The sequence below is a fragment of the Rubripirellula lacrimiformis genome (genome assembly GCF_007741535.1).
In the GTDB taxonomy this organism is placed as follows: domain Bacteria; phylum Planctomycetota; class Planctomycetia; order Pirellulales; family Pirellulaceae; genus Rubripirellula; species Rubripirellula lacrimiformis.
The window spans coordinates 7,900,974-8,131,659 of sequence record NZ_CP036525.1; the positions used below are offsets into that span (position 1 = coordinate 7,900,974).

Consider the following 230,686-nt stretch of genomic DNA (forward strand, 5'->3'; position numbering starts at 1 on the left):
GCGACGCCAGCAACGATTGCACCTCGCGAGCAATGCTTTGCTGCATCGCTTCGGGTGCCATCACCACCAACTGCTTGTTTTTGACATCCGGTGCAATCTGCACCATCGGCGTTTCGCGGAACTGCAAGCTCAGCTTGGTCGCGATGGACTTCGCATGCTGTGGCGGAACCGCAAGCTTCCTCAGTTGAGGACGGCTTGCCGCATCCGTTGCCGGCAGTTGTGGCGTGTTTCCATACGATTGGGAGGCGCCCGCGGGTGCTAACGCAAGGGATTCTTGCGAGAACGCAGAGGGTGCGGAGCCAGCAAAGCCGGCTGACACCAAAAAGCTAATAGCAATGAAGCGGCGCATCCGCGTCCACCTTTACGACCAAGAGTAAATTGAACTCACATCATGCAGGCCTCCGAGAACGCTCGCCCGCATGTTCGGATTCATCGTCGCAGGCGCCACAATCGCTACAGTCAAAATGATCCGTTCCACCGGATCCCCCCTGTTCTTTGGTGCCGTAGGGCCAGTCGCGACGGATTCCGCCTTGACGCGGGTACCTCCAATTGGCGACCGTCCGGTTCAAATGCCGGATTTCTTGAGCGAAACCGGTCAGAAATAGAAAGTTCAGAGGAGAATCCGCTTGAGCCCTCGACGGTCCATCTACGCCGCCATACTGCTGGTATTGGTTGTCACCCCCACGCTGACGACATCGCATGCCCGCGCTCAAACGGCCTATCCCGGATATGGCCCTGTGGTGGTCAACAACAATATTTCCGGCGCCGACCCGTACGCGATGGGCACCACCCAAGCAGGCGGATGGCTGCCACCGAACCCATTCCCCAGCGGGAACATGATCGGTGGTTACGTCCCCGGGCCGATGGCGATCGCCGACCGGCTTTGGATTCGTGCCGACTACCTTCATTGGTGGACCGAAGGCATGGACGTGCCTGCGCTGGTAACGACCAGCCCCGACGGGACCGCCCGAACCAGCGCTGGGATTCTGGGACAACCCGGAACCCGCACCCTGTTCGGTGGCGGTGAAATCAACAATGACTCGACCAGCGGAGTCCGGTTCCGAACCGGTTTCTGGTTGAACGCACAGGGTGCGTTCGCCATCGAAAGCGAATTCTTTCAGTTGCTAGGCAGCCAGGATGATGGATTCCAAGCCAGCGGAGATGGTTCGCCGATCATCGCGCGGCCATTCTTTGACGCCAGCCGTGGAATCGATACCGCCCAACTGATTTCGTACCCCAACTTGGTGTCCGGGAACGTTCGCGTGGGGTCCGAAAGCGATCTGAAATCGTTCCTGATCAATGCTCGCGCTGGACTTTGCCCGATCGGAATCTGCAACCCCGACGGGGAATCGGACCGCGTTGACTGGATCATCGGATACCGATACCTGAAGCTAGAAGATCAAATCGGTATCTCCGAAAACATCACATCCGAAATCACGTCGTCCCCCGGCACGATCGCCATCAACGAATCGTTTCGAACCAGCAACGAATTCAACGGTCTGCAGCTCGGTGTGATCCACCAAGCCAATTTCCGTCGGGCTTGGTTGGAATCGATGCTTCGAGTCGCCGTTGGCAGCAACAACCAACGCGTCGACATCAACGGCACGACCACGCGGACCGAAAATGGCACCACCGACCAATTCACCGGCGGCCTGCTTGCCCAACGAAGCAACATCGGACGCTATGAACGCGACGAGTTCACAATGGTCCCCGAGGTCGGCTTTACCCTGGGTGTCCGATTGACCGATTGGTTAGATGCAACCGTCGGGTATTCGATGCTGTATTTCCCAAGCGTTGTGCGTGCCGGAAGCCAGATCGATACCGACATTGATAGCAACCTATTGCCGCCCGAGGCCGATCCATTGGTATCCGATGGACGACGCCCCGAATTCAAATTTATCGAATCCGACTACTGGGCCCATGGGTTGAACCTGGGTGCCGAACTTAGGTTCTGATCGCCCGATCCACCAACGACCGTGGAAACAACGGCTTCCGCAAGCGGTCCGCCCCAGCACCACGCCCGCAAACTCATTTCAATCAACCCAGGGTGCCTAAACCTCCCTGCCATCCGTTAGACTATCGCCGCGATTTGAGTGGCATCCTGGTCTTCTGGAATGATGGCAATGAAACGGCGTACGCAGCGGCTCCGCGATTCTCTTTTGCGACTTCTTGGCGATGCAAACCGATCGCCCCAACATCGATTCCGCCCACGGCTGGAATCGCTAGAAGATCGCCGGCTGTTGGTCGCCGCCATCGACTTGGCGGATGTGGTTGGCCAGGTGTTCGATGATTTTTCGGGCAATGGTTACGACGTTGGCGAAGAAGTCTCTGGCGCTGCCTTGGACATCTATCGCGACGACGGTGACGGCGTGTTCGAACCGGGCACCGGTGACGTCGAAGTCGCGATGGCGATGACGGACAGCAACGGGAACTACCGATTCGAACGTCTAACGGCGGGCGACTATTTCGTGTTGCAACCGGCCCAAACCGTTTCGGGACACGCGTTATTGCGATCGGTATCGCCGCTGATCACGATTTCGACCGAGGACGTCAAAGGCCGGATCGCGACTTCGATCGACACCTTCAACACCGCCGCCCAGAAGGTTACCGACACCACCAACGACAACATTCCTGTGACCAGCTTCGTCGCGGCCGACAGCGCCCAGGTCATTGGTGGCGAACGTGATTTGATCGTCAACAAGACCAGTGCTGACGGGTCGGTCGAACTTAGCGTGAACGATCCGCTGCTTCCGAACCAATTGATATTCAATTCGCCCGCCACGGGACTGGGAACACGACGGGTCACGTGGGACGGAGTCGACGGCGCCATCGCGATCGACGACACAGGGCTAGGGGGCGTCAACCTGACCACGGACGCGCTGGGACTGCAGCTGCAGATCCGGGCAAACCTAGCCGGCGGGAATGCGATCGTACGCATCTACAGCAACGATGGCATCGCGGGAACGGCCGATCGATTCAGCACTGCGACCATTCCGATTCCTGTCACGCAGGGCACCTTCCAGTCGGCTGAATTCATTCCTTTTTCTGCCTTCACATCCACATCGGGTGGCGGCGCTGACTTCACCGACGTTGGCGCGATCGAACTAGAAATCGCAACGACGGTCGTCGACGTCAACGGCGCGTCCGAATTGGTCGGCGCCGTTGGGACGATCGTCAAAACGGCAAACTTCGCCAACTTCGATCAGGCCGATCTAAGTCTTTCGAAGACGGTCGATGATCCGTCGCCCAACTTGAATCAAGAAGTCACCTTCACGTTGACGATCAACAACAGCGGTCCCGACACGGCCACCGGCGTGGTGGTGACAGACCTGTTGCCAAGCGGTATCCAGTTTGAACGATTCGCAACGGACAACGGCAGCTACGACAGTGCCAACGGGCGATGGACCGTGGGCAGTGTCGCCGTCGGCAGCCCAGCGGTCTTGACCATCACCGGCACCGTGACTTCGGTTGGCGAAAAAACCAACTCCGCCGAAATCACCGCATCGGACCAATTCGACACCGACAGCACGCCAAACAACCAATTGGCGGGTGAGGATGATCAAGCATCTGTCGCGATCGCCCCGCAAACCATCGATCTGTCGCTGACCCAGACGATCGCCGACGCCAGCCCCAATGTCGGCGACACTGTCACCTTTGTTGTCACCTTGCGCAATGATGGCCCCAGCACAGCGACCAACGTTTCGGTCCGCGATTTGTTGCCTGCCGGGGTGACGTTGACCACGGCGACCCCATCCCAGGGCAACTACAACACGTCGTCGGGAATTTGGACGGTTCCATCACTGATCAGCGGCGGTTCGGTTGCACTTTCGCTTTCCGGGGTGGTCAACCAAAGCGGATCGTTCATCAACACTGCCGAAGTGACCGCGGCGGACCAAACCGATTCGGATAGCGTCCCCAACAACAACGACGCGGACGAAGACGACCAGGCGTCGCTGACCATCGTCACGCCGGTTGCCGATTTGCAGTTGACCCAAACGGTCGACAATCCAGCGCCGAACGTTGGTGACGAAGTGATCTTTACGGTCACGATTAGCAACCAGGGACCAGCCCCGGCCTCGGGCGTCGTCGTTTCGGATCTGCTGCCCGCTGGACTGGAATCGATCAGTTCGACCGTCAACGCGGGAGTCTACAACGACACGACAGGTCGCTGGGTCATCGGGGACGTTTCCACGACGGATGCGCCGACGTTGACCATCCGAGCGCGAGTTCAATCATCGACCGCGATCACCAACACGGCGGAAGTCATCGAAGCGGATCAGTTCGATCCCGACAGCACCCCGGGCAATGATATCCCCAGCGAAGACGACCAGGACTCCGCCACGGTCGCTCCATCGGCAATCGACCTGTCGCTGACCCAAAGCGTCGACACGCCGCGGCCCAATGTCGGCGACGAAATCCAGTACACGATCACGCTGGACAACGCCGGTCCCGATACCGCCACCAGCATCATCGTGCGTGACGTGCTTCCCACCGGTTTGACATTCCTGTCGGCGACCGAAAGCGTCGGCACCTACACGTCGGCCGACGGCAACTGGTCGGTTCCGTCGCTTGCCCCAGCCGATTCGCCCGCGACGCTGCAACTTCGCGTTCGAGTCGATTCGCAGCCTGCGACCGCCAATTCGGCCGAAGTCATCCAGGCGACCCAGTTCGATCCCGATAGCACACCGAACAATGATGATCCGGGCGAAGATGATCAGGCGGCGGTGTCCATCACATTGGCCAGCGCCGACCTGTCACTGACGAAAACGGTCGACGTCGGGTCACCCAACATCGGTGACAACGTAGTGTTTACCATCCGAGTGACCAACGATGGTCCCGATGTTGCCACCAACGTATCGATCCGAGACGAATTGCCCACCGGCACCCGTTTCGTTTCATCCAACCCATCGGTGGGCAGCTACGATTCGATCACCGGGATCTGGACGGTCCCATCGGTCGGTTTGTCGAGCACCGAAACGTTGACGATCACCGCGGTCACCGATACCGCGTCGATGACGACGAACACCGCCGAAATCATCAGCGTCGACCAATCCGACCCGGACTCGGTCGCCGGCAACGGCAACGCCAACGAAGACGACATCGCGACCGCGACGATCCAAGCCCAACAGATCGATCTGTCGCTTTCCTTGGCCGTCAATGACACCGCCCCCAACGTCGGGGACGAAATCACGTTTGTGATCACCGTCGACAATGCGGGCCCAAGCGATGCGACCGGCGTCCGAGTGACCGACGTGCTTCCGGCCGGCCTGACGCTCGTCGACAGCACTCCTAGTCAAGGCAGCTTCAATACTTCGTCCGGCGTCTGGTCCGTCGGAAACGTCAGCATCACGACCCAGCCGACACTTCAACTGGTCGTTCGCGTTGACCAAGTCCTGACCGATACCATCAATGTCGCCGAGATCACGGCCGCCGATCAACCCGACACCGATTCGACGCCGGGCAACAACGATATCGACGAAGACGACCAGGACTCGGTCACGATCAGCACACCGGTGGCCGACCTGTCGCTGGTCCAAACGGTCACCAACGATACACCGAACGTCGGCGATCAAGTGACGTTCGAAATCCTGCTGACAAACGATGGCCCCAGCCCCGCCACGAGCGTTCAGGTCAGCGACCTGTTGCCCGACGCAGTGCGGTTCGATTCCACGACGTTAAGCGCAGGCACCTACGATGCCGACACCGGCATCTGGGACATCGGCAGCGTTGGTAGCGGCGAAACCGTTTCGCTTGGCATCAACGTCACGATCACGGGGCAGGGCACCCAGACCAACACCGCCCGCGTCAGCCAATCGGATCAGTTCGACCCCGATTCGACGCCGGGCAACAACGTCGAAGCGGAAGACGATCAAGCATCCGCTAGCGTGACTCCGCCGGTGATCGATCTGTCGCTACAGAAGACGGCTTCGCTGGATCGGCCCGCGATCGGCCAGAATGTGACGTTTACCATCACCGCCCAAAACGATGGGGTTTCCGACGCAACGGGTGTTGTGATTCGCGACGCGTTGCCTGCCGGGCTGAATTTCGTCGACAGCAATGCGTCGGTGGGCAGCTACAACGCGACCACCGGAATCTGGTCACTGGGCGCGATCGCTGCCGGATCGTCCGAGACACTCGAAATCACGGCGACCGTGACCCAAGTGGATGCGGTGACAAACGTCGCCGAAGTCATCGCCGCGAACCAATTTGATTCCGACAGCACGCCGGACAATCAAGATGAAAACGAAGACGACCTGGCTTCGGTGTCGATCACCCCGGCCAGTGCCGACCTTTCGTTAACCAAAACGGTTGACGACTCGCTCCCCAACGTGGGCCAGGAAGTCACCTTCACGCTGACGCTGTCCAATGCCGGCCCGGATACAGCCGAGCAGATCACGGTGCGAGACTCTTTGCCCGCGGGACTGGACTTCGTCGGTTCGTCACCCAGTGTGGGCGACTACGACTCGGCCACCGGAATTTGGACCATCGACTCCCTGGCCTCCGGCGCCACGGCCACCCTGGACATCCGCGCCGCTGTGGCTGCGTTGACCGATCGCACCAATACGGCCGAAGTGCTGACCAGCAGCCAGTTCGATCCCGATAGCACCCCGGGCAACGGGGATGATTCGGAGGACGATCAAGCCAGTGTCACCCTGTCGCCTCAATTGGTGGACCTAGCGCTCAGCAAAGTCCTAGACGATCCGGCACCCAATGTCGGTGATACCATCGCCTTCACGCTGACGCTTTCGAACGATGGCCCATCGGACGCCACCGGCGTAGCGGTCACGGATCGGTTGCCCGACGGCCTGGTCTTCGAAAACTTCATCGCCAGCCAGGGCAGTTACAACTCGGCCAGTGGTCTGTGGAACGTCGGCAACGTAGCCAAAGACGCCGCCCCGACGTTGACCATCAACGCCACCGTCGGCCAAATCAGCGGCGCCACGAACACGGCCGAGATCACTGCGGCCGACCAAGTGGATCGCGATAGCACGCCGGGCAACAATGACGCCGGTGAAGACGATCAAGCCAGTGTCGAATTCGTCACCCAGGTGGCCGACCTTAGCCTGACGAAAACCGCCAGCACATCGGCCCCCACCCAAAACGAAGTCATCCGTTTCACTCTGACACTTACCAATTCAGGCCCCAGCACGGCCACCGACATCAGCGTTCGCGACGTCTTGCCCAGCGGCTTGACGTTCGTCTCCGCCGATCCGAGTGTGGGCAGCTACGATCCGGCCAACGGAATCTGGACGCTTGCCAGCGTTTCATCGTCGTCCAACGCAACCCTGCGGATCGATGCCCGAGCGACTTCGCCGCAGCCATCGACCAACACCGCCGAAATCATGTTGGCTAGGCAGTTCGATCCGGACAGCACGCCCGGCAACGGTGTCGCCGCGGAAGATGACATCGCGTCGGTTCTGATCACGCCGGTGGTGATTGACCTGGACGTGTCCGCAAGCGTCGACAACGACGCCCCGGTCGAAGGGGACGAAATCCTGATGACCTTCCTGACCCAAAACTCTGGCAACGTGGCCGCGACCGGTGTGGTCACATCGGTGATGATCCCGGCTGGACTGCGGATTGTGTCGTCCACGCCTGATATCGGTAGCTACAACCCGGTCAGCGGACGTTGGGAAATCGGCACGCTAGGTGTGGGCGCGACAGCGACGCTGACCGTTCGGGCCGTGGTCGAAAATCGCGAACTGAAAACGATTCCCGTTCAGGTCATCGCAGCCGACCAGTTCGACATCGACAGTACGCCGGGCAACGACGAAGTGGGCGAGGACGATCAAACCGATTTGATCATCCGCGCCCCGCGGACGCTGACCAAGCGACTGTTCCTGTCGCGATAGGCCAGACCGTAACCAAATCAAAGTTTCGACGGACCGAATCGGTTCGTCGAAACTTCGGATACCGGAACAACGATAGGGTTACGCGTTCAGCTTCACGTCCGCCGAATCGGCAATGTTGACCCAGACGTGAACGTGGGGTGCACCACGATAGTGCCATACGAACGACGGGCCTTCCAATCGCCAGTTGTCCCAGACGCCGTCTTTGCCAATGTCGTGATCTTGGTAGAACGACAACTTGCAGGCATCCAGTCCGCCTTGGGTCTTCAGACACTGCATCGCTTCTTGCTGATCCGGCGTGCGATACATTTCGACCATCGTGGCCAGCACGCCTTGCAGGTGTTCACGTTGGTCAGATGCCATGTCCGAAACCGGCAACCCGGTGATGTCGGACGAATGACCACGGAACGCGACGGCCTGTTCTCGCGGCGTGGTGGGGACCAACGCCTGTTTCTGCTGACGCCCGTCCAACATCTTGTACAGATCGTTGGCAGCGACCGCTTGGTTCCAGAACACGTTGTCGGTGTGATTGGGGCCCTCTTCGCCCTCCGGTGCATGTCCGTAAAACACAGGTCCGCCAAAGGCAACATGGTCTGCCGAGTTGCCATCGCAACGAACGGTCATGTGTCGACCGGTGATGACCAATTCGAACTTCTCGCCATCTTCGGTGGGATTGCCAAAGATCGCGATCGACTGCTCGTTTCCGAAACCGCCAGCGTCGTCTTCGAGCTGTTGATAGTACCTTTCATGCCAATCCGGGTGAATGATCGCCTTGAACGCCTGTTCGATCAGATCGCGTTGTTGGTCACTATAAAAATCGCCGTTGATCTCTTGGTCGGTAATGTTCCAGTTGTTCGCGACAAAGGTCCGCAGCAGACCCCGCTTTTTGTCCACGTGATCCCAGTCAAAGCAAACCGCCTTCTTCTGTTTCGCGTCCATGGTTTGGAACAACTGTCCCACCAGCGACTCGGCACTGGCCGACGCCACTGGTTCCGCGCGGAGCGGCATGTTGGTCAGACCACCGCCGATCAAAGATCCCGCAGCAATGGTGGCCGCGGAATTCTCAAGAAACGTCCTGCGATTGATTGACCCAGGTTTGATCAAAGACTTTTTGATCGGTTCAAACTGACTCATGGTCATGACATCCGTCGATGGGGGGTGGGATACTGCGTAGCAAGACGCCTGATTCTACCCCACCGACGCCCCACAAATCAAAAACATTCGGCTTTGAAAGCACCCATCCTTCGCGAGCGATCCTGCCCCCAGTCCCCGTTGTGGGATTCGCCAGAATTGCTCGCGGGCGCGTCGATTGAGTGAGCCGTGAACGCGTGAGCGGCCGGGAAGCCACCCAAACGCATCGCATGCACCCCCCCTCGCTTGGGGAGGGCGTATCATGCACGGGTCAGCCGGGCATAAAACCGTTTATTCCCGCCCGACCCATGCCATAATAAATTTAACCCCCGCCTGAGCCGGGGAGAATGAATCGTCCCCCGACTGTTGAACGTTGATAGTTATCGCCGCTCTTTCGTATCCGGGACTCGATCATGCGGCTTATCGCCTTGCCCCAGCGACCGTTTGGCTCGTGATCCTATGGTTGGTCGAGACTTACTTCGCGACGCCGCGTCTAGGCAGACTTCAGCATGCTGCAACCAACCTTGCGTTGGCTGCGTTAAACGGTGGACTACTTTTCTTTTCCGTAGGCTTACTCAGTGTGTATGTCTGCAGCGTTTCGTCCGCCGAGCCTTTTGGCCTAGTTCGTGTTGTCCTCTCATTCTTGGCGCTAGACCTGTTTAGTTACCTTTGGCACCGAGCCAATCATCGCTTTGCTCTACTTTGGCGTTTCCACGCAGTCCACCACTCCGATTCCGCGATGGATGTAACGACTGCCGGGCGTTTTCATGTTGTAGAACTCGGGATTGCGGGAATTGTTCGTCTTCCACTCCTTTACTTGCTCGGTGTGTCAACGACTGCGCTGCTCATTTACGAAACTGCACTTGTGATGGTTTCGATGATGCATCACTCCACAATTGCACTTGGGCGCTTCGACCGCATTGCCCGAACCTTTTTCGTAACTCCATCGATTCACTCTGTGCATCATTCTCGTGATTCTGATCTCTACGCGTGCAACTACTCATCTGTACTTTCTGTTTGGGATCGACTGTTCCGGACTTTTCACCTGACACGTGGCCCCGTCCAACACGGATTGGATACCCACAACGACCGCAAGTCAGTCAGATCCTTGCTTGCCTCACCGTTTCACAATGACCATAATCGCGGGGAACAATGACATGCACGGGAGCACGGTTTGCGGCCTTTTTCGCAATGGAATAGTCAGCCTTCCGTGCCCCGTGACGTCCGCCATTCTTGCTGTCTGTGGTTGCCCGGTTGATCGCCAAGCTTCTTGAACCTTGCGCGGTCGCTAGCCAATTTTGTGTCGGTCACTTGATCGCTTGCCGCTGCCAACCCGTGCTGGCGAACTCTTACGGCAAAGTCATTCGTGTGCGCTTAGCGAAGATTAGTGTTCCTTCCGACTGGAACACTAATAAACACGAATCGTTGCGCGGTCTTGCCAATGCCGGAATGCCAGGTAGAAAGTGCAGAGGGAATCGAGCGGGAGCCAGTCGCGATGGTTCAGTTGCCGATGCAAGGATTGACGGGCGATCTCGGCTATCCCCAGTCGTATCTGGTAGACTCATTCGGACGGGCCGGCCGTCTCGGCCTGCGTCCGCTGTACTGCCACTAGTGCGGCGACAAAGTTCAACGCACGATCTACCCGGCCTAGACCGCGACCTTTCAAGATTTCGATGCATGATCACTGATCTGTTTTCGCTGAAGCTGGCGATCTACTTCATAGTGCCGCCCTTGATGATCTGCGTTGTGGCCTACGGCGGTGGTCATTTCCTGGCTGCTATCGCCGAAGTCTTGTTTCAGCATGAAGTTCGCCATGACAAAGCCGTTTTAGCGTCTGCTGTACCCGCTATCGCTTCACTGACAGTTGGGGTTGCGTCCTATACTTGGTTTTCAGGATTCCTAATTGCGGCAATCTTCGGAACTGCGGCCTATTTCGTCGTCGGAACCATCGCTTACACCTGCTTGTTGGCCGACTACACATTCCCAAACGATCCCGATCAGCTGTCCGAGACCGAAGTACGCCAGGGAAGTCAGATTTCGGGGATCATGTCGATATTATTGTTTGCTGTCTTGCTGTTGGTAGGATACGCCACTTCCCAGCTGTCGCCATAGTGGATGTGAATTCAAATCCGAAATGCAAATTGCGGGAACTCACGTGACTTGAGAAAGGTGAACTGAGCAAGAAGGATGCTTGGAGTTTAGCCGCCAAGCAACCTTAACCTGCTCAGTCAACATGTCTCATCTTAGCACCGAAGAACGTAGTGCCATCTCTGGATGACATCGCATCGCCACAGTAGGTGTAGCGATCCACCTCGCCTGCCCGCAACTCGAGCGCCATCGTTGGATGGCTACAACGCGGCTTTCCACTCGGCGGAGTGGAGGGCGATGAAAGCCGAACTCCGATCACGAAATCCCGGCCAGCCCGACGGCGAAATCTTCCGTTATTCCAACGGCTTGCAAGGCAAAACCCGCCCTCGGCTTGGCGATTGAAGTCGCCTATGGAGTGTCGCCTGACTTCGGTTGGATTTCGACGATTAGAACGCGAAAGCCGTCGCCCGCGGGCTTGGTAAAGGCGGGCCACTGCACGATTTCCTGGACATCGGGCTTCGAAAAGCTGCCGTCAAATGGGTTGAACCAGGTCCCCGTCATCGTTTGGCCTGTCAGCGACTTTGGAAGTCGCATGCCGATGTACTCGCATTCTTTGGGGACGTAGTACACGTACAGATCGTTGCCGTTGTGCAGACTGAAACCAGCGTTGCTGTTCTTGTCGCCGGCGGTCAACTGACCGAGATCATATCGGTCCACCAGCGTCCGCATGTGGCGGTAGTAGTCCAAGCGTGGACGCTGCTTCGCAGGCATCGCGTCGATGTCGGGAATGATCACGTTCCACGCCGCACCCTGCCAGTAGTGTGTGGGGAAGGTGCCTGCAAAAACGCACTGGTACGCTCGTTCCAGACAAGTTTCCGGAGATGTGTAGTTGCCCGTGAACACGACGTAGGGCCCTTTTTCGTAGCCACCGTGTTCGATGTTCAAAATGGGTTTGTTCGGCATCGCCTCACAAACGTTCCGCATCACGCTATGCAGCTCGGAACTCCACAATTGAACCGACACGAAATCCACGTTCTCGGTGAACCGACGACAGTAGCTGTAGTCGTGAACCGTGATCAAGCGTTCGAACTGGTCTCGATCTCGCAATCGCTTGATCCGCTGGGTGATGTAGTCCACATCCGAATGCCCGTAACCGAGCGCTTCCTTGGAAACGTCCCAGACGATGTTCGGAAATGCCTGATAACGTTGGACGACGTAGTCAAAGTAACGGTTGTCGGCGTCCGAGTTTGCTTCGGGCCAATGAACCTGTTTGTTCCAGACATAGATCATCAAATGGGCTGCGATGCCTTTCTGGTCCAAATAGTCGACCACTCGATCAAGTCGGCGGAAGTATTCGATGTTTAGCTTCGAGTGATCGGGTTCGTCGTTGTTGCCGCCGAACGGATAGACGCTTGGGCTGCCATATTCATACTCCGGCACCAACCGATCATCTTTCTTCCAGTTCACGTCGTAGGCGAACACGTTCATCACGACTTGATTGAACCCATTAGCGGCTAGCGAATCCACTAACTTTCGTGTGTCGGGAATGTCATCGGCGTTCTGTGCATCCAACGCGAACAGCCAGTCGGATTCGAACGCGATCGGGTAGTACGAATCCCCGTTTTGGTACCGAAATCGGGTGGCTTGTTCTGGATCGATGATGATGCCACCCTTGCGATTGGGACGGGCCGTCTGCACCGACATCTTCCCGTTCTTGCCATCCAACGCGGAAAGAGAGGACTGTGTGGCGAAGGTCCATTCTCCGGCGGACGGCGGCGTGAACCGAATCACGAATTGATCCTGGCCGTTGTAGAACCCGGCAGCTTGATGTGGATTCCCGTCCGCGTCTGTGAATGTGGCCCCTAGAGCAACGTCTGTGGCGACGCTGGGGTCACACTCCGCACGAAACCGAATGTCGATGACATCCCATTGCCCCGCCAGGATCGCCTGTCCCGCGGAAAACTCTGCGTGATCCAGTGCGTGGACGGGAATGGTGACCAACGGCAAGAACGTAAAGGCGGCCGCAATCGCAAGCGAATACTTCATGTTGATTCGAAAGGAGTTCTCGTAGACACGGGGCTGATATCGAAGACGAGTTCGAACCTGCCATTCTATAGAACGATCGACGTGAAGTTGAAATCAGGCGGTGAAAGAAGCATTGATTTCAATGGAATGCGGTGAAGTTGATATTTCCGTGGTGGCGGGGCAGGTGGGTGGCCGAAAGTCTTGGCGACTTCCGCTACGTAGCGTGTGTGGCCGAAAGTCTTGGCGACTTGCGCTACGAAGAGTGTGGTGTGGTTTCGGCCAGGTGTGGGTGGCCGAAAGTATTGGCGACTTGCGCCTTGCATCAAGCCACGGGTCCGCGTCGTCCCAGGACTAGGCCGATCACAAACAGCACCAAGAATACCACGAATAGGATCTTCGCGATCGAGGCCGCGGTTCCCGCGACGACGCCGAAGCCTAGAACACCAGCGATCAAAGCGATAATCAGAAACGTCAAAGCCCAGCCTAACATGGCTATTCTCCTAAACAGTGTTGAACGATGTGACAGCGGTGGGGAACATCACCTCCGCTGCGTCTGTTCGGTAGACAAATGCGATTGCCGTGCCAAACCGATGGATTCTGGGCGGATCAGGCAGACACGAGCGATTCGCGATACAAAACGCCGCATCATCCAAGCCGCAAGGGAAAAGCCGCGTCGCTGCTGATCGTCTAGCGACCAACGTGACCGCGGAACCTCCGCCTAGGCTGCGTTCGCGACGCGGGGACAGCCGATCGATCCATGCGCCGCCAGCGCGGTGAGACGCGGACTCGCTGGACGAAGATTTACGAGTCCTGCGAAGGCGATTCGCCCCGCGTCACGGTTTGGTACGAATACGCCAAAATATCGACAGCGATATCCGCGATGACCGTACGCCCCTTGGCCAACCAAGCGGCGGCAAAGGACCAGACAGCCACCCATTCCATCCAAAATAGAAAGTTGTACTGGTTCAAGGTTTGTTTCCAAGAACCATCCAACAGCAGCAGGTAGCAGCCCATCGTTGCGGTGCTGACCAGAATCACCCATCCACTGGTTCGATACACAAAATCCCGTTCACGCAGATGGGGTTCGTGTTCACGACGCGAGTCACGTGGAAAGTGGTATAGCGAGTAGAACGCCAGCGTCAGAAAGAAAACGCCGCCGCTGAACGAATGCAGGTAACCGACGATCGATTTCTGCATCAGCGGATCGCTGTTGAAGTCCAGCGGAAACAACGCCACGCCCAGGGCGGACGCGCAGCCCAGATTCGACGTCCAGTTTTCAACCCAGTCGTAGCCGCGATAGCAGAACAAGAAAATCCCAATCGCGCACAACGTCCCGACAAAGATGTCACGAAGCGGCGTGTGGTAATAGCTGCTCATGTTGTCCTGGATTTCAATCCCGAACACCAAGCCAACCGGGCCTAGCATTACCGGCAACAACAAGCCGCCAACACCGATCGCTCGCCGAATCCCCAGGTAGGAAAGCACCAATGTATTGGGTCGATCCGAAATCTCCTCGATGGCACGGCCATTGCCGTTCATAGCGTGATCCGTCGATAGGATTCCCGTACCATGACTTCACCGTGTGACCGTTCCAACCGGCGAATTGCGAAGTGGGCGCGTGCCAGATCCTGGTAGTGATCGATGAAATAGCTGTTGATCAACGCACCACCGATGGCACCGATCACGGGGATCGCTTGAGCCGCGATCTTCTCGCTGACCACCAACCCGAAACGCTCCCCAATCTTGGCGACCAACTTGACCAAGGCCGGTGCGGACGTGTCCGATACGCCATTTTTCAAGACATACTGCGACGCATCGCGAATCTGTTTCGCCATTGCGGCGCGGACGGCAAAGTATCCGATTTCGGTGTCATCATCGATCTTCGTCTGCTTTCCCGGATCCAACGCAAACACTTCCAGACAAGCAAGCCGGCCCTCCACGCTGGTCAGATCTTCGCCCTCGCTGCGGGCGATATCGGCGACGCTTCGCAGGATCAACACAGTCGACACCGGCAACTCGGCCGCGATCGTTGCACCGCCCAAAGCGCCACCGGCGGCGCCCGTGATCCCCGCCAACAACTTGTGCGTTAGCAGGCGAGGCTTGGCGGATTTCATCGAGTCCTGGCCGAGTGTTCGCAGCGCAACGTCCAACGCGATCGTCAACGATTTTTCGATCGTGTCATAGACTGCCTTCTCGGCAACAGACGGCAAAATTTTCAGCGATGCGGTGACCGGCGCCCCCATCATTTCGGTCAACCGATCGGCAATCCCATGGTGTTCTAAGATTTCTTTGGCCTCGCGCAGTTCGGCCAACGCCTGCAAGGAAAGGTCACCATCCGTCTGCTGAACCGTCATGATTGATCCGTCTGTGGCTTGAAAGCGATTCTGTGGAACGCAGGGCCCGTTTTTTCGAGATTACCCTGGCGCTGCGAAATGACCCTGGCGCTGCGAAATGAATCCGGTGTGCATCACGCAATGCCGAGTGGGACAGTTCGTAGCAATCGCCGTGCCATGCATCTTCGTGGCAACCGATCGAGACGGTCGCATGCGATCCGCCGGGACCTAATTCCCGCGGACCGGGATCCACCGCACAGCGTCGACGATGACATGGCCGTCGGTGTCCTTGTTGACGATCGTGACCTTTCCAGAGGCATCGAATTGATAAGTACCGACGGAGGCGAACACGACGTCGATATCTGGCTTGATGCGTTGGTTCACGGTTGTCTCGGTGACGGATCCCTGATGACTGACGATCACCGGCACGTTGGTAGCACGGTTGGAGTTTGCGACATAGGCGACCTGGACGTCGTACTGGCCTGGGTGTGGCAATGGGGTTTCGAACACGGCTTTGGCCAACCCATCGGCGGTTGCCGAATCATGCCGGTACCCTAGGTGGACGCAACCGCCCAGCGTTCCATGCGCCCACGGGCCAGACAGGGTTGCATCGGTGTCATCGACAACGATCCCCTTGAATGAATCGACGCTTCGCCCACGGACCTGCGATACCGGACGCTGGTAGTCCAAGATTTGTCCATCGGCCAAAAGTCGTTTCTTCAGATCGCTGTATTCGACATTTTGCACGGACACTTCACGATCGATTGCCAAGCACGCGGCGGTAGCCGACGATTGCCCCAGCACCATGAAGACCGGTTCCATTCGGATCGATCCAAAGGCCATGTGACTGGACGACAAACAGACGGGCACCAACAAGTTGTCCGCTTGATCGGCCGGTGGGACGATGGATCGATAGCTGATCGGGTAGGGCGGGAACCCGCCGACTTCGACATCCCCCTCGTTCTTCACTTGTCCATCGGCATCGACGTAACGCTGGGTATTGTGTGAATCCATCGTGTAGGCCCCCATCCCGATCGAATCGTCGACTTGTTCGACTTGTTGGCAATGCAGTTGGGTCATGACAAAGTCGCTGACCATTCGACGCGCCTCGCGGACATACAGTTGTTTCTGCCAACCGTTGCCTTCGACGAACTCGTCCTTGCACATTCCCCACCGCGCGACTTGGTTGCGAATTTTCTCGGGAACTCGCGGATGATTCGCCAGCGTCCACATCAACCCTTGCTGATACAGCAAATGGGCTGCGGCAATACGATCGCGTTCATCGTAACTGGCATCGGGGTAGTCATAGTTTTGACCGATGAAGTCGGTTGAAAATCCGGTACGATTGTTGGTGTCGGTTTTGTGATTGGGCATGCCAGAGTTGATCCAAGGCATTCCCGATTCACCGGCCTCGAAGTTGCGCAGCAGCAGTTCAAACCAGCTGGGGTCATATCCGCTTGGCTTATGAAACGGGATGCGGTTTGGCGGGTGATCGGTCAGACACATCCGATAACAATAGGCTTGGACGCGGCGGTCGGCTTCGCCCTCGTTGCCCGGACCGTGTGGATCAATGAAGGGCAACAACCCGCTGGTCGGATCTCCGGCAACGCGATAGGGATCAACGCCATCGACAAAGTTGTGATAAACCGATCGCTGCGTCTGGACTCCGTTCAACGTTTCGCCATACATCGAATTGGCTTCCCGTCCCACGGTATAGCTGACGCCGGCGGCGGCCATCAAATCACCTTCGTAGGTTGCATCGATGAACATCTTGCCATGGAAATGTCGTCCCGATTCCATTTGAATCGAAACAATGTGCTGGCCATCCTTGACGACGCCGGCGCGACGATCCAGTCGCTGGCCCGTCTCGATTTCCAGCTCCTGATCGGCCATCCAATCTTGATAGATCGTTAGCGCGACCGATGGCTCGAATGTCCACATCGCAGCTTCGCCCTGCTCGGTTGGCGACTGTCCGCCACCGCGATAGGAGGAACGTTGCTGCCAGGTCCACGCGGATGGTTGGGAATAGTGCTGGGCCACTTTTTCATAGAAAGATCGCGAAAGGCCGCCGATCACCTGCTTGTTCCCGATATCGGTCTGGCCCAACCCGCCGGTGGTCAGTCCGCCGGGTCGCTGGCTCGGCTCGATCACGACCACGGACTTGCCCATCGCTTTGGCTTGAAGACCAGTGACGATTCCAGCGCTGGTCCCGCCGTAAACGACGACATCATGAACCTGCGGTGGTTCCGCCGACCATCCGTAGGTTCCCCAGATACAAACAGCGGCCCATGCAAAGCTAGCGAATCTCATCATTCAATTCCGAAAAACATGTGGGTATTTTGGGCGGGACTTCGAGTGGCGTTGTCGATGTTAACTCATCGCAACGGCCGCGGCTTGATCCACCGGATGCAGAAAATCAGCAGTGACAGGATGCTTGGACACCGATCCATCAGTTCAGTGCGCCTTTGAATTCCGTTCTGTTACGCTAGTGCAGCAGGCGTCCGCTCGGTTTCAGCGGCCCTCGACCGACCCCAATTCCTTTCGCGTCATCATCATCTTGAAGTGAACTCCATGTCCCATAACCGTCGACATTTCCTGGCTCAATCCAGCCTGGCCGCAGTCAGCGCCACCAGCCTATGGGGGGCGGCGGGGACCGCTCCACGCCGCATCTTGGTCCGATCGTCCTGGCAGACGGTCAACATCGGCGACATCGCTCACACGCCCGGCATTCTGCAGATCCTGGAAACGCACCTTCCGGACACAGAAATCGTGCTGTACCCGAGCAATCTGGATAACGGCGTCGACGAGCTCTTGCGAGCCAGGTTTCCCAAGCTGACCGTTGCCAAGAAAGGGTCCAAGGCGCTCGAAGAGGCCTACCAGACTTGCGATTTCCTGCTGCATGGATCGGGAGCCTCGCTGGTCGCACAGCGAGACGTTGCCCATTGGCGAGAACAGACCGGCAAGCCCTACGGCATCTACGGGATCACGCTTCCGCCCAAAAAGTCGAGCTCCACCACCCCGACGACCGCTGCCGCGATGGCCGACGTGGTTGATCTGTTAAGCACGGCCAGGTTTGTCTTCTTCCGCGATTCGAAGTCGCTGCAGTTTGCAAAACAGCTTGGCGTGACCTGCCCCATCATGGAATTTGGCCCCGATGCCGCTTTCGCCTGCGACCTGCGCGACGAACCGAAAGCCACTGCGTTCCTAAGCCAACACGGATTGGAACCGGGTAAATTCATGTGCTGCATCCCACGCTTGCGATACACACCGTATTGGACGATCAAAGATCATGTGAAATTTGATGCCGTCAAACATCGTCGCAATGAAGAGATGAAAGAACACGATCATGCAGCGCTGCGGCAAGCGATCATCGAAGTGGTCAAGCAGACCGACCTGAAAGTCCTGGTCTGCCCCGAAGATCGCACTCAGATGGCCGTCGGAAAGGAAATGATCTACGACAAGCTGCCCGCGGATGTGTTGGACCGCGTGGTGTGGCGTCCCAACTACTGGCTGACGGGGGAAGCGGTCAGCACCTATGTGCGTAGCGCCGGTTTGTTTGGCAATGAAATGCATTCGCCGATCATGTGTATCGGCCACGGTGTTCCGGCGCTGGTTTGTCGCTTTGCCGAACAGACCAGCAAAGGATACATGTGGGACGATATCGGGCTGGGCCAGTGGCTGTTCGACCTGGACGACGAATCCAGTATCCAGAAGATCGTGCCAGCAGTACTCGACGTGGCCATGAATCCCGAAGCCGCCAAAGCCAAAGCCGCCGAGGCCCAGAAATTCGTCCTGCGGCGGCAGGCCGAAACGATGGCGGTTTTGAAGCAAGAATTGTCCGCCTAGGGAACACGCGTCAACAAGTTCAGCAGATCCGCTGGCCCCAGTGCGCTCGATCGCCAGAACCGATGACGATGCTCATCGGGGGGTGGGGGCGTGCGGCAAATGTTCACAGATCGCGGGCAAGCTATTGTTGATTCGTCGCACCTGAATCATATTGGGCTGCGTGAGGAACGAGTTGCGCTGGCGCACTCAAATTTTGAATCGTTTTGCCACCCTACCTTCGGAATTTTCTTCGAACTTCTTTCACGCAGCAGTTCATTGCATGGACGCTGTTGGTGGTGGTCGGCACTGCGCTGACGGGGGTGCTATTGGTTCCCGCCCCGCGGGCAGCCAACGTGTCTTCGCCGAGCGATGCTTTTCCATGTCAGGATTGTCCCTGCGGCTGTGCTTCGGCTGAATTCTGTTGGGATCGATGCTGCTGCCACAGCGATACGGAAAAGATCCAATGGGCAGCAGACCACCATGTCGTGCCACCGGAATTCCTGCTTCGCCGAGTTGCGTCACATGCCATGGCCACGACCAAGTGCACCGCCAGCTCGCGATCGTCCTGCTGCAGCTCCGGTGCCGGGAATACCACCTGTGCCGTTCCAGCGAACGATTCGTCCCCACAAGCCACGGCAAATTCAATAGCCACAGGCGTCTTGATCTGGAAAGCAGCCGAGTGCCGCGGCATCCAGATGCTGTGGACGATGATTGCGCAAGTCTATGTGGAAACCGCTCCTCGCCTGCCATCGGGCGATCCCCTGCTGATCGCATGGTTGAACATCGCGAATGATGCGGCTGTTGTCGTGATGATGGATCCTGAACCGCCCGTCCCCTAGGGCGAGTCTCTTGCGGGCTAAATGCGGGCCCCTTCGTGCCGCGTTATGCCCTTCTTTTTGATTGGTTCCTTTGCAGTCGCCTGCGATGCGGATCGCCGATGCGCGATTGGCGTCCACAGGTTTGCGCTTGATACCGCTTCCACGTCGGAACATGCGAAAGCTCGTTCCTCACAACAACGTGTTTCTTCGTCCCTTTGGCGTGGAAGCGACCTTGCCTGCAACGCATCCATCATCCCCGCCCCCATCGACGTTTCAATCGATCTGAATTCGATCGGTTGGGATCGGTCACCGATCTGACTTGCTGATCGAAACAGCAGGTTCCGCTACCGGTGCGCCATGACCGAGACCCTTGATCCACAACCCCATCCCATTGTTGAACTATGAACCATCCACGATCTTTCCGCCCACCATCACGTGGCTTCACACTGGTCGAACTACTTGTCGTGATTGCAATCATCGGCGTGCTGGTTGGCTTGCTGCTGCCCGCGGTCCAAGCGGCTCGCGAAGCCGCGCGACGAATGCAGTGCAGCAACAATCTGAAACAGGTTTGTTTGGCGATGCACAACTACGAAAGCACTCACCAGAAATTGCCCGCCAACTACGTCAATGGCACCAGTATCGGAGGCAACTTTTCGATCTTCGCACAGATGGCTCCGTTCTACGAAGAAGCCAATCTGTTGGACATGATCCATTTTGATCGCCCGCTGACGGTCGGCTGCTGCCCTGGCCAATTGGTGGATCCCCATGATCGTGCTGCGGCGACAGCCATTGCGACGCTGACATGCCCCAGCGAAGACTACGGCCGTGTTTATCCGGTCGTGTCGTTGGGTGGTGCCGGACCGACCCAAAACTATTCCGCCACCAACTACGCGATGTGCAACGGCACCGGCGTGGGCACGCTGTACGACACGCGACTGCCCACCGATGGCGTTTCGTGGATCGGGGCGAAGGTCGGGTTTGAATCGGTTACCGACGGGTTGAGCAACACCGCGGCGTTTGCGGAACACTTGCTGGGTGTGCTGGATACGTCCCCTAGCGAACCTGCGACCACAGCGATGAGCATGCGGACCATGATGAATGTCACCTGTGCGTTCATCGACCGATCCCAGCGGCCAGTGACGCCTGGCATGGCGGGCTACACGATCCCGGAAAATCCCAACGAATTCGAAGCCTATAGCAAAGGACATTCCCTGTTTCGCGGATGGACCGGACAGCGCGGCGCCGGTTGGATCAGCGGACGGGAATACTGGACCGGATACACCCATTACCATCCGCCACAAAGCGGAATCCCCGACATGCAGTCATGTGGTTGGGGTGTCTTTGGTGCGCGCAGCAATCACCCCGGCGGTGTCCACGTTGCCCGTTGCGATGGCAGCGTCGGATTCGTCAACGAAAGCATCGACTTGGAAACATGGCGTGCACTGGGAACTCGAAACGGACACGAAGTCCTTGTGGATTTCTAGGCCGTCAAACCACGGCGATCCGCCCCCCCAATCAAACACTTTCATTTTTTTTCGAACACCGGAAGAATCCTCCATGAACCACGCCTTGTTAACCGTCTATATCGCGTTGTCGCTTGCGGGCGTCAATGATTGGCCCGCGTTTCTGGGGGCGGGGGCAGCCCCGCGTTCCGATGCGTCGCTGCCATTGCAGTGGTCCCCGACACAGCATGTCGCATGGATGCAAGAATTGCCTGGCCATGGCCAATCGAGTCCAGTGATCTGGGCAGACCGCGTGTTTGTCACCAGCGTCGACGGGCCGCTGAAAGACACCTACTACACCACCTGCATGGACCTTCGCAGTGGGCAGACTCTGTGGCAAAAGACACTGCCCAACTCGCACCCCGTTGCGAACAGTTACTACGTCAGCCGGGCAGCCCCGACACCGGTGGTCGACCAGGACCGAGTGATCGTGTTCTTTGAAAGCGGCGACGGTGTCGCTTACGACCATGACGGCAACCGACTTTGGACACGTGCACTGGGCAAAGACGAGGGTCCGTTGGTCGCCGAGTTCGGATTGGGGGCGTCCCCGTGCCAAACCGAAACCGACGTCTTTGTGTTGCTGGAACACGAAGGTCCGAGTCGATTGTTGGCGCTGGACAAACGGACTGGCCAGACGCGTTGGAAAGTCGACCGCGGAGCAAGAAAGAGCTGGAGTTCGCCGGCGGTGATCAACGTCGACGGATCGCTTCAAATCGTCGTCAGCTCTGCCGGTCCGATCGACAGCTACGATCCCCAAACGGGAAAACGGTTATGGTCCTTCGACGATGTCGGCGGCAACACGTCGACCAGCCCGATCGATTTTGGCGGTGGACGGTTTCTGGTTGGCGCCGCGCCCGGACGGAATGGCGAGAACGCCGGTTCGGCGGCAGGAGCCAATGGGTTGATGCAGATTTCCAAGGTCGGCGCCAACTGGTCCGCCAGCCGAACCTGGGTCGCCGAAAAGGCCGCCCCCAGCTGGGCTTCGCCAATCATTCACCAAGGTTTTGCCTACTGGGTGAACCGTACCGGTGTGGTGACGTGCTTCGATGCCGAGACCGGCGAAGAAGTCTACCGTGAACGCATGAAAGAACCCTGCTGGGCAACGCCGGTGGGAGTCGGAAACCGCGTCTATTTCTTCGGCAAAGACGGGACCGTCACCGTCTTGGCCGCCGGTCGTGAATTCAAGGTTTTGGCCGAGAACCAATCATGGACCGATCAGTCACTGCCCGCCGAGGAACCGCTTGCCGAAGAATCGAGCGAAGAACGGCGCCGTGCTGCGGCAATGTTCAGCCGTCCTATCCTGTACGGCGTCGCCATCAGCAGCGATGCCCTGCTGCTAAGAATCGGCAACGCGATCATCTGCATTCGCTGATCCCACCGAAGGCCCCTGCCCAGGCCTGTTACATCGCCCCTCGGCCTGCTTGCAACAGGCCCAGGGGTTCGGCGCGGCCGGTCTTGATCGCAGGCCAAAGCCCAGCGATCAAGCACAGCCCAATCGTGATCAGGAAACCGATCGCCAACTGCCCCCAAGGCACCAGGAACGAAGGCGGGCCCGCGAACCAACCGCCGTACCTGGCCATGCCAACGCCACACCAACCGGCAATCAAACCGAAGGTCAGGCTTAACATGCACGCCGCCAATGCAATCAGGATGGTTTCGGCGATCACCAAACGCACCAACTGGCTGCGTGAGACACCGATGGCTCGCATCACCCCGAATTCCCATGTTCGTGATCGGACCGATGCGATGATCGTGTTGGCGACCGCCAATGACATGATCGCCAGTGTCACCAGCGGCAGATAGCTCATTCCCCAAATCATCCCGTCGGCTCGAAGCCGGATGGCGGTGCGAACTCTTTCGGTCGCCGTCACCCGCGCGAAGGGGCGATAAGCTTTGACCTGTTCCAGCGAATCCGCAGTGAAAGTGGATCCCGCATCGCGATCGGCAATTCGCTGCAGACGGGATTCGACCGAGGCAAGATTGGCATCGTCGTCCAGATTCATCCAATAGAACTCGGTTCGATTCAAGTGGAAATCGCGATGCACGTCGTCGCGTTTGGCAAACACCATCGTCGCGGTACGGACGAAGTGTCGCCTGACTCCCGAAAACTTTGTGAACCAATGCCATCCCGGAAGCGAGACCACGCCGGCAATCCGATACGACACGTGTTCCTGCTGTGCCGATGGCGGCGTGAACCGCAGGTCGTCGCCGACCCCCAACCCTGTACGGATCTGGAAGTCCTCGGATATCAAACAAGCCCCGCCCGCGGATAGCTGATCGGTTGCCGCTTGCCGATCGCCAGCCACGAAATCTAACGTCAAAAACGGATCATCGCTGCCGAACGCCTGCTCGGGATCCAACCCAAACAGAACCGCGTTGTCCGACGTCAATCGCTTTGGCGGATCCACGTCCCCCCAATCAAACTTTGCCTGTTCGACGGACAACGGCATCACTTGGCCGGAACGGACGCCGTCCACCTGATGCACCAACCGATCACCGTCTTGGTCCAGACCGATGGGGTGGAACGCAACCAGCATATCGGGCAACCACTTGCCCGGCGTGAACGGCTGCAGCATTGAATAACCCCAAGTCTGGGTCGATGCGTACAGGCCCAATCCGACCGACAACGCCAATGTTGCACCGATGGTTCGCCACATACTGGCGGACAATTGTGTCTGCATCATCCGCGGATCCAGCCGCAACATGCGAGTGACCACAGGCCCCATCGTGCGCTCGCAGAGGACCACCACGGTGGGTGCCACCATGACCATGCCCAGCAACAGCATCGGATAAGTCACAAACGTGTAACACCAAATGCGCCATTGGTCGGGGATCGCCAAAGCAAACACCGAAATGGGCGCCGCCAACATCACAACCACACCGATGCACCCGAGCAACCACCATGCCTTCGATCGCGAGGGAGGATTCGGGACGGACATTGCATCCAGGGGCTGGATCCGCATCGCTCGCCACGCAGGCAAAACGGCCGCTCCCAACGCGCCCACCAACACTGCCAATCCTGAACAGGCCGCGCTGCCCCATCCCAATACCGCTGCATCGCCGAACAACCCTGGCGATAGGCGACCGCCGACAAACAAGAGCATCCACCCGGTAGCCAACCCACCGATCCATCCGGCCAAAGCCAGCAGGGTACTTTCAAAAGCGATGATGCCCGCGACCTGACCACGCGTCAACGCGACGGCGCGAAGCATGGCAAATTCACGCGTTCGCTCGCTGACGCCCATGCTGAGCGTCGAGAAAATTATGAAGACCGCAGCCAGCGATGCCATGCCTGTCGCGGCCCAAGCTTGCGATTGCTGGCTGGACACACTGCGACTGGATTCCAATCCGTCGCGTACGGCCGCAAAGTCGATCAACTGCATGGGTGGGCTGCTGGCAGCGAACTGGTCCTCCCAACGTTCGCGAAACTGGTCCACCGTGATGGAATCCCGCATCGAAACCTGCACAATCTGCGGCGCCGATGGGTACCCGTTGATCGTTTCCGCAAGCGGCGGGCGAACGTAAACGGCAGTGGTGGCCACCCCCTGGAGCGACGAACCCGGCAGCCCCAGTCGAGCACTGGCGTGCTGGGTTGGCGGCGCGGATGCGTCCGCACGACCAGCCCCCGCACCCGACGAAGACGTGTTCCGCCCACCGGGCTTGCCGCGTTGGCCACCTATTCCGCCACCGGTTCCGGTACTGGTACCACGACCACCGCCGAGTTGGCCAAGCGAAGGAGCTTCGCGGGCCTGTTGGATCACGCCAACCACTGGGATGCTGATCTGATTGGCAAGCGACGTCACCAGGACACGGTCACCCACCTGCAAATCCATCTTCCGTGCCGCATCCACGCTGATCACTGCCGACGGGCGGTCACCTTCACTCGCCAACCATTGCCCGTCGACCATTTCATAGGGCGGATCGATGGCGGGAGTGCTGATCAAAGTCGGGTCCAGCGGCGGTGCTCCGTTGACCGGCGGGCGATCACCGACCAGCAAACCAATCGACGTCTCGTCCTGGTCCGGATCCGAAGCTGACTTGACTCGCGACAAAGTGATGCGAGATTGGCTGATCGGGTTGGCCTCCATCACCCCAGCATCTTGCTGGATCAATTCAACCATCCGGGGATCCAGCGTTGCCGCGTTTCCCGAGCCGGACTTGGTGACGATCAATGCATCGTAGCGGCCAAGATATTTGTGGGCGTTTTGATCGAACTGGGAAACCAACGCATCGTATCCGCTGACCACCCAAACGACAGCGCAGGTGGATGCGACCACACCAAGGATCGTGACCATGACGCGACCGGGATGCAGTCGCATTTGCGAAGTGACGATCTTGAAGATCAGTGAAAATTGATTCACGGCGATGTTGGTCAAGGCGATGACGAATGAAATCGGGTTCGCGCAGAAACGAATGCATCGAACGGAACCCGGTAACAGTGGGATGACAACACTCGACGACGACAGCCGCGTTCGATGGACGACCGATCCGATCTCGTCGAGTTCCGTCGGTCGCATGCAATAAGTGGGCCAACCTAAGGTCATCACACCCAACGGTCGCCGATGACGCTGCGAATCACATCGACTGCGTGATTCGCAGGTCATTCGGCCGGGACCATTCCGACGGAAATTTCATCTGTGGCGACGCAAACTCCGCCGCCGTGACGATGTGCTTGAATCGCCTAAACGCAACGCTTCGGACGGCGGCGAATTGTTCAGCGACGACGGAATTTGCGACAGCCCACGGACACCGCAACGACATCAATCGATGCACGCCAATTCGCACCGGATCAGACATCGGACCAAAAATCACGGCAAGTTTGCACCAAGATGCACTCGGTCGGACGGTGCCGGTCGGATTGGTACAGGCAATGCTAAACAGTGACCTCGATACCTCCATCGCAATCGAGTGATGCGAGTGTCCCGACGTCCCCTCCGATCTTCGACACCCGACCAACCGCACGATCGCCTATGCACGCTGCACACATCATGACCGTCCAGAACGTCACCAAGACTTTTTCGCAAGGGAGCCGTCATGTCCATGCGTTACGGGATGTCAGCCTGAACATCGACGAAGGATCATTCGTCGCAATCATGGGTGCCAGCGGGTCTGGCAAAAGCACACTGCTGCATCTGATGAGCGGGCTGACGCGGCCGACCGCGGGAGCGATCATCGTTGATGGCTACGATCTGTCGGAACTTTCCGACCGTGAACTGACTCACTTTCGCCGCCAACAGATCGGGCTGGTATTCCAAGCGTTCAATTTGGTCCCCTCGCTGAACGCCACCGACAATATTCTGTTCCCACTGTTTGCGGCCGGAACCCCGATCGACGACTCAACAGACTTGACTGACATCGCGTCTCGCTTGGGCATCGAAGATCGCCTCTCGCATCGCCCCGATTCGCTCAGCGGCGGCGAACAACAACGCGTCGCTATCGCACGTTCGTTGATCACCAACCCCGCAATCATCTTTGCCGACGAACCGACCGGCAGCTTGGATTCGGTGACGGGACAATCCATCTGCAAGCTACTGCGAGAACTCTGTGACCAGCAAAATCGCACGATCGTGGTCGTGACCCATGAACCGAGTGTCGCGATCTGGGCCGACGAAGTCGTGGTACTCAAAGATGGTCAGATCGTCGAACAGTTCCCAACCAATCGACATCAAGACAGCCAATCACTCGCTTCGCATTACCAGGCTGTGATCAGCGGGAATGAGACTGCGATCGTGCAGCCTGCGTGACCGACGGGGAAAGGAGCTATCGGTTTTGGGATGCGGGTGGCGTTTTGCTCGTTGGGGTGGGGGAGGAAGGAGAAGGAGGAGGAGGAGGAGAAGTTCGAGTTCGAGTTTAAGTTCGAGTTTAAGTTTCAGACTGGACTACAGCGGGAAACACTTGAACTTGAACTCGAACTCGAACTTGAACTTGAACTTGAACTCGAACTTGAACTTGAACTCGAACTTGAACTCGAACTCGAACTTGAACTCGAACTCGAACTCGAACTCGAACTCGAACTCGAACTCGTGCTCGTGCTCGTGCTCGTGCTCGTGCTCGTGCTCGTGCTCGTGCTCGCCCCCTTGAACCTCTCTCTCTGGATCAATAGCCTAGCGTGGTCGATACTCGACACCCCATTTGACAACGCAGCAAGCAACACGCCGATTGGCGCACTAGCCAGCCACGTTCGATCCCCCCTCGGAAGACCACGATTCCGGGATTGATCTGAATTCCTAGTGCCCATTTGCCGGAGCTTTGACTGTGCCCGAATTGTCTATCTGCATGCCTGCCATTGGTCGCCGGTCACCGCGACGCTTCTCAGGCGGTTCCCCCCCTAGTCGAATTGCACTCGCTTGGCATGCATCGGGGCGTATCCAGCCAACTCGCTGGCTTCTGCGATGCGATGAATCATGGTTCCGGATCGGATGGACGTCGAACACTCAACGACTCAATCCCCGACGTGACGCGGGGCTGGGCAAGAACGGCCGCAGGACGCAGCGATCACACCAGCCTTGGAAAGAATCACGCTGGCCGACGGAAGTGTGCGAAACGTCACCGATTCGATCGATCGTGGCGTCTGGCACGCTAGCTGGACAAGCAAGGGTCGTGAAGTGGAAACTGTGTCGGCGGCGAACTAGTCCGAATCGTTGACGGTGATCTGGCGACGGATCACCGGTCTTGCAACATGGACGTCGCGCGGGCATGGAGGCCTGCGACGTCTCTCGAAAAATCAATCCTGCTACCAATCCCCCCCCCTCTATCTCTATGACGCAAAGCGCCCCCACAGCAACGCCCGGCAAGCCGGCCAGACGTCGCAGCCGACGATCGACCTGGTTGCGATGGCTGATCCATTCGCATTGGATGAGTTCTGCGATCAGCCTGGTCGGCATGATCCTGTTCGCCTTCACCGGCATCACGCTGAACCACGCCTCGCAAATCGAAACCGAACCGGAGATCACCTTTGCCGAAGCGGTGCTGCCCGATTCGATCCAACAATCCCTCCGTCGCCTCACCCTGTCGGGCAACGCCGATCTGCCCACAGAACTGACCAATTGGCTGAGTGACGAATTCGAAGAACCAATCGACGGACGTGACGCCGATTGGACCGAAGACGAGATCTACGTTTCCATGCCGGGGCCGGGATCGGATGCCTGGCTAGCGATTGATCGCACCAGCGGGCAGGTGGAATTCGAATCGACCAGCCGAGGCTGGATCTCCTACCTGAACGACCTCCACAAAGGACGACACACCGGTGCGGCTTGGAGCTGGTTCATCGATATCTTTTCCATCGCGACACTGGTGTTCTGCATCACGGGACTGCTGTTGCTATACGAACGTGCCAAGAACCGTCGATTGACTTGGCCGCTGGTGGCATTGGGGCTGATCGCACCCTGGATCCTGATCGTATTGCTGGTCCACTAGCCGATGGGCAGCCGCCCCGCCGGCGGGACGACCACGTTGGCGGGATAGGAAGCCGGCGGGATAGGGAAGCTGGCGGTGGCCGAACAGGATTACCGCAACCCAATTCGCCAACGCAAACGTCAAAATCCGCTCAAGACAATTCGGCATAGCGGTCGAAAACAGAACAAGCGAGATACCGGGACCGACACGGGCGACGACCAGCGGCCGATCCCGAGCGATCCGGCGATGGACGCCATTTGACCGGACAACATGCGCCGCTTCGCTACCGAACCGATGGATCGCTCCTGCGCGGGTGTGTTTCATCGATCTGAAAAAGCAACCTAGCACGGGGTTTCCATTCGACATGAAAGTCACCGAATCGGCCACGGCCCCGCTTTCTCTGTCGCAACAACGCCACTCGCTAGACCATCACGTGCAAAGCGTGTTCAGCGAAGTGCTGGCAACGGTAGGTGTCGAAGGCTACCAAACGGCTAGCCCGATTGCGGTTCCCAGCGGCGATGATCCGGCGGGGGATCTTCCAACGCTAGACCAACAAGCCGCCGGTGCATGGGAAGACTGGTTCGACCTACAACTGACAGGACGGTATCGCACGGTCGCTACTTCACCCGACGTCGACCACAAACAACTGCAGCAAGACTTCGGCGATGTCATCACGCGAGCCTACAACGATGGCGGGTACGCGGATCCGAAATCGTTCCTGCAAAGTCTACCTTCCGACAAGATGGAAACCATTCGCCAGATCCACAGCTTGGCGGATTCGATCAACGTATCGTCGCTGTCTGACGAAGGTGCTTTGAACCTATTGATCCCTCCGGTGGCCCAGGTCGACTTGAATTTTGACGGGCTGACCCAATCGGGTGCCGCTTACGGAATCCGGTTTCCGGATAGCCGAACGCCAGCCGATGTCGCTGAAGCCTGGAACGAATCGACCGCCGACCTCAGCGAAATGGACAAAGCATTTTACGGGCTTGTGGCGAAGCTGCCGACTCTGCTAGCGAACATCAAACTGCATCCCGACGGTACCTTTTCGCACACCGTCGAACCCGGCGATCCGGAGTATTCCAATCCGATGGCCGCCGAGGACTATTCCTATGGTCAAGCGGCCCAAGACTACGTCAACTATTTGGATGCGTTTCGCGCACAGATCGACCCGGTGCGTTACCAGCGTGACCGTGCTTTCTGGACCGATTTCGCGTCTCGCTTAGATGGCGACCGCTGACCTGCTGGATCGATCTGGCGAAGGCTTGGCGATACCGTCCACACGTGTCGCGGTGCGGTCAACGTTGTATCGCACCAGGAACCATCCGTGGCCAAGCGGCGCCGATGAGTGCAGTGAGTGGCGATCGGAAAGCCCGCCGGTAAAGGAACGTGGCCGACTTCCGCGAGGATGCCATTCGGCCCAGTCCTCCAATGGCGATCCGCCCAGCTGCAGCTTGATGGCGCCCGCGCCACTTCGCTCGACCGCGCTGACACACAACGAATCGCTGGCGAACAGCGGGCTGGAAACCGGCGGCGACTGCAATAGGATCAACGTCGATGGTTTACCAAAGGGATACGCCATGAACGGACCGATGCCGGGCAATTCACTGTCACGCTGGGGCCACTGATCACGAAGCGGAGCAGCGATGTCCTCCAATTGATCGACCCGCATCGAGATTCGCATCCGCTTGCCCTGCCATGCCAGCGCCGAATGGTTTAGTGCCAAACTGCACCACAACGCCACCGCCGCCGTGATGCCAAGCAGGTGGATGATCGCCCCCGAAGCAGCGCCCTGTTTGCGCAAAAACATGCGGACGCAAAGCATCCCAAGCGACCCGACCGCCAGTGCAGCCAGCCCGAACCACACCCCCGCCCGCCACCACCCGGCGTCCTTCACGATCCGCTGCACCGACAAGCCCGAATTCAGGATGGATTCAAACCGCAGGTCTAGCATCACCACCATCGCGACGCCGATGATGGCAGCGAAGTGCACGGCCCATAATGATCGCATTCGCACGGCCGCGTTCACCGGTTTTCGGCTTGGGCTCTGACGGAACGAGTTGACGAGCAAGTGCATGGTCATTTGCAGTACGAAAGCGACATCAGCGCGAACGACGTTGCAAGGTTCTTGTCGCTTTCGAACCAACGCGAATTATTGTTGCTCCAGGAACCGTCATCGTTTTGGCGTCTGGCAAGCTCGGCAACCAAGTCAGCCTTCCAATCATGTTCGGCCCCATCGGCGGTCTGCAGTATCTTGACACCAGCGGCGTTTAAGCCGGATGCGAAGGTGTGGTAGTAATAGTACAAGCCGGCTGCCCCCATGCCGGGGTTGTTCTTGACGTCGTAGTGGTCGGTGATCCACTGGACCGCCGCCTTGACCCGCGGATCGTCGCTGGTCAGCCCGGCAAAGATCATGCTCTTCAAACCCGTGTAGGTCATCGAACCATAACTTCGCAAACCACCGTCGGCGGTGTAGCGTTCGTCAGACGTGCTGGGGTCGATCTTGGTCGTTGGAATTTCGTAATAGAATCCGCCGTCGTCGACTTTGCCTGCAAAGGCCGTGTCGTTGTACTCGGCGTCCAGGTTCTGACAACGGGAAACGAACGCCAAGGCACGCTGGATCGCAGGATCGCTAGCCTCGGATTCCGACGCTCGCAACGCCTCGATCATGTAGCCGGTGTTCGACAGATCCGGCCGTCCCGGACCACCGTAACCCACGCCGCCGTACCACGGATCCGACGGATCACGATCGCCTTCGCCGTACTGCACGCCGGTGACGAATGCTTTGGCGTTCTTCAAAATCGCCGAGTACTTTCCGCTGTTGTTGGCCTCGGCAAAGCAGACCATCGCCACGCAGGTTTCGTAGTTCTTCAATCGTCCGTTGCCATAGATGCCACCGTCGGGTTTGACGAAACCTTCCAGTGCCTTCAGCCCCTTCGCCACCATCGGGTCATCGATGCCTCGGCCATTGCGGATGGCGGCCGTCAACGCCAGTGCCGTCACGCCAGGACCGACCTTGTCAGAGAACGTGCCCGCGCCGGATTGACCTTCCCGAGCCAGGAACGCGAGCCCCTTGTCGACGACCTGTTGCCGAAGCTGATCGGCGGGAACGGTCGAACCCGGCGCCTGCTGTGCGAAAACGGAACCGACACTCGATGCGAAAAGGTTACCGAGCACCAATGTTGGTATGACGAGGACAAAAATGCGTCGTCGTTGACGAATATTCCACCGCTGGACCATGAAATGAACCTGACGAAAGTGGGAGTGAAGAACCTGGACGGGGACGAAAAATCTCGTGTGGATCGCTGCAACGCGTGCCCATCGATCGCGACGAACAGTGGGCCAGCGTGTCACACGCGAAACTTTGTTGCACGTTGCGTGCCATTGCCCCGAACGGGCTGGCGGATCAAACGATCAGGGCAGTCCCGCACGTTCGGTCCGAAGACGTCGCCGTGGCGCGCGGGTCAAGCGAGATCAAACAGCAACGCATCGCTGTCCTGGGTTGCAACGATGTGCAACGCCGTTGCCCGGCTGGTCGCCACCGCGTCGCCGCTGACCAACTTAGTACCGTTGACCATCACTTCGCCCCGCGCCACCTGCAACCAAGCATGACGTCCCCGCTGGACAACGTAGTCGGCAGACTGGCCTGCCAGCAGGTTGGTGGCGAAAATACTGGCGTCCTGATGGATCGACACCGACGCGTTGCTGCCGTCCGGACCGGCAATCTTCTTCCACTGGTTCTGCTTCTGGTCCAGAGTGACCTTGTTGTCGCTGTAGCGAGGACGAACTCCCTTCAAACCAGGTTCAATCCAGATCTGCAGAAAGTGATTGGCGTCGGTCGGCGAAGGGTTGTATTCGCTGTGCGTGATCCCCGTTCCGGCCGACATCATCTGGATATCGTCCGGCGTGATGATCGCGCCATGTCCCGTGCTGTCCTTATGTTGCAACGATCCCTCCAACACGTATGAAATGATTTCCATGTCGCGATGCGGGTGAGTGGGGAAGCCACGTCCAGCCGCGATTCGGTCATCGTTGATCACGCGGAGGCTGCGAAAACCCATGTGGCGTTGATCGTAGTATTCACCAAAAGAGAACGAGTGAAAACTGTTTAGCCAGCCGATGTCGGTATGCCCTCGCTGGGCAGCTTGGCGAATCAACAGATCCATGCTGGGCGCTTCATCGCCGACAACCGTGTCGGGATCGGCAGCGACGTGGATCAGTCCGGCGGCGGTCAAGGAAAGCATGTTTCGGCGAGATTCGTTCATGATCATTACCCAATCGATTGTTTCAGTCCTAGGATGCCAGCACGGCGCGGCACCACCCAATTGCATTACATGTAAACTATCAAAACAAAAAAACACTATGGCACGGCGCCCATTCGAACCAGATCCAATGCCTTGACCAACATTTTCAACTCCTTCTTGGGAACACCAGACAACAGGTTGGCGTGCAAGTCCAGCAGCGGTTGGTCGATCTTTTTCAATCGCCGTTTCCCATCGCCATTGATCTCGATCAAGAACACACGCCGATCCTGCTTCGACTGTGTCTTGTCGATCAGTTTCAGCCCCTGCAACTGGTCGACCACCCGAGTGATCGCCGGAGCGACTTGAATCATCCGGGAGGCGACTTCCAAACACGGCAGTGGCTTTGCTTCCCCCCGAAGGATCCGCAACACGTTGTACTGAGACATCGTCAACCCATGTTCACGCAGCAAGCGGGCTAGCCGGTTTTCCAGCAAATCGCTGGTCCGCAGAATCGCCAACGTCGCCTCCTGTTCGACCGAGTCGAAGGGGCCGCGTTTCTTCAGTTCGTCTTTGATCATCGAAGCCATGCCAACCCAGCCAATGTGATCCACCGAGACACCTCACTTCTTTTACATGTAAACCTTCTGGAAGTCAAGTTCAGCCACCCCAGAACGCCCCCCCCATCGAGACTGCCTTGCCGGCTGAACACAAGCGGTCTGCGGCGGGGTTCATCCAAGGGTCGCTACATAATCATTCCCGAAGCTTTTTTGTTGACACAACCGCCTCGGATGACATTAGCCTAGAGGTTCCATCGGTAGGGACCGCTGATGGCATCGCCCGCCTGGGCCCCACGCTGGGCCCGCCCCGCCTTCCCATGCGAATCCCCCCGGAGAAAACCTTGAATCCGCTGCCCCCGAAGATCAATCGACGACGATGTCTTTCGGCAGCCGGCGTAACGCTGGCGTTGCCGCTGCTGGAATCGCTGGCACACGGCCACGCGGCGGCCCAGGAGTCGCCACCAGGGTCGGTTTCGTCACCGAACTCCGATCCATCACCGGGCCGCACCGCATCCGCTGCCAAACGGCTGGTCTGCATGGGCGTGTCGCTTAGCATGTATCCGGGTGAGTGGAATCCGGTGGATGAAGGCAGCGATTATGTGGCGCCGAAGTTGATCGAACCGTTGGCGGATCTGCGCCGGGACTTTACGCTGATCTCCAACGCCGACCATCCCGGCGTGACCGGTGGTCACAAGGGGACCGCCGCGTTTCTGTCGGGCGTCTACCAACCGGAACGGATTGGTCAGTCGATTGTGATTCGAAATCAGATCACGCTGGACCAGGTGGTTGCCCGCGCGATCGGCGATCAAACGCGGTTTCAGTCGTTGCAGTTTGCGGCCGCCGGTGTCAGCGCAGGCGATTCGCTTTCGTGGAACGACAAGGGCGTACCGCTGCCATGCATTTCGGATCCAATGGCGATCTATGAACAACTGTTCGTCGACGATCCCAACCCGCAGCAGACCGCGCGGATGATGAAGTCCGGTCGCAGCGTGCTGGACCTGATTCATGCCGATGCAAAGCTATTGGCAAAGGACCTGTCGAAGTCCGATCGCCAACGCATGGACCAATACATGACGTCGGTGCGAGATGTGGAATCGGGGATCAGCCGTCGATTGCAGTGGCTGTCGACACCCAAGCCAGGCGTCCCCGCGATTTCGGACCGTGTGACCAACTTTCACGAAAACCTGGATCTGATTCTGGAGCTGACTGCGATCGCCCTCCAGACCGATTCGTCACGAGTGATTTCGATTGCGATCCCAGGCAAGGGGCTGCCGATCGAAGTCGGGAACCGGCGAATCAACGACTACCACGGCCAATCCCATCATGGCAAAGACCCAGCGGTGATCGAACAATTGGTCCAGATCGAACGGATGCACACGGTATCACTGGCAAAGTTCCTGACGCGATTGAAACAAACCCCGACCGCCGAAGGCAACCTACTGGACTGCACGCAAGTGTTGTTCGGCAGCGGCCTTGGCAACGGCAGTTCGCACTCCAACCGTGACCTGCCCGTGCTGCTTGCCGGCGGTGGCTTGCAGCACGGAAAACATGTCCGGCTACGCGAAGGCACACCGTTGTGCAATGTGTTTGTCACCATGCTGCAACGGCTAGGAATCGAAACGGACTCCTTTGCCGGCAGCAACGGCAACGTCAATGAGTTCGTGACCGGTTAACGCCCGTCGCAACCTTCGCCCGTCGCCAGCCTTCGATCGTCCCGATCCAACCGCAACCACATCCTGCTCCGACCATGCTATTTCCTGCTCGCATTCCTTCACGGCTGCGTCCCACCGTTGCCGCCATCTTCATTGTGGGATTGGCGCTAGAAAATCCCATCGGTCACGCCGATGACTTTTCTGAGACCGTGGATGCATTCACCACCAAACACTGCATCGAGTGTCACGATGATCGGCAAGAGAAAGGTGACTTTCGAATCGATTCGCTCTCACGTGACCTGACCGACCCAGCGATCGCGATTGCCTGGCAGGACGCAATCGACTTGGTCGAAGTTGGCGAGATGCCCCCCGAGGACCATCCGTCTGCGTCGCCGAACGAATTGAAAACGTTTCTGTTGGCAGTCAAAACGGAACTAGCCCGGACCGCCGAATCGTCCGCCCCCCAAAGCGAAACTCGGATTCGTCGGCTAAGTCATTCCGCGATGGACAACACCGTCGGCGATCTGATGGGAACTCGTCTGCGACTATCGGCCGGATTGCCCGAGGATCCAGAACTAGCGGGTTTCGACAACATGGCGTCGACGTTGGGCCAATCCAGCGAAATGATGCACCTGTTGCAACAAAACGCTCGTCGCATTGCGTCCGACGCGACTGCCGGCGGCGATGATCCGCGTGCGGATATCGATCTGGATGCCGACCAGATGACACTCGGTTCGCGGGTGGCGCGGGTCGACGACACGCTGATCCTGTGGAGCAGCAAGAACCGATCGAACACCACTTGGCCGGCGGACTTCGTGGCCCCACGCACCGGCGTCTATCGCATTGGGTTAACCGGATTCCAGTGGGACAATCGCTACCACCTGGACCGGCAGAACCAGATCGCCAAACCGGATCGGGCGCAGCAGAAATCGTTCCACAAGCGACTGCCGGAGGGACGTTCGCGGCAGGTGGCCATCATGGCCCTGCAGGCCCCGATCCAGAACGCGTTGGGCGAATCGACCGGCGGCCGGCGGGTGGGCACCCTGACCATCGACGACCAACCGAAACAGCGTTGGGTTGAATGCGAGTTGGAAGCGGGGGAAAGCTTCTTTGTCTATGCCACCGACTGCCCGCGATCCCAGAACACGCCCTGGGCGACCATCGAAGGATCCGACAAAGTCATCTTGGGCGAACAACTGCACCTCAGCAGGCTGCAGATCCAGGGTCCCTTGTTGCCGACTTGGCCGCCCCGTTTCCCCGAACAACTGCTAGATCCATCCGGCCAGATTTCGAACACCGGGTTGAAACAATTTCTGACGAAGGCCTTTCGACAACCGGTGGAACCGGAGGTCTTCGAACTCTACCGCCAACGGTTTGTCGAAAGTCGCCACCAGGGACAGTCCGCCCAACAATCGCTATCGCGACTGATCGAAGCCGTGCTGTGTTCCCCTAGGTTCCTGTACACGGTGTCCCCTGAATCGCCTCAAGACGCCTGGGGCATCGCCAATCGTCTGTCCTATTTCTTGTGGAACTCGATGCCAGACGAACACCTGATGCGACTGGCCGAATCGGGGGCACTGATCCAACCCGACGTGATTGCCGATCAAACGCGACGCATGTTGGCCGACCCCAAGGCGGACGGTTTCGTGATTGACTTTGCCGGCCAGTGGCTGGGGCTTCGCAAAGTCGGCGACATGTTGCCCGATCCAGGCTTGTATCCCGAATACGACCTGGTTTTGGAACAGTCGATGCGTGCCGAAAGCGAATCGCTGTTTCGCGAAGTGCTGACCAAGAACCTGCCGGTCACCGATTTTTTGGCGCCGCGTTTTGCGATGCTGAACCAACGACTGGCAAAACACTATGGCATCGATGGCGTGTTGGGCAACGAAATCCGCTCGGTCCCGGTACCCGCCGACAGCCCCCGAGGCGGACTGCTGGGGCACGCCAGCATGCTGACCACGACGTCCAACGGGACACGCACATCGCCCGTGGTCCGTGGTGTTTGGGTTTTGGAAAACTTGCTGGATTCGCCGCCTTCGCCTCCGCCACCCGATGTTGAACCGATCGAACCGGACGTCCGTGGAGCGACAACCATCCGCGAAATGTTGGCCAAGCACCGCGACGTGGCCACCTGCAAAGAATGCCATCGCCGAATCGACCCCTGGGGGTTTGGTCTAGAAAACTTCGACGCGGTCGGCGCTTGGCGTGATCGCTATGGAATCGACCAACGCGGCAAACCTGTTGATGCAACCGGCAAAACGCCCAGCGGTCAGACCTTCGACAGCGTGGTCCAAATGCGTGACCAACTGCTGGCACAGTCAGACCGATTCGCCGAGGCGTTGGCGTCCAAATTGCTGAGCCATGCGATCGGACATCCAGCATCCATCCAAGAACGAATCGAGATCGAACAGATCGTCCAACGCAATCGCAACGAGGGAGGTCGGTTCGCCGATCTGATCGTGCTGATCTGCCAAAGCGAATCGTTTCGCACTCACTAACGTCGTGACGATGAACCGCCCGACGGCGGCGATGCATTACAATCGACCCTGACCCGTCAATGCCTCCGATGATTGCCAACAGCACCATGATCCCATCACTTCGACTGCTACGTCTGTTCCTGGGTTTTTGCGGCGGCGTCTGCGTCGGGATGTGCTTTGGATCGACATCGACGGTCCTGGCACAGACCAGCGACACGCTACTCGCGGAAACCGGTCGAAACGAGCAATCGGGTCCCAATGTATTGTTCATTGCGGTCGATGACCTAGCCAGTTCGCTGGGGTGCTACGGGGACCTAGTTGCAAAGACCCCCAACATCGATCGTTTGGCAGCTAGCGGGACGTGCTTCCTGAATGCCTACAACCAATTGCCACTGTGCAATCCAACGCGTGCGTCGATCATGACCGGGTTACGTCCAGACACGATCAAAGTCTACGACCTGGACCGGCATTTTCGCGACGAAGTGCCGAACGTCGTGACGCTATCCCAGTCGTTCCAAAACGCTGGGTACTTTGCCGCACGCGTCGGCAAGATCTATCACTACAACGTGCCTGCGTCGATTGGAACCGACGGTTTTGATGATCCGCCATCGTGGAACCGAACGGTGAATCCGAAGGGCCGCGACAAGACCGACGAACATCTTGTTTTCAATGCCGAACCTCATCGCAAGATCAGCGGTTCGCTCAGTTGGCTTGCCGCCGACGGCACCGACGAAGAGCAAACCGACGGGATGATCGCGACCGAAGCGATCAAGATCATGCAGGAAAAACGGAACGAACCGTTCTTTCTGGGCGTCGGCTTCTTTCGCCCCCATTCACCCTACATCGCACCCAAGAAGTACTTCGACATGTATCCGCTCGATACACTTCGAACTCCATACGCACCGCCCAACGACCGCGACGACATCCCAACCGCCGCGTTCGCCCACAACTGTCCGATTCCGAATTACGGTCTGGATGAATCCACGCTGCTAGAAGCGACACAGGCCTACTATGCCTGCGTGTCGATGGTCGATGCCCAGGTCGGACGACTCCTCGATTCGCTGGAACAACTGGGGCTAGCCGACCAAACAATCGTTGTCTTTTGGAGCGATCATGGATATCACCTCGGGGAACACGGCGGCACCTGGCAGAAACGCACCTTGTTTGAACAGTGCGCCCAAGCACCGCTGATCATGCGATCGCCCGGCCAGAAGTCCAGCGGATCATGTCGACGGATCGTTGAGTTTGTTGACATCTACCCAACGTTGACGGAACTGGCAAACATTCCGGCGCCTGATGATCTAGCGGGACGAAGCTTGGCACCGCTGTTGAATGATCCGCTGACACCATGGGATGGCGACGCTGTCACCCAAGTTCTACGCCCTGCCGACGACCGGCTTGCGCAGCAGGTGATGGGATGCAGCATCCGCACCCAGCGGTATCGCTATACCGAATGGGCCGACGGGGAATACGGAGTCGAACTGTATGACCATCACACGGACCCCAACGAATTTCATAACCTGGCGGTCAACCCCGACGCAAAGGCGACGGCGGTGATCCAGCGTCTGCGGCCACGGTTGAACGCCAAATCATCGGGGCGAACGCCGACGGTTCCTGTCAATCCGGCACGCCTGTAGATCGTGCTTGCTGTGGCAATGCGGTTGTTGCCGCAACACCTGTTGCTGTCACGAACGATGGCAGCAATGGTGGGGTTCGTTCACCGTTCATGGATCCCGTCCTCTTGCCAGGCAATGTCGAAAGCCGCGTTCACCTCAGCCTCGTCAGGAAACAGACTCGGTTCCGGATGGATGTGTTCCCACATTTCGTTTTGGTGCAACCAGATGGGGTCGGCGTTTCGGATGATGAACTCGTCGACGGGAAGCCCATCGATGGTTTCAGGACGCTTGATGCGGACCTGTTTGCCATGGATGAATATCCACTGGTATTTCTTTTTGCGATTCTTCCTGGCTCGCTTTTCTGCAGCCGTCAGTTTACGTTTCGGTTTTGCCATGTTGGATCCGATCTGCCGTTTGCGGAGGGTGGCCAATAGGTAGACGCGAACTCAGAATGTTGAAGCCCCCCCCGAACGAAGAAAGACACGAGGAGTCGACATGAAGAAACGTCCCCAAAAAGCGATGAACGCGATCTTGAAACGCCAGAGTTTTGAGCCCGGTACGCCGGGGCCGCTATTGTTGAATATTGAATCACTGATGGATGCGTTGGCAACGGGCGTTCCAACGAACAGCAAGTATTTTGCTTTCCCGATCCGTTGCCTTGCTGATATGAACGAGCGATTGGTGACACCGGTCGCGCACAAGATGAAGCGACCGCAACTGAAGTCGTTTCCTACTCTGGCGGGCCTGTTCCTGCTGTTGCGTGCGTCGGGGCTGGCCGTCGGTGCAACCAAACCGAAACGGTTGTTGCACATCGATCCAGAGATGCGAGAGAAATGGGACGAGTTGAATTCGACCGAGCAATACATGTCGCTACTGGAGACGTGGTGGACCAAAGTCGCTTGGACCATGCTGGGTGAATCGGATCCATTTGAAACCAAGCTACAATCGGATACTCGCAATTTGTACTACCAACTGTCGGAACCGTTGATGAATGCGGTCGATTGGAACGACCATCTGTACAGTTGGGATCATCGGACCGCGGCCGCACTGCTGGAACAATTCGGATGGACAAAAACCGCCTACGCGACCGCAGCCGCCGAGGGAAAGGTTGCCGAAATTCGATCGATTGAAAAAACGGATTTCGGGGATGCGATGTTCGCGACCTTGAACGACGTTCTCGGTGGCAGAAAGCGTGACGGATCCATCATCCAACGGGAGCTACAGTCATTGTTTCCAAATTGGAAGAATAGCTTGCGCCCTGCCGAGCAGGCTTTTCGCGAAGGACGCTACAAATTGCGATTGGCGTGGATGAAGGTTTGGCGACGACTGGAAGCCCCCGCAACCACTTCACTGGAGGATGTCACGCGTCTCCTGCTGGAATCGTTTGATTTTGAACAAGATCACCTTTATCAACTCTCCTACCGCACTGCGTCTGGAAAGGAAGTTACCGTCGAAGATCCCCGATACCACGACGGAAAACTGTTCGCCGACAAAGTTCGTTTGGGTGAGCTTCCGCTCAAAATAGGCGACTCGATTGGACTGTTATTCGACTTTGGCGACTGCTGGCGGTTCACGATCACAATTGAGAGCGTTGACGAATCGGCGACCGACGATTTTGCCCCCGTCATCACGGCGAGCGAAGGCGAGGCACCTAAGCAGTACGATCTTGATGACGACGACGACTACTACGACGATGACGATGAAGATGAAGACGAAGACGGTACATGAACGGAGCGATGAAGGCCGATGACAGCCCCAAGCAAGGCATCACGCACCCCTCTTCCCCCCCGAAGAAACAACGCCGCTTGCGAAATATCACATCAAAGTTGCGCATTTTAGCATGGAAAGCAAATTTGCCGACCTTATATTAGCTCCAGCGCCGTCCTGTTGAACTCTCTCGGGCGGCCGCCAATCGATCCAAAACATGCCAATTGAATCCACGAAGGAAGTGAACTGATGAGCGACGGTAAAGTACGAATGGCCATGGTCGGCCTGGGTTTTGGTTCAGAGTTCATCGCGATTTACCAGGCACATCCGCAAGCCGAAGTCGTTGCGATCTGTCGCCGGAACGAGGACGAACTGAACAAAGCGGGTGACCAGTTCGGGATCGAAAAACGATACACCGATTTCGACCAAGTCTTGGCGGACCCGGACGTGGACTGCGTGCACATCAACAGCCCGATCGCCGATCATGCCTGGATGTCACTGAAAGCACTGGATGCTGGAAAGCACGTGATGTGCACGGTCCCGATGGCGACAACGATCCAAGAGTGCCAACAGATCGTGGCCAAAGTCAAACAGACTGGACTGCGATACATGATGGCCGAAACGGTCGTCTACAGTCGCGAGTTCCTGTTCATCAAAGAGATGTACGAAAAGGGCGAACTGGGCGAAATCCAACACTTGGCCGCCTCGCACCCGCAGGACATGGACGGTTGGCCGAGCTACTGGGAATCGATGATCCCGATGCACTATGCGACGCACGTCGTTAGCCCTTGCCTGGGGCTGACCAATGCACTCGCAGAATCCGTCAGCTGTTTTGGATCGGGCAAGGTTCGCGACGAGATTGCCAAGAAGTCCGGCAGCCCGTTTGCCGTGGAAAGCTGTCACATCAAGTTGAAAGACAGCGACATCACCGCACACATCTGGCGATTCCTGTTCGACGTCGCCCGCCAATACCGCGAAAGCTTCGACGTGTACGGCACGAAGAAGAGTTTCGAGTGGACGCTGATCGAAAACGAACCGCACGTGTTGCACACGGCCAAGAAACCCGAGCACGAGATCCCAGAGAAGATCGAGATCCCCGATTTTGCCGACCGTTTGCCTGAACCGATCCAACGATTCACGTTGCCAGCCGAAATCCATGACGACCAACACCTGTCGTTCGTGCAAGGCGGCGGCCACGGTGGATCGCACCCACACATGGTCCATGAATTTGTGACGGCTGTTGCCGAAGGCCGCGATCCATGGCCCAACGCAGCGACCGCAGCCAACTGGACCTGCACCGGCATCTGTGCCCATCAGTCGGCGATGAAGGGTGGCGAGATCGTTCGCCTGCCCGATTTCTCGTAGTCAGCGGCAAACTGGCAGCCCCCACTGGGATCGTTCGCTAGCCGGAATCACGACCACGGAAGTTCGGGTCCGCATCCAGGCTTCGCAGCGATTCCAGCAGAGCCAACGAAGCTTCGGTTTCCTCGGTCACGATTTGGGCAGCCCCCGCCTTTCGCAACCTGCCCACGTTGGCCTGATAACGGCAGCGGACCAGCATCTGGGCAGACGAATTGAGTTTTCGGATGGCGCGGACGACCTGCAACGCGATCTGGTCGTCGGGCACGCACACAACCACCAGGTACGCCTCGCCGACACCACTGCGTGCCAGCACCATCGAATCTGTCGCGTCCCCGGCAACCGTCCGGAACCCCAACTGGGCAAACGGGTGCAGATTGATTGGGCTAAGGTCCAGCAGACAGACTTCTTTCCCCATCGTTTCTAACTGGGACGCCAATCGGGTGCCGATCGGTCCCGCACCAATCACAACCGCGACTCGGTGCGTCAGGCTGTCGTGCCCCGACATCACCTGCGTATCGTCGGAAAAGTTTTCGGCACGCACCATCCGCAACCCGAACTTCATCAACGGGGGCGCCAAGACCAGCGACCCGACTGCGATCGCGACCACCCGCCGGTAATCCGCTTCCGCGATCACCGACGACTCGAATCCCAACAGAACCAGCACAAACGCGAACTCGCCGATGTGCGCCAATCCCAATCCCATCCCGAACGCTCGCTGAATGGTCATGCCGGTAAGCCACAGCGAGATCGTGGCGGCCACCGCCTTCAACGCGATCACGCTGACCAGCGCGGCGCCCATCCAAACCGGATCCTGCCAGACCAAGCGGGGATCAAAGATCAGCCCCAACCCCACAAAGAAAACCGCGGCAAAGGTCTCGCGAAATGGCAACACCAACGCATCGATCTGTCGGGTCCAGCGGTTGCCATTGAAAATCAATCCCGCGGCAAAGGCGCCCACGGCAGGCGGCAGCCCCACACGGTAGGCCGCCAATGTGACGGCGCCCAGCAAGACGATCGTGAACAGGATGATCAATTCGGGACTGCGATAAGCCGCGAACAACGGGATCACCCACCGCGCCAACAGCATGCGCAATCCCAACACCGCGACGACAAACACAAACGAGATCAGCCCCAACCGCACAAAGGCGATCGCGTCGATCGATTCGCTGCCGCCGGTCAACAACGGGACCAACAACAGCAACGGTACCAAGGCTGCGTCCTGGAACAGCAAAATGCCGATCGCCCGGCGCCCATGCGGTTGTTCCGATTGCCCCCATTCCGACAGCGTCTTGAACACCAGAACGGTTGAACTGAACGCCACCGCCGATGCGATCAACACGGCCGAAGCCCACTCCATCCCAAGCCACATCAGCAAAGCGATCAGCGGCAGCGCCACCAACAACATCTGCGCCGCACCACCGATGACCAAATTGCGACCGAGCCGCTTCAGATCGTCGAGTGAAAATTCCAACCCGATCGAAAACAGCAACAAAAACACACCGGCTTCGGCGAACTGTTCCAACTGATGGTCGCCATCGGAAACCCAGCCCAGCACACCCTGACCCAACACCGCGCCGACAACCAAGTATCCGATCAACACTGATACGTTCAACCGTCGGCAAACCACGGCTGCCAACAGTCCGGCGGACAGGATGATCAGCAGATTGTGGATCAACGTTTCGGTCATCAGGTCTCTGACTTCAAGGCGGCAGCAAATTCACAGTGTCGATCGAATGCACTCGACCAAAGTAGCAGTTCAACGACCCAAGCTGGAATGGCCCGAACCGCGAGACAACCGACGTAGGCCGGATTAAGGAGCGGAGCGACGCGGATCCGGCAATCACATACACCAAGCATCGGCCCCCTCACCCCAACCCTCTCCCCCAATTCCATCCAAGTCGAACTTGGATGAAACCGGGGGAGAGGGGGCTAAAAGGGCAGTCGCCCGCGGAGCCAAGGTAGGCCGGATCAAGGAGCGGAGCGACGCGGATCCGGCAATCACACACACCAAGCATCGCCCCCTCACCTCAACCCTCTCCCCCAATTCCATCCAAGTCGAACTTGGATGAAACCGGGGGAGAGGGGGCCAAAAGGGCACATGCACGCGATTGGGACTTGCCAGGAACCGGCCCGATGATTCCTGGCACCTGGCTGATGGGGATGCTGTCCGCCAGAATGCCATGCCCGATACGTGCACTCAATCGCCTCGCCGATTCCACATCCGTTAGTCACGTTCCAGATTGCCAACAGAGGATCAGTTCGATGAAAATCATTGTTATCGGCGGTGTCGCCGGCGGCGCATCAGCGGCGGCGCGTGCCCGTCGCATGTCCGAGGATGCCGAGATCGTTGTCTTCGAACGTGGCCTGTATCCTTCGTTCGCCAACTGCGGGCTTCCTTATTATGTCGGGGGTGAAATCGCATCGCGTGACAAGCTGTTGGTCGCGCCGATCGAAATGCTTCGACAACGGCACCGCTTGGACGTTCGTGTTCAATCGGAAGTGACCCGAATCGACCGCGACAAGGCTGTGGTTCATGTTCACGACGCAGCACAGAATCGGGATTACACCGAAACCTATGACAAACTGATCATCGCGACCGGAGCATCCCCATTTCGGCCGCCAATTCCAGGAATCGATAGCGATCGTGTGCTGGAACTTCGGGACCTTCCCGATGCGGACCGGATGCACACCGCGGCGACCTCGGGTGCCAAGCACGCAGTGATCGTCGGTGCTGGGTTCATTGGCATCGAAGTCGCAGAGAACTTGGTTCGCCGTGATATCGAAGTCACGATCGTCGAACTGGCCGAACAGGTGCTGCCGCCTTGGGACGCCGAAATGGTCCAGCCGATCGAAGACCATCTTCGACAACAGGGCGTCCGCCTGCGTCTCAGCGAATCAGCCACCGCCTTTGCCGAAACCCCGTCGGGCATCGACGTGACACTGAAGTCGGGCGAAACGGTGCAAGCGGACTTCGCCGTGGTGTGCATCGGCGTGCGCCCCGAGAGCCGATTGTCGCTAGAAGCCGGTTTGGAAATCGGACCGCGTGGCGGCGTCATCGTGAACGATTCGATGCAGACGTCCGATCCCAACATCTATGCTGTTGGCGACGTCGTCGAAGTCCAAGACTTTGTGGCCAAGCAACCCACTCAAATCCCCTTGGCCGGGCCTGCCAACCGGCAGGGACGAATCGCAGCCGACCATATCTTTGGCAAACCAGCCACCTATCGTGGAACCCAAGGGACCGCGATCGTCGGCGTGTTTGGCAAAACGGCTGCGATGACCGGTCAAAGCGAAAAGCAACTGATTCGCAACCAAGTGCCTTACGAAAAGATCTATATCCATCCCTCGGATCATGCCGGCTACTATCCGGGCGCAACCGCCATGACGTTGAAGTTGATCTTCGCGCCGCATGACGGAGCCATTCTGGGTGCCCAGTGTGTCGGCACCAACGGCGTCGATAAACGGATCGATGTTCTCGCGATTGCGATCCAAGCGGGACTGACGGTGTTTGACCTCGAAGAGACTGAACTCTGCTACGCGCCGCAGTATGGGCATGCCAAGGACCCGATCAACATGGCGGGCTTCGTTGCATCCAACGTGATCCGAAAGGACCACCCCATCGTTCACGTGGATGCGATCGAACAAGCCGATGATTCAGAAACCTTTGTGCTGGACGTTCGCACGACCGCCGAGTTTGCGGGCGGACACATCCAAGGTGCCACCAACATCCCCATCGAAGAACTGCGTGATCGCCTTGACGAAGTACCCACGGACAAGCAGATCGTGGCATACTGTAAAGTTGGCCAACGTGGCTACTTGGCGACGCGAGCCCTGCTGCAAAACGGTTACCGCGTCGTCAACCTCAGCGGCGGATACACCACCTGGCAACGTCGTCACCAGCCCGACACATCGGCGGGCAGCTGATTGACGCCTGGTGAACCACGACGTCTGAATAAGATCGACGTCTGGTCAACATCACGGCGACCGCTAGTGCAGATCGCGGCAACACCGCTTCGTCTTGTTGCTATCAGCGGTTGATGGGGAGGCAACGGGTGATCACTGCCCCCACCACCGCTGCAGCCTGAAATCGCACTGGGCAACCTGTACCGGTTATCGTGAATTCTCACCCCGCGGTGCCCGTCTTGGCCGGCGCTGGCACGACTGGCGTCATGCCTTCAATCCCAATCGCCGATACGATCGTTAGCGGCTGGTCATTGAATTCCGTTGGGTAGGCAAGGATGCCTGCGCTGCAAACCAACGGGCCGTTACTCACGATTATCGAACAGGGAAGTTCATGATTCAACGCCACATTGCCGCCCGAGGGTTATCGGCGATCCTGCTGACAGGGATCACTGCTGTCGCAACACCAGTCCCGGGAAACGCGGCCGACTGGTTCCAGGCGGACCTTGCGTCAGAATCCGCAGTGACCCCGGACATCGACCGCACCGGTGCAGGGATCCCGGAACAGTCGCTGCGGATTGATCCCGTGGTCATCGATCCAATCGATTCGCCATCGTTTGATCCGGCCGACACCGCTTCAGCATCGGACCAATTCTCGGGATACAGCTTGGCTGATATCGAGAGCATTGCGTTGCAGAACAACCCGACCATCCGCGCCGCAAACGCCATTGCCGCCAAGTCCGAAGCACTGCGGTATCAAGTCGGCATCCGGCCGAATCCAATCCTGGGTTACTTTGGCCAACAACTGGGCGATGAGAGCACCGATCAGCACGGATTGTTCATCGAACAAGAATTTGTTCGCGGCGACAAACTGGCGATCAACCGTCAAGTCTTGGGACACACCGCAGCAGCCCAACACAGCGAGACGATGACCCAGAAACAGCGAGTGTTGACAGACATTCGCATCCGTTTCTACGAGGCCATGGCAGCCCAACAGCAACGAGACGCGACACTCGATTTTGCCAAGGTCGCCAACCGAGGTGTCGAGGTTGCCGTCGATCGACGCGGCGCCCAAGAGGGCACGCTGATTGAAGTCCTGCAAGCCAAGACGTTGCTAAGCGAAGTCAAACTGGCCGCACAACAAGCCGACGCGGTTCATCGTGGCGCGTGGCGTGATCTAGCGTCGATCGCTGGGCTTCCCGAACAGACACCCATGCATCTGAACGATACCCTTGCGAAGCCCGACGGCGTCCCCGATTGGGAACTGGTTTACCAAGAGATCGTAGCCAGCAGCCCCGAGATTGCCGTCGCCAACTCGATCGTCTGTGAAAAACAGTCCCTGTTGAAACGGCAAAAAGTACAGATGAAACCGAATGTCACCGCACAGCTTGGCGCTGGCTACGACAACGGCACCAATTCAGGAATGATCAACCTGCAACTGTCCGCGCCCATCCCAGTTTGGAACCAGAACTCGGGAAACATTTCGGCAGCCTATGCCGACTACTCTCGCGCCAGCGAGAACGTCAAACGAATCGAACAACAGATTCGATCGCGGTTAGCCAGAACGTCGCAAGACTTCGATTCCGCTTGGGCTGCGGTCAATCAGTACGAAACCGAAATCATCCCGCAAGCGCGTGAAAGCCTGGAACTATCCGAAGAGGCCTACGAAGCGGGCGAGTTGGAATTCCTGCAGGTATTGATCGTCCGGCGCAGTTTCTATGAGTCGACGATCCGCATGATCCAGGCTCGTGGGAACTTGGCACAAGCGTCCGCGAAAATCGACGGCCTCTTGCTAACCGGTGGACTCGACACGCCACAGGACTATACCGATGGCGATGGCATCCGCGGTCAATCCTTTGGCGGCCAATGATCGGCCTCTGAAATTGCGGCGCAGCGATCGAGCTTCATGTCTACGCAGTTTGCACCACACAGGCGTGCTTACTGCGTGACTGCTTCGTAGATTTCAGGGATGGCATATCGATCGCTGTAGATATGCACGCGGCGTGTCGGCTTCCCATCCAAAGTCACCACAGGCATCTCTGCCTTGACCCATTCCAGAATGCTGCCCTTAAAGTTTTTCACCTTCGCGCCCTCTTGAAGCAACTGGTTGGCGTAGCGCCCGCTGCGGCCACCAATCGTGCAGTACGGGATCACGGTGCGGCCTGTGTAACGATCGCGATGCTTTTCGAAATCGGACTTCGTGATGGCGCCGGGAATGATCGACACGTTCACTTCGGCGTCGCTCCGCACGTCGACCAGAACAAAGTCGGCTTGCGGTGCTGGGTCACCCTGCGTCTTCGCTTTCTCGATGGCGGATTGATGGGCATCCAAAATGCCCCGCAGTTCGCTGACCGAGATGGCCGGAACCTTGCTGCCGATTTCCAAAAGTGACTCCAACTGCGCCAAGGCAAAGCCCGGCGACAGCGCGACAAGCAACAGAGCCACAAACCCGACGTCACTACGAAATCTCATGATGCATTCCTGTTTCATACGGTTTCAAAAGGTCGCAAAACTTTCCTGATAACAACCGGCCGTGTTGTCCGCGGCGGGTTCCGATTTCCCTATCGCTTCTAACGGGCACCGCCCATCCGAGGCATTGTTATCGTATCCGCGGTCATAAATAGAGAGTAAAGGAGAAAAATTTCGACGTCTGGATGGACGCTATTGAGAACGCATCGCAGCACGTTCCGCCCACACCGAACGAATCACTAGCAACCGCCAAATTCGCGGGAAACGCCTAGCATCACCGTGAACAACGTCACCGGCCGGTCGCAGAATTCGCGACGAACCATCTTTCCCAAACTGCGATGAACTTGCCCAAACCATGACGGCTGCTGCGCAAAAACGCAATGCGACCGGCATGATCCCGCAGCGCTGTCTTCATCAAAAGTTCGCGGTAGGATTGGCCATCCGATAGGATCGAGGGGCTTGCTACATGGCCTGCCATGTCAGCGGGTATGAAACATCGTTTCTACTCTTCTTCTTATCTTGAGGTATCAGAGATGGCTAAACCATCCAGACAACAAGGGTTCACATTGGTTGAACTGTTGGTTGTCATCGCGATCATCGGAGTCCTAGTGGGTCTGCTATTGCCCGCTGTTCAATCCGCTCGCGAAGCGGCGCGTCGCATGAGTTGCAGCAACAATTTCAAGCAGCTTGGTCTAGCGATGCACAACTACCACAGCGCCTTTGCACGGCTTCCGATGCAAGGCGTTGGCACGAACTCACCGGGCGGATCGGCGCCATCGTTTGGCAATGCCGGCGCGACCGCAAATTGGTGGGGCAATCATTCACATTCCAACGCCTGGCGACTAAGCGCTCTGGTCGGCATGACACCATTCTTGGAACAGCAGGCAATCTGGGAACAGATATCGAACCCTAATAGCCGCAACGCGACCGATTCGACCGCTGTTCTGGATCCGCCATGGCCACCGATGGGTCCGGTCCCGACGCAGGCGCGATACCTGCCTTGGAGCACCGAGATTCCAACGCTTCGATGCCCCAGCGATCCGGGGTCCGGCTTGCCTTCTCTGGCACGGACCAACTATGCACTTTGCTTAGGGGATTCTTACTTTTGGTCCATCCAGGGACCACGAAAGTTTGCTGGCGATGGAACCTATCCGTTGCACAACGGCTGGTCACAAAACTCACGGGGCGCCGATCGTGGAATGTTTGTTCAACACGCCGATGCAAAGTTCCGTGACGTATTGGACGGACTATCGAACACGATTGCGATGGGCGAAATTGCGACAGACCTCGGCGACCGAGACGTTCGGACCATCGCGGATTTCGACACCACTCAATTGGTCAACGACATTCGCGACAATCCCAAGACATGCGAAGACAACGGATACATCGATCCGTTGCGTCCTAAGTTTTGGGAGCCCAACATTCCGACCATGGGGGGGACCAATGGGCGCGGATTCCGATGGGCAGATCACCGGAATCTGATGACGTGCATGCACACGATCCTGCCGCCGAACGCCGAACTTTGTGCGCAGCGAAATCCAGGTGGCCGGACCCTGGCACCACCATCCAGCCGGCACCAGGGCGGCGTGCACATCCTGATGGGCGACGGCGCGGTCAAGTTCGTTACCGATTCAATCGAAGCCGGAAACAGTCGTGCCGGAATGGTTTGGCGTAATGGGAATGGTGGCCAGTCCGCCGGATCGCAAAGCCCCTACGGGTTATGGGGAGCCTTGGGCACCCGATCCAACAAGGAAGTCGTTGACGGAATTTGACGCCCACGCTTGTCCCGTTCATTGGAAGGCACACGATTGGTCTGCCATTTCGAGACTCCGCTTCCAAGTCCGCCGCCGACGTCGTGCTGGTGCATCCCCAGCCGTTGCAGGTGGCGGACCATTTCCCCCTTTCGAACTTTCAAGAAGGAATGTTCCAGATGAAAAAGCAAGTATTGATGCCAATGCTGATTGGCTTATTCGCGGTTAGCTTGGTTGCCTGTGGCAAGCCTGAACCGGTCAACATGATGGAAAACATTGACGAGCAGGCGTTGGCCGACTACGACCAGATGATTGCGGACGACGCCAAGGCGATGGCCGCCGCACAAGAAAAAAGCGAATAATCACTGTCAGTGATCATTGGCTGCCGATTCGGCGCCGCTGACTTGTCCCCTGTCTTTCCCGGGGCGACTTCAGCGGCGTTTTTTTGTTCATGCAAATCACCCTGATGCCCCCCGATCCGGTACCGCCGACTAAGATTTGGCATAGTGCCATTTCCACCTTCCCATATCCCTGGCTGAAAAGAATGCGCTCGATCTTTCTTGCTGCGTCCGGTTTCTTTATCGCAACCTTGTCCGCGTGTGTGTTTCCAAGCCCGTTGTCGGCGGCCGAATCAACATCGCAACGTCCCAACATTTTGTTCATCCTGGTGGATGATCAGTCCCCGTATGATTTGAAGACGTACAATCCCAAATCCGAACTTCAGACACCCAACCTGGACCGCCTAGCAGCGCAAGGGATGGTGGTCGATTCGGCGCGGCACATGGGCGCGTGGGTCGGCGCCGTCTGCACTTCGTCGCGACACATGATCATGTCGGGGCGGACCCTGTGGCATATCCCCGATCGTGGCGGAAAGACGACCAACAACCCCAATGCAGCCGACCCGGCATTGGTCCCACCCGACTTGGCTGAACACACGATGGCCGCCGTGTTCAATCGCGCCGGTTACGACACGATGCGAACCTGCAAAAAGGGCAATTCGTACGACGCCGCCAACGCTCAGTTCACGGTCGTCAAGGATTCAACCAAACGCGGCGGAACCGACCCCACCGGCAGCCACTGGCATGCCCAGCAAGTCCTGGAATACCTAAGCGACCGTGACAAGACCGAGGACGTTGATCCGTTTTTGATCTACTTTGGGTTTTCCCATCCGCACGATACTCGCGATGGTAAACCTGAACTGCTGCAAAAGTATGGCGCGGTCAATCACACTGACCCCGAAACCCTTCCACCGGCAAATGATCGCCAACCGAAATTGCCAACCGGATACCTGCCGGCGCACCCGTTCCATCACGGTCAACCAGGACTGCGAGATGAAGAAAAGGTCAGCGGCGTCTGGACCAACCGAGACGAACAAACGATTCGAAATGAAACGGGACGCGAGTTTGCGTGCAGCGAGAATATCGATGTTCAGATTGGACGCGTTCTGGACAAACTTGAATCGATGGGCGAACTGGACAACACCTACGTCGTCTACACCTCGGATCACGGGATGGCGATCGGCCGTCACGGGTTGCAAGGAAAACAGAACCTGTACGAACACACTTGGCGGGTCCCGATGATCGTCCAAGGACCGGGAATCGCGCCGGGCACACGTGCGGAGGGCAACGTCTACTTGCTGGACATCCTAGCAACGCTTTGCGATCTGGCTGGCGTGCCAGCCCCGCCGACCAACGAAGGGATCAGTTTCAAACCTGTCCTGGAAGGCAAATCGTCCACCGTCCGTGACACGATGTACGGTTGCTACTGCGGCGGCACGAAGCCGGGGATGCGAACCGTTCGTAAAGGCGACTGGAAACTGATTCAGTACGACGTGTTGGACGGCACCGTCCGGGAACAGCAACTGTTCAACCTGGCACAGAACCCGCACGAATACTTGCCCCAACATCATCAGGACGCAGTCGTAGCGCTGACCGGGGACCGTCCCGGCCCTGACCAAACGAACCTGGCCGATCACCCGGACTACCAGTCGCAACTGAAAGAAATGGAATCTCTTTTGCTGGCTGAAATGCGGCGTCTGGATGACCCACACCGGCTGTGGAATCAGCCAGATGATGGCCTAACTGCACCGGCGTCGGCTTCCAACGGACGCAAGGCGAAGGGCAAAAACAAGTAACGCTTTCGCCGAACGGTCATTCGAATGGCTGCATCGAAATCGAAATCGAAATCGATGCGGCCATCGACGACCAATCTTTATGACCAGAACTTTACGCCAGTCGTGCCAGGATGTCCTGCAGCACGGCGACGTCGGAATCGGGACGTTCTGGACTGCCGGGATACGTCAACGAACTCTTGATCCAACCACGCTGTTTCAGAAACTGAGCGGCGTTGTGCTTGTAGGCGGGCACGGGATTTCGGAACGCGAAGAACCCCAAGTACTGAAGCAGATCATTCAGTTCATAAAACCCCGCGTCGCCGGATTCCCACATTGCATCGCGTCGGGCGAAGGCTTCTGGCGCAAAAGTGCTTAGCCCTAGCAGATAGTCGCTGCCGTACATCACCATGTCGATGGCCAGATCGTTGCCGGTCAGCACCATGAAATCGCTGCGTGTCTGATCCCGCAACGCCAGACGCTGCCATTCCAGTTCGCGGCTCAGCGACGAATGCTTGGCCCCACGGCACTCGCCGATGCCCATCATCCCGGCGTACACATCCAGGCTATAGATCTTGCCGAACGGGGCGAACATCGTGCCCAGTTCAAACCCCAGGAAGTCACCTGCGTGGGAACCGATCTGTTGATAGGACGCGACGATATCATCGTCCGACTGACTGGTCAGACCGAAGGATTGGAAGATGATCGGCGTCCCGCCTTTCGAGGTAATCTGGTCCAAAGCGACGCGGTACTTGTCGAAATCGAAGGTTGATTCCGGGGTATCGCCCACGAAGGCACCCGACACGAACGGACGCCCATCCATCAACGCCTGTGTTTCGTTCAATGCTTGTTGGCGGACCGCATCGTCGATCAGGTTGGCATAGCCGGTATCCATATTGATCGCAGGCACCAAGCCGGCGTCGGCGGTCCGAACGACGTGATCGCGGAACCCATCCCAGTCGACTTCGGTGCCAGAGATCAACGGCAACAAGATCGCTGACATCCCACTGATTTTGCGTCGCGGACGGATGGCAGGAATCGTATCGATCGTTCGTGCGGTGGACTCTGACATAGCGATATCACAAAGCGGGTTAGCGAAGGGACAAACATCCGGTCATTATGTTCGTTAGCAGCCAGACGGACCTAGGCGTTTCGCGCATCAACGACTGGCATTTCGGGCATTCTATTGCCGTGGGTCGGTGCCGCCAATCGCCACAGTGACTATCATCCGAAGCATTCGATCTCTGCCAGGACCTGTCATTTTGCCATCCCCGGAAACCAAACGTCGCCGCGCCCCGGTTCCTGAATCCATGCTGGATTCGGGGATTTGGGTATTCGAAAGCCAGCACGACCAGACGTTTTTGATGGAACCAACCAGTCACGCGTTCCCCAAACTGTTGCTGATTCGCGAGGGACGCGGGGACGTGATCGCCGATTGGCCCCATCGCACAGCCGATTCACTGCATTGCGTTTCGGGCGATTGCGTGCTGTTGCCGGCCGACCTGCAACACCGGATCATCGACGACCCCGCTCACCCGATCTCGCTGTACGGTCTGGGGCTGGATCCCAAACGGATTTCGTCGCTGCGAGAAATCGAGGGGTTGATCCATCCGGGCAGGATTCCGCGGCAACGGGTGCAGCGATTGGCGATCGAACGCCGCATCCGTCGACTGCTATTCCAAGTGGCACAGCGTGATCCGGCCTTTCGATTGTCGGCCGTCGCAGGGGCTATCGAGATCTTTGCCCAACTGGCGATGCCTACGCCCGCGGAACATCAACGGGGCACCCGAATCGATCAAGCGATTCCCGCTGACGATGCGTTGGACGAATACCTGCAGTGGTTGGCGTCGAACTTTTTCGAATCTCTTTCGGTCGATGACGCCGCCAAAGCCTGTCACATGTCACGGCGAAAGTTCACGGCCGAGTTTCGCAAGCGCACCGGCACCACTTGGCTAGCCTATATCAACGACAAACGTGTATCGCATGCTGTCACCCTGCTGCAAACGACCAACAGCAAGGTCACATCGATCGCCTTCCAGTCAGGTTTCGAGGACCTGTCGACGTTCTATCGATCCATCAAACGCGTCACCGGGAAACGCCCACTGGATTTCCGGCCAGCAGCGGACTGACGCGTCCCCGCCAATTGACATTCCCGCCGGCACACATACACAACAAGTTGGGCTCTGCTTACCAACGTCGCATCAGGGCGCCGCTGACGAAGGCTGGGGCAGTCGTGCGTCCATCTGGGTCAGCTGTTTTTGAAGCTGGGCAAGCATCGCTGCGGTTCGCTGCGGATCCACTTGGCAAAGGTCACGTTGTTCTGACAGGTCCGAGGGCAGATGAAACAGTTCGCATCGATCGTCCTCCCAATAGTGCAGCAACTTGTAGTCACCACGTCTGATTGCCGAGACGGGCCGAGTCTGACTGGTCACAAAGTCGTCCACTCCGATGCTTTGGGGCGCACGTTTAAAACCCTTCTCCGGATGATAGTACGGGAAGTGCCACACGATTTCACGTGCTTCGATTTCCGTCTGGCCGTCAAACGTGGGTGAAATATCGACACCGTCGGTTGGAACGGGGTCGCCACCTGCCAACTTCACAAAGGTCGGCATCAGGTCGTATCCAACCACAGGTGTCTGGCAGATTTGCCGAGGCGGGATTCGACCCTGCCAGCGGGCGATCATCGGCACACGGACTCCGCCCTCGTAAAGGTTCCATTTCGATCCACGCAGCGGGCCATTGGCGGCATACTCGGGATGCCCACCGTTGTCCGACATGAATACGACCAACGTGTCCTCCGACGCACCGGACTGCTGCAAGGCGTCTAGGATTCGCCCGACGTGATGATCCAGCGTTTGCACAAACGCGCCGTACTGAATGCGTTCATCACGCCGCACCGCATCCGGTGGAATCTGTTTCTGCAACCGATCCACGATCCACTGGCATGGCGTGTGGACAGGCGTATGGACGTAAAACTCGGAAACCATCAGAAAGAATGGCTTCGATTTCGGCTTCGACAAATAGTCACAGACCCGATCGACCATCGAATCCGATGGAAACTGCCCCGGTGCAGTGATGGCGTCGGGCACACGTTTCGACCGTCCACTGCCATAGGAATACGGATGGGCCCCAAAGTCTTCTTCGGCGAATTCGAATCCTTGTTGACGAGGCCCGTGGGTCGGGCTCCACCCCAGATAACGTTGATGGTGTCTGCTGACGTGCCATTTACCAAAGAACGCCGTCGCGTAACCCGACTGACTGATCTGTTCGGCGATCGTCGTCTCTTCCAGTGGCAGGTCCAACGTGAATGGAGGTGCGATCAGCGGGGTATCGGCATCCAAGACTTGGTAGCCGGGCTTGTCCTTGGTAACAAATTCGAAGTTCAATCGAGCGGTCGTCTTTCCCGTCAGAATGCTGGCTCGCGAAGCCGAACAAATCGGTGCCGGTGCGTACGCTTGGGTGTACTGCATCCCTTCGCCAGCAAGTTGATCGATATGCGGCGTTTGATGCCACGGATGACCGTAACATCCCAGATCCGACCAGCCTAAATCATCGACCAGAATCAAAACGATATTCGGCTCTCTGGCCGCCGTGCCGGTCCCGCACATCACACCGACCGCCAAGACCGCGGCGATCCCAAGACAATTCAGCCGCATCCAACCATCGTTCATCGTATCGTTCCTTCCTCTGTCATCGCTGACATGTCCAAGTTTGCCTCTAAGGTTTCCGTCAATTGATCGACAACGGATTGGTTCGCCGGATCATCCACCACGTTCTGTCGTTCCTGAGAATTCGTGCGAAAATCGTACAGCTCGGTTGCGACGACTTTGCGTGGATCGTCCACATCACGCCACTGGGTCAATCGCCAACCCGGGGTACGCATCGAAAACCCCCATGCTTTCCAATTGCTGGGCGAACCATAAAACGGCTGCTGGTGCCGAGTCAGCGCGAACGGTTTCACCGATTGGTCGGGGTCTCGCAACATCGGAACCAAGCTGATGCCATCCAGCGTGGATGGAAGACCAGCGTGCAAACCGGCAAGATCCGCTAGTGTCGGGTACAGATCGACCAGTTCACAAATGCCGCGAGCGTGACGTCCGTGATTGGATTCCAACCCAGGCGCCGACACAATCAGCGGCACGCGCGCGTCCAGTTCGAAATTGGTCGTCTTCCCCCACAACGAATGTTCGCCGATGTGGAATCCGTGATCGGATACGAACGCCACGATCGTGTTGTCCGCATGCGGGCTGCTGTGCAGTGCCGTTAGAACCTTTCCGATCTGCGCGTCCATGAAGCTGATCGATGCATAGTAGCCATGGCGCAGATGTCGCACATCGGAATCGGTCAAAGTTCTCTGGTGCTTCAACCGCCCATATCCGAAAAGTTCTTTCGATTCGTGCAGAGCAATTGGTGGCGCGTCGATGGGCGCCGCAATCGGATCAGGCCCCGGAATTTCGTCAGCCTGGTACAGGTCCCAATATCGCTTGGGGGCAACAAAGGGAAGGTGCGGTCGCCAAAAACCAACGGCCAAAAAGAACGGCTCGGAATCAATCGATCGGTCGCTGATCACTGCGGCCGCGATGTCGCCAATCCGTCCGTCGCGATAAGCGGTGTCCGGCACCGACAACGATTCAGTCACGGGCGATTTCATGGCCAACTTGGAAAGGTCGGCCGCCTGACTGCGATAGACCGTATCGTCGGCATGAGTTCCGCGGTGCAATTGTTCGTCCGTGGACCATGAGCGACGGTCCTGCGTGTCCCCCATGTTGTGAAACACTTTCCCCACGTCTTGGCAAAAGTATCCAGCATTTTTGAAGTACTGAGGCAAGGTGATCAGCTGATCGCCATCGGGCGCCGTGTCGCGAAAATACTTGCGCAGATCGTCGACACCAACTTTTCCTGGACGCAGACCGGTCAGGAAGGACGAACGTGATGGGTTGCACACGGCTTGTTGGCAATAGGCACGATCAAAGGTGACGCCGCGGGCGGCCAAACCGTCCAGGTGAGGCGTCTTCGCGACGGGGTCCCCGTAGGGTCCGATCGCGGTGTTCAGATCATCCGCAATGATAAAGATGACGTTGGGGCGGCCAGCATCGCGACGCGGCGCATCTTCGGACCGCGCCGAAGACCATCCCAGAACCAACACCCACGTTAATATCCATCCAACACGATTCATGGATTCGATCCTTTCGTTTGGTCCTGCAGTCGCTGCAAACGATTTTCTAGCTGTGTGCTTAGCTTCGCGATGGCAGTTTGAATGTGCGGTCTAGGATCGGAGATCAAGTTGACGGATTCATCGGGGTCGGATCGCAGATCAAAAAATTCATCACGTCCTTCGTTCGCCCGATCGCGAATCAATTTGTAGTCCGGCGTCCGAAAGCAAACCATATCCGCCTGGGCATAGTGGACCATGTGGTACTCGGCAAACAGGTCATTGTCCCAATCCGCCGGCGGTCCGTCGGTCATCAGCGAAGTCAAATCGCGGCCCGGCAATTCCAACCCAGCGGGCATCGGCGATTTTGCCATCGCCACCAGAGTCGGAAACCAATCCAGACAGGTCGCTGTGGATTCGATCGTCGTGCCAGGCTGGACCACGCCCGGCCAACGGACGATGGCCGGCACGCGCAGCGATAGGTCGTACATATTCGGTCGATACTTGTCGGAAATCACACGGGTCCCATGATGAATCGGTCCCGGCGGACGTTTCTTGGTTGCCCAAATGCCGTTGCCTTTGTGTTCGATGCCGTTGTGTCCCATGTTGTATCCATGGTCCGACGTAAAGATCACGACGGTGCGATCGGCGATCCCTAACGTGTCCAGCAGTCCTAGGATGCGGCCTAGATTACGGTCAACGCCGCTAGTGCTGGCCAGATATTCACGCATCCGTCTTTTCGTTCTTTGGACATCCAGTCCGGGGTAGTCGGGCAGTTCCGGGTCCATCGACTCGTACGGCGCCCAGTCCTCCGGTGCAACGGGAAGCCACGCCCCGTGCGGCGCTCGCGTGTGCCAGCACAACAGGAACGGGTCCTCTTGTCCGCTGGCCTTTTCGATAAAGTCAATCGCATGATCGGCCAAGATATCGGTCGTCAGTCCACGGTGTCGGGAAACAACCCCGTCGACCTCTAGCACCGGATCCTTGGGCGACGTGCCGCCCGATGGTAGCCCCATGAAGTAATCGAAACCAAGCTGAGTGGGGTGGAATCGCTGGTTACCAGGCAACGTCCAATCCCCGACATGCATCTTCCCAACCAGACCCGTGTGATAGCCGCTGTCCTGCAACACTTCTGCAAACGACGTGCATCGATCGGGATCCAATCCAACTTGGTGATCGGGGTCAAACAGTTTGTGATCCGTCGAGGGAATGAAGTCGGTGACGCCGAACTGGCTGGCGTAGTGACCGGTCAACATCGCGACCCGCGCAGGGCTGCAGACGGGGGTCACGGTAAAGAAGTTCCGAAATCGGACTCCTTCCTTCGCCAACCGATCCATGTGCGGAGTCATCGCCGCTGGTACGTAGTCGAACCACCCATCAGCGACCGAGTTCCCCATCGCCCAGGGGGCCTGATCGTCGGTACATATAAACAGAATATTCGGGCGTTGGTCAGGGCCGGACGATCCCGGGTCGCTCGGACTTTGGCCTACGACAGGCAACGCTGCCGATAAAAACAGCCAAGCATATATCCAACGCACGGCACTACTCCGGAACGGGGGTCAAAACGGGGAACACAAGGGAGGCGTCCGTCTGCGACGACTCGGGGCGTCGTCTGGATGACTTCACGGTCGGGTGATCGGTCAACGAACAACCTGGTCGCTGGAAACACAGGTGGCGAATCGCCAACTGGCGATCTGATTCCAACGCGATCATTGGGGTGGGACCTACCATCATAGACGCAGAAACGGCGACGTGGGCAGCCGGGCGCATTCGTTGGCATATCGATTGCACTCGTACTAGGGCTAACCGGAAGACACGAAATCAACCCTTCGAAAAAGCCAACCTCAAGACGGAGCCAACGAACGATGGACAAGAATGAAAAACTGATTGACCTGATGAGCGATTTCAGCACTGCGATGCTGGTCACGCGTAGCAGCGACGGTGCATTGGACGCACGACCGATGGCAGTCGCCGAGGTAGAGGACAATGGATGCATTTGGTTCGTCACCGATCGCAACTCGGGCAAGGTCGCCGACCTGATGTTGGACGACGAGGTCGCAATCACGATGCAATCGTCCACCCAATTTGCAACGGTCTCGGGACGTGCCGAAGCAGTCGATGACCAGGAAAAGGTCAAAGAGCTGTGGTCCGAGGCTTGGAAAGTTTGGTTTCCCGAGGGCAAGAACGATCCCTCGATCCTGCTGTTGAAGATTCAAGTCGAACGCGGTGAATACTGGGACCAATCAGGTTTCCGCGGCGTCAAGTATCTGTTGCAGGCCGGTAAGGCGTACCTGCAAGGCGATCGCCCCGAGAAGGATGAATCGATCAACGCCACCGTCAATATGAACAACTGATTCGCAGAATGACGTCAACGTGGGGATAGGTTGGCGGCTATTTTCCCGGCAACGTCCAGACGGGATCGAAGTCGTCCCCCAAACGTGCCTGGATCACCCGCATCAGCAATAATTTGGCGGGACCGTCATCGGGGCGATCCAACAATAGGCGAGCCAATAGACGCTGGGCTCGCGATAGATCCTTGGATTCGAATGCGACCAGGGCTTGTTCGTAGGCGACGCTGCTGGCGTCCATCGGCAGCGCGTCACAGACGGCCAGTTCATACAGGTCGACGGGGTCGTGAATGTTGTGAACCTTCACGCTGCAGATGCGGCGTCCCCGCATCCGAGCGTCGATGCGTCTTGCCGTGCTCTGTGCAATCAGGACGGGGCTGCGCAGGTACTTCGTCGCGCCCTGGACTCGACTCGCCATATTGACCGTGTGCCCATGGGGGCCGTACTTGACCCGGTGGGTCGATCCCGTATTGCCAACGACTGCTAGCCCCGAATTGATGCCGATACCGATTCGCGTGTCGGTGCCAATGCGGGGATGCCATCTGGCACTCAATTGTTTCAGAGCCGAATTGATCGACATCGCGCAGTAGCATGCTTCGCTAGCGTGTTGCGGCGACGCGATCGGTGCGCCCCACATCGCCATGATTTCGTCACCCACGTAATCGACGATCGTGCCCCCGTGATCCAGGATGATCCCGCTTAGCTCGTTCATGACATCGCGTATCCAGGCAATGGTTTGCACCGGGCCAATCCGGTCGCTGGTGCTGCTGAACCCTCGCACATCGCAAACCATCACCGACACATCGGCGGGGCTGGGTGTTTCCAACAGGTTCTTATCTTTCAGGACTTCGGCCAAGACATCTCGCGGCAGGTATTTGCCCAACTGCGACAGGTGGCTGTTAGCGCGTCGCAGACTTGCTCGGATCCTGGAATACAATAGTTTTTCATCGACCGGTCGAAAGATGCAATCGTCTGCACCGTTGTCGATGCATTCGGCTCCCGCGTTCGTCTCGTCCGCCCCGGCGACCACGATCACGGACGGCTCACCGCTGGTGGGCGATTGACGAATCTGGTGAATCAGATCGGACGCCGTGATCCCTTCGATACGGATATCGATCAGACAGACATCGAACGGTTGTTGTTGAAGCAAACCGATCGCGGTCTGGGGACTTGAACAGCTAACGATACGCTCGCTGAATCGCCCTAGCTTCTTCTCCAGTTCCAATCGAAATCGATCGTCGGCAGCCACCACCAACACCAGCGGGCAATCCGAATCGATCGGTTCTTCACGCAGGTCTTCGATGACGGACATGATCTTCGTGTCATCATCGCGATTGCAGAACGCTTCCATCCGTTGACCTATGACATGTGCGATCGATTCGTGGGGCACATCGGTGCGAATGATGTCGAAGCAGGTTTCCAGATGGCGGCACATATTCGAGTGCAGCGAGATCGCAGCAGCGTCGTGCGACTTGACGGTGGCTTCAAGCAACTGGCACGATTGTTCGCGCGGCGCCACCAGCAATGATTCCAACCATTGTTTGGACGATTGCCGTGCGTGCGGACCATCGTTCGCGTCTCGAACCCGTTCGCATGCCGCTTCGGTCTGCGAACGGATTTCGACAACCCGGTCCAACACGTCGTTATCAGCAGTACTGCGTCCCGATCGCAAACGCAGAACCAGTTGGTCCAGAGTCGACAACACGACTGCTAGTTGTCGACCAAGTTGGTCACGAACTGCCGGGCGTTTGATCGCAGAACTACCCGATTGGGCCGGACTTACATTGTTGGCACGCATCGACACTTTCCGCCTTTTTACAAGCACACCCAATCACAAGAAGCTGGATCGAGACTAGCTTTAGTCAGAATTGACCAGATTGGCAGAGCCCGCTGATTGCGTTGACGGCAAGGATCGCATGTCTGCCTATCTAAGAAGGGACATTGCGTCGCCTGGATGTCACGGATCCTGGACGCGAAACGTCAAGACCGGGCCAAATTCGCAGTCTGGTCAGGGGATTGGCCGCACGTCAATTTCGGCGGCAAGCACGATTGGCGTTCGCCCTTATCGCGTGGTCGATTCCAGCTTCGAACGTTTTCGTTGCCGACCGGCGGCAGCCATCGCGCCGGCCACGATCGCGGCTCCCGAATAGGCTACCCCGGAAAGCCGTACCTGATTGGGCTGGGCGATCGGGTCGACCAACGATCCTTGTTCCGCAGCGATGGCGGCAAGGATGGCATCACGAACCTGATTCGGTTGCGGATCGACATTCGTGTCCTGAACTAAATTGACGCGGCGATGCAGACCGACCGTGGCCTCTAGAACCACGTCCACCATGGACGGGCTGACCTCTTGCAAACTGGATGGCAAATCCTGATTGCAGTGAACGTCGTCGATCAGGCCAGTCGAATTCCCGAACCAGCTTGCGATCGCAGAGTCGATGGAGTCCTGCTTGTTTTCGTCGGTGGGATCGCCGGATTGCCGCGTCGCTTCGCGAATCCGCTGCAGCGATGCACGATCGATCTGCCACGGCAGTTCATCGGACGGGGTCTCTTGAAGATTGTGCTGATAGGGCGAAAGCGGAACGATTTCGATCGTCCCCCCGTCGGATTCGATCGACTGGTCCAGCGTCCTATCGGACATCGCCGCGTAGGGAATTGTTTCCGAGTTTGCGATGGCGTTGGGTACGGCCTGCTGGGTTGCCACGTCCAACGCCGAAACCGCCCCTCTCCCGACGCCATCGACTTGGACAGCCGCCGCACTCTGGACATTCAAGTCCGTGCCGTTTTCCGCACGGCGGTTTTGCGTGACGAGTTCGTCCGAACCTGCATCCGACAAGGATTGATCCGAACCGACAACATGATCAGCAGCGTCTAGGTTGGATCGCGGATTGGCCGCGGCCTGGCTGCCCACCGATGAATTCGTTGACGTCGAGTTTGCGGGCGGCGAATTCGTCGACGACTGACTGGTTGGCGACAGGGCAGGGGGCAACGGAGTGAAGATCAGACCGACCAATGTCTGCTGTTGCGGGTTTGCATCTTGACGCATCTGGCCACGTGCCGGATGCCGCATGCCGTTTTGTGCCCCGCCCAGCGATTGACGGTAATTGAGTTGACCATGGTCTTGGGGTCCGCTGTCCGGTGCACTGCCGGTCGGCGAACCGCCCATCCGCAACTGGTCCATCGGGGACCGATCAAATCGCAGTTGATCGGCCAGCGTCTGTACCTGCAATTGCGATGTGCCGCTGGTGGCGACAGCAACAGCTTGGGAAATGCTTTGATCCATGCACAGCACGTCTGGATGATCCGCCACCGTGGACTGCGAAAGGACATCGCCCGCCAACATGCAGCGGGATTCAAGCTGTTCCAACAACAGGACTCTTGATTCGCCAAGATCGATCATGATGCTACCCTGGTGCGGTTCGTGCTTGCTTTGCCAACGGAGTCGTAGTTTTCCTGATGCTTTTTCAGATACTCGCGATAACGTTTCACTTCGGGCGCCTGTCGAACCGCAACCGATTGATAGTCAATCGCGTCCTGGTAGGCTTTCACGGCGGCCGGGTAATTCCCCAGTTGTTGGTTCAGGAATCCGAGGTTGTTCGACAGACTTCCAAACAGACTTTGAGTTTCGGCGTCGTTTTCGAATTGAGTAGCGAGCGGCCGACCCAACTCCATCGCGTTGTCGAAGGCATGACGAGCTTCCGATAGTTTTCCCACCTTGGAAAGCGACAAACCAAGATGGTTGTAGCTGAGCACCAGATCGCGGCGGTACGTCGGTTGGTCAGGCCATCGGGCCAGCAGTTGCTTTCCGATTTCGATCGACCGCTGGAAGGTCTCGATCGCAGCGGCGCCTTGGTTCGCGGCCGACTGTGCAGCCCCCAAAGTGTTTAGCGTCACGATCGTTTGGGTGGCCAGTTTGGCGTTCCCGCGATCGGATTGCAGTGCATCCAACTGCCCACCCAGAGCTTGCTGGGCGTACTGGACGGCGCGGTGGGGAGACTTCGTCGTCAACAATCCGCCCAAGTTGGCTTGGACGGCAGCCAGTTGTTGCTGGGTTGGTAGATTCGCGGCGAACGGGTTGGCGGTCAGCAGCCCGATCGATTCCAAGTAAGCCTGTTCCGCTTCGTCGTCAGCCCCCGACTGCGACAGCAACAACCCAAGGTTATTCAAGGTGGTCGCTATCGCAACATGGGCGTTCCGTTTGCCCGCTTGGTCGGTGGAACGCTCGGCGACATCGCGTTGGGTTGCGATAGCGCGAGCAAAGCTGCGGGCGGCGTCTTCCAGTTTGCCGGTTCGCACCAATGCTTGGGCCAGATTATTCTGGCTGGTTGACCAATCCAAACGCTGGGCATCGGTTGCCGATGGCAGGCCGGCCAGTTCAGCATAGATCGACTCGCTGCGAGTCAGCGAATCGATTGCCTTGTCCGATTCACCAAGTTCCGACTGCAGTGCCCCGATCTTGGCCAACGTGATCGCCAGGTCGGATCGCATTTTAGGATGGCCGTCCACTTCGGCGGCAAATTGTTCGTAGTAGTCAAGCGTTTCGATCAACAGTTGCCGGCGTACCGATTCGGCAGCGGGAATGTCAGAAAGCAGTTCCGCCATTTGCGACCCCAGTCGGTCAACGGCATCGCGTGCACGCGTTTCGCCACGAATCGCACGCGCGGCGTATTCATCCGAAAAACGTTTTGCCACTGCCAGTTTGGTGTTCACGATCACTAGCCCAACGACGCTGATGGTGACGATGGCCGCCATGCTTAACACAGCGTGACGGTGCTTGGATGCAAAGCGGCTGATCCGATCGACGACTGTGGGAGGACGTGCGATCGTCGGCTCGCCAGCCAATACTCGCGTCAAATCAGCGGCAAAGTCTTCGGCGGTTTCGTAGCGGCTTTCACGATTTTTGGCCATTGCTTTGGCGACCACCGTTTCTAGATCGCGCGGCAGGTCCGGTCGAATCGCGCACAGGGAAACGACCTCTTGCTGGTCGATGTTTTTCAGGATGGTCGGTGCGTCGTCACCGTCGTAGGCATGCCGCAGCGTCAGCATCTCGTACAGAGTCGCGGCAAGGGAATAGACGTCCGACCGGCCATCGATCAACGCGGATTGGCCGCGAGCCTGTTCAGGACTCATGTAACGCATGGTGCCGATGACGTCGCCCGATCGCGTCAACGAAACATCCGATTGGCACCGGGCCAACCCAAAATCGGTGACCCAAATTTTGCCGTCACGGTCCAACATCAAATTCGATGGCTTGATATCACGATGGACAACACCGCTTTCGTGTGCGACCTGCAGGGCACCGGCGACATCGATCGACCAACGAATGACCTGGTGCCAATCACCTTGCTTGGAGGATCCAGATTGCGATGAACCTTTGGTAGCAGGCGGCGGATCATCGGCGCGATGTTGAATCCAAGCATCCATCGACTCACCATCGACAAACTGCATCGCGTAGTAGTGAACACCTCGCTGGCTGCCGACGCTGTAGACCGGCACGATATTGGGATGTTGCAGCAGTCCGGCGGCGTGCGCTTCGTTCTTGAAACGTGCGATCTGGCGGGCATCCAACAGGGAAGCCAGCGGCAACAGTTTGATAGCCACTCGTCGATCCAGCGACTTCTGACTGGCTTCGTAAACAACGCCCATTCCGCCGCGACCGATTTCACGATGCAGCGTGAAATCACCAAGCGTCGTCTGGCCGCCCACATCCGGCACATCGTTTGACGCCGGATCTTGAAAACCGACGGCAACCCCATACAACGCGTCTAACTTTTCCAGGTAAGCGTTGAACGCGTCGGCCAGATCCGGGTTCGCCTGAGTCAACTGCGCAGCGTCCAAGCGGTCGCCATTTTCAAGACCAATCAGGTACTGATCCAACAACTCGGTCAAACGAGTCTGTTGATCCTCGGTCAACCCTCGCAACAACGAGGGCTGGGATTGGCTAATGTCAATGATCGATTGATTCAGTGCTACCATCAGTTGGACTCTGCCGACGTCTTGAAACTTTCCAGCGCTCGCAACCAAAGCATCCTGACCGCACCGCAATTGCGATCCATTCGTTCGGCAATTTCGTCGAACGACAACCCTTGCAGCACACGCAGCACGATCACTTCTCGGTACTGAGGTTTCAGCTTGCCCAGCTGGTCGGCGAGAACCACCGCACCTTCACGCGCTCGCATGGGGGCGCTTGGTGATGGCCCATCGGCGGGCAACAAGCCGCCCAGATTCCACGCAGACTCCTCCAACCGGTTGCTGACCGATTCCAAGGAAACCTCGCGACGGATGTCACGTTTCTTGACACTGACGTGCTTCTTAAAACTGCGATGTAACGTGTGGATCAAAATCGTTCGCAACCAGCACAACAGTTCGCCTTGGCTGGTCCCGCGAAAATCATCAAAGTCTTGATGGGCAGCCAACATCGCCTCTTGGACGATATCCGACGGGTTCATTCGCCGGCGCAATCGACGGTCCAACTGAGTGCTGGCCAGGATGTTCAAATAGTTTCCATACCACTGCAGCAAACGCCCCAACGATTCACGGTTCCCGGCACGCGCCTCGGTCAGCAGACGCAGGAAATCATCATTGTCCCCTGACGAAGACGACGCCGACGATTCGACGGATGGATGACGGCCAGAGGAGTCGGTGGCGACCATGATGGTTCCCTTTCGAAAAGCGGTTTTAGCAACCGGTGTGCAGCCGATCCCCGGACGTCCAGCCGGCGTGTTGCTTGACCAGCGAATGGTGCTAACCAGCAAATTCGCGGGTCAATCCCGCGGGACCAAGCAGGTTTCCAGGTGAAATACCGGACTGCAAATATTGGCGGATTCAACACGCCAATATGTCTGTTGTTGCCAACGACGAACCAATCCGCCGCTGCTTTGCCATTTTTTTGAAAAGTATTGCCAGCCCCGGCAAAGACGGGCGACAACGTAACGACATCTTATCACTGATCGGTGAATGCGAGCGAATTTTGGTTCGTCATCGGGTGGTGGCCAATGCAAAGATCACTGTTTCTCGCACTCGATCGCGCCCCTGTCCCGCAGGGACGCCACCGGTCCCCCCGGATGAACAACGCGCACGCGAATGCGATGAGGCGCACAGAAAGGTGGAAAACAAGGTTCTCCACAGGAATCCGCTGTCGCCCTTTTTAAACAGGGAACATTGCGCCCTCTTTTGTCACACCGGCATGGAGAAAAAAGTTCGAGTTCGAGTTCAAGTTCAAGTTTGCAGATGGGAATACGCTTCGAAAACTTAAACTCGAACTCGAACTTAAACTCGAACGACTTCAACGGCGCGTGCCCCCCAAACGCGACCGCAACATCCGCTAGACCTCGTCATCTGGGTTATACAGAGGCATGTGGCGATAGTAGACTTCCAGGCAATACAGCGAAAAGCAGGTCGTATAGAGGCGACCGGCGTGCCGGCCCCAGGCGTCATTCTGGGGCGACCAACTGCCTCGTTCGGGCCCGCGTGTGATTTGCTGAGCCGGCACTTCGACTTTCAGACGATCGTTCCACTGTTTCCAAAGCGGCCCACCGAAGTGGTGCAACGACTGCGTCGCGTAGTACCAGTAATAAACGTCAGGTTCCCGATAGCTGATGGGATGGTTCGCAACGATCGCGCCGAGACCTTCCCGCATCCCCGGCAGGTTGCGATCGCTGCCCATGTACTGACGGCACAGCAATCCTTCGGCTGTCATCGAAGGTGACGCGGCATCGCCAACCATGTAAGAAAATCCGGAGGCGTAATAGTCGTTGACGCGGCTTGCGCTGACCGAATCCAAGTACCCCGCCACCCTGTGCCAGACGTAGGGATCTACTTCCAGCCCGGCGACTTGGCCGCTTTGCAGCCCCATCACGAACCAGCCAGTCACCGACGTATCGCTATCGAACCGCGGCCGATATCGCCAACCGCCTTGCGGGGATTGGGCAGCGACCGCAAAGTCGCATGACGCTTGTGCGAAGGGCCGAATCCAGGAATCGCCCGTCATCGCATACAGTTCGCACAGCGCGATCGTGGCCTGTGCTTGTGCGTACATTTTCTCGTGATCGATCGCCTGTCCCGCCATGAAACCATCGCGTCCCTGTTGCTTCACCAACCATCGAACCGCCTGCCAAAGTTCCTTCTTGTACTGACCGCCACGATGGGTACTGCCGGCCCCCATGAAGGCCAGCATCGCCATCGAAGTGGCGCTGACCTTGTTTTCATTTCGACCACCATCGGCATAAGGTCCCCGCAGGCTCCAACTGCCATCGCCAAGCTGTTGACGCTGGATCCATTTCAGGCCCAACGATACCGCGTCCTCCGTCGTTTTCGTGCCGCCTGCCTGCTTCAGCAGCCTTTGTTTCATCGCCCCCGTTCGACCAGCAAACATATTGCTAGGCAGCACCGACAACTTGGTCACCGCACCGCTCAGCAGCGGGCCATCGAACAACGGTGCCAAGGGATCGATCGGTGGATCCAACGAAGCAATCCGGATGCTCGACTCGATCCGATCGGGTTCCAAGGACAGATCCAAATCCACCGGTAGTTCTTGGGACACCCCATCCAGTTCGATCGTATCGATCGAAAACTCGGTCAATTCGTTGGCAACGTTTCCGCCGTCCTGGCTGATCGTCAACACGATGCTGCCGATGCTGCCCGACTTGGTCGTGATCAACGCCAACATCAAAAGCATCAACAGATGGATGATCAAACTGACCAACCAGACCGGCATCTCCTGAATCCGCTTTTGGATGGCTCGAAAGCCAAAGCGTTGATCGATTTCAGCAAGCTCGCTTGCCGCCGGGCCGATATCCCCGGATCGGTCCACCGACCGCGACGATGGCTGGTTCGGCTGTTGATCCCGCCAACGCTGCTGCAATGTCGGTCGCCCTGCTGCTGAACCGAGCAACGGAGAGGGAGGGGCGGGCGGCATCAACATGCCGGAGTGAGAGGATGCGAGCACTGAACCGACCTGGTTGAAATGAAAAGAAAGCTCTACGCGCCGCCAACCACATGCCCTGATCAACGCTGGCCGTGATCGAAAGGCGAGATCCTGATGCCGCGGGGCCGGGCATCGCGGCATCGCGCCGGGGTTTGTCGATTGAGTGAGCCGTGATCGCGTGAGCGGCCGGGAATCCCCCCAATGCCCGTGGCTTCACGGCCAGTGGCTATCCATTGCCGCTGCAACGGATTGCTACGGCGAGACGACCGAAGTCAGCGAGTACCGGTTCTGGGACGCTGGCTCGGACACACCATCACGCTCGGCAAGCCGTGCGGCAATGCGATCGGCACGTGCTGCACGCTTTGCTTCGGCGCGTGCAAGTCGCATGGGACGCACACGTTCTTCGTACGCGATCCTGGACAACCGCTGGCGCTCAGCATTCTGGTACCCGATGGCGAGCCCCTGATTTTGGATCTGAGCGGCGCGCTGCTGGTACTGCTGGGCCATCAGGCTGATCGACGACGGATAGCTCGACGACTGGGAATTCGACACCAATGGGTTGGACGAATACGGCAGACTGGAATTCAACGCCATCGTACTGCCGGTCGACGGTCCGCCACCGCCGCCCCCCCGACTACACTGGGCCGCCGCCTGGTCCACGGATCCCAACAACATCGACGCCATGCCGGCGGCCAAAAACAAGCCAGTTCGATTTCCAATCACAACATTATCTCCACACGTACAGAACAGTGAACCGCAACGGATGGCCGACAAACCGCCGGCCACTGTCCTAACAGGGAACAGCCTGGGATCGGCGCCACGAAAAAAACGAACAAACCGCCGATGCGGTCCCCCGGGTGGGACAGCAAACCGGGTATCGCATGGGTGAGTCACCCTCGGCCGGTTCGGGTACCATGGTCAGCCATGGTCAGCCATGGACATCCATGACGATTGAGCGGATGCGTTTGCCGGTGCCCCCCAACGTGACGTCAGAGGTGAGCTTTGAATTTCCAACCACGACGATTCCTACGTTCCAAAGCCGCCTGGGTAATTTGGCTGGCTGCGCTAGCCAGTCCCGTGGTCTGGGACGCAGTGACGTGCGGACAGACAGCTTGGGGACAGCCCCCCGTCGACCGCAACTTGCCCGCGTTCTCCGGCAACAACGGTTTCGGTGCCGAGGGTTTTGGCGCCCAAACACCGGGCGGCCGTGGTGGTCAGGTCATCGCCGTCACCAACCTTGCCGACAGCGGACCAGGTAGTTTCCGGGCCGCGTGCGAAGCGCAGGGTCCGCGAACGATTGTGTTCCGAACCGGCGGAACGATCACGGTCCAATCCACCATCTTCATCCGACATCCGCTGATCACGATTGCAGGGCAAACCGCGCCGGGCGATGGCATCCTGTTGAAGGCGGATCCCAACTTTGATGGGCCTGTTCTGCAGATCGGAACACACGATGTGATCGTTCGCGGCATACGCATTCGACGCGGCCCCACCGCAACGAAAGGCTGCTGTGGCGACGGGCTAAGCATTACCGGCGCACGCAACCCACCGCACCATGTTGTCATCGATCACTGTTCGATCAGTTGGTCGACCGACGAAAACGTCGAGTCATGGTATGCGTCCCACGACATCACGATTCAGTGGTGCATCATTTCCGAGGCGCTTCATCACAGCAGCCACGAAAAAGGGCCTCACAGCAAAGGAGTCATCCTAGGTGCGGATGTTCGCCGCGTGTCGTTCCACCACAACCTGTTGGCCCACAACGTTGCCCGTAACCCATTGGTTTCCAACGACGATGGCCCCAATCATGTTGTCAACAATCTGGTCTACAACTGGATGTACTTTGGTGCCGAGTTTCAGAAAGCCATGCCCAACCCACCGAGGGTGAATCTGATCGGAAACGTGTTCCGCCCAGGCCCCGATACGCGCACGGTAAGGTACGAGGTGACCCTGTCAAACTATCCCAAGGAACCCCTGTTTTATCTGCAGGACAATCTTGGACATCACCGGACTGCGAGCGAGGAAAACGAATGGGCATTGATCGGTGATGGTTCCAATGGACTCGGCGACGACTGGATGCGGGTCCCTGCGTCGGACCAGATCCAAAGACTGGAACCCTGGCCGGATTCACCGATTCCGATCTCCGTCGATTCATCCGATCAAGTGGCCGAGCGAGTGCTGTCCAACGCGGGCGCGACCATGCCGCATCGTGACAGCGTGGACACGCGAGTGATCAACGAGGTCCGAAACGGAACCGGCAAGTGCATCGATGACCCATCCGATGTCGGTGGCTGGCCAACGATTCGCCCAGGCGTACCTGCGATGGACACCGACCACGACGGCATGCCCGACGACTGGGAAACCAAGCACGGCCTGAACCCCGCCGACCCGTCCGACCGAAACGACACGAACCTCAGCAAAGCCGGATACACCAACCTAGAAACCTATCTAAACGGCCTGTTCAACGATCAACCGTAATGGGATTCGACAGAATTCCTGCCCCGTAATGGCAGCGGAAGAAGGGGACTTCTGGCGAAGTCCACGACGGGTGGTTCAGCGGGGTGGCCATTTCCAACCGTATTGGTTCAGCAGGTTGGAATCCTGGATGACAGTCTCGCCCATGCGTTTTTCCAATCGAATGGGGGCACAGATTTCGTCCGCTTCCAACTCTCGGACCAACGCTTGGCTGTGGCTGACAACAATCACCTGACTATTCTCGGCGGCTAGCTTGATCAGACGCCCCAGCGCAGGGATCAGATCGGGGTGCAAACTATTCTCGGGTTCGTTCAGCACCATCAACTCAGGCGGTCGCGGAGTCAGCAGCGCCGCTAGTAGCAACAGGAACCGCAACGTGCCATCCGACAATTCAGACGCGGTCAGGTCACGCAACATACCGGGCTGTCGCAGCCCCAACTGCAACCCGGCATCGTTGCGGTGGATGCGAATCTGGGAACCTGGGAAAGCATCGGCGACCGCGCGATCGAGTCCTTGGTGGTCACCGATTTCGCGGATCGTTTGCAGCGCCGCCGCAAGATCGACACCATCGCCCGACATGACTGGCGTGAACGTGGATGCCGAAGCGCGACGGGCTGGTGATTCCATGTCCGTCCGAAAGGAATCATAGAATCGCCATGACCGAAGCGATTCTCGCATCACGATCAACTCAGGTGCTTTGAACGGATCGGAATACTCCGCCAGCATGCTGGACTGCCGCGCCATTGGCAAATCGATGTCCTGCCACTTGCCCTTCGCACCGCGACAACGCAGCGTCGCAGATCGCCGATCCGCACACAGCGTCGGGGCATCCATGGCGGCCCCCCGCCACAAACACTCTCGTTTCATCTCGGGGTCACCATCGAACATCGACCCGGACGGTGTGGGCAGACCAAGATCGAAGCAATAGCTATGGGGATCGGCCGCGAACCCGAGGCGGAGACTAACGGGATGTCGGCGCAGCGTCCCTTGGACCGGCATTTCGCCACTGACCATTTCGCTGGTCAAAACCTCGGGCCCAGCCCAAAGGACAGAATCGAATCCGCCTTCGCATGCCAGCGAATGGACCAGTCGTCCGTCCGCCGCGTCGGCGATCAAACGCAGCGCCCGATAGAAGTTCGACTTTCCCGATCCGTTGGCCCCCGTCACCACGTTTAACTGTTCCAACCGCAAGAACATCGACCGGATCGATCGGTAACCGGCAATGGCGATGCGTTGGATCACGTGGAATCCGTTGGGTTCTAGAATTACGGCGGGATTGGAAACGGCCCACAAGCCATCCGTTGACCATCCATCAACCGACGCCCCTCAGATGCCCAAGCACTGCCGAATGAACCTAGGCGGATTCCAATCGAGTGGATTGACTGTGCTGACCCACCAACCGGTAGCGACCACCACCGGGGCCCGAGAGCGATTGCAGGTGGGTCCGGCGGATCATTTGCAGGCTGAATCGATGGGGGTCATCAACACGGTATTCGAACTGATGATCGGCGTTGGTTCCAGCGGCACGCAGTCGTCGCGTTAATTCGGGCGACAAGGGGCGCGAACAACTTTCCGCCCGCGCGGCCACGATGGTCGGATCCTCGCTGATCTGCAGCAACCGCTGCAGATCTTCGAGTCGCAGTTCAGCATCGGATTCCTGGATAAACACCAAGTCCCCGACCGCACGTTCCAAACCTGTTTGACCGGCTGCTTCCATCCCGCGTGGGCGGTTGTGACGCATCACCCGGACTCTTGGATAGCGGATGCAGAGGTCCGCCAAGATCATGGGGGTGGCGTCGCTGCTGCCGTCATCGACGACGACAATTTCGGCGCCTTCGATTCGAAATTCAACCAGCGCCATCAACACCCGCTCGATTCTTTCGGCGATGCGATCCTGGCCGTTCCGTACCGGCAGCACGATCGATAACTTGGTGTTTGGATTCATCAAGAACGCTTTCGCGAGAAAATCGCTGCGACAGAGGGGACCGGCATCTATCAGTGCCCATCGGCGAACAAGTTCGGCGGGCATGAGCGGGACGCAGTGAAATCGGGTGCCATTGGCCATGGGCTGGGTACGGCCGTTCCGCTGGTAACGATTGCACCTACAATGCGTCGATCCACCGCTTCCTAACCTAGAAACATGCAGACCGATGAATCCCGTTCCGAACTTCAGCAAAGGCCAACCATTTGACGGCACCACCGGGGTCCTGCCGGCGATCGCCCAGGACGCCCAGACCGGCCGTGTGCTGATGATGGCATGGATGGACGAAACAGCGTGGCAGGAAACTCTGGCAACGGGCCAGGCGGTCTATTTCAGCCGCAGCCGAGGCAAATTGTGGCGCAAGGGCGAAACCAGCGGGCACCGACAAAGCGTGGTCGAAGTCCGCGTTGACTGCGACGCAGACACGATCCTGTTGCAAGTCCAACAAACCGGCGCCGCATGCCACGAAGGATTTGCCAGCTGCTTCTTTCGAGTCGTCGATCCCAACGGCACCGCCACCATCGCTGACGAACGACTGGTCGACCCGGCCACCGTGTACGGAAAAAAGTGATCGCCGCGGGCGTGGCAACAACGCCGCCGAATCCCCACTCCAACCGCCGCCGATCCCGTTACGTGTTGGCTTGACCTTTGATGGTCTTTTGGGCCACGTCCCAGGCCTTGATCAGGTGTTGGGCGTAGCCATCGGGATCTAGCAGGGGACTGTCGTCGGAAGCTTCCATTTCGACCATCCAGCCATCGCCATACGGGTCTGAATTGATCAGCGATGGGTCCGCCAACACGGCATCGTTGATCAGGGTCAGTTGACCAGGCACGGGCGCATACAAATCGCTCTCGGCTTTCTTGCTTTCGATCGATCCAATCTGCGATCGCGCCGCGATGGTCGTGGGTGCTTCGACGATCCAATCCAAAAAGTAGACATCCTGCAGCAAGCGAACCGCATAGGCGGTCAAGCCAAAACGAAATCGCTTTGGCGACACTTCGGCTGCCCACATATGGTTGGTCGCGTAACGTCGATCGCGAGGAAACGTGGCGGTGAATTCGCCCATCGCGAATTCAAAGGCATCAGCTTCGCTCACGTGTACCGCACCCCTTGATGCTCGGGCTCGAAGAACGCCGGCAACATCGAATCGACTCGCAGCAGCCCTTCGATGCTTAACCGAATTTCATCACCATCGATCGTCACCAAGCCGTCTTTGACGTAACCGTCCCAAACGTCACGCCACTGATGAACGATGTCGACACCAAACTTGTTGGTGAAGTAATCGGTCTTCAAGAACCCTCGCTTGAGCAGCAGGATCATTTCGCGGACTAGTTTCTGGTGCTCGGTCGGCACAAACCCACGGCCCAATGGCAGTTCGCCGGATTCAACCGTCCCCAGATACTTTTCCAGTTCAGCCACGTTTTGGTAATGGACACCGCTGGCGTGACCAAAGCTGGCGATCCCGGTGGCCAGCAAATCGGCTCCCTGCCACAGGTTGTCGCGATAACTAAAGTTCACCTTCGACGGGTCTTTGACGACCGTGTAGGCGCTGCTGACGGTGTATCCGTGCTTGGCGAATTCTTCGAACGCGTACTGCACCCAATCTCGCTTGGTCTGCCAGTCGGCGACGGGGCTTTCCACCTTATTGCCCAGCATGTCTTTGCTGTAGACGGTGTTGAAGGGCAATTCCATCTGATAGATCGTGACGCTTTCGGGCGACAGTTCCAACGTCTTCACGACGTTCACTTTCCAGTTTTCCCAAGTCTCGCCGACCATCCCAGAGATCAGGTCAATATTGACGTTGGGAAACTTCGCCGCGGTGATCCATTCCCAGGCATTGAAGACCTGTTTGGAAAGGTGAGCCCGGCCGTTCTCTTCCAGCAACTTGTCCGAGAAGTTCTCGATCCCCAGGCTCAATCGCGTCACGCCCAATTCGTCGCGTAGCGTCTTGACCTTGGTTTCGCTTAGCGTTCCCGGTTCGCATTCGAAGGTGACTTCTTCGGCACCATCCCAAGTGATGTGTTGGTGCAGGCGGTCGGCCAGTTTGGTCAGTTGCTTGGGCGACAGAAAGCTAGGGGTACCGCCACCGAAGTAGACAAACCGAAACGGCCGGTCCTTCATCACTTCCAACTGGCTGACCATCGAAATTTCGTTGCACAACGCATCGACGTAACGCTGCACCTCGGGGGCCTTCACGTCGGTAAAGACTTTGAAGTAGCAAAACTTGCATCGTTTGCGGCAAAACGGGATGTGCAGATACAGCCCTAGCGGGGTGTCTTCCTTGGCCTCGCTGTGAAGTGCTTCGCGGACCTCCGGCAGCCGGTCCTTGCTCCACTGACTGTAGGGTGGATAGTTCGAAATGAAGTAACTACCGACTTCTGTTTTCCCGGCTTCATTCTTTTGGGGACTGGCAGCGGAAGTCATGAATTTGCTTTGCAGGGGGAAGATGAAGGGAAGGGTGCCATGGTGGCGATTGGCAGTGCGATCGCCGCGGCTAGGTTGGCACTTGTTGCAGGTCGGGGGTGGCATTATCGGCCGTGGTCAATAGCGTGATCCAATCGTTGGCGACCGGGGAACCACCGGGGCGCGGGAAAATCAGTGTGAACCGGCGGGTCGGTCGTGTTAAGTGCGATCGACCGCTTTTGCACCGATGGGCGAACTATTTTGCCGTCGCGGCCTCTGTTTTCCCAGCAAAACATCGTACCACACCGTCTTCGTCCGCGATAAACAGCATATGGTCAGCGATCGCCGGGGCGGCCAAAAACGACCCACGGATCTCGTAACTCCATTTTTCATCGGTCCCGTCGGCCAGCGACAGCCGCACCAATCGGCCGTCGGTGGCGGCGATGAAGACGTCGTCACCGGCGATGACCGGCGAAGCGTCGGCGCGGCGGCGGAGCGTATGACGCCAAACTCGCTTTCCCGTTTCGATCGACACCGCGTCGATCTGTTTGCGTTGGCTGCTAAGGATCACCAGTTGGTCGCCGACCGCCGCGCTACTGCGATACTCTTGCGGAAAATCGTCGTCCTCATATCGCCAAAGCTGCTTGGCCGATTTCCAGTCAAAGGCGAACACGGCACCGTCCATGATCGGCAAAAAAGCTTTGCTTCCGCGAACTGCGGGGGTGCTGCCGGTCGGTCCGTCCAGCGGCAAGGGTTCACGAGCGGCTTTGCCCGTTTTTAAATCCACCATGTGCAATCGACCGTCACACCCACCCAGAAATGTCAGATCGCCGGCGATGGTGGGACTGCACCGGATCTGGTCATCGGTCGTATAGGTCCACACCGGTTTGCCGTCGGCCAGTTCAAAGCAATACAGTTTTCCGTCCTGGCTAGTGACCAGCACATGCCCGTCATGAAAGGCGGCCGAACCATTGATTTCGCCTTCGGTCGTTTGCGTCCAACGCTCTTTCCCGGTGGCCGCATCGATCGCGTACAGATTGCCGTCGATATCGCCGACCACGACGACGTCGCCCTTGCCATTGGGATCGGCGGATCCCGTTTGGTGCACCGCCGGTGACGCGATGAACCCGGTGTCATAGTTGTGACTCCAAATTTCTTTGCCGGTGGCTTGATCGATCGCGTACATTTTGCCCATCACATCGCCAAAGAAGACGCGTCCGCCCGCAACGACCGGAGTCACCTCGATGGCTTCGTCGGCTTTGAATTCCCAGCGAACCTGCAGGTCATCGGGGACGTCCATCTTGGTAGCGCCGGTTGATTCGGAATCGCCGCGTGGCATCGGCCACCCCGAGGCCGCGGGGGTCGAAACATCGCTTGCCGATCCGATCGTGGAAAAAAACATCAAGCTGCCGATGGCTAGCCCAAGCATCCACGGACTGCGGATGCGGGACCATCGCGGATCCGCCGGCGTCGTGGCCGCCCCCAATCGAGTCGAATCGACGATGACATCGGTAACAGAAAGCATGATGGGCTACTTGATTGGCGATTTGGCGGCGACTGGGACGACTTGGGGGGACAGGGCAGGTTGGCAGGACGGACGAACACACAAAAAAGACCCCCGCTCGCTAGACCCACGCGTTCTATTATAGGCTCTTTGAAACAGCGTTCTCGAGGGGTGTTGGCAATCCCCGAGTAAGTCGCGTTTGGCAACGCACGACATCCATTGAATGTCGGTTGCTGGTCGCACCCCGCAGTCAGTTCTCCAGACGATGGTTTCAGGACTGAAACGCTTCCTCAGCACCGTTCCGCGTAACAACCCACCTTCCATCCATGATTTGTGTCACTCTCGGACGCGCCCGCCACAAGCGGATGATTGCCGAACATCAGTTTCTAGTCGAACAGGGCGCCGAACTGGTCGAATTGCGACTGGATTACATCGGACGTGCCGTCAGCCTGAAACGGCTGATCGACGATCGCCCAGGACCAGTCGTGATCACGGTTCGCCGCCGCCAAGACGGTGGTCGGTGGATGAAGACCGAAGACGAACGGATGACACTGCTGCGCAGCGCCATCGCGGCCGGCGTGGACTACGTGGACATCGAAGAAGACGTCGCGGACCAAATCCCGCGGTACGGGACCACCAAACGGATCATCAGCTATCACAATTTCTCGCACACCCCCGACGATCTGTGGGACCTGCATGCCAGAATGGTCGAAAAAGATGCTGACATTGTCAAAATCGCGACCATGGCCAATTCGTTTGACGACAATCTGCGAATGATGCAGTTGGTGCGGGAATCGAAGGTTCCCACGATCGGCATTTGCATGGGCGAATCGGGCACCATCACGCGCATCATGGCCGACCGATTGGGGTCGCCATTCACCTATGCCACGTTCAGCAAGGACAAAAAGATTGCTCCTGGATTGCTGGACTGGAAAGAGATGAAAACGCTGTACCGTTACGACGAGATCACCGACGAAACGAAGTTGTTCGGCGTCGTCGCGGACCCGGTTGCGCACAGCCACAGCCCGTTGATTCACAACAAGGCGTTCGAAGAACAAAAGATCAACGCTCGGTACCTGCCGTTCCGAATCACCAAGAGCGACCTGCCGAACTTCATTCGCCACTGCAAAGAAATCGGCGTGCAGGGGCTAAGCGTCACCATCCCGCACAAAGAAGCGGCCTTGGATTACTGTTCCCAAGCCGAATCGAGTGCGACCGGGATCGGTGCGGTCAACACATTGATTTTCGACAAAAACGATGTGCTGGGCTACAACACCGATTACCGAGCCGCGATGGACTGCATCCAAGAACTGTTCAACATCGACAAAACCCGCGAACGACCGATGCAGGGGATGACGGCGTTGGTGTTGGGTGCAGGGGGCGTTTCTCGCGCGATCGCGTGGGGGCTACGACAACGACACTGCGAAGTCCTGATCGCATCGCGAACTCTGGAACGGTCACAGATTTTGGCGGCCGAACTCGGTTGCCGCGCGATCGAATGGGACCAACGTCACGACCAACGCATCCAACTGCTGGTCAACGGATCCCCGGTCGGCATGCATCCGGACGTCGACAATTCGCCTTTCAATGCAACTGCCCTGAACCAGTTCGTGGCTGTCTTTGACACCGTGTACAACCCCGAGAACACGCTGTTGATCAAGAACGCCAAACAGGCGGGATGCCGGATCATCACGGGCGTCGACATGTTCGTCCGCCAGGCGGCCTATCAATACAAACTGTTCACGGGAAACGACGCACCGATTCCCTTGATGCGGGAAACGATTAAAAAGGCCACCAACCCGGTCCAGCTGAATTGACCGATCCCCCCACCTTTTGTGGGGACCACCACCGAGAGATCTGCACCTTGGATTCCACCGAACCGGATAACTCCGAACCGACGTCCACCCCCGCGTCGACGCCGCCAAGCGATGGACAAGTCCGCGCCGAGCCGACGATGCCCGCCGGCATCCAAATCCGCCAGGCGACGCCCAGCGACGCAGCGACGATCCACGCACTGATGCGTCCCTATGTGATGCAGCGGTTGCTGCTGGCTCGCACCGAGGCCGAGGTCATTGAACTAACCCGGCACGGCTTCGTGGCGTTCCTGATGGATGGTGAACGAGAGGGTCGGCTGGTCGGTTTTTCGGCCGTTGAAATCTACAGCCCCAAATTGGCCGAACTGCAATGCCTGGCCGTCCATCACGAATACCAGGGAACCGGAGTGGGACGCGCACTGGTACGACAGTGTGTCGAAAGAGCCAAGAATCTGAACGTGATGGAAGTCATGGCGATCAGTTCATCCGAAAAATTCTTGCAGGGCTGCGGATTTGAATTCTCGCTTCCCGACCAAAAGAAAGCGTTGTTTTGTCAATTGAGACCACGCCCCAAAGAATGACCCCCGCCCCGGTCGCCCCCAACAAACGCGGTTGCCGATTCACCATCCGATCCACGCTTCTGGCAATGGCGTGGGTCGCATTGGCGCTGGCCTGTTACACAACGTTCCAGACCAACCTGCGACGCAGCCAGCAAGAACACATCTTGTACCAACGGGCCGAAACATTGGAATCGCTGCAAGAAAATGTGTACGCGATGCAGGTGCCCCGAACCGCGAATTCACAGCGTGGATTTTTGTCCGGTCGCGATCTGGACCTAGCGGATTTCAGCGGCGTCAACGTCGTCGCCGGAAGCGGTGCGTTTCAGAGCACATCGATGGTGGGCGCCAATTTCAGCGGCGCGACCATCACGGTCGGCGGGGCATCGTTTCAACACACCAAACTGGACGGTGCGGATCTTCGCGGCGCCACGATCACCGTCGGCAGTTCATCGCTACAGATCACCAGTTTCCAAGCCGCCGACCTACGCGGCGCGGTGATCGTCACGCCCGGCGGAGCCACGCTGCAGTACGCGTCGTTCCGCGATGCCGACCTCAGCAGTGCCACGATCGACTGCCAAAGCGACCTCTCATCATTCCAAGAAGTCGACATCAACGGCGTCGAATTTGCGGCTGCGGATCTGACCGGCATCCACGCCGACGGGCTTACCAGTGCCTACTTTTGGGCCCCGCCAAGCTACGACGACCGAACCAAATTCCCTGCCGATTTCGACCCTCAAAGAGCAGGCTGGAAACGACGGCCCTAGAGCTCGGCGTGATGCCCCCCCGCAAGCTAGGCATCCCCCATGAATTCACAACGCTTCGTCTTCGTCGTTCTCTTCGTCGTCATCATCATCTTCGTCGGTGAATGAATCTTCATCCGAGACCGGGGGCAACGTCCCGGCCGCGTCTCGGTCGCGGATCCACAGAGGCACCAACAGGATCGCCCCGGCCCACCCCAGGATCACCCAGGGTCCGCTGAAACTTCCTGGCCACCACGACAACGATTCCATCATTCGCCATGCGAACAATTGAAGCGTCAATACGATTGGCATCGCGATCGCAAACGCGCCCAGCCCATCGGTGGAACGGATCACCCAGCGACGGATCGGCACAGCCAAGATCGTCGCCACCACGGTGACGGCAATCACCGTTTTCCAGCCCACCACCAACGACGGCAATGTGATGATCGCGATCAGATCGATCAAGCGACGCGTGGAATTGCCCAGCGGATCGGTTTTCGGATCTGCTGCCGGACAAAATGCGGGGGCCAGCGACCGGCCGATCATCACCGCCGCCGCGATCGACGTCAGCACGCGGACCAGCGCATCGACATAGATACTGCTGCCGGTCCATAGCGGACGACCATCGACCATTTGCCAGGTCACGATCATCAGCGGCGGCAGGGCTAGGATCGCGACTGCGACCACGCCCAAACCGATTTGCACCAAGCGTACCGGCAAAGTGTTTCGATCCATCCGAATCAACCCCATCGCCCACGACACCGCCAAGCCGAACCCATGGAACAGCAACACCACAAGAACCGGTGTGTCGACGACGGGAGCCCATAGCGGACCGCCGTGCCAATGCGTCGACTGACCAGGCAGACTTAGCTGGTACAGTTGGCCGATCGCCACCAACGTCAACGAGGCCCCCACGATGCCCTCGACAATGGGGTATCGCGGCGAGATCGGCAACCGACAAGACCGGCACTTGCCGCCCAACGCTAACCACCCAAATACCGGAAAATTGTCACGCGCCTTCAACTGGGCATGGCAGCGTGGGCAGTACGATCGGCCGTTGACCCCCTGGCCTCGCGGCATCCGCCAAACCACCACGTTCAGAAAGCTGCCGATGGACGAACCGACCCAAAAACACCACAAAAACACGATCACATCGATCGTCCGAGGAATAATCAGGTCATCAGATTGGTAGTAATCGGTTCCGGCGGCCTGCCAAGCGGACAACCCAAAAATGTAGGCCGCCACCGCAAACACGACTCCCACCAGGGAAATCAAGAAGGGGATTCGGATCGGAAATCGTCGACGTGGCAAAACGAGCTTTCGAGGGTGTGAAACGTCATCTCGGCCCTGGCCTACTGGCAGTGCAGCGGGCAACTGGCAGTACACGGGGACCTTCACGCAGGCCGCATCCTAACCGAGACAAATTTGCATACGCAATTCGGCACCCCAAAAGCCCATCGCCGCGCAGTCGCCGGGAACGTCCTGAATCGCCCGCGACCTGGCCTACGCGACCTGGCCTACGCGACCTGGCTTGCAGGGCTTGGCAGATGGGGCGCTGGCTGCGTCCGGCCGACCGATCAGGCATCAACCCAACCGACTGTCTCCCCATGGCAGGCCGCGAGTCGTTAGAATGCGAATCACTTATCGGTCATCCGGTGACCACATTGCAGATCCCCATGACGGGCTCCCGACGCTTTCGCCCAAGCATCGCCTCAACCTGAGAATCAATGACAGGCACTTCTCACATCCTGGTCGTCGACGACAGCCCGACCCAACTGCGTCAGATGCAGATGGTGCTAGAGCAGGACGGATTCATCGTACGCGCGGTCGAAAATGCCCAGGCGGCGCTCGAGGCGATCGAGCGGGAGTTACCCGCGTTGGTCGTCACGGACCTCGAGATGCCGGGCATGAGCGGGCTGGAATTGGTGGAAACACTGCACTGTTCGCACAAGTCGTTGCCCGTGCTGTTGACGACCGCCGAGGGCAGTGAAGACGTGGCGGCCGAAGCGCTGCGGCGCGGGGCCACTAGCTACGTGCCCAAACGTGACATCTCGCGGACCCTGTGCTCGGTCGCTCGGCAAATCTTGTCGGTCCACTACGAAGCCCAATCGGTTCGCGAAATCGCCAAGTTCGCAGTGGGCTATTCGCTGAAACTAACGCTCGGGAACGACGAATCGCTGGTCCCCAAGATCATCGCCAGATTGGAACAACCGCTGGTCGAACTGGAATTGTTCGACGAGGGCGAACGCATGCAGATCGCGATGGCTCTGGACGAAGCGTTGGTCAACGCGATCATTCACGGCAACCTCGAAGTGTCGTCGGACCTGCGCCAAACCAACGATGGCCAGGCCTACGTCGACAAGATCAGCCAGCGGAAATCCGAATCGCCTTACCGCGACCGTAAACTGCATGTGATCCTGGACGCCAACCGAGATTTGGCGACCTTCACCATCCGCGACGAGGGCAACGGATTCGACTGTGCCGAACTGCGTGACCCGACGAATCCCGAGAACCTAGAACGTGCCGGGGGCCGCGGCCTGCTTTTGATCCATGCCTTCATGGACGAAGTCAGCCACAACGATGTCGGCAACGAGATTGTGATGGTCAAGCGAAAGCCGACTCCCGAATCGACCGACGCCGAACCGACCGACGATTCGGCCGAAAACGCTGCCCAGAACTGATCAGAGCGCGACTCGTCTCGATCGCTGTCCCCGCACTTCAACCACACCGATCGATTGATGCCGGTCCCTTCGATTCGTCGCAGCAATGCCAACGAACATCCGATTCGCGAAGATGGCGACTATGTCCTGTATTGGATGATCGCATTTCGCCGCACTCGGTACAATTTCTCCCTGCAGCACGCCGTCGATCTGGCCAAACAGTACCGCAAGCCGTTGGTCATTTTCGAACCACTGCGGACCCGTTATCGCTGGGCCAGCGACCGATTGCACCAGTTTGTGATCGAAGGCATGCGTGACAACGCGGCGATGCTCTCTAGCAAACCGGTCACCTACTATCCGTACGTCGAACCCCGGCCCGGTGTCGGCACACCGCTGCTGCATCGTTTGGCGGCCCGCGCCGTCACGGTCGTCACCGATGAATACCCGTGTTTTTTCCTGCCGCACATGATCACGGCGGTCAAGGATCGACTACCGGCTCGCCTGGAACTGGTCGACAGCAACGGGGTGATGCCACTTCGCCAACCCGAGCGGACCTTCACGGTTGCCCATAGCTATCGCCGCTGGATGCAGAAAAACATCCTGGACGCGCTGTGTGAAATGCCGGACGAAGATCCGCTGAAAGGGTCTCGCCTGCCGCGGCTGGACCGCTTGCCAACGTCGATCACCAAGCGCTGGCCGGCGGCCGACATCGACGATTTGTTGAACGGGGGATTGGCGTCGATCCCCATCGACCACGACGTCCTGCCCAGCCCGACGGTCCGGGGCGGTGCCAAAGACGCGGCCAAGCGACTTAGCCGGTTCATGGATCACACCATCGATTCCTATAGCGATGACCGCAATCATCCCGACGAACACGCAACCACGGGGCTGAGCCCGCACCTGCATTTCGGTCACCTTTCGGCTCACGAATTGGTCAGCCGAATCTTCGAACACCAAGACTGGTCGCCGGACAAACTCTCGCCTCCCAACGGCAAGAACCACGGCTTTTGGAACGTTGACGAGTCGTCCGAAGCGCTGCTGGATCAAGTGCTGACATGGCGAGAAATGGGGTTCAACCTCAGTTTCCGCGAACCCGACCAGTACGACAAATTCGAGTCGCTGCCAGATTGGGCCAAAAAATCGCACCAGCAAACGATGTCCGACCCGCGGCCAGAAACCTACACCGCCGAACAACTAGAAGCCGCCCAGACGGGTGATGAACTGTGGAACGCCGCCCAACGAGAGATCGTGGAGACCGGCGTGATGCACAATTACATGCGGATGCTGTGGGGCAAAAAGATCCTGCAGTGGAGTCCCACGCCCCAGCAGGCGCTGCGGATCATGATCGATCTGAACAACAAATATGGGCTGGATGGTCGGGATCCAAATTCTTATAGCGGAATTTTTTGGGTATTAGGGCGGTATGACCGAGCTTGGGGCCCAAAACGGCCGATTTTTGGCAGTGTCCGGTACATGACCAGCGATAGTGCGAGGCGAAAACTGCGCCTAAAACGTTACCTACAACGCCACACCGACTCAAATTAGCCATCTTTCATGCCAAAAGGCCTTGCCCATCTGCTGCGATATCGATAAATTCCCCGATTCTTCGTAGTCCGATCCGTCACTGGATATCGCTGCGAATTGGTGGTTACATCCCGAAAAGCACGCAAAAAACAAGTCATTTACGTGGTCGCTCAACCAACTTTTATCGCAAAACCCGGCCAAATTGAAAAGCAATGGCACCACGTCGACGCATCGGACGAAGTCCTGGGTCGATTGGCTAGCGATATCGCAGTCGTCTTGATGGGCAAGCACCGCCCGCAATACACGCCTAACACCGATTGCGGCGATTTCGTTGTCGTGACCAACGCCGAAAAGATTGCGATGACCGGTCGCAAAATGGACGTTCGTCACTACACCTGGTACACCGGACACCCCGGTTTGCGTTTGGAAAGCTACGGCAACCGCCTCAGCCGCAAACCCGAAGACTTGATCTACCACGCCGTTCGCCGGATGCTTCCAAAGAACAAGCTGGCTTATCAAATGATCAAGAAACTAAAGATCTATGCCGGTTCCGAGCACCCGCACACCGCACAAATGCCTCAAGAACTGAAGCGAACTAGCAAAAAAGTCTAGTTTCTCAGGTTCACCTGGCCATCTTATTTTCAAGCACATTTAACTCCCTCATTCACAAACGTTCGAACCTATGATCGTCGTCAAAAAGGACAAAATCAACGGAGACGCCCTGGGCACTGGCCGACGCAAAAGCAGCGTCGCGCGAGTCCGAGTGCGTCCCGGCAGCGGCAAGTTCATGGTCAATGGGAAAGAGATCGAACAATACTTTGTGAATGATCAGCATCGCACTGCGATCATGCAAACTCTGGAAGCCGCCGAACACACCGAAAAAGTCGATGTGATCGTGCGAGTCAACGGTGGCGGCATGACCGGTCAAAGCGGTGCGGTACGCATGGGCTTGGCTCGAGCCTTGGTCAGCCATGACGAAGCACTGCACGATCCAATGCGAGAAGGCAGCTTCCTGACGCGAGATTCGCGTATGAAGGAACGAAAGAAACCTGGTCTGCGTGGTGCCCGTCGGGGTGTCCAGTTCAGCAAGCGTTAATTCGCTTCTGCGTTTGCCCACTTCAGCCGCCGATTCTTTCGGCGGCCCCCGCGTGGCAAACAGGATTGGCATTTTTGCCGCAGCCAAACTTGCTGGTGATGAATCGGGTGCAAAGACGCTTCGTTCTTTGGCCTCCGAATCATTTAGCTTCGAAAAAGCGGATTTCGGCGAGCTATTTGCACTGTTCTGATCGTCATGGGCGATTCGCTTGCCAGATTGGCTGGCGGTCGCTTTATCTTTTGCTGATCGCGTGCGAAACTTTGCAGGCGAGAAATAGCACGAGACATAGCGTCGGAAAGCGATTTCGATGCACTACATTCAACAGTCAGAGGGTTGGTTTTGGGAAAAAAAGAAGATGCTTTCGAAGTCGAAGGCACAGTCACACAGGCACTCGCCAACACACGCTTTCGGGTCCAATTGGAAACCGGCAGTGAAGTGATGGCCCACGTTGCCGGACGAATGCGGAAACACTTTATCCGGATCGTTCCGGGCGACAAAGTTCGTGTGGAGCTGTCTCCGTACGACCTGACCAAAGGTCGGATCACCTACCGCGAACGGTAATGCAGATCCGTTTCCGGCATATAGTTCGGAAACGTTGATCGCTATTTCTGCCGCGCCGCTGCGAAGAAAATTCGCATCGTGACGCGCAGCGGCCAATCGGCATGCTCCCAAAGCGCCGTCGCGATACTCGCCAACAGCCTCGGCCCTCGATTTGGGATCACCAAACCGCTAGTGGTTTGTCGATGGAATCATCCGCGACGCGTAAGCGGCCGGGATTGCCCCATGTCCATCCCTATAGCTTCACGGCCAGCGGATCGTCATTTCAGGCGATTTTGCGCGCCCCACGATGGGATCCATGCGGCCAAGCAGTGCTGATCAAGAACTCAGGTTGCCGTCATTTGCCTAACCGGCGAAACTTCTGATTAGCTCGAAACTTCTGGCTTGTTCGGCGGGTAGTACTATGCGTACGACGGTCGGCAACCGATTCGACGGCGGGTGATTTCCGATCAACGATGTTGGATCGGCGACCTGTGCGGACCACCAAGCACGAAATGTAATCGGCGGGCAATCTTGCCCGCCATCAAATGCCCTTTTGAGGATGATGACGCGATGGGTTTGTGGAATCAATTAGTTCGGCCGTTCACAATGGCCAGATCAACAACAGCGATGGTGGCCGGATGGGTCGCATGCGTGGCAATCACCATGTCGCCCGCGATCGCTCAAGAACGACTGCAATCGGGCTCCGCCCCGGCGGCCGCGGCCAATGCAACCGAACCGGTACTGGTCGTCACGCTTGGGTCGATCAACAAATTGATGCAGGACATCAACTACCTGACCAGCGCTGTGGGGCAACCTCAGGCGGGCGGCATGTTCACAATGCTGGCCGGAACGTTCACTCAGGGCATCGACATGGACATGCCCATCGGCGTCCTGGTGCCGTTGGTCGATGGAGCCCCGCAACCGATCGCTGTGATTCCAACCACGGACGTCAAGTCGATCCTGAAACGTCTGGAAGCTCAAACGGGCCCTGCGGACGAATTGGATGACGGCACCCTGGTGATCGCCGTTGGCGTCAACACGGTGTACATCCGCCAATTGGGCAACTGGGCTGCGATGGCCCCCAGCAAAGCTCTGCTTGATTTGGCACCGGCCGATCCAACCACTTTGTTCAACGGATTGGGAAATGATTATGACATCGCGTTCCGATTGCAGATGCAACAAGTTCCTGCTGCGACCCGCGGCATGCTGATCGCCCAAATCCGTCAAGGATTTGAACAAGCGATGGAAAAGCAGGACAGCGCTGATGCCGAAGCGACTCGCGAAATCGCCGATGGCACGATGAAGCAACTGGAACAGTTCATCAACGACACCGATTCGTTGATGTTCGGCCTGAACATCGACCAACCCAACCGCAACGTTTCGATCAACACGTCGTTCACCGCTGTGGCTGGCACACCGTTGGCCGACATCTATGGTGGATCCAAGCCGATCCCATCGCAGTTCGCATCGGTCATCCGTGATGATGCAGCCGCCTACTATCACGCTGCTAGTTCGATCAGCCCCGAAGCCGTCAAGCAGACTCGCACGACGCTGAAGAGCACAATTAGCTCGCTCGGCGGAGCTCTGGAGAACGAAGACAAGCTGAACGATCAACAACGTGCCGACATCCGTGCGATGGTTGATCGCGTCGCCGACTTGGCAATCGCGTCGATCGAAGAAGGACGTGCCGACGTGGGCGCCCTGTTGCTGGCCGACCAGAACGATTTCCGATTCGTATTCGGTTCCTTCGTCGCCGACGGAAACGAAGTCGCACAGATCGTGAAGGACTTGGCTGCCAAGGTTGAAAACGAAACCGACGCACCACGATTCAAATTCGATCAAAGCACCTACAAGGGTGTCACGATGCACATGATCGAAGCGGACATTCCCGCCAAGGAAGACGAAGCCCGCCGTGCGTTTGGCGACACACTGCAAGTTCACATCGGCACCGGGGCCAAAGCGGTCTACATGGCAGTGGGTCGAAACAGCGATTCGTTGCTGAAGGAACTGATCGACAACAGCACGCTGGATCAGGGAGCGGATCGTCCGATCGGACAACTGAAGATCACCCTGCTGCCGATCCTAAAGTACGCCGATTCGATCGAATCCAACGATACCATCACGGCCATGATCAACGCTCTGCTAGCCGCCCCCGACCAAGGCCAGTTGACCGCGATCCAAGACAGCGTTCCTAACGGACAGTCTTCGGTCATCCACGTTGGTGAAGGTCTGCTGAAGGCCATCTCCGCTGCGGTCATGCAATCGCGTCAAGGCAACGGTGGCAACCAGTTCTAATCGCTGACCATTTGGATACGCGACCACTGAAAGACCGCCAAGGTGTGATGCCTTGGCGGTCTTTTTCATGCACACCTTCGCGCGCGACCATCATCACGCTGCGCCCCCCCATCTTCCTACTTCTGAACCTGATTCATCAGTCCTGACGTCATGAAACTCGCCAAACAGTTCGGATTCGTCGCACTGGCTCTGTTCATTGCCTGGCAAGCTTGGGTGGTGGTTGCCCGCTCGGACGCAAGCTCATCGGACCGCGGACCAAGATCCGATCTTGCGTCTGCACCGGATAGCGATCCCCCAACCGATGACGATCCGGACCAGGCAGACATCAGCGACGTCCTTTCGATGGCCAATGATGCGTTGGCCAACATGCAGGCAAACCTGGATGATTACACCGCCAGATTCGTGAAACAGGAACGCGACCCGTCCGGGAATCTCGGCGACCCGACCGAAATTGCACTGCGAGTTCAAACACGATTTCGCGGCCCGGACCGAAAGTCACCCCGCCGCGCCTATTTGAGATTCCAGTCTCCCGCAGCGGTCGACGGCCGCGAAGTGATCTGGGGCGAAGACCTCTACGATGGAAAGATGGCCGTCCACGAAGTCGGAATGTTCCTAGGCCTGAAAACGATTTGGTTGAACCCGACGGGGATGATCGCGATGCAGGGCCAACGATTCCCGATCAGCGAAATCGGATTGGTCAAGCTGGTCGAAAAACTAATCGAACGTGGCGAACAAGACCGGGGCAACCCTGATATCCGAGTGTCAATTTCCGAAGGGCATCGGTTCGACGATCGCGACACGCGTCTGATCGAAGTCCGCCGCAGCAAGCCGAATGACCAGCCTGACGATTTCTCCAAAGCCGAGATCGTGGTCGATCCTGAACAACAGCTGATCCTTCGCTACCGCAGTTTCGGGTGGCCCGCAGGCGAGGAAGAAGAAGCACCGCTGCTGGAATCGTATTCCTACCACGACCTAAAAACCAACGTTGGATTATCCGACATCGATTTCGACACCAAGAATCCCGAATACAACTTTCCCTCGTTCTGACCGCCCAGACAAGAAAAGCGCCACAGGTGAACCGCTGGCCGTGAGGCCACGGGCATTTGAGTGGATTCCCGGCCGCTCACGCGATTCACGGCTCACTCAATCGACAAACTCGCCAAGTGATTCGGCACGTCTTGATCGCCGAAAGTCTTGGCGACTTTCGCTACGGGAAAGAATTCGTCGAACTTTCAACGGCAATCGTGAACCGCTGGCCGTGAGGCCACGGGATTTTTAGGCAGGATTCCCGGCCGCTCACGCGATTCACGGCTCACTCAATCGACTGCTCGCCAAGTGATTCGGGCCTGCGTGATTGCCGAAAGTCTTGGCGACTTTCGCTACGGGAAAGAATTCGTCGAACTTTCAACGGCAATCGTGAGGCCACGGGATTTTCAGGCAGGATTCCCGGCCGCTCACGCGATTCACGGCTCACTCAATCGACTGCTCGCCAAGTGATTCGGGCCTGCGTGATCGCCGAAAGTCTTGGCGACTTTCGCTACGGGAAAGGTTGTGATTGCCGAAAGTCTTGGCGACTTTCGCTACGGGAAAGGTTGTTTGGAAGCACCTTGAATTCCGGAACGCCGGATCGCGGGGTCCGATGTCGACTATCATATCTGGCAACCGACGGCAAAGACTGCGGCTGTCGAATATCCCCCTTCTCATTCTTTCTGGACGCATGATCATGGATCGCAGGAACTTCCTTCGCGGCGCCACAGCAGCGGCGACAGTCGCATCGATTCACTCGCAAGCTTATGCAGCGGCCCCATCGAAACCACGTCGGGTGGGATTGATCGGCTGTGGATGGTACGGCAAGTGCGACCTGTTGCAGTTGATGAACGTCGAACCGGTGGAAGTCGTTTCGCTTTGCGATGTGGATTCCACGATGCTGAGCACTGCGGCTGATTTGATCGCATCGCGTCAGGTCTCCAAAAAACGACCGCGGACCTATGCCAACTTCCAAGAAATGTTGGACGAACAGGACCTCGACATTGTGTTGGTGGCCACACCGGACCACTGGCATGCATTGGCGATGATTGCGGCGGTCGATGCGGGTGCGGACGTCTATGTCCAGAAACCCACCGGCTGTGACGTGCTGGAAAGCAAAGCGATGTTGGACGCGGCCCGGCGGACCGGTCGAGTTGTCCAAGTCGGAACTCAACGACGCAGCACTCCACACCTGATCGATGCGAAACAGCAAGTGGTCGACGCGGGACTGCTGGGCGACGTGGCCTACGCCGAAGTCTGCTGTTACTACCACATGCGTGCCAACAAAAATCCACCGGACACAACGCCGCCGAAGAATCTGGACTACGACGCTTGGACAGGGCCGGCCCCGATGCGCCCCTACAATGAACTGGTGCATCCCCGTTCGTGGCGAGCGTTCATGGAATACGGCAACGGAATTGTCGGCGACATGTGTGTGCACATGCTGGACATGGTCCGCTGGCAACTGGACTTGGGATGGCCCCAACGAATCAGCAGCACAGGCGGGATCCTGGTCGACGTCGATTCCAAGGCGAACATCACGGACACTCAAACGGCCACGTTCGACTTTGATGATTTGGACGTCGTCTGGACACATCGCAGCTGGGGCAGTGCCCCGGATCCCGAATATCCTTGGGCGGGAATCATCTACGGGACCAAAGGGACGCTGAAGCTTAGCGTCAACAAGTTCGACTTTATCCCTCGCGGTGGCGGTCAAAAGATCCACGGCGATGCCTTGATCGAACTGGACAAATATCCCACCGACCAGTCCGACAAGAAAGACTGGAACATGGAACTGCATGTTGCATCAGCGATCCGTGGACACATGCGAGACTTTTTGAAAGCCATCGATGCACGCAGCAAACCGATCGCGGACATCGAACAGGGCCACATCAGCAGCGCGTCGTGCATCATGGCGAACAACGCTTTGACGCTGGGACGAACGATCCAGTTTGACCCGGCCACTCACACAGCGGTTGGCGACGACGAAGCAACCGCCCTGCTGAAACGCCCCTACCGCGCCCCTTACATCCACCCGGCAACGGCGTAGGGCCAGCGCTGGACCACGGGCGATGCTGGGCGATATCAGTCGCCACCATCGTTCAGCCTTTTCTATTTTTGACCGATCACGCGAGAACGAATTTGCACCGACACAACCGCGCCCGACGATTCTCGTGTTTGATCATCCTTGGGCTGATCGCGTCGCCCGCGTTGTCGGACGATTGGCCGCAGTGGCGAGGCATCCATCGCGATGCCAAGATCGATGAACCTGGCTTGATGAAGACGCTGCCCACCGGACACTTGGAACGCAAATGGCAAGTGGAACTGGGGGCGGGCTACAGCGGGCCAACGATCGTTGACGGACGAGTCTACGTGACTGACCGTGGCTTGGACGACAGCCCCGAAGAGATTGAACGCGTCCTATGCTTTGACGCCGAAAACGGTGACTTGGTTTGGCAGCACACTTACCCGGCAGTGTACGGCGAAATCGGATACCGAGCCGGCCCACGCGCCTCGGTGACCGTCCACGAAGGCCTGGCACTATCGGTCGGCACCGCCGGTCACTTCATTTGCTTTGACGCAAAAACGGGGGACATCCGCTGGCAACATGATTTGGCCCCCGAGTATTCGATCCGCATGCCGATCTGGGGCATCGCCACATCGCCGCTGGTCCATGACGGCAACGTCATCCAAGTCGTCGCCGGTGCGGGGGATGCCTGCGTCGTCGCCTTTGATCTTGCCACCGGGAAAGAACGTTGGCGTTCGATCGACGAAAAAGCGGGATACAGTTCACCAATATTGATCCAACAGGCTGGCCAGGACGTCGTGGTCTGCTGGACCGGCGAAAGTGTCACAGGATTGGACCCGCGAACCGGCCAGGTTCATTGGACCATCCCGATGTTGCCTCGAAACATGCCGATCGGCATTCCGACGCCCGTGGTCCAAGACGACCTTCTGTTCGTGTCATCGTTCTATGACGGATCGATGCTGATTCGATTTGACCCGAATCAATTGACCGCGGAAAAAGTTTGGCACCGCGTCGGTATCGACGAAAAAAACACCGACGCGCTTCACTGCATGATCAGCAATCCCATCATCAAAGGGGACTATATCTATGGCACCGACAGCTACGGCGAACTTCGATGCCTAGACATCAAGACGGGCGACCGAGTTTGGGAAGACACGACCGCGGTTCCCCGCGCTCGTTGGGCAACGATTCACACGATTCGCGATGGCCAGCGAGAAATCATGCAAAACGATCAGGGCGAATTGATCTTCGCGACCCTGACGCCGGAAGGGTTCCAGGAACACAGTCGCACCAAACTGTTGGATCCAACTCGCAAACAATTGAACCGACGCGGTGGTGTCACCTGGTCCCACCCAGCAATCGCAAACGGATACATTTTTGCCCGCAACGATCAAGAACTGATCTGCGCGTCGCTGAAAGAACCGGCAGACACGCCGTAGTGAGTCTTGCCAAATATCCCTTGGCAACCGATCAATCCATTCGAACGCCGATCGTCAACAGGATGTTGGCATAGCGTTGTTGGTCGCCGGTTTGGATGGTCAGCACGTGATCAGGCGTACTAACGGCATCATAGAACGCCCATTTGTCGATTGGTTCGATCTCGACATCCAAACCAGCATCCTTGATCGTTTGTCGATAATCGGACCAAACCGGGGGATCGCCGTCCAATGCGTAGGGTCCACTGGTTTCGGTCTGCATCGTCTGGATCGCTTCCACGGGCACCGCCGACAACAGGGCTTCGAGCACTTGATTGCAGGTCGGCACGCCTGGCATCAGATTCAGACTGATCAATTCGGCCTGGGGCCCCCGTTTGCTGGCAGCCGGATAATTCCCGTCTGCGATCAAAACACTGCTGTGGTGGCCGGCGGCGGCCAGGACGGCGTTGATTTGGGGATGGATCAACTTATGGCGTAACATTCGGATGGCACTCGGATGAAGTGGATGATTTCGATAGGATGACAGGATCATGCCGGTGATTCGATCCGGCCAATCTACAGCCCCAACATTGTGACGGAGTGGCGCGTTGCCCGAAAGCCTGTTAGCACGCCGCTTGAAACTGGGCACGTACCTTGGGATTGGACTGTATGTGCACTGGTCCTTTTCGTTGGCAGTGGTGTTTGTCGCATTGCGATCACTATCGCTTGGCCTGACAGGCGTGGCATTCGCGATCGCCCAACTTTTTAGCGTGTTCTTTTGCGTCACCCTGCACGAGTACGGGCACGCGATGGCGGCTCGCTGCTTTGGGATCGGCACGGCTGATATCACGCTGCTGCCGATCGGTGGCGTGGCCCGACTGCAACGCATGCCACGCATTCCTTGGCAGGAACTGGTCGTGGCGGTGGCGGGCCCCGCGGTCAACGTCGTCATTGTCGGCGTGTTGATGGTGACCTTGGCTGTGTTGGCAGACCCCGCGGACATCCGGGCAATGGGATCATTTGTGGTCGCAATGTTCACCGGCGACCTGATCAGCGCCGAATCCAACGACACCGCGATGCAAATTTTCACCGAACCGTCTTGGTTGGGCTTCGGCATTCTGATGATGCTGGTCAACACGATGTTGGTCCTGTTCAACATGATTCCGGCCTTTCCCATGGACGGTGGTCGTGTGTTCCGCAGCATCCTGGCGATGGTGATGGACTATTCCCGTGCCACGTCCATCGCATCGAAGGTCGGGTTGGTATGTGCCGGCTTGATGGCGGTGGCGGCGCTTAGCTCGGAACCGCCCAACCCGATTCCGGTGCTGATCGCGGCATTCATCGGGTACGCGGGGATCGCCGAAGCACGCCAAGTCAATCTGATGGAAAAAGTGCGTGGGCTGCGGGTCAGCGACGTGATGATCGAAAGCGACCGCGCGTTGTCGATGGACACTCCCTTGGACGAAATCGCCAGGCAATGGCGAAAGACGTCGCAGCCAACCCTGCCCATCGTTTCGATTGTCGGAACGGTCGTGGGTACATTGCGACTGGAAGACGTGGCGGCCGCGATCGCTGCGGGACAACCACCCGAGACAACCGCCGGCCAACTTGTCGACCACCGTCATGGAATCGAAGTCTTGGGCGTCGACGAACTGCTGTCATCCGCCTTGTCGCGGCCGAGCAAAACGCATCGGCAAATCCCAGTGGTCGATTCCCAACATCACTTGGTGGGCATCCTGGACTTGGAAACGATGCTAAGCCGGCGTGGTCTGCCTAGCCCGACCGCAGTCCCTGCGACCGAGCCGTCCATCGACGGTGCGGTGCCGCGATTCGACGCCACCAACTGACCCCTCATCGATTGCGGGCGACCGGGAAGCGACGACGTTAAAGCGTTCCCTCTTCCCACTGCCCACAATCAGCATCCATCAGATTGCGTTCGATCTGCAGCGTCGTGTGATCGATGTGGAATCTTTCATGCAGACATTCGCCAATGCTGCGAAGCAGTTCGTCATCGTTGGTGTGCTGGGGCCGGACCAAGTGTGCGGTCAACGCCACTTCGGTCGTGCTCATTGCCCAGATGTGAAGATCGTGGACCTGCGTCACACCGGGAAGTCCCGCTAGATACGATTCGACCTCCTGGGGCTGGATGTTTGCCGGCACTGCCTGCATCGCCATCTGGATGGATTCCCCCAGTAGGCTCCAGGTTGCCAACAGGATCACGACGGCGATGATCAGACTGGTCAACGGATCGACCCACGCCCAATCGGTCCACAGGATCACGGCTCCAGCGATCGCAACGCCCAGCGACAACAATGCATCGGCGGCCATGTGCAGGTAAGCCCCGCGAAGATTCAGATCATGATCGCGGCCACGTATGAACAGCATCGCGGTGGCGGTGTTGATCACCACGCCAACGCGTAGCCACCCCACGCCATCAACAATCCCAACACGTCGCTGAGGTTGTGACCGGCGTCGGCCAACAGGGCCAGTGAACCGGTCCACCATCCAAATGCACCTTCGATCGCGACGAAGACGACATTCAACGTCACGCCAACGGCGAACGCCCAACCGTAATCGGCGCCCGCTGGATGATGATGGTGGGCGCACTGATGCATGAATCGGTCAGCCTAGAAACGATGCTTGGTCGTCGTCGAATGGCCCGACGAGAGGGCCGATCCGTCAAACACCGCTTCGATCGAATAGGTGGGGGACGGTTGAACGATCCAACTGCGTTCGGACTCTTCCCCGACCGCCGTCATCTCGAAAACGATCATCCCAACAGCCCAGGCCGCTAGGATCCAAAAGATTGCAGCCAACTGCCGTGCAATTGCCGGCGTCGGACGGTCCGTCTCGACAACCTCGGAAAGGGTCGCGACATCGGCTTGCTCGGTGAACGCAGTTCGGTCCGATTTACGATTGCTGGACGATTCGATGGAATAGCTTGATGACATTGATAAGCTCGGCGCTCGCAGGTGAAGATGATCATCGACGGTCGGTCCAACACAATGGCCAAGAACGATCTCGAACCATTGGATGGGACGCACAACCGATAGGATTGCGGCATAGCAACCATTTTCGGTCGTCGGGTCCTGCGCGAATAAGCCGTACAGAATGAAAGTGCGTAAAGTAACGATTCCCACGGCCACGGAATCGGCACCACCACTAGCCTAAACCTGACCCATCAAAACCCCGCAGTCGACAAAGTCATCCACCGAGATGCGATGGAGACGATCGAACCGGTTTGTGGTGGGGAAGGGAAGTTCGCCCCCCGGGCGCTAAACTCAAACGATCCACCCACCGCCACCCCCGAAGCTAGATCGGTTCCATCGCGCCGCTGAGGGCACCTAGATAGGTTTGGGCGATACGGAAGATCAGGAACACAAAGAACAGGATGATCGCCACGCGAATGATCACCGTTGCGGTGCCAGCCAGGAATTTGACCGCCGACCTGGCCCGTTCGTCGTACTCTTTGGCCAGGTAATCCATCGATTCCGCATCGGTGCCAGAGTGCTCGGCAATGTCCACTCGCGCGATGAAGTCCTCGGGGAACAGATCGGTCGCGGCCAGGGCACCGGCCAGAGTCGATCCACCGCGGATCGCTGTTTCGGCGTCGTCGGCGGCGCTGCGGTAGTAGTCGCTGTCGGTACTGTCCAACGCCAGCGGGATCGCTCGCAACGGATCCAAGCCCGCATCCAACGACAGCGCCATGGTCCAACAGAACCGCGAGATCGTGATGGTTTGGATCGAGGGACCAATTTTGGGGATCAAATAGATCAGCGGTGCCAGATTCTGGATTCCGCCGACATTATTAAAGAACGCCCAGGTGAAGCCACCGACGGTGCCAAAAAAGATCGACACGTACAACCAAAACCACAGCACGCCGCTGCCCCCGCGGAGCCCGAATCCCAAAATATCCGTCATCTGGCCGCCGCCGGCCGGCGTCAGGATCCCCATCAGATAGATCAACAGCGAAAGCACCACGATCCCGCCGACAAGTTGCAGACCGGGAAGGGTGATCGAGCTGATGAACATCCGCCGTGTGCTGATCTGGCGTTGGAAGTGCTCGCTTAGCGCTAGCAGAGTCCGTTCCAGACGCCCGGTCGCTTCACCGACTCGCGTCATCGCCGCCATCAATCGTGGGAAATAGGCGGAATTCTGGTCCATCACCGAACTCAGATGGTCACCCCGCCGGGCTCCTTCGGCCAACAATCGCATCGCTTGGCGTTCGTTCGGGGCGCCGTGACTGGCTTCACTTTCCAGCAACCGAATCATATCGGCACCTGCCTTCAGCCCCGTTCCAAAACGGTGACAGAACTTCGATGCCGTCGTAAGTTTCAATCGCTTGGAAAACACGCGATGGTCGCCTCAGAGAAGAAAGGTCGTCAAAGCCGATCGAAGACCTTTGCGAATGTCCCAGCGATCAGCAGCTGCCCCACCGAGTTTAGCGGATTTGGCGGCTAGCGGCCCACTGATTGATTGAGTCGTTCAGTCCAACGCTGGGAATCATCTCGCAGCGGAAGTCGTCCAAGGGCTGTCGATTGAATCAGCAGCCGGTCAACGAAGGGAACATCCAGCGACTCTGATCAAGCAGCGTGGTCGGCCGGTACATCCTTTGGCGCCGCAGCAACCGAGACGTTGGATGTTTTCGCGGCGACATCGACCACGGAGGCGGCAGAATCAGATCGCTTTACCGAACCGGCAAATTCTCGCAGCGTCTCTTCAACCTGGGCAAGCTGTTCGGCTGCGGTTTGCGAAAGATTGACAAAAAGGATTCGCGTCGTTCCGACCTGACACCAAGTGGCCTGTTCGTCTTCGAGCACCTCCATCCGAACCTTGAAACCGGCTTTGCGAGCCTGGTTCAAACGCTGTTTCAACCGTGCGACGACGTTCAAATTCTCGCTCATCTCGCTTCCATCGACGATTCCGGACGGGATGGCCGGGTGGTAGGCCCCGGCCTCTACAGGCGGTCGCCCCACAGCCTGTGCCCAATGCGATCGTTCACTCATTCGCCGAAACGAGAGCAGAAATCGATGGGCCGGCGGTACCAAAATCACGAAGGTTCAGCGAGTTGGCAATCTGTGCGGGACTATCACCAAACGGTGTAGCAAGTTGCTGGGCGTCGACGATAGGTCATTCAACGGGGCACGTTAGCATTTTAACGCTCGTCCCGATTTTGAGCTCCGCCGTTACTCTGCTGGCCACCTGAATCGACATGTCGAAGCAACCCAACGCCGCCCCCAACATCAACGAACAACAATTGCACATTCAGCAGCTGAAAGGCGAATTGCGTCGACTGCAATCGATGGCGGCTTTGGGCGAATTGACCGGCACGGCGACCCACGAATTCAACAATGTGTTGATGACAATCATCAACTACGCTCGTTTGGGCATCCGCAACAAAGACGAACCTAGCCGCGACAAAGCGCTCAGCAAAATCTTGGAAGCATCCGAACGAGCGGCTAAGATCACCAACACGATTCTTGCTCAAGCCAAGAACCGCAGCGAGTCTTTCGAACCGACTCAACTGGGCGAAATCATCGACAGTTCGATGATGCTGCTAGAACGCGAAATGCGAAATTATCGCATCGCCGTCGAAACCGAAATCGATCCGGCGACCCCCGCGGTTCAGGCCAGCGGCAATCAGATCGGACGCGTGCTGCTAAACCTGTTGATCAACGCCCGCCAAGCGATCGTCGAAGGCGGCACCATCCTGGTCCGATTGGCACCCAGCAGCGAAGCCGGTTGGGTAGAGCTGACGGTCCGCGATTCCGGAAGTGGGATCCCTCAGGAATCACTGCCCAGGATTTTCGATTCGTTCTACAGCACCAAGAGCGGACCAGATGAATCGGGCAAAGGCGGCACCGGCTTGGGCTTGGCGGCCTGCAAAGAAATCATTGACGCCCACGACGGACGCATCCGAGTCGAAAGCAGCGTCGGTGTTGGCACGGCTTTCATCATCCGATTGCCCGTCGCCGTCAGTGCTCAAGCAGCCGCATGAAGAGCCACCGATGCCGGCACGGCAACGGCAAGGACCGCGATTGCGGACCACGCCAGCACGCCGTCCACGTCACCATCCGACGTCGACTAAGTCCCCCCACTTCCGTAGTGGGATTCGCCAGAATTCGCCCCCCTCACCCCAACCCTCTCCCCCAATCCCATCCAAGTCGAACTTGGATGAAACCGGGGGAGAGGGGGCTAAAAAAGGCACCTGTGAGCGCGTAGCACGCCCTGCTTGAATCTCCCCCACCGAAATAACTCTCTGGCTCAGTTGGCCACCAAGCGCTGAGTCACCTTGGGCAACTGTCTGGCCACGAAGCGTGGCAGCATCATCAGGGCGCGATCCGAGATGGGGTCGATCACCAAGCGAAAGTCTTCGCCGCCCGCGTCGCTCATGATCCGTGAAATCTGATCCACGAAAACCTCGCGATGCTTCCCCAGCGGCGGACTGGCCACCACCAACGGCAACCGATCGTATGTCACATCGCTGCCAACCCACCAATGGTTTGCGTCGACCTGCCGAACATACAACCCCATCGGTTCCAGCGACCGGATCAACATCGGTGCCAGCCCGCCGTGGTTGTCGGGCAATAACAGTCGTTCCGGTGTTGCCCGGCGGCGATTGGCGTCGTACCAATTGACCAGACAGGACGCATCGTTGCGACGCGCCGTCCGCTTCAGAAAACCAGCCAATGCGATCGGCGTGTCCACCGGTTCGCCGGCTTCCCCGGATTGAATCTTTGGCCAATCGGTCGTCTGTCCCGGACCGACTTGGATCCAGCGGTTCATGCTGGCATCGGGAACCAACGGATCGATGCCTCGCATCCGCCGCAACGTCTCGGCGGCCAACGCCGCCAACTGCTGGTTCTGGCGTTGATTGACGATCGCACCCACTGGCCCACCGGCGTTGGCAACCTCTGCGGTTTCGTCATCCGCTTCACCATCCGCGGCCGCGTCGATTGCGTCGCCGCCTAATTCCACGGCGGCATCGGTGTTCGCCGCCGACGGTATCGATCCCTTCAGGAAATCGGCCAACACACCGGCGGCTGATTCAGCATCGTTTCCCATGTCATCGGTGTTGACGATTTGTTCGTATCGGGCAGCAAACGGTTCGTCGGCGATGGTCAGCACCAACAACGTTTCTTCTTCGCGAATCTCGGCGTCCACCTGGGCGGCGATCTGATCCAAAACCTGCCGAGCCGAAACAGCCGTCTTGGGCGGTTTGATCGATTGGCCCACGTCGCGACCCACCAAATCAAAGGACACCCAATCGATCTGAATCGGCACGCCGGTGATCTGGCTGATCATCAAGACCATATCCGTCAACGGATACTGATCGGATCGGAACGCTAGTTTCAGGGCTAGGTCGGACTTCAGATTCAATTTACGTGGCTGAACTTTTGCCAGCGGATCCAGATCGTCTTCCGCGGCGTCATCCAACGGCGCCTGTTCCAACGTCGGTGGCGCCTTCAATGTCGGCTTCTCCGTCGGCCCCTCTTGCAACAGAAACGGCGTGTACTGAGCCAGCCCAGGCGGCAGATCCATCAGACTAGCGACGTCCGCATCCTCGCTGGATTTTGTCGCGTCATCTTCGGGTCCCTGGACCGCGGCGAAATCGGGGATCAGCGAATCGAGCGGAGCGACCGACGATCCACCCGGTTCCGAATCGGCTGCGCCGGTTGGATTGGACGGCTCCGACATCGCGACTGACGGTTGCGTCCCTGGATCCTGCCCCGCTGGTTCCTGCCCGGCCGCCGCAGCGTCCGGATCAGCAGCGGCCGCCGGCGCGGCATCGATCGTCGAACCAGCGACCGAATCGGCGGGCAATTCGCCGTTTGCGGGTCCCGGTTCCATCGCATCCGGTGGGACGGTGTTCGAATTTCCAGAGTCCGGTATCGGATCGCCAGCGTCTTCGCCCGGCGACGATGCATCGGCGGGCGTCCCCTCGACCACCACGTCCGGCCCGGATCCATAGGTCATGACAAACCATCCAAACGCCACGGCAGCCACCAACAACGTGGCAACCGAAATGGTCGTCACCAGAGCGATTTGGCGAGTTCGGCGGGTACGGTCGCTCTGCCAATCCATCGGCGCGGCGGCCCCCGCAGCCTGGTTGGCGAACCCTTCGGACCCCGAGAACCCTTCGGCGGGCAATTCGCTTGGATCCAGAGGTGGCCCATCCCCCGGCTGACCGTTGGGCGCAATCGCATCCTCGGTGATTGCACCGCTATCGACCGATGACGACCCGGCTTGCAACTGCGCCGGTGGCGACTCGATTTGCACCATCGACTGGCAACTGGGACACGCGGCGATCGTGCCGATCAAACTGGGATCGGTCACTCGCAGGCGGCTGTCACAAGTCGGGCACTGAACGGCAAAAGGTTGAAAAGGCAAAGAGAACTTTCGTTGACAAGGGTTCGCCCGACCCAACACCACCGTGTGTCCGAGGCCGGCCGACGATCCGCTTCACCCCTTCATGATGGCTCTTGCCGGCGATTAAACCAAGCTGTTTTCGGGTGCAAAACCAGATTGGCCGCCTGGGGGGGAACGAAAAAAGGAACACTGTGTTTGCGGGATCGGGGCACTTTGACTTGCATCCGCCCCACTCCAGAAGACATAATGTCTAGCGAGACACCACCGGTGTCCCGCCCAGTCAGACTAACATTCTTCCGCAAACGCCAAAACTACAATTCGCTGATGGCACGCAAGGCTCAAGACGTCACCGAAGCCGAACTGGCAATTCTAGAACAACTGTGGGCCGATGGTCCGCTGAGCGTCAAATCGCTGTCGTCGACGCTCTACGGCGAGGCTACCACATCGACCACGGCCACGGTCCAGAAGCTGCTGGGCCGATTGGAAAGTAAAAACTGTGTTAGCCGTGATCCGACCGTCTGGCCACGCTTGTTTCAGGCGTCGATCCAGCGTTCGGAACTGATCAGCCGTCGACTGCAAAACACAGCGGATGAGTTGTGCGAAGGCTCGCTCGGCCCGCTGCTGACCCATCTGGTCCGCAGTTCGCTGCTATCGCGATCGGATCGTTCCCAACTGCAGACGATGCTGAACGAACTCCGCGAAGACCCTAAACAGGGACCTCAATAGCATGTCCCCTTGGGTCGCATGGATTGAACCGATTGCCATCTGGGACTGGCTCGTATCCGGGTCGATGACGCAGTGGTTGGTCAGCAATACGGTGGTCGCCATTCTGATCGCCTGTGTGGCCATCATCGCAGATCGCTTTGTCCGCCGCCCCGCGTTGACGCATCTGTTGTGGGTGATGGTGTTGGTCAAACTGTTGACGCCGCCAATCGCCAGCTTGCCGATCACCATTGATTCGGGAGCCATCGAATCGATGGTTCGGACGACGGGGGCCAAGTTGACGATCGTCGATTCCGTCGACGCTGCTCATCTGAACGACATGGCGGCCGGGATGGGTGCGGCGGCCGATGCCCCGACCCTGCTGACGACGCCCGCCCTGTTGACCGCCGCGTGGATCGTCGGCAGTTTGATGATGTTGGTCTGGATCCTGCGAGCCTCATGGCGAGTTCATCAATTGATCGAACGACGCGGTCGTTTCGACATCACCGCGACCCGACAACTCGCATCGCTGGTGCCCGCCAACGGATTCCATTCTCCTCGCCGAAAGAGCCCTCCGCCGGTTTGGTTGGTCGATGCCGTGGTGTCACCAATGTTGGTGTCCCCCATGTTCCGACGATTCGGTGGCGAGGTTCGGATCGTATTCCCGAAAGCCTTGTGGGCTCGTTTGGACGAACCCGCTCGCGGATCCCTGCTGCTGCACGAATTGGAACATTGGCGTCGCCAAGACTGGATCGTGCGTTTTATCGAAGTCACGACGATGACCGCTCTGTGGTGGCACCCGCTAGTATGGATTGCCAAACTGCAGATCGAATACTGCGAGGAATGCTGCTGTGACCTTGCCGCATCCGGTGGCAAACAAGGGTCACCGCGAATCTATGCCGAAGCCATCCTGCAGACGCTGGACTTCTTGTGTGAACCAGTTGAACGACATCACTGCGAAGTCGAACCGAGGCCGATCGCCAGCGGGGTCGGGCATCTTCCCAAACTTCAGTATCGGCTGCGACAGATCATCAAACCCACCATCCACCGCAACGTCGGGCGTTCCGGTTTCGCCATGATCACTGCCGTGTTGATCCTGTTGCCGATCTATCCCGTGATCGTCCTGAACCGGACCAGCAAGGCTTCGGAGGAAACGCGAGTTGCCAAGCCGAACCAGCCAGAGGTGCTGACGGCCGGATCCGAAGTCGATCCCGATTGGTCCAGGCGACGCATCGAAATCCCCGCAGCAAGCAACAACTAAACGCTGCCCAAGAGACGACGTGCGTTTCGCCAGCGCAGGCTGCCCCCAACCCCCAACCCCTCTCCCCCAATTCCATCCAAGTCGAACTTGGATGAAACCGGGGGAGAGGGGGCTAAAAAGGCAGCTGCACGCGGAGCCGAGGTAGGCCGGATCAAGGAGCGCAGCGACGCTGATCCGGCAACCACAAACCCCCAAGCATCGCCCCCTCACCCCAACCCTCTCCCCCAATTCCATCCAAGTCGAACTTGGATGGAACCGGGGGAGAGGGAGCTAAAAAGGCAGCTGCACGCGGAGCCGATGTAGGCCGGATCAAGGAGCGCAGCGACGCTGATCCGGCAACCACTCACCCCAAGCATCGCCCCCTCACCCCAACCCTCTCCCCCAATTCCATCCAAGTCGAACTTGGATGGAACCGGGGGAGAGGGGGCTAAAGAAGGCAGCTGCACGCGGAGCCGATGTAGGCCGGATCAAGGAGCGCAGCGACGCTGATCCGGCACCCACTCACCCCCAAGCATCGTCCCCCGACCCCCAACCCCTCTCCCCCAATTCCATCCAAGTCGAACTTGGATGGAACCGGGGGAGAGGGGGCTAAAAAGGCAGCTGCACGCGGAGCCGAGGTAGGCCGGATCAAGGAGCGCAGCGACGCTGATCCGGCAACCACTCACACCAAGCATCGCCCCCTCACCCAACGCCGTTAAGGAAATTTTTCGAGTGAATTAGGTAACCAGGATAGCTTTTGGAGGGCCATAAATGAAATAAGCCAGGCTCCCCCCAAAATCCTCGACTACATCGTCGAAAGAAAAGGAGCCTGGCTATGAGTAACAGTGGCAAGGATGCTGCTTCGAAACAGAAGCAATCAATGACTCAAGGTGAACAGCTGGCCAAAGCGATTCGCTGGATCGCCAACGACCAATTATTCGCAAAGGTTCGTGTTCACGGCAATGCCAATTGGGTGCCGACTCACTTGATGCAGGTCGCAATTCTATGGGTTTGGAGTAGTCAATCATTGCTCGTCGAATCCACCAAAGACGCGATCAAAAGTGTCGAGAGCTTATTCGGTACGACCGGGATTCATTCGTATCAGACGCTGATCACTGCACTGCAGAAGTACACCGAGCAAATCCTTCCGCCACTGGTCCAACGAATGCATCATTTGATGGAGAAGACAGATCAAGCAAGTTTTCGCATTGGGATTTGGTTGGTGTTGGCCGTCGACGGTTCCCGCTTGGATGCTTGTCGAACCCTGGCCAACGAGAAGCGGTTCTGCAAGCCAAAGAACAAAAGGGGATCGAAGAAGAACAAGAAGAACAAGCGTGGTCGACACGCCAACAAACGAAAACCGGTGAGCAAAAAGAAGAACTACAATCCGCAGCCCGTCGGTCCGCAAGTCTGGCTCACGCTACTGTGGCATGTCGGACAACGATTGCCATGGGCATGGAAAATCGGACCGAGTTATTCCAGCGAACGAGCCCATCTGTTGGAAATGCTGAATGCTTTAGACCTACCGAAAAACACGCTCATCTGCGGTGATGCTGGTTTCGTCGGCTACGACTTTTGGAACGCGATCGACAGCCACGGCCATCACTTCCTGACGCGTGTCGGAAGCAATTGTCGCTTCCTGAAGCAACTTGGACGGGTTCGCGAACGTGATGGCATCGTGTACTGCTGGCCGAAAGAAAAACAGCAACGCAAGCAGCCGCCGTTGGTCCTTCGGCTACTTCGCTTTAACGACGGACGTGGCGAAGTCTATCTCGTCACCAACGAATTGAACTTACGCAAGTTAAGTGATTCGCGTGCTGGGGAAATTTATCGAAAACGCTGGGGAATCGAAGTGCAATTCCGATCCTTAAAGCAAACTTACGGTCGTTCGAAACTGCTCGGGCGAACGCCGGATGTCGTCGAGCACGAGTTAACCTGGTCGCTTGTCGGTCTTTGGATGGCGCAGTTACTGGCGCTTCGCGAACAAATCGATCGGATCGAACCGGCGGCTCAAACGAGCGTCGCGATGGTGTTACGAATATTGCAAAACATCCTGCACTGCCCCAACGAGATACCCGCGCGGGGCGAATCGCTTCGGAGTCTCTTGGCCGGTGCGTTGACGGATACATACGACCGCGCAAGTAAAAAGAAAAGTCGCAACTACCCACGCCGAAAAGAGGAACCCCGGACCGGCCCACCCACAATTGAACTCGCCACCGCAGAGCAACAGAAGCTTGCCAAAGCTACACTGGACCTCTCAAATGCAGCATGAAAAATTTCCTTAACGGCGTTGCCCCTCACCCCAACCCTCTCCCCCAATTCCATCCAAGTCGAACTTGGATGGAACCGGGGGAGAGGGGGCCGTTGCTCGCCTGCCACCTACCGCCGCCACTCACCACCGCCCTTCCACCATCCTCGACCGACCATCTGCGTCGAAACGAAAAAAGCCCGTTACGACTTTCGTAACGGGCTTCTTGAATTCTTTGGCTTGAAGCCGCGGGGTGTGACTAGCTCCACAACCCCGAGACGTCATCGGCCAACAACCGGATCACGTCGGTGGGGTCGGTTTCGTCGTCGGCGTCGTCATTGATCGAAACAACCGCAGAGGACTGAGCGATCTGGTTTTCGCTAGACGATGCATCGGAGATCAAGTCGGCTTCGGCGAAGTCGGCAAACACTTCATCGCTAATCGCTCGTGACGACCGGTAGGTTGGCGTGGATGCCATCACCTGCGGCACCACTTGTTCGCCTTCGCCCGAGGTCAGTGCGGCTTGGTTCTTTTGACGTGACAGGTAATTGATGACTTGCAAGGCGTCCAATGCGGTCACCCGTTCGTCGCCATTGACGTCCGTAAAGTAGCTGACGCCCGCCGATCCGCTTCCGGCTTCGCCTTCGGCCGACAAGCGACTCATCGCGTTGATGATCACCAGAGCGTCGATCGGCGAAACAAACCCGTCGTTATTGACGTCTTGAGCAAGCGATGGGTTCTGGAACGCAGTACGCGTTCCCGCACCGACATCGATGACCAGTTTGTCGTAACGAATTCGTGACACGTCGATCGGGTCATCTTCGTTGAACAACAAGGTGTCTTGGAATGGGAACAGGTCGGCCGGCGATCCAGTGACCTCGGCAGTTCCCGGTGCGATCGCATCGAAGAACAGAGTAGCCAACCGAGCCGGATTGACTCCCACCCCGTTGCTGCTGAGCAGGGTTCCAAATTCGTTGATGATGCCCGGCGTTGATGCGGTTCCAACGGCGGCATCGTCTTCAAAGCCTGTACCGAAATCAACGTCGAAGTTCAATTCGTCGCTGGTAATGGTGTTGGCTGGACGAATCACACCCTGGCTATAAAGCACATCCAAGTAGCCGGCAAAGACGTAAGTCGAACCGAGCGATCGCAGGTCTTCGACGTCGACTCGGATCCCGAAGCGATCGCCAACATTCACCTCGCTGATCGGTGTGACACCGTCAACGCCGACCAATTCAAAGTCGATTGCGACTTCTGCGTTAGCTTGCGAATCGCCCAATGCGATCGTGGCTTCAGCGATGCTACGGATGCCGTCGTCAGTGACGATCACATAGGTGAATCGTTCCAGACCATTGGCATTGACGTTTGCACGATAGCTGAAGAAGTCATCATTCAGGTTATCAGGTGTGCCATTGTCATCGATGACCAGACTGCCCAGAGTTGGCTGCGTCACCAATCCGAATTCACGGACGGTTCCGGTCGATCCTAAGTTGTCGTTTTCCAGAACGTCGATCACCGCACGATCGACCGTCGATGCACTGATTAGATCGCCGTTGCTGTCACGTCCATCGGGGAACGAGTCGTCCAAGGCTGCGGTAAAGTTGCCGGTATCCGCAACGATCAACAGTTCCGTTCGGCCCAGTCGCAACTGATTGACCAACAGGGCGACATCCGATGCCAAGACAACGGTTTCGCTTTCAGCATCGTCGGCTGGGTTGGCCAAGAACTGTGCCACACCGGGTGACAACGCTTTCATCGTGATCGTGAACAATTCGGTCGGGCCGTTATGTTCCGTTTGGCCACCGATACCGATCTGTTGGACTCCCCCAACCTCGTCGATCAAACCAGGAGTTTGTGCACTTGCTCGTTGCAACCCATCGGTGCGGCTAAACAGCGGTCCGAAAGAGATGTCAAACGGGAAGTCATCGCTGCTGTCGGTATCCTGAGTCGACACCAAGGCATCGGTGTAAAGCAGGTCCAAGAACGCAGACGCCACTCCCTCGGGGTTGGCAAAGGCACGCAGGTCTTCGACTGAAACGCGAACCTTGAATTCCTTCCCAACTGGGATGCTGGAAATCTCGCGTCCATCGACACTGTCCAAGATATCGATCGAAAACGCGACGACATCGTCGTTGCGAGTGCCTGGCAACAGGTTGACCGTGACAGTCGCACTGCTGACCGAACCAGCCGAATCCTGGATGCTATAAGTGAACTCTTCGGTTCCGTCAAAGCCAGGCTGCGGCGTGTAACGCAGCGATTGACCGCCACCGATGATTTGAACGTTTCCGCCAGCCGATCCCGGCGTGACGCTGGTGATCGAGATGCCGCCCGACAGGCTAGGCACGTCGTTGTTGAGAACATTCAGCGGACGCTGAGACGAATCCTGAGCGACCTCGAACGAATCGTCGACCGCGATCGGCACGTTCGACTGGAACGTCACATTGACCACGACCGTAGCCGTCGATCGATTGCCAAACTGATCAACGACGGTGTACTGGAACACGTCACGACCGGTGAAACCGTTCGGCGGTGTGTACAGCAACAGTTTCTGGTCATTGGAAATCGAAACCGAACCGACGGTTTTGACCGAAGTGTTGTTGGGATCTTCCTTCGTCAGCGTTTCGATCGTCAGCGGGTTGTCGACGGTTTGGAAATCATTGCCCAAGACGTCCAGCATCTGTGACAACGAATTTCGCGGCACCGAAAAACTATCGTCGTTGGCGATCTCGGCAGCGTTCAGAATCGGGAACGCGTAATCTTCGACTTCACCCGTGGCAGTGAAACCGGCCGATCCAAGATTCGCTTGCTGGCTCAGACGGAATCGAACATAGGTCGTTCCGACCGATGCGTCCGCTGGCACGTTCACATTGACGGTCAAATCTTGAGCGCCGGTCGAGCTGTTGACCGGAAGGTTGGTCACAAATTGCTCGCCCACGTCCAAGAAATCGCCGTCACGGTTAAAGTCCATGAAGGCTTGCAGGAACGCGGGAACGCCCGTCGTGTTGGTCACGTTGACGCGGAATGTGGCTGAATCGCCAGGTCCCAGCGGCGAAGTCAGCTGGACGCCATCTTCGTCGTCAACGTTTCCGTTATTGTCATCGCCATCGGCCAATTCCGATGGTTGACCGCTCAGTTCGCGGTCGATGTTGGAACCCAGAGTCAGACCCTGAATGATGCCGTGGGCGGCTCCACCGGCGGCGACACTGGTCTTGTATTCGTCGGGTGCGTCACCGTAATCGCTCGACGACAGGAACCCAAAGTTGAAGTTATCGGTCAACGACGTGCCATTGAAATCGACGATGTGTTCGCCAAGCGTCGGCTCGCTAAGACCGGGGTAGGTCTGTTCAAATCCAGCCGGGGTGACGACGCGAACCGTGTAGGTTCCCGGACCGGGGAAGTTGATCGCATAGCTGCCATTGGCAGCCGATTGGGCACTCGGTTCGCCCAGGTCGGGACGGTTGTCTCCATCCAAATCGGCGTAGACATAAACGCCCGACAACCCGGTATCGCCCGAATCACGCTCGCCATCGCCATCGTTATCGACAAAGACGGTGCCGGTGATGTTGGACGTGAGCTGGCTGAATCCAAACTTAATCGCACCACTGGTGGAACTGGATACCGACGATGCAGTCGTGGCCACAAAGTTGGTCGGAGTCACCGCACGAATGTTGACCGATCCCGGTGGCAACGTCAGAGAGTACGAACCATCCGCACCGGTCACAGCACGCGGTTCGCTTGTATCGAAGACACCGTTGTTGTTGACGTCGGCATAGACCGTAACGCCAGCCAATCCGGATTCGCTGTTGTCCGCACCGTTGCGATTGACGTCATTGAAAACGCGACCGGTCTGTCCGACTCCGCCCTTGGTGCCGCTGGAAAGTGCATGCGCCATGCTGGCGGTGACTTTCTCGAATCCGGAATAAACTTCTGGGTGATAAAAGTCATTTCGGAAGATCGGTTTCACGTCGTCCAACGTGCCAAAGATCCCGTCTGGGCCCACGCCCATATTGTTGGCGTTGGCAAGCAGCGTGCCGCCGGCATCCGAGATCGTCGCGATCGAGTTGGAGTTCAGCGTGTGCAGCATGCCGAAGGTGTGACCAGCTTCGTGAGCAATCACGCTGGACAAAAATTGGATCGTTGCATCCACTTCGCTAGCGGCCGGAGCGATCGGGAATCCCAATAGCGAACCTTGGAATCCGTCCAGCGCAAACAGACCGAATTCGGTCAGGTCAAAGTTACCCACGTCCACCGATTGAGCGATTCCGTAGACACCGGGAACACCGATGTCCAACCCAGTCCCACCGATCAGCAAGCGGGTCATCCGCGGGTCTTGGGTATTGTTTTCGAACCAAGCACGGTGCGAAGGAATGTGGCTGTTCAGAATTCGGATCGCGTAATCACCAGCGACGCCGGTATCCGAGAAATCGCCATTGTTGCCGGAATTGCCGAGGTCTTCGAAGACCCGAATGACGTCCTCGTAGGTTTCGGTGATGATCCGGTCGGCTGTGACGCTGTCACCGTATTCAAGCCCCAAGAACGGCAACGAATCGGTGAAAGTAGGCACCACGGTGAAACCGAAAGTCGGTAGCCCGGGGACCAACAAATCATTATTGAACAGGTTATTGTCGACAACGCCGCCCTCGAAATCGAGGTACAGAATCTGGGCGTCACCATACGCCAGCGACTCCGTCGTGGGACGATACGTCCGCAGACCGACGGTGTAGTTGTTGACAACGTCGATCGAACCGACGGTTAAGTAATAGCGACCGTCTTCGGGGATCACCATCGTTGCATTGGCGTTGGCCACCGTTTGCAACGGGTACGCCAATCCGCCAACCGGAACACTGCTGGTCAGCGCGACGGATCCGCGAAAATCGCGAATCGTCAACTGGCCGGCACTGCCGGTGGTGGCAACATCCAGGATGTCGCCGGCTTTCAGGTCAAACGAGAAAGTATCCAGATCGGACGAAAAACCGCTGGTGGCCGATGTGCTGTTCGTGATCGGCAGCGTGCCAGTCACGTCAATCGTGCTCTCTTGCCCCGGGCCATTGCCCAAGGGGATGAAATCAGCGTTGGACCGGAAGTCGTTCTGACCGGTGTCGCTGAATCCCTCCGATTCGAAGAACGATGCCGCGGGGACCGTCCCGATATTGCGAGGCGACGTGTAGACGGGCAAATCCGTCGGCGCCGGCTGGATCGGAGGCTCGGTCAAAACCGCCATCAGCCGGCGGCTTTCCAGCCCTTCCAGCGTCAAACGCCGCTTCTTGGCCCGTTCGATCTTAGATCGCTCGGAAGCTTTACGGCTGGAATGTTTCGATTTCGAATCGTTTCGTTTGATCATCGAGGGTCTCTACCAAACTGAAGACCAACAACCGCCTGCGGGCGCTGGACCGATCGACTTGGGGTGGATGAACTGGGTCACTAAACGTTGTATGCCAAAGCCAACAGCAAAACACGATATTTCGTTCGCGAATGTTCGCCAAAACGAAGCCAAGGCAATTGGCGTCTTGACTAGCATCGGCCGAAAGATTCGCTGTCGTTTGCCAAATGGCCAGTGCCGTCCCATTCGGAAGCAGGAAAAATGGGCAAGCTGTGCGTTCTTGATAAGCTGCGAGTGCGATTCTAGTTAGACCCACAAGGGTGTCAACGAAACGCAAGGGTTCGGACGGGATCACCGCAATCAAAGTTCCCAAGCGATTGAGTAAAATCTGTCAAGACACCTGCAAACGGTGCACAAACACCCACTGCGAATCCCCCGAAAACCAGCTAACGGCGATCCAAAACACCTAAACCGGGTACCCGAGCATAAAAAAAGCCCGTCCGAGTCTGATCTCGGGACGGACTTTCAAAGTTTTTTGACGTTTCCGTCGGCTTGTAACAATCAGACAAAGCTGAAGGCCACAATCACACGCTGATCACCCCGTCGGGCGGGCCGATTACCAGAGGTATTCGGCACCGAAGGAGAATCCGTTGAGGACCAGCGAGTCGAATTCCATGCCTGGCTTGCCAGCCGTCGACGGTGATGCCACCGCGTCGCGGATGAATTCACCGTTCAATTCGGGGCTGCCAACTTCGTCGATCGCGATCAGGTAGTAGGCCGACTTGAACGACCAGCTGTGGCTGAAGCGGTAGACCAGTTGAGTCGAGAACTCCAGGGCCAGGGTGCCATCGTCTTCGCGGTATCGATCTCGGATCGTGCCAGGACCGCCGCCGGCGATCGAGTTGGCCGAGATGCTGTATTGGCGAGTCGCTTCGTTCTTCAACCAAGCTCCCTTGGCTTCCATGCCCAATTGGACGCCGGGGATGACGTTCCACCACAGGTCGCCACCGATTTGAGCACCGAACATGTTGTTCTTGACGCCGTCGGATGAACTGAAGAACCGCTGGGTACCGTCGGTCAACGTTGCGTCGGTGCCGTCGTTGTTCAAACCAACGATGTCCAGCCCCAGGCTGTTGTCATAGCGAAGGTATCGCATTCCGACCAACCAAGACCCTTGGAACCGGCAATAGGGTCCAACGGTGCGGCGTCGGTAGTTCAGTTCGCCGCTGTGGAATCGAGCTACGCTAGTCGCGGTTTGCGAGATCGAACGGTCGGTATCGTCAAAGCCGCCCACTGGATTGGTCCCGAACTCGCTGATGAAGGAGTACAGGTCGGCTCCCGACGAGATCACGAAGGGGAACGAAGTCGGCCCGGATGTGGCCAGCGGATCAAAAGCACCGTTGGCGACCAGAGTTGCCGGTGAACTTGCCGATGCGCTGCCCTTCCATTCCTGGCCACCCATGTAGGTACCTTCGATGTTGCCGCCGGCTCCGAAAATCAGCGATCCAGAGAGTCGGATGCCTTCTTCGAGGTCATCATTGATGGCGTCTTCGCCGCGAATCACTGGGGTCCCACCGGGGCCAGCACCGCGTTGTGTCAGCACTCCTGATACTCCTTCGGCTCCCGATCGGCTCATGAACAAGCCTTCGACCGACACGTCATACCATCGCTGAGCACACTTTCCGGCTTCGGTGTAAGGCATCAGAGCCCCCAAGCATCCCACCAGCGAACGCCCGTTGAACATTTGACAGGCTTCGCAGCCGTCGCCACGGCAGAAAACACACATGTGACGCAGGTTAGATAGCCCGCCACAGTGGCCACAGCCCTGTTGGCCGCAACCGCCACACGCTGAACCGCCGCCGTACATCTTTCCGAGCACGCCGCCGTTGCTGAGCACGCCGCCGCCACCCATGCCACAGGCACCGGTTCCGCCGCACGCACCGCCACAGGCACCATCGCACCCGCCGTACATCGCGCCGCCATACCCCATGCCTCCGTAAGCCATGTTCGGGTCCATCCCATAGGATGCCCCGCAGGCTCCGTCGCAGCCGCCGCCGCAACTGTCACAGCTGCTGCCACCACCGCCAAAGAATCCGACTTGTTGGACGGATCCCTGCTGCATGGAATGCTGCGGTGCGTAACCACCGGCTTGGGCCTGCATTGGTGGGACGTATCCCGGTCCGGCTTGGGCCGTATAACCGGTGCGTTGCACCGGCCCTTGTTGTGTTAATCCCGCGATCGCTCCGGGCGGCATCTGGCCGCTGGCCGGCATCACAAAGCCACTGGCCTCGTAATCAATGTCGGCGTGCTGAACGCGTGGGGGTTGTGCGGAGACAGGTCGGATCCCCGCGAATGCGCCAATGACCAGCGTCACTGCGGCGACCAAGGTTGTGATTGATTTCATATGAGTCATTCGGTGCATCGCAAACGTCTCCGCGGCCGTTGCCGCCTCGCTGTGGGCCGGTTATCAACTGATTGGGGTGATCCTGGGCATGAGGATGTGCAAAACACAGCCGCATGACGTTGCCGATCCAAAACACGTCACAAGCAACGGATGCTCGGACGCGCCGAAGAAACCGTCACCCAGCTAGTCGCGTCTTCGGCGACAAACCATGGCGGCGTTTTCTTCCCTCCCCCTTACTTTCTCTGGCTCCTTTGGAAACAGCTGCTCTGATTCGTCTTGTTGAATCATCCAGGTTTTTCAGTCCCCGATGATCCAACCGTTCAGAACAACCGCTCCAAGCGGAGTTATCGGCACGACCGGCCGCAAAGATTTGGTTATTCCGCTGGAACCGGGTAGGAAAACTTTGCCGAACGCGCCCCGCAGCACCCCGCCAGTCCGATAAAATTGTCGGAAAATCAACGCTTTCGCTCATCTTCCTTCCGTTGTGAGCCGACGCCGTGCTTGATCGCAAAATCATCGAATCGACGCTGGAAAAGATCCACTCGGGCCAACTGACCACCGACGAAGCCACCGACTTTTTGCTGGGACTCGGCGACCACACGTCCGTCGTCCCGCCAGCGGCCGAGTCCACGCTGGCTGACGATTCCGCGCCGCCAGACGGTGAACCGCTGGCATCGCTGGTCCAGCGACTGGGACATCCGCCCCCAGCGATCATCCAATACTGGTGCCAACACCTGCGCCGCGTTGCGGCCGACCTCGAATCCAAGACCGCCCGCCCGCTGCCCGCCATCGCCGTCTCGGATTGCCACATCGACGGCAACGGCCAACTGGTCTGGAACCGATACGATCTGGCGACCGACCAAACACACGGCAATGCACCGGAGCCGATCACGCAAGAATCCGAAGCCAGCATTGCAGACTTCACGGCGTCACTCACAGCGGACGTCCCCGGTGACCATCGGGCCACGAGCCTTCGATCCGCCTCCGACAAATTCCCGTCAGTCGATCCCAAGCCCGCCATCCGCAGTGATCCGTCGTCTCGACATCGCCGCGGCCGCTCTCGTTCGCATCATCTTCGAACCTGCATCATCGCGGCAGCACTCATCGGATGCGCAGCAGCGGCCTACCATGTACTGACGCAAGCGTCGTCAAACTCCGACGTGGCAAGCACCGACGGGGCAGGCTCGGATACGGCGGCCAACAACCACTCGCAGCGTTCCGCCACCTCGCCCTCATCGAAGCGGCCCATCGGGCCAACGGACCGCAGCGAGGACATCTTTTACTTTTCGGAAACCGCCTCCGATGGCGATGGAGCTGACGAGTTGGATCCTGTCGCTGACACCTCGGAACGCGAACTGGCACCGCTGGAACCAGAGTTGTCGATGGCTCCGTCTTCCGTTTCGATGGAAGTCGCTCCGCCGGAAAACATTTCCTTGGACGCGTTCATCCCCGTTTCCGGAGATCCGGGTAGCGTCCCAACACCGGAACCAATCGGACCGATCGAACCCGCGGATTCCACTGAATCGATCGTGGTCCCACAACTAGCCACGATCGACGAACAGCAGCCACCACCAACCGAATCCGAGCAGTCGATCGCCATCGTCGACGATGATGTTGGGGCAAGCTCCACCGCGATCGAACTTGCGGATGCCGACCACCTAGAACCGGTCCTGATCACGTCGCGTCGTCCCACGCAATTGACATTGGACTTCCCCTTCGACGTCCCACTATCGTCCAGCGAATCGGCTACTCCGCCATGGCAAGTCATGGACTCACAGAAGGACACCGTCATCGCCGACTTCACTTTGGTCGACGACAGTTTGGCGATGACCTGGGCTGAATCAGCCGCGCGGTCGGTCAACGCAAAACGACTGGTCCATGGTCGACTTCGCGACGGATCCGGCACCACCACGTACCTGCGGCCAATCATCCAAGCCGATCCGTATGCCCTGCGACTGCAGTCGCCCGATTCGATGCCCACTTGGAATCTGCACGCGCCCATACCACCGCAAGCAGCACGCATCACGATCGACGTCGATCTCCCCGAAGGCATCGACCTGACCTGGGTCGAACCGATCTCGCCTGATTCGGTCCGACGAACGCGAGGCTTAGCGGTGCTCAGCAACGAAGAATACGAACACGTCTCGCTGGGCATCCGCATGGACATTCGCTGCAGCCGCAAATTGCAATGTCGGATTCGCTATGCCGGGCGATTGGATTCGTCGCTTCCATGGAATGCAGTTTCCGTTCCCACGCTCGAAGCGTACAGCCAGCAACTTGATTACCAAACCCAGCGAGTCCACCGCGAAGCGATCCGCCTATCCGACGTACACGACATGGCCGATTCCACAGGCCGACGAATCATCAAAGCCAAACAGAAGCACAACGACGCCCTAGCCGAGAACCTAAAGCAAGCCACCACGCGAGTCGCCCAGCTACAAACCCTCATCGCCACCATCGAATCCAAAGCCCAGCTAAAAATACGAATCTGGGTCCAATGGCCAGACACCGAACAAACGATCCTAACGATGAACTAACCCCCAATCCATCCAGCCCCACCTCCTCACAAAGATCTTGTGGAGTTTGCGTTCCAGCGAGATATCGCTTCGCGATTCGCCAGCGAATACAAATAGTGGCGTTCACATTGCATGCCCCGCTCCTTAGTCAGATCGTCATCGCCATGATTCCTTAACAAATCGAACGCACCGTTGACACTTTCCTGAATCGCGATTTGCTGTTTGACCTACCTATGAAAAATCTTGTTGTGTTGCTGCTGTTGGCGATTGTTTGGGCGGGGGCTTCTGGGTGTGGGCGGGCGGGTGGTCGGGGGGAGGAACTTTCTTTTCTTCGCCGGATCATGTCGGACGATCTGGCTGTGCATGCGAGTCTGGATGTGCCGAGTCGTGAGTGCCTTGTTCGGGCGGATTCGGATGGGGAGACTTGCCTAGGGTTTCGACTGCTGCCTGGCCAACCAAAGTTGCATGGTGGTGTTCGCGCGGAAGTTAGCGTCGACTTCCCGCACTGCGAGGGTGATGTGGTCCGCTATGAATGGCGGTTCAAACTTGCCGAAGACTTCGTTTCGGATTCCCCGGACAATCGATGGTGGGTGATCGCTCAATGGCATGACCAACCTGACCCGCTGAAAAACGAAACCTGGCAAAATCACACTTCCCTCAGCCCACCAATCTCGCTGAACATCGGCGAAGTCGACGGCTCACTAGCGATCGGCCTGACCTATGGACTGACTCGCGACGGACACCAACAAACAGTATCGGACCCGGTCGCGATCAAGCGGAACGTTTGGTACCGCGTTGTCGCAAACGTCCATTGGTCACAAACCGAGACCGGAATGGCGGAGTGCTTCCTGGACGATTCGCCTGAACCCATCTTCGTTGCCAATGGACCCAACATGAACAACGGGTTCCGTCACTACCTAAAGCTTGGCATGTACCGACACCCGGACATCGATACAGAGAACACCATTTTCGTAGATGATGTCGCCATCGAAATCAGCCACCCAACCTCCTCTGCCGGACCGTCGCAAGCCGACCGGTGACACGTCCGGCGACAGCGCGGGCCGGGACCGATTTTTGCAATCGGCGGAGGTCACGTGGATTTGCGGAGCGGAACGGATCACGGGGGGGAGAGGCAGTGACCAAGTTTGGCCTGCCGCCAAGGGGCCAGCGAGACTCGATCGCGGGATGTCCCTGGTGGCTCCCAAAGACGATTGCAGCCGCTGTCGTGACGGGACCGGCGATTTTGCTGGATTGACACCACCGGACACCTTAGGGCGCCGATCCCGGCGGTAGCCGAATTGTGGGGCCTCTGCTGGTTCCCGAGCATTCGCACTCGGGCGAGCCTGGCCGCCGAGCCATTGCGTCTGGCATGCCGGGCGGCGGCGATCGCGTGTACAATCCTGCCTTCATTAAACGTTAACCATTTCCGAGCACTCCGCATTCCTGGTTTTTGGACGTCAATCCGTTGGATTCATCTACGCTGATCAAGATGGTTTTCGAGCTCGCCGGCGGCCTCGGCATTTTCCTGCTGGGCATGAAGCACATGTCCGATGGGATGCAGGCGGTGGCCGGCAATAGCCTTCGGCGTCTGATCGGGACGGTCACCAACCACCGATTATTTGCGACGACGGTGGGTGTCGTCGTGACCTGCATCGTTCAGTCCAGTTCCATCACGACCGTGATGGTGGTGGGGTTCGTCAACAGTGGGGTGATGGAACTATCCCAAGCGGTCGGCGTGATCATGGGCGCCAATGTTGGCACCACGATCACCGGCTGGATCCTGGTGCTGAAAGTCGGCAAGTACGGACTGCCGCTGCTGGGCTTTTCTGCGTTCATCTATCTGTTTGCGAGACGCGATCGGTGGCGTTATTGGGCGATGTTTGCGATGGGCATCGGGATGGTGTTCTTTGGCTTGGAAGTGATGAAGGACGCATGTTCGACGATCAAGGACATGCCCAGCTTCGAAGCATGGTTTGCCAGGTTCAGCGCTGACACTTACTTGGGCGTCTTGAAGTGCGCGATGGTTGGATGCGTGCTGACGACGTTGGTGCAATCATCGTCAGCCACACTGGGCATCACGATCTCGCTAGCGACGCAGGGACTGATTTCTTACCCGACCGCAGCTGCGTTGATCTTAGGCGAGAATATCGGCACGACAATCACTGCCTTCCTGGCGTCACTGGGGACAACCACCAACGCGCGACGTGCGGCCTACTTTCACGTCATTTTCAATCTGGTGGGCGTGTTCTGGATCACGCTGATCTTTCAATGGTATATCCGGCTGATTCAGGCGATCATCGGCGTTGACGTTTCCCAGGCGGTGATGGTCGACGGTAACGCAACGTATCCACATACCGTAGCGGCCATCGCGGCCACTCACAGCGTGTTCAATGTTTGCAACATGTTGCTGTTCATGCCGTTCGTGACGCCCATGGTCCGGTTACTAGAGCGAATACTGCCGTCGCTGCCATACAAGGAAAAGTCACGGCTGACCGACCTCGACATTCGCATCCTTGAATCCCCGCTGATGGCGATCGAGCAATCGCGCAAAGAGATCCTGAAGATGGGCGACGGCTGCCTGAAAATGCTGGAATGGCATCGCACATTGATGCTGGCCGACAGCCCGGACCCCAAACTTGCCGAGCGATTGAAACACCGCGAGAAGGTTCTGGATTCGGTCCAAGACGAGGTGGCAGAATTCATCACGAACCTATTGTCGGGGAACGCATCGCACGCGACCGCCGAAGAAGCACGTCGTCAAATCCGTCTGGCGGACGAGTACGAATCGATCAGCGATTACATCCTGAACCTGGACAAGTTCGACCGAAAACTTCGCCGCAATGAATTCCGATTCACCGAGGCGCAACGCACGGATTTGGAGGCGCTGAACCGACTGGTTTACACGTACGTTTCTGAAGTGCATCAAGCGTTGACGAACTACAATCCGAACGTGTTGAAAGACACTGACGCAAGCAATAAGCGGATCCGCGACCAGGTCAAGATTTTGCGTCGCAAGCATCTGGAAGAATTATCGGCCGGAACCATCCCGCCGGTTGTCAGCGTTGCGTTCATGGCGTCGCTGAACGCCTACATCCGCGTCCGCGACCACGCCTGCAACATTGCCGAAACGATCGCGAACCAGAAGTAGCGTTTCCGCCTCTTCCTGATCCCTAGGCCCGCAGATCGGATGCGAGTGGAATTCGGATTCGCGGGTTCTGCTGTGCCGCCCGGTAGCGAGACTCGCCGAGAGCTTTGGCGCGTGTTGGGTGGTTGGGTTTTTTAACCACGAATGACGCGGATGGGTGGCCGAAAGTCTTGGCGACTTGCGCTACGGGATTGAATGTGGGGGTGCGGGGCAACGCCGTTAAGGAAATTTTTCGAGTGAATTAGGTAACCAGGATAGCTTTTGGAGGGCCATAAATGAAATAAGCCAGGCTCCCCCCAAAATCCTCGACTACATCGTCGAAAGAAAAGGAGCCTGGCTATGAGTAACAGTGGCAAGGATGCTGCTTCGAAACAGAAGCAATCAATGACTCAAGGTGAACAGCTGGCCAAAGCGATTCGCTGGATCGCCAACGACCAATTATTCGCAAAGGTTCGTGTTCACGGCAATGCCAATTGGGTGCCGACTCACTTGATGCAGGTCGCAATTCTATGGGTTTGGAGTAGTCAATCATTGCTCGTCGAATCCACCAAAGACGCGATCAAAAGTGTCGAGAGCTTATTCGGTACGACCGGGATTCATTCGTATCAGACGCTGATCACTGCACTGCAGAAGTACACCGAGCAAATCCTTCCGCCACTGGTCCAACGAATGCATCATTTGATGGAGAAGACAGATCAAGCAAGTTTTCGCATTGGGATTTGGTTGGTGTTGGCCGTCGACGGTTCCCGCTTGGATGCTTGCCGAACCCTGGCCAACGAGAAGCGGTTCTGCAAGCCAAAGAACAAAAGGGGATCGAAGAAGAACAAGAAGAACAAGAAGAACAAGAAGAACAAGAAGAACAAGAAGAACAAGCGTGGTCGACACGCCAACAAACGAAAACCGGTGAGCAAAAAGAAGAACTACAATCCGCAGCCCGTCGGTCCTCAAGTCTGGCTTACGCTACTGTGGCATGTCGGACAGCGATTGCCATGGGCATGGAAAATCGGACCGAGTTATTCCAGCGAACGAGCCCATCTGTTGGAAATGCTGAATGCTTTAGACCTACCGAAAAACACGCTCATCTGCGGTGATGCTGGTTTCGTCGGCTACGACTTTTGGAACGCGATCGACAGCCACGGCCATCACTTCCTGACGCGTGTCGGAAGCAATTGTCGCTTCCTGAAGCAACTTGGACGGGTTCGCGAACGTGATGGCATCGTGTACTGCTGGCCGAAAGAAAAACAGCAACGCAAGCAGCCGCCGTTGGTCCTTCGGCTACTTCGCTTTCACGACGGACGTGGCGAAGTCTATCTCGTCACCAACGAATTGAACTCACGCAAGTTAAGTGATTCGCGTGCTGGGGAAATTTATCGAAAACGCTGGGGAATCGAAGTGCAATTCCGATCCTTAAAGCAAACTTACGGTCGTTCGAAACTGCTCGGGCGAACGCCGGATGTCGTCGAGCACGAGTTAACCTGGTCGCTTGTCGGTCTTTGGATGGCGCAGTTACTGGCGCTTCGCGAACAAATCGATCGGATCGAACCGGCGGCTCAAACGAGCGTCGCGATGGTGTTACGAATATTGCAAAACATCCTGCACTGCCCCAACGAGATACCCGCGCGGGGCGAATCGCTTCGGAGTCTCTTGGCCGGTGCGTTGACGGATACATACGACCGCGCAAGTAAAAAGAAAAGTCGCAACTACCCACGCCGAAAAGAGGAACCCCGGACCGGCCCACCCACAATTGAACTCGCCACCGCAGAGCAACAGAAGCTTGCCAAAGCTACACTGGACCTCTCAAATGCAGCATGAAAAATTTCCTTAACGGCGTTGGGTGCGGGGGTGGCCGAAAGTCTTGGCGACTTGCGCTACGGGGACTGAATGTGGGGGTGCGGGGGTGGCCGAAAGTCTTGGCGACTTGCGCTACGGGATTGGATGCGGGGGAGCGGGGGTGGCCGAAAGTCTTGGCGACTTGCGCTACGGGATTGGATGCTGGTTAGGACTGCTTCGATGATTGGGCGCCGACCCAGTCATCGAAACTGTGCAATTCGATCGTTGGTTTGGCGGTGCCGGTTTCGCTGGCTACTGCGATGGCCCCGATGAACCCTTGCCTTGGCGTGATCGAGAAGAACTGCCACTGCCGATCGCTGTGCAGTTTCGGGTCCAGCATCCGGATCGTGGGGCAGGGGGAATCGATGTCTTCGAAGGCAAAGTCGGCCAGGGGTGTTTGCAGGCCAGTGCCGATGGCCTTGATGAACGATTCCTTCAGCGTCCAGACTCGCAGGAACGCATTCCTGCGATCTGATTCGTTGCGGTACTGTTTCAGATAGTCGATCTCTGGCTTCGAAAAGTACCGATCAGCCAGTGCCGGATCCGTTCGCCGATTCAGGCATTCGACATCGACTCCGACTAGCCAATCCGATGGGTCGGCAATGCCACAGACCACCAGCCCGTCGGTATGGGCAACGTTGAAAGGCCGCCGTGCGACATCGGGACCGGTCACGAACGGCTTGCCGAAAGTCTCGGTATCAAAACTGATCGCGGCGGGTGAGATGTCGCCGACGCCCAATAGCCGCCGAGCCATCCCGCGGCCGATCACGTGTTGATTTCGACTGGTTGGTTGGCGGAACCGATCGGCACGAGTGCGTTCGGATTCGTCCAGACAGTCTTCGCAAAACTGTTCAATCGGCCCCGCGTCGGACGACGAACTGCTGGCGTGCCAGAGGCGAACAGGCACGGCGGGGACGTCATCGGGAATCATGGCAACAAAACACTGCGGGGGAATGCGGGCGATCCCGCAACAACAAACAATCGATACAACCGACTTTACCGACGATGTCGATTTAATGCGAGCTTCTTCAACCGGGCTGGTTTTCGACGGCCCCGGCGGACGATCAAGCATAAGGACGTTTGACAATCGATGAAACGTCTCGCAACCTCGTACACATTCGACGGCTGATGACCTGGCACCTTCTGATCGCGATGGCCGACACCCAGCGGGCTCAGTACCTGGCTGTGGCCGGTTTTGTGATGCTGGGCTGGGTGCTGGCACGACGAACGCTCAAAGCCCGCAAACGGGTCAACACCGACACTCGGGTGGCCAAGAAAGAACTTGACCGGATCCGATCATCCAAGACACCGGTACTGCCGCTGGCCGACGCACCGCCCGAGGTCCAGCGATGGCAGGTCGGGATGTTCGACCTGCAGCGTGAACTGAAAGCCGAACTGGACACTCGCATCGTCATCGTGCAGACGCTGTTGCGTCAAGTCGACGAAAGCGTCCGCCGTCTGGAAAAACTACAGGGTGTGGCCGACGACCAACAGACCGCGGTCACCGAATTTGACGCCGGCGTGCGGCGCAGCGAAGTCGAATCGATGGTTCAGGCTGGGCACACCGCCGAGGAGATCGCCGCGGCCACGGGGATGCCGATCGGCGATGTCGAAATCACAATTGCAACGATCCGCGTCGGCTAGTCGCGGTGGTTCAATCAGCCGCCTGCGCGTTAGCACACGGCGTTAGTACACGGCGCAAGCGCAGCCCCGTAGCTGCGGAGCAGCGACAGCTTTTTGCCGGTGGCCGGTGGCCGGTGGCCGGTGGCCACCGGAGCGACGTTAAAATCTCACTCTTCTTCCCCTGCTCCGATCGCCGCCAAAGGTGGCGATCGGAGCAGGGGAAGAAGAAGTCTGGCGCCGACTGACACGGCGGCCAAGGCCGCCGGCAGAAAGCTGTCGCCACTGCGTGGCTAGAAAAACAAACTTGAACAAGCGATCGCCTGATCGAGGCGATTACCTCTCATGTCTGCAAAGTAGGTGGCATTGGGCGTGTGCCAGGACGCAGGAATTCTGGCAAATCCCACTACTGGCCGGCCGCTTGCACCTTTCCGGCTGGAAGTAAACGGGGGTACACTTCACCATCATGGAAGTTATCCCTTTGCAATCTGGAAGCAGCGGCAACTGTGTCTTCGTCGAAGCCGACGGAGTCCGAATGCTGTTTGATGCTGGCATCAGTGCCCGCCAAGCCGAACTTCGCTTGGCCCAACACGGTCGCGACATTCGCGACGTCGACGCACTGATCATTTCTCACGACCACCGCGATCACACGACCGGCATGGGCGTTTTTCATCGCAAGTTTGGTCTGCCGGTCTACGTGACGCAAAAGACGTTTGTCGAGGTCCGGCGTCGGGTCAAGATCGGCGACATCTGCGATGTCCGCCATTTCGTTGCCGGCGAAACCCTTTCGTTTGGACCGGTATCCGTCGAAACCTATTCGACCCCGCACGATGCCGCCGATGGGGTCGTGTTTGTGATCCAGGATTCGCGTCACCGGTTCGGCTTGCTGACGGACCTGGGGCACATCTTTGACGGGTTGGCCGAAACGATGGCGACACTGGACGCCGTGTTGGTCGAAAGCAATTACGACCCGGCGATGCTGGACGACGGACCGTACCCCGATTTCCTAAAACACCGTATCCGCGGCCCGCGGGGGCACCTGTCGAACATCGATGCAGCTGAACTATTGAAACTGGCATCACCCGACCGGCTGCGATGGGCCTGCCTGGCCCACCTTTCGGAACAGAACAATTGTCCCGATGTGGCGATCCAAACGCATCACAAGATCCTGGGGTGCGACTTTCCGGTACGCTGTGCCGATCGCAAGGCGACGTCGGCGGCGATGACCATCGAATAGGTCGCGTGCCGGATCGGCATCAACGGAACAACAACTGCTGCATCGGATCCGTTTGTAGTACCGCCTTCAGGCGGAATCGGGCCCGAGCATCGAATCAAATCGAGCCAAGAAATCCGGCTGAAGCCGGTACTACGAACGGAACGAACGAACAAACAAGTTGACCGTCATTGCTGGCCACCGGACTTACAGGGCATGATCAGGCTGTAACTTCTCCACTACGTCAGCGAGGACCTTCGTGGGCCGAGTTCATCCAACCGCGTGTTTCGGCGGCTAGGAAGAACGAACCACAAACCACCATCGTGCCGCCGGGAGCGACCGCTTTTCGGGCGGCTTCACAAGCGGCGATCGGGTCTTCGTTGACCGTGGCCAGAGCGGCGATGGCCGGTGGCAGCGACGCGATCAGATCGGACGTCGGCCGCCAACGTGGATTGCCGTGGAAACGAGTGATTTGCAACATCCGCAGGTCCACGTGATCAGCCAGGCTGGCGATTCGATCCAACATCGGACCGGCCGATTTATCCAAACTGGTCCCAAAGACGATGGCTAGCGGACCATCGGCAGCACGTCGGCACAGACAATCGCACAGGGCGGCAATCGAGTCTTCGTTGTGGGCAGCGTCGACAATCCCGATGACTTGGTCGGCAAGCTGGTACCGTTCGATCCGGCCTTCGCACCGGAGCCCCCCCATGCCGCGAACGATCGCTTGGTCATCCACCGCAATCCCACAACGTTTTCGCAGAATTTGCGTGACCGCGATTGCGATGGCAGCGTTGCCAGCCTGGTGCCGCCCCTCCATCGCCATCTCGACATCGACCGGTCCGGCCAGGGGAGACGTGTGGCCGGTGAATTTGATCTTCGCCCCCCAACCTTCGGCTGGCTGCCAATCGACGCGGTAATCCCGATCGACTTGATACAGCGGCGCCGACTGGTCCGCCGCGATGCGTCCGATCACGTCCGCGGCCGCCCCCCCCGACACCCCGCTGACGACTGGCACACCAGGCTTGATGATGCCCGCTTTTTCCGCCGCGATTTCGCCCAGCGTATTTCCCAAGACGTGTTGGTGATCCAGCCCGATCGACGTGATCGCTGTCACGGTAGGCCAACACACATTGGTGCTATCCAATCGCCCGCCCAGTCCGGTTTCCAACACGACCGCATCACAGCGGCAAAGGTGAAAGTGCAGCAGTGCGATCGCCGTGGTCAGTTCAAAGAAGGACGGTGAACCGCCTGCTGCTGCGCCGCCGGTCTCCAAGGCGGCCGCTGGACTGCTTTCCCGTCCAGCGACTTGCTGGTCCGCCGGGACCGACTCTGCCACCATCGACTCTGCCACCATCGCCGCGGCGACCGGTCGCACGCGATCGACCAGGTCCACCAACGTGGATGGTTCGCAGAGTTCCCCATCGACGCGAAACCGTTCTTCCAGGCGATGCAAGTGCGGCGACGTGTACAGCCCCGTCTTCAGCCCGGACGCGGTCAAGGAAGCGGCCACCATGGCGGCCGTCGATCCTTTCCCCTTCGTGCCCGCGATGTGGATCAAAGTGGTCGCCGGAAGCCCCACCGCGGACGGCGACGAAGCAGCCCGCCCCGCGGCGCCGGACACAACCGGCGAATCCGCCGTCGCGGACGCAGGATACAAAAAATGCGCCAGCCCCAACCGATCCAGCAACTGGCGCATCCGAGCCAACCCGAACGGGTACTTGGACGCCCCAGCGGTCATACGCTCGTAATCGATCCGGTCGTACAGGAAACCGAGCGCGGCCTGGTACTGGGACGCATCCGAAGATCCCAGATCGTGCATCCCATCGTCGTTGCCAGGCGGTTGTGTCAACGTGTTAGTACCGGAAAGGATCGAAAATCGGGCTCAGATGCCCCGCTGAACAGCGACGCCCCATCGGCATCGCTGAATCTACCAGGCCCAATTTACACTGATCGGTGCATTCCGCTGCCGAGTGCAACCGACTTTATGGAGGAACGGTTGGTCGGATCAGCCGCAGTCGGTTCCAGCCCCCAGCCATCGACAGGTGCCCACCCCACCGAAGGAAACTCCCGCGGCCAGGAAGCCTCGCCAACCGAGTCACCTCCGATGGGGGTCATCCGGTGCCGGATCGACGCGATTTCGGGGCATCGGGGTCCGCAAAGTTTTCCGAGGCAATGAACCGTTGCACTGGCCGCCCCGTAGCGTACAAATCCTATCCTTGCATTGATCCCCTATCGTCCTTTTTCCAGAAGCTTGCCCGTGGATAACGAAGCAACTGCAGTCGCCGAGGCCCAAAACGCCGCCTCGTCGCAGACCGCCAACGACTCGGGTGTCGTGATTGAAACCCGCAACCTAAGCAAAATTTACCGTGACTTCTGGGGACGAAAGAAGGTCCACGCACTGAAATCGCTGGACATCGAAGTCAAAAAGGGCGAAATCTTCGGCCTGCTTGGCCCCAACGGCAGTGGAAAATCGACCACGATCAAGCTGATCCTGGGTCTGTTGTTTCCCACCAGCGGCCGGGTGTTGGTGTTCGACAAGGACGCCACCGAAACCAAAAAGAATGAACGAATCGGGTACCTGCCCGAAGAATCGTATTTGTACAAGTTTCTGACAGCCGAAGAGACGTTGGACTTCTACGGACGCCTGTTCGACATGTCCAGCGCCGATCGCAAGCGACGGGTTGCCGAACTGATCGAATTGGTCGGTTTGAAGGGAGCCAAGCACCGTCAGCTTCGCGAATACAGTAAAGGGATGACCCGCCGCGTGGGTCTGGCCCAGGCGTTGATCAACGACCCCGACCTGATCCTGTTGGACGAACCGACCACCGGTTTGGACCCCATCGGTACCCGCGAAATGAAGGACTTGATCCTGGCTCTTCGCGATCAAGGCAAAACGGTCTTGCTGTGCAGCCACCAACTGGCCGACGTCCAAGACGTTTGCGACCGGGTTGCGATTCTGCACCAGGGCGAACTGAAGGAATTGGGCCGAGTCACTGAATTGTTGAAGGTCCAGGACGTCACCGAGGTGCACGCCACGGGACTGACCGACGCGGCCAAGACCGAGATCGCCGAAGTGATCGCCCGGCACGGTGGTGCGGTCAAGTCGATCGACAACCCAACGGCGACCATGGAAGACTTGTTCCTGAACATCGTTCGCGAAAGCGAAGCCCGTCCGGGTGCTCGTCGTGTTTCCAGTTCCGATGGCGGCCAAGCCGGCGGCGACAATAGCCCCAGCAGTGAGGGCGGTCAATGAACCTTCAACCGGAAGATTTCTGGTCGTTCAACGAATGGTTGCTGCGCCCCAACGCGTTCCTCGAAAGCGCGGCTCTGCAGGGCATCGTGTTGTTCGTCCTGGCAATCGTGCTAGGACTGATCGTCGGCTATGTCGTATCGGCTGCCCGCTACGGGCCGGTCGAAGGATTCTACGCCGTTGCGCGTACCATCCGTGACTTGGTCCGGTTTGATTTGCCCGGCACATCGGCGCGGCGAATCCTGGCCTTGGCACGCTTGGCGTTCAAAGAAGCAATTCGACGCAAAGTCCTGTTTGTCGTCGGTCTGTTTTTGGTCGTACTGCTGCTAGCCGGTTGGTACCTGAACCCTGAAAGTGACGACCCGGCCCGTCTGTACATCAGCTTTGTGTTGACGGCCACGAACTACCTGGTTTTGGCGTTGGCGTTATTCATCAGTGCGTTTTCGCTGCCCGCCGACATCAAGAACAAGACGATCTACACGATCGTGACCAAACCGGTTCGCCCCACGGAAATCGTGCTGGGTCGAATGCTGGGATTCATCGCGATGGGCACGCTTGTGCTGATCCCGATGGGGTTGGCCAGTTTCCTGTTTGTCACTCGTGGGCTGCGGCACACGCACCAGGAAGTGGTCGATGTTGTCGAGATGTCCGACGGTGCGTTGGTCGGCGAAACCGATCACGTCCGAAACCACAAACACGGATTCACCATCGAACCGGACGCGGGCGGCATCGGGCTGACCGACAACGTTCGTGGCCACCAACACGTGGTCACTCGCAACGAAGACGGATCGTTCAGCATCGGGGCCCCCAACGGTGCCCTGCGTGCACGGATTCCATCCTACGGTGACATCCAATTTTATGATCGACGCGGCGAACCCAAAGACGAGGGCATCGACGTCGGCAACGAACGACTGGCCGGCGGTTACGGCAGTTCGGGCGTTTCGCGACTGATCGGACTCTCCCAAGGGGCACGCAAGACCGAACACGGTTACGTCGAAGGCGGCACGCTGGGATCGGCGGAGTACACGTTTTACAACGTGACACCCGACCGCTATCCCGATGGGATCCCCATCGACCTATCGGTGCGAGCCTACCGTTCCTACAAGGGTGACATCGAATCGGGCATCCGTGGTTCGATCACGATGAAGCACCCCAGCAAGTCGATCGAAACCAATCCAATCGCCTTTGTCGTTGACGAATACACGGTCGACGAAAAAGTGCTGGATCTAGAGATGGAAGGCACCGACAACAACGATACACGTGTGCTTAACGTGTTCGACGACTTGGTCGACGACGAAGGTCGATTGACCGTCGTCATTCGCTGTCTGGATCGCAGCCAGTATTTGGGCATGACGCGCAGCGGTGTGTACCTGCGTCCTGCCGAAAACCCATTCTGGTGGAACCTGATCAAAGCCTACATTTCGATCTGGTTGCAGATGACGATGGTGATCGCCTTCGGTGTCATGTTCAGTACGTTCCTAAGCGGCCCGGTCGCCATGGTGGCCACGTTCGTCTGCGTGCTGTTGGGCTTTTCTGCGGAACAGGTTTACGACACACGTCACTACATCGACCAAGGCGTTTCGCGTGGGGGTGGCCCGATCGAATCGCTGGTTCGATTGTTGCGGCAAGATGCGATGACGACGGAACTGGATGTCGACACGGTCGCCGCTAGCGTGATCAAGACGGTCGATGCGGGGATCGTTTACACATTGGACGCGATCGCGACCGCGCTGCCCAACCTGCCCAAGATGGTAGGCACGGCAGAGTACGCGGCCAGCGGTTTTGACATTTTTGGTGCGTTGCTGCTGCGACACGCCGCCGCGACGTTGGGCTACTGCGTCCTGGCCTTCATGGTCAGTTACTTCTTCCTGAAATCGCGTGAGATCGCGGCATGAATCGTACGACAACTCTTCGCCGAAAACTTACTTACCTGGTGATCTTGGTCGCCATGTTGATCCCGCTGTATCTGCTGGGTCAGCCATCCGGCGGTAAAGGCGATCTGGGCGGGCAACTGTCCGAGATGCGGATCAAGTACAACATCGCCGAAAGCGATCTGGGCGAAATCAGCCCGGCCAGCGAAACGATGAAATTGGCATCGCTGGGGCTGCGTGGGGTAGCGGCGACGCTGCTGTGGAACAAAGCCCACGAGTATCGTGTGATGCACGAATGGGACCGTTTGAAGGCGACGCTGAACAACATCGCGCTGTTGCAACCGCACTTCGACAAGGTCTGGGAACACCAAGCGCACAACTTGGCGTACAACGTTTCGACCGAATTCGACGATTACCGTCAACGTTATGAAATGGTTCGCGAAGGCACCGAGTTCCTGACCCGTGGCGTGCGACAGAACCGCAACGCGCCACGATTGATCTGGTACACCGGTTGGTTCTACGGATCCAAGATGGGGATGTCCGACGAAAAGGATCAGTTCCGTCGTCTGTTCGCTGACGACGAAGTTCTGCACGAAGAACTGGTCAACGAAAACATCGCCGTCGACAGCCCCGAAGCACGGGGGCCGCTGGGCAAACCCGACAACTGGTTGGTTGGCCGACTATGGCTAAACCATGGCTATGACATGGTCGATGCCGGCGTCAAAATTCGTCGACAAACACCGCTGAACTTTTACGAAACCGGACCCAAGTGGCGTTTCAAACACGCCGAAGCAATCGAACGCGAAGGCATCCTGGACGACCGCGCCCAGAACGCTTGGGAAATGGCGGCCGCGGATTGGAACGGATTCGGCAACCGCAGTATCCCCACCACTTCGCCGTTCACGATCAAGTTGGACCAACTGGATGTTCTGCAGCGTCAAAAGGACGAAAAGATCGAACAGTTCGGTGCACTGATCGGCGATAAGTTCACCGAAGAACGTGACCTGCTGATCCAGGCTCTGCCGCCGGAATGGCGAGCAATCTATCTTGGGTCACGCGAAAACCTAACGGGCCGTGACCAAGACGTTCTGAAATCGGCCAAGCAGTCAACCATTCCAAACTTGCCCAACCTGGCTCGCGAAGCGGATCCGTCGATTCGACTGCAAGCGATTCAGATGGTGGGTGAACTGGATGATTTGCAAGAACGGATCATCAAAACCGATGGCTACCGAACGCAGATCAATTACCCCTATTGGAAAACGCTGGCACAGGCCGAACAGGAAGAACGAACCGTACGGGCTCGCAGCCTGATCTATGAAGCCGAAAAAGCCAACGCAGACGCCGAACTAGACAAGGCGATCGAGTTGTACGAAGAAGCGTTCGCCGTCTGGGCAGATATCTTCGATGACTATCCGTTGCTGACGATCGATGACACCGCGCAGGACCTGTTGGAGTCCATCAAACGCTATTCGGTTGCGATCGATAGCGAAGACATGCCCGAAGATTTCCCACTGATGACCTTTGTTCAGATGATGGGCGAATACGGCAGCATCGACCCCAGTGTGTACATGGACATCCGGAACGGAGCCGAAGCAAGCGTGGAGGCTCGCAAGAAGGAGCTAGCCGACGAAGAGCGACGCCGCGAAGAAGAAGCGCGTGCGGCCGAGAAGGCAGCGATGGAAAAGGCGGCCGAGGACAAGAAGCAAGCTGAAATGGCGGAAGCCAAAGCGGCTGAAGAGAAAGCGGCTGCCGAGAAGATGGCTGCCGAGAAGATGGCAGCCGAAAAAGAAGCGGCAGCGAAGAAAGCCGAAGCTGAAAAAGCTGAAGCCGACAAGGCCAAGGCTGACAAAGCCGACGCGGAAGCCGCCGATTCGGATCCGAAGTCCGACGAACCGAAGACCGATGAATCATCCGATTCGGCCAGCGATTCGCAGCCGTCGGACGAACCCGAAGCGGGCGATGACACGGCCAGCGACGAAGCGGGCGATGGTGACACCGCCGATACGCAGGACTGATCGGGTGACGACGGTTTCGCGATCTGTGGGCGCTGGCGATCACGCCAGCTGATGGACCGGACGATCTTTTTCACGGGGTGGAACGATGGACGCGATGGATATCTTGGGCGCGCTGCTAGGCAAAAAAGCCGGTGGCGGTAGTCCTGGCGGTGCTGTCCTGAAGGATATTTTGGGTGGCAAACGCCCCCAACCCAAGCCGCAATCGCCCGCTCGCCAACACCCGCAGGCACGGCGACCGCAAACCATCGACGATGCCGCCAAGAGCCTGGAAGACTTGCTAGGTGTCAGTCACGACCACCACCAACGACAACGCGAAACGGCTCGCCAATCGGCACCGCGATCGAATCAACCGGCGCCGCAAGCAGCCCCCAGACGTTCCCCCAGCCCAGCACCGTCCTGGTCGCCGAAAGAGGTGGAATCGATGAATGCTCAGTCGAAAATCCTGGTTCGCGGGATGGTCAATGCAGCCAAATCGGATGGGCAGATCACGCAAGCCGAACAGGATGCGATCCTGAAACAATTGGATCACGTATCGCAGGAAGAAATTGAATTCCTACGCTCGACGTTCAAAGAAAAACTGGACGTGCGAGACTTCACCTGGTCGGTACCGCTAGGCATGGAAGAACAGGTCTACACCGTGTCGCTGATCGCGATCGACCTGGACGACCAGAAGGAAGCCAACTACCTGGCCGATCTGGCACAGGGACTACGCTTGGCCTCAAGCCGATGCAACGAGATCCACCGGAGCCTGGGCGCGCCGATCATCTTCCAGAGTTGATCGGCGGTCGCCACGCGTGAGTGTGGAGTTTCGTATAGCCGCGGGTATGGACTCGTGAGTATCGGTGTGGGCACGCGGTTAAACGTCAGTGCACCGGGGCAGCTTGCGAATGCTCGTTTCGCCGTGTGGGCATCGCCCCGTCTGGTTGGGTGATGGACGCGCGGCCCGATGGGCACGCGGTTAAACGATGGATACCGGGGCTGCTTGCGAATGCTCGTTTAACCGCGTGGGCATCGCCCCGTGCGTTTGGGTGATGGACGCGCGGCCCGGTGGGCACGCGGTTAAACGATGGATACCGGGGCTGCTTGCGAATGCTCGTTTAACCGCGTGGGCATCGCCCCGTGCGTTTGGGTGATGGACGCGCGGCCCGGTGGGCACGCGGTGAAACGATAGATACCGGGGCTGCTTGCGAATGCTCGTTTAACCGCGTGGGCATCGCCCCGTGCGTTTGGGCGATGGACGCGCGGCCCGCTGGGCACGCGGTGAAACGATGGGTACCGGGGCTGCTTGCGAATGCTCGTTTAACCGCGTGGGCATCGCCCCGTGCGTTTGGGCGATGGACGCGCGGCCCGCTGGGCACGCGGTGAAACGATGGGTACCGGGGCTGCTTGCGAATGCTCGTTTAACCGCGTGGGTACCGCCCCGGGTGTTTGGGCGATGGACGCGCGGCCCGCTGGGCACGCGGTTAAACGATGGGTACCGGGGCTGCTTGCGAATGCTCGTTTAACCGCGTGGGCATCGCCCCGTGCGTTTGGGCGATGGACGCGCGGCCCGCTGGGCACGCGGTGAAACGATGGGTACCGGGGCTGCTTGCGAATGCTCGTTTAACCGCGTGGGTACCGCCCCGGGTGTTTGGGCGATGGACGCGCGGCCCGCTGGGCACGCGGTTAAACGATGGGTACCGGGGCTGCTTGCGAATGCTCGTTTAACCGCGTGGGCATCGCCCCGTGTGTTTGGGCGATGGACGCGCGGCCCGGTGGGCACGCGGTTAAACGATGGGTACCGGGGCTGCTTGCGAATGCTCGTTTAACCGCGTGGGCATCGCCCCGTGTGGTTGGGCGTGGACGCGCGGCCCGATGGGCACGCGGTGAAACGATGGATACCGGGGCTGCTTGCGAATTTTCGTTTCGCCGTGTGGGTATCGCCCCGTCTGGTTGGGTGATGGACGCGCGGCCCGGTGGGCACGCGGTTAAACGATGGGTACCGGGGCTGCTTTCGAATGCTCGTTTAACCGTGTGGGTATCGCCCCGTGTGTTTGGGTGATGGACGCGCAGCCCGCTGGGCACGCGGTTAAACGATAGATACCGGGGCAGCTTGCGAATGCTCGTTTCGCCGTGTGGGTATCGCCCCGTCTGGTTGGGTGATGGACGCGCGGCCCGATGGGCACGCGGTTAAACGATGGGTACCGCCCCGGGTGTTTGGGCGTGGACGCGCGGCCCGATGGGCACGCGGTTAAACGATGGGTACCGGCCCGTGTGTTTGGGCGCGGACGCGCGGCCCGGTGGGCACGCGGTTAAACGATGGGTACCGGGGCTGCTTGCGAATTTTCGTTTAACCGCGTGGGCATCGCCCCGTGTGTTTGGGTGATGGACGCGCGGCCCGATGGGCACGCGGTTAAACGATGGGTACCGGGGCTGCTTGCGAATGCTCGTTTAACCGCGTGGGCATCGCCCCGTGCGTTTGGGTGATGGACGCGCGGCCCGCTGGGCACGCGGTTAAACGATGGATACCGGCCCGTGTGGTTGGGCGTGGACGCGCGGCCCGATGGGCACGCGGTTAAACGATGGGTGCCGCCCCGTGTGGTTGGGCGTGGACGCGCGGCCCGATGGGCACGCGGTTAAACGATGGGTACCGCCCCGTCTGGTTGGGTGATGGACGCGCGGCCCGGTGGGCACGCGGTGAAACGATGGGTACCGGGCCGGGTGTTTGGGCGTGGACGCGCGGCGCGGTGGGCACGCGGGTCGCCGGTGCGAACTACGCGGCCTGTCGGTCTTCGCCCGTTCGCTGGATGCCTGTGGGCTTTAGGGCTTCGGCATTGATGTTGGCAACTAGGGCGTCGTATTCGGTTGCCAGCTGCTGGAAATCGGCGGCATCGGGCGACCGCATCGAGAGCTTTTCTCCGACCCGGTCGGCGCGGCGGCGCAATCGATAGTCGTGATAGATTTCGACGGCTTCGCGAAGTTCGTCCATGTGAGCCGAATCGAATCCGGCGTCGCTGGTCAAATCGCTTAGCATCAGCGAGACCGCGCTTTGTGACATGAAGTGATTCAGTTCATCGTTGCATCGGCCATCCAGACTGATCACGACGTAGGGGATATCGCCATCGTAGGGACGTCCAGTTTCTGCATGCGTCAACTTCCCGCCCGAAATCACGTGCGTTTTCAGCACCTGCCGTTCGTCTTCGTCATCCTGCATCATCAATGCAAAATTGGCGACCGGGATCGTTGATCCAGGACGAGCAAAGGTAATCCCTTCGGTCGCTCGAAAGGCCGCACGGCGGTCGAATAGAGTGTCGCCCAACCGGCCCACCAAGGTGGCGATCGCAGAGGCGCCATGCAGATGCAAACTGGCGGGTGCGAACAAAGGCAGCCCGGCCGCACTGGAAAGCACTTCGGCGAACTGTTGAAATTCGTCGCCTGGAAATTCATCAAACCCGAACTTGATCGTCAACGACGAATTCCGCTGCGTCAGCGCGGGCGAATAAAACACGACGGGCGTGCCAAGTTCATCAGCGTGCGGTGTTGAAAATCCGCTGTGGGCGGCCACGTTGCGGCGCAGCAGATTGACCGCCGTCGTCGCTTCGCCGAGCACCGGGGAACTCTTGATTGCCGAGGTGACAATCATGTCCGCCGAACGGCGAAACAGATTTCGCTTTGGAAAGCGGCCGGTGTAGACATGTCGAATTTCGATCGTCAGCGGCTTGCCAATGCCAATCGGTTCGAAAGGAGTCCGTGTGGCGACGGGCGAGACCATGGAACCACGCAGATCGGCAACGGTCAGCCGACCGGTCGAAAATTCAAGCGCGGCATCCGCTGGCGAATCCGAGGCATGGTGCGAAAAGCTGGCGAATTCACCACTTTCGGTCTTCGCAAGAATCTCGTCTTCATCGATCAAGGCACCGCCGTAGGCGTAAAACATTCCCATCGAAATTGACTCTCACGTGACGCGATGGTGGATTGCCAAGGATCGTGCGATGGCCTTAGTACTGTGTTCCAGGCCGACGCCACAACAGGTTGTCGTTGGACGATGCAGGCGTGGGATTGGTGCTCGGTCCGCTGGAAACAGGTCCGCTAGAAACCGGGACACTGGTATTGGTTTGGAAATTCGATTGATTCCGAATGGGCACTGCACCAGCGGCGACCGACTGGGGCAGGGGAGTCAGTGAGGTGGCGGCCACCTGGGCGGGCTGATTTCCATAGGCCTGTTGATTTGCATAGTCAGCGGTGTTGAAGGACTGCGGGTTCGATGGCGGCAGGTTCGATGGCGCCACGTACGGGTTCGCTGCCATAGCGGGCGTAGTCGATTGCCATGCAGCGTTGGCCCCCGGATTCACGCCGGGCTGATACTGCTGTGGACTGGGATAGCCTGCCACGGGCGGGTTCCCGGTTTGGTAGCCGTTCGTCGGAAACGCTTGATAGGTCACCGGGGCTGTCGGTCGGTATCCCGGTGGGCTCGGGGCACCGGTCAGATCGATCACTTGCATTCCCCCTGCCCGCGGGTTGCTAGGCGGTGTTGGGGCTGTCGCCGGTGCATTCGGCAGCGCCGGGCCACTGGCAATGTTGGATGTCGTTTCGGTCCACGATGCGGGGCGAACGCCGGAACCGATCGGGGCGGCGTTGGCCAACGATGGGTTCATGGCGGCGGGCGCCATTGCCGGATTGGTTTGGTTGAAAGGTATCGTCGGTGCGCCGCTGCCCAGTGCGGCAGATGCCTGAGGTGCCGGAGCCAGATAGCCGTTGTTGGGTTGGCTGAATGAACCTGTGGGCGGCGGGGCGACCCGCGTCGGTCCACCAAACGGTCCCAAGCTGGGCGATTGGCCAGGCGACACGGGAGACAGCGGCCCCACGGGAGCAAGAGACCCCGCCGAAGCGGATCCCGTCGTTTGCCGACAGCCAGCCATCCCGATCGCCATCATGGCAAGCAGGGCAGAGGCAATCATGGGGAATTCAATATTTCGCATGTCCAAACACCGTCGCGGTGAGGAGTTTCAGTGACCGACTTCCGAGCTTTAACAAAAATCAAGATTTTGTCGAAAGACCAGATAAAACACTTCTGGCCAGTAAAACACGATACGAAGCGTCAAAATTCGATTGCGAAGCAGCAGAGTTCCGCTGCGGCGTTGCCGGACCAGGCCGCATGTGGATCGCCAAACCAGCCCCGCACGACGATCTGGGCCAATCTTGCCTGCGAGCCTATAATGACCAAATCCAACCTGGACGATGGCCCAGCGGCATCGCCCGTTTCTCTCGTAAACTCTGGACAAAACCTGAACCATGCGTGGACTTGCATACGCCGTCGCCGCGATCGCCGCGGTCGGAATCATGATCGCCATCGGCACCGGCCCCACCAGCGAACCCACCGCACCGGCCAGCTCTGCATCGGCCACCACGGCGGACGTCTCGCTCGCTTCGACCGACAGCCCCGGCACGCTGACGATTAGCGTTCCCGAAATGCACTGTGCTGTGTCGTGTTTCCCACGCGTCAAAGCCGCCTTGGAAAACACTGCTGCGGTCAAAAGCGTCGAACTGGGCCCGCAAAAAGAAGAAGGCCTGATCGACAATCGCCAAGTGATCGTCAGCTACGATGCCGGATTCAGTCCTAAGGGAGCCTTGGACCTGCTTCAAGAAGAAGGCTTCACCGATTCGACGGTCATCCAGTAACCAGCGATCGTGAATTCACCAGCCTCGATCGACGTGAACGTTTCGCCTGGACAGTCGACCGCCGCTGGTCTGTTGCTGATCGGACACGGGACCCGTGACCAGACGGGCACCGATCAGTTTTTCGAACTCGGACGGATCCTGGCTGATCGGCTGGGTTCGGTACCGGTCGCAGTGTCGCTGCTGGAATTCCAAGAGCCGACGATCCCGCAGGCCTTTCAGGAATTGATCGACCGAGGCGTCCAGAGAGTCCACGTGGCGCCTTTGTTGCTGTTCGCCGCAGGGCATGCCAAAGACGATATACCGGCCATCATCCGCCAGTGCATTGGTGAATCGCCCGAGGTCACCACCGAGCAATCACGGCCGCTATCGCGTCACCCATCGATCGTCGAATTGATGGTCGAACGGATATCGGAATCGTTGGCGATGACCAATTCGCCGCCATCACGAACGGCGCTGATCGCCGTAGGTCGTGGCAGCCGCTGGCCATGTGCATCGACCGACATGCGAATGTTGACCGAGATCGTTGCCCAACGCTTTGCGTTTGCAGCATCTGCCACTGCCTTCTATGCGATGGCATCCCCTTCGCTGCCGGAAGTCATCGACCAGGTGGCCGGATCCGGCCAATTTGATTCGATCGTGATCCACCCGCACCTGCTGTTCGAGGGCCGGCTGTACCAAGCGATCATGGATCAGGTCAACGAGGCAGGCATGAAGCATGCCGATGTCAAGTTCATCGTTTCCAACTATCTGGGACCGCATGCCAATGTCGCCGATGCAATCATCGACCGCAGCGGACTTGGTGCAACGCAGAATCCAGAGCGGGCCTAGTGCTAGCCGTAATGTTGATTGGATTCGGAGAACACCGAAAGTCTTGGCGACTTCCGCTACGAAACGAGAACACCGAAAGTCTTGGCGACTTCCGCCACGAAAGGAGAACACCGAAAGTCTTGGCGACTTCCGCTACGAAAGGAGAACACCGAAAGTCTTGGCGACTTCCGCTACGAAAGGAGGACACCGAAAGTCTTGACGACTTCCGCTACGAAATGAGAACATCGAAAGTCTTGGCGACTTCCGCTACGAAACGAGGACACCGAAAGTCTTGGCGACTTCCGCTACGAAAGGAGGACACCGAAAGTCTTGACGACTTCCGCTACGAAACGAGGACACCGAAAGTCTTGGCGACTTCCGTTACGAAAGGAGGACACCGAAAGTCTTGGCGACTTCCGCTACGAAATGAGGACATCGAAAGTCTTGGCGACTTCCGCTACGAATGATTCATGGCATGGGGCTGAACGCTAGCGGGCCACATCGATCACTGCATCGGCGACCAACCGGTCGGCGTACTGGGTCACGGTCGCGGCGGATCCGCGGAACCATTTCATCGGTGGCGCCACATAGTCGGCCGGAGCCACCAGGGGTGCGACCTCGCCTCGCCATGCGGTGCTGATCCACTGGCCAGTGGCCGGCGAATACTGGTAGTCGCCTCCCAAGGTGCACTGCAATGGCACGCCCAGGACTCGCTGAACTTCGGCCAGACAATGCTCCGGCCTGGCACCCAGCTGCCGTGTCATCAACGACAACAAGCTGGCCCCGGCGATGCTGCTTTCTCTGGCATGGCTATACAATTGCGCATTGACCCAGCCTTCGATCTGGCTGCCGCTCAGGTTGCCGACTTGGGCGCGGATCTGAGCCAGATCGGATGCTTCGGTCGCCGCTAGATGCGGCAGGCTGGCCTGCAGCACTTCGGGCTGGAACGACAGCACGCTGAACTGACCATCGCTGTAGCGGTACATACCGCCGATCAAACGATTGATGCCGGGTGCAACCGGCTGACCTCGCCCCAACCCCAGCGGCAACCGGTCTAGCATCCCCGGCTGCGGCCAAGCCCCTAGGTAACCTGGGATCCCCTGGATCGATCGATAGATATTCAACAGACCTTGGAAATCGTCGGGATTCGGCGGATGCGAATCTTTGATCGCGGCGAACACGTGAGTCGGCGGGCCCAGCCGATCCGACGCGACGTGAGCCTGGGCAGCGATGATGTCATCGGGTGCAAAATTCATCGCCACGCGGGTCGGTGGCCCTAAGTACTTGGACCATTTGCCGTACTTTTCCGGCCCCAGTGGTGCGACTTCGGCGTGCACCATGATTCGTTCCCCGCCGTCACCACCATCGACGCCTTCCATCGGCTGGCGTCCGACGCCGACCATGATTGGATCGATCGTTGGAAATCGTGTTTCATATTGCCGTGCGATCTGGGCATACCAACGGGCTTCGTCCGGCGTGACCAAATCAATCGGAACATCGGCAATCGGCAGAAACTGTCCTCGTGCACCACGCCGGGTATCCATGACCTGATCGCCCACACTGATAGCCCCACTGCCGTCGGGACGCACACCAAAACCGACCGGCAAGAATCCACCGTCGATCCAATCGTCGACACCCACCAAGTTCGTCCCCGTGGCTTTGGATTCATGATCCGCCGCCATCCGTGCCAGATGCATCATCGCGACCTCGGCATTGGCCGACAAACGACGACGAAGTTCGATCAGATACCGTGGTGACACCAACCCGCGAAGCATCTCGGGCGAGAAATAGGCAAAGACCGTGTCCTCGCGATCCAGCGGCATCAATTGACGGGCCAGCCGAAACGACGACGACGCCCCCAGAGACTGTTTCGACTTTCCGACTTCCAAAAACCGTTCCGCCAAGGTTCGACTGTTGGTGACGAAAAAGAAATCGCCATCCTGAACCATGAACGATCGAACGCGGTTGTCGGCGGAACTCAGCAGCGTCGCCGCCTGCCCACCGACCGTTACTTTCTTGAGCGTGACTTCGGAATCACTGCCAGCCAACTGGCTGCGATCATTGTTGAAGGACGTCCGCAGGGCGAACGCATTCTTGGCCTGGAACATGACTCCTAAACTCGCGCCATCGGTCATGAACAAGTCACGGCCGACGATCGCCTGGTCCTGGATCACTTGCGGTCCCAGCATCCGGGACAGTTCGGTGGTTTTCAAATTCAACTGCTGCTCGATCCGCTTGCTGGCCCCCAGTTCGAATCCACGCAGCATTGCCATGTTCGAGATGTCACCACCATAGTCACGCGACAGATCCGCAAACCAGGTGTAGTTTTGGAACGAACCGTAGCGAATGTAGAAGCACTCTGGCGGCACTCGCGTCGCCATCGGTTCGACCGGAATATCGGCCAACTGTGGGTCATCAAACAGGGGTGCCCACGCCGGTGGCGCAGGCAAGGGCAGGGTGGCCTCGGGTGCCGGTCGCCCACTTTGATCGATGAATCCGACGGCCGATCGGCGATAGATCGAACGCCCGATTTCCTCGGCCCCAGCGACCAACTTCAATGCGCTTAGCAGGTCGTCATCTTGAGATTCGGTGGCGTCGAACCAGGCTGGTATCGGCATCCGAAGCCGGCGAGCCAGCATGGCGATCAAGTAATCTTCGACCCACGTTGGATAGTCCGCCGCATTGATCTGGTCGCGGGTCGCTGCGGTGTAACCGTTCCACCACCCGACCAAAGCCTGCTGGTGTCCGGCCGGATTCTGCTCGGGCACCACATCGTAGGAACCGATCGTCGCGGTGGCGTCCGTGATCTGCACTCGCAGCGGCGCGTCCCCGACGAACAGGAACCGGACCCGGCGAGCGACCGTTTGATCGACTGGCGGTTCCGGATCGGCGATCTCGCGGATCAACTGGCCCAAACGGCCTAGCAAGCGACCGTTTCCCGGCGGCGGGACCGGCGTCTCGCTAGCCCGTGGCACGTCGATTTTGATGTCTTCCGAATACGAATACAGCACTCGCCCGTCGGCCGATTGGGCCTGAATCGGCGGTGGAGTCTGGCCCACAATCGGACGGGCCAATGGGATTTCGACGGTCGCCACCCCCAATGGCTGACCCGCGATGGCACTGACGTACACGTCCACCGCGTGGGCCGAAGAAGCCCCAAAATCACCGACCAGCACCAAGGACAACACCATCACAGACAGCAGAGAACGCATATCGAAAGTTTCTTAGAGTTAGCGGGGTCGCCCACCCGCAGGGCGCCGACGATAATGCCGGTTGAATCGTTCTATTATTGAAGTTGTCGCCCATTCGGGATAGTCACGCAGTGAGCACCGATCAAAATCCTTCTCAACAAGCCAGCCCCTCGCGTAGCGGGGTTTTCCACGCTGAAACCGATCAACGGCTGGAATCCTTTGCCGAAAGCATCAGTTTCGATCGCCGCCTGTATCAACACGACATCCGCGGATCGATCGCCCACAGCGATATGCTGGCAAGCGTCGGCTTGATTTCCCGAGACGAAGCGACCGAAATCCAGAAAGCCCTTCGCGAAATCGAAGTCGAACTGGACACTGACCGGCTTCCGATCCGTTTCGAGCTCGAAGACATCCACATGCACGTCGAGCAAGCGTTGATCGACCGCATCGGCGACGTCGGCCGGAAACTGCACACCGCCCGCAGTCGAAATGACCAAGTCAGCACCGACATCCGCATGTGGATCCGTGACGCACTGGACCGCTTGGACAGTTCGCTGGCAGCATTGCAGGCGGCATTCCTGGGCCGCTGCGACGCCGACTTTGACGTCGTGCTGCCAGCTTACACCCACCTGCAACGCGCCCAACCGGTGCTGGCACCGCACTACTGGTTGGCGTACATCGAAAAGTTCGCTCGCGACCGTGACCGATTGGCCGATTGCCGCGCCCGCGTCAACCAATGTCCGCTGGGGGTGGCCGCCGTGGCTGGCACGACGCTGCCGATCGATCGCGACCAAACGGCCAAGGCGCTGGATTTCGACGGCGTTACCGCCAACAGTCTGGACACCAGCAGCGACCGCGACTTCATGCTGGAAACGGCGTTCGTCCTATCGGTCGTGGCATCGCACCTGAGCGGTTGGGCCGAGGAATGGATTTTGTGGAGCACCGTTGAATTCAATTTCATCAAAATGCCGCACGCCTTCTGTACCGGCAGCAGCATCATGCCCCAGAAGGTCAATCCGGACACGCTAGAATTGACCCGCGGCAAATCGGCACGCGTGATGGGCAATCTGCAAACGTTGATGTTGTTGGTCAAGAATCTGCCGATGGCGTACAACCGCGATTTACAAGAAGACAAACCCCCGTTGTTCGATTCGTTCGACACCGTGCTGGCGATGTTGGAACTGGCCACCCCGATCGTCCAAGGCAGCGTGTTGCAGCGAGAATCGATTGCCAGCCGATTGGAACGCGGCTACCTGGATGCCACCACGCTGATGGAATGGATGATCGCCAAGGGCATGCCTCAGCGAAGGGCCCACCACTTGGTCGGCGCGATCGTCGGCGAAGCGATGCAGCGTGACGTGCCGCTTGCCGATCTGCCAATCGATGTGCTGCAATCCCATGCACCGGAGATCGACAAAACGATTTACGAATGCTTGGGCAGCCGAAATGCGGTCGACGCCTTTGTCAGCTATGGCAGCACGGCACCCGACCAAGTCCGCGCCCAAATCGATCGCTGGAAGAAACAACTGGGTTAGTCCCTGCAACGTAACGTTCGAAAAAAATTCGTAGCGGAAGTCGTCAACGGTTTGTCGAGTTCCGTTATCCGGAAACACAGGTTGTGAACGAAAAAAGCCACGCTTCCGAGTTCCCGATGTTGATCGAGATCTCGAAGACGTGGCTTGTCGCTTGAGTGCGGTCAAGAATGGCCGTCTCTAGCTTTTCTTTTCTTGGCCAGCTTGCTGTTGCATCAGACCTGGACGAACTCGTTTGTTGATGTCCGTTTCCAGAACGCCGAACACCGATTCGTGACGTGCAACCGACATTTGCAGTGCGGCTAGCAATCGCTTGGCGGTGAAGAAGTTCAGGATGATGCGTTGCTTGACTTGGATTGGGTCCTTCGGCACGCCGATTGGCTGTGGGTTCAAACCAAAGTCAACAATCAACTCTTCAGGCGAACCGGTGACGCGGCAAAAGTTCGCGTAACAAGCGGCGGCTTGGTCGTCTTCGACCTGAACCTGAACAGGTTGCTGAGCTTGAGTCTGAGCGGCGGCGGCTGGTGCGGCGGCTGGTTTCTCAGCTTCAGGGGTCTTGGCGTCTGCCATCGATGATCTCTCCGAGAGTAAAAAAAGGGAAGAAGGAGCGGTGGCTCGGATGCAACAGGCAGCCGAATTAGACTCGCATCTAGAACGTGTAAAGTGGGCGGTGTTTCAATCGTCTGAAGTGCTGCCCATTAAAAGCACCTAGCCCCAGCCGGGTCGTATCCTAACGAACGACAACGTGGCTGTAACATAAGACGACCGTGTACGGAATTGAAAAACTGCATGAATCCATGGCCCCAGTGTTAAACGGCGAAGGATGCGTAAACTGGTGCCATGTTCATGTGCGATCAGAGTTCGAAGTTAAAGGTTTGTGCGATCACGCGCCACAAGCGGCTGCCCAGCGACATCGGGTCCACATGGATCTTGGCGGACCCGCGATAACCGGGCCGCATCACAATCGAATCCATGTTCAATGGGACTCTGGCTTGATAGGAAACACTGCGGGGTTTGACCTGGCCGGTGGCCGGATCGATCTCGGTCTGCAGGTCGCCACCGGTTTGGCTAGACATGGATACCGAGGTGGAATCGATCGGTTCGTTGGACTTCTCTGTGATCACACCGCTGAACGTTTCCAATCGTTGTGCGTCTAGTTTCATATCGACCGATTGGCCTTCTCGCACCATTTGCACATCGCCTTGATCGATGATCAAAACAGCTTCGTGCGCGTCGGGTTTGCCGATTTCGCAGATCACGTCATCGGGGGTCAATAGCGCGCCACGATTGTTCGGTTCTAGCGGCGACCCGACCCAGCCTGGCAGACGACCATCTTGGGCCTTCTGGGGTTGGCGAATCGGTGGCGGAATGATGTAACCTTCGCGTTTGGCGCGAACCACCAATCGGTCAATTTCTTCCTGCGTCTTGGCTCGCAACTGTTGAATCGATTCCAACAGTTCCGACTGGGTTTCGATCTGTGCTTTCAGCGCCATGTCGTCACGACTTCGGCGCGACATGTTGTCCAACTTGACCTTCGAAAGGACTTCTTCCCCCTTCAGGTCGGCCAAACGAATCTGCAGGTCGGGATTCTTCAGCACGGCGATCGGGTCGCCTTCTTGAACGATGGCATTCGCATCGACGGTCCATTCGATACGTCCCGGGACACCGGCGTAGACGGCACCGGCCTGGCTGGGGCGGACTTCAAATGCACAATCAATGTGGTGGGGCAAAGGGATGTAGCAAACGCCCGCGACTGCTAAAGAGAAGATGGCGATTGTTGGCAACAGGTGAGTGCGTTTCACTTTCGCTAATCTCCCAGGAGTGCGACAGAACTTCCAAGTTTGAATGACCGGTTGAGCGACTAGGCCGAAGAATCCGACCACCGCTACCATCCGACCGACCGCTTGCAAACCATAAGGTTCAAGCACTTTGATGACGAACCAACAAATCGAAAACACCACGACCCAGCGATAGATCACACTGGCGATCGTGAACATTCCGAACATGAACCGGCCGCGGGTGGGCAAGAACGGATCGTCTTGCAATTCCAGTCCCAAGCAGGTTTGTTGAAACCATCGTTTCAACACTTCGGTACTTTTTTGACGGAGGTTCGGGATCTCCAATGCATCCATCAGGATGTAATAACCGTCGAATCGCAACAGCGGGTTCCCGTTGACCAGGACCGTGCTGACGACGTTCAAGAACATCATGTTCAAACACAAGTCATTGATCGTCGTGCCCGATTCGGTGAACCACCAAACATAAGCCGCCACCGACGCAAGGATCATTTCGACATAGATCCCGGCCGCACCGATCCAAACGCGTTTCCATTTGTTGGGCAACATCCACGAATCGGACACGTTGCAGTACAAACAGGGCGTGAAGACCAACAGCATGAAGCCGATTTCGTGGCACTCGCCGCCGAACTTCTTACAGCTCAACCCGTGCCCGAATTCGTGCAGCACTTTGACGATCGCCATCGTGCCTGCCAAAATCAGCCAACGATCAGCAGCAAAGAACTGCTGGAAGGTCGGCAGCTTTGCGTACACCGTCTCGTACTGGCTGGCCAGCAACAGAGCGGACGACAAGATCAACATCAAAAAGAACAGCAGCGCCGGGACGGTGAAAATCCATCCAAACGGTTTCAGCATCCAATTCAGAATGCGTTCGGGGTCGAATCCCCGATAGCGAAGGGCAAAGACGTTGGCAAATTTGCCCATCACTTCTTTGTTCTTCTTTTTGCGCCCGCGTTCCCGCAGCGCTTTGCCCTGTCCGGGCGAATTGCTGATCACCAAACCGCTGCGGTGCAGCATTCCGATGAACTGTTGCAAATCGCCAAAGGTGATCTTTTGCGGCGCGAACCGCCGCTCGAAACCGTCTTTGATCTGCTGCAGCGAGACGTGCCCATCCAACATATTCAGGATGAAGTACTCTTCGTCGTGAAAACGAAAGTACTGCAGACCCACTGGCTCTTTGACGACCCAGTAGCCGGTTCCCTGATAACGCTGGCGGTTGGCCGACAGGTCGGGGCGTTTTCGGACCGTCAGCGGTCGCGATGAACTGCTGACGAGTGATTCGGCAAGTGTTGGCATGGGGTTCCCTACTTAATCAGGATTTGGGCCTTCATGCCGGGCTTGAACTTCCAGTCATCGCCGACTTTTTGGTTATCGATTTCCACCCACACGCGGTAGCGATCGTTCAGGTCGATTTCCATGCTGACAAAGCCCAACTGGCCTTGGATGCGGGTTCCGTCATTGACTTGGTCTTCGATGATGACTTCGACGGGAGTTCCTTTGCGTACCTGACCGACGTAGCGGAGCGCGTCGATGTCGCCTTCGACACGAAGTTTGTCCATTTGGATCAGGCTAGCCATGGGAGTCCCGGGCTGGACCCATTGGCCCAACTGCGACATGCGAGCTTCGATGATTCCGGTGTGCGGCGCGATGATGGTCCGTTTGGTCAGTTCGAATTTGGCCATTTCCAATTCGCTGCCTTTGCCGATCATTTTGACCTGGGCAATCTTTTGTTCCTGTTCGGCCAGTTCGATCCGCAATTCCGAACGTCCCGCTTCCAGCCGTTTCTTTTCCATTTCCCAGTACGGGATGGCGCCCTCTTTACGCAGTTCTTCGAACGACTTGGCTTCGGCGATCGCAACCTTGGCGGCTTCGCGAGCGTCACGCAGGTTGACGTCGTTGGATGCCGTCAACATGGCCTCCTTCTCTTCGGCCTTCTTCAGTTCGACGGCCAGACGAGCCGCGGTGTCGTCAATCACCGCCATCACGTCGCCCTTCGAAACCTCGTCGCCTTCTTCGAAGCGAAGTTCATTCAGCAAGCCTTCGGCCGTGGCAGGCACATCGACTTTGTTGATGTATTGGACGTAGCAGTTTTCGGCACTGATTTGGCCAGCGACCGATGACGTGCGGGACTGAAACTGATTGCCCTGCGGTGTCGTCGGCGGCTGCTGGAACGATCGCGGCTGAGACAACGTGGATGCCGGCGGCGTGAACTGTTGGGCAGACACCGTCGCAGTAACCAACAAGGCGACTGGCGCTAGAAAAGTAAGACGCATCTGGCGAAGCTCCGAAGAGATCAAAGGTTTGAATCAGGATGGGGTGGTGATTTCGCGACCGGTTCTAGAAGAAGAACTTGTAACACCACTCGATGATTTCGTGGAAGAAAACGAAACCGCTGGATCGGCGACCGCAGTAAACCTTGGCGATCACCTTGGCACCCGGACGCGGCTTCAGTTCGCGAAGCGGTTCTTGATCGGGAACCGCACGCATCTTGATCACCGCACCGTGTTCTTCGTTGGCTTCGGCGCGAGTCGAAACGGTATTGACGAACATCACTGCATCGAGCGGCTTGTCGGGGTCGGTCGCCAAGATGTACGACACATCCAACTTGGAATCGGGTTGATCGAGGTTGTTCTTGGCGATGTATTGGTCCAAGTGACCTTCGCGTTTCTCGGGAAGGTCCAATTCCAGATACATCGGCTGGTTCAGGTCGGCGACCTCCAGCAATACTTGCCCAGTCATGATCGGTCGGCTGCGGAGCGTCTTTTCGACGTCCCATGAAACCACGACTCCATCGATCGGCGAGCGGATTTCGAGGTCATTGCGACGTTCTTCTTGCAATGCGAGTTTCTGCTGCAGCACGCGATGTTTGACTTCTAGTTCGTTTTGCTCGGCCATCAACGCCCGCTTTTCCGAATCATCCAATTGGCGACGGAGTCCCAGTTGGCCTTGGACGCGAGTCTTTTCAGCAAGTGCGGTTAGGATCTGACCTTTGATCTCGGTCAGCTGGACTTCCATGTCCGGGTTCCGCAGCCGGACCAAGACGTCTCCCTCGGCCACAACCTGGTTGTGATCCACCAAGACTTCGATGACTTCGCCATCGATCGGTGCAAAGACTTCGCGGCGAACATCGGGAATCAATGTTCCCTCGGCTTCCAGGTTGAAGTCCTTGGGAATGAAGACCAGTCCCAGAGCCACCGCGGCGATGGCGGCCAAAACGGCCAATGTTTTCGGTAGCGTGCGAGCGCGAACGATCCACGTGGCATGACCAAGCGTCCGCCATAGCGGCATCAGAAACAGGTTCGTGTGCGAGCGGGCGTTGGCGATCGCGCGGGTACCGTGCTCGTACACCAAGTCGACTCGCGCCTTGTAAACGTCGGGCGGAATATCGCTTTCGATCTGTTCGACAATCAATGCACCGATCACTTCGCCACGGTGTGCGTTGTCGCGATCAATCGTGCCGGCGGCACCCGCCTCTTCGCCGGTTCCCAATCGTCGTTCGGGTTCGCGAAGCGGCAACACGACAATGTTTCGGCCGTACGATTCGTCGACGTAATCTTCCAGCGCCTCTTCAATTTGCGGCGGCAAGTCTTCGGTGGAACCATCGTGCCACAGCGGTTCGCCCGCGGCGACCACTCGCGTTGCCAGGTTGTTCAGGGCGGTGACGATGTTGGACCGATTTTCGATCGTGTCTTGGCCGCTGATCGCTTGGACCCTGCACTTGCCACCCCGTTTCATCGCCACACTGACTCGGTCGCATCCGATCAGGCGACGACCTTCGTTGGCAACGATGTAACAGGTTTCTTTCAGATCCAAGGATTCGTGCGATGCTCGCGCAAACGAATCGGCCTGTTGCCAAAGGAGTTGGCGATCACCCAAGGTTCGTAGTTTCTGGCTGCGGAGCCATTCCGACGCCAGATCGCACATCTGTTGCAGGAACCGCAGGTAACCCCGTTGGGTGTCGGGAGCCGTATCGGGTCGCTGAAAGATCTCGATCAGGCCATCGTTTTGGCCTTCGTGTTTCAGTGCCCCCAAGACCAGCAAGTAGCGGGTCGGGTTGCCTTCGGCCTCGCCATCGGTGGTTCCCGAATAGGGCGGAACCAGCAGCGATTGACCGCTGTTGGCGACTCGCTGCAGCAACCGTGTGTGCCGCGTCGCGTCGTCGGTGTCGCTGGCCAGAATCGAAGGCTCGGCGTTGATTTGGTACTGCAAACGCAACTGGCGATCTTCGTCCAACAACCAGATCGCACCGCCGGCAGCGGCCAGAGCGGTGATGATTCGCGACAGCAACTCTGAATAGAACTCTTCCGCCGTAGCGCCGCTTTTTGCCAACGCAGCGATCTCGTTGACCAAGCCACGGATCTGGGCTTTCGTTTCTTCAACAGTTTGTTGATTGACCGACATGGGCGTTCAAATTCGGCTGGGGTGATGGAATCAAATGGGGCGGATCTACAGATCGCTAAGGCGACAGTACTGAATCGCCTGACCTGTTGCCATGTTGACCTTGAACGGAACCGCCAAAAGCCAGAGAGTCCCGTTGGGGACTGCGGATTCTGGCGACTGGATGCCGTGTTGCGTTTTCGCCACAGCCACGAAATCCGGCCTCGTCACTGGACACTTTATACAAATTGTATAAACTCGTCCAGAGTCGAATGCTGATTTCCCCCCGATTGGCTCGTTCCCTTCGCCAGCCCTCCCTGTTTGCCTGGATCCTGGATGCCCAAATCATCGCAAGACGCATCCGCCGGGCCATCGCCGCACACAACCGGTGCGTCTTCCGCCACGGAACCTGGTGCACCTGGGGCAGCAGAAAACGAGCCGACATCACGCCCATCAGCACCGCGTGAATCAGCCGCTTGCGAAACGACTCACCCCGCCTTTGCCGAACTGGACCAAGAACTCAATCGACTGCAGCGGGCGATCCGGCTGGCCATCCAGGACCAATTGGCGAAGTTGACCGGCCAGTCGATGGGCAGTTTGAAAGAGAACCGGGACCTAGCGGACGCGATCCACCGGCTGCTGGATAGCCACGGGCTTCGCGTGCGATGCGTCGAATGTGGCCACCCAGCGATCTTGCGGGTATCGCCACGCGGGGGCACCGCCAAGGGTGCGTTCGTGTTCGACCACAGCATCGACGGGCGGCGAACGTTTCATGGCGGACGCGGGACGGTTCCCGAAATCCGCCTGGTCGCCAAACCGCCTCGGAAGAAGCGAGCTTCCGGAACAACCTCGGTCGCCTAGCGCGTCGTCGTCGGGGCCACCCGATCTGCAAACCGGGGACCAGAGGTTATCATCGCGGCATGAAAACGCCGCCCATTCCCGACGCCGCCGACGCACAAGTGATGTTGCGTGGGGCGATCGGCCAAATCGAATTCGCTCGCCGCTACACCCTTGAACTGCTCGACGCGACACCGCGACAGCATTGGTTCGAGATACCGGCTGGATACCAGACCAACATTGCCTGGCAGGTCGGCCACCTGACGGTCAGCCAATACGGACTGCTGCTGTTCCGCGTCCGTGGTCGGCAACCCGAGGATTTGGAATTGATCCCCGGCAAGTTTCGCAAAGCGTACGGACGGGCAACGGTACCGACGGCGGACCAATCCAAGCAACCCAGCCCCGACGAACTGCTGCAGCGGATGGCCGAGGTTTACGATCGCGCCAGCCGAGAACTGCCGGGGGTTTCATCGGACGTCTTGCTGGAACCGGTCGAGATGCCGTTTGCGGCTTTCCCGAACAAGTTGGGGGCGATCCTGTTTTGTCCGCTGCACGAACAGATCCATTGTGGTCACATCGGCATGCTTCGCCGCGGGCTTGGTTTGGATCCGATCCGGTAACCGACCGGTCGTGGGATTGGTTGGTCGCTTGCGGGGCGTCACGCGCGAAACAGGAATCCCGGCGAATCCCACTACCGCAGGAAGCACGGCCCTTGGTGCGTTTCCAGACACGTCACAGACAAGGGAATTCTAGCGAATCCCAATACACTCATTACAGGACTGCCGTGAGCGACCTCGACGCTTTCTCCGACACTGACGAAGCCATGGCGGACGATCATGGCGCCGCCCCATCGGCCGGCGGCTTGGAAACGATCGATGAATCGATCTACGACCACCCGAAGTATTACGACTTGGTGTTCGGTGCTGACTGCGCGGCCGAGATCAAGTTCATCACGGGCTGCGCGGCGAAGCACTGTTCGGGCAAGACCCAACGGATGTTCGAACCGGCCTGTGGGACTGGCCGGCTGTTGTACGCATTGGCCAAACGGGATTACGAGGTTGGTGGCTTGGACTTGAACGCCAAGGCCGTCGATTTCTGCAATGCGCGTTTCCGCAAACACGACCGGCCCGAACCAGCCTTTGTCGCCGACATGTCCGACTTTCGAGTCAAGCGGCGTTACGACATCGCATTCAATACGATCAACAGCTTTCGACATTTGGGCACCGAAAAGGCTGCTCGCCAACACCTCGAGTGCATGGGCCAAGCGGTTCGCGTCGGCGGGCTGTATTTGTTGGGCGTGCACTTAACGCCGACCGATGTACCGCCAAGCGAAAGCGAATCTTGGTCGGCGCGTCGCGGCCATCTTTCGATCAACACCCACATGTGGACCAATTCACGCGACAAGAAAACTCGCATCGAAAAGTTCGGAATCCGGTTTGATGTCCATAGCCCATCGCGCAGCTTTCGCATCGCTGACGAACTGGTACTGCGCAGCTATACACCCAAGCAGATGGATCGACTGATCGCGTCGAGCGAGTGCTGGGAAGTCGTCGAGACGTACGACTTTGCGTACGAATTGAATGAACCGATCGAAGTCGATTCGACCACCGAAGACGTTGTCTACGTGATGAAGCGAAAGAAGAATCGCTAGTCACCGGCAGGGCTGCGGCGGATTTTGGCGAACACATTGACACGGGCACCGAGACGCCTGTGGGGCCCGACGAGGCATAGCGGCCACCGGTGAACAGGCATCCCAAGTGTCCGCTTGATCGGCCACCTGGAATTTTACTTTCGCTTTCGCCCCGACACGCCGATCGCGACGGCCCCTAGGACCGCCAACAGCCCGACCGAAGCGGCGGCCAATCCGCTGCGTCCCCAGCGGGTCTTGTCGTCTTCGATCTGTTTGTATTTGTAGCGAGGGCCCAGATCGATGCCGTATTCTTCCATCTGTTCATATTCGCGGATCAGTTGGGCAGGATCCAGCCCCTGATAGGCCTTTCCGAATTCTTCGATATGGACTTCGGTCGTCAGCGGAACTTCGATCAAAGCCCAGCGAATCCCGCAAAAACCGGCCATCAACAGGGCTCCGGTCGCAATCAACCCTAGGATCGCGAACCCGACGGAACCGTTGCCGGTTTCGCCTGCGGGGGGACCAGCGTCCGCCCCGGGCTGATCGGCCTCGGGCAGCTGGCGAAGCTTCCCCAAAGTGGGTACATCGATCGGGCGCTGGCACCCTGAACAGGTGATTCGTTCCCCCGCTTGGCTATTGGCAACCGGGATCGAAAGCTCGCAGGATGGGCAGGTGAGCAAATGCATGGGCGTTAAAGAATGAAGAAGATTTGCGACGCGGACGCCTGGACCATAGAGACGACCGGACTAGAATCCAATTGAGCAAACGGCACCACCGGCCTAAACGCTCCGTTCCCGCCAAAATCGACAGAACAGCTGTGTTCACCACAAACCGTTCTCGACCCGATGGCCGGACACCCAGACGGGTGATTCACGGGCGTACCAACAACGAACTGTATTGTTCGAATCAGTTTCTCAAAGGACGTGAGGAAATTCTCGAGTGGATGATATTTGCTAGAGACCATTGGAGGGTAGGAGAGGCCGCAAGGCAAAGAAGTGATGACAGAAACAGAAGCGGTGTGAATCGATTACGTGTGATCTGGCGACCTAGTTCGCTGGCAACGCAGCCTTCGGTCCACCTTAGGGGCGATTTTCCAAACTCAGACGCCAATGGCTTGCGCCCTCGGTTCGTACGAATTTGATCGAACGCCCCTACGCTGAATGATTCATTGCGACTTTCTTGCGGGCGAAGGGCATTTCCCGTGATTATCCTGGGGGATCGTTCTGCTGCGGCTTGCTCGGAGGTTCGGCCATCATGCCCAACCGCCAGAATCCGCGTGAAGCACAGCGACACCCCAACCACAATATTTTTCCAATTGCTCTGCGAAGACAGCCTGACAGTACGGTGGTGGTACAGTTCATAGTGAACGAGCCACTTTCGATGCTGATGAATTTTCCATCAGAGAGCCAGAAGGGGCTGTCAACAAGAGATCGTTCACGAACCAACGTTTTGCCAGGAACCGGATCGCGGTGAAAAACATCGCGATCGGGTACGACGGTCGAACAACACTTTGACTCGGCAGGGTCATCGCCACGGTGTGATATTCGCATCACCAGCGATGGATCGGAAATTGGGAATGCCTCAATCGCGCAGGATGTGCAACTTCGACTGACTTCGTTCCTGTGTTCGTATAATTCAATTCTGTTCTGTATTTATCCCAACTTTCACTCGCTCCATTTACCTGACGCCGACCTTCCCGCGCTGTTAAACCGCGCAGCTTGTTCGGGACACGATTCGCTCCCTTAGCCGATCTCGGGCTGCCCTCGATGGATTTATCCTTCGCATGTGGCTTCCGCCTGACGGCGCTTTACCGTACACCGCGAATCTGACCTGACCTGCTAAACGCCATGGTCACCGAACGCCCACCGGGGTATTCGATGACCGCCCGGGATGCCAGCGTCCGACACTCATTACACCATTCTGCTTTCGCCAGGAGTCCCACCCTTGTTCGACACCCTATTGGACGACTTCGAGTCAGTCGACGCACAGAGCACCGAAGCCATGACCGGCGGCTTTCGTAAGTTGCCCGTTGACGAAAACGAAGAAGGCGGCGCAGCCGTCGAAATCGCCGGCCAAGCCGATGGCGAAGTCCAACTGGACAGCCCCGATGAATTGCTTTCCGTCGACGAAACCGAAACCTGGTCCGACGACCCGGTTCGCATGTACCTGACGCAAATGGGCGAAATCCCATTGCTGACCCGCAAGCAAGAGATCGAACTGGCCAAACGGATCGAGGAAACTCGCCGTCGCTTCCGCACGAAACTGCTTGAAAACCACTACGTGCTGGTCGAAGCCTACAAGACGCTGAAGAAGGTCTACCGAGGCCAACTGCCATTCGACCGCACCGTCCAAGTCTCGGTCACCGACCGCTTGGAAAAAGAACAGATCCTGGGTCGATTGCCGCATAACCTGCGTACCCTGCAAACCCTGCTTCGACGCAACCGCCATGACTGGAAGGTTTCGTTGTCCAAGAGTGCGTCCCAACGTCGTCGTGCGGAAGCTTGGCGATCCTTGGCTCGCCGCCGACGCCGCGCCGTTCGGCTGATCGAAGAACTGGGTCTGCGTACCCAGCGAATCGAAACTCGGATCGAACTGCTCGAAAAGTTCTCGCACCGTTTGACGCAGATCGAAAACGAAATCAGCGACCAAAAACGCACCAAGCACGGTCGCGAAGTTCGTGAAGACCTGCTGCGTGAACGTCGCCAAATCCTGACCGCGTGTCAAGAAACACCGACTTCGCTGCGGAACCGCGTTCAAATGTTGAACAAGGTTTACGGCGAATACCAGCAAGCCAAACGCGAACTGAGCGAAGGCAACCTGCGATTGGTGGTTTCGATCGCCAAGAAGTATCGCAACCGTGGCCTGTCGTTCTTGGACCTGATCCAAGAGGGCAACGCCGGCCTGATGCGTGCTGTGGACAAATTTGAATACCGTCGTGGATTCAAGTTCTGTACCTACGCAACTTGGTGGATCCGTCAAGCGATCACTCGCGCCGTCGCCGATCAAAGTCGTACGATCCGAATTCCGGTTCACATGGTCGAAACGATGTCGCGAGTCCGCAACGTCGCTCGTCAATTGCTGCAAGAACTCGGTCGCGAACCCACGATCGAAGAAACCGCTCGACGTGCCGACGTTACCGTCGAAGAAGCTCGCCGCGTACTGACCATGTCTCGCTTCCCGATCTCGCTGGATCGTCCAGTGGGCAACAGCGAAGACAGCCAGTTCGGCGACCTGCTACCCGATGGAACAGCGGAAAGCCCGCAGATCGGTGCGACCCAAGAAATGCTTCGCGATCGTATCGCCGGTGTGCTGAAATCGCTGTCCTATCGTGAACGCGAAATCATCAAACTGCGTTACGGCCTCGGTGACGGATACAGCTATACGCTGGAAGAAGTCGGACACATCTTCAAGGTGACCCGCGAACGAATCCGCCAGATCGAAGCCAAAGCGGTTCGCAAACTGCAACAGCCAAGCCGCAGCCAAGACCTGGTCGGTTTCCTCGACTAAGCCAGCATCGCGAATCTTCAAAAGCGACGTGAACCACTTCGGTTCACGTCGCTTTTTTTGTGCCTGTCCATCGGCGCCAAGCACCCACAAAACAGCCGACATCGGGAAACCGCCGAGCCCCCCCGGCTGGATAATAAATTGACCAGCATTGTTCGCCTCACTAGGATCCGAAGTTTCCCCACGACGCCGAAGCCACCCAAACTTACGGACGCCAGATGAGCTTAAAGACTGCCATGACGGGCTTTGCCTGCGCACTGCTAACAATCCTCAGCAGCTCTGCGGATGCTGCGATCGTCCGATTTGATTTCGATGGAACGGTCTTCCGTCGATTCAACAACGGCTTGCCCGACGCATCGGACATTTTCGGCTTATCCGTCACGACCGGCGATGCGGTCAGCGGATCATTCACCATCGATACCGCCGCCACAGTGTTCGGCAGCCTTACCGGATCAGTAAGCGGCGCAGCGGCCGGCTACACTCAAACGCTTCCCGGCGGGATCCGGGTTGAACTCGCAGGTGGGACCTTCACATCCGATGGTGACTACGCAACGTCCATCGCCCATGACTTCCAAGACGGAACGAACCCCACTGCATTTGAACAATTCGCACTTAGCGACGGTGTCTCGTCGGGCAGCCAAAACATCACTGGCGACACAATCCTCTTGAATGCCAATCCGGAAACCGCTCGCCTGGGCTTCACCTTTCAAGACAACGACTTTGCCGCGTTCAGCTCCACCACGCTGCCCACTTCGCTGGACCTCAGCTTGTTCGAGATCGCCAGTGGCGCCATCAGCGGGACTCGACCGAGCGGCCAGACGAATCCATTCTTCTATAGTGTCGAGTTTAGTATCGACTCGATCACCGCAACCGCAGTGCCGGAACCATCATCAATGGCGTTGCTGGCCAGTGTCGCAGGGGTAGCAATGGTACTTCGACGTCGCCGTCACTCCCGAACCCATTGATCGCCACGTCCGCTTTTCATGTCGATACAGTCAGAAAATCCCGCAGCGACGCTGCAACAAGCATGGCGAATTCATCAGGCCGGTGATGTTGAACGCGCCGCAGCGATGTACCGGAGCGTCATCGCGAGTGATGCCAAGAACGCGGATGCCTGGGTCTATCTGGGCATCGCCCTTTTCGATCAGCGACGCTTTGACGAGTCCGCCGATGCCTACCGGCGGGCGATCGAGATCAAACCGATCTACCCGATCGCATGGAACAACCTGGGCAACTCGCTGCGGATGTTGGGGCAGGTGGATGCTGCGGATGATTGCTTTGACAAATCACTCGGGCAGGACCCGCGATACCTTTCGGCGCTTAAGAACCGCGGCACACTGTGGATCTGGTCGGGCGAAATCGAACGAGGAATGCAGTGGTATCAAAAGGGACTGCTGATCGACCCTGACAATGCCGAACTGCATCGCAACCTGGGCGTCATCGAACTGCTGCGAGGCAATTACACGGCGGGCTGGGATCACTATCGATGGCGATGGCGAATGCCGGGCACGTACCGACCACGCACCAGTGCACCGAGGTGGAATGGCGAATCGCTGACGGGGAAGACGTTCCTGCTGTATCCCGAACAGGGACTCGGTGACGCGATCCATTTCGTTCGCGTTGCGGCGACACTCCGAGATCGCGGTGCAACGGTGGTGTTGCAGTGCGGTAAGAAACTGATCCCTCTGTTTAGCTCGACCATGGCGACGCTGGGCGTGCATCAATTGATCGAGGATACGGCGACGCCCCCACCGGTCGATTTTCATGGATCGATGATCGAAGCCATCGATGTCTTGTACCAGATCGATGGAAAGATTGACTTTCGCACCGATTTGATCGCACCCGATCGTGGCTACCTACACGTATCGCAACCCTTGGTCGATTACTGGAAGACCTGGTTGGATGCCAACACGACGGGACGGCGAATCGGCATCAATTGGCAGGGGAACCCCGAACACCACGCCGACGTGTACCGCAGTGTGGCGTTGGAAACCCTGCGACCGCTTTCAGAAACCGCTGATGCAACGCTCGTGAATCTGCAGTTCGGGTATGGATCCGAGCAGTTGGAAACGTGCGGGTTCGGCGACAAGATCGTTCGACTTCCCAGCCACGTCGACGCGACCGAAGGCGCGTTCACCGATACGATCGCGATCCTGGCCAACCTGGACCAAGTCATCACGACCGACACTTCGATCGCGCATCTGGCTGGCGCGGCGGGCGCCGACGTGACGTTGATGCTGGGACGAGTGCCGGATTGGCGGTGGCTAGAATCCGGGGACACCACGCCTTGGTATCCGACGATGCGGCTAGCCCGACAACAGAGACTCGGTCACTGGGACGACGTAGTCGCTCAAGTCGCCGGCCGCTAGGCGACGCCCTCGTTTCGCCGCGTGGGCATCGACTCGTGTGTTTGGGCGTGGACGCGCGGCCCGGTGGGCACGCGGTTAAACGATGGGTACTGGGGTCGATTTCGAATTTTCGTTTAGCCGCGTGGGCATCGCCCCGTGTGTTTGGGCGATGGACGCGCGGCCCGGTGGGCACGCGGTTAAACGATGGGTACCGCACACATGTGACGGATCGTGGCCGGGCGGCTAAACGGGCTTGTTTAGACTTCGGTTTCGGCCATGTCACGGGCGTGATAGCTGCTGCGGACGAACGGGCCGCTGGCGACCTTTTTGAAGCCCATGGACTTTGCGATCTCACCCAGTTCGTCAAACTCTTCAGGTGGCACATAGCGAACGACGGGCAGATACTTTTCTCCTGGCTGCAGATACTGTCCCAGGGTCAAGAAGTCGACGTCGTATTCTCGCAAATCGGCCAACGCGTCCAGCAGTTCTGCACGCTGTTCACCCAAGCCCAACATCAATCCGCTCTTGGTCTTGACGGCCGGGTTGTAGGCTTTGACCTGACGCATCATTTCCAGCGTCCAACGGTAATCGCTTTTCGGCCCCCGCACGCGGCGGTACAGTCGCGGCACCGTTTCCATGTTGTGATTGAACACGGTGGGGAACGCGTCGATGACGGTTTTCAGCGCCGGTTTGCAGTGCACAAAGTCGGGTGTCAGGACTTCGGTCGACGCACCGGTACGATCCCGCACCGCGGTCACACAATCGTGAAAGTGCTGGGCACCGCCATCGGGAAGATCGTCGCGGGTCACCGAGGTGATGACGACGTGTTTCAGTCCCAAGCGGGCGGCTGCCTCGGCGACTCGTGCCGGTTCGTCGGTTTCAGGCAACTGAGGTGGTCGGCCGCGATGCACCGCACAGAACCCACAGGGGCGAGTGCAGACAGCCCCCAGGATCATGAACGTCGCGGTTTGCTGACTGTAACACTCCATCCGATTGGGGCATTTCGCGTTCTCACAGACCGTTTCGAGCTTCAATTCGTCCAGCAGTTCGGACGTCATGTGGTTCGAATTGCTCTTGGGGATCGGACGCTTCAGCCACCGGGGCAATCGGCCAGAGGCGCTGATTTCGGTGCCTTCGGGGATTTCGGGCTCGGCGACAACAGGTAAACGAAATGCCATGGATGACGACTAAACAAAGGAAAACGAAAAAGCGAGCCGAACCAAACCGGCACTCAGTACGCATTGTAGTGCGAATACCAGTTCGGAAAGAGGCGACATCGACTTTCGGCGGCAGTGCCGTACAATCCCCCCGTCATGGCCAAAAAGAACAAAAACGCAAAATCCGCTGCCGGCAAGTCCAAGACCCCATCAGGGATCACGCCCGTATCGGAAAATCGGAAAGCGAAACACCGTTATGAGATCGTTGATTCGGTCGAATGCGGCATGATGCTGATTGGCAGCGAAGTCAAATCGATGCGTGACGGAAAACTGTCACTCGACGAGGCCTACATCCGCGTCCAGGGCAAAGAACTGTGGCTGATCGGTGCTGATATCGGCCATTACAAGAACGCCGGTATGTGGAACCACGATCCCCGGCGTCCACGCAAACTGCTCGTCCATGCACGCGAGTACGACAATTTTGCGGGCAAGGCACACGAACGCGGGCTGACGCTGATCCCACTGCGGGTGTACTTCAACGAACGCGGCATCGCCAAATGCGTGATGGGCTTGGTCCGCGGCAAAAAGCTGCACGACAAACGTGAATCGATCAAAAAACGTGACACCGACCGCGGCCTCCGCCGCGCGATGAGGGGACGATGACCAACCTGCTAGAAGTCAACGACGTGATCAAGACCTTCGCCCAACCGGGTGGCGGCCGATTGACGGTGCTGGACATCCCCCAATTTCGAATCGAGGAAGGCGAACAAGTTGCGTTGGTAGGAACCAGCGGCGGTGGCAAGACCACTCTGCTGCACTTGATCGCTGGCTTGCTGACTCCCGATTCGGGATCGCTGACGTTGGACGGAACCGAGCTGACGCGGTTAAGCGAACAAGGCCGCGATCGTTTCCGTGCGTCCAAGATTGGCTACGTCTTCCAAACATTCAACTTGCTGCCCGCATTCTCGGCGATCGAAAACGTTCGCTTGGGGATGACGTTTGGAAGCGGTCGACAAGACACCGAACGCGCCAAAGATCTGCTGGGCCGTGTCGGGCTGGCCGATCGTGCGAACTATCGCCCAAGCCAACTGAGCGTCGGCCAACAACAGCGGGTCGCCATCGCCAGGGCCCTGGCTGGCAAACCCAGGCTACTGCTCGCCGACGAACCCACCGCCAACGTGGATCCGGTCAGTGCCGAAAGCGTGCTTGAACTGATTCGATCGTCCTGTCGTGACGAAGACATCGCGATGTTGATCGTGACACACGACATGGATATCGCCGCAAAGTTCGATCGAATCGAACGGCTTGAAGACATCAATCGAGCGCTCGCGCCGACCGCCTAAGCCCACCACGATGAACGCGACGTTCATCCAACCGACCGCCATTGGGTTCCATTCGACCAGCTTTCCCATGCAGCAGGTCTGCCGCTGTATCGACACTTGATTCCCAACGCCTCCCCCACCTGCCTACAGACCCGTTTGACGTTATGTCGTTACTGCAAATCGCCTGGCGAAATTTTTGGCACCGATCGCTATCCAGCATTCTGACGACGCTGTCGCTTGCTCTCGGAGTCGGTTTGGTGGTGCTTGTGTTGTCGATCTACGGCGTGATCCACGAAGCATTCACTCGCAATTCCTACGTCGGGTACAACCTAGTGGTTGGCCCCAAGGGCAGCCCCCTGCAGTTGACGCTGAACAGCGTTTTCTACCTAAGCCAGCCGATCGAAAACCTGCCGTACACCGAGTACATGGAGTTTTTCAGTCAAGAAGAACGCGCGGCGATGGTGAAGAAATTTGGCGGCGATGAAGAACTCGCTCAGCGAGGCGGTCGATACGCCCCCTTCATTGCCGGTGGCTTTGCCATCCCGCTAGCACTTGGCGATTACTTCGGCGAGTTCCGTGTGGTCGGCACGACACCTCAGTTCTTTGAAAAACTTCGGCACGGTGAAAATCTTGACCAAGAGTTCACGTTCCGCGAAGGCCGTGCGCTGAAAGAACATTCCAAGGAATACGGATACTTCGAAGCCGTCGTGGGTGCCCGCGTCGCCCATGACATGAATGTCGGCGTCGGCGATACATTCAACCCGACCCATGGTGACCCGAGCGGCCACGGACACGATCTTGGTTTCACCATTGTCGGCGTCATGGACCCCACCGGCACGCCGAATGACCGCGCAGCGTTCGTGAACCTAGAAGGTTTTTACCTGATGGACGGTCACGCCAAGCCGGTCGAATCCGACGACGAGGAAACGTCAACGGACGAGACGACGAATGGCGCAGCCGTTGGTGACACGACCATCGATGCCGAATTGCCGGCGACCAATCCGGGCGAGTTCAAACTGCTTTCGATCCCACAGCGCGAGGTCACGTCGATCTTGGTTCGAAACGGCAACATCATGTTTGCCCCCGGCATGCAAAACGCGATCAACGAAGGCATCCGGGCCCAGGCGGCCGCTCCGGTCGGCGAAATCAACAAGCTGATGAACCTGATTGTCGGACCGCTGATGTCCGCGATGTTGGCGATCACGTTGATCACCTGTTTTGTCGCTGCCGTCGGTGTCCTGGTCGCGATCTACAACTCGATGAACGATCGCCGCCGCGACATTGCCGTGATGCGGGCCCTGGGTGCCCGCCGCGAAACCGTGACCGCGATCATCGTCATCGAAAGCATGATCGTTGCGGTGATCGGTGGGATCCTGGGCTGGATCCTAGCGCACGCCGCGATCGCAATGGCCAGCCAAAGGATCGAAGATCAAACCGGCATCCAAGTCGGTTTCCTAAGCACCAGCGGATACGAGCTTTACATTTTGCCGGTTGTCATCTGTCTTGCCCTGTTTGCCGCGTTGCTTCCAGCATGGTCGGCCTATCGCACCGACGTGGGCACAAACCTGTCTGCCTAGTTGCGGAACGCGACCACCCGGTTTCGCCCACTGGCCTTGGCGACGTACAGCGATTCGTCGGCCTGTGCGATCAATCCGCTGGGAGTCGATGCGCCGAAGCGAGTCTCCGACACTCCCACGCTAGCGGTTAGGCGAAGGCTTTCGATGTCGGCCAAGCGGAGGTCTTCGATCGCTTGGCGAAGTTCACCGGCCTGTTTCACCGCGTATTCCAAGGGCGTATTGGGAAGAATCACACAGAATTCTTCGCCGCCGTACCGACACACCAACGCGGGTTCCGCAAAGCGGTCTTGCAGAACTTCAGAAACCCGGCGCAGAACCTCGTCCCCGACCGAGTGACCGTACTGATCGTTGACCCGCTTGAAGTAATCGTTGTCAATCATCAGGCACGAAAGCGGCGTTTGATGCTGTTTTGCGTCTCGCCAAAGATCGGCAAACAGGCTGGTCAGTGCACGCCGATTCAGGCAACCAGTCAACGCATCCTGCGTAGCCAGGATTTGCAATTCTTGATTCTGGGAACTGATCTCGTCGCGGCTCGTCCGCAGGATCGCCAACGTGCGTTCTCGTTCAGCGCGGTAGGCCTCCGTTAGAGTCACATCGCGGAAGGTTGCCACCGCGCCGCAAGTGGCCGACTTGCCATGCTGGACCGACGATGCATTGATCGCAAAGAACCGAATCGAATCATCGGGCAACCGGTATCGCATCAACTGTTCGATCTGTGGCTGGCCGTGGTGGGCGGCGCGTTGCCAGGGACAGTCTTCGCCACGCAGCGGTTCGGACGAAACCCACGCCAACGAACAGGCCCGCCGACCGATCAAATCGCCGCGATCGATCCCTACCATCCGGCTGAACGCATCATTGGCCAGCACGATATTGTCGCGTTCATCCACCACCAACAGACCCTCGGACAGCGTGTCCAATGCGTCTCGCACTCGGTCGGGCACCACACTGCTAACTTCGATTGACCGCAAAGCACGGTGGATCATCAGCGTGTAAAGAACCACTCCTGAACCAGCAAAGAACAACGCCATTTTCGCCGGCTGATCCAGCAGACCTAGCATCCCCGCGGCGTACAGGATGCCGAGACCAATGCAGACCACTGCAACGGCCAAACGCAGCGATAGAGACACAGCGTGGGGCAAGGGTAATTTATCCAATCGACAAAGTGACAGACGCGCTGGTAGCGACGCGACCAAGAACAACACCTGTCGATCCATGCATCCAATCGACAACGTCATGCTTGGCGGTTGTAACGAAGACTCTATGCAAAGGTGTGGTCCACCTGCCTATGCGGCGTCACGGATCTAACGAAAACAGGTTGCGATGACCGCAATGAAATCCGGATGTACCGATCATGCGGATCGTAGGGGTCAGACGGAATGATCGGCAAGCCAATTCCAAAGATCAAGGGCGATCACTTTGCCAAACATCGCGTCATCGCCGTGGAATTGAGTTGTTCCCTAGAACGTAACCTAAAGTTCAGAACCGACGCGGTCCGCAGCAATTTTCGCCCTCGTCCGGCCCTCGCCGCATCGGTTGTCGTTTTCGCTCCTATTTCGTCTCAGGTTTAGCAACGTGTTCAATTCGTCCGGCATCAAACTGTTGTTGGTCTTGGCCGAACCAGTCTTGGCCAATTTAACATCGTTCCGTCTTGAACTATTGGGTTATCAAGTCGAGACCGTTGCCAGTGGCACCGACGCCAGCCAGTCGATCAGCAAAGACGTTCCCGATCTTGTGATCGTGGACACTTCGCTGCGTGATGGCGATGGGCTGGAATGGGTCGCCCGGATTCGGACCGAGCACGCAGCAGCCGACCTGCCGGTGATCGTATTTTCGTTGGACACCAACTTGGAAACGGTCGAACGGGCCCACCATGCTGGTGCCCAAGACTATTTGATCAGCCCCTTCGATCCGATGGTGATGGAGTCCAAGATCGAAAAACTACTTGTCGGAAACGTTGGCAAACGGCGCAAACGACCCACCGCACAAGGAGCGGCGATATGAGACGTCTAGGTGACATTCTGATCGAACGCGGGACTTTGACCGCCGACGAGATGGAAGCGGCGTTCAAATCCAAGCCGCGCGGCGAAATGATCGGCGATTGGCTGGTTCGACAACGTCTGTTGTCCACCGCCGAACTGGGCCATGCGCTGGCCGAACAGTTCGAAGTCCCCTACATCGACATCGATCCGTCGAACGTCAATCCGCAGATCGCACGCCTGTTGCCCGAGGAATTCGCACGGTCGCAGCAAGCCAGTTCGATCGACATCCGCGGCAACACAATGACACTTGCCATGGTCGCCCCCGACGATATCGAAACGATCGCCGAAGTGGAATTGATGACCGGCTATCACATCCACCCCAACGTTGCGATGGCAGAGGACCTGGAAGCCCTGGTCAGCCGAGTCTATGACGATCGCAGCGTGGCACGGCAAACCATTGTCGACCTAAAGCTATCCGAACTTCGCGAAGCGGGTGTGGACGACACCGATGCCGCCAACGCGATCGCGCTTGCCGAAAACGAAGATGCGCCCGTGGTCCGATTGGTCCAAGCGATCCTTTCGGGTGCGGTGACCGCGGGCGCCAGCGACGTGCACCTAGAACCCTTCAAACCAGAAATGCGAGTTCGCTATCGCGTCGACGGTGAACTGCAGCAAGTGATGACCATTCCGAATCACATCGAAGATTCTGTCATCAGCCGAATCAAGGTGATGGCCGACATGGACACCACCGAGAATCGCCGCCCTCAGGACGGTCACCTCAACGTATTCGAGAACGGAAAACGCGTTGGATTCCGGGTCAGTGGCATCCCTACCGTCGACGGCCAAAAGCTTGTGCTGCGGTTGCTTGACGAAGGCGGGAAAACATTCCACCTGGACAACATCGGGATGATGCCGCGTGACTTCGAGATGCTGCGCGAGATGATCGACAAACCCCACGGCATGTTCGTCGTCACCGGGCCAACCGGCAGCGGAAAAAGCACGACCCTGTATGCGGCCCTGCAGTACCTGAACCGAGTCGATCGCAACATCGTCACCGTGGAAGATCCCGTCGAATTTCGTTTGCCTGGAATCAACCAAGTGCAAAGCGATAACGAATTCGGGATGGGGTTCGCCAACGCATTGAAGTTCATCATGCGGCAAGACCCCGATGTGATCATGGTTGGTGAGATCCGGGACTCGGAAACCGCAACCACAGCGATCCAAGCGGCACTGACCGGTCACTTGATGATCAGCACGCTGCACACCAACGATGCCGTCGGTGCCGTTCAACGATTAAGTGACCTAGGAGTCGACAATTTCAAGATTGCCGGTTCGCTATTGGGCAGCGTTGCGCAACGACTGTTGCGCTGCGTTTGCGAAAACTGCAAGCTGGCCGTGCCCGCCAATGCCAAGTTGCTTGACGCGATCGACCCCGAAGCAACGGTGCCACGGGATGCCAAGTTCTATCGCGGTGAAGGATGCAAAAAATGTCTGGGGACCGGTTTTTCAGGTCGAATTCCGATCTTCGAAATCATGCCCATCACACCGGAAATCACGATGGCGATCGAGGCCGGCGTGCCCCATTCCAAACTGCACCAAATGGCGATCAACGCGGGCATGGTCGAACTGTCGCGTGCCGGGCTGGAACAGGCATTGGCCGGACGCACGTCGATCGAAGAAGTGTACTTCAAGACCAGCGGCGATCGGCGCAGCAGCGACACCAGCACCGTCCCCAGCGGACGTCGTGAAGCCGATGTGACCTAAAACATTTCCGGCACCGATCTCGGCCACAAACCATCGGTACCGGACACTTGTTCTTTGCAGCCAGCCAACCCTCTGCGCAAGATTTTACGATGTACGCCAAGCCGAATCCCTATCCGTCGCAATCCAACCAATCCTCCCGAGGGGGTGGAATCGTTGGTCTGTTTCGAAAACTGAATTCGATCGAAGTAGGACCCAAGCGCAAAGGCGATTCCACCAAGATCCCTGCGGCGGCGCTGGCAGATCTGCTGCGCATGATCTTGATGCTGCTGGAAAACGGTCTTTCGTTGCCCAAGGCACTGACTTCCCTGGCTGCGGACCGGTCCAGCCGAAAGTACCGTCATGTGCTGATGCGGCTACGCATGACCATCGAAGCAGGTGACTCGCTTAGCAAAGGAATGGAACGCTATCCAAGATCGTTCACGCCGATGCAGATCCAACAGGTTCGGATTGGCGAACGAAGTGGGTCGCTAGAGAAAGCGATCGCGCGAGTCTGTGAACAGATGGAACGCAAAGTCGCCCTGCGAAAACGCATCATCAAAAAGGTCAGCTACCCGATCCTGATCACCATGGCGGGTGCAGGATTGATGATCTTCATGTGTGTCGTCGTCGTCCCCGAATTCGAAACGGTTTACAGCAGCAGTGGTGTCGACCTGCCCGCGGTGACCCAGTTCGTGACCGCGATGAGCCGGGCTGTCTTGAACCACTACTGGACCGTGCTGCCATTCCTAACGGTCACCACAGCGGCCTACCTATTCGCACGATCCAAACCGAAACTATCCCGGATGCTGGACAACGCGTTCCTGCACCTTCCGCTGATCGGCCCCTGGCTTCGCGACATCGCCGTCCTGCAATTTTCCGAAGCGGTTTCGTCGATGGTCGAATGTGGATACACCCCTGTCGACGCCGTCCAAATCGCAGTCGATTGCATTTCCAACCGCGAGGTCAAAGCGGCAGGCGAAAGCATTCGACGCAATGTGCAACGCGGTGAAAAGCTGAGTGCGGAACTCGCAAAACACGAACGATTCTTCCCGCCAACCCTTTGCCAATTGATTGGTGTCGGGGAACAGTCAGGCAACTTCACCAAAGCGATGAAGGGCACCTGCGAACACTTGCGAGAACGACTTGAAACTCGCATCGACGCCACGGTTGGCTTGCTAGAACCGGTGTTGACGATTGGCCTAGCGATCGCAATCGGCGGCATCGTGCTTTCGATCTACACACCGATGTTCCATATGTTTGAGGTGCTTGAATGATCCGCCCGCTCGCTAGAAACCATCGTCGCGGTTTTTCACTGATCGAAATCCTGGCGGCGTTGATGATCGCGGCGACGGTCGCCACCATCGCTGTCACCCAATTTCGAACGCCCGGTGACACAGCCCACTCACGAAGCTGCGAACTTGGCCGCCAAATACTTCAAAACGAAGTCCAACGTCACGTCGACACGACGGGGTCCTTGCCGGCCACCGATATGCGACAGCTGACAACCGCGGAATACTGGGGAACGACCTTGCCGGCTTGCCCTGTGACGGGCAACGCCTACACGCTGGATCGCAGCGGCAACGTGACCTGCGCAACGCATCCGTAATCCATGCAGCGCATCCATGTAGCGCAGGGGCGACCGGCGCCGTACAAACCTGCGAAAATCATTCCGCGTTTGGTCGGGGCAACATCACCCAACAATCCGATCCGACATCGACACCCAACACATCGGCATCCGCAGCCGACAACTGGACCTGGTCACCGTCGAGAACCACGGTAGCCATCACGCTGGTGAACCCGTTGGTATCGGTGGCAACGACCATCGCTTGTCCTGAATCGTCGATGGACTCGGCGATCTTGGCAACCGACACCGATCGACATCGTTGGACCGCACCCACTTGATCTCTGGGGCATTCGATGACTGGTCCCGCATCGAAGATGTCGATCAAATCCGTTGCCCGAAAGCCTTCTTTGCGCAGCATCGCGATCGCAGGCAACGTTTCGGTGTGCACCTGCCCGATGCCTTGGCGGATGGCATCCGGCAACAGATCCAAATAGATCGGATGCTGAGGCATCATGTCTTCGATGAAGTCTTTGGAAAGCGTCGACATCGCATCGGCCACAGCGAAGTCAACGGGAATGAACCGCCCGGCCACGGCATCCCAAAATGGCACACGACCATCCGGTTCCGCTCGGCCACGCATCTCCGCGATTACCGTTTCGGCGAACCGATGCGGCTTCATCGCGACGATCATGAATCGTGCCAAGGACAGCCAGCGGCCTCGTCCACCGCCACGATACTTGCCGCGCAAAAACAGACTGCCGATCTCCGTCGGCCCATCGTGTGCACGAAACAGCGTCAGGCTTTCTCGGTGATGATCGACACCCAGACTTTCGCTGTGATGGTCGGTGGCGGTCAACTGATAGGCATACAGCGGTTGATGGCCACCCGTCCTGGCATAGATCGTGGACGTTCCGACGATCTCGCCGCCGACGCGGTCGAGCATCACAAGCACGTAGGGTTCGGCCCGCCGCGCAACCCCCGTGCGGCTGAACGCGAACACGGACTGTTCGATCCGATCGAGCAATTGTTCGCGATTGAGCTGCAGCGATGTCAGCCCACGGGTTGCCGACTGAACCAATCGCAACAGATCGTCCAGGTCGTCGATGCAGACTGCTCGTACCACCTCCATCGATCCCAACCGCCTTTTCCGGTGAAATTAAACTCGCCCTTGCACCAGGGGACTTCTGCCGACGGGGGCTACTTAAGACTTCGCCGCTGCCAACTTCTTCGCAAACTCGTTCAATGACTGTTCCAGCAACACGATCGCTGCATCGATGTGGGCGTTGGTCGTCGAAACCGGTGGTGGCAGGAACCGGATCCGCGTTGGATCGGAACCGCAAACGAAGCCCAACAATCCGATCTCGTACATCGTATCCATCAACAGTTTGGCCTGATCGAAGCTGCCATCGCCCGGCGTGAAAGCGATCATCATCCCTTCGCCGAACGGCCCGTGAATCAGTGATGGATACTTCTGGCTAAGTTGATCCAGTTCGTCTGCAAAGTAGGCTTGGCGTTGCATATTCCGGCCATCGGGGCCAAAGCAGTTCTCGGATTCCAACAGTTCCAACATCGCCATCCCGGCGGCGATGGACGAAGACGACCCTGTAAAGGTCTGACTAAGAATCGGTCCCTTGGGCACAAAGTCTTTGCCGTACAGAGTCGCACAAACCTGAGTGATCTTTCCGACCGTGACGATATCGGCAAAGTGATCCAATCCGTAATGCTGGAAAGCAAACGGAGCCGAGGTTCGCGCGAACGATTGAATTTCGTCAAAGATGATCGGAATACCGGCTTTGCGTAGCGGTTCACATAACGCAGCAAAGAAGTCGTGGCTGCCGGGATAGTATCCACCTTCGCCAGCGATCGGCTCGGCCCAGAACGCGGCATAACGACCGGGATGACGATCTAGCAAACGGTTCAGTTCGTCGACGGCCCATTGTTGGCTTCGCTTGGGATTGTCGTGGTCGCGAAACGGCAGATAGTCGACGTTCACAGCCAGCGGCAAACCCATTCGATACTTGGGGCGATCGGTCAACGCAGCCATCGCAAGCGAACGACCTGCGAACGCATTGTCGAACGCGATCACACGATCGGCGGGCGACTGGTGATGCATGGCAATCTTCAGCGCATTTTCGTTCGCCATCGCGCCGCTGGTGGACAACAAACAATGATCCAACGGGGCTCCGCCGCGAGTGGCCCACTGGATCAATTTTTCACTGATTCGGACACTGGGAGGATGCTGCTGCAGATTCCCCTGCATCACGGTGTCTTCGATCGCCGCGTCGATGGCTGCGTCGGTGATCGCCGGATGGCTATGCCCGCACCCATGCACACCGATGCCACCGATGAAGTCCAGCTTGACGCTGCCATCAGCCAATTCGACATAGGGTCCATTGCCCAAACCGGCCGACAGGTATGGCCAGAATGGCGGGCCACCACGCGTCGCGGCCAATCGCTGCAACAAAGCGTCGTATCCGGGCAGCAGTTCCGGGTTCGGTGCTGACACATCGGTCAATCCAGCACCATGATCAGCCAACGCTTCGGCGATCAAACGCTTGGCCTCTGCGATGCGAGGATCAGCCCGAAATGCGTCCGCTTTCAATGGAGGACTTAAAGCGGAAGAAGACTTCTGGGCGGATGGATCCACGACGACAAACTCCGGGCCGACACACGAGAAAAAATGAAACAACCAAAACCGAGCGGCAAGCGGCACGTTTCGGTCTGATGACATAGTAACGTTTTGGACGTCCGAGGTTCAGTCACCAATCCGTGGAACGAAGCTTGCGATCCCCCCACCTATCGTCTTCGATCAGGACGATCGATGCTGAACGGCATGGGATGCCGGTCACTTGCTGGCTTGGCTCGAAAATTCAGCCACCGCTGCTGCCACGGTCACTGCCGCGGGAACCAAGGACGTGACTTCACAGAATTCATCCGGGCTGTGCAATCCGCCGCCCGACACGCCCATCGTGTCGACATTAGGCAGTCCCCAAGCGGCCAGTTTCGATCCATCGCAAGCGCCACCGGTGTCCAGCCATTTGAAATCGCGGCCGGCATAGCGTCCCGCCCGCTGGACCCACTTCTGCATCACGCGACCGGCGTCGTCGACCAACTTGGGTGGCGAATGAAACTGGCCCAGCATGCGGGCGTGATAGCCATCGACCGTGTACCGATCGACGATCGATTTCAGCGACGTCTCGGCGCGATCCATCGCCACATCGTCGACCACCCGAATATTCAGTTGAACCGATGCATGATCGGGCACGCGGTTCAGCGGCCCCCCCCCTTCAATATGGCCGACATTGACGCTCAGCCCCGCATCGGGTTGATGCAGACCGGCCACTTCACCGACCATCTTTGACAGATGAACGATGGCGTTGCGTCCATCTTCGGGGTTGCGCCCGGCGTGCGCCGATCGCCCATGGACGGACAACGCAAAGTTGCCAGACCCTTTGCGGTTGGCCACCATCGATCCGTCTGGCAACGTCGGTTCGAATACAAGCGCCCGATCAAAACCGGCTGCCATCTGCTCGATCGCATCACCCGATCCAGTCGTTCCAATTTCTTCGTCCGGGTTCAGCACCACCGAAACGCCACAATGCTGGGCCAAACCGAACCGGATGATCGCACCAGCGGCCAGCTTGATGACGGAAATCCCGCCTTTGGCATCCGCTGTTCCAGGACCGATCAATCGATCGCCTGATTGACGACATTGCGACGGTTGGCTGCCGTGCGGGTACACCGTGTCGTAATGGATCATCAGCAACACCCGTTTGGGCGCGTCGGCATTGTGATGCCAGACCAATAGCGGACCGGTCGGCTGGGGAACCCATTGCTCTGCATTGCCCAACAGCCGAACGTCGGGCAATTCCAGCGAATCCAGGGGAATTCCATCAGCCTTAAAATCGCTGGCCAAACGATCGGCCATGGCCTTCAACCGAACCTCATCCAACGACCACGAATTGGTGTCGCACCACCCGATCAGTTGATCGACTGCGCTGGAATGTTGTCCAGCAATCCATTGGGCAGCCTGATCCAGTCGGCCCGAGATCGAAGCGTCCATTTCAATCGTTTCCATTCAAACCACCATACAACCCGTTTAGGGGATCCGTTTCCGGCACAATCTTCCGGTGCAAACCTTTGCAGGTCACTGACATCCGTGCGACGACGCCATGGTGCCCACCGACGCCGGATCGGTTATTCTGTTAGGCTTCGATTCTAAGAGACCACACACCGTTCCTATTGGTACATCGCGTCGACGATGGCCTCAATTTCATGAGCGAAATACTGCTCTATTACAGGCGGCCTGATCCGACGACATGGGTTTACCTGTCGTCGTTCTTGACGATTGGATTGTACTTTGTTTTCCATCGGTTCTGGAGCATCCGGAACTTGGACCTGGTGCTGCTGATCCTGTTGGCCCCTGGATTGTTGATCGTCCACGAAGGATATCGCCGGGAACTGGCCCAGTCCGAAGCCCTGGCTTTGGCACAGAGTCATCCGACGGAGTCCGCTGCATCGGCGCTCAGCGACCAGGCCACCAAGACCGTCTTGTCGGCGCTGCCGATATTCGCCTTATTTCAGGATTCCCCGGCGGTCGATTCCCAACAATCACCGGATTCGCCTGCGGACGATTCGACGACCGCCCCAGCGGCCAGCGAAACGATCGATCCCGCGGCGCCCACCAACCCCGGAAACGGCAACCCCGGCAACGGCAACCCTGACACCGGCACCCCTGACACCGGCAACCCAGACGACGGCAGTGTCACGTCCGCCGTGGATTCCCCCACACAGAACTTGGCAACCGATAGCGCATCGACCGCTGCGGCGACAATCGCGGACGCCGCCAACCCGGCATCCGCCGACGCAGCCCCGGTCAAACTGGGGCCCCGCGATGTCCAGCGATGGGGGTTTGTTTACCTGTTCATCGTCGAAGCGTTCTTGCTGTTGCGACTGATGCTGGACCCATTGATGGTCCGCCGTCCGCTGTTGGATCCGAACCTAACCAGCGGTGGCCTGACCTTCATTGGGATTTCGTTGTTCATCTTCATGATGGCCAACGTCGTCACCAGCGATTCACGCATCCAAGTGACTCAGGGCCCCGCCTTGGGTCCCGGGTATGCCATGATGAACATGTTGCCAGCAATCCCCACGCGTCCGGTCAGCGAAGCACCCGGGGGCGTTTCGCCACCCACCCCTGCGGAATTGTCCGCGTCACAGACCCGCTTGGCCACGATTGCCAAAGCGCTTGCGATCGCCGCCCACTTGGCGATCGTGACCGGCATCGTGTTGATCGGAAATCGCCATTTCGGAAACATCCGGGCGGGCGTCGGCTGTGCAACGCTGTACTTGATGCTTCCCTATACGGCTCAGATGACCGGACGGGTGGACCATGCCTTACCGGCGGCCTTGTTATTATGGGCGGTACTAACCTACCGCCGTCCCCTGATCGCTGGCGTGTTCCTAGGGCTAGCGGGCGGCTTGGTCTATTACCCACTGTTCCTGCTGCCGTTGTGGTTCAGTTTTTATTGGCAACGTGGTGCACGCCAGTTTGCGATTGGCGTGATTGCGATGTTGGCGCTGTTGATGTTGGCGTTGTCGTTCGACGATACCGCATCGTTGACCGAGCATCTGCGGCGGATGTTTGGACTGCTGAATCCGAACCGCGACGCGCTGGGCCTTGAAGGGTTCTGGAGCCTGGGCTGGGAACCGATTTGGCGTCTGCCAGTGATCGTTGCGTTTGTGATCCTATGCGTGTTCTTTGCCATTTGGCCAGCCCAGAAGAACCTGGGAACGCTGATCAGCGGATCCGCCGCGGTCATGGTCGCGTCCCAGTTTTGGCACGGCTATGGCGGTGGTCTCTACATCGCTTGGTTCCTGCCTCTATTGTTGCTGGCGGTATTTCGCCCGAACCTGCAGGACCGTATCGCAACCAAGATGGTGACCAGCTCGTCGCGTCCGTTTGGACGCAAATCAAAGTCGTCCATCTCCGGCTTTGCTGCCGGCACCTGATCTTTCTTTCGTCGCAGCTTAGGTCCACGCCCACGCTGCTGATCCCGCTGCCCACCAACGACGCCGGTCCGAACGCCGAACCGATTCGTCACGTGATTTGCAGAGTACTAGCTTGAACCACTCGACTTCATCGAACGACCCGGCCAACACCCCGTCACGATCCGCCGCGGAGGAACCGTCCGTCGCAACCGAATCATCCAACGTCGCATCGGACAATGCCGCGGCTGCGGTCGCTCGGTATCAGGAACAATTGGAATCCATCAACGCGCGCTGCGACGTGCTGGCGGCAAAGGACCAACTGCTAGGAAAAATCCGCGTCGGCTTATTCCTGGCTGCGATTGTGTTCTGGTTGTTGGGCTATGCATCGAACGACGTCCCCAGTGCCCGATGGATCGGTTGGATCGCGTTTGCATTGTTCTTTGTTGTCGCGACGTTGAACGAACCGATCCGCGACGCGATCGCAGAAATGAAACGTCATCGCAGCGTCTTTGAACGCTTGATTGCCAGACTCAATCGAGACTGGAATGCGTTGGCCACCAAGCGATTGACCTCTTTGTTGGCCAGCGTCGAACTGCACGGCCATCGTCGTGAAGTCGCCGGAGACCTGGATCTGCTTGGACGTGCGTCTTTGTTTCACCTAGTTTCCATGGCGGCAACGACGCCCGGCATCCGGACGCTAGCGCAGTGGTTGTCAGGCCCATCGATCGCTGAAACCGCAGCCGAGCGAGCCAAGGCGGTCGACGCCCTGGCCCCGATGCGAGACCAACGAATCCGTTTTTACACGCTGGCCCGGGATGTCGGCGAAAGCACTGGCGATCCGGAACAATTCACCCGCTGGGCCACCGGCGACACCTGGCTCCAGAAACGTTCTTGGCTTTCCAGCTGGGCGCTGATCAGCGTCGTTTTGACGTTCGTCATGCTAGGTGCATTGCTGTTAGGCGGCGCCGGATGGTTGCCTGCGATGGCGTTTCGGATTGGCTTGGTCGGACTGATCTCGTTGATTGTGATCAACCTGCTGATCACCACTCTGATGCTAGGACCGGCGCACGAGATCTTTTCGATTGCGATGGCGAACCGACGGATGGTGACGGATTACGAAGAGATCTTTTCAGCAGCCACCTGGCTGCCGGTAGGCGACGACGATCGTGGTGGAGTCCTATCGCGGATTCGCAACCGAATGGTCGATGGCGACCGCTGTGCGGTGCAGGGCATGCGTCAACTGCAACGAGTCGCGGCAGCCGGCGGCCTACGCCAATCGGCCGGTACATTTTTGCTGTACCTGCCGCTTCAAGCCTTTGGACTGTGGGACGTTTGGGTCCTGAAGCGACTGGAATCTTGGCAATCCCATTTTCGCGACCAGGTGGCCGATTGGTTCGAAGCCTTGGGCGAACTGGAAGCGTTGATGTCGATCGCCGCCCTCCGCGATGAATACCCCACGTGGGCACGGGCCACATGGAACCAAGATCCGGCCACTGCCACCGTCAAGGCAACCGCCATTGGACACCCGCTATTGCCCGATTCGGCTCGCGTTCGAAATGACGTGCAAGTCGGGCCGCCGGGGACACTTCTGTTGGTCACCGGCAGCAACATGTCGGGCAAAAGCACGATGTTGCGAAGCGTCGGATTGAACGTCGCCTTGGCCGGCGCCGGCGCCCCCGTCTGTGCCCAGCAATTCGAAACCGCTTCGATCGAATTGGCCACCAGCATTCGTGTCAGCGACGATGTCAGTGAAGGCGTTTCGTTCTACATGGCCGAACTAAAACGGCTCAAGAGCGTCGTCGATCAGGCTCGGCAGATGGCCAAAATCAATGATCGAGTTTGCCTGTTTTTGTTGGACGAAATCCTGCAGGGTACCAACAGCCGCGAACGGCAGATTGCCGTCGTCCAGGTGCTCCGGCACCTGATGGATTCACGTTCCATCGGCGCGATCACCACGCACGACCTGGAACTGGCTGACGAACCGGAACTGCAGTCGATCGCAACCACCGTTCACTTCCGCGAAACAATCCGCCCGGACGCCAAAGGCAACGAACAAATGACGTTCGATTACCAAATGCGTCAGGGTGTATCACCGACCACCAACGCCCTACGGCTGTTGGAAATGGTCGGGCTGGGCGATCACACCCCCGAAGACTGATCGCCGAAGGCTGATCGCCGAGGACTGATCGCCGAGCTCTCTGAATCCGCGACCAACCGATCACAACGTTGCGAGACTCGCCAAGAGTTTCGGCGCACCGGGGAATCACCGAAAGTCTTGGCGGCTTGCGTTTGCGACCCGATCAGTGATTGATGACGTCGATCAGTCCGCGCATGCGGCCCAAGGAACGGCGGTTGAAGTGAAAGACCAATCGTGGCATCTCGGCCAAATCGGGCTCGCCACTTTCCTCTGGCAATGCGTCACGTTGCTGAAACGTTCCACCGGCCAGGATGTCGCTGTATTCGGCCCGGATCCGTTCCAGATGTTCATCCGTCAAACGACGCTTCAGCCGCATGACCACGTGATCATTCACGTACCGCATGCTGTGGTAAACCTTGTAGAAACCCAATACCGTATCCATCGCTTCGTCGATTGAATTGGTGATCCGGTATAGATTTCCATCGGCCGGGCTGATCATCCCGTTGCCAAGCAGTTGCTTGTCGATGAATTTGCCCATGTCATGCCAGTAGCTGCCGCCGGGATGGTCGACCAGCACCAACGGAATCATGGTTTGTTTTCCGGTTTGCATCAGGGTGATGGTTTCGAACGCTTCGTCCAGCGTTCCGAAGCCGCCCGGCAAACAGATCACGGCGCTACATTCTTTGACGAACATCAATTTGCGAGTGAAGAAGTACTTCATCGTCACCAGTTTGGCGTCCCCGTCGATGTATGGGTTCGCGCTCTGTTCAAAGGGCAGCATGATGTTTAGGCCCATCGACGCTTCCCGACCGGCACCACGGTGACCGGCTTCCATGATCCCACCACCGGCACCGGTAATGACCATCCAACCGTGCCCGGCAAACCGTCGGCCCAGTTCGACGCCCGCTTGATATTCGGGGTGTTCCGGTGGCGTTCGCGCCGACCCAAAGATCGTGACCTTGCGGCGACGCCGGAAAGGACGGAATACCGTAAAGGCGTACCGCAGTTCACGAAGTGTCCGTGACAGGATCTTCAAGTCACCTCGCGCTGTCTTGTCTTTTTCCAGCCGATCGACGGTGTGTCGCATCACCCGAAACAGGTCTTGGGTGTCGACCGTCGGAATCGGTTCGTCGGCCGGTTGCGGTCGCGAATGCTCGTCTTCGCCAATCGCCTCGTTAGGCAACGATTCGGGGAGATGCTTCGGCTGTTCGTCCTGATCCATATAACTATTGAAGGGGCCGGTGGAGTAGAAAATTGCATCGGCCTGCGGGGAACCCACAGGCCGATGCGGAATTTCGATCAGGCAGCTGCCGTCGAAGCCTCGGTGGATTCTATGTCAGCGGCCGGTTGAACGGGGACAATCCCCAGGGCACGCCCCATCACAATCGCGATCGGGGCTGCAGCAAAGCTTAGCAGAGCTCCCATCTTGACCGAATCCTGGATTGGACCGGGAACGGTAAACGCCGCCACGGAAACAAACAGAGCGACGGTGAATCCAATCGCTGCCACGGCCCCCAAAGTGACCACGTGCCGATAGTCCATCCCGGCGGGCTTCTCCAGCTTCAAACCTTTCTCGGCAAAGTAGGTCATGCCTGTGATCCCCAGTGGTTTGCCGATGAACAGTCCGGCCAAAACCAGCCATGTGCCCGTTCCCAAACTGCTCATCACCACGCCCGCGTTGATCAATCCAAACAGCCCCAGGAAACACTCCACCGGCAGCTTCCAACAGTGCTCGAACTCGCTCAGCGTGTCGTGTCGATCAAGTTCTTCCCGGGCAAAGATCCCCAGGTCGGTGTGGGCATGAGGCAACAGCGGAATGATCGGTACCAAACCGAGTGCCGGGTGGATATTGGCCTGATAGAAACTGAACCAACAGATGGCACCTGGCCCCAACAGGTACGCCCAGTGCGAGTGGACTTTCTGGCGTCGCAGCAACATGGCGCCACACATCGCTACCAACGTAAGGCATAGCCACTGTGGCACGATCGGTGCCTGTGGGTAAAACAGTGCCAGAATCATCAATCCGGCCGCGTCATCGGCGATCGCCAACAACAACAAGAACGCGATTGCAGGGTGCCCCGCACCAAACACGATGCGTGCCACCAGATAACTGAACGCAATATCGGTCGCGCAAGGGACCGCCCAACCGTTGCCAAGATCAATCGTGGTCCCCGTGAAGTACGCCCCCAACATGAACACCCCGGCCGGTCCCAGAATACCGCCCACGGTGGCTAACAAAGGGGTCGCAGCCTTGCGAGGTTCGTGCAGCGATCCGCCCGGCAGCAGTGATTCCCAGACTTCCTTGGCCGCGATCGCAAAGAACAACGCCATCAAGATATCGTTGACGATGAAGTGCAGGCTGAACCCATGTTGGGCGACCTGTTCCACGTCCGAGTCTTCGCCAGCGGACGAGACCAACGTCGCATCCACCTGGTGATGATCGGATCCACCTGACCACAAAGAGGTCACATCAAAGTGGACAAAATCGTGGTACGAATGGCTGCCGGATTGGTGCGCCATATTGGCCCAAACCAATGCGGCCAGTGCACCGACAATCAACAGGAATGAATTATCTACGAGCTTGCGGAACAATCCGCGTGGTTTTTCGTGACCGGACATGTGCCCCTGCGCCCCATACGATTTCTGGAAAGGTGTCAGGGCCGTTGTCGGAAACCTGACGTGTGCTTTCGAAATCGTTGGTCACACCTAGCCCTTTCGAGCCGAGCATCAACTTCCATCCGCGGGGATTCTGGCAAAATCGAACGATTGTGCCGATTATCCCCGCTGATCGACGATCCGCGACGTTAGAACGCCATTTGCGGGGCATTCGGTGGCGCCGCCAGGGTATTCAAGAACGCCAGGATCGCGTGTCGATCGGAAAGCGGCAGTTGCAGGAATCGATCCCGCGTTCCCGCCGATTCGCCACCATGCATCGCGATCGATTCCAACAGCGTTTGGGCCCGACCATCGTGCATGTAGGGTGCCGAATCCCGTACGCCCCACAGCGGCGGCGTCCGCCATTCCTGGTTGAATTTGGTCGGCTCGAAGTGAATTCGGTTGTACACCGTCTGACGGACCGTACTCTTTCGTTCAATCTTTGCATTCATCACAAGCCCGTACAGATCCTTGGACGTGCTGGAAGAGAAATTCTTTTCGTCGTAAGCGAGGTCCACCAATAGCAATCTTTCCTTGGGGACCGAAGGGGCAACAAAGTGAAGCCCTCGCATTGCAACGCCGCCGGGTCGGGCCGCAATCGATTGCGATCGCCCATAGTACGCTCGGTTATTGGGTAGCTGCGGAAGATCATCTATCCTTCCGGACTCCGCCCTGACAGCGCCCCCCCGGCCCGAATCCAGTCGACCGGAAACGGTCGTCTGATCGACATTAATCTCCGTGGCAGGCCCATAGTAGCCGCCGACCATCATGGTCCCGGTAACGCGTTCGGTTCCTGCCATCGAAAGCCGGGTCGCCGGGGTGGTTCGAATGATGTAGGGCTCGGCATGATTCAAGTCGACCAATTCGTGTCCCATATCGTGCAGCAATAGGTCGCTGTAGATTTCACGAGCGGGCCCGATATGAGGAAGGTGACAGACGGCGCATCCCACCGATGCAAACATCTGTTCGCCACGTTCCACTTGCATTCGCGATTTGGAATCACCGGGAACATCACGCACCGGCGCCGGCAGGGCAGCCATGAAGTCCGCCATCGCTTCGATCTGTTCATCGCTGATGTCGACTCCTGAATTCCGATAGCCGGGCACCATCGGGTCAGCCGGTTGCGGTTTGCGTTTGGTTTCCAAACCGACTTCGTTCGCACAGGCCTGGTCAGTGAACTCCATCAACGAAGCGACGTTCCCCCGCCATCCAAACTTCCCGATCTTTCCGCTCCGCAGCGTTGCCGGTCGGCCGCTGATCTCGGGATGCTGCTCCTGCGACTTTGCAACCTTGATGATTTCAGAATCGGTCACCCGATCGATGGCACCGGCGCCGAACAACGCGGTCGTGTTTCGCTGAAACAGCCGTGCGCGAATCGACATTTGGTATTTTCCGATCGCGTTATGAAACAACACCGGCATCGACGTCGCACTGCGCACTTCGGGCGCACTAACGGGTCCGCCATGGCTGCTGAATTCGGCCGGCAACTGTTTCAAAAACGCCGCACGACTCTGGGCAAACGCGGGTGAACCACCGTGATGCGACATCGCCAAGGTGTTGATCACCGTACCGTCGCTGAGAATGAACCCCGGATGAAAGGTGCTGACCATTCGTTTGATAATATCGGTGTCGACCGGCCCACCGACGATCTGCATTTCTTCGATGCCGATCGAATGTGCGTTGTGCTCGGCGGCACCCCCACCGCCCACGCCGCCTTGACTGTGGCAGGCCACACAGGACTGGCCATTGAACAGCGGCCCCAAACCATCGCTTGAAATGGCACGGTTGGCGGGGGTCCAATTGCGTTGGAACAACTGCTGCCCCTGCTGGACCGAGATCGGTGATACCGCGATCGCCGATGACGACCACGAAATCGATGTGACCGCCGTCGCGGCCATCGCTAAACCGAACAGAAGTGAACGTCGCATTGGAAACCCCCATCTAGGAAACGTGAGAAAAGACCTTCGGAGTCGCGTTTAGCGATTGAAACGTTTCAATAGACCAACGACTCGTCCGGGTGGACTGTTCTGAAATACGGGTAGTGGTTTTGTTTTGCCAGCGGGCAAGATGACGTAACGCAGCAACGAGTTGCCACGAACGTCGATTGGCGTCAGATCGCCGCCGCGGATGGCCGCCGCCAACTGCTGCCAATCGACTTCGCGATAACGCGTCTTGGTCGCCAATTCCTGCACACGTTGCCAACCGGCACCTGCACCGCTGGTATCGTCAGATATCGGCGGCCAAGGAATGTTTCGCAGTGCGGTGGGTGGCTGAATCGAGAACACAAATGTTTCGTCCTTGCCAAGTGTCTTGATCTGCTGGACCAATTCCGATGCATCAAAGTCACCGCGAATCGCCGGGTGTCCCCAAATCAGTTCAACCAGGGTGGGCCACTGCTGGTCGACCTGGATGCCCGCGATGAAGGGGATCATCGCTTCGCACCAAGGACGACGGGTTTGAATGTGTTGTTCCAAAGTGACTAGCCGTTCAACATCCGATGCTTCCGTCAAACCGAACCGAAGCCTGACGTCGGCAAGGTACATATCGCCAAACCGTTCGTTCAGAACCAGCATGCGTTGCGTAGCGACTTGATCGAACGATTCATAAGAAAAATCGGGTTCCAATTCGCCGATCCCCCTGTCTTTTACTCCCCCACGGTCGTCCGCCGCACCGTCCATCGCGACAACGCTTTCTTCTAAAACTTGACGCCACAGGCGGTCCATTCGCTGGCTGCTGCGACCGGCCAAATTGGCGACGACCCGCTGGCGCCCCTGCGTGTCGAGCGAACGTAAACGTTGGAATTCTTGACCGTCTTCGATCAAAGTCAAAAGATCGTCCGCATCGGGAACGCCGACCAAAAAACTGGCCAAGCGATAGTGCCCATCGCAAAGCAGCACGACGGCGCGGGCTGTCCCGTTGCTGACTTTGCCACCGGTCAATTCCCTTGGCAAGCCAGCCGGCAGCCATTGCAACATCAGCTTCGATCGCAGATCGGGCCGACGGTGCCGCAGTTCCCGAAAGGCGTCGGCAAACACGTCGGTGCACCAGCCATAGACGCCATTGGGTGCATCAACCGCAGCCCGCTGGTCATCACCATCCGCCACGTCGACGGCATCATCGACGCGAATCGGTTCATCATTGGTGATCAACAGCAGGACCAGTTTATCGTCCGCTTCGGTTGCAGAAATTGGCCCGAGAGGGTCGCCCCAATGAATCGCATCATCCGCAACCAACGCATCGTCCGCCGATAAACCAGTGGCCGTGCTGCCGCTAACGACGGCGACCCCAAACAGGACGATCAAACAAATGCACTGACGCATCACGTGGCCCCCGAACGACGATGAAAACCCGACTCGGCGAAGCCTTAGTCATAGGAGCACCGCCAAGGCACTGTCAATCAGATTCCGTGGCTGATGTGCGTGTCGCGCGCGATCTGATCCGCCGCCAAATAGGCCATCGTCATCACCGATGCGGTCGGATTCCCGAGCGGCAATCCGGGCAACACGGACGCATCCACCGCCCACAAACCGGTGGAATCCCGCACACGAAATTCAGCATCCACCACCGAATCATTGCGACGACACATGCGACACGTCCCAACTGGATGGTAAAGCGTTTGTGCATACCGAGACATCGACTTAGTGATCGCTTGGACATCGGATCGTCGAGTCCCTGGCAATACTTCGTCGATGATGAAATTGGCAAGCGGATCACGGGCCGCGATCGCGCGTGCCATTTGGACCCCCCCAGCTAAGGATTCTGCGTCCCGGGCATCCGCGAAATAGTTCGACTGGATCAATGCGGGTTTTGTCGGATCTACGCCACCGAGACCAATCTGCCCTTGTGATAGAGGCTGAGTCAGGTTGACGGCAATTGTCATCACTGCGACTTCGCTGGGCGTGGGAAAGGTCAGATAGTTTGTCGGCGTCACATGCAGTTGAAATCGACCATCGCCGAACAGCCCACCGCACTCGGCGACATTCGATGCGACCTGGCCGGTGCCCAACATCTGCCACCTGGCCACGTCTCGAAGAGGCGGATTCAGACGAAATATTTTTTTTGCTCGCGTCTTAAAAATCACGGGCATCACTAGATGATCCTGCAATTGTTGGCCCACCAACGGTCGCGGGATGCGAACATCGATCCCGTGGGTCAACAGATCGCTCGGGTTCCCGACACCACTTCGCTGCAGGATCGTCGGGGTGGCGATCGCGCCGCCACATAGAATGACGCCCAAGCGGCTGACAAGATCGACGGTCGCCCCATCCTTCATCACCGACACGCCCATGGCCCTGTCGGAGTCCCATAGGATCCGATCGACAGTGGCACGAACGACGGTGCATCCGGACAACATCGGCGTTAGGTCCAACCTTCGTCCTTGCCGATTGAATCGACGGTAGACCATCGGCGTCGCGCCGTCCAAATCTTTGGCAGCGGCCAAAAACGACTCGGATGATTCGCTTAGATAACGCGGCGATTCAGGCTGGATCATCGCTTCGGTGGCCAGCGCCGCGTTTCGCCAATCTGCGATCGAATGTCGACCACCGCTTGCTTCGGCCCAAGAATCAAAATCCGATTCGGTGGGCGAGAACCAGATCATGGCGTTGATCCGACTGCTTCCGCCGATCCCACGACCGCGTGGCCAGGCCAGTTTTCGATTCGCCAAACCGATGTTAGGACCGGTGGTGTGATTCCAATTTTCGTCGGACTCGATCAGTTTCATCCAACGCGAAGGGCGCTGGCGATCGATCGGCGGTGCTTCGGCCGATGGCGGTTCAACGACCATCACGTTTAAGTCCGTCAGCGCCCGCAAACGACAGGCCATCATGCAGCCCGCCGACCCGGCGCCGACGATGATCAGGTCAGGCGATGTCATTGTTAACTCCCACTAGAATCCGACCGACGGTCGCAAGAACGACCCGGTGCACAATATTTCTGGCACGATGTGCCTCCAACGCTTGTCCCACCCGATCGCTTTCCTGGGGCCAGCGATGTGAAACTTGCGGATCGACGCACGCGATCACGACCGCTTCGGTTGCACCACGGATGGGGCCAATTCCGATCAATACGGCCAAAACCGATGCACGGGGACGCATCCGCGGTATTTTCCGGGCGACGCCGGAGGACGACGGGGCGGGCCCCAGGCAAGTGTAGCGGGGGTCGCGGGCGGCTGGGACGTCCCGCGACGGTGGACGAATTGCCGCAGCAGGAAACTAGGTCGATGGTGAACTTGGCCGCGGTTGACTAGGATTCCGGGGTTCCCGTTCGCTTCGAAATTCACGCACACGAAAGTTCGATGACCGCAACTTCGAAACCATCGTCCCGATTCATCGGGATCACGACCGCTCCCCCCGACGCTATTCTGGGATTGACGGAGGCTTTCGCAGCCGACACCAACCCTCAGAAAATGAATCTCAGCGTCGGTGTCTACAAGGATGCGTCCGGGCAGACCCCTGTCCTGAAATGCGTCAAAGCTGCTGAAAAGTGGCTGGTCGAGAACGAGAAAACGAAGGGCTATCTGCCCATCGATGGACAGGCCGACTATCGCCGTCATGTACGCAACCTGATCTTTGGCGACTGCGTCGAATCGGACCGCGTGTCCGTCGTGCAGACCCCCGGTGGCACCGGTGCACTGCGAGTGGCTGCCGGTTTTTTGAACAGCCAGTTGGCACCGATCCGCGTTTGGATCTCCACACCGACTTGGGCTAACCACAACGCGGTGTTCACATCCGAGCATGTTCCGCAGGAAGCCTACCGCTACCTCGCCGACGACAAAAAGTCGTTCGACTTGGATGGCATGATCGACGACCTGACCAACAACACCCGGCCCGGCGACGCAGTCCTGCTGCACGCCTGTTGTCACAACCCGACCGGTGTGGACCCGACTGCGGAACAGTGGGACCAGATCGCCAGCGTCGTCGCCGAAAAACGACTGCTCCCGATCATCGACTTTGCTTACCAAGGTTTCGGCAACGGTCTGGCCGAAGACACGGTCGCGGTACGTGCGATCTTGAAGGTCTGCGACGAAGCCATCGTGTGCAGTTCATTCTCGAAGAACTTTGGCTTGTACAGCGAGCGTGTTGGTGCCATTTCGATCCTCAGCGGCGACGCTGAAATGGCGGGTGCCGTCCAAAGCCAATTGAAAACCTTGGTCCGCAGCAACTACAGCAATCCACCGCGTCATGGTGCGGCAGTGGTAGCAACCATCTTGGATGATGCCGACCTGACGCAGATGTGGCACGACGAGCTGACCGAGATGCGGACACGCATCAAGCGGCTTCGACAACAGTTCGTCGAAACGATGAAGAAGACTGGCAAAGGCCACGACTTCGGATTCTTGCTAGACCAAAACGGCATGTTTTCGTTTAGCGGGCTGAACAAGATGCAAGTGGATGAACTCAAAAACAAACACAGCATCTACATCGTCGGCAGCGGCCGAATCAACGTCGCCGGGATGAGCGAAGATCGCATGGATCAACTCTGTGCAGCCATTGCGGACGTGATTGAAAACTGATGACGGCGGCGAATCAGGCACCGGATGACTCCGAACGCGAACTACGCGAGCAAATGGCGGCTCGCGGACGTTCGCTGTTCGAGCGTCGGTTCACCCACGGCAGCACCGGCAACCTGAGTGTCCGGCTAAACGATGGGATCCTGGTCACGCCGACCGATTCCAGCCTGGGCAGCCTGGCCCCGGATCGGATCGCCAAAGTCAGCTTCGACGGCGAACATCTAGCCGGCGACCGTCCATCCAAGGAAGCGTTCCTGCATCTTTCGATGTATCGATCGCGTCCGCAGGAATTCGCGGTTGTGCATCTGCACAGCACGTATTCGGTAGCGGTTTCGTGCATGGCCGAGATCGACCCCGAAAACGTGCTGCCGCCGATCACTGCCTACCAACTGATGCGAGTGGGACGTTGCCCGCTGGTACCGTTCTACGCTCCGGGCGACATGGAACTGGCCGCCGCGGTGGGGGAACAAGCGAAAACCACGCGTGCGATGCTGCTGGCCAATCATGGCCCGGTGATTGCCGGGAAATCGCTAGCCGCCGCCGTCGCGGCCGCCGAAGAGTTGGAAGAAACGGCTCGGCTGTTCCTGCTGCTGCGTGGAATCCCAACACGTCTGGTACCCGACTTCCACCCCTGATCGGCCAACCGGAACGAAGTAGGCCGGAACAAGGAGCGCAGCGACGCAGATCCGGCAATCACCCGCCCCGACCGCAGCGAAACAATCCGGAACGACGCATCGCTTCGTCGAGCCCACGGTGTTGGATTGAACGATCCGGACATCGTGTCAGCGTACCGCATCCCTCGCTACCGCGCCGTCAGAGCGGCGCGCTGATCCAAACCCGTTTCAAATTTCAATCGTCGTAGCTTTGCGTTCAAACGGAAGCGGGTCCGTGCATCGAACCGAACCGTCCCAAGAAGAAAACGCCGGCTGAAGCCGGTACTACGAACGGAGCGGACGATCACCCGATTTGCGGGTCACGAACTCCTTCGCGATCTCGATCACATAGCTCGTTTGATTGCCTTTGCCTCGGCATCGGCGTCGTACCGCGGGTTGGGCTTGCTGGGGACCGGCGCCCCGGTGGCTTTCCGCCAAGCGACCAATTCATCATGCAACTGTTTGGTCTTGGCAGGATTCGACTCAGACTGATCATTGGATTCGCCAATGTCGTCTTTCAAATTGAACAACATCAACTTGCCGTCTTCGAAATACTCGTGCAACTTCCAGTCGCCGCGACGAATCACGCTGCATGGGCGACTGCGATAAAGCGGGTCGCGTTGACCATCGGATTTCGAATACGCCTGCAGGTAGGCCGGAAAGTGCCAAAAGATCGATCGCGGCTCGGCGGCCGGTCCGGCACCCTTGATCAGCGGCACCAGGCTGATCCCATCCACCGGCTGGTCCTGCGGTAAATCAGCCCCCGTCATCTCGCACAGCGTCGGGTACAGATCCACCTGAATGATCGGCGTGTCACACTTCGTCCCGCCCTCTACTACGGATGGCCAAACGACAAAGAAGGGTTCACGAATGCCGCCTTCGAAATAGGTTCCCTTGTATCCCTTCAACGGTGCCATCGATGTGGCAGGTCCGTAGCCACCGTTGTCGGACGTAAAGACGATCGCCGTTTTCTCGTCCAGCCCAAGTTGATTCAAACGTGCAATGATCCGCCCGATCCCTTCGTCGACACTTTGGATCATCGCGGCCATGATCGCGTGATTGTGCAATTCGCCTTTCGGCTTCTGTTTGTATTTGGCGACCAGATCATCCTTACCCTGCAACGGCGTGTGGACGGCAAAGTGGGTCAAGTACAGCATCCACCGCGTGTCTTGGTTGCGATCGATAAAACCAATCGCTTCGTCCGTCAAACGGTCGGTTAGATATTCGTCGTCGGGCGCGTCTTCCAATCCCGGTGCCTTGGGGTGTGGCGGAAAATAACCCCTCGGTGGACTACCGCTGTGGGTGCCCGCGAAATTGAAATCGAAACCGTAGGGCAGGGGATCGTTGCTAACATGCCACTTGCCGATCGATCCGGTCCGGTATCCTGCATCACGTATCTGATGGGCCCAGGTTCGGATATTGGTCGGCAACGTATCGACACCGGGAACATGTTCCAGCTTGCCATACTTCGGATTGCCACGTCGCTCGGTACCGACATTATAAATTTCGTGCCGCGGAGTGTACTGTCCCGACAACAAACAGGCCCGTGCGGGGGCGCAATTGGCGGCCGAGGAATACGCGTTGGTGAACACCATCCCGCGTGCCGCCAGGGCATCCAGATGAGGCGTTTCATAGAAATCGCTTCCCATGAACCCACAGTCTCGCCAGCCGAAATCGTCCAGGTAGATCAACAACACGTTGGGCCGCTGATCGGCCTGCGTCGCCGATCCGGATATTGTCCCCGTCGCTTGGTCGGCACCTGCGATTTCGCCGCCAACTGCGCTGGTGCAACCAAACGCAGCGAATAGAAAGACAGCGAATACTAGCTCCGCAATGCTTCGGATCCGACGCCGCCCAAGACCACCTAACATCGAAACCCCTTGGATAGAAACGTATCGATCAAGCATCCGATAGCACCGTGATGTTCGTGAGCCAATCAAGAAAGAACGCGGCCGATCGAAAATCGATGTCGGCATCGAAGTTAAGGGCAGCGGAATCAAGCCAAAATTTCGCTCACCACTCGGCTCTGCTCGACGCCGGTCAAACGTTGATCCAATCCACGGAATGGATACACAAACCGTTCTGCGTCGATGCCCATCTGGTTCAAGATCGTCGCATTGAGGTCACGGATGTGAACCGGATCCTTGGTGATATTGTAGCTAAACTCGTCCGTCTCGCCGTGCACCACTCCGGCCTTGACCCCACCACCTGCCATCCAAACGGTAAAGCATTTGGGATGGTGATCGCGTCCGTAATTCGTTTTGGTCAAACCGCCTTGGCAGTAGATCGTGCGGCCGAACTCGCCGCCCCAAACCACCAGGGTATCGTCCAGCATTCCACGTTGGCGCAGGTCGGTCAGCAATCCCGCCGATGGTTGATCCACGTCACGACATTGATTCGGAAGATCCTTGGGAAGCTGACCATGTTGGTCCCAACCTCGGTGAAAGATCTGTGTGAACCGCACGCCACGCTCGGCCATTCGACGCGACATCAAACAGCAATTGGCAAAGGTTCCCGGCTTGGTCACATCCGGCCCGTACAGATCCAAGACATGTTGGGGTTCATCGCTGATGTCGGCCAGATCGGGAACACTGGTCTGCATTCGGAACGCCATTTCGTACTGGGCGATGCGAGCATTGGTTTCCGGGTCGCCAATCTGTTCCGCCGTCGACTGGTTCAACCGGGCCAGCGAATCGAGCATTCGACGGCGAACGCTCGGGTCGACTCCGTCGGGGTTGGACAGGTATAGGACTTTGTCGCCACTGCTGCGCAGCGAGACCCCCTGATACTTGCTGGGCAAAAACCCGCTGCCCCACAATCGGTTGTACAGCGCCTGTGCCTGTTGACGCCCCGTCCACGAAGCCGTCATCACCATGAACGCCGGCAGATTCTCGTTCTCGGTCCCCAAGCCATAGCTGAGCCAGGAACCCAAACTAGCCTTCCCGGGCAACTGATCTCCGGTGCAGATATAGGTGATCGCCGGATCATGATTGATCGCTTCGGTATACATCGATTTGACCAGCGCAATCTCATCCACTTTGCCGGCCATGTGCGGGATCAGTTCGCTGGCCATCGTCTGGTTCTGCCCATGGGGCGAAAACTTATAGATGCTCGGCGCGATAGGAAACCGCGACTGTCCGCTGGTCATCGTCGTCAAACGTTGACCCTGGCGAATCGATTCGGGAAGATCCTTGTCGTACCAATCAGCCATCGCGGGTTTGTGATCCCACATGTCCATCTGGCTGGGGGCCCCAGACATGAACAAGTAGATCGCCCGGCGGGCCTTGGGTTCATGATGCGGCAGCGACGGCAGACCGCCCACGCGATCCGAACTGGATGCGGGCGTGGCGACCACATTGCCGGCGTTGAGGGACGCCAGCGCCGCAGCCCCTAAACCGGCCGACGTCTGCGAGAAAAATGAACGCCGCGTCAGGCGATTGATGATTTCTTGATTGTTCATATCAATGGAGTCCGCACTATGAATGATTGACGCTATCGAAGACGGCAACGTATCGGGGAAAACTATTTCGAAACGGTCTCGTCCAAGTTCAGCATCGTACTGGCCAAGATCGTCCAAGCCGCTGCCGCCGCATCCGACCCTTCCATCAAACTTGCCGCCAATTCGGGGTTCTGGTCGTAGTACGCCTGGGTATCGCCGAGCAGTTGTTGCAGTTCGACTCGTTCGCGGGCGTTTGGTAGACGAGCGGTGACGGTTTCGAACAGCCAGTCAATCCGCTCGGCTTCCGATTCGATCCCCGACTGCGATCGCGCCCGTTTGCCCAGCGCCTTGGCGGCTTCCAAATACTGGGTTTCGTTCATCAGCAACAACGCTTGCAACGGCGTATTGGTGCGTTCGCGACGGGCGGTACAGGATTCCCGACTAGGCGCATCCAAGGTTGCCATCTGCGGCGGAGCGCTGGTTCGTTTCCAGAACACATACACGCTGCGGCGGTTGACTTTGTCACCGGTATCCGCGGTGAACTTGACGGTATTGCTGCCGGAGTAACCGACGGCGGCCCAAAGCCCATCAGGCTGTGGCGGCTTCACGCTGGGGCCACCCTGCGAATCCACCAACAATCCGGCCAACGCCAGCGACTGGTCCCGCAACACTTCGGCATCCAGACGATGCCGAGGCCCACGAGTCAGCAGCCGATTGTTGGGATCCACACGCAACATTTGGTCATTGAATTTGGCCGATCGACAATAGGCATCGGTCAACACCAACGACTTCAACAACCGTTTGACATCCCAACCATTGGATTGAAAATCAACCGCCAACCAACGCAGCAAATCAGGGTGGCTAGGCGGTTCGCCCTGGCTACCAAAGTCCTCGCTGGTCTTGACCAAACCGGTTCCAAAAAGCTGTTGCCAAAAACGGTTCACCGCCACACGCGCCGTCAACGGATGCCCGGGCATCGTCAACCACTGGGCCAAGCCCAGACGATCCATGGGTGCGTCGGCGGGGAAGGCCGGCAAGAAAGAAGGTGTCGATCGCGGCACAACTTCACCGGGTTGGTCATACAGACCACGCTTCAACACATGCGCTTCGCGCGGCGTCGGTAATTCCTTCCACACCAACGTGGTCGGAATTTCAGACTTCAGTTTTTCGTGGGCTGCCAGTGTCCCTTTCTGCTGGTCGATCAGCGCCAACCAATCGGGGTGCAAACAGTAGACCTTGCGGTAGTAGTTTTGCAGCGAAGTGCGGACATCGTCAGAGCGTTGGTCGACGGGCGTCTTCACCAAATCGCGAAGCTGCTGCGGGATCGCGATGGCGGGAGATCGAAATGCAAACGTCAACTTCGAATCATGCGAGTGATTGACGACGCGAACGTAAAGATCGTTGTCGCCCTTTTTCAGCGGCAATTCGTACTCATCGGCCAGCGGTTCTAAATCACCGGCATCCTTGTGAACGCCGATCTGATCTTTCCCCAGGAACACCATGTATCCATCGTCCCCGCCGATCATGAACGTCACTTTTTGGTCGCGTGGCGCATGAATCGTTTGGTGCAAAACAAACGCCGTGGGCTGATCCGCCACCACTGGCAAATCGTTGACGAACACCTCGGCCAGATCATTTCGATGCTGCCAGGTGTACGATCGATTGTCGTGCTTGAAGACTTCGTCGGACTTGAATTCCAACTGTTCCGACGCAAACCGGCCTTCGTATCCAGCCGCGGGCTTCGATAGCGGGAACGGCCCCGCAGTATGAACGTCGCCTAGGGTGACCCGTTGTTCCGCAGGAACGCTAGCGATCGAATCGCTGAGCGATAGTCGCACCTTTTTGAATTGATGATTGGCGAATTGCGACTGATACTTCAATTGGATTCGAATCTTTGCATCGTCGCCTTCGACGACCAGCGATGGGATCACGAACCAAGCCGATCGGCCGCCGACCTGTTGGTGACCCGCGACCGCCCAACCTTTCCCTGCGTCCAACTTGCCGTCATGTGCCCGTTCGATGCGAAACTGGTCGCCACTTTGTTCGACGTCTGCGAACGCCGAGGCAATCGGAACCTCGACCCATTGGCCCGGTACCGACGCGTCCATGGTTTCGATCGTGATTTCGGTCAACACGACATTCCCATTGGATGATGCCCCCACCCGGTCCTCGGGACGATCCACCAGCGCTTCTAGGTACAGCGTCTGCCACTGAACCCCGGACGGAATCGCCGCGACGATCGTCGTCGTATCCTTGGCGGCCGCATCACCGACCAACACAACGGATCCATCGGCCAGTGTTTTCATTTCCACCTTGGCTTCGGACGACACTTCGGTTGGCAGCAGTGGCCGAAACTGGGCGGCGACCTGTTCGGCAAGCGAAGATTCCCAAACCCTTTGGGCAGCATCGACCGATTCGATCGGCCCTTTCTTTTCAGCTTCCAATTCGGCCAATGTTGTTTTGAACTCTTGCAACAACGACTGTTGATTCTGGTCGGGCACCGAGATCACTGGCTGGTGATCCTTGACGTTCCCGTCCATCGCCCGCCCGTCCAAACTGTTGAAGAACGCGTACAGCGAGTAATAGTCTTTTTGCGAAATCGGATCGAACTTGTGGTCGTGGCAAACAGCGCAGCCCGTCGTCAGCCCTAGAAACACGGTCCCAAACGCATCGGTTCGGTCCATGCAATTGCGAGCGAAGACTTCGTCATAGATCGATCCGCCCTCGTTGGTCGTCACGTTCAACCGATTGAAACCGCTGGCGATCCGTTCCTTGTCCGTCGCGTCGGGCAACAGATCCCCCGCCAACTGATCGGTAATGAACTGATCAAAGGGCATGTTGGCATTCACCGCTTCGATCACCCAATCGCGATAGGACCACATCTCGCGATAGTTGTCCAAATGCAGACCATGGGTGTCGGCGTACCGGACCAGATCCAACCAATAGCGACCGACGTGCTGACCGAAATGGGGTGACTGGATCAATCGATCGACCAACTTCTCGTACGCATCCGGCGACGTATCGCTGAGAAACTCTTGGATCTGATCACGTGTTGGTGGCAATCCCGTCAAATCCAAACAGACGCGGCGCAGCATCGTGCGTCGGTCGGCTCGGCCATTAAGCGGCAATCCGACTTCCCCGGCCGCCGCTTCGATGAACTGGTCAATCTGGTTGGCCGCGACAGCGGGATCGGGCGACGTGACTTCGTCGGTCGGCAACGGTTCAAAGGACCAATGCGAATCGAACTGACCGCCCGATGCAATCCAATCCCGCAGTGTTGTCTTCTGTGCATCCGACAGCGGCTTGTGATACTTCGGCGGCGGCATCAATTGATCGGTATCGTCGGAAGTGATCCGCAACACCAGTTCGCTGGCATCGACGTCCCCTGGATCGATCACATCGGCCACGCCATCGGCGGTGTCCAACCGCAGTCCCGCAGCCCGCTCGGCTTCGTCTGGCCCGTGACACGCAAAACAGTGGTCCGACAGGATCGGCCGGATGTCGCGAGCAAAATCGGGATCGGCAGCGGTGGCGGTCGCTGCTGGCAGGATCACAGCGAACAGAACCATCGCTGGAACAGCAGCAATCGTAGCAAAAGGGGCAATCGCAGAAATTCTTCGATGCATGATGATCGCGGGGAGGGTGGGAGAGCAATTGGGGCGGGATGATGGCTGGGTCTTGGTCGGCATTTCGTCCAGCGGGGCATTCACCCCCTTCCGCCCCAGTCTAACGCGGGCTTGGTGGTTCACCAAATACTGGTTTCCAAGTGACAAAAGGTTATGTTATCGGCCATACCGGGCCCCGCTGCGGGCCCCCGTCCGTCACCGCCAATGACCCTCTTCTCCCCACGGGCCTCTTCCTGTCATGCCGCGACTTCCCGACGATCAAATCATCGAATCCATTCGCCTGTACCGTGATTCGCTGAAACAGACCCAGGCCCTGTACATCGAAAGTGGCCAGTTGATCCGTGGTTCGTATGGTTGGCTTTCGGGGGGGGAAGACGCCGATGCGGCGTCGATTGCCGAACAAATGGACGACCTGCATCAGGGATTGTTGATGAAGGTTTTCGCCGGTGTCGTCCCCAACGCCAGCGGTCGCACGATGGAACAACGCCAACTTGGACGTGTGTTGCTGGAACACATTTGGGGCAAATCGGTGATGGGCAACCAACTGCATGAAGCGGTCGATTGGCTGATCGAAGCTTCGGCAGACTTTCGTTGGAGCGATCTGGTTCGGCCCTTTGCAGAGATTCCCGCGATCCGTGACCGCTGGGGAGAACTCGAAACACTCGCCATGCGTCAGGCCAATCTGCTGGCGTCGGTCGATGGCGACATCAGTCTGCGCGACAACACCAGCATCGCGGCGATGCAGTCCCAGTTCGACCAGATTCATGGCAAAGCACCGGAGACGCTTGCCAACGAAACGGACACCAACAACGCACGCGAGGCGATCCATTGGCTGCGCGACGAAGCCAAGCGACTTCGTGACGGCATCAGTCCCCAAGCCGCCGAAAAGCCGACTCCGATGGCCGGCCCCGGCGGATCCGGCAGCCATCGACCGACCGACGCCGCTTCGAAATCGGCCGCCGCCAAAACCGCACCGACACCGCCCGATGACCGCACCCCCGAACAGCGTTTGGCCGATGCGCGTGCCAAATTGGATCGCCTAGTCGGCCTGGATGCGATCAAAGACCAGATCGAAACGCTGACGAACTTTCTGAAAATGGAACGTCTTCGCGAAAAGGAAGGGCTACCGACCACTCGGCCGAGCCTGCATATGTCGTTTGTCGGCAACCCGGGCACTGGCAAAACAACCGTCGCGCGAATCGTCGCCAACATCTACGGTGCGCTGGGGATTCTGGAAAAAGGGCACCTGGTCGAAACCGACCGTAGCGGACTGGTCGCCGAATACGCCGGCCAAACCGGCCCCAAGACCAACGCCAAAGTCGACGAAGCACTCGACGGTGTCCTGTTCATCGACGAGGCCTACACGCTGATCGACGAAAGCGGCCAAGACCAGTACGGCCGCGAAGCGATCCAAACACTGCTGAAACGCATGGAAGATCAACGCGATCGATTGGTGGTCATCTTGGCCGGATACCCAGTCGAAATGCACACCATGATCCGCAGCAACCCGGGCCTCAGTTCACGCGTCGGCACGACGATGACGTTCGACGATTATTCGCCACAAGACCTGTGCCGGATCTTCGAACTGATCGCCAACAAAGCCAAGTACAGCCTGCCGACCCAGGCGCGACGTCGCCTGCTGCGTGGGTTCACGTACCTGTTCATCAATCGCGATCGACACTTTGGCAATGGTCGCTGCTCGCGCAACAGTTTCGAACGCAGTGTCCGCAAACTGGCCAACCGATTGTCGACCCTTGCCGACATCAACCGCGAACTGCTGACGACGCTAGAGGCCGACGACATCGAAGTCGCCGGCGTCTCGGACGCTCACCTGGCAGCGATGGCGGACGAGAAAGGGCAAGTCCGTGTGCAGTGCCAGCATTGCCAAGCAGCTCAAGTCATCGACGACGAGTTGTTGGGCACTCAAATCGACTGCACCGAGTGCGAAGATTCCTTTGACGCCGATTGGGGCGATCCCGTCGCCGCCATGGTCGGCCCGCCCGAAGACGAAAAAAAAGACGAAGCGGCCGGTTAACCGCGGATCACAGGTTCGCACGACAAACGTTATGAATGTCGTTGGGTTCCCGTCGCGAATGTCGACGATTCACCGTAGCGAATGTCGCCAAGACTTTCGGCGATCCGACGGCGCATGGGCCGAAACCCTTGGCGATTTTCGCTCGCCTTCCATGCTTGTGGGAACGCCGATTGGTGCGAATCCTGATCTTCGGCTGCGGGCTACTTTGCCAGATCGACGGCCACGATTTCTTTGTCGTTGCGGGCGTAGATGGTTTGGTTGGCGTAGGCCGGATGGCTCCACACGACCGATCGACCAAAACACTCGCTGGTCGGTTCCAGGATCGGTGTGCGGCCTAGGTCGTGGTAACCGTCTGCGGTCAGGCGGGCCATCAGCAGGTCGCCAGTCTCGCTGAAGATCAGATACCGATCGGTTCCATCGATTCGTGTTAAGAACGCCGTGCCGTGCTTGATGAATCGCTTTTCGCCTGGCTTGGTCGCTTCGAACGTTTCCCACAACCGCGAACCATCTTTGCTGTCCACCGCGATCAAACTGCCCTTATCGCAATCGGTTCCATAGACAACTCCGCCTGTGAAGATAGGCGTTGCATTGGCACTGTGAACGGCATTCTTTGGTTCGCCACGCCACAGTTCTTTGGCCTCCGGTCGCTGGCTGTCCAATTGAATCATCAACGCTTCGACCCGAATGCCGCTTGCGTACATCAGGTCACCATCGACCATCGGGCGAGCGATCGCCATGTCGAACTCCGGTGCGATCGGAATGCTCCAGTACTGGGATCCCGTCGCAAGGTTCAAACTGGTCACCGACACGGGGGTATAGGCGATCAGTTGACGAACGCCGCCATGTTCAATGATCGACGGTGTGCAGTACCCCGCGTTGCAATCCAGCGTCTTCCATTTCACGTCACCGGTTAACTTGTCCAGCGCCACGATGCCCTGTCCGTCACCGCCGACCATGGTGTAAAGCAAGTCGCCATCGACCAACGGATGCGATGCAAATCCCCAGATCGGAACTTCGGCACCGAAGTCCTGTTTGAAACTGCGTTTCCAAACCAGTTCGCCATCGCTGATTCGCAGCGCATGCAGATCGCCTTCGCTGCCCAAGATGTAAACCAGATCGCCATCGACCGTCGGCGTGCACCGAGGACCGGCCGGATAGGAAATGCTGTAAGGGCAATCGTAGGCATACTGCCAAACCTGTTTGCCGGTCTCGGCATCCAGCACGGTCAAGCGTTCCTGGCCCTTCAGTGCGGCTCGTTGCCCCGGATTATTGAACGATTCGCCATCCGTCTTCTGGTAGTCAAAAACGAACACTCGGCCCTCTGCCACGGCCGGTCCAGCGTACCCACCGGCGATCGGGACCCGCCACTTCACATCCAGACCGTCGGCAGGCACCTCGTCGATGATTCCTGTTTCGCGGTACACTCCGTCTCGCGTTGGTCCCATCCACCCTGGCCAATCGTCGGCCATCGCGGCGGTTGCTGTGGCGCCAAGCATGCAGATTGCTGCAAGCGAGGCCGCTGTTTTCGAGCCGACGCGAAACCGGTCAGAAAATCTTGAAAGCATAGGTGCGAAGTCCGTCGTAAAAAGCGGGTTGAACGATTCCAGGGATCCGGATTATAGGCAACCGAAGATATTTAGATGACCACCGAAGTAAACCATCCGACATCCGAGCGATCACAAATGCCGAAAACTCTGGTTTTGATGCGTCACGCGAAGAGCGACTGGGGCGATCCGAGCCTTTCGGATCATGATCGGCAGTTGAATCGGCGAGGATTGCGAGATTCTCCCGTCATGGGTCAGTGGCTTTCCCAATTTGGTGCCGTGCCCGATCTGGTGCTTTGTTCGTCGGCGGTACGGACGCAAGAAACCGTCGACGGGATGCAGGAGGCCTGGTCGACCGATCCACAGCTTTCGGTTCTGGATTCCCTGTACTTGGCCAGCCCCGAAACGATCTGGCGGACCGCGGCGTCCGAGGGCGGCCAACACGACTGTGTAATGCTGATCGCCCACAATCCGGGGATCAGCCAGCTAGCCAGTATGATGGCCGATCGCGGAATGGAGATGCCGACGGCGGCCATCGCGATTTTCCGATTCGACATCGCCGACTGGAGCGAACTTTCCAGCGGAACGGAAGCCGAGTTCGTCCAGTTCATGAGCCCCAAACTACTCTAGGGAATTGATGTCACCGACGCTCGCTTGGATCACCGCGGCCGCCGTATTGGCGGGCCACTTTGGATTGATGCTGTCCGGCTACAACCGTATCAACGGATTCGGGTGGCAGCGGCGGACGGTCAAGCGATGCACCAAGGTCATGTTCGCTTTCACTCTGCTGTGGCCTCCCATCGCCATTTGGATGTGGCAAGGATTCTTGTCGAATTGGGTCACCGGAAATGCCGATCTCAGTTCGACGCCAACCCTGTTGGCCATCTACAGCGTACTTTGCCTGTTGGCATGGCCGATGCTGGGAATCCCCTGGCTTTACTTTCGGCCTATTTTTGGAGTCGAAGCGGTCACGGCTCCGCGACAAACCGAAGTCGTTCCGGTGCAACAAGCGGTTTCCAACCGATTGGCACTGACCCGCAAATGCAAATTCGAGTCTCGCTTGCCGATCAACCAAGTGTTCGACTTGTCGATTGACCAGATCGATTTACCGGTGGCTCACCTGCCTGCCGAACTGGATGGCTATCGCATCGCTCATCTATCCGACATTCATTTGACCGGCGACATTCACCCAGACTTTGCCGGCTATGCGGTCCAACGTGCAACTCAGTGGGATCCGCACCTGATGGCGATCACCGGCGACATCATTGATAAACAACCCTGCATCGATTGGCTGGGACAGATTTTCGCTCCCGCCCGAGCACGCGACGGTTGCTATTTCGTGCTGGGCAACCACGACACGCGAGTTGTCGATTCGTGGCAAACGCGCGATGCGATGGACCGGGCCGGTTGGACCGACCTGGGCAGCCGTGGATTGAAAAAGAAACTCGGCGGCGTCGATTCGCTGTTGATCGGCAACGAATACCCGTGGTTCCAGCGACCATTGATCGACGCCCAACCGGACCAACCATTCCGATTGCTGCTGAGTCACAGCCCAGACCAATTTGGATGGGCCCGTCGTCATAACGTCACGTTGATGTTGGCCGGGCACACGCACGGCGGCCAAGGACGTTTGCCTTTGGCCGGACCGTTGTTGAGTCCAAGTTTCCATGGCAGCCGTTACGCATCAGGCGACTTCTACCGCGCACCAACAACGATGCACGTCACGCGCGGCCTAGCCGGCACCCACCTGATCCGCATCAACTGTCGCCCCGAACTGTCGCTGCTGACACTTCGCGCAGCTTGAGCCGCCCACCGCGTCAGCGGACGCAATGGCAGCGACGCCAGCGAGTTGATCGCAACGGCGATGCAGCTGCCGATTTCTGAACGGGTGGCGCTCGCCAACGCGTTGTTGAGCAGTATCGAGCCGGCATCCGGCGCGGATGTTTCACAAGTCGAGGCAGATGCGGCATGGGATGCCGAGATCGCTCAGCGAATCGACGATATTGACAGCGGCCGAGTGAAAACGGTTCCTTCGTCCGATGTATGGAAACGGATCGGCGGGAAACCCAGTGGCCGAACTTGAGTATCACCCAGGCGCGTTCGACGACGTAGCCAACACGTACGACGACTACTCGGCGATCGACCCCGATCTTGGTGAACGGTTCAAATTGGAACTTGACCGGGCCGAAGAACTGGTTCAACGATCACCCGAGACATGGAGTCGATATTTCCACGAAACGTAGGGCTTCCGCTTTCGCGGATTCCCATTCACCATGGCGTAATTTATGCGCGACGATCGAATCATCGTGATCGCCGTCTCGCACACCCGGCGGCAGCCTGGCTAAAGGCGTGATCGGCTCGAAGATTAAATTTCGATCGAGGTGACAGTTGAATTCAAGGTGAAATCGAGGATAGTTCTTAAAGAGGCGGGACAGTTTCCTTTGTCGACAGAAGCCATCTGAACCGACCAAAAGGGCAAGTCTCTTTGTTGATCGTCGTGCAGCCCGGGTGGCGTGACGGCGGACTTGACACATCTGTGGAAGCAGCGATGTCTCGATCAGCGCAAGCCTACGGGAGATCCGTTGTGGGTGCGGCATGACGTTGGCGAGCGTACTTGAATCCGGGAATGAAGAAGCATGCCGCGGCAACGATCCCGAACCAGAAATGGGCAAAATCGGGATGGATTGCCATCACCAGCGACACCGCTAGCAGGGCGGCCGCTTGCAGATAAAAGGCGCCGCTGAACATGCTGGCCTTGATGATGAACACCATGGCGCTGATCACGCCCAGCATCGGCGACAGACTTAGCACCGGCATCTGCAACCACCATTCCAGCGGGAACAACGAACCGATCGCGATCATGCTGGCCCCCCAAACATGCGCCACTTGCCTTTCGATGAATGTGACGGGCCCCATTCGTTGCCGCATCGACCAGAACACGCTGGCCCAAGCCCCTAGCCCCACGATCCAAACGGTCGCATAGACCCACCGCTGTTGGACGTCGTGATATTCCAATTGCCAGGTCAACATGCATGCGACCAGCAGCACCAACGAGTGCCAAATCCACAAGGTGCCCCAGTTTTCGAGCACCGCAGAGTGGTGAGTTTCGCGAAACAGGCGAGCGACGACCTGATTGAACTGGCCACTGCGGGCTGACACTTTTTCGTCCGCCAGATAGGCCTCCAAATCGGCCGCCAAATCATCCGCGGATTGGTAACGCAGATCGATCGGCTTTTGCAGACAGCGAATCACAATCATCTCTAGATCACGATCCAAACTGGGACATCGCCCGCGGGGCGGGACCGGATCCTGTTCGATCACCAACATCACCAACTCCATCGGCGAACTTGCGACAAACGGCGGCTGGCCGGTCAAGGCGAAGTACAACACCGCCCCCAGGCTGTACACGTCGCTGGCAGGCCCCATCAAACCGCGGCGGCCCCCAGCCTGTTCGGGCGACATATACGCCGGTGTCCCCAGCAACATTCCGCTGCGGGTTAGATCGTCCGCCTCGGAAATCTGTTTCGCCAGACCGAAATCGGTGACCATCGCCGAACCGTCGCTGGCGATCAGGATGTTGCTGGGTTTCAAATCGCGGTGCAGCACGCCATGGCGGTTGGCGTACCCGATCGCGCGAGCAACTTCGGCCACCAACTTCGCCGCACGGCGTTGGGGCAGGGGACCATCGGCGACGGCTTCGGCAAGCGTCATCCCGTCGACCAACTGCATGCTAAAGAACGGTCGACCATCGACGTCGTCCACTTCGAACACCGGGACGATGCCGGCATGTTCCAGCTTGGCGGTCGCCGAGGCTTCGGCCATGAACCGATGCAGATCCAAGTCACTTGCCAAGCGCCCCCGCAGGATCATCTTGACGGCGACTTCACGATCCAGAGAGATTTGGCGGGCCCGAAAGACCACTCCCATTCCGCCTCGACCGAGTTCTTCGATCAGTTCGTAGTCGCCCACCACGCTTGGCAAACGGAGGCTTCGCCATCGATTGCCCGCGGGATTTTGATCCGCCAGCCCTTCGTCGCGTTTGGCCCCCGCGGTGTCGGTGACAAGCACCGTGCCCAGCAATCGGCGAAGTTCACCGGCCAAATCGGGATTCGCTTGACAGACCTGGTCGATGTCCAGGATCTGGCCCTGGCAAATCGCGTCTGTGATTTCGGACAACAGGTTGGCAAGCCGCTGTTCGCGAAGGTCGCCGACCTGGCTGTCGCCATCGCTGTTTGCCTGGGACGACGCAGCCGGCATCGCATCACCGTCGGCCGACTCCGGTTCCGAAGGGCTCACGTTTCACTCTCGTCGTGCCCCGGGCCGATCTGCAGATCATCCAAAAGTTCGCGCAGGCGTCGCACCGCCCGCAGGTACCGCATGCTGGCGGCCGGGGGACTGAGCCCTAAAACCTGCGCAATTTCCAGGTTGGTCAGATGTTCGTAGTGCCGCATCAGAATGATTTCACGGTCCTGATCGGCCAACTGTTCGATCACCGATTCGACCTGGTCAGCGATCTCGCGATGGGTCGCGGCTGCGGCGGGAGTCATCGCTGGGTCGCACAACTGGGCCGCCAATTCCATCGTGGAATGATCCGCCCCACGGGGCACCGACATCGCTTGTTCACGATCCATGTTCCGCTTGGCACTAACACGATGCCGACGATAGGTATCGATGATCCGATCCCAAGCGATCTGCCGCAGCCACAAATGGAAGGCCATCGCCGGATCGTCCAGGTATTTGCCGAGCCGATTGCTGGCTTCGACCATGACATCCTGGACAACGTCACTGACGTCGACCCGGCGTTGCACCTTTCGATCTAGCCGCAGTTCCACCAACCGGCGGATCGGCGCACGATGCCGCTCGAACAGAGAATTGACGGCGTCGGCATCACCGTCGCGTGCCGACTGCAACAATGTTTCGGTGTGATCGTCGCTGGGCCAAATTGATTTTGCCACTGCATCCATCCCCTGTGATTCGTGCTTACAGCTTGCGGATTTTGAGGTTCTTGAAGCGAACCGTCATCGCCGGACCTTTGTGCAACTGCAACGCGATGATCCCGGACTTGGCAGCCTTGTCGGACTGCTGGTCGATCACTTCGCTGGTCAACGTCCCGTTGATGAAGTGCTGCAAATGATTTTCATCGGCGACAACGCGAAAATCGTTCCATTGGCCGGGATGAATTCCTTGTCCAAGTTTCACTGCATCGCCAAAGCTTTCCTTTGCCTTTTTTCCGTCGGCGCCGATCGTGACCTTTTCACCCCGCAGGGCCAGGATTCCACGAGCCTTTTCTTCGTACAGGATGCCCGCGAACTTGTTGCCATGGTCGATATCAGCCTGATACCCGGAAACCACAAATTCGGCCGGGTCGACCACACGGCTACGGTACTGGATGCCCGAGTTGCCACTTTCGATTTTGAATTCGGCGGTCAGTTCAAAGTTGTCAAACTTCTCGGCTTCGTAGACCAAAAAAGTGTTGCCGCCGATCGGATCTTCGTCGGTCGTACGTCCCACGATCTGGCCATCTTCGACCGACCACAAATCGTCACGACCGGCCCACCCGCTGAGCCCCTTGCCATCGAACAGTTCCACAACCGATCCGGCATCGGCGGTCGCGGTTGCCCCATCTTCGGCGATAGCTACCGGGGACAACGTCCCGCCGGCTAGAACCAAAGCGAAGATTGCCGAGCAACAGATCGTCGAGGAAGCGAACACATTTTTCATCGTCAGGAAACTCCGAGTGAACAGGATTGGTGGAAACGTTTGTGGTGAGATTCGCCAAAATCCTGTGTTGGAAAGGACTTCTGGTGGAACCCACGACTTCAGATCTAAAAACAACGTCCCTCGCGCCGGCAAGGGATCCGCCTGGATTGTAGTTCAACGCCCATACCGCGGTTTACTGGGCCGGTCCGATTCCATCCATCGTGCCCCAGTAACCGCCCCGCGAGTGATCGAAACGCAATTTGGATCCGCGGAAAGTTTCATCAAAACCAGCCTGCGAGCTCCACACTTGGGTTCCCCCCACGAACGTCGCCACCGGCCAACCGGTCAAGGTTTCGCCGTGCCAGGGACTCCAGCGAGTCTTGGTGTGCTGTTCCTCGTCGCGAATGGTCCGCTGCTGCTGCATGTCGACCAGCACCAAGTCCGCGTCATAACCGGCTTCGATCCGTCCCTTGCCCACGATCCCCCAGACTCGTGCCGGTGCGTCCGACATCCATGACGCGACCTGGTTGATCGTGCACCGCCCAGCCGTGACGCGGTCCAGCATCAGTGCCAAGCTATTTTCGACCGCTGGCAATCCCGACGGGCTTTCCGGATAGGGTTTTGCTTTTTCATCCAGAGTGTGCGGGGCATGATCGGTTGCGATGACCTGGATCGTTCCGTCCAACAGCGCCTGCCAAAGACCGTCGTTGTCCGCCTTGGTTTTGATCGACGGGTTCATCTGAATCCGGCTACCTAAACGGGGATAGTCATCGACGTTAAAGAACACATGGTGCAAACAGATCTCGGCGGTCAGATAGGGCGACGGGTCCGCCAACAACGGCAACTCGGCAGCCGTCGAAACATGCAGAACATGAAATCGATGTTTGTGCCGACGAGCCAAATCAGTCGCGCGACGAGTCGCGATCACAGCCGCGTTCTCGTCTCGGATCCGCGAGTGATCAGTGATGTCGGTGGTGCCCGCCAACCGTGCCGCGTTCGCCCGAACGGTGGTTTCGTCTTCGCAGTGCGCACAGATGGGCAAAGTCGTCTCGGCAAAAATCCGTTCCAACGCCGCCTGTTCGTCAACCAACAAATTGCCGGTACTGCTGCCGATAAAAATTTTGATGCCGGGAACGTCCGTGGCCGCATTCAGCTCGGCCACGTTGTCCGGCGTCGCCCCGATGTAAAAACCATAGTTGACTCGTGACTTCTGGGCCGCGATCGATTCCTTGGCTCGAACCCCTTCGACAGTGATCGCCGGCGGTTTGGTGTTGGGCATTTCCAAGAACGAAGTCACACCGCCGGCAGCACAGGCGCGAGACGCAGTTTCGAGGTCTTCTTTATGAGTCAGCCCGGGCTCGCGAAAGTGAACCTGGTCGTCGATCACACCCGGCATCAGATGCAGCCCGTCACAATCGATCACCCGGTCCGCAGCCGCGGTCGCACTGGCATCGACATCAATGATCCGGCCGTCTTCGACCAACACCGATGCGACCGGAACCGAATCAGCAAGGACAACCTGGGCGTTGCGAAAAAGAATGCGTGTCATGGCCAGTGCTTGTGTGATCGAGGGGGGGGGGGGAGGAAGTGGGCAGATGGGACGATCCGGTGTTCGGAATACGTCTAACCTAACGGCCCCTGCGGCCATCCAGAAGCCCGACGCAACGATGTTCCGGCGTTCCTATGGTCCGGCATTCGGGCGTTCTCCGCAACGATCAGAACCGCAACGATCAGAACCGCAACGACGAGAATCACAACGACGATGGCGGCGGTGATCGGTCCCGCAACGACTAGGGCCGCGAACCCATCGATCGTCGGAATGCATCGAATGCGTCCCGGTAGGCGGCCGGCGGTGGTTTGCGGTTCCCAGAATCACGCAGACCGCGCAGGGAATCCGCCCCGGCCCGTTCCGAACGTCCGGCATCGCGGTTGGTGTCACGCAGCCCCAGACTGCGCAGCGCATCCTCCATCTCGCGGCCGCCGGGCTGGTTGCCTTGGTCATTGCCCGGATCCAATTCGCGGACACGGTTCCATCGTTCACGAAATCGTTTCAGATCGGATTCGGTCCAATCCAATTGGTCCAACAATTCGCGGTCGGGCTGGTCCCGAGTCTGGTCCAGATAATCCAGCACCATGTCGGCGGCCTGCTTGGCATATTCAGTGTTCACCGGGTCCGGCGGCAGTGCAGCGTCGCCGCCTTCGCCAGCCCCATCGGAACCGTCACCGGTGCCCGGCAAGCTATCGTCGCCAGACTGCTGCTGAATCGGTTTCGCTTTGCCACCACCGGTCGACGAATCGGATGACTTGGATCCCGGTGATGCCGATTCGGGGGAATCCGGATCGGGCTTCGCCGAATCCGTGGACGAAGATTCGCCGGACGGATCGGACTTGGCCCCAGCCGCGCCGGCGCTGCCGGAATCGCCCTGACTGGAATTCCCTGCACTCGAATCGTTCATCCCATCGCTGGCGGAACCATCTTCGCCCCCCGAATCACCATCGCTGCCATCGCTGGATCCCTGTTGATCGGAACCGGCTTGGTCACCACCTTTTGGGTCACCACCTTTTGGGTCACCACCTTTTTGGTCACCACCGGTTGGATCGTCTGCGGAAGATGGATCGCCATTTTGCCCGGCTGGCTGCTGCGTGTTCGACGGGTCGGATTCACCGGCCCCGGTTGGTGAATCGGATCCTTGCGGTTGACCGGCACCATCCCCCGATGGGCTGCCGCCATCATCGCTGGGCTGCGTTTGACTCGCAGGATTTTGGCCCGCGGGATTTTGGCCGGCGGGATCCTGCCCCGCGGATGGTTGCCCAGAACTATCGGATGCGTCGGAACCATCGGATCCGTCGGATCCTTTGGACGAAGCATCCTGGCCTTGGGAGGACTGCGAATCATTCGGTGCAGACTGACCGCCCGAGGATCCCTGTTGGTCCTGGGCCTTTTTGTCCAAATAATCTTTGATCCGTTCGAACGCCTCGCCATCGTGCTGGGGCGGCCCCGAAGGCTTTGAATTCGAGTCATCCCCCTGGTCGGATTTGCCCTGGCCTGGATTCCCAGATTCGGATTCGGGATCCCCCGATTCCCCGCCGCCCGATTGATTCTCACCTGCTGGATTGGGGCTTCCTTGCGGTTGGTTCGGTTCCCCCTGACCACCTTGGCCGGCCGGGGTGCCTTCACTGCCGGGGGCCCCTTCGGTTCCGTTTCCTCCGTCGGCGGCACTATCACCGGCGTTTTCGTCGGCCCCATCATCGCTGGTGGATCCAGGATTCTTGGACGGCGACTGGCTGGGATCGGTCCCGTCACCCCTGGGCGAATTTGAACCACCTGGCGAGTCCATCGAATCGCCACCACCGGATGCACCGGAGTCCGACGATCCGCTGTCCGGACTGCGTCCATCGCCAGCGGGCTGTCCCGAACCAGCGTCGGTCGCTGCGGCGGATGAATCGGTTGATGATGGATCGGCGGAGGATTCACCACCGGGGGCTCCATCGCTTGGGGCGGGATCGGAATTCGGATCGCGATTCGCCGCGTCGTCACCCGACGACGGATCAGGCGTGCCCTTGCCGCCGGGGTTCCCCGAGTTGGCATCCATGTTGCCGGACGAACCGTCGCCGGATTCACCTTCCGAAGATCCCGAAGACCCACCCGATGGGCTGCCCGAACTGCCATCACCCGACTGCTGCTGCGAAGCGGCGTCGCCGCCACCGGAACCGCCGCCGCCTGATCCAGGCTGACCCTGGTTTCCCGATTCGGCGTTTGAATTTCCTTGATCTCCATCGCCCGCGGCGGGCTGATCATCGGGCCGGGACATCCCGCCCGATTCGGGATCGCCGGCAACCGGCAATTCGTCGGCGGCCACAATCTTTAGCAGGATGGGGTCGGTTCGCGTTTGATTCGGTTCGACCGTCGGATCGGAATCCAGCACTCGATTGTCGATCGCGACCGCGATGACCTGGACCGTATCACCGATGCGCAGGCCCAATCCGTCGCGAACTTGACCGCCCGGACGCAGCCGATACTCACACACTTGGTTGCCTTGAACGCGAACGTTTGCGGCGCCGCTTTGGCCGGCACGATTCGCGTCATCCTGGCCAGCTCGCCAAAGCACCGGTGTGTCGATCAGGTCCAAGCCAGAGCGAACTTCTAGGCGGATTTCCTGCAGCCCATAGTCCGGGTCCGCGGCATGCACTTCGATCATCTGCTGAGCATTGATCGGCACGTCCTTGGGCGACTGGACCGGCATCACGATCGCGACATCGGGCGGCAAGTCTGCCAACACGCGAATCGGATAGATGATGGGGTCTGGATTGGTTTGGTCCGAATCGTCCCAGACTCGAATTCGATAGCTGTCCAGTTCAACCGCTGACGATCGACCGCGTGCTCCCTTCATCCGAAACGATGCGGTGATGGATGTACCGGAACCGTCGATCTCCATTTCGGCGACGCCTGCGGTGGCGCGAACCACGTCTCCCAACGGGCGCGGATTGAATTCGATCACCGCTCGTTCCACGGGCCGATTGACGGTGGCGTGGATCTGGATCGCAGTTCCGTCGATCGCGGTGATCGATCCGCTGGTGCGGGTGTACGGAGTTTCCGCGGTGTAATTTGGCGGCTGGTAGCGAACCGAGTCCAGTTTGACCACGGGAATGTCGCGTACGTTCAAATGGAATGGGCCGGCCACCGCGTCGCCGGCAACGATCCGGTACGCCACCGACCCGGCTGCGGAATAGGGCAGCGCCACGGTGCCCACGTGTTGACGCGAACCCGATGCTTCGTCGATTTGCATCGATGCCTGTCGGCTTTCCGATGCCAGTTCCCATTGTACGGTCGGTTCCTCATCGTCGCGCATGCCGCGGATCATTGCCGAGACGTCGACCGATCGGCCGGCGATCGCTTCGACATCGCCGGGCGATACCTGCGTGATCGAAACGCGTCGTGGCGCATCGATGGATGCCAACGGAGCGACCACCCGCACCGCCGACTGCAATGTGTTCTTGGGGGACACAACGGCGTAGATGACCAACAACAGCATCCCCACCGCAGTGGCGATCCACCACGCCATCGTCCCGGTCGCTTCGGCGGGCAATGCGTCATGGGATGCCAGTCGCTTGGCCGTGGAGGCGCCGATCGAACGGACCACGCGTCCCTGCAAACCGCTGGCGGGCGAAGCCTGGCGAAGCGTCACGTAGCTGACCAACGACTGACGCAGATCGGGGATGTCGCGTTCCAGAGACCGGGCGGCGTACTCGGGCAAGATCCGGTTGCCCAACATCGGATAGATCACGCGGACGACATAGGTGATCGCGGCGGCCCACAGACCGAACCCGACCACACAGCGGGCGACGGGACCAGGCGAATACACCCACTGGTCCACCATCACCCAGGCCAATAGGCATCCAATCGTGATCAGCACCAACTTCAGCGACCGACGGGTCACTTCCGCCCACCACAGCGCCGAAGCCGCCTCGGAGATGCGAGTTTCGATCAGCGACTCGTTAGACGCCCCCGCCAATGGTGCAGACCGGTTCCCCATCGCAGCGTCTGCCGCTGGAGCTTGCGCTCGGCTAGGCGGTGGTGGAACGATCGACATGAGGGCGTTTTCCAGGCACTGGCAATCAAATCTCTGGTTTCAGCAACCCATCGAGTATAGGCCAAAGTTTGCGATCCCACGCGGGCCCCTGGTCCCCCCAAAACAAACTGGGGTTCCGACCGAGTGGTTGACCGTCGAATTGCGGCGGAATCACGCCCCCAGCTATCAAATCGATTCAGAATCGTGGAAGGATCCTCAATCGTCGCTAATATCGGGATAAGCGAACTTCTCGGCCGCTTCGGCTGGGATCTCCCAGCGGTTTTCAGCAAAGTCCGCAGCGGGATTCCTAACGCCACTGCCAGGGTTGCTACACTGGCATCATTGTTTTCACACGAACACTCTTTTTCTCCTACCTTTTCTGCCGCCCATGAGATACGCATTCCGTCTCGCAGAACTCCTCGGTCATACCCCGGATCGACGTAAGCGACCGGGGACCATCAAGTCCATCGTCGAGCACACGGGACTGGATCGCCACCAGGTCGCGTCGTTGCTAAAGAACGAAGCGAAATACATCCCGTTGGATGCATTGTCGCGGATTTGCGATTACCTGATCGACCACGGATATGCTCCCGCCGACCAATTGCCGGGTGCCCTGTTCGCGGTCAACGCCGAGAATTTCTGGGAATTGCTAGCCCGCCGCGGTGAGATCGAAATTGTGTTGGGAGTTCGCGAGAATTCCGACACCTCGTCTCCCGACAACGCGACCGTCGTGGCCAGCGACGCGGTCCTGTTCGGCGAATTGCTCAACGGCGTGTCGACTCTTGGCGGAGCAGCCAAGCACCACGGAACCACCGACGGCGAAGAAAATTCGGTCCAATCGGTTCCCATGCCCGACCGTTTGCAACAAACCTTGGTTTGGAGCCCCGGCCAGGTATCGTTGGAAGATGCCCGCACCCGAGCCACCGAAGTCTTCGAAGGATTCGTCGAAGCCCAGGGCGATCGCGGCATGGTTTGTATCGGCAGTGTCAAAAGCAATCCAGTCGTCGAACTGCTGTTTGCCGATGCCTTCGGATGCACGCCATTCGTCACCGAAGATGACGTCGACGACGTGTCCGCTCGATCCTGCCCGTTCTTCTTGCGATACCGCGACACGGACCCGAAACCGGGCGGTGCATCGGCCGGCCTGCGATTGAGCAAGAACGAAGACGCTCCCGAACCCGGCTTCTATTACGAAAAAGACGATGGCACCTGGGCCTATGCCGGCGGCAAGGACAAAGACACCGCGCTGGTTTTCTACCTGTTCCGTGAAGCCCTGGGCCGACTGGACATGGTGCTAAGCGGGTTCTCTGGCCGAGCGACTCGTTTGCTGGCCAAAACACTTGCCATTCGTGGCGAAGAATTCTGGCCACCGGTTTACGAAGAAGCCGGACTGCAGATCGGTGCTTACTTGGTCCAGTACGACAACACGGACACCAAACCAAGCCGCGAAGACCTGCTGTTCAATGCCGGTGGTGCTGCCACCATCATGCCACTGTCGCGCGACGCAATCGCCAAACGGATGGCCCGCCGATAATCCGGCGATTCACCCATCGTTGATCGCATTTGCCGCCTACCGTTGCGGCAAATGCGAACGATTGGAAAGTGGAAGGTCATCCCGGGCAGGATCCAACCCCGATGTCCGTGGCATGCGGGTCGGACACTTCTTTCTTCCACGATCCCTGCGTCTAGACGCGGTAAAGCATGGATTCCCCCATGCTTGGGGCGGTTCTTCGTAGCGGAACTCGTCAAGAGTTTCGGCCTCGGATGGGAGACCACCGAAAGTCTTGACGACTTCCGCTACGAAATGCTTCACAGCGACCTCTACGTCTGCGGGGCAACGATCCCGTAGGCGTGACGCCAATCTTGGCAGCCTTTGCTGCCGACGCGAAAGTCGCGGCACACACTGGGCCTGGCCTCGTGGTGCTTGCAGCGCCGGCTTTCCAGGTCCAACCACACGCATGGACCGTCCAATTCGCCTTCGGGCACCGAATAGGATTCCACATAGGCCAGCCACTGCGACTTCAGATCCGCCGGCATTTGAGTCCAGTACGGTTCCACCGGTCCGCCATTCTCGCCACGAAGATAGGGCGGGTAACCCATGTGCATGCAGCACACGCCGCAATCACCGCAATCTTCAATCGTTGGCAACTTCGTCACGCTTGATCTTCCATTGTTCGTCAAAAAATCCATCGGCCACCACGTCGCCCGCAAAGATGCCATCGTCTTCGCTGTCGACGCTGAGGACCGCCCAATCGGGCAGCATCGCGATTTGACGTGAATTGCTGACGTTCGAAAACTCACGAAACGTCATTCCCGAATTCACGACGATGTATCGATCGAGGTTCAGCGGGTTGGGATAACAAAAGACGGGAACATGCGAAACCGGATCAAATTGCCGGTCGCCTACCGACACACCATCTTTGGTCCACTGGATCGGCAACTGCCCGGCCAACTTGGCCAACAAACGGTTGCTGGTGAAGTCGCCAAAGCAGACCAGGTTGCACGTCTGGATCATTTCGTCGGTCACTTCGGTGTCCTGAACCACGTTGGCCTGGCCTCGCATCAGCGTTTCCCATCGCCGGATCGCGTACTTGGTTTCACGATCAATCCACCGTTGAACTCGGCCGTGCGTCGCGGGACGACTGGGCGTTACGAACACGAACCGCTGGCAAAACGCATCATCGATCGGCCCCTGCATGCCAGGACGTTTTTGCAGTCCGGTGATCGCCTGAGTTGATTGCAGCCAGGCACCGCCCGATTCGTCACGAACCAAGTCGACCTGCAGCCCCGCAGTTTCGCTGGTGTCTGTCAGCAAGACCTGCTGCTGATCGATATCAAGCGTGACCGCCTGACGGTCGGCGGGCCAACCGGAATCGGCAAAATCCAAACGCAACCTGGTCACGCCGCTGGTCGTCATCTCAATCGCGTGGTCACCCACCACTTCAGCCACCACATGGCCCGGTTGAAACTGCTGGGTCAGTCCATCCACGGACAACCAATCGGATCGGTGATAACGCAGCAGGTAAGTGACAAAGTCGATCTTGGTACGCGGTGCGGGCATTTGCTGACTGGCCAGATCATCCAGAATCGCGTCGATTTTCTGGGCCGAAGGTGGATCGATCTTATGCCCCATGCCTTTACCGATGATGTGTTGATACGGAATGCCCTGCTGGCCCGCGGCCTGGGTCACCCGCTCGGCCGCTTGGCGTTGTTTGTCGACTTCACCGCTGTAGGCAACCAATTCGGTGTTTCGCAGATTGGTCACCCACGGCAAAACGTCGTACCAGTTCAACAGTTTGCGACGCGTGTCCGTCAATTCGAACGGCATCTTCTGCGACCATCCCTGGTACACGATCGTGTCGACAAAGCCGGCTCCTGGATTGACCGCGAACCAACGACTGGGCTGATGCACCCCCAGGTGCCAAACACCGGCCCCACCCATCGAAAAACCTCGCATGGCGATCCGGTCCGAATCGACCTCTAACAATTCCGAAACGTGTTGGATCGCTTCGTCGACATCGGTTTCGCCAGCAAACTTGAACGCCACGCAGTGCCGACCAAAGGGATGCAACACGAAGGTATCGCCGGGCGAATACTGACCGACCTTGGTCATGCGTTCTTTCAGAAACGCGATCTCTGTCTTGGTATCCCCACGTCCGTGCAACCAAATGTCCATCCGGTATTTGGAATCCGTTGACGCGTCATCGGCCGTATAGCCCGCCGGAATCACCAACCCGAACGGTTGGACCGAATCATCGATATCCGACTTGAAACCACCGATGACGGGCAATGGTTCTTTGGATCCCAAGCGACCATCGGCCAGTAAAGCTAAGCCTCGTTTGCCACTGCTGGCGGATTGCAATCGACGCTGAGCCTCGTCCAGCAACCGGCCCGCATCTTTCACTTCCGATGCTTTGTAGAACCCGTTTTGTTCCAGAGCCAACCTGACTGATCGGACCAGTACCTCGACATCGGGTGACCATGCATCCGCATCGTCCGAGGCAGACTTGGCGGCCACAATCTTGGCCTGGATGGCGTTGACCCGATCCACCAACGACGCGCGGTCATCGGCATCCAACGAAATCCCCGGCGGGGGCAACTGTTTGAAATCTTCGGCAACGGCTCTGGATCGCGAATCACCTGCAAAGGCAAATCCGACCCACAATACAACACATGTCCATCGCAAAGAAAATCCGATCACCTGGTCAAGCTCCTAAGGCAGCGTTTGGGGGTCCATTCAAGTTGGCCCCCATGATAACTCGGTTCAACCGCGGCGGCTGATCACGATGATGGGGCAGTGAGTTCGGCTTGCGATCTGCCGCGTGAACCGTCCGAACAGCTTCTGGCGTGGCCCGATTCGCTGGACCCCTAGGATCACCAATCCCGATGCGTCGGCGCGGGACACGACGGCATCGACCGGGTCGTCACTTTCGACGACTTCGCGTTCGCAGCGTCCACCAAAATTGTCGTAGGCCAAGCGGTCCAGTTCTTTCTCTACCCGTCTCAATTCGCCCAGCCCGGATGCAACCGGTATCACGCGAACAAACTTGACATCACAATTCTGGTTCCGTGTCAGACTGCCCAGCAATCGGGTCAACAGATAGTCATGTCCACCGTGACCGGCGACGGGCACCAGAATCTTCTGGCGTTCGGCCAGGTGCCAATCGTTGGGTGCTCGCAAGACCACCACGTCGGTCTCCAACCGGCTTAGCAAGGCTTCCATCGGCGCCGGGGGACCGTCCTCGGCGATCTCGCTGAGCCCTAGCAGCACCGATCCGCATCGGTGCAATCGGGCAACACGTGCGATTTCTTCGAACGGTGATGCCGCCACCGTGACTAACGTTTCGGCATGCACGCCCAGCCGCAGCGATGCACTGATCAGCGCCCGCTGGACCACATGGGACCGGTCGGCCGGTCCGGGATCCAGATCGGGGGCCCAATCCGGCGGGGCCACCACGACGGTGTGCAACAGCACGCGTCCCAGGGCGGCCGGCACCAAGGTTTCGGCAAGCGCGATCATCGCCTCGGCGTTCTGTGGATTGGCGATCGGCACAAGCACTAGCGGTGTGTTCCCGCGCAGCCGCGACAACTCGGGATTGGCTGCCATGCTGGAAACATCGCGCAGCCGGGCACTGCGAGCAAACAGGGTCAGAAACAAGACGCCGCCCAGCGATAACCAAACCACTGCGATCAAACCGGCCGTTGGAACAGCAATGCCCTGAAACACCGCCAAACTGACGCATGCCAGTCCACCCACCACTGGCACGACCGGATACCAAGGCGACATGAAGGGGGGCGGATTGGCCGGGCTGCGCTGACGCACCAACACGCTTAACCAGTGCGCAATCGCAAAGGTCACCAAAAAGATCAAACTGGATGCCGCCCCGGCAGCCGACAAGTCTGGCAGCGCCACCACCAACAAACAGACCAACGTCGTGGTCACGATCACCGATACCGTCGGGTTCCCATTGCCAGCACTGACCCGGCTCATCATTCGCGGCAGCGTGCGGTCGCCAGCCATCGCCTGCGCGATTCGCGATGCCGCAAACAGATTGGCCTGCAGCGCCGTGAACATCGACAAAACGGCCGCCACGATGACCAACCAAAAACCGGTCACCCCCAGATAGTTCCGGGCCGCGTTGGCAACGATCGAACCGGGATCGGCAGCAGCAGCCTCGGTGATCGATTCGCCCGACGGCGTGCCCACCGCAACGATCACCGACAACAATGGCAAATAGATCAATAATGCGATCACCAACGAAAGCATCATCGCACGGGGGATCGTGCGGGCCGGCTGCTTGATTTCACCGCCCACCGCGGCGATCAGGTCAAACCCCTGCAGCGCAATGAAGCTGTACCCCATCGCTTGAACCAACCCGCCCATCCCGTCGGCAAAGAAAGGGCGAAAGGATGCGACCGTGTCGCCGGCCGACTGTTGGCAAACCGCCCACACGCCGCCCACGATCAGGACCACGAACACAGCCACCTTGGCGACGTTGGCAAACGTGCCACCGCCCCCGGTTCGCATCATCAACCCCACCGCTAGTAAGACCGATGTCGCGATCGCGGTGACCGGGACCAGGATCGGACGATGCAGCCAGTCCCACTGATAGCCGTTGGCCGAACTGAGTTCCTGGCAAAAGATCAGCCCAAAGTGCGCAAAGCCGAGCGCGTACAGAACCGCCGCGACGATCGATGCGAACCACACGACCCAGCCCACGGTAAACGCAGACTCCACCGACAAAACTTTGCGGCTGAACGTGTAGGTCCCGCCCGATTCGGGGAACTTCGATGCCATTTCGGCAAAGCTAAGCGCCGTCAACATCGCGATCACTCCATTGATCGCAAACGCGACGATCGCGGCCGGACCGGTGGTGGCAAAGGCGACTCCCGCCAAAGCCAAAATCCCACCGCCAACGATTGCCCCCACTCCGATGCCAGTAGCGCCGAACAAGCCCAGATGACGCTGCTGTGTGTCGGTCACCGACTATGCCTTTTGGGGCTGAATCACGACCTTCATTTGATCCGGATCACCCGCGTGCAATCGTTCGAACCACTGTGGTCCGTCCGCCAATCCGATCATCGAAGTGATCAGCGGCGCGACGTTGATGATGCCACGGTTCATCAAGTCGATGCACTGCGGATACTCGCCATTGCAACCACAGGTCCCCTGCAATCGAATTTCTCGCGTCACGACCGACTGCAATGGCAGTTCGATCGTCGGGGCGACATTGCCGATCAAAGTCACGCTGCCACCTTTGCGAACCGATTCGATTGCCGTCTTGATCGTCGGCGTCGCACCGACCACTTCCAATGCCACGTCGGCACCACGACCTTCGGTCAATTCACGGACCGCGGCGGGGACGTCCACCAGATCGCCACGCAGAACATGATCAGCACCGAGTTCTTTGGCTGCCGCCAGTCGCTTGTCGTTCAAATCGACTGCGATCACCTGCGTCGCCCCCGCAGCACGAATCGCTTGCACCGCCAACAATCCGATCATGCCGGCACCGACCACGACGGCCGTGTCGCCCAACTGGACTGGGGTCACCGCTGCGGCGTGAACAGCGACCGAAACGGCTTCGACCAACGCAGCGTGTTCGAACGGCAACGAATCGGGCAGCGTGTAAACGATCCAGCGAGGCACACTGATGCGTTCAGCAAAGGCGCCGTGCCGTCGGTATTCGCCGCACGAAACACCCAGCACCATCCGGTTGTCACACAAATTGCCATCGCCTTGGCGACAGAAATGACACTGCCCACAGGAAACCATCGAATCGAAGGTGACGCGGGTCCCGTTGGGCATATCGGTCACATTGTCGCCCGTGGCGACCACGATTCCGGCCGCTTCGTGGCCCATCACCAAAGGTGGAATTCGTCGACCGGTGCTGCCGTCGTACCCGTGAATGTCGCTGCCGCAGATGCCGCATGCTTCGACCTGTACCAGAACGTCATCGGCGCCGACTTCGGGCTCGTCGACATCGGTAACTTCCATCTTCTTGTATTCGGTCAGCAACAAAGCTTTCATGGTCGGGGCTCGGATGGGTGCGACGGGTAGAAACATTCTTGATACAAAAGGCGATTATCAAGCCGAAACGTACTTTAGCACAGGTGCCGTACGATTGAATCAAGACACCGACCAGGACGACGAAACCCTGACCTCTTACCACGAAGCCGGTCACGCCGTCGTCGCTCATTCGCTGGGTGCGACCGTCGATTCGATGCAACTGTGGGGGGAAGCCGATGATTGGCTGCCCGAGCGATTTGGGGACTGCCGTGTGAATTGGGGGCCGGTCGACCCAAATTTGGACTGGCAGCGACAGCGTGAAATCATGACCTATCTGGCCGGTCCGGTGGCAGAAATGATCTACCGCGGCGAACCGCTACACCCAGCCCTGTACGGGCCTTGGCAAGATGACTGGCAGCGCGCGATGGCCACCTGCGAAGCGATCATTCGCGATCCCCAGCAACGCACCCTACTGCTGGAAAAGATCATCGTCAGCCTGCATCAACACCTGCAAAACGAACCCTACTGGCCAGCGATCGCGGGGCTGGCCGATGAATTGGCCGCCCACGAGATGCTAGAGGCCGATCAGGTTGCCGAGACCCTGGAATTCTGGCTGCGCCGTTAGCGGGCTGTCGGTTTCGTTAGCCGCTTAGGCCAACGCCGTGAAGCATTCACACCCCGTGCGTCGGGACGTTTTTCGTAGCGGAACTCGTCAAGAGTTTCGGCCTCAGATGTGAGATCACCGAAAGTCTTGACGACTTCCGCTACGAAATGCTTCACAGCGTTAGCGTTTAGGCGATAACAGTCTGCTGATCTAGTGAGCCGTGATCGCGTGAGCGGCCGGGAATTGCCCATTGCCTCACGGCCAGCGGCTCACCATTGCGGTTGAAAACTCGCCTAAACCGGCAGCCCGCTAGCGATGAATGGACGTCGGCACCAGGCGGTTGATGGTCGCGATCGCTTCGTCGTGCGTGATCACCCTGGCGTATCGGTCGCGCAACGTGGCCAGCGACGCGGCGTGCAACTCCGGCGTCACGGTCGCACAGCAGTCCTCGACAATCGTGACCAAGTAACCCAAGTCGCAAGCATCGCGGACGGTCGTCTCCACACATTCATTGGTGTAAACGCCAACGACGAACAGCGACTCGATCCCCAAGTTTTTCAAGACGTAGTGCAGATTTGTCGACGAGAAAACGCCACTGGCGGTCTTGTTGATCACGATCTCGTCGCCGCCTTCCAGCGGTGCGACCTGTTCCACGAACTCGGCTTCGCGTGACCCCGGCGCAGCCAACAAGTTCAATCGCTTGTGCCCCTTTCCACGATCGCGACCATCGCGAGTGAGCGACTGGATCCGCGTGTGGATGACTTCCATTTCGTGCCGGCGGAATGCGTCCTGGACCGCACGAACGTTGGGCAGAACCAGCGAATCAAGTCGATCGAAATAGTACTTCTGGTCCTCGTGCGACACACCGCTGTTGTCGGCATCTTCGAACACACCACAACCGGGAACGGCATCAAGTTTTTGAAGGTCGATCGACAGCAGCGCCGTTTTCCCTTTGACCAGGAACTCGTTGTGCGCCGGGTTATCGATGAACGATTCCACATACACCGCGCGCAGCGGATCGACATGTTCAACGTGCTGGGGAACTTGCGATTGCTTATCAGTCATTGAATGATTCGATCCAGTGAGCGTGTGATCATAGGTAGCGAGAACTCCGCAAGCGGTCCGCCGTGGCAGTGATATGTCCCACCGATGGTATCCCCAGACGCGAACGAACACGACCCGACCAGCCATCGATCGTACAACCATTCTGCTCGGCGAGCTTTAAAATCTCGTCGCGTTGTTGCTCGGGGCTTTCTTCCTGCTTGTCGCTCGACATGCGGATGTAGCCAAAGGTCGATCACCGCGTCGGTGGCCCGACGAACGGTTCGGATTTTGATCGGGATGTCTCGACCGTGCTTGGCCCGCAGGTCGGCGTACAACGCTTGCAGGGCATCTTGACCCAACGATGCGGCTTCATCTTTTTCGGCCGCGTCGATCTGCGACATTTTTCTGCCGGTCGTTTGGGTGGCGGCCGGCTTCTTTGCCGAAGCGTTCTTGGTGGCGGTGATCTTGGTCGCTGCGGTGGTTTTCTTCGTTGCCATGTCTGTGTTCCCGTTGTTGGGCGTTTCGAGGTTTCGCGTTGGCCACGGTGGCCACCGTGGCCACCGTGGCCAACGTGGCCACCGTGGCCAACGGGACCACACCGTTACCTCTGTCTCGAAAACACATCCAGCGCTGTTCCGGAGTTTTTCCGAGACCTTTTTTGCGTAGTAATAGCGAAGCGAAATCGCGTCAGGCGTTTCGGCAAAGAGAAATCGCCAATTGCTTCGCGGTGGCAACATCGGCGGGTTTGAATTCCACACCAACCATGGCAGCCAGTCGCTCCACGAGTTGTTCAGGGGCATCGAAGTCCACTTTCTTGATGCAATGCACTTTCGCACCTGACGCCAACTCGTTGATCGCTGAATCGACGCTGCGATCGTGAACCGCTTCGATACCAATGCGTTCATCATCGCCAGCGATGGCGATGAAAGTTGTTTGAGGCCAGGCTGCTTGAACGTCTTTATAAAGCAACGCAAGCTTTCGATGCGTCGCGCCGATCGGCATTTCATTTTTTGCCGCCTTCAAACGTCGATCAGCCCACATCCGAAGATGAGCAACGCGGAACGCTTGGTCGTTAACTAGATTCCAACTCTGCCCCGTGACGAGATGATCGCAAACCGAATCGAAACCGGGGGCGCAGTACGATTCCGGTGCTTCAGCAATGGCCTCCGGCGGACGTGCGGTCCCGAAAGAGATACCCAGACGATGAAGGATTGCCGCAACAATCATACGTTGCCGATGACTGCTGCCGACAACCGCAATGACCGGATGATCGATTCGCAAATCGTAGAACGACCGCGCATCCGGGAAAAAGTTTGCGTCAAGGTGTTTCTGTTTGATGTTGCTAAACCCAGCTTCTTGTCCGATCAGCCAGCGATCAGGACAGTACAAACCGCCATCGAACTCCGCGTGCAATTCACCGAAGCGGTGATCGACGTGATGCTTTTCGCCCCAGGCGTCTCGGTCATGTAAATGAGCGGCGACCATTTGCATTGCAGTGGCACCGCGGAATGCGTAAGCGTGGCTACGATGCGCATTGAACGGCCGGTACACAGGTTCGCTTATTCGAATCGGCAGCCCCTGTTCGCGTTGAATATGTTGACCACCGAGATAGACCCACTGCCAATCGATAGGGAGTTCGCGTTCGAATGCTTTAAAGAGCGTGCTAAATTCAGCATGGCAGAATGCATCATCTTCCATCACCAACAGTGATTGGGCTCCGTCGCTGATCGCCTGCTCAATTACGCACTGGTGTGAACGAAAGCAGCCCCAGGCGGCATCACCAGCCACCCACCAAGGCGGGCAAGGGAGTCGCGAACCATCGAAAGCCGAGAACCGCTCCGGTCGTGGAAAAGGCCAATCGGCAGGCAAAGCCTGATAGAATCGTTCCAACCGCTGGCTATCGCGATCGAGGTTGATCACAACAGCCCGTTCAATCTCCATTTTCATCGATTCGTTCCTCTCCGATCTCTGCACCCATGAAATCACTGGTTTGGCTTGCATCCTATCCGAAGTCGGGCAACACCTGGATGCGTCTGTTATTCGCGGCGTACCAAAAGTCACCGGACGACGAGAAGTTTGAACTCAGCGATGCCTACCACGCCACCATGTCCGAATCACGTCGGCAAGCGTTCGAGCGCATCGCCGGCAAGACAGACCTGACCAATCAAGAGATCGACGAACTACGCGAAGCGGTGCAAATCGACCTTTCAAATCGCGTGCGTCCACCGGTATTGATCAAAACACACAGTGCCCGTGTGCAACACAATGGCTTTCCTATCATTCGCCGTGAACTCACGCTCGGAGCAATCTACATCGTCCGCAACCCGCTGGACGTGGTCGATTCCGTCGGAGACCACTGGGGCGTCGATCACGATCGTGCTATCGCGATGATGAACGATCGCAATCTCACTATCGGCGGCCCCAAACAAGACTTGGTCACGCAGTACCTCGAATCCTGGAGCGGACACGTCACGTCGTGGATTGACCAACGAGCGTTCCCAGTCCATGTCGTCTGCTACGAAGATTTGCTCGCCCGCACCGAAATCACGTTCCGCAATGTCTTGACCTTTCTTGGTTGGGATCCGGACCCCGAGCGAATCGAACGTGCGATCGCGGAGACCGATTTCCGTCGTTTGCAAAAGCGAGAAAAGGAAGCCGGCTTTGGCGAACGAAGCAACAAGAGCAAAAGCGGGACTTTCTTTCGGAGCGGCAAAGCGGAGCGTTGGCGAGAAACGCTTTCCGAGGACCAGGTCAGTCGAGTTGTCGAAGCCCACGCCGGAGTCATGAAGCGATTTTGCTATCAAACGATCGTTGCTGCTCGCGAATCCATGGATTAGGCGGTCTCAATTCAACCCGCAGATAAATGTTTGCACGGCCTGGCAAACTTCGATACGTTTGTAGGGGTTGAAGCAGTTAAGCAGAGCGACTCTTCGAAGACCACGGCACGCGCACAAGGGGCAGAGCATTGGGATCACGCAACGGAATTCCAGCAAACGGCTCGAACAACAGCCCTCGCCGCTCCCGCAAGCGCCGTCTACGCGTCGAGACGCTGCAATCGCGGCGTTTGTTCGCTGCTGACCTTGCTGTCGCAACCGCAACGGCTACGCCGACAAACGTGGCCCGCGAGATCCGGCCGGACGTCAACGGCGACGGCTTTGTGTCGCCGGTCGACGTTTTACAGGTCATCAACGTTCTGGCCGACAGCACGCGGTTCGAGGACAACCCGTATGCCGATGCGAATCAGGACGGCGAGGTCACGGTCGATGACGTCGACGCGGTGTTTGGTGCGATGGGTACGGAGACCGAGCCTCGCCTCGGTGTTCTGAATTACACTCCCGAGAGGTTCGAGTCGCAGTCGGCGAACATGGCACCAATGGCTTCGGCGTTCAGCTATTCTCCATCGAGCAGCAACTACGGAACGTCCAGTTCTAGCTATTCCCCGAGTTCGTCAGGTTCGTCATCGGGCTCAACATCAACCAGTACGTCGACAAGCACGCCGACATCGACCTCCACAAGTACAAGTACATCGACATCCACCTGCACATCGACACACACGTCAACTTCGACTTGCACTCATACATCGACCTCAACGAGCACATCAACATCCACACCGACTGGAACTTCGACGAGCACTGGTACATCTACTTCGACTTCAACGAGCACATCGACCGGAACTTCTACCTCGAATACCCCGCCGGTAGCAGTTGATGATGACTTTTACACACTTGACACGGTCAACTTGACTGGGAACGTTCTTGGCAACGATTACGATCCAGATTTCGGTCCCAGTTCAATTCAGGTGTACACATCATCTGCACCTTCACATGGAACGTTGACAATTGATGTCGGCGGTTCCTTCACTTACAACGCGACCGATGGGTACAGCGGTTCAGATTCTTTTGAATACACGATCTACGATGGGGCAGACGAAAGCTACACTGCGACAGTTGAGATTGAGGTTGGTCGCGTCGTGCTCAAAGATGGGGTGTTGGATATCACCGACCAAACCCAAGATGTCTGGGTAAGTGATATCGTCGCCCCGGTTGCAATTTTGATCAACGGTCAAGGAAACGATATCGATTCGCCGTCGTGGACTGTGCCTGGATACGAGTTGGCGAACTGGGACTGGAATCAGACGCCCCCTAAGCTGGTCTACCCGGACCTCAATGTCCTTAGTACGAGTTGGTTCTGGGTAGACGGAGGCAATGGTCGAGTTGTTACTCTCTCGGGAAACGTACAGGGGCAATCCTTCAGTGTTAGCACTACCTATGACGTGCTGCGACCTAACATCTCGCTAAACATTGACAACTCTGGTGTGATTGACGTCTACGGGAATAGGGTGTCTTACGGAGATCCAAACGCTCCGCCTCCGGGTATTAGGTTCGATATTGTTGGTGGAGCACCACCGATTCCTCCGGCGGGGAGCTATCAGTTTGGATACCTGCAGGTTGGAAACTCGCTTGACGCCAGTCGCGTCGATGTTAACAACGTTACGCAGAACAGGAATCAGAACGGACCGCTCTTAGATGGCGGATTTGTTTACCCAGGACAAATTGGTCCATTTACGGCGATCGATGTCCCGCAAGAGCCACTTGCTGCGGGCTATAAAGCTTGGTCTCGCGATGACAGTTTCTCGACGTACGTGATGTTCCAGAGAAACGGAGGGGGCGTCGTTCCGCTTCGCGTTGTGAGTTGGAGTTGGGGCTTTGAAGCTAGCAGCACTGATGGAGGACAAACCTGGTCGCTTGACAGTTCGTACAAAGGTCTCTCCCCGCAATCTGACACAACGAATTATCCAACCTGGACTGGCCTGATTAATCCTGCGGCCCCCTTTATCTAAATAGGTTTGATGATGGCTTATTCACTAATACTTTTACTCTGCTTAGCCCCTCCCTTGGTTCCTACATTCCATGGCACCCCAAAGGTGCTCTTAGAGGGAGACTTGAGGGTTGATCGCGGACAAGATGTGACATTCACGGTACTACTTGCCTGCGAAACTGGCATGACGCCAGCCTACAATCCTTTTCTCGATAACAGCTACTATGTGCCCGCTAGTGTTGTAATCTTGGACAAGGAAGGCAAAGTCTTGAAGGATTTGGCTGCCTCAAAAAATCCGGCTGTACTCGACACGGACCCAGTGCGTATACCCAGAACCGGGTCGGTTGGTCGGGTATTCTCGGTACCAACGGGTCAGGTAGACGGCAAAACGTTTTCATTGCCTGCAGGGGAATATGTCGTTAAAGCCACGTACTTCAAAAGTATCTTGACTGGGGCGATGGATTCGAGCGAGATTCTTTGTGTAAGCAAGTCCCATGAAATTGTGGTGCGCAAATGATTATCCGGAAATTGTTTTGCTCAGCCGTCGTGACCTTATTGTGCCAAGACGTCTGCTGGAGCGAAGACGCGATGTCAGTTGTTGCAGACGTGTGCCAGGACGACGCACAAGTTCGTGTGTCATGTAAACTTGACCACGGGAGTTGGAGAATTGGCGAGAAAATAACTGCAACACTATCCATTGAGAATAAAGGCGAAGCGGGTGTTCGTGTCTTCGACCCGTTGGGACGTGGTAGAGGAAAAGTAGGGGGCATGGAGGTTGTCCAACTAGAGCTGCTCGATCAAAACAGGCAGCGAATCGGAAATCTTTTTGCTACCGAGGGAGGTTCGGCGATCCCCCCCTCTGACGGGTTCTGGATTCTTCTTCCTAAATACGGAATTTGCCGTTCTCAGATTCGTTGCTACGGTGCAGGCTATGTTCCACGAACGCGTTTCTCGAAGGGTCGCGAGTTACCCCCTGGAAACTACTTTCTTCGGCTTGTAGTGATGAAGAAATTCCTGTTGTCGAATTACGAGAACGATCGTGGTAACAACGATCGACTGGCGGAATCAAAGATAATGCCGATAAAGCTGACAGCCCAGTAGCAATCAGACACGCGTTGACCCAGAGTCTGCGCCATCCCCGATGGCTGCGGGAGATTCCCGGGGTTGGGCATTCTCGAGCATGTTGTTGAGGTGGCAAAGCCCGACTAACACACTTTTGCACAAACACACGGGGACGGAAATTGGGGTCAAGCAACCGAAGTATATCGTAATGGCTCACTTGGTGTCTTTCGTCGCAAATGCCAAAGGCGCCTTCACGTCGAAACGCTGTAGTCATGCAGTCTTTTTGCGACTGACCTCGCCGGCGTCACCGCGAGTCCAACGGACGTAGCGCGCGAAGTGCGTCTCGATGGCAACGCGAACTCACTCTCGGAGCAATCTACATCGTTCGCAACCCGCTGGACGTGGTCGATTCCGTCGCAGACCACTGGGGCGTCCATCACGATCGTGCCATCGCAATGATGAACGATCGCAATTTCATTATCGGTGGCCCCAAACAAGACTTGGTCACGCAGTACCTCGAATTCTGGAGCGGACACGTCACGTCGTGGATTGACCAACGAGCGTTCCCGGTTCACGTCGTCTGCTACGAAGATCTGCTGGCCCGTACCGAGATCACGTTCCGCAATGTGCTGACGTTCCTGGGCTGGGATCCTGATCGCGAACGAATTGAGCGGGCTATCGCAGAAACTGATTTCCGGCGCTTACAGAAACGAGAGAAAGAAGCTGGCTTTGGCGAACGCAGCAACAAGAGTAAAAGCGGGACTTTCTTTCGGAGCGGAAAAGCGGAGCGTTGGCGAGAAACACTTACTGAGGAACAGGTCAAGCGGGTTATCGAAGTCCACGAGGAAGTCATGAAGCGGTTTTGCTATCAAACGATCGTTGCTGCTCGCGAATCCACGGATTAGTCGATCTCGATTGAACCCGCAGAAAAATGTTTGCACCGCTTGGCTAACAACGATACGGTCGTAGGGGCTGAAGCAGTTAAGCAGAGCGACTCTTCGAAGACCACGGCACACGCACAAGGGGCAGAACATTGGGATCACGCAACGGAATTGCAGCAAATGGCTCGAACAACAGCCCTCGCCGCTCCCGCAAGCGCCGTCTACGCGTCGAGACGCTGCAATCGCGGCGTTTGTTCGCTGCTGACCTTGCTGTCGCAACCGCAACGGCTACGCCGACAAACGTGGCCCGCGAGATCCGGCCGGACGTCAACGGCGACGGCTTTGTGTCGCCGGTCGACGTTTTACAGGTCATCAACGTTCTGGCCGACAGCCCCCTCTTCGAGGACAACCCGTACGCAGACGCGAATCAGGATGGTGAGGTCACCGTCGACGACATCGACGCGGTATTTGGTGCGATGGGCACCGAGACCGAGCCCCGCCTTGGTGTTCTGAACTACACGCCGGAACGGTTCGAGTCACAGTCAGCGGTCTTGGCACCGATGACCTCTGCGTTCAGTTATTCGCCATCGAGCAGCAATTACGGAACACCCAGCTCCAGCTACTCGCCAAGTTCGTCAGGATCCTCGTCGAGCTCAACCTCGACCAGTACGTCCACGTCTACCAGTACGTCCACGTCTACCAGTACGCCGACATCGACAAGCACCAGCACGTCAACATCGACAAGTACGTCAACCTCGACGCCGACCAGCACGCCAACAAGCACTAGCACCTCAACCCCAACCAGTACTTCTACCTCGACACCTACCGGCACATCTTCGCCGACCAGCACTTCGACTTCGACGTCTACAAGCGATCCTGAGACCGGTAGCATCAGCGATTGGGCCTGGCTGGACGCAAATGGAGATGGACTTCAGTCGCAGGGCGAACAAGGCGTTGACGAAGTCTTGGTTACGCTCTTCCGATGGACAGGATCTGACTGGTTTTTCGTGGAGGACATGCTTACTGATGCTGGTGGCAACTACGAATTCGATGATCTGCCTTCCGACGATTATGCAGTATCCTTCCGAGCTCCGGTGGGGTATGTGTTCACGGCGCAGCACGTTGGGAGCAATCGCTTACAGGACAGTGATGCCGCTTGGTACACGTTGTTCTTAAACCAGGGAGAGAGTCGAACCGATGTAGACGCAGGTTTAATCGACACCACGACTGGTGGTGGGGGAGGCGGAGGTGGACCAGCGTTGACCACAGGCAATTTAACGGCGTATCGACCGATGTTTACCACGGGAGGGTACTTTCCATTCACCAAAACCGTAGTTCCAGACGGGCGTGAAATGAACGCCGAGCTAGGGCCTGGTATTCGAGTCAACGGAGATGATGACAATAACAATGGCACGGCTGATTTCAACGATGCCGGAACGGTTGCCAATGAAAACGACCTTATAGAGTTGGATGTTCGAGTTTCGGTCGCGTCTGCCAGTCGTTTTGTCTTTACCACAAACAGTCCTTCATTGCGACTCTGGTCAGACGCAGACAAAGGTCAGCCGGTTCCAATCTCGCCGGGCGTCAATGCCCCTTCGTATGCTGATCTTTCATCTGGAACCGAAACGGTCTATGCAGAATGGATCGGCCCCGCTGGTGCAACAGGCATCTTGAATTTTGTTGACGTTACGACTGCAACCACTCTTGACTCAATTCTTTTCCATTCTTTCACTTCGATCACGACAGTGCTAGGCGGATTGAATCAAGTGCCGTCCGTGCCTACGGACCCGAATCACGGGATCTTCTCCACGGCAGATGACCTCTACCGCGAAGGCTACAACGTTTACAAGTTCGATGAGCAAGACGTTGCGGCTGGGTTCGGTTTCGGACCGCCCGGCCCCGGACCTGTGTACGATACGTTAGAAAACGCTGTTAACAGCCAGTCGATTGTGGATATCTCGATATACGGGTACAGCCAGGGGGGCGGCTCTACCTACAACCTTTCGAACTACCTCAGTGGCCAACGCACCGCAGGAAATATTGGTGCCTACTCGCTGGTATTTACGGCCTACGTTGATGCTGTATCTGACTCGAGCAACTTAGCTGAAACTCGTCGTCCGATTGGGTCGAACTGGCACTTGAACCTTTATCAAATGTCTGATGAACCATGGGGGCAAGATCTACTTCAACTTGACGGAGACGCTGTTCCGGGATCGCAAGAACAGTTCAACGTTGAAACAAGCCCCGTCTTCAATCTCCCAAATGTTACTCATTACGATATTGATGACACGCAGTCTGTTCTAAATTGGTTGCTGATGCGATATCGGCAGAACGTCAGCCGTTAATTGGGTTTGATGCGTGGTTTCGATTCAATTCGCAGGTTTCAAAGGTGACATTGTGGGTCGTGGATTACTAATCGGGTTTCTGTTGACTTGCGTAGCCGCTTGTCTTGCTCAGCTGGAAATGTCGATCACGCTTCCAGCAGTCGTTGGCTATTTGCTTTCCGTGATAATCGTTCCATTGTTGTGGATTGGTAGTGCAATCACGTATTTTTCCATAGTTGGTGACGACTACCAAGCGAATGCCCATTTCTGGCCTTACGTATTCACGATTAGCGTTGCTGTAAACTCCGCGATTGGGGTCCTGCTCGGTGGTCTTTGGAAGCTCTATCGGAAGCGGAAAGATCCGCTGCCGACGCAAATTGAATAGCGAAAGCTAATACTGGTTCGCATGATCGATTCTTCGTCTGTTCCGAGCGTTTGGTCGAGAAACTGTCGGCTTCGGATATCACTCTAAGGTTCGAGCAACTGGTCCTCGATCACTTCGAGTCGTTCCTGCAAGACGTGAACGGCGTCCTGAGTAGGTTTCGCGTTGGCCTGCAGGTCGGCCAGGATTCGTTTGTGCTCCTTGACCTGTGATCGGTAGCGTTTTCGTTCCTGATCGAACGGCGTCACCTCGGCTTTCTCCTTGTCCTGGCGAATCCAGCTTTCGCGTTTGGTGATCTCCTCGTCCTTGCCGGCTCGCTCGTGCTGGGCCTCGTGGAGGTCTTCGAGGACCGATTCGTAGGCGGCGACGAGTTCGCGGTCTTCGCATGAGTCGCGTAATTCGCTGCGGGCCTGCGCTGCTCGTTTTCGGATCGCTTTGATCTCGTTTCGCCGAATGTATAGCGGCGACGTTTCCTCTTCGTGCTTGGCGGTCATTGTCTCAAACGCCTGTTCGGCCTCGGAGATTTTTCGGTCAACCTTCACGGCTTCGCTTTCAAGCGGTTCGATCGCGTCCATCTCGGCACGCAGCTTTCGCCGGCGGGCCAGCAGCTTAGCGTCGTCACGGAGTTCGTCGAGCGTTTTTTCATTGTCGGCCAGGACCGTGGCGACCTTGTCGGCGTCGGGTTCTTTGCCGTCACAGATGTTGGCGACCAGCGATCGGTAGGCCGACCATTTGGACAGCGGGCGATCGCGTTGACGGTTGGTGATTTTTTCAAGTAGTGATGTCAAACTCATTGTTCATCCTTTGGCGTTGGGATTGGAAATTGATCCAGGAACGTTGGTCGGCTTCGTAGACGGCTTTGAAAGCCGGAGGTGGGGTGAGCGAACAAATCTGCCGAAACGTCGCGGCGCACAGCGTGTTGGCCTCGGCTTTGATCTCGCTGGCGTACTTGGCGGCCGGTGACATGCCGTACCGCTGAGGGCTGTAGACTTCATCGGCGCGGACGTCGTAGCCGAGCGATCGGGCGCGGAAGTAAAGGTGGTACGCGATCCGCATGAACCGCGATTCATGCGTAGTCCAGGGTGGCGTCGTCCCATCGCCCTCCTCTTCGCGAGAAACGGCTTCGGCGACGCGGATCGCTTCGGCGCGGATGTACTGCTGGTTGTACCCTCGGGGCGGAAACAACGACGGCCGTTCGAGGATGTGGGCCAGTTCATGCAGCGTGGTTCCGAGCATCTTGTTGTACGTTTGCTCGGGGAAGTCTCGCTCGATGTTCAAATTGCCCAGCACAATCACTGGCCCACGAATGCCTTCCCAATCGGAAAAACAGTGATGCAGGTGCATGTCGAGGCTCGGCGACGTGTATCCGTAGCAAATCGTGTGTCGACCGAGCATCGGTGGCAGGTTGGTTTGCGGCACGACCCAGAGCGGCGAACCCGATAGCTCGGCGGGCGCGTAGCAGAGTTCTTTGGCGTCGGTGACGACGTTTTCAATGTTCATCTATTTTGTCCTCCATGGTGAATGGTTCGCCGGCGCGAACCTTGGCTTCGAGTCGTTTGAGCCATCGCAATTCCCAAAGCGGGACCATGACGACGGATCGTTGGCGGTATCGTTAGATCACCAACGGCCGTTCGGTTTCAGCAACGTGCTGGTAGTAAAAGCCGATCGAATCACGGACATGCGTGATCGGAACGGCGAAGTTTTCGAGGTCGTCTTCGTCCATGAATTGGCCCACCGTTCGGACATGTACAACAATCAAACTGTGATTATGAGTGCCGCTGTTCCCACGGCGCTCTTTGCAAAACGCAAAGTCGAAGGAGGCCCCGCTCGTCCTCGCCGGCCAGTTCGCTCGCCCCAACACGGCCGCACACGCTGGCCGGTGTCGCGTTTGGTTTTGTGATTGGCGTTCTCGGTAGGGCGTTCGTTTCGTTGCCGCGCTCGCCCACTGCGTTTGCGCACACGTGAGACCAAAACCCTGGGGCGTGCCTCGCGCACGCACCCAGGGGGTACTAGGGGGTGTGCGCGCGAGGGCGGGAGTGTTTTCAAGACTTGCTTTTGCCGGCCGATTCAGGCTGTGGCTCGGTCGCAAATTTGTGTTTTTGGTTCGATGCAAATCGCCAGCGGTGGACCAATCCTTCGTCCTCGGCTTGCTCCAATAGCGTTTGAGCTTGCCGGCCCGAAACCTTGCTCTTCTTCGCTGCCGCTTTGATCACGACAGCGGTCTTGGGCTCGGCGTCGATGAATGTTTGAACGAACCGTTCGGCGTCCCAGGGGGCCTCAGTTGGCTTGTCGTCTTTAGGCTTTCGCCGGCGACCATCGTTCTTGAGTTTGCTGGCGTTGAGCGCCGCGTCGGGTGCCCAAATGGGAAAGTTCCAACGCAGGCCAATAGGATCCAGCGGTGGCCAGGAACGCACGCCCGCGTCGAGCACGATCGCGTTGTCCTCTTCGTGCGGACGAAGCACCAGGTGCGTGTCGGTCGCGCGGGCTTGGCTGCCTGCGCCGGCACCGACGTCGGTGATGGATTTGTAGGACTGGTTGCCCTTGCTTGTGTGGTGGACGAGAACGAACGCGGACCCGAGCATTTCAGCGTATCGGTCAATCGTGTTGTAAACGCCAGCCATCGCCGCGTTGTCGTTCTCATCCGCATTGGCCGACAGCATTCGATAGAACGCGGCGATGATGATCATCCGGAATCGTTCTTCGTAAACGTGATTGAAGTATGTTCCAAGCGAAGTGATGTCTTTGAGGTTGCCCCGTAGGTTGGAAACGAAAATGTGGTCCGAGACGTCGGCGTCCGTGATCCCTCGCGCGGCCATGACCTTCGGGATTCGGTGCGCCGACGTCGTCGGATGTAGCTCGTTGTCGATGATCAGCACTTCGCCACGTTCGGTATCGAACCGATCGAGCCACGGCCGGCCGGTCGCGACGGCGAGGGCCATGTCGTTGACCAACCATGATTTGCCAACCTTGGGCGGCGCGATCACGTTCATCGTTTCGCCAGCACGAAGCAGCCCGTGAATGATGGGACGCTTGAGCGACGAGAATTGCTTGAACAATCGCCGCAAGCTCCGCGGCCTTATGTCTGCGTCCCGTGGCAACGAATCGTACGTGATCTGCATCAACTGATGGATTTCATCGAGCTTGTCCTGCGTGTTGGCGTCAATGTCTTCGGCCGGCCGAGGCGGCAACACGATCTGGTCGGGACACAGCAAACCTTTGCGCCAACGTTGAACGCGGGCATTCCACCCGGTCATCGCGATGTTACGAATCGTTCGTGTATCGAAGCCTTCGCGCATGAAGTGACGCCAACCCTCGATCGCAATCCAAGCCGCCTGGGCCTGCCCGCGAGTCTTGGACGCTTCGATCGGATGGTCCGGCCGAAACAGGCACGCCCCATGGTCGGCACCGCAAACGGCTTTGTTCTTGACCGCCCGCCTGGCCATCATGAATTGATCGAATGCCTGCACGTTCGGTTGCGTCCAACCCTGCACGCCCGTCGCGGTCTTGGCAAACCATTCGCGATACGCTTTCTCGGATTCAACGGCCAGCGGTGAATCTGGAAAGCATGACCCGTCCTCGTACGGCGTGTTGATTTAGTCGGCTATGAGTGGCGGTGGTTGGCGCTATGATATCAGCGACGGAGAAACTGATGACTAAATTTTCGACGCCGCCGCTGAGCCGCGATCAGTTGGTGCTCTTTCCCGAGCGACTCGACCAAGCGATTCCTGCCGACCATAGCGTCCGGCTCCTCGATGATATTCTCGGCAGGCTCTCTTGGAGCCAATGGGAACGGCAATACAACGGGCGAATCGGACAGCCACCGATTCACCCGCGTGTCCTCGCCAGCGTGATTCTCTACGGACTATTGTGCCGCATCCGCACCTCACGGGCACTCGAAGAAGCACTCATCGTTCGCATCGACTTTCGCTGGCTCGTCGAAGGACGCACGATTGACCACACCACAATCAGCGAATTTCGACGCAACCACTCCGACGCACTGAAGGATCTCTTCGTCCAGATTGGATTGGTCGCTCGCGATCTTGGCCATCTGCCGCTACAGACGCTGGCATTTGATGGCACCCGGATTCGGGCAAACAACCGCAAGACTGGCACGCGGACGCCCGAAGAACTTCGCACAGCCAAGAAAGAACTGGAAGACAAGTTCGCTGAACTCGAAGCCAAAACGTCCGAAGCAGACAGTTGCCAAGACGAACAACTGGGAACCGACAACGCTCACCAACTCAGCGAGGAACTGACCGATGTCAAGCAACGTCGTGAACGTGTCGACGCTGCCCTGGCTGAGATTGATCGACTTGAGTCCGAAGGCAAAAAGGTGCCGGCCCGCATCCCCATCACCGATCCCGAGTCGCGAGTGACGCCTAACAAGGAAGGCGGTTGCGCTCCGAATTTCACCCCCCATGCAACCGTCGATGCCGATAGCGGGATCATCGTTAGCGAGGGCGTGATCGCTGAGGCCAACGAAGACAAAGAGTTGTTCGGGGCGATCGAAGATGTCAAGGAATCCTTTGGCTTGGCGGAGGCTCCCGCCGAGATGCTCGCCGACGGCTTGATGAGCACCGGCGAGAACCTAGCCAAGTGCGAAGAAGCGGGCATTGATCATTATTCGCCAATCAAAGGCGGTGGCAGCGAAGACAGTCCTGCGATTCGCCCCGACCCCAGCGAAGCGGTGGCGTCCGGCGATGTGGATCGCTTGCCGACGACCACGACGAAGAAGAAGGACGGCTCAAAAACAACGAAGTTCAACAAGGCTGCCTTCGTGTACGACGCCGAGGCGGACTGTTACTGGTGCCCGGCCGGCAAGGCAATGCCCTACGCGAACAAGACCAGCCAAGTGGAAAACGGTCGAAAGCGAATCAAGTATCGTTACAAAGCGGACGCATCGGACTGTGCCAGTTGCCCGTTGGCGGCGCGTTGCTTCAGCGGCCAGGCGAAGTCGCGTCAAATCAGCCACGAACAACACGAAGCTCGGCGGATAGCTCACGCGAAGAAGATGAGCACTGAGTCGGCGAAGAAAAAGTATTCCCGTCGTCGGCATCCTGGCGAGCGTCCTTTCGCGATGATCAAGAGTCACTTCGGGGCACGTCGTTTTCTGACTCGCGGCCTGGAGCGAGTGGGCAACGAGTGGCGTTGGCTGTGTACGGCGTTCAACCTTCATCGGCTCCTGAATTTAATCACCAGTGGTAGCGACCCACCGGCACTGGAATCCACACCGTAGTCCACGTCCCCGCCCGTTTCCTCCAGCCAGCCGATCCCACGCCAATCAACTGGGGTCGCGTTGTATCTGGAGCGAACGGGGGTAAAGGGGGGAAACCAACCAAACTCGCAGTACAATGAACTAAATCAACACGCCGCGTAGATTCGTGTTGGTTGGTTTGTGTTGTTGGTCATCGCGATGTGACGTCTCCGTTCCCGATGGCCGGCGTTTCGTTGGGCGAGTCTTGTTTGCGTTTGTCGTAGACGTCGACCAGCACCGCTGCCCAAACGTCGGCAGCGTGCTCCGGCAAATCGAACTGCACCATTTCGCCGTCGACGATCGTTTCGTTTTGACCGTTGAGCGGTTCGACAACGATCTTGTCTGGCAACGCATCCGTGGCGTTCATCATGCTTGTGAATCCATTCGTGAAAAGGTGTGCTCCCACCGGAACTATCTATGCCGACCGGAGGGCGCACGGTCCATCGGCGTATTTGTCCGAAAGAACTTCGCGTCAGATGTTTCGCGAAGACGTGTTCGACTAACTACCACCTATGCCGTTTGGCGACGCCGTTGCACACGTTCGTGACACTTTTGCGGGAAAACTATTCCACTGCTTGGCCGAGACATTCATCGCGATTTACGAGTGCCCGTCTCAGGTTACCTATGCCGCGTTTTGCGAAACGTGCTCGATAAAGGTTGCATCTTTCGCAACTTTCTCGGGAGACGATTCGCCGGGACGAACGTCGCCCCTTATTACCTATGCCGTTTCGGAGCACGACGGCGCAAAAACGTTGGGGAACCTGTTTCCCTCTACCCCTGAGCTACTCGGTTTTGCGGCGGTCCGCCGGAGGGCCAACAAAAAAAGTTTCCACGGTGCGGGGCGTTCGGTGACAAGCGACGAACACCCGTCTACCCGTA

General features: G+C 58.0%; 174 protein-coding genes and 4 pseudogenes (1 of these 178 running past the window's edge). 94 read left to right on the top strand and 84 right to left on the bottom strand.

Annotation, left to right across the window (positions count from 1 at the left end; translation table 11 throughout):
• Positions 1-319: the beginning of a secretin N-terminal domain-containing protein gene (locus tag K227x_RS27585; protein WP_246146332.1), read on the bottom strand. It extends 3,443 nt beyond the left edge of the window; 319 of the gene's 3,762 nt are visible here — the first part of the coding sequence; the start codon lies at positions 317-319; its stop codon lies beyond the left edge, outside the window.
• Between the two features lie 307 nt (positions 320-626).
• Here K227x_RS27585 and K227x_RS27590 point away from each other — a divergent pair, with 307 nt between their 5' ends.
• Together K227x_RS27590 and K227x_RS27595 are read left to right on the top strand one after the other, a co-directional pair.
• A complete protein-coding gene (locus K227x_RS27590; protein WP_246146333.1) occupies positions 627-1,955 on the top strand; it encodes a BBP7 family outer membrane beta-barrel protein in 1,329 nt (442 codons plus the stop codon).
• Between the two features lie 168 nt (positions 1,956-2,123).
• Positions 2,124-7,853 (top strand): DUF11 domain-containing protein, encoded by a 5,730-nt coding sequence (locus K227x_RS27595; RefSeq protein ID WP_218933589.1) that lies wholly within the window; start codon positions 2,124-2,126, stop codon positions 7,851-7,853.
• A gap of 78 nt (positions 7,854-7,931) precedes the next feature.
• Here the strand turns inward: K227x_RS27595 and K227x_RS27600 are convergent, their stop codons facing one another.
• Positions 7,932-8,984, bottom strand: coding sequence for a DUF3500 domain-containing protein (locus K227x_RS27600; protein WP_246146334.1), 1,053 nt, complete (start codon positions 8,982-8,984; stop codon positions 7,932-7,934).
• Positions 8,985-9,561: 577 nt separating this feature from the next.
• Here K227x_RS27600 and K227x_RS27605 point away from each other — a divergent pair.
• Complete coding sequence (locus tag K227x_RS27605; protein WP_246146894.1) at positions 9,562-10,137, top strand: sterol desaturase family protein; 576 nt, start codon at positions 9,562-9,564, stop codon at positions 10,135-10,137.
• A gap of 521 nt (positions 10,138-10,658) precedes the next feature.
• Positions 10,659-11,093, top strand: coding sequence for a hypothetical protein (locus K227x_RS27610; RefSeq protein WP_145175667.1), 435 nt, complete (start codon positions 10,659-10,661; stop codon positions 11,091-11,093).
• A 384-nt stretch (positions 11,094-11,477) separates the two neighbouring features.
• Here K227x_RS27610 and K227x_RS27615 read toward each other — a convergent pair whose 3' ends face one another.
• The 5 genes from K227x_RS27615 to K227x_RS27635 all read right to left on the bottom strand — a co-directional run bounded on the left by K227x_RS27615 (position 11,478) and on the right by K227x_RS27635 (position 17,740).
• Positions 11,478-13,115: a DUF5060 domain-containing protein gene (locus K227x_RS27615; protein WP_145175670.1), complete on the bottom strand. Its 1,638-nt coding sequence runs from the start codon at positions 13,113-13,115 to the stop codon at positions 11,478-11,480.
• Positions 13,116-13,416: 301 nt separating this feature from the next.
• Positions 13,417-13,584, bottom strand: a complete 168-nt coding sequence (locus K227x_RS27620) for a DUF1328 domain-containing protein (protein WP_145175672.1) — start codon at positions 13,582-13,584, stop codon at positions 13,417-13,419.
• 311 nt (positions 13,585-13,895) lie between these two features.
• Positions 13,896-14,633 (bottom strand): hypothetical protein, encoded by a 738-nt coding sequence (locus K227x_RS27625; RefSeq protein ID WP_145175675.1) that lies wholly within the window; start codon positions 14,631-14,633, stop codon positions 13,896-13,898.
• Complete coding sequence (locus K227x_RS27630; RefSeq protein ID WP_145175677.1) at positions 14,630-15,448, bottom strand: EcsC family protein; 819 nt, start codon at positions 15,446-15,448, stop codon at positions 14,630-14,632. Before K227x_RS27630 ends, K227x_RS27625 begins: the two co-directional genes overlap by 4 nt.
• Before the next feature lie 207 nt (positions 15,449-15,655).
• Positions 15,656-17,740, bottom strand: coding sequence for an FAD-dependent oxidoreductase (locus K227x_RS27635; protein WP_145175680.1), 2,085 nt, complete (start codon positions 17,738-17,740; stop codon positions 15,656-15,658).
• A gap of 258 nt (positions 17,741-17,998) precedes the next feature.
• Here K227x_RS27635 and K227x_RS27640 point away from each other — a divergent pair, with 258 nt between their 5' ends.
• Complete coding sequence (locus tag K227x_RS27640; RefSeq protein WP_145175683.1) at positions 17,999-19,273, top strand: polysaccharide pyruvyl transferase family protein; 1,275 nt, start codon at positions 17,999-18,001, stop codon at positions 19,271-19,273.
• 361 nt (positions 19,274-19,634) lie between these two features.
• On the opposite strand, the gene K227x_RS27645 is transcribed toward K227x_RS27640, so the two are convergent.
• A complete protein-coding gene (locus K227x_RS27645) occupies positions 19,635-19,904 on the bottom strand; it encodes a hypothetical protein (RefSeq protein WP_145175686.1) in 270 nt (89 codons plus the stop codon).
• A gap of 7 nt (positions 19,905-19,911) precedes the next feature.
• On the opposite strand from K227x_RS27645, the gene K227x_RS27650 reads away from it, so the two are divergent.
• The 3 genes from K227x_RS27650 (at position 19,912) to K227x_RS27660 (ending at position 22,944) form a co-directional block, all read left to right on the top strand.
• Positions 19,912-20,091: a hypothetical protein gene (locus K227x_RS27650; RefSeq protein WP_145175689.1), complete on the top strand. Its 180-nt coding sequence runs from the start codon at positions 19,912-19,914 to the stop codon at positions 20,089-20,091.
• A 380-nt stretch (positions 20,092-20,471) separates the two neighbouring features.
• Entirely contained in the window at positions 20,472-21,554 is a 1,083-nt protein-coding gene (locus K227x_RS27655) for a DUF1559 domain-containing protein (RefSeq protein WP_145175692.1), read from the top strand.
• 73 nt (positions 21,555-21,627) lie between these two features.
• Entirely contained in the window at positions 21,628-22,944 is a 1,317-nt protein-coding gene (locus tag K227x_RS27660; RefSeq protein ID WP_145175695.1) for an outer membrane protein assembly factor BamB family protein, read from the top strand.
• Between the two features lie 28 nt (positions 22,945-22,972).
• On the opposite strand, the gene K227x_RS27665 is transcribed toward K227x_RS27660, so the two are convergent.
• Entirely contained in the window at positions 22,973-25,933 is a 2,961-nt protein-coding gene (locus K227x_RS27665) for an FtsX-like permease family protein (protein ID WP_246146335.1), read from the bottom strand.
• A 609-nt stretch (positions 25,934-26,542) separates the two neighbouring features.
• Here K227x_RS27665 and K227x_RS27670 point away from each other — a divergent pair.
• From K227x_RS27670 to K227x_RS27685, 5 genes are all read left to right on the top strand, one after another.
• Positions 26,543-27,316 carry an ABC transporter ATP-binding protein gene (locus K227x_RS27670; protein ID WP_145175698.1) on the top strand — a complete coding sequence of 258 codons (774 nt, stop codon included), beginning with the start codon at positions 26,543-26,545 and terminating at the stop codon, positions 27,314-27,316.
• A 30-nt stretch (positions 27,317-27,346) separates the two neighbouring features.
• Complete coding sequence (locus tag K227x_RS30950) at positions 27,347-27,790, top strand: hypothetical protein (protein ID WP_218933590.1); 444 nt, start codon at positions 27,347-27,349, stop codon at positions 27,788-27,790.
• A gap of 541 nt (positions 27,791-28,331) precedes the next feature.
• The gene (locus K227x_RS27680; protein ID WP_145175703.1) at positions 28,332-28,988 is read left to right on the top strand and encodes a PepSY-associated TM helix domain-containing protein; all 657 of its coding nucleotides are present in this window, start codon (positions 28,332-28,334) and stop codon (positions 28,986-28,988) included.
• 75 nt (positions 28,989-29,063) lie between these two features.
• Positions 29,064-29,228, top strand: coding sequence for a hypothetical protein (locus K227x_RS30955; protein ID WP_218933591.1), 165 nt, complete (start codon positions 29,064-29,066; stop codon positions 29,226-29,228).
• 103 nt (positions 29,229-29,331) lie between these two features.
• Positions 29,332-30,207, top strand: coding sequence for a hypothetical protein (locus K227x_RS27685; protein WP_145175706.1), 876 nt, complete (start codon positions 29,332-29,334; stop codon positions 30,205-30,207).
• Here K227x_RS27685 and K227x_RS30960 read toward each other — a convergent pair.
• From K227x_RS30960 to K227x_RS27710, 4 genes are all read right to left on the bottom strand, one after another.
• Positions 30,190-30,978: a hypothetical protein gene (locus tag K227x_RS30960; RefSeq protein WP_218933592.1), complete on the bottom strand. Its 789-nt coding sequence runs from the start codon at positions 30,976-30,978 to the stop codon at positions 30,190-30,192. The two genes, K227x_RS27685 and K227x_RS30960, sit on opposite strands and share 18 nt — an antisense overlap.
• 68 nt (positions 30,979-31,046) lie before the next feature.
• Positions 31,047-32,144, bottom strand: a complete 1,098-nt coding sequence (locus K227x_RS27700; RefSeq protein WP_246146336.1) for a prenyltransferase/squalene oxidase repeat-containing protein — start codon at positions 32,142-32,144, stop codon at positions 31,047-31,049.
• A 287-nt stretch (positions 32,145-32,431) separates the two neighbouring features.
• Positions 32,432-33,232, bottom strand: coding sequence for a pirin family protein (locus K227x_RS27705; RefSeq protein ID WP_246146337.1), 801 nt, complete (start codon positions 33,230-33,232; stop codon positions 32,432-32,434).
• 95 nt (positions 33,233-33,327) lie between these two features.
• A complete protein-coding gene (locus K227x_RS27710) occupies positions 33,328-33,798 on the bottom strand; it encodes a MarR family winged helix-turn-helix transcriptional regulator (protein ID WP_218934096.1) in 471 nt (156 codons plus the stop codon).
• A 311-nt stretch (positions 33,799-34,109) separates the two neighbouring features.
• Here K227x_RS27710 and K227x_RS27715 point away from each other — a divergent pair, with 311 nt between their 5' ends.
• The 3 genes from K227x_RS27715 (at position 34,110) to K227x_RS27725 (ending at position 39,534) form a co-directional block, all read left to right on the top strand.
• Complete coding sequence (locus K227x_RS27715) at positions 34,110-35,441, top strand: DUF1552 domain-containing protein (RefSeq protein WP_218933593.1); 1,332 nt, start codon at positions 34,110-34,112, stop codon at positions 35,439-35,441.
• A gap of 74 nt (positions 35,442-35,515) precedes the next feature.
• On the top strand, positions 35,516-37,918 hold the full coding sequence (locus K227x_RS27720; protein WP_145175723.1) for a DUF1592 domain-containing protein: 2,403 nt from the start codon (positions 35,516-35,518) through the stop codon (positions 37,916-37,918).
• A 149-nt stretch (positions 37,919-38,067) separates the two neighbouring features.
• Positions 38,068-39,534, top strand: coding sequence for a sulfatase (locus tag K227x_RS27725; protein WP_145178554.1), 1,467 nt, complete (start codon positions 38,068-38,070; stop codon positions 39,532-39,534).
• An 80-nt stretch (positions 39,535-39,614) separates the two neighbouring features.
• Here the strand turns inward: K227x_RS27725 and K227x_RS27730 are convergent, their stop codons facing one another.
• Positions 39,615-39,908 carry a hypothetical protein gene (locus K227x_RS27730; protein WP_145175726.1) on the bottom strand — a complete coding sequence of 98 codons (294 nt, stop codon included), beginning with the start codon at positions 39,906-39,908 and terminating at the stop codon, positions 39,615-39,617.
• 100 nt (positions 39,909-40,008) lie between these two features.
• Here K227x_RS27730 and K227x_RS27735 point away from each other — a divergent pair, with 100 nt between their 5' ends.
• A complete protein-coding gene (locus K227x_RS27735; protein ID WP_145175729.1) occupies positions 40,009-41,241 on the top strand; it encodes a plasmid pRiA4b ORF-3 family protein in 1,233 nt (410 codons plus the stop codon).
• A gap of 228 nt (positions 41,242-41,469) precedes the next feature.
• Positions 41,470-42,585 (top strand): Gfo/Idh/MocA family protein, encoded by a 1,116-nt coding sequence (locus tag K227x_RS27740; RefSeq protein ID WP_145175732.1) that lies wholly within the window; start codon positions 41,470-41,472, stop codon positions 42,583-42,585.
• A 37-nt stretch (positions 42,586-42,622) separates the two neighbouring features.
• On the opposite strand, the gene K227x_RS27745 is transcribed toward K227x_RS27740, so the two are convergent.
• Positions 42,623-44,269, bottom strand: coding sequence for a cation:proton antiporter (locus K227x_RS27745; protein WP_145175735.1), 1,647 nt, complete (start codon positions 44,267-44,269; stop codon positions 42,623-42,625).
• A 575-nt stretch (positions 44,270-44,844) separates the two neighbouring features.
• Here K227x_RS27745 and K227x_RS27750 point away from each other — a divergent pair.
• Positions 44,845-46,506: an FAD-dependent oxidoreductase gene (locus tag K227x_RS27750; RefSeq protein WP_145175738.1), complete on the top strand. Its 1,662-nt coding sequence runs from the start codon at positions 44,845-44,847 to the stop codon at positions 46,504-46,506.
• Between the two features lie 199 nt (positions 46,507-46,705).
• On the opposite strand, the gene K227x_RS30965 is transcribed toward K227x_RS27750, so the two are convergent.
• Entirely contained in the window at positions 46,706-46,855 is a 150-nt protein-coding gene (locus tag K227x_RS30965) for a hypothetical protein (RefSeq protein WP_218933594.1), read from the bottom strand.
• 21 nt (positions 46,856-46,876) lie between these two features.
• On the opposite strand from K227x_RS30965, the gene K227x_RS27755 reads away from it, so the two are divergent.
• Entirely contained in the window at positions 46,877-48,352 is a 1,476-nt protein-coding gene (locus tag K227x_RS27755) for a TolC family protein (RefSeq protein ID WP_145175741.1), read from the top strand.
• Between the two features lie 68 nt (positions 48,353-48,420).
• Here the strand turns inward: K227x_RS27755 and K227x_RS27760 are convergent, their stop codons facing one another.
• On the bottom strand, positions 48,421-48,954 hold the full coding sequence (locus K227x_RS27760; RefSeq protein ID WP_145175744.1) for a rhodanese-like domain-containing protein: 534 nt from the start codon (positions 48,952-48,954) through the stop codon (positions 48,421-48,423).
• A 530-nt stretch (positions 48,955-49,484) separates the two neighbouring features.
• Between K227x_RS27760 and K227x_RS27765 the strand changes: the two genes are divergently transcribed.
• From K227x_RS27765 to K227x_RS27775, 3 genes are all read left to right on the top strand, one after another.
• On the top strand, positions 49,485-50,723 hold the full coding sequence (locus K227x_RS27765; RefSeq protein WP_145175747.1) for a DUF1559 domain-containing protein: 1,239 nt from the start codon (positions 49,485-49,487) through the stop codon (positions 50,721-50,723).
• A 158-nt stretch (positions 50,724-50,881) separates the two neighbouring features.
• Positions 50,882-51,064 carry a hypothetical protein gene (locus K227x_RS27770; RefSeq protein WP_145175749.1) on the top strand — a complete coding sequence of 61 codons (183 nt, stop codon included), beginning with the start codon at positions 50,882-50,884 and terminating at the stop codon, positions 51,062-51,064.
• Between the two features lie 182 nt (positions 51,065-51,246).
• Positions 51,247-52,836, top strand: coding sequence for a sulfatase-like hydrolase/transferase (locus tag K227x_RS27775; protein WP_145175752.1), 1,590 nt, complete (start codon positions 51,247-51,249; stop codon positions 52,834-52,836).
• A gap of 91 nt (positions 52,837-52,927) precedes the next feature.
• Here the strand turns inward: K227x_RS27775 and K227x_RS27780 are convergent, their stop codons facing one another.
• Complete coding sequence (locus tag K227x_RS27780) at positions 52,928-53,884, bottom strand: beta/alpha barrel domain-containing protein (protein ID WP_145175755.1); 957 nt, start codon at positions 53,882-53,884, stop codon at positions 52,928-52,930.
• A 145-nt stretch (positions 53,885-54,029) separates the two neighbouring features.
• Here K227x_RS27780 and K227x_RS27785 point away from each other — a divergent pair, with 145 nt between their 5' ends.
• Entirely contained in the window at positions 54,030-54,941 is a 912-nt protein-coding gene (locus K227x_RS27785; protein WP_145175758.1) for a helix-turn-helix transcriptional regulator, read from the top strand.
• 72 nt (positions 54,942-55,013) lie between these two features.
• On the opposite strand, the gene K227x_RS27790 is transcribed toward K227x_RS27785, so the two are convergent.
• From K227x_RS27790 to K227x_RS27800, 3 genes are read right to left on the bottom strand one after another with little or no spacing between them, the layout of a single operon-like run.
• Complete coding sequence (locus K227x_RS27790) at positions 55,014-56,483, bottom strand: sulfatase (RefSeq protein ID WP_145175761.1); 1,470 nt, start codon at positions 56,481-56,483, stop codon at positions 55,014-55,016.
• The gene (locus K227x_RS27795; RefSeq protein WP_145175766.1) at positions 56,480-57,988 is read right to left on the bottom strand and encodes a sulfatase; all 1,509 of its coding nucleotides are present in this window, start codon (positions 57,986-57,988) and stop codon (positions 56,480-56,482) included. The genes K227x_RS27790 and K227x_RS27795 overlap by 4 nt, the downstream gene beginning before the upstream one ends.
• Positions 57,985-59,502 carry a sulfatase family protein gene (locus K227x_RS27800; protein ID WP_246146339.1) on the bottom strand — a complete coding sequence of 506 codons (1,518 nt, stop codon included), beginning with the start codon at positions 59,500-59,502 and terminating at the stop codon, positions 57,985-57,987. The genes K227x_RS27795 and K227x_RS27800 overlap by 4 nt, the downstream gene beginning before the upstream one ends.
• A gap of 327 nt (positions 59,503-59,829) precedes the next feature.
• Between K227x_RS27800 and K227x_RS27805 the strand changes: the two genes are divergently transcribed.
• Complete coding sequence (locus K227x_RS27805; RefSeq protein WP_145175769.1) at positions 59,830-60,318, top strand: pyridoxamine 5'-phosphate oxidase family protein; 489 nt, start codon at positions 59,830-59,832, stop codon at positions 60,316-60,318.
• A 37-nt stretch (positions 60,319-60,355) separates the two neighbouring features.
• Here K227x_RS27805 and K227x_RS27810 read toward each other — a convergent pair whose 3' ends face one another.
• The 4 genes from K227x_RS27810 to K227x_RS27825 form a co-directional block, all read right to left on the bottom strand.
• Positions 60,356-62,110 carry an adenylate/guanylate cyclase domain-containing protein gene (locus K227x_RS27810; protein ID WP_145175772.1) on the bottom strand — a complete coding sequence of 585 codons (1,755 nt, stop codon included), beginning with the start codon at positions 62,108-62,110 and terminating at the stop codon, positions 60,356-60,358.
• A gap of 264 nt (positions 62,111-62,374) precedes the next feature.
• On the bottom strand, positions 62,375-63,712 hold the full coding sequence (locus tag K227x_RS27815; protein WP_145175775.1) for a hypothetical protein: 1,338 nt from the start codon (positions 63,710-63,712) through the stop codon (positions 62,375-62,377).
• The gene (locus K227x_RS27820; protein WP_145175778.1) at positions 63,709-66,288 is read right to left on the bottom strand and encodes a serine/threonine-protein kinase; all 2,580 of its coding nucleotides are present in this window, start codon (positions 66,286-66,288) and stop codon (positions 63,709-63,711) included. The genes K227x_RS27815 and K227x_RS27820 overlap by 4 nt, the downstream gene beginning before the upstream one ends.
• On the bottom strand, positions 66,288-66,965 hold the full coding sequence (locus tag K227x_RS27825; protein WP_145175781.1) for a sigma-70 family RNA polymerase sigma factor: 678 nt from the start codon (positions 66,963-66,965) through the stop codon (positions 66,288-66,290). The genes K227x_RS27820 and K227x_RS27825 overlap by 1 nt, the downstream gene beginning before the upstream one ends.
• Before the next feature lie 185 nt (positions 66,966-67,150).
• On the opposite strand from K227x_RS27825, the gene K227x_RS27830 reads away from it, so the two are divergent.
• Positions 67,151-67,567 carry a hypothetical protein gene (locus tag K227x_RS27830; RefSeq protein WP_145175784.1) on the top strand — a complete coding sequence of 139 codons (417 nt, stop codon included), beginning with the start codon at positions 67,151-67,153 and terminating at the stop codon, positions 67,565-67,567.
• Between the two features lie 69 nt (positions 67,568-67,636).
• On the opposite strand, the gene K227x_RS27835 is transcribed toward K227x_RS27830, so the two are convergent.
• Both K227x_RS27835 and K227x_RS27840 read right to left on the bottom strand, forming a co-directional pair.
• On the bottom strand, positions 67,637-69,259 hold the full coding sequence (locus K227x_RS27835) for a prenyltransferase/squalene oxidase repeat-containing protein (RefSeq protein WP_246146340.1): 1,623 nt from the start codon (positions 69,257-69,259) through the stop codon (positions 67,637-67,639).
• A gap of 231 nt (positions 69,260-69,490) precedes the next feature.
• Positions 69,491-69,961 carry a hypothetical protein gene (locus tag K227x_RS27840; protein ID WP_246146341.1) on the bottom strand — a complete coding sequence of 157 codons (471 nt, stop codon included), beginning with the start codon at positions 69,959-69,961 and terminating at the stop codon, positions 69,491-69,493.
• Positions 69,962-70,378: 417 nt separating this feature from the next.
• Here K227x_RS27840 and K227x_RS27845 point away from each other — a divergent pair, with 417 nt between their 5' ends.
• Positions 70,379-71,716 carry a pectate lyase family protein gene (locus K227x_RS27845; protein ID WP_218933595.1) on the top strand — a complete coding sequence of 446 codons (1,338 nt, stop codon included), beginning with the start codon at positions 70,379-70,381 and terminating at the stop codon, positions 71,714-71,716.
• Positions 71,717-71,791: 75 nt separating this feature from the next.
• On the opposite strand, the gene K227x_RS27850 is transcribed toward K227x_RS27845, so the two are convergent.
• Together K227x_RS27850 and K227x_RS27855 are read right to left on the bottom strand one after the other, a co-directional pair.
• Entirely contained in the window at positions 71,792-72,955 is a 1,164-nt protein-coding gene (locus K227x_RS27850; RefSeq protein ID WP_145175790.1) for an AAA family ATPase, read from the bottom strand.
• A 112-nt stretch (positions 72,956-73,067) separates the two neighbouring features.
• Positions 73,068-73,658 carry a glycosyltransferase family 2 protein gene (locus K227x_RS27855; protein WP_218933596.1) on the bottom strand — a complete coding sequence of 197 codons (591 nt, stop codon included), beginning with the start codon at positions 73,656-73,658 and terminating at the stop codon, positions 73,068-73,070.
• 205 nt (positions 73,659-73,863) lie between these two features.
• On the opposite strand from K227x_RS27855, the gene hisI reads away from it, so the two are divergent.
• Positions 73,864-74,265 (top strand): phosphoribosyl-AMP cyclohydrolase, encoded by a 402-nt coding sequence (gene hisI, locus K227x_RS27860; protein WP_145175796.1) that lies wholly within the window; start codon positions 73,864-73,866, stop codon positions 74,263-74,265.
• A gap of 58 nt (positions 74,266-74,323) precedes the next feature.
• Here hisI and K227x_RS27865 read toward each other — a convergent pair whose 3' ends face one another.
• The 3 genes from K227x_RS27865 to K227x_RS27875 form a co-directional block, all read right to left on the bottom strand.
• A complete protein-coding gene (locus K227x_RS27865) occupies positions 74,324-74,761 on the bottom strand; it encodes a glycine cleavage system protein H (protein ID WP_145178562.1) in 438 nt (145 codons plus the stop codon).
• A gap of 26 nt (positions 74,762-74,787) precedes the next feature.
• Positions 74,788-76,119 carry a coproporphyrinogen-III oxidase family protein gene (locus K227x_RS27870; RefSeq protein WP_145175799.1) on the bottom strand — a complete coding sequence of 444 codons (1,332 nt, stop codon included), beginning with the start codon at positions 76,117-76,119 and terminating at the stop codon, positions 74,788-74,790.
• A 235-nt stretch (positions 76,120-76,354) separates the two neighbouring features.
• Entirely contained in the window at positions 76,355-77,623 is a 1,269-nt protein-coding gene (locus K227x_RS27875; RefSeq protein WP_145175802.1) for an outer membrane protein assembly factor BamB family protein, read from the bottom strand.
• Positions 77,624-77,928: 305 nt separating this feature from the next.
• Here K227x_RS27875 and aroE point away from each other — a divergent pair, with 305 nt between their 5' ends.
• The 3 genes from aroE to K227x_RS27890 all read left to right on the top strand — a co-directional run bounded on the left by aroE (position 77,929) and on the right by K227x_RS27890 (position 80,740).
• Complete coding sequence (gene aroE, locus K227x_RS27880) at positions 77,929-79,419, top strand: shikimate dehydrogenase (RefSeq protein ID WP_145175805.1); 1,491 nt, start codon at positions 77,929-77,931, stop codon at positions 79,417-79,419.
• A gap of 137 nt (positions 79,420-79,556) precedes the next feature.
• A complete protein-coding gene (locus tag K227x_RS27885; RefSeq protein WP_145178564.1) occupies positions 79,557-79,997 on the top strand; it encodes a GNAT family N-acetyltransferase in 441 nt (146 codons plus the stop codon).
• Positions 79,994-80,740, top strand: coding sequence for a pentapeptide repeat-containing protein (locus K227x_RS27890; protein ID WP_145175807.1), 747 nt, complete (start codon positions 79,994-79,996; stop codon positions 80,738-80,740). Before K227x_RS27885 ends, K227x_RS27890 begins: the two co-directional genes overlap by 4 nt.
• A gap of 45 nt (positions 80,741-80,785) precedes the next feature.
• Here the strand turns inward: K227x_RS27890 and K227x_RS27895 are convergent, their stop codons facing one another.
• The gene (locus K227x_RS27895) at positions 80,786-81,991 is read right to left on the bottom strand and encodes a prepilin peptidase (RefSeq protein ID WP_145175810.1); all 1,206 of its coding nucleotides are present in this window, start codon (positions 81,989-81,991) and stop codon (positions 80,786-80,788) included.
• Positions 81,992-82,443: 452 nt separating this feature from the next.
• On the opposite strand from K227x_RS27895, the gene K227x_RS27900 reads away from it, so the two are divergent.
• The 10 genes from K227x_RS27900 (at position 82,444) to K227x_RS27940 (ending at position 93,325) form a co-directional block, all read left to right on the top strand.
• The gene (locus K227x_RS27900; RefSeq protein WP_145175813.1) at positions 82,444-83,397 is read left to right on the top strand and encodes an ATP-binding response regulator; all 954 of its coding nucleotides are present in this window, start codon (positions 82,444-82,446) and stop codon (positions 83,395-83,397) included.
• Positions 83,398-83,454: 57 nt separating this feature from the next.
• Positions 83,455-84,921 carry a cryptochrome/DNA photolyase family protein gene (locus tag K227x_RS27905; RefSeq protein WP_391540400.1) on the top strand — a complete coding sequence of 489 codons (1,467 nt, stop codon included), beginning with the start codon at positions 83,455-83,457 and terminating at the stop codon, positions 84,919-84,921.
• Between the two features lie 162 nt (positions 84,922-85,083).
• Complete coding sequence (rplM, locus tag K227x_RS27910) at positions 85,084-85,512, top strand: 50S ribosomal protein L13 (RefSeq protein ID WP_391540467.1); 429 nt, start codon at positions 85,084-85,086, stop codon at positions 85,510-85,512.
• 70 nt (positions 85,513-85,582) lie between these two features.
• Complete coding sequence (gene rpsI, locus K227x_RS27915; RefSeq protein ID WP_145175819.1) at positions 85,583-85,996, top strand: 30S ribosomal protein S9; 414 nt, start codon at positions 85,583-85,585, stop codon at positions 85,994-85,996.
• Between the two features lie 13 nt (positions 85,997-86,009).
• Positions 86,010-86,186 (top strand): hypothetical protein, encoded by a 177-nt coding sequence (locus K227x_RS30970; protein WP_218933597.1) that lies wholly within the window; start codon positions 86,010-86,012, stop codon positions 86,184-86,186.
• A 149-nt stretch (positions 86,187-86,335) separates the two neighbouring features.
• A complete protein-coding gene (gene infA, locus K227x_RS27920; RefSeq protein ID WP_145175822.1) occupies positions 86,336-86,557 on the top strand; it encodes a translation initiation factor IF-1 in 222 nt (73 codons plus the stop codon).
• Between the two features lie 585 nt (positions 86,558-87,142).
• Positions 87,143-88,831, top strand: a complete 1,689-nt coding sequence (locus tag K227x_RS27925) for a hypothetical protein (protein WP_145175825.1) — start codon at positions 87,143-87,145, stop codon at positions 88,829-88,831.
• Between the two features lie 150 nt (positions 88,832-88,981).
• On the top strand, positions 88,982-89,878 hold the full coding sequence (locus K227x_RS27930; protein WP_145175828.1) for a DUF1571 domain-containing protein: 897 nt from the start codon (positions 88,982-88,984) through the stop codon (positions 89,876-89,878).
• 676 nt (positions 89,879-90,554) lie between these two features.
• Positions 90,555-91,907: a Gfo/Idh/MocA family protein gene (locus tag K227x_RS27935; RefSeq protein ID WP_145175831.1), complete on the top strand. Its 1,353-nt coding sequence runs from the start codon at positions 90,555-90,557 to the stop codon at positions 91,905-91,907.
• Between the two features lie 128 nt (positions 91,908-92,035).
• On the top strand, positions 92,036-93,325 hold the full coding sequence (locus tag K227x_RS27940) for a PQQ-binding-like beta-propeller repeat protein (RefSeq protein WP_246146342.1): 1,290 nt from the start codon (positions 92,036-92,038) through the stop codon (positions 93,323-93,325).
• A gap of 31 nt (positions 93,326-93,356) precedes the next feature.
• Here K227x_RS27940 and K227x_RS27945 read toward each other — a convergent pair whose 3' ends face one another.
• Positions 93,357-93,803: an RbsD/FucU family protein gene (locus tag K227x_RS27945; RefSeq protein ID WP_145175834.1), complete on the bottom strand. Its 447-nt coding sequence runs from the start codon at positions 93,801-93,803 to the stop codon at positions 93,357-93,359.
• 106 nt (positions 93,804-93,909) lie between these two features.
• Here K227x_RS27945 and K227x_RS27950 point away from each other — a divergent pair, with 106 nt between their 5' ends.
• Positions 93,910-95,148: a site-2 protease family protein gene (locus K227x_RS27950; RefSeq protein WP_145175837.1), complete on the top strand. Its 1,239-nt coding sequence runs from the start codon at positions 93,910-93,912 to the stop codon at positions 95,146-95,148.
• A gap of 37 nt (positions 95,149-95,185) precedes the next feature.
• On the opposite strand, the gene K227x_RS27955 is transcribed toward K227x_RS27950, so the two are convergent.
• From K227x_RS27955 to K227x_RS27970, 5 genes are all read right to left on the bottom strand, one after another.
• Positions 95,186-95,686: a cation diffusion facilitator family transporter gene (locus tag K227x_RS27955; protein ID WP_246146343.1), complete on the bottom strand. Its 501-nt coding sequence runs from the start codon at positions 95,684-95,686 to the stop codon at positions 95,186-95,188.
• Between the two features lie 17 nt (positions 95,687-95,703).
• Positions 95,704-95,916 carry a cation transporter gene (locus K227x_RS31310; RefSeq protein ID WP_246146344.1) on the bottom strand — a complete coding sequence of 71 codons (213 nt, stop codon included), beginning with the start codon at positions 95,914-95,916 and terminating at the stop codon, positions 95,704-95,706.
• A 12-nt stretch (positions 95,917-95,928) separates the two neighbouring features.
• Complete coding sequence (locus K227x_RS27960; RefSeq protein ID WP_145175841.1) at positions 95,929-96,252, bottom strand: hypothetical protein; 324 nt, start codon at positions 96,250-96,252, stop codon at positions 95,929-95,931.
• Between the two features lie 361 nt (positions 96,253-96,613).
• Positions 96,614-97,654: a type II secretion system F family protein gene (locus tag K227x_RS27965; protein WP_145175844.1), complete on the bottom strand. Its 1,041-nt coding sequence runs from the start codon at positions 97,652-97,654 to the stop codon at positions 96,614-96,616.
• Between the two features lie 230 nt (positions 97,655-97,884).
• On the bottom strand, positions 97,885-98,307 hold the full coding sequence (locus K227x_RS27970; RefSeq protein WP_145175846.1) for a hypothetical protein: 423 nt from the start codon (positions 98,305-98,307) through the stop codon (positions 97,885-97,887).
• A gap of 206 nt (positions 98,308-98,513) precedes the next feature.
• Between K227x_RS27970 and K227x_RS27975 the strand changes: the two genes are divergently transcribed.
• Positions 98,514-99,299 (top strand): sensor histidine kinase, encoded by a 786-nt coding sequence (locus K227x_RS27975; RefSeq protein WP_145175849.1) that lies wholly within the window; start codon positions 98,514-98,516, stop codon positions 99,297-99,299.
• 266 nt (positions 99,300-99,565) lie between these two features.
• Here the strand turns inward: K227x_RS27975 and K227x_RS27980 are convergent, their stop codons facing one another.
• On the bottom strand, positions 99,566-101,692 hold the full coding sequence (locus K227x_RS27980) for a hypothetical protein (protein ID WP_145175852.1): 2,127 nt from the start codon (positions 101,690-101,692) through the stop codon (positions 99,566-99,568).
• A 303-nt stretch (positions 101,693-101,995) separates the two neighbouring features.
• Here K227x_RS27980 and K227x_RS27985 point away from each other — a divergent pair, with 303 nt between their 5' ends.
• From K227x_RS27985 to K227x_RS27995, 3 genes are all read left to right on the top strand, one after another.
• Complete coding sequence (locus K227x_RS27985) at positions 101,996-102,397, top strand: BlaI/MecI/CopY family transcriptional regulator (RefSeq protein WP_145175855.1); 402 nt, start codon at positions 101,996-101,998, stop codon at positions 102,395-102,397.
• Position 102,398: 1 nt separating this feature from the next.
• Entirely contained in the window at positions 102,399-103,634 is a 1,236-nt protein-coding gene (locus tag K227x_RS27990) for a M56 family metallopeptidase (RefSeq protein WP_145175858.1), read from the top strand.
• An 814-nt stretch (positions 103,635-104,448) separates the two neighbouring features.
• Positions 104,449-105,885 (top strand): IS4 family transposase, encoded by a 1,437-nt coding sequence (locus tag K227x_RS27995; RefSeq protein ID WP_145175861.1) that lies wholly within the window; start codon positions 104,449-104,451, stop codon positions 105,883-105,885.
• A 235-nt stretch (positions 105,886-106,120) separates the two neighbouring features.
• On the opposite strand, the gene K227x_RS28000 is transcribed toward K227x_RS27995, so the two are convergent.
• Together K227x_RS28000 and K227x_RS31490 are read right to left on the bottom strand one after the other, a co-directional pair.
• Positions 106,121-111,202 (bottom strand): Ig-like domain-containing protein, encoded by a 5,082-nt coding sequence (locus K227x_RS28000; RefSeq protein WP_145175864.1) that lies wholly within the window; start codon positions 111,200-111,202, stop codon positions 106,121-106,123.
• Between the two features lie 595 nt (positions 111,203-111,797).
• Positions 111,798-113,585, bottom strand: a complete 1,788-nt coding sequence (locus K227x_RS31490) for a BBP7 family outer membrane beta-barrel protein (protein ID WP_218933598.1) — start codon at positions 113,583-113,585, stop codon at positions 111,798-111,800.
• Positions 113,586-114,082: 497 nt separating this feature from the next.
• Here K227x_RS31490 and K227x_RS28010 point away from each other — a divergent pair, with 497 nt between their 5' ends.
• The 4 genes from K227x_RS28010 (at position 114,083) to K227x_RS28025 (ending at position 121,058) form a co-directional block, all read left to right on the top strand.
• Positions 114,083-116,122, top strand: coding sequence for a hypothetical protein (locus K227x_RS28010; protein WP_145175870.1), 2,040 nt, complete (start codon positions 114,083-114,085; stop codon positions 116,120-116,122).
• A 212-nt stretch (positions 116,123-116,334) separates the two neighbouring features.
• The gene (locus K227x_RS28015; protein WP_145175873.1) at positions 116,335-117,141 is read left to right on the top strand and encodes a polysaccharide lyase; all 807 of its coding nucleotides are present in this window, start codon (positions 116,335-116,337) and stop codon (positions 117,139-117,141) included.
• Positions 117,142-117,566: 425 nt separating this feature from the next.
• Complete coding sequence (locus K227x_RS28020; protein WP_145175876.1) at positions 117,567-119,249, top strand: Na/Pi cotransporter family protein; 1,683 nt, start codon at positions 117,567-117,569, stop codon at positions 119,247-119,249.
• 336 nt (positions 119,250-119,585) lie between these two features.
• Positions 119,586-121,058 carry an IS4 family transposase gene (locus K227x_RS28025; protein WP_145175879.1) on the top strand — a complete coding sequence of 491 codons (1,473 nt, stop codon included), beginning with the start codon at positions 119,586-119,588 and terminating at the stop codon, positions 121,056-121,058.
• A gap of 184 nt (positions 121,059-121,242) precedes the next feature.
• Here the strand turns inward: K227x_RS28025 and K227x_RS28030 are convergent, their stop codons facing one another.
• Positions 121,243-122,007, bottom strand: coding sequence for a 4'-phosphopantetheinyl transferase family protein (locus K227x_RS28030; RefSeq protein ID WP_145175881.1), 765 nt, complete (start codon positions 122,005-122,007; stop codon positions 121,243-121,245).
• Between the two features lie 197 nt (positions 122,008-122,204).
• Here K227x_RS28030 and K227x_RS30975 point away from each other — a divergent pair, with 197 nt between their 5' ends.
• Positions 122,205-122,720: a hypothetical protein gene (locus tag K227x_RS30975; protein WP_218933599.1), complete on the top strand. Its 516-nt coding sequence runs from the start codon at positions 122,205-122,207 to the stop codon at positions 122,718-122,720.
• A gap of 457 nt (positions 122,721-123,177) precedes the next feature.
• Positions 123,178-123,933: an MBL fold metallo-hydrolase gene (locus tag K227x_RS28040; protein ID WP_218933600.1), complete on the top strand. Its 756-nt coding sequence runs from the start codon at positions 123,178-123,180 to the stop codon at positions 123,931-123,933.
• A gap of 220 nt (positions 123,934-124,153) precedes the next feature.
• Here the strand turns inward: K227x_RS28040 and K227x_RS28045 are convergent, their stop codons facing one another.
• On the bottom strand, positions 124,154-125,761 hold the full coding sequence (locus tag K227x_RS28045) for a bifunctional folylpolyglutamate synthase/dihydrofolate synthase (RefSeq protein ID WP_218933601.1): 1,608 nt from the start codon (positions 125,759-125,761) through the stop codon (positions 124,154-124,156).
• Between the two features lie 483 nt (positions 125,762-126,244).
• On the opposite strand from K227x_RS28045, the gene K227x_RS28050 reads away from it, so the two are divergent.
• The 4 genes from K227x_RS28050 (at position 126,245) to K227x_RS28065 (ending at position 131,826) form a co-directional block, all read left to right on the top strand.
• A complete protein-coding gene (locus K227x_RS28050) occupies positions 126,245-127,165 on the top strand; it encodes an ABC transporter ATP-binding protein (RefSeq protein ID WP_391540468.1) in 921 nt (306 codons plus the stop codon).
• Positions 127,162-129,057: an ABC transporter permease gene (locus K227x_RS28055; RefSeq protein ID WP_145175893.1), complete on the top strand. Its 1,896-nt coding sequence runs from the start codon at positions 127,162-127,164 to the stop codon at positions 129,055-129,057. Before K227x_RS28050 ends, K227x_RS28055 begins: the two co-directional genes overlap by 4 nt.
• Positions 129,054-131,048 carry an IRE (iron responsive element) gene (locus tag K227x_RS28060; RefSeq protein ID WP_145175895.1) on the top strand — a complete coding sequence of 665 codons (1,995 nt, stop codon included), beginning with the start codon at positions 129,054-129,056 and terminating at the stop codon, positions 131,046-131,048. The genes K227x_RS28055 and K227x_RS28060 overlap by 4 nt, the downstream gene beginning before the upstream one ends.
• Before the next feature lie 94 nt (positions 131,049-131,142).
• Positions 131,143-131,826: a DUF533 domain-containing protein gene (locus tag K227x_RS28065; RefSeq protein ID WP_218933602.1), complete on the top strand. Its 684-nt coding sequence runs from the start codon at positions 131,143-131,145 to the stop codon at positions 131,824-131,826.
• Between the two features lie 1,974 nt (positions 131,827-133,800).
• On the opposite strand, the gene K227x_RS28070 is transcribed toward K227x_RS28065, so the two are convergent.
• Complete coding sequence (locus K227x_RS28070) at positions 133,801-134,970, bottom strand: hypothetical protein (protein ID WP_218933603.1); 1,170 nt, start codon at positions 134,968-134,970, stop codon at positions 133,801-133,803.
• A 55-nt stretch (positions 134,971-135,025) separates the two neighbouring features.
• On the bottom strand, positions 135,026-135,985 hold the full coding sequence (locus K227x_RS28075; RefSeq protein WP_145175904.1) for a hypothetical protein: 960 nt from the start codon (positions 135,983-135,985) through the stop codon (positions 135,026-135,028).
• 334 nt (positions 135,986-136,319) lie between these two features.
• Here K227x_RS28075 and K227x_RS28080 point away from each other — a divergent pair, with 334 nt between their 5' ends.
• Together K227x_RS28080 and K227x_RS28085 are read left to right on the top strand one after the other, a co-directional pair.
• On the top strand, positions 136,320-136,706 hold the full coding sequence (locus tag K227x_RS28080; protein WP_145175907.1) for a heavy-metal-associated domain-containing protein: 387 nt from the start codon (positions 136,320-136,322) through the stop codon (positions 136,704-136,706).
• Positions 136,707-136,715: 9 nt separating this feature from the next.
• Complete coding sequence (locus K227x_RS28085; RefSeq protein WP_246146345.1) at positions 136,716-137,534, top strand: sirohydrochlorin chelatase; 819 nt, start codon at positions 136,716-136,718, stop codon at positions 137,532-137,534.
• A gap of 467 nt (positions 137,535-138,001) precedes the next feature.
• Here the strand turns inward: K227x_RS28085 and K227x_RS28090 are convergent, their stop codons facing one another.
• Entirely contained in the window at positions 138,002-140,725 is a 2,724-nt protein-coding gene (locus K227x_RS28090; protein WP_145175910.1) for a hypothetical protein, read from the bottom strand.
• A gap of 110 nt (positions 140,726-140,835) precedes the next feature.
• On the opposite strand from K227x_RS28090, the gene argH reads away from it, so the two are divergent.
• Positions 140,836-142,239: an argininosuccinate lyase gene (gene argH / locus K227x_RS28095; protein WP_145175913.1), complete on the top strand. Its 1,404-nt coding sequence runs from the start codon at positions 140,836-140,838 to the stop codon at positions 142,237-142,239.
• 177 nt (positions 142,240-142,416) lie between these two features.
• Here argH and K227x_RS28100 read toward each other — a convergent pair whose 3' ends face one another.
• The 5 genes from K227x_RS28100 to K227x_RS30980 form a co-directional block, all read right to left on the bottom strand.
• Entirely contained in the window at positions 142,417-142,806 is a 390-nt protein-coding gene (locus K227x_RS28100) for a DUF3467 domain-containing protein (RefSeq protein WP_145175916.1), read from the bottom strand.
• Between the two features lie 284 nt (positions 142,807-143,090).
• Positions 143,091-145,328, bottom strand: coding sequence for a site-2 protease family protein (locus K227x_RS28105; protein WP_145175919.1), 2,238 nt, complete (start codon positions 145,326-145,328; stop codon positions 143,091-143,093).
• An 8-nt stretch (positions 145,329-145,336) separates the two neighbouring features.
• Positions 145,337-146,305, bottom strand: a complete 969-nt coding sequence (locus K227x_RS28110) for an efflux RND transporter periplasmic adaptor subunit (RefSeq protein ID WP_246146346.1) — start codon at positions 146,303-146,305, stop codon at positions 145,337-145,339.
• A gap of 64 nt (positions 146,306-146,369) precedes the next feature.
• On the bottom strand, positions 146,370-148,433 hold the full coding sequence (locus K227x_RS28115) for a biotin/lipoyl-binding protein (RefSeq protein ID WP_145175922.1): 2,064 nt from the start codon (positions 148,431-148,433) through the stop codon (positions 146,370-146,372).
• Positions 148,434-148,478: 45 nt separating this feature from the next.
• Positions 148,479-148,616: a hypothetical protein gene (locus K227x_RS30980; RefSeq protein WP_218933604.1), complete on the bottom strand. Its 138-nt coding sequence runs from the start codon at positions 148,614-148,616 to the stop codon at positions 148,479-148,481.
• Between the two features lie 129 nt (positions 148,617-148,745).
• On the opposite strand from K227x_RS30980, the gene K227x_RS28120 reads away from it, so the two are divergent.
• From K227x_RS28120 to K227x_RS28130, 3 genes are all read left to right on the top strand, one after another.
• The gene (locus K227x_RS28120) at positions 148,746-149,270 is read left to right on the top strand and encodes a hypothetical protein (protein WP_246146347.1); all 525 of its coding nucleotides are present in this window, start codon (positions 148,746-148,748) and stop codon (positions 149,268-149,270) included.
• Between the two features lie 59 nt (positions 149,271-149,329).
• The gene (locus tag K227x_RS28125) at positions 149,330-149,866 is read left to right on the top strand and encodes a DinB family protein (RefSeq protein WP_246146348.1); all 537 of its coding nucleotides are present in this window, start codon (positions 149,330-149,332) and stop codon (positions 149,864-149,866) included.
• Between the two features lie 242 nt (positions 149,867-150,108).
• Positions 150,109-150,897 (top strand): SAM-dependent methyltransferase, encoded by a 789-nt coding sequence (locus tag K227x_RS28130; RefSeq protein ID WP_145178572.1) that lies wholly within the window; start codon positions 150,109-150,111, stop codon positions 150,895-150,897.
• 134 nt (positions 150,898-151,031) lie between these two features.
• Here the strand turns inward: K227x_RS28130 and K227x_RS28135 are convergent, their stop codons facing one another.
• Positions 151,032-151,562, bottom strand: coding sequence for a hypothetical protein (locus K227x_RS28135; protein ID WP_218933605.1), 531 nt, complete (start codon positions 151,560-151,562; stop codon positions 151,032-151,034).
• Positions 151,563-152,820: 1,258 nt separating this feature from the next.
• On the opposite strand from K227x_RS28135, the gene K227x_RS28140 reads away from it, so the two are divergent.
• The 3 genes from K227x_RS28140 to K227x_RS28150 all read left to right on the top strand — a co-directional run bounded on the left by K227x_RS28140 (position 152,821) and on the right by K227x_RS28150 (position 156,749).
• Positions 152,821-154,383, top strand: coding sequence for a sigma-70 family RNA polymerase sigma factor (locus tag K227x_RS28140; RefSeq protein ID WP_145178573.1), 1,563 nt, complete (start codon positions 152,821-152,823; stop codon positions 154,381-154,383).
• A 215-nt stretch (positions 154,384-154,598) separates the two neighbouring features.
• Entirely contained in the window at positions 154,599-155,345 is a 747-nt protein-coding gene (locus K227x_RS28145; RefSeq protein ID WP_145175928.1) for a PEP-CTERM sorting domain-containing protein, read from the top strand.
• Positions 155,346-155,363: 18 nt separating this feature from the next.
• Positions 155,364-156,749, top strand: a complete 1,386-nt coding sequence (locus K227x_RS28150; RefSeq protein ID WP_145175931.1) for a tetratricopeptide repeat protein — start codon at positions 155,364-155,366, stop codon at positions 156,747-156,749.
• Positions 156,750-156,985: 236 nt separating this feature from the next.
• Here K227x_RS28150 and lipA read toward each other — a convergent pair whose 3' ends face one another.
• Positions 156,986-157,906, bottom strand: a complete 921-nt coding sequence (lipA, locus tag K227x_RS28155; RefSeq protein ID WP_145175934.1) for a lipoyl synthase — start codon at positions 157,904-157,906, stop codon at positions 156,986-156,988.
• Positions 157,907-158,041: 135 nt separating this feature from the next.
• On the opposite strand from lipA, the gene smpB reads away from it, so the two are divergent.
• From smpB to K227x_RS28170, 3 genes are all read left to right on the top strand, one after another.
• Positions 158,042-158,548 (top strand): SsrA-binding protein SmpB, encoded by a 507-nt coding sequence (gene smpB, locus K227x_RS28160; protein ID WP_145175937.1) that lies wholly within the window; start codon positions 158,042-158,044, stop codon positions 158,546-158,548.
• Positions 158,545-159,228 (top strand): ABC transporter ATP-binding protein, encoded by a 684-nt coding sequence (locus tag K227x_RS28165; RefSeq protein ID WP_145175939.1) that lies wholly within the window; start codon positions 158,545-158,547, stop codon positions 159,226-159,228. Before smpB ends, K227x_RS28165 begins: the two co-directional genes overlap by 4 nt.
• Before the next feature lie 143 nt (positions 159,229-159,371).
• Entirely contained in the window at positions 159,372-160,784 is a 1,413-nt protein-coding gene (locus tag K227x_RS28170; RefSeq protein WP_145175942.1) for an ABC transporter permease, read from the top strand.
• On the opposite strand, the gene K227x_RS28175 is transcribed toward K227x_RS28170, so the two are convergent.
• Positions 160,781-162,019 (bottom strand): GGDEF domain-containing protein, encoded by a 1,239-nt coding sequence (locus tag K227x_RS28175; protein ID WP_145175945.1) that lies wholly within the window; start codon positions 162,017-162,019, stop codon positions 160,781-160,783. The two genes, K227x_RS28170 and K227x_RS28175, sit on opposite strands and share 4 nt — an antisense overlap.
• A gap of 337 nt (positions 162,020-162,356) precedes the next feature.
• Between K227x_RS28175 and K227x_RS28180 the strand changes: the two genes are divergently transcribed.
• The 4 genes from K227x_RS28180 (at position 162,357) to K227x_RS28195 (ending at position 166,112) form a co-directional block, all read left to right on the top strand.
• Positions 162,357-162,785, top strand: coding sequence for a response regulator (locus tag K227x_RS28180; RefSeq protein WP_145175948.1), 429 nt, complete (start codon positions 162,357-162,359; stop codon positions 162,783-162,785).
• Positions 162,782-164,527 (top strand): GspE/PulE family protein, encoded by a 1,746-nt coding sequence (locus K227x_RS28185; RefSeq protein WP_145175950.1) that lies wholly within the window; start codon positions 162,782-162,784, stop codon positions 164,525-164,527. The genes K227x_RS28180 and K227x_RS28185 overlap by 4 nt, the downstream gene beginning before the upstream one ends.
• Positions 164,528-164,616: 89 nt before the next feature.
• On the top strand, positions 164,617-165,780 hold the full coding sequence (locus tag K227x_RS28190) for a type II secretion system F family protein (RefSeq protein ID WP_145175953.1): 1,164 nt from the start codon (positions 164,617-164,619) through the stop codon (positions 165,778-165,780).
• A complete protein-coding gene (locus tag K227x_RS28195; RefSeq protein ID WP_145175956.1) occupies positions 165,777-166,112 on the top strand; it encodes a competence type IV pilus major pilin ComGC in 336 nt (111 codons plus the stop codon). Before K227x_RS28190 ends, K227x_RS28195 begins: the two co-directional genes overlap by 4 nt.
• Positions 166,113-166,170: 58 nt before the next feature.
• Here K227x_RS28195 and K227x_RS28200 read toward each other — a convergent pair whose 3' ends face one another.
• The 3 genes from K227x_RS28200 to K227x_RS28210 form a co-directional block, all read right to left on the bottom strand.
• Positions 166,171-167,199 (bottom strand): arginine N-succinyltransferase, encoded by a 1,029-nt coding sequence (locus K227x_RS28200; protein ID WP_145175959.1) that lies wholly within the window; start codon positions 167,197-167,199, stop codon positions 166,171-166,173.
• A 72-nt stretch (positions 167,200-167,271) separates the two neighbouring features.
• Positions 167,272-168,801: an aminotransferase class III-fold pyridoxal phosphate-dependent enzyme gene (locus K227x_RS28205; RefSeq protein ID WP_145175962.1), complete on the bottom strand. Its 1,530-nt coding sequence runs from the start codon at positions 168,799-168,801 to the stop codon at positions 167,272-167,274.
• Positions 168,802-168,915: 114 nt separating this feature from the next.
• On the bottom strand, positions 168,916-170,148 hold the full coding sequence (locus K227x_RS28210) for a hydrolase (protein ID WP_145175965.1): 1,233 nt from the start codon (positions 170,146-170,148) through the stop codon (positions 168,916-168,918).
• A 197-nt stretch (positions 170,149-170,345) separates the two neighbouring features.
• On the opposite strand from K227x_RS28210, the gene K227x_RS28215 reads away from it, so the two are divergent.
• Both K227x_RS28215 and K227x_RS28220 read left to right on the top strand, forming a co-directional pair.
• Complete coding sequence (locus K227x_RS28215) at positions 170,346-172,082, top strand: hypothetical protein (RefSeq protein ID WP_145175968.1); 1,737 nt, start codon at positions 170,346-170,348, stop codon at positions 172,080-172,082.
• Between the two features lie 112 nt (positions 172,083-172,194).
• On the top strand, positions 172,195-174,219 hold the full coding sequence (locus tag K227x_RS28220) for a MutS family DNA mismatch repair protein (protein WP_145175971.1): 2,025 nt from the start codon (positions 172,195-172,197) through the stop codon (positions 174,217-174,219).
• A 142-nt stretch (positions 174,220-174,361) separates the two neighbouring features.
• Here K227x_RS28220 and K227x_RS28225 read toward each other — a convergent pair whose 3' ends face one another.
• The 5 genes from K227x_RS28225 to K227x_RS28245 form a co-directional block, all read right to left on the bottom strand.
• Positions 174,362-175,420, bottom strand: coding sequence for an LOG family protein (locus K227x_RS28225; RefSeq protein ID WP_145175974.1), 1,059 nt, complete (start codon positions 175,418-175,420; stop codon positions 174,362-174,364).
• 77 nt (positions 175,421-175,497) lie between these two features.
• Positions 175,498-176,817 carry a Na+/H+ antiporter NhaA gene (locus K227x_RS28230; RefSeq protein WP_145175977.1) on the bottom strand — a complete coding sequence of 440 codons (1,320 nt, stop codon included), beginning with the start codon at positions 176,815-176,817 and terminating at the stop codon, positions 175,498-175,500.
• A gap of 185 nt (positions 176,818-177,002) precedes the next feature.
• Complete coding sequence (locus K227x_RS28235) at positions 177,003-178,781, bottom strand: di-heme oxidoredictase family protein (protein WP_145175980.1); 1,779 nt, start codon at positions 178,779-178,781, stop codon at positions 177,003-177,005.
• A 48-nt stretch (positions 178,782-178,829) separates the two neighbouring features.
• Positions 178,830-180,173 carry a hypothetical protein gene (locus K227x_RS28240; RefSeq protein ID WP_145175982.1) on the bottom strand — a complete coding sequence of 448 codons (1,344 nt, stop codon included), beginning with the start codon at positions 180,171-180,173 and terminating at the stop codon, positions 178,830-178,832.
• 77 nt (positions 180,174-180,250) lie between these two features.
• Positions 180,251-181,729: a GMC family oxidoreductase gene (locus K227x_RS28245; RefSeq protein WP_145175985.1), complete on the bottom strand. Its 1,479-nt coding sequence runs from the start codon at positions 181,727-181,729 to the stop codon at positions 180,251-180,253.
• Between the two features lie 420 nt (positions 181,730-182,149).
• Between K227x_RS28245 and K227x_RS28250 the strand changes: the two genes are divergently transcribed.
• Together K227x_RS28250 and otnC are read left to right on the top strand one after the other, a co-directional pair.
• Positions 182,150-183,367 carry an amino acid aminotransferase gene (locus K227x_RS28250; protein WP_145175988.1) on the top strand — a complete coding sequence of 406 codons (1,218 nt, stop codon included), beginning with the start codon at positions 182,150-182,152 and terminating at the stop codon, positions 183,365-183,367.
• Positions 183,367-183,999 (top strand): 3-oxo-tetronate 4-phosphate decarboxylase, encoded by a 633-nt coding sequence (otnC, locus tag K227x_RS28255; protein ID WP_145175991.1) that lies wholly within the window; start codon positions 183,367-183,369, stop codon positions 183,997-183,999. Before K227x_RS28250 ends, otnC begins: the two co-directional genes overlap by 1 nt.
• Before the next feature lie 362 nt (positions 184,000-184,361).
• Here the strand turns inward: otnC and K227x_RS28260 are convergent, their stop codons facing one another.
• From K227x_RS28260 to K227x_RS28270, 3 genes are all read right to left on the bottom strand, one after another.
• Positions 184,362-185,924, bottom strand: a complete 1,563-nt coding sequence (locus tag K227x_RS28260) for a sulfatase (protein ID WP_246146351.1) — start codon at positions 185,922-185,924, stop codon at positions 184,362-184,364.
• 89 nt (positions 185,925-186,013) lie between these two features.
• Entirely contained in the window at positions 186,014-187,477 is a 1,464-nt protein-coding gene (locus K227x_RS28265) for a DUF1501 domain-containing protein (protein ID WP_145175994.1), read from the bottom strand.
• A 62-nt stretch (positions 187,478-187,539) separates the two neighbouring features.
• On the bottom strand, positions 187,540-191,082 hold the full coding sequence (locus K227x_RS28270) for a PSD1 and planctomycete cytochrome C domain-containing protein (protein ID WP_218933606.1): 3,543 nt from the start codon (positions 191,080-191,082) through the stop codon (positions 187,540-187,542).
• Between the two features lie 238 nt (positions 191,083-191,320).
• Here K227x_RS28270 and K227x_RS28275 point away from each other — a divergent pair, with 238 nt between their 5' ends.
• A complete protein-coding gene (locus tag K227x_RS28275) occupies positions 191,321-193,117 on the top strand; it encodes an AAA family ATPase (protein WP_145176000.1) in 1,797 nt (598 codons plus the stop codon).
• A gap of 200 nt (positions 193,118-193,317) precedes the next feature.
• Here the strand turns inward: K227x_RS28275 and K227x_RS28280 are convergent, their stop codons facing one another.
• Complete coding sequence (locus K227x_RS28280; RefSeq protein ID WP_246146352.1) at positions 193,318-194,613, bottom strand: PQQ-binding-like beta-propeller repeat protein; 1,296 nt, start codon at positions 194,611-194,613, stop codon at positions 193,318-193,320.
• A gap of 144 nt (positions 194,614-194,757) precedes the next feature.
• Between K227x_RS28280 and K227x_RS28285 the strand changes: the two genes are divergently transcribed.
• Genes K227x_RS28285 through K227x_RS30985 form a run of 4 tightly spaced genes read left to right on the top strand, consistent with a single transcriptional unit; the run spans position 194,758 to position 196,904 of the window.
• Positions 194,758-195,291: a SixA phosphatase family protein gene (locus K227x_RS28285; RefSeq protein WP_145176006.1), complete on the top strand. Its 534-nt coding sequence runs from the start codon at positions 194,758-194,760 to the stop codon at positions 195,289-195,291.
• 7 nt (positions 195,292-195,298) lie between these two features.
• Positions 195,299-196,465, top strand: a complete 1,167-nt coding sequence (locus K227x_RS28290; RefSeq protein WP_145176009.1) for a metallophosphoesterase — start codon at positions 195,299-195,301, stop codon at positions 196,463-196,465.
• Positions 196,466-196,525: 60 nt separating this feature from the next.
• A complete protein-coding gene (locus K227x_RS28295) occupies positions 196,526-196,744 on the top strand; it encodes an addiction module protein (protein WP_145176012.1) in 219 nt (72 codons plus the stop codon).
• On the top strand, positions 196,731-196,904 hold the full coding sequence (locus K227x_RS30985; protein ID WP_218933607.1) for a hypothetical protein: 174 nt from the start codon (positions 196,731-196,733) through the stop codon (positions 196,902-196,904). The genes K227x_RS28295 and K227x_RS30985 overlap by 14 nt, the downstream gene beginning before the upstream one ends.
• 325 nt (positions 196,905-197,229) lie before the next feature.
• Here K227x_RS30985 and K227x_RS28300 read toward each other — a convergent pair whose 3' ends face one another.
• The 5 genes from K227x_RS28300 to K227x_RS28320 all read right to left on the bottom strand — a co-directional run bounded on the left by K227x_RS28300 (position 197,230) and on the right by K227x_RS28320 (position 205,952).
• On the bottom strand, positions 197,230-198,918 hold the full coding sequence (locus tag K227x_RS28300; RefSeq protein WP_145178576.1) for a serine/threonine-protein kinase: 1,689 nt from the start codon (positions 198,916-198,918) through the stop codon (positions 197,230-197,232).
• Between the two features lie 35 nt (positions 198,919-198,953).
• Positions 198,954-199,616, bottom strand: coding sequence for a sigma-70 family RNA polymerase sigma factor (locus tag K227x_RS28305; RefSeq protein ID WP_391540404.1), 663 nt, complete (start codon positions 199,614-199,616; stop codon positions 198,954-198,956).
• 25 nt (positions 199,617-199,641) lie between these two features.
• The gene (locus tag K227x_RS28310) at positions 199,642-200,382 is read right to left on the bottom strand and encodes a 3-keto-disaccharide hydrolase (RefSeq protein WP_145176018.1); all 741 of its coding nucleotides are present in this window, start codon (positions 200,380-200,382) and stop codon (positions 199,642-199,644) included.
• 172 nt (positions 200,383-200,554) lie between these two features.
• Positions 200,555-201,910: a dihydroorotase gene (locus K227x_RS28315; protein ID WP_145176021.1), complete on the bottom strand. Its 1,356-nt coding sequence runs from the start codon at positions 201,908-201,910 to the stop codon at positions 200,555-200,557.
• 241 nt (positions 201,911-202,151) lie between these two features.
• Positions 202,152-205,952: a hypothetical protein gene (locus K227x_RS28320; protein WP_145176025.1), complete on the bottom strand. Its 3,801-nt coding sequence runs from the start codon at positions 205,950-205,952 to the stop codon at positions 202,152-202,154.
• A gap of 367 nt (positions 205,953-206,319) precedes the next feature.
• On the opposite strand from K227x_RS28320, the gene K227x_RS28325 reads away from it, so the two are divergent.
• Positions 206,320-207,465, top strand: coding sequence for a helix-turn-helix domain-containing protein (locus tag K227x_RS28325; RefSeq protein ID WP_145176028.1), 1,146 nt, complete (start codon positions 206,320-206,322; stop codon positions 207,463-207,465).
• A 287-nt stretch (positions 207,466-207,752) separates the two neighbouring features.
• On the opposite strand, the gene K227x_RS28330 is transcribed toward K227x_RS28325, so the two are convergent.
• The 4 genes from K227x_RS28330 to K227x_RS28345 all read right to left on the bottom strand — a co-directional run bounded on the left by K227x_RS28330 (position 207,753) and on the right by K227x_RS28345 (position 213,459).
• Positions 207,753-208,088, bottom strand: a complete 336-nt coding sequence (locus K227x_RS28330; protein ID WP_218933608.1) for a YkgJ family cysteine cluster protein — start codon at positions 208,086-208,088, stop codon at positions 207,753-207,755.
• Complete coding sequence (locus K227x_RS28335) at positions 208,066-210,132, bottom strand: prolyl oligopeptidase family serine peptidase (RefSeq protein WP_145176033.1); 2,067 nt, start codon at positions 210,130-210,132, stop codon at positions 208,066-208,068. Before K227x_RS28335 ends, K227x_RS28330 begins: the two co-directional genes overlap by 23 nt.
• 63 nt (positions 210,133-210,195) lie before the next feature.
• Positions 210,196-212,415, bottom strand: a complete 2,220-nt coding sequence (locus K227x_RS28340) for an amino acid permease (RefSeq protein ID WP_246146353.1) — start codon at positions 212,413-212,415, stop codon at positions 210,196-210,198.
• Positions 212,416-212,418: 3 nt separating this feature from the next.
• The gene (locus tag K227x_RS28345) at positions 212,419-213,459 is read right to left on the bottom strand and encodes a galactitol-1-phosphate 5-dehydrogenase (protein WP_145176036.1); all 1,041 of its coding nucleotides are present in this window, start codon (positions 213,457-213,459) and stop codon (positions 212,419-212,421) included.
• Between the two features lie 94 nt (positions 213,460-213,553).
• Between K227x_RS28345 and K227x_RS28350 the strand changes: the two genes are divergently transcribed.
• Positions 213,554-214,063: a cell division protein FtsH gene (locus tag K227x_RS28350; protein ID WP_145176040.1), complete on the top strand. Its 510-nt coding sequence runs from the start codon at positions 213,554-213,556 to the stop codon at positions 214,061-214,063.
• A gap of 288 nt (positions 214,064-214,351) precedes the next feature.
• Here the strand turns inward: K227x_RS28350 and K227x_RS28355 are convergent, their stop codons facing one another.
• From K227x_RS28355 to K227x_RS28365, 3 genes are all read right to left on the bottom strand, one after another.
• Positions 214,352-215,107 (bottom strand): cysteine hydrolase family protein, encoded by a 756-nt coding sequence (locus tag K227x_RS28355; RefSeq protein ID WP_145176043.1) that lies wholly within the window; start codon positions 215,105-215,107, stop codon positions 214,352-214,354.
• Complete coding sequence (locus K227x_RS31710; protein ID WP_246146354.1) at positions 215,104-215,583, bottom strand: hypothetical protein; 480 nt, start codon at positions 215,581-215,583, stop codon at positions 215,104-215,106. Before K227x_RS31710 ends, K227x_RS28355 begins: the two co-directional genes overlap by 4 nt.
• Before the next feature lie 190 nt (positions 215,584-215,773).
• Positions 215,774-217,033, bottom strand: coding sequence for a glycosyltransferase family 25 protein (locus tag K227x_RS28365; RefSeq protein WP_145176049.1), 1,260 nt, complete (start codon positions 217,031-217,033; stop codon positions 215,774-215,776).
• 29 nt (positions 217,034-217,062) lie between these two features.
• On the opposite strand from K227x_RS28365, the gene K227x_RS28370 reads away from it, so the two are divergent.
• The 8 genes and pseudogenes from K227x_RS28370 to K227x_RS31670 form a co-directional block, all read left to right on the top strand.
• On the top strand, positions 217,063-217,923 hold the full coding sequence (locus tag K227x_RS28370; protein WP_145176052.1) for a sulfotransferase domain-containing protein: 861 nt from the start codon (positions 217,063-217,065) through the stop codon (positions 217,921-217,923).
• A 278-nt stretch (positions 217,924-218,201) separates the two neighbouring features.
• Positions 218,202-218,348, top strand: a pseudogene (locus K227x_RS31665) (dockerin type I domain-containing protein); the annotation flags it as partial.
• A gap of 305 nt (positions 218,349-218,653) precedes the next feature.
• Positions 218,654-218,794 carry a hypothetical protein gene (locus K227x_RS31325; RefSeq protein WP_246146907.1) on the top strand — a complete coding sequence of 47 codons (141 nt, stop codon included), beginning with the start codon at positions 218,654-218,656 and terminating at the stop codon, positions 218,792-218,794.
• Between the two features lie 34 nt (positions 218,795-218,828).
• Positions 218,829-219,926, top strand: a pseudogene (locus K227x_RS31330) (Ig-like domain-containing protein); the annotation flags it as partial.
• Between the two features lie 9 nt (positions 219,927-219,935).
• On the top strand, positions 219,936-220,421 hold the full coding sequence (locus K227x_RS28380) for a hypothetical protein (RefSeq protein ID WP_218933610.1): 486 nt from the start codon (positions 219,936-219,938) through the stop codon (positions 220,419-220,421).
• A gap of 71 nt (positions 220,422-220,492) precedes the next feature.
• Complete coding sequence (locus K227x_RS28385; RefSeq protein ID WP_145176061.1) at positions 220,493-221,005, top strand: hypothetical protein; 513 nt, start codon at positions 220,493-220,495, stop codon at positions 221,003-221,005.
• A gap of 341 nt (positions 221,006-221,346) precedes the next feature.
• The gene (locus tag K227x_RS28390) at positions 221,347-221,871 is read left to right on the top strand and encodes a sulfotransferase domain-containing protein (protein ID WP_261343473.1); all 525 of its coding nucleotides are present in this window, start codon (positions 221,347-221,349) and stop codon (positions 221,869-221,871) included.
• Between the two features lie 278 nt (positions 221,872-222,149).
• Positions 222,150-222,299: pseudogene (locus K227x_RS31670) on the top strand (dockerin type I domain-containing protein); the annotation flags it as partial.
• Between the two features lie 167 nt (positions 222,300-222,466).
• Here K227x_RS31670 and K227x_RS31335 read toward each other — a convergent pair.
• On the bottom strand, positions 222,467-222,739 hold the full coding sequence (locus tag K227x_RS31335) for a hypothetical protein (RefSeq protein WP_246146908.1): 273 nt from the start codon (positions 222,737-222,739) through the stop codon (positions 222,467-222,469).
• A 55-nt stretch (positions 222,740-222,794) separates the two neighbouring features.
• On the opposite strand from K227x_RS31335, the pseudogene K227x_RS28395 reads away from it, so the two are divergent.
• Positions 222,795-224,192: pseudogene (locus tag K227x_RS28395) on the top strand (SdrD B-like domain-containing protein); the annotation flags it as partial.
• 13 nt (positions 224,193-224,205) lie between these two features.
• Complete coding sequence (locus K227x_RS28400) at positions 224,206-224,556, top strand: hypothetical protein (RefSeq protein WP_145176069.1); 351 nt, start codon at positions 224,206-224,208, stop codon at positions 224,554-224,556.
• Between the two features lie 83 nt (positions 224,557-224,639).
• Here the strand turns inward: K227x_RS28400 and K227x_RS28405 are convergent, their stop codons facing one another.
• The 3 genes from K227x_RS28405 to K227x_RS28415 all read right to left on the bottom strand — a co-directional run bounded on the left by K227x_RS28405 (position 224,640) and on the right by K227x_RS28415 (position 227,999).
• Positions 224,640-225,347, bottom strand: a complete 708-nt coding sequence (locus tag K227x_RS28405) for a hypothetical protein (protein ID WP_145176072.1) — start codon at positions 225,345-225,347, stop codon at positions 224,640-224,642.
• Positions 225,325-226,053, bottom strand: a complete 729-nt coding sequence (locus tag K227x_RS28410; RefSeq protein ID WP_145176075.1) for a hypothetical protein — start codon at positions 226,051-226,053, stop codon at positions 225,325-225,327. The genes K227x_RS28405 and K227x_RS28410 overlap by 23 nt, the downstream gene beginning before the upstream one ends.
• Before the next feature lie 542 nt (positions 226,054-226,595).
• On the bottom strand, positions 226,596-227,999 hold the full coding sequence (locus K227x_RS28415; RefSeq protein WP_145176078.1) for an AAA family ATPase: 1,404 nt from the start codon (positions 227,997-227,999) through the stop codon (positions 226,596-226,598).
• Positions 228,000-228,202: 203 nt separating this feature from the next.
• Between K227x_RS28415 and K227x_RS28420 the strand changes: the two genes are divergently transcribed.
• The gene (locus K227x_RS28420; RefSeq protein WP_218933612.1) at positions 228,203-229,789 is read left to right on the top strand and encodes an IS1182 family transposase; all 1,587 of its coding nucleotides are present in this window, start codon (positions 228,203-228,205) and stop codon (positions 229,787-229,789) included.
• Positions 229,790-229,958: 169 nt separating this feature from the next.
• On the opposite strand, the gene K227x_RS28425 is transcribed toward K227x_RS28420, so the two are convergent.
• A complete protein-coding gene (locus tag K227x_RS28425; RefSeq protein ID WP_145176084.1) occupies positions 229,959-230,177 on the bottom strand; it encodes a hypothetical protein in 219 nt (72 codons plus the stop codon).
• Positions 230,178-230,686 lie beyond the last annotated feature (509 nt).

Bases quoted from the DNA above. Each gene is read 5' to 3' on its own strand.
- K227x_RS27900 (WP_145175813.1), top strand. From the start codon at position 82,444: ATGACAGGCACTTCTCACATCCTGGTCGTCGACGACAGCCCGACCCAA.
- K227x_RS28215 (WP_145175968.1), top strand. From the start codon at position 170,346: ATGAGCGAAATACTGCTCTATTACAGGCGGCCTGATCCGACGACATGG.
- K227x_RS28265 (WP_145175994.1), bottom strand. From the start codon at position 187,477: ATGAACAATCAAGAAATCATCAATCGCCTGACGCGGCGTTCATTTTTC.
- K227x_RS27720 (WP_145175723.1), top strand. From the start codon at position 35,516: ATGCTATTTCCTGCTCGCATTCCTTCACGGCTGCGTCCCACCGTTGCC.
- K227x_RS28365 (WP_145176049.1), bottom strand. From the start codon at position 217,033: ATGAAAATGGAGATTGAACGGGCTGTTGTGATCAACCTCGATCGCGAT.
- K227x_RS28285 (WP_145176006.1), top strand. From the start codon at position 194,758: ATGACCACCGAAGTAAACCATCCGACATCCGAGCGATCACAAATGCCG.
- K227x_RS27870 (WP_145175799.1), bottom strand. From the start codon at position 76,119: ATGACTTCCGCTGCCAGTCCCCAAAAGAATGAAGCCGGGAAAACAGAA.
- K227x_RS28225 (WP_145175974.1), bottom strand. From the start codon at position 175,420: ATGGATCAGGACGAACAGCCGAAGCATCTCCCCGAATCGTTGCCTAAC.
- K227x_RS31335 (WP_246146908.1), bottom strand. From the start codon at position 222,739: ATGCTACCGGTCTCAGGATCGCTTGTAGACGTCGAAGTCGAAGTGCTG.
- K227x_RS27825 (WP_145175781.1), bottom strand. From the start codon at position 66,965: ATGGTCGCCACCGACTCCTCTGGCCGTCATCCATCCGTCGAATCGTCG.
- K227x_RS27600 (WP_246146334.1), bottom strand. From the start codon at position 8,984: ATGAGTCAGTTTGAACCGATCAAAAAGTCTTTGATCAAACCTGGGTCA.
- K227x_RS27985 (WP_145175855.1), top strand. From the start codon at position 101,996: ATGGCACGCAAGGCTCAAGACGTCACCGAAGCCGAACTGGCAATTCTA.
- K227x_RS27925 (WP_145175825.1), top strand. From the start codon at position 87,143: ATGGCCAGATCAACAACAGCGATGGTGGCCGGATGGGTCGCATGCGTG.
- K227x_RS28245 (WP_145175985.1), bottom strand. From the start codon at position 181,729: ATGACATCGCCTGACCTGATCATCGTCGGCGCCGGGTCGGCGGGCTGC.
- K227x_RS27830 (WP_145175784.1), top strand. From the start codon at position 67,151: ATGTCTGTTGTTGCCAACGACGAACCAATCCGCCGCTGCTTTGCCATT.
- K227x_RS28415 (WP_145176078.1), bottom strand. From the start codon at position 227,999: ATGATGGCCAGGCGGGCGGTCAAGAACAAAGCCGTTTGCGGTGCCGAC.
- K227x_RS27660 (WP_145175695.1), top strand. From the start codon at position 21,628: ATGAACCACGCCTTGTTAACCGTCTATATCGCGTTGTCGCTTGCGGGC.
- K227x_RS27990 (WP_145175858.1), top strand. From the start codon at position 102,399: ATGTCCCCTTGGGTCGCATGGATTGAACCGATTGCCATCTGGGACTGG.
- K227x_RS27795 (WP_145175766.1), bottom strand. From the start codon at position 57,988: ATGAATCGTGTTGGATGGATATTAACGTGGGTGTTGGTTCTGGGATGG.
- K227x_RS28280 (WP_246146352.1), bottom strand. From the start codon at position 194,613: ATGCTTGGCGCCACAGCAACCGCCGCGATGGCCGACGATTGGCCAGGG.
- K227x_RS27995 (WP_145175861.1), top strand. From the start codon at position 104,449: ATGAGTAACAGTGGCAAGGATGCTGCTTCGAAACAGAAGCAATCAATG.
- K227x_RS27945 (WP_145175834.1), bottom strand. From the start codon at position 93,803: ATGTTACGCCATAAGTTGATCCATCCCCAAATCAACGCCGTCCTGGCC.
- K227x_RS28210 (WP_145175965.1), bottom strand. From the start codon at position 170,148: ATGGAAACGATTGAAATGGACGCTTCGATCTCGGGCCGACTGGATCAG.
- K227x_RS28320 (WP_145176025.1), bottom strand. From the start codon at position 205,952: ATGTCGATCGTTCCACCACCGCCTAGCCGAGCGCAAGCTCCAGCGGCA.
- K227x_RS28150 (WP_145175931.1), top strand. From the start codon at position 155,364: ATGTCGATACAGTCAGAAAATCCCGCAGCGACGCTGCAACAAGCATGG.
- K227x_RS27765 (WP_145175747.1), top strand. From the start codon at position 49,485: ATGGCTAAACCATCCAGACAACAAGGGTTCACATTGGTTGAACTGTTG.
- K227x_RS27930 (WP_145175828.1), top strand. From the start codon at position 88,982: ATGAAACTCGCCAAACAGTTCGGATTCGTCGCACTGGCTCTGTTCATT.
- K227x_RS27615 (WP_145175670.1), bottom strand. From the start codon at position 13,115: ATGAAGTATTCGCTTGCGATTGCGGCCGCCTTTACGTTCTTGCCGTTG.
- hisI (WP_145175796.1), top strand. From the start codon at position 73,864: ATGAATCCCGTTCCGAACTTCAGCAAAGGCCAACCATTTGACGGCACC.
- K227x_RS28075 (WP_145175904.1), bottom strand. From the start codon at position 135,985: ATGATTGCCTCTGCCCTGCTTGCCATGATGGCGATCGGGATGGCTGGC.
- K227x_RS28295 (WP_145176012.1), top strand. From the start codon at position 196,526: ATGCAGCTGCCGATTTCTGAACGGGTGGCGCTCGCCAACGCGTTGTTG.
- K227x_RS28250 (WP_145175988.1), top strand. From the start codon at position 182,150: ATGACCGCAACTTCGAAACCATCGTCCCGATTCATCGGGATCACGACC.
- K227x_RS27810 (WP_145175772.1), bottom strand. From the start codon at position 62,110: ATGCGTGCCAACAATGTAAGTCCGGCCCAATCGGGTAGTTCTGCGATC.
- K227x_RS27890 (WP_145175807.1), top strand. From the start codon at position 79,994: ATGACCCCCGCCCCGGTCGCCCCCAACAAACGCGGTTGCCGATTCACC.
- K227x_RS27960 (WP_145175841.1), bottom strand. From the start codon at position 96,252: ATGTCATCAAGCTATTCCATCGAATCGTCCAGCAATCGTAAATCGGAC.
- K227x_RS28310 (WP_145176018.1), bottom strand. From the start codon at position 200,382: ATGAAAAATGTGTTCGCTTCCTCGACGATCTGTTGCTCGGCAATCTTC.
- K227x_RS27790 (WP_145175761.1), bottom strand. From the start codon at position 56,483: ATGAACGATGGTTGGATGCGGCTGAATTGTCTTGGGATCGCCGCGGTC.
- K227x_RS28090 (WP_145175910.1), bottom strand. From the start codon at position 140,725: ATGCGTTCTCTGCTGTCTGTGATGGTGTTGTCCTTGGTGCTGGTCGGT.
- K227x_RS28145 (WP_145175928.1), top strand. From the start codon at position 154,599: ATGAGCTTAAAGACTGCCATGACGGGCTTTGCCTGCGCACTGCTAACA.
- K227x_RS27635 (WP_145175680.1), bottom strand. From the start codon at position 17,740: ATGATGAGATTCGCTAGCTTTGCATGGGCCGCTGTTTGTATCTGGGGA.
- K227x_RS27755 (WP_145175741.1), top strand. From the start codon at position 46,877: ATGATTCAACGCCACATTGCCGCCCGAGGGTTATCGGCGATCCTGCTG.
- K227x_RS27655 (WP_145175692.1), top strand. From the start codon at position 20,472: ATGAACCATCCACGATCTTTCCGCCCACCATCACGTGGCTTCACACTG.
- K227x_RS28205 (WP_145175962.1), bottom strand. From the start codon at position 168,801: ATGTCATCAGACCGAAACGTGCCGCTTGCCGCTCGGTTTTGGTTGTTT.
- K227x_RS27885 (WP_145178564.1), top strand. From the start codon at position 79,557: ATGCCCGCCGGCATCCAAATCCGCCAGGCGACGCCCAGCGACGCAGCG.
- K227x_RS27975 (WP_145175849.1), top strand. From the start codon at position 98,514: ATGTCGAAGCAACCCAACGCCGCCCCCAACATCAACGAACAACAATTG.
- K227x_RS28420 (WP_218933612.1), top strand. From the start codon at position 228,203: ATGACTAAATTTTCGACGCCGCCGCTGAGCCGCGATCAGTTGGTGCTC.
- K227x_RS30975 (WP_218933599.1), top strand. From the start codon at position 122,205: ATGACCTGGCACCTTCTGATCGCGATGGCCGACACCCAGCGGGCTCAG.
- K227x_RS28015 (WP_145175873.1), top strand. From the start codon at position 116,335: ATGAAAAATCTTGTTGTGTTGCTGCTGTTGGCGATTGTTTGGGCGGGG.
- K227x_RS28100 (WP_145175916.1), bottom strand. From the start codon at position 142,806: ATGGCAGACGCCAAGACCCCTGAAGCTGAGAAACCAGCCGCCGCACCA.
- K227x_RS27875 (WP_145175802.1), bottom strand. From the start codon at position 77,623: ATGCTTTCTGTTACCGATGTCATCGTCGATTCGACTCGATTGGGGGCG.
- smpB (WP_145175937.1), top strand. From the start codon at position 158,042: ATGGCCAAAAAGAACAAAAACGCAAAATCCGCTGCCGGCAAGTCCAAG.
- K227x_RS27705 (WP_246146337.1), bottom strand. From the start codon at position 33,232: ATGAACGAATCTCGCCGAAACATGCTTTCCTTGACCGCCGCCGGACTG.
- K227x_RS28165 (WP_145175939.1), top strand. From the start codon at position 158,545: ATGACCAACCTGCTAGAAGTCAACGACGTGATCAAGACCTTCGCCCAA.
- K227x_RS28080 (WP_145175907.1), top strand. From the start codon at position 136,320: ATGCGTGGACTTGCATACGCCGTCGCCGCGATCGCCGCGGTCGGAATC.
- K227x_RS28030 (WP_145175881.1), bottom strand. From the start codon at position 122,007: ATGATTCCCGATGACGTCCCCGCCGTGCCTGTTCGCCTCTGGCACGCC.
- lipA (WP_145175934.1), bottom strand. From the start codon at position 157,906: ATGGCATTTCGTTTACCTGTTGTCGCCGAGCCCGAAATCCCCGAAGGC.
- K227x_RS27905 (WP_391540400.1), top strand. From the start codon at position 83,455: ATGCCGGTCCCTTCGATTCGTCGCAGCAATGCCAACGAACATCCGATT.
- K227x_RS31490 (WP_218933598.1), bottom strand. From the start codon at position 113,585: ATGAAATCAATCACAACCTTGGTCGCCGCAGTGACGCTGGTCATTGGC.
- K227x_RS28345 (WP_145176036.1), bottom strand. From the start codon at position 213,459: ATGAAAGCTTTGTTGCTGACCGAATACAAGAAGATGGAAGTTACCGAT.
- K227x_RS27740 (WP_145175732.1), top strand. From the start codon at position 41,470: ATGAGCGACGGTAAAGTACGAATGGCCATGGTCGGCCTGGGTTTTGGT.
- K227x_RS28200 (WP_145175959.1), bottom strand. From the start codon at position 167,199: ATGGAGGTGGTACGAGCAGTCTGCATCGACGACCTGGACGATCTGTTG.
- K227x_RS27670 (WP_145175698.1), top strand. From the start codon at position 26,543: ATGCACGCTGCACACATCATGACCGTCCAGAACGTCACCAAGACTTTT.
- K227x_RS27725 (WP_145178554.1), top strand. From the start codon at position 38,068: ATGTGCTTTGGATCGACATCGACGGTCCTGGCACAGACCAGCGACACG.
- K227x_RS28060 (WP_145175895.1), top strand. From the start codon at position 129,054: ATGAATCGTACGACAACTCTTCGCCGAAAACTTACTTACCTGGTGATC.
- K227x_RS28000 (WP_145175864.1), bottom strand. From the start codon at position 111,202: ATGATCAAACGAAACGATTCGAAATCGAAACATTCCAGCCGTAAAGCT.
- K227x_RS28055 (WP_145175893.1), top strand. From the start codon at position 127,162: ATGAACCTTCAACCGGAAGATTTCTGGTCGTTCAACGAATGGTTGCTG.
- K227x_RS28315 (WP_145176021.1), bottom strand. From the start codon at position 201,910: ATGACACGCATTCTTTTTCGCAACGCCCAGGTTGTCCTTGCTGATTCG.
- otnC (WP_145175991.1), top strand. From the start codon at position 183,367: ATGACGGCGGCGAATCAGGCACCGGATGACTCCGAACGCGAACTACGC.
- K227x_RS27610 (WP_145175667.1), top strand. From the start codon at position 10,659: ATGATCACTGATCTGTTTTCGCTGAAGCTGGCGATCTACTTCATAGTG.
- K227x_RS28135 (WP_218933605.1), bottom strand. From the start codon at position 151,562: ATGCATTTGCTCACCTGCCCATCCTGCGAGCTTTCGATCCCGGTTGCC.
- K227x_RS27955 (WP_246146343.1), bottom strand. From the start codon at position 95,686: ATGCTGTTCATACGTGGCCGCGATCATGATCTGAATCTTCGCGGGGCT.
- K227x_RS30950 (WP_218933590.1), top strand. From the start codon at position 27,347: ATGCGGGTGGCGTTTTGCTCGTTGGGGTGGGGGAGGAAGGAGAAGGAG.
- K227x_RS28105 (WP_145175919.1), bottom strand. From the start codon at position 145,328: ATGCCAACACTTGCCGAATCACTCGTCAGCAGTTCATCGCGACCGCTG.
- K227x_RS28370 (WP_145176052.1), top strand. From the start codon at position 217,063: ATGAAATCACTGGTTTGGCTTGCATCCTATCCGAAGTCGGGCAACACC.
- K227x_RS27820 (WP_145175778.1), bottom strand. From the start codon at position 66,288: ATGGTAGCACTGAATCAATCGATCATTGACATTAGCCAATCCCAGCCC.
- K227x_RS27735 (WP_145175729.1), top strand. From the start codon at position 40,009: ATGAAGAAACGTCCCCAAAAAGCGATGAACGCGATCTTGAAACGCCAG.
- K227x_RS27595 (WP_218933589.1), top strand. From the start codon at position 2,124: ATGAAACGGCGTACGCAGCGGCTCCGCGATTCTCTTTTGCGACTTCTT.
- K227x_RS27770 (WP_145175749.1), top strand. From the start codon at position 50,882: ATGAAAAAGCAAGTATTGATGCCAATGCTGATTGGCTTATTCGCGGTT.
- K227x_RS28110 (WP_246146346.1), bottom strand. From the start codon at position 146,305: ATGCGTCTTACTTTTCTAGCGCCAGTCGCCTTGTTGGTTACTGCGACG.
- K227x_RS27805 (WP_145175769.1), top strand. From the start codon at position 59,830: ATGGACAAGAATGAAAAACTGATTGACCTGATGAGCGATTTCAGCACT.
- K227x_RS27745 (WP_145175735.1), bottom strand. From the start codon at position 44,269: ATGACCGAAACGTTGATCCACAATCTGCTGATCATCCTGTCCGCCGGA.
- K227x_RS27760 (WP_145175744.1), bottom strand. From the start codon at position 48,954: ATGAGATTTCGTAGTGACGTCGGGTTTGTGGCTCTGTTGCTTGTCGCG.
- K227x_RS27775 (WP_145175752.1), top strand. From the start codon at position 51,247: ATGCGCTCGATCTTTCTTGCTGCGTCCGGTTTCTTTATCGCAACCTTG.
- K227x_RS28120 (WP_246146347.1), top strand. From the start codon at position 148,746: ATGCCCAAATCATCGCAAGACGCATCCGCCGGGCCATCGCCGCACACA.
- K227x_RS27620 (WP_145175672.1), bottom strand. From the start codon at position 13,584: ATGTTAGGCTGGGCTTTGACGTTTCTGATTATCGCTTTGATCGCTGGT.
- K227x_RS28405 (WP_145176072.1), bottom strand. From the start codon at position 225,347: ATGAGTTTGACATCACTACTTGAAAAAATCACCAACCGTCAACGCGAT.
- K227x_RS27685 (WP_145175706.1), top strand. From the start codon at position 29,332: ATGAAAGTCACCGAATCGGCCACGGCCCCGCTTTCTCTGTCGCAACAA.
- K227x_RS28125 (WP_246146348.1), top strand. From the start codon at position 149,330: ATGAAAACGCCGCCCATTCCCGACGCCGCCGACGCACAAGTGATGTTG.
- K227x_RS27710 (WP_218934096.1), bottom strand. From the start codon at position 33,798: ATGGCTTCGATGATCAAAGACGAACTGAAGAAACGCGGCCCCTTCGAC.
- rpsI (WP_145175819.1), top strand. From the start codon at position 85,583: ATGATCGTCGTCAAAAAGGACAAAATCAACGGAGACGCCCTGGGCACT.
- K227x_RS28025 (WP_145175879.1), top strand. From the start codon at position 119,586: ATGAGTAACAGTGGCAAGGATGCTGCTTCGAAACAGAAGCAATCAATG.
- K227x_RS28260 (WP_246146351.1), bottom strand. From the start codon at position 185,924: ATGCTTGATCGATACGTTTCTATCCAAGGGGTTTCGATGTTAGGTGGT.
- K227x_RS27630 (WP_145175677.1), bottom strand. From the start codon at position 15,448: ATGACGGTTCAGCAGACGGATGGTGACCTTTCCTTGCAGGCGTTGGCC.
- K227x_RS27970 (WP_145175846.1), bottom strand. From the start codon at position 98,307: ATGAGTGAACGATCGCATTGGGCACAGGCTGTGGGGCGACCGCCTGTA.
- K227x_RS27815 (WP_145175775.1), bottom strand. From the start codon at position 63,712: ATGATCGATCTTGGCGAATCAAGAGTCCTGTTGTTGGAACAGCTTGAA.
- K227x_RS28190 (WP_145175953.1), top strand. From the start codon at position 164,617: ATGTACGCCAAGCCGAATCCCTATCCGTCGCAATCCAACCAATCCTCC.
- K227x_RS28230 (WP_145175977.1), bottom strand. From the start codon at position 176,817: ATGTCCGGTCACGAAAAACCACGCGGATTGTTCCGCAAGCTCGTAGAT.
- K227x_RS28195 (WP_145175956.1), top strand. From the start codon at position 165,777: ATGATCCGCCCGCTCGCTAGAAACCATCGTCGCGGTTTTTCACTGATC.
- K227x_RS28115 (WP_145175922.1), bottom strand. From the start codon at position 148,433: ATGTCGGTCAATCAACAAACTGTTGAAGAAACGAAAGCCCAGATCCGT.
- K227x_RS28070 (WP_218933603.1), bottom strand. From the start codon at position 134,970: ATGGGAATGTTTTACGCCTACGGCGGTGCCTTGATCGATGAAGACGAG.
- K227x_RS28325 (WP_145176028.1), top strand. From the start codon at position 206,320: ATGAGATACGCATTCCGTCTCGCAGAACTCCTCGGTCATACCCCGGAT.
- K227x_RS28425 (WP_145176084.1), bottom strand. From the start codon at position 230,177: ATGATGAACGCCACGGATGCGTTGCCAGACAAGATCGTTGTCGAACCG.
- K227x_RS28385 (WP_145176061.1), top strand. From the start codon at position 220,493: ATGTCAGTTGTTGCAGACGTGTGCCAGGACGACGCACAAGTTCGTGTG.
- K227x_RS27640 (WP_145175683.1), top strand. From the start codon at position 17,999: ATGTCCCATAACCGTCGACATTTCCTGGCTCAATCCAGCCTGGCCGCA.
- K227x_RS28175 (WP_145175945.1), bottom strand. From the start codon at position 162,019: ATGACGTTGTCGATTGGATGCATGGATCGACAGGTGTTGTTCTTGGTC.
- K227x_RS28275 (WP_145176000.1), top strand. From the start codon at position 191,321: ATGCCGCGACTTCCCGACGATCAAATCATCGAATCCATTCGCCTGTAC.
- K227x_RS27750 (WP_145175738.1), top strand. From the start codon at position 44,845: ATGAAAATCATTGTTATCGGCGGTGTCGCCGGCGGCGCATCAGCGGCG.
- K227x_RS27680 (WP_145175703.1), top strand. From the start codon at position 28,332: ATGACGCAAAGCGCCCCCACAGCAACGCCCGGCAAGCCGGCCAGACGT.
- K227x_RS27855 (WP_218933596.1), bottom strand. From the start codon at position 73,658: ATGAATCCAAACACCAAGTTATCGATCGTGCTGCCGGTACGGAACGGC.
- K227x_RS30960 (WP_218933592.1), bottom strand. From the start codon at position 30,978: ATGCGATCATTATGGGCCGTGCACTTCGCTGCCATCATCGGCGTCGCG.
- K227x_RS28240 (WP_145175982.1), bottom strand. From the start codon at position 180,173: ATGCGTCAGTGCATTTGTTTGATCGTCCTGTTTGGGGTCGCCGTCGTT.
- K227x_RS27935 (WP_145175831.1), top strand. From the start codon at position 90,555: ATGGATCGCAGGAACTTCCTTCGCGGCGCCACAGCAGCGGCGACAGTC.
- K227x_RS27730 (WP_145175726.1), bottom strand. From the start codon at position 39,908: ATGGCAAAACCGAAACGTAAACTGACGGCTGCAGAAAAGCGAGCCAGG.
- K227x_RS28270 (WP_218933606.1), bottom strand. From the start codon at position 191,082: ATGCATCGAAGAATTTCTGCGATTGCCCCTTTTGCTACGATTGCTGCT.
- K227x_RS28185 (WP_145175950.1), top strand. From the start codon at position 162,782: ATGAGACGTCTAGGTGACATTCTGATCGAACGCGGGACTTTGACCGCC.
- K227x_RS27865 (WP_145178562.1), bottom strand. From the start codon at position 74,761: ATGGGCGAATTCACCGCCACGTTTCCTCGCGATCGACGTTACGCGACC.
- K227x_RS27780 (WP_145175755.1), bottom strand. From the start codon at position 53,884: ATGTCAGAGTCCACCGCACGAACGATCGATACGATTCCTGCCATCCGT.
- aroE (WP_145175805.1), top strand. From the start codon at position 77,929: ATGATTTGTGTCACTCTCGGACGCGCCCGCCACAAGCGGATGATTGCC.
- K227x_RS28290 (WP_145176009.1), top strand. From the start codon at position 195,299: ATGTCACCGACGCTCGCTTGGATCACCGCGGCCGCCGTATTGGCGGGC.
- K227x_RS28300 (WP_145178576.1), bottom strand. From the start codon at position 198,918: ATGCCGGCTGCGTCGTCCCAGGCAAACAGCGATGGCGACAGCCAGGTC.
- K227x_RS28380 (WP_218933610.1), top strand. From the start codon at position 219,936: ATGATGGCTTATTCACTAATACTTTTACTCTGCTTAGCCCCTCCCTTG.
- K227x_RS28355 (WP_145176043.1), bottom strand. From the start codon at position 215,107: ATGACTGATAAGCAATCGCAAGTTCCCCAGCACGTTGAACATGTCGAT.
- K227x_RS27625 (WP_145175675.1), bottom strand. From the start codon at position 14,633: ATGAACGGCAATGGCCGTGCCATCGAGGAGATTTCGGATCGACCCAAT.
- K227x_RS28065 (WP_218933602.1), top strand. From the start codon at position 131,143: ATGGATATCTTGGGCGCGCTGCTAGGCAAAAAAGCCGGTGGCGGTAGT.
- K227x_RS28170 (WP_145175942.1), top strand. From the start codon at position 159,372: ATGTCGTTACTGCAAATCGCCTGGCGAAATTTTTGGCACCGATCGCTA.
- K227x_RS28235 (WP_145175980.1), bottom strand. From the start codon at position 178,781: ATGCGACGTTCACTTCTGTTCGGTTTAGCGATGGCCGCGACGGCGGTC.
- K227x_RS31710 (WP_246146354.1), bottom strand. From the start codon at position 215,583: ATGGCAACGAAGAAAACCACCGCAGCGACCAAGATCACCGCCACCAAG.
- K227x_RS28410 (WP_145176075.1), bottom strand. From the start codon at position 226,053: ATGAACATTGAAAACGTCGTCACCGACGCCAAAGAACTCTGCTACGCG.
- K227x_RS31310 (WP_246146344.1), bottom strand. From the start codon at position 95,916: ATGCATCAGTGCGCCCACCATCATCATCCAGCGGGCGCCGATTACGGT.